Origin of the sequence: Nocardioides alkalitolerans (assembly GCA_038184435.1) — a bacterium.
GTDB lineage: Bacteria > Actinomycetota > Actinomycetes > Propionibacteriales > Nocardioidaceae > Nocardioides > Nocardioides alkalitolerans_A.
Window position 1 is genome coordinate 170406 of sequence record CP116227.1, and the last position, 227304, is coordinate 397709.

At 73.7% G+C, this 227304-nt stretch carries 214 protein-coding genes and 8 tRNA genes (2 of these 222 running past the window's edge); 162 read left to right on the forward strand and 60 right to left on the reverse strand.

What is annotated here, in order from left to right; translation table 11 throughout:
• The 3 genes from PIR53_00830 to PIR53_00840 all read left to right on the forward strand — a co-directional run.
• Positions 1 to 330, forward strand: the 3' portion of a protein-coding gene (locus PIR53_00830) for a YqgE/AlgH family protein (GenBank protein ID WZH52561.1). The gene continues 228 nt to the left of window position 1, outside the view; only the last 330 of its 558 coding nucleotides appear in the window; the start codon falls outside the window, past its left edge; it ends in the stop codon at positions 328 to 330.
• Positions 331 to 463: 133 nt separating this feature from the next.
• Positions 464 to 694, forward strand: a complete 231-nt coding sequence (locus PIR53_00835; protein WZH54378.1) for a DUF3039 domain-containing protein — start codon at positions 464 to 466, stop codon at positions 692 to 694.
• Positions 691 to 2505: a DEAD/DEAH box helicase gene (locus tag PIR53_00840; protein WZH52562.1), complete on the forward strand. Its 1815-nt coding sequence runs from the start codon at positions 691 to 693 to the stop codon at positions 2503 to 2505. Before PIR53_00835 ends, PIR53_00840 begins: the two co-directional genes overlap by 4 nt.
• A 6-nt stretch (positions 2506 to 2511) precedes the next feature.
• On the opposite strand, the gene PIR53_00845 is transcribed toward PIR53_00840, so the two are convergent.
• Positions 2512 to 2994, reverse strand: coding sequence for a helix-turn-helix domain-containing protein (locus tag PIR53_00845; protein WZH52563.1), 483 nt, complete (start codon positions 2992 to 2994; stop codon positions 2512 to 2514).
• A gap of 62 nt (positions 2995 to 3056) precedes the next feature.
• Between PIR53_00845 and PIR53_00850 the strand changes: the two genes are divergently transcribed.
• Positions 3057 to 3512, forward strand: coding sequence for a PaaI family thioesterase (locus PIR53_00850; GenBank protein ID WZH52564.1), 456 nt, complete (start codon positions 3057 to 3059; stop codon positions 3510 to 3512).
• Between the two features lie 81 nt (positions 3513 to 3593).
• On the forward strand, positions 3594 to 4067 hold the full coding sequence (locus PIR53_00855; protein WZH52565.1) for a hypothetical protein: 474 nt from the start codon (positions 3594 to 3596) through the stop codon (positions 4065 to 4067).
• Positions 4068 to 4099: 32 nt separating this feature from the next.
• On the opposite strand, the gene PIR53_00860 is transcribed toward PIR53_00855, so the two are convergent.
• Together PIR53_00860 and PIR53_00865 are read right to left on the reverse strand one after the other, a co-directional pair.
• Positions 4100 to 5377 carry an MFS transporter gene (locus PIR53_00860; GenBank protein ID WZH52566.1) on the reverse strand — a complete coding sequence of 426 codons (1278 nt, stop codon included), beginning with the start codon at positions 5375 to 5377 and terminating at the stop codon, positions 4100 to 4102.
• The gene (locus PIR53_00865) at positions 5374 to 5847 is read right to left on the reverse strand and encodes a MarR family transcriptional regulator (GenBank protein ID WZH52567.1); all 474 of its coding nucleotides are present in this window, start codon (positions 5845 to 5847) and stop codon (positions 5374 to 5376) included. The genes PIR53_00860 and PIR53_00865 overlap by 4 nt, the downstream gene beginning before the upstream one ends.
• A gap of 62 nt (positions 5848 to 5909) precedes the next feature.
• Between PIR53_00865 and PIR53_00870 the strand changes: the two genes are divergently transcribed.
• Positions 5910 to 6470: a DUF1697 domain-containing protein gene (locus PIR53_00870; GenBank protein ID WZH52568.1), complete on the forward strand. Its 561-nt coding sequence runs from the start codon at positions 5910 to 5912 to the stop codon at positions 6468 to 6470.
• A 305-nt stretch (positions 6471 to 6775) separates the two neighbouring features.
• A complete protein-coding gene (locus tag PIR53_00875; GenBank protein ID WZH52569.1) occupies positions 6776 to 8389 on the forward strand; it encodes a GAF domain-containing sensor histidine kinase in 1614 nt (537 codons plus the stop codon).
• An 8-nt stretch (positions 8390 to 8397) separates the two neighbouring features.
• Here the strand turns inward: PIR53_00875 and PIR53_00880 are convergent, their stop codons facing one another.
• On the reverse strand, positions 8398 to 9549 hold the full coding sequence (locus tag PIR53_00880) for an acyl-CoA/acyl-ACP dehydrogenase (GenBank protein ID WZH52570.1): 1152 nt from the start codon (positions 9547 to 9549) through the stop codon (positions 8398 to 8400).
• 14 nt (positions 9550 to 9563) lie between these two features.
• On the reverse strand, positions 9564 to 10739 hold the full coding sequence (locus tag PIR53_00885) for an acyl-CoA dehydrogenase family protein (protein ID WZH52571.1): 1176 nt from the start codon (positions 10737 to 10739) through the stop codon (positions 9564 to 9566).
• Between the two features lie 332 nt (positions 10740 to 11071).
• On the opposite strand from PIR53_00885, the gene PIR53_00890 reads away from it, so the two are divergent.
• The 3 genes from PIR53_00890 (at position 11072) to PIR53_00900 (ending at position 14072) form a co-directional block, all read left to right on the forward strand.
• Positions 11072 to 11701, forward strand: coding sequence for a manganese efflux pump MntP family protein (locus tag PIR53_00890; protein WZH52572.1), 630 nt, complete (start codon positions 11072 to 11074; stop codon positions 11699 to 11701).
• 189 nt (positions 11702 to 11890) lie between these two features.
• Complete coding sequence (locus tag PIR53_00895) at positions 11891 to 12643, forward strand: hypothetical protein (GenBank protein ID WZH52573.1); 753 nt, start codon at positions 11891 to 11893, stop codon at positions 12641 to 12643.
• Positions 12644 to 12647: 4 nt separating this feature from the next.
• The gene (locus PIR53_00900; GenBank protein WZH52574.1) at positions 12648 to 14072 is read left to right on the forward strand and encodes a hypothetical protein; all 1425 of its coding nucleotides are present in this window, start codon (positions 12648 to 12650) and stop codon (positions 14070 to 14072) included.
• On the opposite strand, the gene PIR53_00905 is transcribed toward PIR53_00900, so the two are convergent.
• Together PIR53_00905 and PIR53_00910 are read right to left on the reverse strand one after the other, a co-directional pair.
• Complete coding sequence (locus tag PIR53_00905) at positions 14051 to 15454, reverse strand: hypothetical protein (protein ID WZH52575.1); 1404 nt, start codon at positions 15452 to 15454, stop codon at positions 14051 to 14053. The genes PIR53_00900 and PIR53_00905 overlap by 22 nt on opposite strands.
• Complete coding sequence (locus PIR53_00910) at positions 15451 to 15897, reverse strand: hypothetical protein (protein WZH52576.1); 447 nt, start codon at positions 15895 to 15897, stop codon at positions 15451 to 15453. The genes PIR53_00905 and PIR53_00910 overlap by 4 nt, the downstream gene beginning before the upstream one ends.
• A gap of 124 nt (positions 15898 to 16021) precedes the next feature.
• Between PIR53_00910 and PIR53_00915 the strand changes: the two genes are divergently transcribed.
• The 3 genes from PIR53_00915 to pruA are packed head-to-tail and all read left to right on the forward strand — an operon-like array spanning position 16022 to position 19694.
• Complete coding sequence (locus tag PIR53_00915; protein WZH52577.1) at positions 16022 to 17536, forward strand: wax ester/triacylglycerol synthase family O-acyltransferase; 1515 nt, start codon at positions 16022 to 16024, stop codon at positions 17534 to 17536.
• Positions 17533 to 17997 carry a hypothetical protein gene (locus tag PIR53_00920; protein WZH52578.1) on the forward strand — a complete coding sequence of 155 codons (465 nt, stop codon included), beginning with the start codon at positions 17533 to 17535 and terminating at the stop codon, positions 17995 to 17997. Before PIR53_00915 ends, PIR53_00920 begins: the two co-directional genes overlap by 4 nt.
• A gap of 59 nt (positions 17998 to 18056) precedes the next feature.
• Positions 18057 to 19694, forward strand: a complete 1638-nt coding sequence (pruA, locus tag PIR53_00925; protein WZH52579.1) for an L-glutamate gamma-semialdehyde dehydrogenase — start codon at positions 18057 to 18059, stop codon at positions 19692 to 19694.
• Positions 19695 to 19736: 42 nt separating this feature from the next.
• On the opposite strand, the gene PIR53_00930 is transcribed toward pruA, so the two are convergent.
• On the reverse strand, positions 19737 to 20204 hold the full coding sequence (locus PIR53_00930; GenBank protein ID WZH52580.1) for a DUF2505 domain-containing protein: 468 nt from the start codon (positions 20202 to 20204) through the stop codon (positions 19737 to 19739).
• Positions 20205 to 20307: 103 nt separating this feature from the next.
• Here PIR53_00930 and PIR53_00935 point away from each other — a divergent pair, with 103 nt between their 5' ends.
• Positions 20308 to 25302, forward strand: coding sequence for an NAD-glutamate dehydrogenase (locus PIR53_00935; GenBank protein WZH52581.1), 4995 nt, complete (start codon positions 20308 to 20310; stop codon positions 25300 to 25302).
• Positions 25303 to 25445: 143 nt separating this feature from the next.
• Here PIR53_00935 and PIR53_00940 read toward each other — a convergent pair whose 3' ends face one another.
• The 3 genes from PIR53_00940 to PIR53_00950 are packed head-to-tail and all read right to left on the reverse strand — an operon-like array spanning position 25446 to position 28142.
• Positions 25446 to 26243 (reverse strand): enoyl-CoA hydratase-related protein, encoded by a 798-nt coding sequence (locus tag PIR53_00940; GenBank protein WZH52582.1) that lies wholly within the window; start codon positions 26241 to 26243, stop codon positions 25446 to 25448.
• Positions 26233 to 26790, reverse strand: coding sequence for an isochorismatase family protein (locus PIR53_00945; protein ID WZH52583.1), 558 nt, complete (start codon positions 26788 to 26790; stop codon positions 26233 to 26235). The genes PIR53_00940 and PIR53_00945 overlap by 11 nt, the downstream gene beginning before the upstream one ends.
• A gap of 44 nt (positions 26791 to 26834) precedes the next feature.
• Positions 26835 to 28142, reverse strand: a complete 1308-nt coding sequence (locus tag PIR53_00950) for a nicotinate phosphoribosyltransferase (protein WZH52584.1) — start codon at positions 28140 to 28142, stop codon at positions 26835 to 26837.
• 67 nt (positions 28143 to 28209) lie between these two features.
• Between PIR53_00950 and clpS the strand changes: the two genes are divergently transcribed.
• From clpS to PIR53_00970, 4 genes are read left to right on the forward strand one after another with little or no spacing between them, the layout of a single operon-like run.
• Positions 28210 to 28506: an ATP-dependent Clp protease adapter ClpS gene (clpS, locus tag PIR53_00955; protein WZH52585.1), complete on the forward strand. Its 297-nt coding sequence runs from the start codon at positions 28210 to 28212 to the stop codon at positions 28504 to 28506.
• Positions 28503 to 29087 (forward strand): DUF2017 domain-containing protein, encoded by a 585-nt coding sequence (locus tag PIR53_00960; GenBank protein WZH52586.1) that lies wholly within the window; start codon positions 28503 to 28505, stop codon positions 29085 to 29087. The genes clpS and PIR53_00960 overlap by 4 nt, the downstream gene beginning before the upstream one ends.
• 43 nt (positions 29088 to 29130) lie before the next feature.
• Positions 29131 to 29715, forward strand: a complete 585-nt coding sequence (locus tag PIR53_00965; GenBank protein ID WZH52587.1) for a hypothetical protein — start codon at positions 29131 to 29133, stop codon at positions 29713 to 29715.
• On the forward strand, positions 29715 to 30200 hold the full coding sequence (locus PIR53_00970) for an NUDIX domain-containing protein (GenBank protein ID WZH52588.1): 486 nt from the start codon (positions 29715 to 29717) through the stop codon (positions 30198 to 30200). Before PIR53_00965 ends, PIR53_00970 begins: the two co-directional genes overlap by 1 nt.
• 108 nt (positions 30201 to 30308) lie before the next feature.
• On the opposite strand, the gene PIR53_00975 is transcribed toward PIR53_00970, so the two are convergent.
• From PIR53_00975 to PIR53_00985, 3 genes are read right to left on the reverse strand one after another with little or no spacing between them, the layout of a single operon-like run.
• The gene (locus PIR53_00975) at positions 30309 to 31892 is read right to left on the reverse strand and encodes an FAD-dependent oxidoreductase (GenBank protein WZH52589.1); all 1584 of its coding nucleotides are present in this window, start codon (positions 31890 to 31892) and stop codon (positions 30309 to 30311) included.
• On the reverse strand, positions 31889 to 32800 hold the full coding sequence (locus tag PIR53_00980; protein WZH52590.1) for an FAD:protein FMN transferase: 912 nt from the start codon (positions 32798 to 32800) through the stop codon (positions 31889 to 31891). The genes PIR53_00975 and PIR53_00980 overlap by 4 nt, the downstream gene beginning before the upstream one ends.
• Before the next feature lie 8 nt (positions 32801 to 32808).
• Complete coding sequence (locus PIR53_00985) at positions 32809 to 33297, reverse strand: FMN-binding protein (GenBank protein ID WZH52591.1); 489 nt, start codon at positions 33295 to 33297, stop codon at positions 32809 to 32811.
• Between the two features lie 179 nt (positions 33298 to 33476).
• On the opposite strand from PIR53_00985, the gene PIR53_00990 reads away from it, so the two are divergent.
• The 7 genes from PIR53_00990 (at position 33477) to PIR53_01020 (ending at position 38500) form a co-directional block, all read left to right on the forward strand.
• Complete coding sequence (locus PIR53_00990) at positions 33477 to 33929, forward strand: M67 family metallopeptidase (protein WZH52592.1); 453 nt, start codon at positions 33477 to 33479, stop codon at positions 33927 to 33929.
• Positions 33929 to 34219, forward strand: coding sequence for a MoaD/ThiS family protein (locus PIR53_00995; GenBank protein ID WZH52593.1), 291 nt, complete (start codon positions 33929 to 33931; stop codon positions 34217 to 34219). The genes PIR53_00990 and PIR53_00995 overlap by 1 nt, the downstream gene beginning before the upstream one ends.
• A 39-nt stretch (positions 34220 to 34258) precedes the next feature.
• The gene (locus tag PIR53_01000; protein ID WZH52594.1) at positions 34259 to 34879 is read left to right on the forward strand and encodes an NYN domain-containing protein; all 621 of its coding nucleotides are present in this window, start codon (positions 34259 to 34261) and stop codon (positions 34877 to 34879) included.
• 78 nt (positions 34880 to 34957) lie between these two features.
• Entirely contained in the window at positions 34958 to 35905 is a 948-nt protein-coding gene (locus PIR53_01005; protein WZH52595.1) for a cysteine synthase, read from the forward strand.
• Positions 35896 to 36804 (forward strand): DUF3152 domain-containing protein, encoded by a 909-nt coding sequence (locus PIR53_01010; protein WZH52596.1) that lies wholly within the window; start codon positions 35896 to 35898, stop codon positions 36802 to 36804. Before PIR53_01005 ends, PIR53_01010 begins: the two co-directional genes overlap by 10 nt.
• Before the next feature lie 95 nt (positions 36805 to 36899).
• Positions 36900 to 37700: a glutamate racemase gene (gene murI / locus PIR53_01015; protein ID WZH52597.1), complete on the forward strand. Its 801-nt coding sequence runs from the start codon at positions 36900 to 36902 to the stop codon at positions 37698 to 37700.
• On the forward strand, positions 37697 to 38500 hold the full coding sequence (locus tag PIR53_01020; protein ID WZH52598.1) for an MBL fold metallo-hydrolase: 804 nt from the start codon (positions 37697 to 37699) through the stop codon (positions 38498 to 38500). The genes murI and PIR53_01020 overlap by 4 nt, the downstream gene beginning before the upstream one ends.
• A 157-nt stretch (positions 38501 to 38657) precedes the next feature.
• Here PIR53_01020 and PIR53_01025 read toward each other — a convergent pair whose 3' ends face one another.
• Together PIR53_01025 and PIR53_01030 are read right to left on the reverse strand one after the other, a co-directional pair.
• Positions 38658 to 39338, reverse strand: a complete 681-nt coding sequence (locus tag PIR53_01025) for a response regulator transcription factor (protein ID WZH52599.1) — start codon at positions 39336 to 39338, stop codon at positions 38658 to 38660.
• Positions 39335 to 40489, reverse strand: a complete 1155-nt coding sequence (locus PIR53_01030; protein ID WZH52600.1) for a histidine kinase — start codon at positions 40487 to 40489, stop codon at positions 39335 to 39337. The genes PIR53_01025 and PIR53_01030 overlap by 4 nt, the downstream gene beginning before the upstream one ends.
• A 130-nt stretch (positions 40490 to 40619) precedes the next feature.
• Between PIR53_01030 and PIR53_01035 the strand changes: the two genes are divergently transcribed.
• From PIR53_01035 to PIR53_01045, 3 genes are all read left to right on the forward strand, one after another.
• On the forward strand, positions 40620 to 41555 hold the full coding sequence (locus PIR53_01035) for an ATP-binding cassette domain-containing protein (GenBank protein ID WZH52601.1): 936 nt from the start codon (positions 40620 to 40622) through the stop codon (positions 41553 to 41555).
• Positions 41552 to 42385 (forward strand): ABC transporter permease, encoded by an 834-nt coding sequence (locus PIR53_01040; protein WZH52602.1) that lies wholly within the window; start codon positions 41552 to 41554, stop codon positions 42383 to 42385. Before PIR53_01035 ends, PIR53_01040 begins: the two co-directional genes overlap by 4 nt.
• Before the next feature lie 125 nt (positions 42386 to 42510).
• Positions 42511 to 43434, forward strand: a complete 924-nt coding sequence (locus tag PIR53_01045; GenBank protein WZH52603.1) for an SGNH/GDSL hydrolase family protein — start codon at positions 42511 to 42513, stop codon at positions 43432 to 43434.
• Here PIR53_01045 and map read toward each other — a convergent pair.
• A complete protein-coding gene (map, locus tag PIR53_01050; protein ID WZH52604.1) occupies positions 43348 to 44115 on the reverse strand; it encodes a type I methionyl aminopeptidase in 768 nt (255 codons plus the stop codon). The genes PIR53_01045 and map overlap by 87 nt on opposite strands.
• The gene (locus PIR53_01055; GenBank protein ID WZH52605.1) at positions 44112 to 44579 is read right to left on the reverse strand and encodes a hypothetical protein; all 468 of its coding nucleotides are present in this window, start codon (positions 44577 to 44579) and stop codon (positions 44112 to 44114) included. Before PIR53_01055 ends, map begins: the two co-directional genes overlap by 4 nt.
• A gap of 87 nt (positions 44580 to 44666) precedes the next feature.
• Between PIR53_01055 and rph the strand changes: the two genes are divergently transcribed.
• Genes rph through PIR53_01070 form a run of 3 tightly spaced genes read left to right on the forward strand, consistent with a single transcriptional unit; the run spans position 44667 to position 46598 of the window.
• Positions 44667 to 45431, forward strand: a complete 765-nt coding sequence (gene rph, locus PIR53_01060) for a ribonuclease PH (protein ID WZH52606.1) — start codon at positions 44667 to 44669, stop codon at positions 45429 to 45431.
• Entirely contained in the window at positions 45424 to 46026 is a 603-nt protein-coding gene (gene rdgB / locus PIR53_01065; protein WZH52607.1) for an RdgB/HAM1 family non-canonical purine NTP pyrophosphatase, read from the forward strand. The genes rph and rdgB overlap by 8 nt, the downstream gene beginning before the upstream one ends.
• On the forward strand, positions 46023 to 46598 hold the full coding sequence (locus PIR53_01070; protein WZH52608.1) for a 1-acyl-sn-glycerol-3-phosphate acyltransferase: 576 nt from the start codon (positions 46023 to 46025) through the stop codon (positions 46596 to 46598). The genes rdgB and PIR53_01070 overlap by 4 nt, the downstream gene beginning before the upstream one ends.
• Before the next feature lie 29 nt (positions 46599 to 46627).
• Here the strand turns inward: PIR53_01070 and PIR53_01075 are convergent.
• Both PIR53_01075 and bcp read right to left on the reverse strand, forming a co-directional pair.
• Positions 46628 to 46708 (reverse strand) — tRNA-Leu (locus PIR53_01075).
• Positions 46709 to 46721: 13 nt separating this feature from the next.
• Positions 46722 to 47210, reverse strand: a complete 489-nt coding sequence (gene bcp / locus PIR53_01080) for a thioredoxin-dependent thiol peroxidase (GenBank protein WZH52609.1) — start codon at positions 47208 to 47210, stop codon at positions 46722 to 46724.
• A 121-nt stretch (positions 47211 to 47331) separates the two neighbouring features.
• Between bcp and PIR53_01085 the strand changes: the two genes are divergently transcribed.
• From PIR53_01085 to PIR53_01110, 6 genes are read left to right on the forward strand one after another with little or no spacing between them, the layout of a single operon-like run.
• Complete coding sequence (locus tag PIR53_01085; protein ID WZH52610.1) at positions 47332 to 48042, forward strand: energy-coupling factor ABC transporter permease; 711 nt, start codon at positions 47332 to 47334, stop codon at positions 48040 to 48042.
• Complete coding sequence (locus PIR53_01090) at positions 48039 to 48407, forward strand: PDGLE domain-containing protein (GenBank protein ID WZH52611.1); 369 nt, start codon at positions 48039 to 48041, stop codon at positions 48405 to 48407. Before PIR53_01085 ends, PIR53_01090 begins: the two co-directional genes overlap by 4 nt.
• Positions 48408 to 48411: 4 nt before the next feature.
• Positions 48412 to 49125 (forward strand): cobalt ECF transporter T component CbiQ, encoded by a 714-nt coding sequence (cbiQ, locus tag PIR53_01095; GenBank protein ID WZH52612.1) that lies wholly within the window; start codon positions 48412 to 48414, stop codon positions 49123 to 49125.
• Positions 49122 to 49886: an ABC transporter ATP-binding protein gene (locus PIR53_01100; GenBank protein ID WZH52613.1), complete on the forward strand. Its 765-nt coding sequence runs from the start codon at positions 49122 to 49124 to the stop codon at positions 49884 to 49886. Before cbiQ ends, PIR53_01100 begins: the two co-directional genes overlap by 4 nt.
• Positions 49887 to 49940: 54 nt before the next feature.
• Entirely contained in the window at positions 49941 to 50189 is a 249-nt protein-coding gene (locus tag PIR53_01105; protein WZH52614.1) for a DUF3618 domain-containing protein, read from the forward strand.
• Positions 50190 to 50227: 38 nt separating this feature from the next.
• On the forward strand, positions 50228 to 50527 hold the full coding sequence (locus PIR53_01110; protein ID WZH54379.1) for a co-chaperone GroES: 300 nt from the start codon (positions 50228 to 50230) through the stop codon (positions 50525 to 50527).
• 34 nt (positions 50528 to 50561) lie between these two features.
• Here PIR53_01110 and PIR53_01115 read toward each other — a convergent pair whose 3' ends face one another.
• Positions 50562 to 52046: a polysaccharide biosynthesis tyrosine autokinase gene (locus PIR53_01115; GenBank protein WZH52615.1), complete on the reverse strand. Its 1485-nt coding sequence runs from the start codon at positions 52044 to 52046 to the stop codon at positions 50562 to 50564.
• Between the two features lie 86 nt (positions 52047 to 52132).
• Here PIR53_01115 and PIR53_01120 point away from each other — a divergent pair, with 86 nt between their 5' ends.
• Positions 52133 to 52714, forward strand: coding sequence for a hypothetical protein (locus PIR53_01120; GenBank protein ID WZH52616.1), 582 nt, complete (start codon positions 52133 to 52135; stop codon positions 52712 to 52714).
• 20 nt (positions 52715 to 52734) lie between these two features.
• Here the strand turns inward: PIR53_01120 and PIR53_01125 are convergent, their stop codons facing one another.
• Complete coding sequence (locus PIR53_01125; GenBank protein WZH52617.1) at positions 52735 to 53010, reverse strand: PqqD family protein; 276 nt, start codon at positions 53008 to 53010, stop codon at positions 52735 to 52737.
• 14 nt (positions 53011 to 53024) lie between these two features.
• On the opposite strand from PIR53_01125, the gene PIR53_01130 reads away from it, so the two are divergent.
• Genes PIR53_01130 through PIR53_01150 form a run of 5 tightly spaced genes read left to right on the forward strand, consistent with a single transcriptional unit; the run spans position 53025 to position 56601 of the window.
• The gene (locus PIR53_01130) at positions 53025 to 53861 is read left to right on the forward strand and encodes a hypothetical protein (GenBank protein WZH52618.1); all 837 of its coding nucleotides are present in this window, start codon (positions 53025 to 53027) and stop codon (positions 53859 to 53861) included.
• Entirely contained in the window at positions 53858 to 54187 is a 330-nt protein-coding gene (locus tag PIR53_01135; protein ID WZH52619.1) for a hypothetical protein, read from the forward strand. Before PIR53_01130 ends, PIR53_01135 begins: the two co-directional genes overlap by 4 nt.
• Before the next feature lie 22 nt (positions 54188 to 54209).
• Positions 54210 to 55073 carry an aldo/keto reductase gene (locus PIR53_01140; GenBank protein ID WZH52620.1) on the forward strand — a complete coding sequence of 288 codons (864 nt, stop codon included), beginning with the start codon at positions 54210 to 54212 and terminating at the stop codon, positions 55071 to 55073.
• A gap of 17 nt (positions 55074 to 55090) precedes the next feature.
• Positions 55091 to 56131 (forward strand): LLM class flavin-dependent oxidoreductase, encoded by a 1041-nt coding sequence (locus PIR53_01145; GenBank protein WZH52621.1) that lies wholly within the window; start codon positions 55091 to 55093, stop codon positions 56129 to 56131.
• A complete protein-coding gene (locus PIR53_01150; GenBank protein ID WZH52622.1) occupies positions 56128 to 56601 on the forward strand; it encodes a YbaK/EbsC family protein in 474 nt (157 codons plus the stop codon). The genes PIR53_01145 and PIR53_01150 overlap by 4 nt, the downstream gene beginning before the upstream one ends.
• Before the next feature lie 2 nt (positions 56602 to 56603).
• Here PIR53_01150 and PIR53_01155 read toward each other — a convergent pair whose 3' ends face one another.
• Entirely contained in the window at positions 56604 to 57440 is an 837-nt protein-coding gene (locus PIR53_01155; protein ID WZH52623.1) for a thioredoxin domain-containing protein, read from the reverse strand.
• A gap of 161 nt (positions 57441 to 57601) precedes the next feature.
• On the opposite strand from PIR53_01155, the gene orn reads away from it, so the two are divergent.
• Positions 57602 to 58255 carry an oligoribonuclease gene (gene orn / locus PIR53_01160; protein WZH52624.1) on the forward strand — a complete coding sequence of 218 codons (654 nt, stop codon included), beginning with the start codon at positions 57602 to 57604 and terminating at the stop codon, positions 58253 to 58255.
• Positions 58256 to 58310: 55 nt separating this feature from the next.
• Positions 58311 to 58386: transfer RNA gene (locus PIR53_01165), tRNA-His, on the forward strand.
• Positions 58387 to 58476: 90 nt separating this feature from the next.
• Here PIR53_01165 and PIR53_01170 read toward each other — a convergent pair.
• Positions 58477 to 60558, reverse strand: a complete 2082-nt coding sequence (locus tag PIR53_01170) for an ATP-binding protein (protein ID WZH52625.1) — start codon at positions 60556 to 60558, stop codon at positions 58477 to 58479.
• Between the two features lie 170 nt (positions 60559 to 60728).
• On the opposite strand from PIR53_01170, the gene PIR53_01175 reads away from it, so the two are divergent.
• Both PIR53_01175 and PIR53_01180 read left to right on the forward strand, forming a co-directional pair.
• Positions 60729 to 62348 carry an NAD(P)/FAD-dependent oxidoreductase gene (locus PIR53_01175; protein WZH52626.1) on the forward strand — a complete coding sequence of 540 codons (1620 nt, stop codon included), beginning with the start codon at positions 60729 to 60731 and terminating at the stop codon, positions 62346 to 62348.
• Between the two features lie 54 nt (positions 62349 to 62402).
• Positions 62403 to 62475 (forward strand) — tRNA-Lys (locus PIR53_01180).
• Positions 62476 to 62523: 48 nt separating this feature from the next.
• On the opposite strand, the gene PIR53_01185 is transcribed toward PIR53_01180, so the two are convergent.
• On the reverse strand, positions 62524 to 63324 hold the full coding sequence (locus tag PIR53_01185; protein ID WZH52627.1) for an IclR family transcriptional regulator C-terminal domain-containing protein: 801 nt from the start codon (positions 63322 to 63324) through the stop codon (positions 62524 to 62526).
• A 129-nt stretch (positions 63325 to 63453) separates the two neighbouring features.
• On the opposite strand from PIR53_01185, the gene PIR53_01190 reads away from it, so the two are divergent.
• From PIR53_01190 to PIR53_01210, 5 genes are all read left to right on the forward strand, one after another.
• Entirely contained in the window at positions 63454 to 64632 is a 1179-nt protein-coding gene (locus tag PIR53_01190; GenBank protein ID WZH52628.1) for a CoA transferase, read from the forward strand.
• Positions 64629 to 65459 carry a citryl-CoA lyase gene (locus PIR53_01195; protein ID WZH52629.1) on the forward strand — a complete coding sequence of 277 codons (831 nt, stop codon included), beginning with the start codon at positions 64629 to 64631 and terminating at the stop codon, positions 65457 to 65459. The genes PIR53_01190 and PIR53_01195 overlap by 4 nt, the downstream gene beginning before the upstream one ends.
• A gap of 120 nt (positions 65460 to 65579) precedes the next feature.
• Positions 65580 to 66482, forward strand: a complete 903-nt coding sequence (locus PIR53_01200) for a hypothetical protein (protein ID WZH52630.1) — start codon at positions 65580 to 65582, stop codon at positions 66480 to 66482.
• Positions 66479 to 66841, forward strand: a complete 363-nt coding sequence (locus tag PIR53_01205) for a hypothetical protein (GenBank protein WZH52631.1) — start codon at positions 66479 to 66481, stop codon at positions 66839 to 66841. Before PIR53_01200 ends, PIR53_01205 begins: the two co-directional genes overlap by 4 nt.
• A gap of 75 nt (positions 66842 to 66916) precedes the next feature.
• The gene (locus tag PIR53_01210; GenBank protein ID WZH52632.1) at positions 66917 to 68374 is read left to right on the forward strand and encodes an amidohydrolase family protein; all 1458 of its coding nucleotides are present in this window, start codon (positions 66917 to 66919) and stop codon (positions 68372 to 68374) included.
• A gap of 98 nt (positions 68375 to 68472) precedes the next feature.
• On the opposite strand, the gene PIR53_01215 is transcribed toward PIR53_01210, so the two are convergent.
• The 5 genes from PIR53_01215 to PIR53_01235 all read right to left on the reverse strand — a co-directional run bounded on the left by PIR53_01215 (position 68473) and on the right by PIR53_01235 (position 71961).
• Positions 68473 to 69918 carry a DUF222 domain-containing protein gene (locus PIR53_01215; protein ID WZH52633.1) on the reverse strand — a complete coding sequence of 482 codons (1446 nt, stop codon included), beginning with the start codon at positions 69916 to 69918 and terminating at the stop codon, positions 68473 to 68475.
• 267 nt (positions 69919 to 70185) lie between these two features.
• A complete protein-coding gene (locus PIR53_01220; GenBank protein WZH52634.1) occupies positions 70186 to 70605 on the reverse strand; it encodes a hypothetical protein in 420 nt (139 codons plus the stop codon).
• Positions 70602 to 71015, reverse strand: a complete 414-nt coding sequence (locus tag PIR53_01225) for a hypothetical protein (protein WZH52635.1) — start codon at positions 71013 to 71015, stop codon at positions 70602 to 70604. Before PIR53_01225 ends, PIR53_01220 begins: the two co-directional genes overlap by 4 nt.
• A 67-nt stretch (positions 71016 to 71082) precedes the next feature.
• The gene (locus PIR53_01230) at positions 71083 to 71763 is read right to left on the reverse strand and encodes a hypothetical protein (GenBank protein ID WZH52636.1); all 681 of its coding nucleotides are present in this window, start codon (positions 71761 to 71763) and stop codon (positions 71083 to 71085) included.
• 124 nt (positions 71764 to 71887) lie between these two features.
• Positions 71888 to 71961, reverse strand: a tRNA-Arg gene (locus PIR53_01235).
• 155 nt (positions 71962 to 72116) lie between these two features.
• On the opposite strand from PIR53_01235, the gene PIR53_01240 reads away from it, so the two are divergent.
• The 5 genes from PIR53_01240 (at position 72117) to PIR53_01260 (ending at position 76235) form a co-directional block, all read left to right on the forward strand.
• Entirely contained in the window at positions 72117 to 73052 is a 936-nt protein-coding gene (locus tag PIR53_01240) for a septum formation family protein (GenBank protein ID WZH52637.1), read from the forward strand.
• 1 nt (position 73053) lies between these two features.
• A complete protein-coding gene (locus tag PIR53_01245; protein WZH52638.1) occupies positions 73054 to 73800 on the forward strand; it encodes a septum formation family protein in 747 nt (248 codons plus the stop codon).
• Between the two features lie 40 nt (positions 73801 to 73840).
• Positions 73841 to 75367: an SDR family NAD(P)-dependent oxidoreductase gene (locus PIR53_01250; GenBank protein WZH52639.1), complete on the forward strand. Its 1527-nt coding sequence runs from the start codon at positions 73841 to 73843 to the stop codon at positions 75365 to 75367.
• A 47-nt stretch (positions 75368 to 75414) separates the two neighbouring features.
• On the forward strand, positions 75415 to 75732 hold the full coding sequence (locus tag PIR53_01255) for a hypothetical protein (GenBank protein WZH52640.1): 318 nt from the start codon (positions 75415 to 75417) through the stop codon (positions 75730 to 75732).
• 62 nt (positions 75733 to 75794) lie between these two features.
• On the forward strand, positions 75795 to 76235 hold the full coding sequence (locus PIR53_01260; protein ID WZH52641.1) for a hypothetical protein: 441 nt from the start codon (positions 75795 to 75797) through the stop codon (positions 76233 to 76235).
• A 10-nt stretch (positions 76236 to 76245) separates the two neighbouring features.
• Here PIR53_01260 and PIR53_01265 read toward each other — a convergent pair whose 3' ends face one another.
• Positions 76246 to 77682, reverse strand: a complete 1437-nt coding sequence (locus PIR53_01265) for an aminopeptidase P family protein (GenBank protein ID WZH52642.1) — start codon at positions 77680 to 77682, stop codon at positions 76246 to 76248.
• Positions 77683 to 77792: 110 nt separating this feature from the next.
• Here PIR53_01265 and PIR53_01270 point away from each other — a divergent pair, with 110 nt between their 5' ends.
• The 5 genes from PIR53_01270 (at position 77793) to ettA (ending at position 85062) form a co-directional block, all read left to right on the forward strand.
• Positions 77793 to 78911 carry a PrsW family intramembrane metalloprotease gene (locus PIR53_01270; protein WZH52643.1) on the forward strand — a complete coding sequence of 373 codons (1119 nt, stop codon included), beginning with the start codon at positions 77793 to 77795 and terminating at the stop codon, positions 78909 to 78911.
• Entirely contained in the window at positions 78908 to 80707 is a 1800-nt protein-coding gene (locus PIR53_01275) for a 50S ribosome-binding GTPase (GenBank protein WZH52644.1), read from the forward strand. The genes PIR53_01270 and PIR53_01275 overlap by 4 nt, the downstream gene beginning before the upstream one ends.
• Before the next feature lie 109 nt (positions 80708 to 80816).
• Positions 80817 to 82436: a 50S ribosome-binding GTPase gene (locus tag PIR53_01280; protein ID WZH52645.1), complete on the forward strand. Its 1620-nt coding sequence runs from the start codon at positions 80817 to 80819 to the stop codon at positions 82434 to 82436.
• 309 nt (positions 82437 to 82745) lie between these two features.
• Positions 82746 to 83303, forward strand: coding sequence for a single-stranded DNA-binding protein (locus PIR53_01285; GenBank protein WZH52646.1), 558 nt, complete (start codon positions 82746 to 82748; stop codon positions 83301 to 83303).
• A gap of 76 nt (positions 83304 to 83379) precedes the next feature.
• The gene (gene ettA, locus PIR53_01290) at positions 83380 to 85062 is read left to right on the forward strand and encodes an energy-dependent translational throttle protein EttA (protein WZH52647.1); all 1683 of its coding nucleotides are present in this window, start codon (positions 83380 to 83382) and stop codon (positions 85060 to 85062) included.
• Positions 85063 to 85248: 186 nt separating this feature from the next.
• Here ettA and PIR53_01295 read toward each other — a convergent pair whose 3' ends face one another.
• Positions 85249 to 85731: a MarR family transcriptional regulator gene (locus tag PIR53_01295; GenBank protein ID WZH52648.1), complete on the reverse strand. Its 483-nt coding sequence runs from the start codon at positions 85729 to 85731 to the stop codon at positions 85249 to 85251.
• Positions 85732 to 85815: 84 nt separating this feature from the next.
• Between PIR53_01295 and PIR53_01300 the strand changes: the two genes are divergently transcribed.
• Positions 85816 to 86694 (forward strand): thioesterase family protein, encoded by an 879-nt coding sequence (locus PIR53_01300; GenBank protein WZH52649.1) that lies wholly within the window; start codon positions 85816 to 85818, stop codon positions 86692 to 86694.
• Between the two features lie 24 nt (positions 86695 to 86718).
• On the opposite strand, the gene PIR53_01305 is transcribed toward PIR53_01300, so the two are convergent.
• Entirely contained in the window at positions 86719 to 87099 is a 381-nt protein-coding gene (locus tag PIR53_01305; GenBank protein WZH52650.1) for a globin, read from the reverse strand.
• Between the two features lie 46 nt (positions 87100 to 87145).
• Positions 87146 to 88117: a mechanosensitive ion channel family protein gene (locus PIR53_01310; protein ID WZH52651.1), complete on the reverse strand. Its 972-nt coding sequence runs from the start codon at positions 88115 to 88117 to the stop codon at positions 87146 to 87148.
• Positions 88118 to 88163: 46 nt separating this feature from the next.
• Here PIR53_01310 and PIR53_01315 point away from each other — a divergent pair, with 46 nt between their 5' ends.
• Together PIR53_01315 and PIR53_01320 are read left to right on the forward strand one after the other, a co-directional pair.
• The gene (locus tag PIR53_01315) at positions 88164 to 88550 is read left to right on the forward strand and encodes a hypothetical protein (GenBank protein ID WZH52652.1); all 387 of its coding nucleotides are present in this window, start codon (positions 88164 to 88166) and stop codon (positions 88548 to 88550) included.
• Complete coding sequence (locus tag PIR53_01320) at positions 88537 to 88914, forward strand: DUF5130 family protein (GenBank protein ID WZH52653.1); 378 nt, start codon at positions 88537 to 88539, stop codon at positions 88912 to 88914. The genes PIR53_01315 and PIR53_01320 overlap by 14 nt, the downstream gene beginning before the upstream one ends.
• Positions 88915 to 89003: 89 nt before the next feature.
• On the opposite strand, the gene pepN is transcribed toward PIR53_01320, so the two are convergent.
• Positions 89004 to 91574: an aminopeptidase N gene (pepN, locus tag PIR53_01325; protein WZH52654.1), complete on the reverse strand. Its 2571-nt coding sequence runs from the start codon at positions 91572 to 91574 to the stop codon at positions 89004 to 89006.
• A 105-nt stretch (positions 91575 to 91679) separates the two neighbouring features.
• Here pepN and PIR53_01330 point away from each other — a divergent pair, with 105 nt between their 5' ends.
• Positions 91680 to 92306: a DsbA family protein gene (locus tag PIR53_01330; protein ID WZH52655.1), complete on the forward strand. Its 627-nt coding sequence runs from the start codon at positions 91680 to 91682 to the stop codon at positions 92304 to 92306.
• A 27-nt stretch (positions 92307 to 92333) separates the two neighbouring features.
• On the opposite strand, the gene PIR53_01335 is transcribed toward PIR53_01330, so the two are convergent.
• Complete coding sequence (locus PIR53_01335) at positions 92334 to 93008, reverse strand: GPP34 family phosphoprotein (protein ID WZH52656.1); 675 nt, start codon at positions 93006 to 93008, stop codon at positions 92334 to 92336.
• Positions 93009 to 93103: 95 nt separating this feature from the next.
• Between PIR53_01335 and PIR53_01340 the strand changes: the two genes are divergently transcribed.
• Positions 93104 to 94282 carry an N-acetylmuramoyl-L-alanine amidase gene (locus PIR53_01340; protein ID WZH52657.1) on the forward strand — a complete coding sequence of 393 codons (1179 nt, stop codon included), beginning with the start codon at positions 93104 to 93106 and terminating at the stop codon, positions 94280 to 94282.
• Positions 94283 to 94335: 53 nt separating this feature from the next.
• A complete protein-coding gene (gene metG / locus PIR53_01345) occupies positions 94336 to 96144 on the forward strand; it encodes a methionine--tRNA ligase (protein ID WZH52658.1) in 1809 nt (602 codons plus the stop codon).
• An 86-nt stretch (positions 96145 to 96230) separates the two neighbouring features.
• Here metG and PIR53_01350 read toward each other — a convergent pair whose 3' ends face one another.
• Positions 96231 to 96518, reverse strand: a complete 288-nt coding sequence (locus tag PIR53_01350; protein ID WZH52659.1) for an antibiotic biosynthesis monooxygenase — start codon at positions 96516 to 96518, stop codon at positions 96231 to 96233.
• Between the two features lie 236 nt (positions 96519 to 96754).
• Here PIR53_01350 and PIR53_01355 point away from each other — a divergent pair, with 236 nt between their 5' ends.
• The 10 genes from PIR53_01355 (at position 96755) to PIR53_01400 (ending at position 106282) form a co-directional block, all read left to right on the forward strand.
• Positions 96755 to 97810, forward strand: coding sequence for a hypothetical protein (locus PIR53_01355; protein ID WZH52660.1), 1056 nt, complete (start codon positions 96755 to 96757; stop codon positions 97808 to 97810).
• Positions 97811 to 97912: 102 nt separating this feature from the next.
• Positions 97913 to 98962, forward strand: coding sequence for a hypothetical protein (locus PIR53_01360; GenBank protein ID WZH52661.1), 1050 nt, complete (start codon positions 97913 to 97915; stop codon positions 98960 to 98962).
• A 150-nt stretch (positions 98963 to 99112) separates the two neighbouring features.
• Positions 99113 to 99997 (forward strand): alpha/beta hydrolase, encoded by an 885-nt coding sequence (locus PIR53_01365; protein WZH52662.1) that lies wholly within the window; start codon positions 99113 to 99115, stop codon positions 99995 to 99997.
• Between the two features lie 12 nt (positions 99998 to 100009).
• The gene (locus PIR53_01370) at positions 100010 to 100546 is read left to right on the forward strand and encodes a ribose-5-phosphate isomerase (protein WZH52663.1); all 537 of its coding nucleotides are present in this window, start codon (positions 100010 to 100012) and stop codon (positions 100544 to 100546) included.
• 6 nt (positions 100547 to 100552) lie between these two features.
• Positions 100553 to 101398 (forward strand): Fpg/Nei family DNA glycosylase, encoded by an 846-nt coding sequence (locus tag PIR53_01375; protein ID WZH52664.1) that lies wholly within the window; start codon positions 100553 to 100555, stop codon positions 101396 to 101398.
• Between the two features lie 27 nt (positions 101399 to 101425).
• Complete coding sequence (locus tag PIR53_01380) at positions 101426 to 102532, forward strand: PP2C family protein-serine/threonine phosphatase (protein ID WZH54380.1); 1107 nt, start codon at positions 101426 to 101428, stop codon at positions 102530 to 102532.
• Positions 102533 to 102631: 99 nt separating this feature from the next.
• Positions 102632 to 102705 (forward strand) — tRNA-Gly (locus tag PIR53_01385).
• Between the two features lie 69 nt (positions 102706 to 102774).
• Positions 102775 to 102847, forward strand: a tRNA-Pro gene (locus PIR53_01390).
• Between the two features lie 48 nt (positions 102848 to 102895).
• On the forward strand, positions 102896 to 104374 hold the full coding sequence (gene tig, locus PIR53_01395) for a trigger factor (protein ID WZH52665.1): 1479 nt from the start codon (positions 102896 to 102898) through the stop codon (positions 104372 to 104374).
• 42 nt (positions 104375 to 104416) lie between these two features.
• A complete protein-coding gene (locus tag PIR53_01400) occupies positions 104417 to 106282 on the forward strand; it encodes a serine/threonine-protein kinase (protein WZH52666.1) in 1866 nt (621 codons plus the stop codon).
• A gap of 24 nt (positions 106283 to 106306) precedes the next feature.
• On the opposite strand, the gene PIR53_01405 is transcribed toward PIR53_01400, so the two are convergent.
• The 9 genes from PIR53_01405 to PIR53_01445 all read right to left on the reverse strand — a co-directional run bounded on the left by PIR53_01405 (position 106307) and on the right by PIR53_01445 (position 121246).
• Positions 106307 to 108487, reverse strand: a complete 2181-nt coding sequence (locus PIR53_01405) for a transglutaminaseTgpA domain-containing protein (GenBank protein ID WZH52667.1) — start codon at positions 108485 to 108487, stop codon at positions 106307 to 106309.
• The gene (locus tag PIR53_01410; protein ID WZH52668.1) at positions 108484 to 109710 is read right to left on the reverse strand and encodes a DUF58 domain-containing protein; all 1227 of its coding nucleotides are present in this window, start codon (positions 109708 to 109710) and stop codon (positions 108484 to 108486) included. Before PIR53_01410 ends, PIR53_01405 begins: the two co-directional genes overlap by 4 nt.
• A 4-nt stretch (positions 109711 to 109714) precedes the next feature.
• Positions 109715 to 110716 (reverse strand): MoxR family ATPase, encoded by a 1002-nt coding sequence (locus PIR53_01415; protein ID WZH52669.1) that lies wholly within the window; start codon positions 110714 to 110716, stop codon positions 109715 to 109717.
• Between the two features lie 44 nt (positions 110717 to 110760).
• A complete protein-coding gene (locus PIR53_01420) occupies positions 110761 to 113301 on the reverse strand; it encodes a fibronectin type III domain-containing protein (protein ID WZH52670.1) in 2541 nt (846 codons plus the stop codon).
• Entirely contained in the window at positions 113301 to 117584 is a 4284-nt protein-coding gene (locus PIR53_01425; GenBank protein WZH52671.1) for an FtsK/SpoIIIE domain-containing protein, read from the reverse strand. The genes PIR53_01420 and PIR53_01425 overlap by 1 nt, the downstream gene beginning before the upstream one ends.
• A gap of 154 nt (positions 117585 to 117738) precedes the next feature.
• Complete coding sequence (locus tag PIR53_01430; GenBank protein WZH52672.1) at positions 117739 to 118002, reverse strand: hypothetical protein; 264 nt, start codon at positions 118000 to 118002, stop codon at positions 117739 to 117741.
• Between the two features lie 119 nt (positions 118003 to 118121).
• On the reverse strand, positions 118122 to 119795 hold the full coding sequence (locus PIR53_01435; GenBank protein ID WZH52673.1) for a peptidoglycan-binding domain-containing protein: 1674 nt from the start codon (positions 119793 to 119795) through the stop codon (positions 118122 to 118124).
• Between the two features lie 257 nt (positions 119796 to 120052).
• On the reverse strand, positions 120053 to 120322 hold the full coding sequence (locus PIR53_01440) for a hypothetical protein (protein WZH52674.1): 270 nt from the start codon (positions 120320 to 120322) through the stop codon (positions 120053 to 120055).
• A gap of 81 nt (positions 120323 to 120403) precedes the next feature.
• Complete coding sequence (locus PIR53_01445) at positions 120404 to 121246, reverse strand: hypothetical protein (protein WZH52675.1); 843 nt, start codon at positions 121244 to 121246, stop codon at positions 120404 to 120406.
• 117 nt (positions 121247 to 121363) lie between these two features.
• Between PIR53_01445 and PIR53_01450 the strand changes: the two genes are divergently transcribed.
• The 4 genes from PIR53_01450 to clpX all read left to right on the forward strand — a co-directional run bounded on the left by PIR53_01450 (position 121364) and on the right by clpX (position 125437).
• A complete protein-coding gene (locus PIR53_01450; protein ID WZH52676.1) occupies positions 121364 to 122638 on the forward strand; it encodes a hypothetical protein in 1275 nt (424 codons plus the stop codon).
• Positions 122639 to 122756: 118 nt separating this feature from the next.
• A complete protein-coding gene (locus PIR53_01455) occupies positions 122757 to 123362 on the forward strand; it encodes an ATP-dependent Clp protease proteolytic subunit (GenBank protein WZH54381.1) in 606 nt (201 codons plus the stop codon).
• A gap of 14 nt (positions 123363 to 123376) precedes the next feature.
• Positions 123377 to 123982 carry an ATP-dependent Clp protease proteolytic subunit gene (locus PIR53_01460; protein WZH52677.1) on the forward strand — a complete coding sequence of 202 codons (606 nt, stop codon included), beginning with the start codon at positions 123377 to 123379 and terminating at the stop codon, positions 123980 to 123982.
• Positions 123983 to 124156: 174 nt separating this feature from the next.
• Positions 124157 to 125437 (forward strand): ATP-dependent Clp protease ATP-binding subunit ClpX, encoded by a 1281-nt coding sequence (clpX, locus tag PIR53_01465; GenBank protein ID WZH52678.1) that lies wholly within the window; start codon positions 124157 to 124159, stop codon positions 125435 to 125437.
• 147 nt (positions 125438 to 125584) lie between these two features.
• On the opposite strand, the gene valS is transcribed toward clpX, so the two are convergent.
• On the reverse strand, positions 125585 to 128218 hold the full coding sequence (valS, locus tag PIR53_01470; protein WZH52679.1) for a valine--tRNA ligase: 2634 nt from the start codon (positions 128216 to 128218) through the stop codon (positions 125585 to 125587).
• A gap of 165 nt (positions 128219 to 128383) precedes the next feature.
• Between valS and wrbA the strand changes: the two genes are divergently transcribed.
• The 3 genes from wrbA (at position 128384) to PIR53_01485 (ending at position 130955) form a co-directional block, all read left to right on the forward strand.
• The gene (gene wrbA, locus PIR53_01475; protein ID WZH52680.1) at positions 128384 to 129010 is read left to right on the forward strand and encodes an NAD(P)H:quinone oxidoreductase; all 627 of its coding nucleotides are present in this window, start codon (positions 128384 to 128386) and stop codon (positions 129008 to 129010) included.
• Between the two features lie 101 nt (positions 129011 to 129111).
• Positions 129112 to 130491, forward strand: a complete 1380-nt coding sequence (locus PIR53_01480) for a bifunctional folylpolyglutamate synthase/dihydrofolate synthase (GenBank protein ID WZH52681.1) — start codon at positions 129112 to 129114, stop codon at positions 130489 to 130491.
• Positions 130488 to 130955 (forward strand): DUF4233 domain-containing protein, encoded by a 468-nt coding sequence (locus PIR53_01485; GenBank protein ID WZH52682.1) that lies wholly within the window; start codon positions 130488 to 130490, stop codon positions 130953 to 130955. Before PIR53_01480 ends, PIR53_01485 begins: the two co-directional genes overlap by 4 nt.
• On the opposite strand, the gene PIR53_01490 is transcribed toward PIR53_01485, so the two are convergent.
• Entirely contained in the window at positions 130944 to 132254 is a 1311-nt protein-coding gene (locus PIR53_01490) for a PLP-dependent aminotransferase family protein (GenBank protein ID WZH52683.1), read from the reverse strand. The genes PIR53_01485 and PIR53_01490 overlap by 12 nt on opposite strands.
• A 69-nt stretch (positions 132255 to 132323) precedes the next feature.
• Between PIR53_01490 and PIR53_01495 the strand changes: the two genes are divergently transcribed.
• The 7 genes from PIR53_01495 (at position 132324) to PIR53_01525 (ending at position 143212) form a co-directional block, all read left to right on the forward strand.
• Entirely contained in the window at positions 132324 to 133010 is a 687-nt protein-coding gene (locus tag PIR53_01495; GenBank protein WZH52684.1) for a pyridoxamine 5'-phosphate oxidase family protein, read from the forward strand.
• Positions 133007 to 133420 (forward strand): nucleoside-diphosphate kinase, encoded by a 414-nt coding sequence (gene ndk, locus PIR53_01500; protein ID WZH52685.1) that lies wholly within the window; start codon positions 133007 to 133009, stop codon positions 133418 to 133420. Before PIR53_01495 ends, ndk begins: the two co-directional genes overlap by 4 nt.
• Before the next feature lie 210 nt (positions 133421 to 133630).
• Positions 133631 to 135256 (forward strand): long-chain-fatty-acid--CoA ligase, encoded by a 1626-nt coding sequence (locus PIR53_01505; protein WZH52686.1) that lies wholly within the window; start codon positions 133631 to 133633, stop codon positions 135254 to 135256.
• Positions 135257 to 135323: 67 nt separating this feature from the next.
• A complete protein-coding gene (locus PIR53_01510; GenBank protein WZH52687.1) occupies positions 135324 to 139211 on the forward strand; it encodes an amino acid adenylation domain-containing protein in 3888 nt (1295 codons plus the stop codon).
• Positions 139208 to 140527, forward strand: coding sequence for a M1 family metallopeptidase (locus tag PIR53_01515; protein WZH52688.1), 1320 nt, complete (start codon positions 139208 to 139210; stop codon positions 140525 to 140527). Before PIR53_01510 ends, PIR53_01515 begins: the two co-directional genes overlap by 4 nt.
• A gap of 95 nt (positions 140528 to 140622) precedes the next feature.
• Positions 140623 to 141342, forward strand: coding sequence for a DUF2127 domain-containing protein (locus PIR53_01520; GenBank protein WZH52689.1), 720 nt, complete (start codon positions 140623 to 140625; stop codon positions 141340 to 141342).
• A 79-nt stretch (positions 141343 to 141421) separates the two neighbouring features.
• Positions 141422 to 143212, forward strand: coding sequence for a DEAD/DEAH box helicase (locus PIR53_01525; GenBank protein WZH52690.1), 1791 nt, complete (start codon positions 141422 to 141424; stop codon positions 143210 to 143212).
• Positions 143213 to 143356: 144 nt separating this feature from the next.
• On the opposite strand, the gene PIR53_01530 is transcribed toward PIR53_01525, so the two are convergent.
• The gene (locus PIR53_01530) at positions 143357 to 144664 is read right to left on the reverse strand and encodes a citrate synthase (GenBank protein WZH52691.1); all 1308 of its coding nucleotides are present in this window, start codon (positions 144662 to 144664) and stop codon (positions 143357 to 143359) included.
• A gap of 361 nt (positions 144665 to 145025) precedes the next feature.
• Between PIR53_01530 and rplM the strand changes: the two genes are divergently transcribed.
• The 3 genes from rplM (at position 145026) to glmM (ending at position 147503) form a co-directional block, all read left to right on the forward strand.
• Entirely contained in the window at positions 145026 to 145475 is a 450-nt protein-coding gene (gene rplM, locus PIR53_01535) for a 50S ribosomal protein L13 (GenBank protein WZH52692.1), read from the forward strand.
• Between the two features lie 50 nt (positions 145476 to 145525).
• A complete protein-coding gene (rpsI, locus tag PIR53_01540) occupies positions 145526 to 146026 on the forward strand; it encodes a 30S ribosomal protein S9 (protein ID WZH52693.1) in 501 nt (166 codons plus the stop codon).
• A gap of 121 nt (positions 146027 to 146147) precedes the next feature.
• Positions 146148 to 147503, forward strand: a complete 1356-nt coding sequence (gene glmM / locus PIR53_01545; protein ID WZH52694.1) for a phosphoglucosamine mutase — start codon at positions 146148 to 146150, stop codon at positions 147501 to 147503.
• A 56-nt stretch (positions 147504 to 147559) separates the two neighbouring features.
• Here the strand turns inward: glmM and PIR53_01550 are convergent, their stop codons facing one another.
• Positions 147560 to 148558: a YihY/virulence factor BrkB family protein gene (locus PIR53_01550; GenBank protein WZH52695.1), complete on the reverse strand. Its 999-nt coding sequence runs from the start codon at positions 148556 to 148558 to the stop codon at positions 147560 to 147562.
• A 132-nt stretch (positions 148559 to 148690) separates the two neighbouring features.
• Between PIR53_01550 and PIR53_01555 the strand changes: the two genes are divergently transcribed.
• The 6 genes from PIR53_01555 to PIR53_01580 all read left to right on the forward strand — a co-directional run bounded on the left by PIR53_01555 (position 148691) and on the right by PIR53_01580 (position 156236).
• Positions 148691 to 149980 (forward strand): RDD family protein, encoded by a 1290-nt coding sequence (locus PIR53_01555; protein ID WZH52696.1) that lies wholly within the window; start codon positions 148691 to 148693, stop codon positions 149978 to 149980.
• An 87-nt stretch (positions 149981 to 150067) separates the two neighbouring features.
• The gene (locus PIR53_01560) at positions 150068 to 151096 is read left to right on the forward strand and encodes a PE-PGRS family protein (GenBank protein ID WZH52697.1); all 1029 of its coding nucleotides are present in this window, start codon (positions 150068 to 150070) and stop codon (positions 151094 to 151096) included.
• 26 nt (positions 151097 to 151122) lie between these two features.
• A complete protein-coding gene (locus PIR53_01565) occupies positions 151123 to 152517 on the forward strand; it encodes a TerD family protein (GenBank protein WZH52698.1) in 1395 nt (464 codons plus the stop codon).
• 13 nt (positions 152518 to 152530) lie between these two features.
• Positions 152531 to 154108, forward strand: coding sequence for a hypothetical protein (locus PIR53_01570; protein WZH52699.1), 1578 nt, complete (start codon positions 152531 to 152533; stop codon positions 154106 to 154108).
• Entirely contained in the window at positions 154105 to 154611 is a 507-nt protein-coding gene (locus PIR53_01575; protein ID WZH52700.1) for a GNAT family N-acetyltransferase, read from the forward strand. Before PIR53_01570 ends, PIR53_01575 begins: the two co-directional genes overlap by 4 nt.
• A 173-nt stretch (positions 154612 to 154784) precedes the next feature.
• On the forward strand, positions 154785 to 156236 hold the full coding sequence (locus PIR53_01580; protein ID WZH52701.1) for a DUF222 domain-containing protein: 1452 nt from the start codon (positions 154785 to 154787) through the stop codon (positions 156234 to 156236).
• Between the two features lie 431 nt (positions 156237 to 156667).
• On the opposite strand, the gene PIR53_01585 is transcribed toward PIR53_01580, so the two are convergent.
• Entirely contained in the window at positions 156668 to 156949 is a 282-nt protein-coding gene (locus tag PIR53_01585; protein ID WZH52702.1) for a DUF2087 domain-containing protein, read from the reverse strand.
• Between the two features lie 74 nt (positions 156950 to 157023).
• On the opposite strand from PIR53_01585, the gene PIR53_01590 reads away from it, so the two are divergent.
• Positions 157024 to 157479 carry a DUF6264 family protein gene (locus tag PIR53_01590; protein ID WZH52703.1) on the forward strand — a complete coding sequence of 152 codons (456 nt, stop codon included), beginning with the start codon at positions 157024 to 157026 and terminating at the stop codon, positions 157477 to 157479.
• Positions 157480 to 157519: 40 nt separating this feature from the next.
• On the opposite strand, the gene PIR53_01595 is transcribed toward PIR53_01590, so the two are convergent.
• Complete coding sequence (locus tag PIR53_01595) at positions 157520 to 158428, reverse strand: 3-methyladenine DNA glycosylase (protein ID WZH52704.1); 909 nt, start codon at positions 158426 to 158428, stop codon at positions 157520 to 157522.
• Between the two features lie 77 nt (positions 158429 to 158505).
• Here PIR53_01595 and PIR53_01600 point away from each other — a divergent pair, with 77 nt between their 5' ends.
• From PIR53_01600 to PIR53_01645, 10 genes are all read left to right on the forward strand, one after another.
• Positions 158506 to 159126 carry a TetR/AcrR family transcriptional regulator gene (locus PIR53_01600; GenBank protein WZH52705.1) on the forward strand — a complete coding sequence of 207 codons (621 nt, stop codon included), beginning with the start codon at positions 158506 to 158508 and terminating at the stop codon, positions 159124 to 159126.
• Positions 159127 to 159166: 40 nt separating this feature from the next.
• Positions 159167 to 159976: a fumarylacetoacetate hydrolase family protein gene (locus PIR53_01605; GenBank protein WZH52706.1), complete on the forward strand. Its 810-nt coding sequence runs from the start codon at positions 159167 to 159169 to the stop codon at positions 159974 to 159976.
• Complete coding sequence (gene gltX, locus PIR53_01610; GenBank protein ID WZH52707.1) at positions 159973 to 161445, forward strand: glutamate--tRNA ligase; 1473 nt, start codon at positions 159973 to 159975, stop codon at positions 161443 to 161445. The genes PIR53_01605 and gltX overlap by 4 nt, the downstream gene beginning before the upstream one ends.
• On the forward strand, positions 161445 to 162485 hold the full coding sequence (locus PIR53_01615) for a type II CAAX endopeptidase family protein (protein ID WZH52708.1): 1041 nt from the start codon (positions 161445 to 161447) through the stop codon (positions 162483 to 162485). Before gltX ends, PIR53_01615 begins: the two co-directional genes overlap by 1 nt.
• A gap of 4 nt (positions 162486 to 162489) precedes the next feature.
• Positions 162490 to 162561: transfer RNA gene (locus PIR53_01620), tRNA-Gln, on the forward strand.
• A 99-nt stretch (positions 162562 to 162660) separates the two neighbouring features.
• Positions 162661 to 162736, forward strand: a tRNA-Glu gene (locus PIR53_01625).
• A gap of 102 nt (positions 162737 to 162838) precedes the next feature.
• Positions 162839 to 163276 carry an SRPBCC family protein gene (locus tag PIR53_01630; protein ID WZH52709.1) on the forward strand — a complete coding sequence of 146 codons (438 nt, stop codon included), beginning with the start codon at positions 162839 to 162841 and terminating at the stop codon, positions 163274 to 163276.
• A 123-nt stretch (positions 163277 to 163399) separates the two neighbouring features.
• Positions 163400 to 164950: an Ada metal-binding domain-containing protein gene (locus PIR53_01635; GenBank protein WZH52710.1), complete on the forward strand. Its 1551-nt coding sequence runs from the start codon at positions 163400 to 163402 to the stop codon at positions 164948 to 164950.
• Positions 164950 to 165438 carry a methylated-DNA--[protein]-cysteine S-methyltransferase gene (locus PIR53_01640; GenBank protein ID WZH52711.1) on the forward strand — a complete coding sequence of 163 codons (489 nt, stop codon included), beginning with the start codon at positions 164950 to 164952 and terminating at the stop codon, positions 165436 to 165438. Before PIR53_01635 ends, PIR53_01640 begins: the two co-directional genes overlap by 1 nt.
• A complete protein-coding gene (locus tag PIR53_01645; protein ID WZH52712.1) occupies positions 165438 to 166007 on the forward strand; it encodes an NUDIX hydrolase in 570 nt (189 codons plus the stop codon). The genes PIR53_01640 and PIR53_01645 overlap by 1 nt, the downstream gene beginning before the upstream one ends.
• A gap of 20 nt (positions 166008 to 166027) precedes the next feature.
• On the opposite strand, the gene PIR53_01650 is transcribed toward PIR53_01645, so the two are convergent.
• Positions 166028 to 166750: an IclR family transcriptional regulator gene (locus PIR53_01650; protein ID WZH52713.1), complete on the reverse strand. Its 723-nt coding sequence runs from the start codon at positions 166748 to 166750 to the stop codon at positions 166028 to 166030.
• An 86-nt stretch (positions 166751 to 166836) separates the two neighbouring features.
• Here PIR53_01650 and leuC point away from each other — a divergent pair, with 86 nt between their 5' ends.
• From leuC to PIR53_01675, 5 genes are all read left to right on the forward strand, one after another.
• Positions 166837 to 168270 (forward strand): 3-isopropylmalate dehydratase large subunit, encoded by a 1434-nt coding sequence (gene leuC, locus PIR53_01655; GenBank protein ID WZH52714.1) that lies wholly within the window; start codon positions 166837 to 166839, stop codon positions 168268 to 168270.
• Positions 168271 to 168287: 17 nt separating this feature from the next.
• Complete coding sequence (gene leuD / locus PIR53_01660) at positions 168288 to 168893, forward strand: 3-isopropylmalate dehydratase small subunit (protein ID WZH52715.1); 606 nt, start codon at positions 168288 to 168290, stop codon at positions 168891 to 168893.
• Between the two features lie 124 nt (positions 168894 to 169017).
• Complete coding sequence (locus PIR53_01665) at positions 169018 to 170994, forward strand: LTA synthase family protein (protein ID WZH52716.1); 1977 nt, start codon at positions 169018 to 169020, stop codon at positions 170992 to 170994.
• Between the two features lie 92 nt (positions 170995 to 171086).
• Positions 171087 to 171908, forward strand: a complete 822-nt coding sequence (locus PIR53_01670) for an alpha/beta hydrolase (GenBank protein WZH52717.1) — start codon at positions 171087 to 171089, stop codon at positions 171906 to 171908.
• Between the two features lie 142 nt (positions 171909 to 172050).
• On the forward strand, positions 172051 to 172881 hold the full coding sequence (locus PIR53_01675; GenBank protein WZH52718.1) for an HU family DNA-binding protein: 831 nt from the start codon (positions 172051 to 172053) through the stop codon (positions 172879 to 172881).
• Positions 172882 to 172970: 89 nt separating this feature from the next.
• Here PIR53_01675 and cofC read toward each other — a convergent pair whose 3' ends face one another.
• The gene (gene cofC / locus PIR53_01680; GenBank protein ID WZH52719.1) at positions 172971 to 173588 is read right to left on the reverse strand and encodes a 2-phospho-L-lactate guanylyltransferase; all 618 of its coding nucleotides are present in this window, start codon (positions 173586 to 173588) and stop codon (positions 172971 to 172973) included.
• A 120-nt stretch (positions 173589 to 173708) separates the two neighbouring features.
• Here cofC and PIR53_01685 point away from each other — a divergent pair, with 120 nt between their 5' ends.
• The 3 genes from PIR53_01685 to PIR53_01695 are packed head-to-tail and all read left to right on the forward strand — an operon-like array spanning position 173709 to position 176118.
• Positions 173709 to 174536, forward strand: coding sequence for a lysophospholipid acyltransferase family protein (locus PIR53_01685; protein ID WZH52720.1), 828 nt, complete (start codon positions 173709 to 173711; stop codon positions 174534 to 174536).
• Complete coding sequence (locus PIR53_01690) at positions 174533 to 175534, forward strand: NAD(P)-dependent glycerol-3-phosphate dehydrogenase (GenBank protein ID WZH52721.1); 1002 nt, start codon at positions 174533 to 174535, stop codon at positions 175532 to 175534. Before PIR53_01685 ends, PIR53_01690 begins: the two co-directional genes overlap by 4 nt.
• On the forward strand, positions 175534 to 176118 hold the full coding sequence (locus PIR53_01695; GenBank protein WZH52722.1) for an SMI1/KNR4 family protein: 585 nt from the start codon (positions 175534 to 175536) through the stop codon (positions 176116 to 176118). The genes PIR53_01690 and PIR53_01695 overlap by 1 nt, the downstream gene beginning before the upstream one ends.
• A 23-nt stretch (positions 176119 to 176141) precedes the next feature.
• On the opposite strand, the gene PIR53_01700 is transcribed toward PIR53_01695, so the two are convergent.
• Complete coding sequence (locus tag PIR53_01700) at positions 176142 to 177263, reverse strand: PLP-dependent transferase (GenBank protein WZH52723.1); 1122 nt, start codon at positions 177261 to 177263, stop codon at positions 176142 to 176144.
• A 33-nt stretch (positions 177264 to 177296) separates the two neighbouring features.
• Here PIR53_01700 and PIR53_01705 point away from each other — a divergent pair, with 33 nt between their 5' ends.
• Positions 177297 to 178415 (forward strand): D-alanine--D-alanine ligase, encoded by a 1119-nt coding sequence (locus PIR53_01705; protein WZH52724.1) that lies wholly within the window; start codon positions 177297 to 177299, stop codon positions 178413 to 178415.
• Positions 178416 to 178431: 16 nt separating this feature from the next.
• Here the strand turns inward: PIR53_01705 and PIR53_01710 are convergent, their stop codons facing one another.
• The gene (locus tag PIR53_01710) at positions 178432 to 178947 is read right to left on the reverse strand and encodes a DUF3515 family protein (protein ID WZH52725.1); all 516 of its coding nucleotides are present in this window, start codon (positions 178945 to 178947) and stop codon (positions 178432 to 178434) included.
• Positions 178948 to 179061: 114 nt separating this feature from the next.
• On the opposite strand from PIR53_01710, the gene PIR53_01715 reads away from it, so the two are divergent.
• Positions 179062 to 180033, forward strand: a complete 972-nt coding sequence (locus PIR53_01715) for a thiamine-phosphate kinase (protein ID WZH52726.1) — start codon at positions 179062 to 179064, stop codon at positions 180031 to 180033.
• A gap of 80 nt (positions 180034 to 180113) precedes the next feature.
• On the opposite strand, the gene rpmB is transcribed toward PIR53_01715, so the two are convergent.
• Complete coding sequence (rpmB, locus tag PIR53_01720) at positions 180114 to 180299, reverse strand: 50S ribosomal protein L28 (protein WZH52727.1); 186 nt, start codon at positions 180297 to 180299, stop codon at positions 180114 to 180116.
• A 244-nt stretch (positions 180300 to 180543) separates the two neighbouring features.
• On the opposite strand from rpmB, the gene PIR53_01725 reads away from it, so the two are divergent.
• The 13 genes from PIR53_01725 (at position 180544) to PIR53_01785 (ending at position 194322) form a co-directional block, all read left to right on the forward strand.
• Positions 180544 to 182310, forward strand: a complete 1767-nt coding sequence (locus PIR53_01725; GenBank protein WZH52728.1) for a DAK2 domain-containing protein — start codon at positions 180544 to 180546, stop codon at positions 182308 to 182310.
• Between the two features lie 15 nt (positions 182311 to 182325).
• On the forward strand, positions 182326 to 184638 hold the full coding sequence (locus PIR53_01730) for an ATP-dependent DNA helicase RecG (protein WZH52729.1): 2313 nt from the start codon (positions 182326 to 182328) through the stop codon (positions 184636 to 184638).
• Positions 184635 to 185219, forward strand: a complete 585-nt coding sequence (gene rsmD, locus PIR53_01735; protein ID WZH52730.1) for a 16S rRNA (guanine(966)-N(2))-methyltransferase RsmD — start codon at positions 184635 to 184637, stop codon at positions 185217 to 185219. The genes PIR53_01730 and rsmD overlap by 4 nt, the downstream gene beginning before the upstream one ends.
• Positions 185216 to 185707: a pantetheine-phosphate adenylyltransferase gene (gene coaD, locus PIR53_01740; protein WZH52731.1), complete on the forward strand. Its 492-nt coding sequence runs from the start codon at positions 185216 to 185218 to the stop codon at positions 185705 to 185707. The genes rsmD and coaD overlap by 4 nt, the downstream gene beginning before the upstream one ends.
• A gap of 162 nt (positions 185708 to 185869) precedes the next feature.
• A complete protein-coding gene (locus PIR53_01745; GenBank protein ID WZH52732.1) occupies positions 185870 to 186406 on the forward strand; it encodes a YceD family protein in 537 nt (178 codons plus the stop codon).
• A 108-nt stretch (positions 186407 to 186514) separates the two neighbouring features.
• Positions 186515 to 186700, forward strand: a complete 186-nt coding sequence (rpmF, locus tag PIR53_01750) for a 50S ribosomal protein L32 (protein WZH52733.1) — start codon at positions 186515 to 186517, stop codon at positions 186698 to 186700.
• A gap of 35 nt (positions 186701 to 186735) precedes the next feature.
• Positions 186736 to 187479: a ribonuclease III gene (gene rnc / locus PIR53_01755; GenBank protein WZH54382.1), complete on the forward strand. Its 744-nt coding sequence runs from the start codon at positions 186736 to 186738 to the stop codon at positions 187477 to 187479.
• Positions 187463 to 188371 (forward strand): bifunctional DNA-formamidopyrimidine glycosylase/DNA-(apurinic or apyrimidinic site) lyase, encoded by a 909-nt coding sequence (gene mutM, locus PIR53_01760; GenBank protein ID WZH52734.1) that lies wholly within the window; start codon positions 187463 to 187465, stop codon positions 188369 to 188371. Before rnc ends, mutM begins: the two co-directional genes overlap by 17 nt.
• 63 nt (positions 188372 to 188434) lie before the next feature.
• The gene (locus tag PIR53_01765; GenBank protein WZH52735.1) at positions 188435 to 188638 is read left to right on the forward strand and encodes a hypothetical protein; all 204 of its coding nucleotides are present in this window, start codon (positions 188435 to 188437) and stop codon (positions 188636 to 188638) included.
• A 54-nt stretch (positions 188639 to 188692) separates the two neighbouring features.
• On the forward strand, positions 188693 to 189916 hold the full coding sequence (locus PIR53_01770; GenBank protein WZH52736.1) for an MFS transporter: 1224 nt from the start codon (positions 188693 to 188695) through the stop codon (positions 189914 to 189916).
• Between the two features lie 84 nt (positions 189917 to 190000).
• Entirely contained in the window at positions 190001 to 193555 is a 3555-nt protein-coding gene (smc, locus tag PIR53_01775) for a chromosome segregation protein SMC (GenBank protein WZH52737.1), read from the forward strand.
• Positions 193552 to 194016, forward strand: coding sequence for a thioesterase family protein (locus PIR53_01780; protein ID WZH52738.1), 465 nt, complete (start codon positions 193552 to 193554; stop codon positions 194014 to 194016). Before smc ends, PIR53_01780 begins: the two co-directional genes overlap by 4 nt.
• Positions 194017 to 194139: 123 nt before the next feature.
• Positions 194140 to 194322 carry a hypothetical protein gene (locus PIR53_01785; protein ID WZH52739.1) on the forward strand — a complete coding sequence of 61 codons (183 nt, stop codon included), beginning with the start codon at positions 194140 to 194142 and terminating at the stop codon, positions 194320 to 194322.
• Between the two features lie 69 nt (positions 194323 to 194391).
• On the opposite strand, the gene PIR53_01790 is transcribed toward PIR53_01785, so the two are convergent.
• Positions 194392 to 195633, reverse strand: coding sequence for an IS30 family transposase (locus tag PIR53_01790; protein ID WZH54383.1), 1242 nt, complete (start codon positions 195631 to 195633; stop codon positions 194392 to 194394).
• Between the two features lie 173 nt (positions 195634 to 195806).
• On the opposite strand from PIR53_01790, the gene ftsY reads away from it, so the two are divergent.
• The 11 genes from ftsY (at position 195807) to PIR53_01845 (ending at position 211474) form a co-directional block, all read left to right on the forward strand.
• Positions 195807 to 197018 carry a signal recognition particle-docking protein FtsY gene (gene ftsY / locus PIR53_01795; protein WZH52740.1) on the forward strand — a complete coding sequence of 404 codons (1212 nt, stop codon included), beginning with the start codon at positions 195807 to 195809 and terminating at the stop codon, positions 197016 to 197018.
• 5 nt (positions 197019 to 197023) lie between these two features.
• Complete coding sequence (locus PIR53_01800; GenBank protein ID WZH52741.1) at positions 197024 to 199204, forward strand: acyltransferase family protein; 2181 nt, start codon at positions 197024 to 197026, stop codon at positions 199202 to 199204.
• A gap of 201 nt (positions 199205 to 199405) precedes the next feature.
• Positions 199406 to 200716: an ammonium transporter gene (locus tag PIR53_01805; GenBank protein WZH54384.1), complete on the forward strand. Its 1311-nt coding sequence runs from the start codon at positions 199406 to 199408 to the stop codon at positions 200714 to 200716.
• 2 nt (positions 200717 to 200718) lie between these two features.
• A complete protein-coding gene (locus PIR53_01810) occupies positions 200719 to 201057 on the forward strand; it encodes a P-II family nitrogen regulator (protein ID WZH52742.1) in 339 nt (112 codons plus the stop codon).
• Positions 201058 to 201153: 96 nt separating this feature from the next.
• Positions 201154 to 203394: a [protein-PII] uridylyltransferase gene (locus PIR53_01815; GenBank protein WZH52743.1), complete on the forward strand. Its 2241-nt coding sequence runs from the start codon at positions 201154 to 201156 to the stop codon at positions 203392 to 203394.
• A gap of 76 nt (positions 203395 to 203470) precedes the next feature.
• Positions 203471 to 205042 (forward strand): signal recognition particle protein, encoded by a 1572-nt coding sequence (gene ffh, locus PIR53_01820; protein ID WZH52744.1) that lies wholly within the window; start codon positions 203471 to 203473, stop codon positions 205040 to 205042.
• Positions 205039 to 205404, forward strand: a complete 366-nt coding sequence (locus tag PIR53_01825; protein ID WZH52745.1) for a hypothetical protein — start codon at positions 205039 to 205041, stop codon at positions 205402 to 205404. Before ffh ends, PIR53_01825 begins: the two co-directional genes overlap by 4 nt.
• Positions 205405 to 205414: 10 nt before the next feature.
• Positions 205415 to 206497: an amidohydrolase family protein gene (locus tag PIR53_01830; GenBank protein ID WZH52746.1), complete on the forward strand. Its 1083-nt coding sequence runs from the start codon at positions 205415 to 205417 to the stop codon at positions 206495 to 206497.
• A gap of 279 nt (positions 206498 to 206776) precedes the next feature.
• Positions 206777 to 208579: an ABC transporter family substrate-binding protein gene (locus PIR53_01835; protein WZH52747.1), complete on the forward strand. Its 1803-nt coding sequence runs from the start codon at positions 206777 to 206779 to the stop codon at positions 208577 to 208579.
• A gap of 131 nt (positions 208580 to 208710) precedes the next feature.
• A complete protein-coding gene (locus PIR53_01840) occupies positions 208711 to 210246 on the forward strand; it encodes an ABC transporter permease (GenBank protein WZH52748.1) in 1536 nt (511 codons plus the stop codon).
• Positions 210247 to 210316: 70 nt separating this feature from the next.
• Entirely contained in the window at positions 210317 to 211474 is a 1158-nt protein-coding gene (locus PIR53_01845; GenBank protein WZH52749.1) for an ABC transporter permease, read from the forward strand.
• A 20-nt stretch (positions 211475 to 211494) separates the two neighbouring features.
• Here the strand turns inward: PIR53_01845 and PIR53_01850 are convergent, their stop codons facing one another.
• A complete protein-coding gene (locus PIR53_01850; GenBank protein ID WZH52750.1) occupies positions 211495 to 212031 on the reverse strand; it encodes a PH domain-containing protein in 537 nt (178 codons plus the stop codon).
• An 83-nt stretch (positions 212032 to 212114) separates the two neighbouring features.
• Between PIR53_01850 and PIR53_01855 the strand changes: the two genes are divergently transcribed.
• The 15 genes from PIR53_01855 (at position 212115) to dprA (ending at position 225785) form a co-directional block, all read left to right on the forward strand.
• Positions 212115 to 213872 carry an ABC transporter ATP-binding protein gene (locus tag PIR53_01855; GenBank protein WZH52751.1) on the forward strand — a complete coding sequence of 586 codons (1758 nt, stop codon included), beginning with the start codon at positions 212115 to 212117 and terminating at the stop codon, positions 213870 to 213872.
• 204 nt (positions 213873 to 214076) lie between these two features.
• Positions 214077 to 214556, forward strand: coding sequence for a 30S ribosomal protein S16 (gene rpsP, locus PIR53_01860; GenBank protein WZH52752.1), 480 nt, complete (start codon positions 214077 to 214079; stop codon positions 214554 to 214556).
• A 5-nt stretch (positions 214557 to 214561) separates the two neighbouring features.
• Positions 214562 to 214804, forward strand: a complete 243-nt coding sequence (locus PIR53_01865; GenBank protein WZH52753.1) for an RNA-binding protein — start codon at positions 214562 to 214564, stop codon at positions 214802 to 214804.
• 88 nt (positions 214805 to 214892) lie between these two features.
• The gene (rimM, locus tag PIR53_01870; protein WZH52754.1) at positions 214893 to 215471 is read left to right on the forward strand and encodes a ribosome maturation factor RimM; all 579 of its coding nucleotides are present in this window, start codon (positions 214893 to 214895) and stop codon (positions 215469 to 215471) included.
• Positions 215472 to 215474: 3 nt separating this feature from the next.
• Positions 215475 to 216170: a tRNA (guanosine(37)-N1)-methyltransferase TrmD gene (trmD, locus tag PIR53_01875; GenBank protein ID WZH52755.1), complete on the forward strand. Its 696-nt coding sequence runs from the start codon at positions 215475 to 215477 to the stop codon at positions 216168 to 216170.
• A gap of 207 nt (positions 216171 to 216377) precedes the next feature.
• On the forward strand, positions 216378 to 217586 hold the full coding sequence (locus PIR53_01880; GenBank protein ID WZH52756.1) for an ammonium transporter: 1209 nt from the start codon (positions 216378 to 216380) through the stop codon (positions 217584 to 217586).
• A gap of 179 nt (positions 217587 to 217765) precedes the next feature.
• A complete protein-coding gene (gene rplS / locus PIR53_01885; protein WZH52757.1) occupies positions 217766 to 218119 on the forward strand; it encodes a 50S ribosomal protein L19 in 354 nt (117 codons plus the stop codon).
• A 58-nt stretch (positions 218120 to 218177) separates the two neighbouring features.
• Positions 218178 to 219047, forward strand: a complete 870-nt coding sequence (lepB, locus tag PIR53_01890; GenBank protein WZH52758.1) for a signal peptidase I — start codon at positions 218178 to 218180, stop codon at positions 219045 to 219047.
• A gap of 7 nt (positions 219048 to 219054) precedes the next feature.
• Positions 219055 to 219741: a ribonuclease HII gene (locus PIR53_01895; protein WZH52759.1), complete on the forward strand. Its 687-nt coding sequence runs from the start codon at positions 219055 to 219057 to the stop codon at positions 219739 to 219741.
• Between the two features lie 31 nt (positions 219742 to 219772).
• Positions 219773 to 220081: a DUF2469 domain-containing protein gene (locus PIR53_01900; GenBank protein ID WZH52760.1), complete on the forward strand. Its 309-nt coding sequence runs from the start codon at positions 219773 to 219775 to the stop codon at positions 220079 to 220081.
• Between the two features lie 146 nt (positions 220082 to 220227).
• Positions 220228 to 220686 carry a TadE/TadG family type IV pilus assembly protein gene (locus PIR53_01905; GenBank protein WZH52761.1) on the forward strand — a complete coding sequence of 153 codons (459 nt, stop codon included), beginning with the start codon at positions 220228 to 220230 and terminating at the stop codon, positions 220684 to 220686.
• Entirely contained in the window at positions 220686 to 222461 is a 1776-nt protein-coding gene (locus PIR53_01910; GenBank protein WZH52762.1) for a pilus assembly protein TadG-related protein, read from the forward strand. Before PIR53_01905 ends, PIR53_01910 begins: the two co-directional genes overlap by 1 nt.
• Before the next feature lie 99 nt (positions 222462 to 222560).
• Entirely contained in the window at positions 222561 to 222920 is a 360-nt protein-coding gene (locus tag PIR53_01915; GenBank protein WZH52763.1) for a YraN family protein, read from the forward strand.
• Between the two features lie 127 nt (positions 222921 to 223047).
• Positions 223048 to 224631, forward strand: coding sequence for a YifB family Mg chelatase-like AAA ATPase (locus PIR53_01920; GenBank protein WZH52764.1), 1584 nt, complete (start codon positions 223048 to 223050; stop codon positions 224629 to 224631).
• Entirely contained in the window at positions 224628 to 225785 is a 1158-nt protein-coding gene (gene dprA, locus PIR53_01925; GenBank protein ID WZH52765.1) for a DNA-processing protein DprA, read from the forward strand. The genes PIR53_01920 and dprA overlap by 4 nt, the downstream gene beginning before the upstream one ends.
• Before the next feature lie 295 nt (positions 225786 to 226080).
• Here the strand turns inward: dprA and PIR53_01930 are convergent, their stop codons facing one another.
• Positions 226081 to 226734 carry a M23 family metallopeptidase gene (locus tag PIR53_01930; protein WZH52766.1) on the reverse strand — a complete coding sequence of 218 codons (654 nt, stop codon included), beginning with the start codon at positions 226732 to 226734 and terminating at the stop codon, positions 226081 to 226083.
• Positions 226735 to 227129: 395 nt separating this feature from the next.
• On the opposite strand from PIR53_01930, the gene rpsB reads away from it, so the two are divergent.
• Positions 227130 to 227304 carry the start of a 30S ribosomal protein S2 gene (gene rpsB / locus PIR53_01935; GenBank protein ID WZH52767.1) on the forward strand. Its footprint extends 749 nt past the window's final position, so the window shows 175 of its 924 coding nt (coding positions 1-175); its start codon is at positions 227130 to 227132; its stop codon lies off the right edge, out of view.

Genomic DNA, 227304 nt, shown 5'->3' on the forward strand with positions numbered 1-227304 from the left:
GCTCTCGCCCTCGCCCGCCCGGCTGATCCCGGCGCGCCGCCCGTCGGCTTCCGCGAGGTCGTCGACGGCCTCGGCGTGCTCGACCTCGACACTCCGGTGGAGCTCGTCGCCGACGGTCTCGCCGGCCTGCGGATCTTCGTCGGCTACGCCGGTTGGGGGCCCGGCCAGCTGGAGGACGAGGTGGCCGAGGGCAGCTGGTACGTGGTGCCCGGACACATCGGGGACGTCTTCGCGCTCGACCCCGCGGAGCTCCGCCGGGACGTGCTGCGGCGCCAGCCGGGCTCGCTCGCCTGGGCCTCCACGCGCCCCGTGGACCCCTCCCAGAACTGATCCGGCCGGGCGGCCCGGGGCCGCCGACCGGAGCCCGCCGACGAATCGCGGGTGTCGGCGGGGCGCCGTAGACTCGTCGATCGTGAGCACGCGCATCGGATTCTCTCCCGACACGAGTGGCGGCACGAGCGTCATCGAGGACCGGCGGACGGTCCCGACCGACGAGGGTGACCACGAGCGCTTCAGCCACTACGTGCCGAAGGACAAGCTCACCGAGGCGATGGTCATGGGAACGCCCGTGATCGCGCTGTGCGGCAAGGTGTGGGTGCCGAGCCGTGCCCCGGAGAAGTACCCCGTGTGCCCGGACTGCAAGGAGATCTGGGAGTCCATGGGGGACGACGCCGGCTCGGGCGACAAGGCGTGACGCGGCCCCCCGCGCCGACCGGGGCCGAGCAGCCCACCACCGTCGACCTCTCGCCCGCGTGGCCCGACCGCGCGGCGTGGGGCACGGCGACGTCGCTCCGCGCCTGGCAGCAGGCTGCCATGCGGCAGTACCTCGAGCAGGCGCCCAAGGACTTCCTCGTCGTCGCCACCCCCGGCGCCGGCAAGACGACCTTCGCCCTGTCGGTCGCCAAGGAGCTCCTCGACCGCCGCATCATCGACCGCCTGACGATCGTCGCGCCCACCGAGCACCTCAAGGTGCAGTGGGCCGCCGCCGCCGCGAAGGTCGGGATCCCGGTCGACCCCACGTACGCCGCGGGCCAGGGCCGCACGTCGAAGGAGTACGTGGGCATCGCCGTGACGTACGCCGGGGTGTCGGTCAACCCGCTCGCGATGCGGATCCGCACCGAGCGGTTCCGCACGATGGTCATCCTCGACGAGATCCACCACGCGGGTGACGCCAAGTCGTGGGGCGAGGGCGTGCTCGAGGCCTTCGGTCCGGCCTCGCGGCGGCTGGCCCTCACCGGCACGCCGTTCCGCTCCGACATCAATCCCATCCCGTTCGTGCGCTACGTCGACGGGCCCGACGGCGTGCCGCGGTCCGCGGCCGACTTCGCCTACGGCTACCAGCACGCGCTCGCCGACCACGTCGTGCGCCCGGTGCTGTTCCTGGCGTACTCGGGCGAGATGCAGTGGCGCACGAAGGCCGGCGACGAGCTGACCGCACGGCTCGGCGAGCCCTTGACCAAGGACATGACGGCGCACGCCCTCCGCACGGCGCTCGACCCCAAGGGGTCGTGGATGCCGTCGGTGCTCGAGGCCGCCGACAAGCGGCTCTCCGAGGTGCGCCGGCACGTGCCCGACGCGGGCGCGCTGGTCATCGCCACGGACCAGGACTCGGCGCGCGCCTACGCCAAGCTGATCAAGGACATCACCGGCGAGTCGGCGACGGTCGTGCTCAGCGACGAGAAGGCGGCGTCGAAGCGGATCACCGAGTTCGCCGAGAGCGACAGCCGCTGGATGGTGGCCGTCCGCATGGTGTCCGAGGGTGTCGACGTGCCCCGCCTGGCCGTCGGCGTCTGGGCGACGACGACGTCCACGCCCCTGTTCTTCGCGCAGGCCGTGGGCCGCTTCGTGCGCGCCCGCAAGCGCGGTGAGACGGCGTCCATCTTCCTGCCGTCGGTGCCGCGCCTGCTGGAGTTCGCCTCGGAGCTGGAGGTCCAGCGCGACCACGTGCTGGGGCGTGCGGTGAAGGACGAGGACGACATCTTCGCCGCCGAGGAGGACCTGCTGGCGCAGGCCAACGCGTCCGAGGCGGCCTCGGACGACCAGCTCGGCAACTTCGAGTCGCTCGGCTCGGCTGCGGTCTTCGACCGCGTGCTGTACGACGGCGGCGAGTTCGGCCACGAGGGCGAGGTCAGCGTCGGGTCGGAGGAGGAGATGGACTTCCTCGGCATCCCGGGCCTCCTCGACGCCGACCAGGTGCGGGACCTCCTGCAGACGCGCCAGAGCGAGCGCGCGCAGAAGAAGCGCGACGCGGCGGCCACCCGGCCGGCGGCGGAGCAGTCCGCCCCCCGCGCCGAGGCGACCGCCCACGAACAGCTGGCGGTGCTGCGTCGCGAGCTGAACGGGCTCGTGGCGGCGTGGAACCACCGCACCGGCCAGCCCCACGGCGTGACCCACGCGGCGCTGCGCAAGGAGTGCGGCGGGCCGCCGGCAGCAGTGGCGACGGCCGAGCAGCTGCGCGCGCGCATCGACAAGATCCGCGACTGGGCGGTCCAGCGTCGTACGTGACGAGGGTCAGGCGTCCGCTGCAGGCCGGGCGCCCGGGCCGATCTCCAGCACCGTCTGCCGGGGGTCGGGCAGGTGGTGGCCCTCCGAGCAGACGGGCACGACGTCGACGCTGCCGCCGCACTCGCGGTGGCGGAACTCGATCGGTGGTCCGGCCTCGTCGGCGAGGTGCCGGTCGCCCCACCGCGTGAGGGCGATCAGCGCCGGCTGCAGGTCGAGGCCCTTGGGGGTCAGGCGGTACTCGTGCCGCACCCGGGAGCCCGGGTCCTGGTAGGGCTCCCGCGTCAGCAGGCCGGCGGCGACGAGGTTGCCGAGGCGGTCGGTCAGCACCTGGCGGGGGATGCCGGTGTGCTGCCGGATGTCCTCGAACCGGCGGACGCCGATGAAGACCTCGCGCAGCACGACGAGGGTCCACCGCTCGCCGAGCACCTGCATGGCGCGGACGAGGGAGCAGTTGTCGGTGGTGTAGTCGAGGACGGCTGGCCGGGGCACGGCGACCATCCTACGGTCTGGGTCTCGTTGACAGACGCAGGTTCCGGTGCTTGCCTGTGTCCATGAACCAGACCCAGCCCGACCTCGCGTCCGCGGACGGTCTCGCCCAGTTGCGGGCGATGGCCGACGGACGCGTCCCGCCGCCGCCCGTGTCGGCCACCCTGGGCATGGAGAACTTCGCCGTACCCGAGGTCGGCCGCGTCACGGTCGAGCTCGTGCCCGACCCCTCGCGCCACGACAACCCGCTCGGCACGGTGCACGGCGGCGTGCTCTCGACCCTTCTCGACACCGTCTGCGGCTGCGCGGTGCACTCGACGCTGGCCGCGGGGGAGACCTACACCTCGCTCGACCTCACCGTGAAGTTCCTGCGCCCCGCCACGGCGGCCTCCGGCGTGCTGCGCGCGGAGGGCACCGTCCTCCAGCGCGGTCGCCGCACCGCCCTCGCCGAGGGACGCCTCACGGACGCGGCGGGGCGCCTCGTCGCCCACGCGACGTCGAGCTGCATGATCTTCGCCTGACCGGGGAACCGGCGCGGCTCCACGGCCGTCCTAGGGTGGTACGACGTTGCCTGACGTCCTCGACCCAGGAGCTGATCTCGGATGTTCCTCCACCGCACCCTCCCGCTCTCCGCCCTCGCCGTCGGCCTGGTGCTCGCGCTCGGCGCCTGTGGCTCGGCGGACGACCCGGCCGAGCCCGACACCACCGACTCGAGCTCGCCGGACACCAGCGGCGGGACTCCCCAGAGCCCGGACCCCTCCGACCCGCCGACCGTCAGCCCGTCGGACGGCGCCGGCGACGCCGACGGGGCCGACGAGGTGCTGGCCGGAGCCGTCGCCGACCTCGCCGAGCGGGAGGGGGTCGCGACCGACGACGTCGTCGTGGTGAGCGACGCCGCGGTCCAGTGGCGCAGCGGCGCGCTCGGCTGCCCCGAGCCGGGCATGACCTACACCCAGGCCATCACGCCCGGCCGGCAGATCGTGCTCGAGGTGGGCGGCGAGACGTTCGCCTACCACGCGGCCACGGACGGGCCCGCGTCGTACTGCGTGAACCCCGAGGAGCCGGCCTCCGAGTAGGTCGGCCCGCCGGGTCGTCCGGCGCGTCCGGCTCAGTCGGCGTCGCCGACGGCGATCGCCGCCGCCTCGCCCTCGCTGTGGCTGGCGGGGGCGCCGTGCAGGGCCCGGTTCACCGTGCGCGCGCCGCCGAGCGCCACGAGCACACCGATGGCCACAGCGGCCGCGCCGAACCAGAACGGGGCGTGCACGTCGACGTGCTCGGCCAGCTTGAGCGCCACGAACGGGCCGACGGCGCCGCCGGTGAACCGCACGAACGAGTACGCCGCGGACGCGACCGGCCGCTCCACCGGGGCCGCGCCCATGACGGCCTCGGTCACCAGCGTGTTGTTGACGCCGAGGAAGGCGCCCGCGAGCACGATGCCGACGGCGACCACGGCCTCCGTCTCCGCGAGGAGCGCCATGACGGCGAGGTCGAGCGCGAACAGCGCGAGGCAGGCGATCATCGCCGGCACGGTGCCGAAGCGGCGCTGGAGCCGCGGTGCCACCACGACGGAGGTGACGGCGAGCAGCACGCCCCACCCGAAGAAGGTCCAGCCGACCTGCATGATGTCGAACGACGGCAGTGCGAACGGTCCGGCGGCCATGAGGGTGAAGAAGCCCAGGTTGTAGAACACCGCGACAAGGGCGAGCAGCAGCAGCGCGGGGTGGCGCAGGGCGCGGAACGGGTCGGCGAGCGACGTGCGGCGACCGGTCGCCGGCGTCGCGGGCAGGAAGACGGCCGTCGCGGCGACGGCGATCGCCATGAGCACCGAGACGCCGAAGAACGGACCGCGCCACGAGATGCCGCCCAGCAGGCCGCCGAGGAGCGGGCCGGAGGCGATGCCCAGGCCGAGCGCCGCCTCGAAGAGGATGATGGCGCTGGCCAGCGAACCCGTCGACGCGCTGACGATGGTCGAGAGCGCGGTCGCGATGAAGAGCGCGTTGCCCAGGCCCCAGCCCGCGCGGAAGCCGATGACGGCGCCCACGGAGCCGGAGGAGCCCGCCAGTGCCGCGAACACGATGATGAGGACGAGTCCGGCGAGCAGGGTGCGCTTCGCGCCGATGCGGCTGGACACCACGCCGGTGACGAGCATGGCGACGCCCATGACGGCCATGTAGCTGGTGAAGAGCAGCGACACCTGGCTCGGCGTCGCCTCGAGCTGGGCGGCGATCTCCTTGAGGATCGGGTCCACGAGGCCGATGCCCATGAAGGCGATGACGCAGGCGAACGCCACGGCCCAGACCGCACGGGGTTGGCGCCAGGGGGACGGGGACCCGTCGGCGGCGCCGTGGGTCGTCGCCGGGGAGGTGGGGGTGGCGAGGTCGGTCATGCGGTTCCTTCCGTGAGGGCGCGGAGCAGGTCGACCGCCCGCGCGAGGTCGTCGGGGGAGTGCCGGCCCGCGGCCAGCAGGCGGTCGCGCACGAGCGCCGCGTTGCGGCGGCGCTGCTCGGCGAGCGACGTGCGGCCGGCGGGTGTGAGCCCGAGCAGCGTCGAGCGGGCGTCGTCGGGGTGCGGCGTGCGGTCCACCCAGCCGCGGTCGACCAGGCCGCGCACGGCCGCGGTGGCGGTCGGTTGCGAGGTGCCGTCGAGCTCCGCGACCCGTCCGACGGTGATCGGTCCGTGGTCGTCGAGCAGGGCGAGCAGCCGCAGCGCGGGGGCGACCTGCGGCGCGCTGCGGCGGACCTGCCGCACGAGCCGTCCGGCGGCGGTCACCAGCTCGCCCGCGAGCCGCGTGAGGTCGGCGTCGGCGGTGGCGTCGGCGTCCGCGTCGGCGGTGGGGTCGAGGTCGGTGTCGGACACTCCGCCCACGCTACATAGTTTGCCTATGCAAGTAAATGCTGCGGATGTGTGACGATGCCGTCATGCCGACGTACGTCGCGTTCCTGCGCGCGATCAACCTGGGGCCCCGCAACAAGTACCCGATGGCCGAGCTGCGGGCCGCGCTCGAGAGCGCGGGGTTCGCCGATGTCGCGACCTACATCCAGACCGGGAACGTGCGGCTCACGACCCCGGCGCGCTCGGTCGCCCGGCTCACGGAGCGGCTCGAGGCCGTGGTCGCCGCCGACCGGGGGTTCCCGCTCGACGTCGTGGTGCTGACCCCGGCCGAGCTGCGGACCGCCGCGGCGGAGGGAGAGGAGCTGCTCGCCCGGGTCGCCGCGGAGGTGGGCGAGGAGCAGGTGCACGGCCAGTACGTCACGTTCCTGCGGGACCTGCCCGCACCGGACGCCGTCGCACGGCTCGACGGCCTCGTCGAGCCGGAGCGGGCGCGGCTCTCCGTCGTCGGCCGCGCGGCCCACCTGACCCTGCTCGAGGGCTACCAGCAGGCGCGGCTCGACAACAACCGGATCGAGAAGGTGCTCGGCGTGCGGGGCACGAACCGCAACCTGACGGTCGTGCGCCGTCTCGCGGCGGACTGGGGCTGAGGGTGCGCCGACGCCTTCTCCACCGCGGGCGATAAATGCCTTGAGGGGGTCGGGGCAGCGGCGTACCGTCCTCTGTACACGGGAAAGGAGGTGGTCCGAAGAATGAGTTCTTTCAGGACGCGTGAGGTGGCTGCCCGCTAGCAGCTCCGCCGTCGGCGTCGAGCCGCTGGCAATCCAAGGGCAGTCACCCGGCCCGCAGGCGCTCCGGACATGTCCGCCGGAGGCGGTGGGTGGAGTCTCGACTCCACGCACCACGCCTGCGGGCCGTTCCCATTTCCGGGGGAGCGAGCGACTACGGTCGCTCCATGTCTCCCCGGCGGCCCATCGCCGAGCTCGTCGGAAGCGACGAGCTGGCCCGCGTGCTCGACCTCCTCGAGCTCGTCACCTCCGAGGCGGACCTCGACGACGCGCTCACCGCGATCGTCGAGACGGCCTGCGACCTGACCGGCGCCGCCTACGGCGTGCTGGCCGTGCTCGACGCCGAGGGCCGCATGCGCGACTTCCACTTCCACGGCCTGGAGGACCACGAGGTCGACGCGATGGGCGACCTGCCCGAGGGGCGCGGCGTGCTCGCCGAGGTCCTCGCGGCGAGCCACCCGATGCGCCTGGAGCGGGTGAGCGGTCGTCCGGAGGCGGAGACGGCGCCGCCGGGCCACCCCGAGATCGATCGGTTCATCGGGGTGCCGATCCGGCACGCCGGGCGGGCGCTGGGCACGCTGTTCCTCGGCGACGGCCCGGGGCCTCGCCCGTTCACCCCCACCGACGAGCACGTGCTCGAGTGGCTGGCCGAGCGCGCCGCCCAGGTGCTCGCTCTCGCCGAGGCGCGCGCCCGCGCGGAGCGTCGCGAGGAGTGGCTGCGCGTGTTCCAGCGCTCCGTCGAGCTGCTGGAGCCCCCGATCGACCGGGGTGTGGCCCTCACGCGCGTCGCGGAGCTGGTCGGGTGGATGTTCCAGGCGCGGGCCGTCGTGCTCGCCCACCTCGTCGACGACCGCATCGAGCTCGTCGCCGAGGACCCCGCGGCCGACCTCCCGGGCAAGCTCGGCGACCTCGAAGCGATGCGCGAGCGGCTGGCGCCCGGCACCGCGGTGCACACCGCGGTCCTGGCGGCCTTCGCCGACCGGCGGGCGCGCGTGTCGCAGACGGGGCGTTCGCTCGTGGTCATCGTGCCCTTCCCCCTGCGGCTGACCGAGCGGCTCGTGATCGGCGTCGTGCTCCGCCGCGACGCGCACCCGCCCGACCAGGCCGAGCTCGAGCTGCTCACCTCCTTCGCCCACCAGGCCACGACCTCGATCGACCGCCTCGAGGGGCTCGCGGAGCGGCAGGAGCTCATGGTGCTCGCCGACCGCGAGCGCATCGCGCGCGACCTCCACGACGTCGTGATCCAGCGCCTCTTCGCGACCGGCCTGCAGCTGCAGGGCCTGCGGCGCCACCTGCCCGAGGGGGAGCAGGCCCGGTTCGACGTCGTCGTGCGCGACCTCGACCAGACCATCCGCGACATCCGCAGCACCATCTTCGAGCTCTCGCGGCTGCGCGGGCGCTCCCTGCGGGCGGAGGTGCGCCAGCTCGTGGCCGAGTACGCCGAGCCGCTCGGCTTCCGCGCCACCGTCGACCTCCAGGGCCCGCTCGACACGACCGTGCCCGACCGGGTCAGCGACTACCTGCTCGCGACGCTGCGCGAGGCGCTGTCCAACGTGGTGCGCCACGCGGCCGCGACCGGGGTGGAGGTCGGTCTCGCCGTGGGAGCTGACGGCGTGGTGCTGCGGGTCGCCGACGACGGGCGCGGGCTCGCCGACCCCGGGGTCGAGAGCGGGCTCGTCAACGTCCGGCGACGGGCGCGGGACCTCGGCGGCGACGTGCGCATCACCGGCGCACCCGGGAAGGGCACCACCCTCGAGTGGGTCGTGCCCCTCCCGGACTGACGCTGGGCTCAGCCCAGCGGGTCGACCTCGGCGTGGTCCCCGACCGTGGCGGCGAGGCGGGCCAGGTGGTGGCGGGCGTCGCCCAGCAGGTGGTCGAGCGTCGTGAGGTGGGCGGTGTAGCTGCCCACGCTGTACTCCGCCGTCATGCCGATGCCGCCGTGCAGCTGGATGGCCTCCTGGCCGACCAGCCGGCCTGCCTTCGAGGCCTGTGCCCACGCCCGGGTGGCGGCGGTGGTGCGCTCCTCGGCCGACGTGTCGGGGTCGGCGTGCACCATGGCGGCCCACAGCGCGAGGCTGCGGGCGAGCTCCACCGCGACGTACAGGTCGGCCGCCCGGAACGTCAGCGCCTGGAAGCGCTTGAGCGGCACGCCGAACTGCTCGCGGCTGTTCAGGTACCCCGCCGTCGTCTCGAGCGCGACCTGCATCGCGCCGACCGCCTGCTGCGCGGCGGCGACGCGGGCGCCGTCGTACGCCGCGGCGATGGCGGTCGCCTGGTCCTGACCGGCCTCGCCGAGCGGCGTCGCGACCGCACCGTCGAGCGCGACGCGCGCGGCGCGGGAGCCGTCCGGCGCCCGGTAGCCGTTGCGGGTCACGCCGTCGGCGTCCCCGGCGATCGTGAACAGGCCGGTGCCGCCCTCGGGCAGCGCGGCGGACACGACGAGCACGTCGGCCTCGGCGCCCTGCGGCACCGGCTCCTTCACGCCCGTCAGGCGCCACCCGCCGTCGCCCTGCTCGGCGCGCACGCCGGCCGCGGTCGACGTCCACCGCGCGCCGGGCTCCGCGTGGGCGAGAGCCACCAGCGACTCGCCCGAGGCGAGACCGCCCAGCAGCTCCGCGCGCTGCTCGGCCGTGCCGGTCGCGGCCACGAGGCCGCCGGCGAGGACCACGGAGGTGAGGAAGGGCTCGGGGGCGATGACGCGCCCGACCTCCTCGGCCACCACGGCGACCTCCACCGGGCCGGCGCCCATCCCGCCGTCGCCCTCCGTGAAGGGGAGACCGAGCAGGCCCATCTCCGCCATGCGCGACCACGTGTCGCGGTCGAAGCCGGGGGCGTCGGCGACGGTGCCCCGCCGCGTCTCGAAGTCCGCGTAACGCTTGCTGAGCAGGCTGCGCGCGGCCTCGCGCAGCGCCTGCTGCTCCTCGTCGAGCTCGAAGTCCATCGTGCTGCCTCTCTCTACAGACCCAGGATGGTGCCGGCGATGATCTGGCGCTGCACCTCGTTGGAGCCGCCGTAGATCGACGCCTTCCGGAGGTTCAGGTAGGTCGGCGTGCTGCGCCGCGCCCACACGGGCAGGTCGCTGTCGGCCTCGCCGGTGCCGAACGCCAGGGCGCCGGGCCCGGCCAGGTCGACGACCAGCTCGGAGACCGCCTGCTGCAGCTCGGTGCCGCGCAGCTTGAGCACGGAGCTCGCCGGGTGGGGCTTGCCGTCGGCGGAGTTGGCGACCACGCGGAGCGCGGTCAGCTCGAGGGCCATCAGCTCGTTCTCGAGCTCGGCGATGCGCACCGCGACGTGGGGGTCGTCGAGGAGCGTGCCGTCCCCCGACCGCGTGGCGGCCGCCCACTCCTTGGCCTGGGCCAGCACCCGCTTCGTCGCGCCGACCGGCGCGACGCCGACGCGCTCGTTGCCCAGCAGGAACTTCGCCTGCGTCCAGCCCGAGTCCACCTCGCCGACGAGGTTCTCACCCGGGACGCGGACGTCGGTGAACCACACCTCGTTGACCTCGTGGCCGCCGTCGATCAGCTCGATGGGGCGCACCTCGACGCCGGGCGAGCGCATGTCAATCAGCAGCATCGAGATGCCGGCCTGCTTCTTCACGTCGGGGTTGGTGCGCACGAGCGTGAAGATCCAGTCGCCCCACTGGCCGAGCGTCGTCCAGGTCTTCTGGCCGTTGACGATCCAGTCGTCGCCGTCGCGCACGGCCGCCGTGCGCAGCGAGGCGAGGTCGGAGCCGGCGCCGGGCTCGGAGAAGCCCTGGCTCCAGAAGATGTCGACGTTGGCGGTCGGCGGCAGGAAGCGCTCCTTCTGCTCCTGGGTGCCGAAGGCGGCGATCACCGGCCCGATCATCGAGGCGTTGAAGGCGAGCGGCGGCGGCACGCAGGCGCGCTGCATCTCCTCGTGCCACAGGTGGCGGCGCAGGGGGCTCCAGTCCTTGCCGCCCCACTCCACCGGCCAGTGGGGGACCGCCAGGCCGGCCGCGTTGAGCGTGCGGTGGGTCGCGACGATCTGGTCCTTCGTCAGCTCGCCGCGATCGCGCACCGTGGCCCGGACGCCCTCGTCCACCTCGGTGGTGAAGAACGTGCGGAGCTCGGCGCGGAACGCCTCGTCCTCCTCCGACAGCTGCAGCCGCATGGGACCTCCTCGTCGACCGGGCGCGTCTCGCCCCTATGCCGCTGGTCACGTTACCCCCGGGTACCGACAACCCCGCGTGACCACCCCCGCCCGGTGCCGTACAGTCCTGCGCCGAAGGGGAGTAGCCCGGCCGACGCGAGTCGGCAGGGGCGGTCGACATGCTGGCGACCACGACGACGTGGGAGCCCGGCCGTCCCGCCCGAGCGCCCGTGGCGGAGACGTCGCGGACCGCCCGCGGTGGACGAGACCTTCGACCAGTGGATGCTGCTGGTCGAGGCCTCGCCCTGCCCGGCGGACGCTCTCGTCCAGCATGACGAGAGGAAACGCCCCGCATGACCATCGCCGAGATCTTCGTCCTCGCCTTCGCCCTCGCCATGGACGCCGTCGCGGTGTCCGTCGCCCAAGGCATGCGCATGCGCCACCCCCGCTGGCGCGACGCCCTCCTCCTCGCCGGCGCGTTCGGCGTGTTCCAGGCCGTCATGCCCCTCGGCGGGTGGGTGCTGTCCTTCTGGTTCGCCGGCGTCGTCAGCGCCGTCGCCCCGTGGATCGCCTTCGCCCTCCTCGCCGTGCTCGGCGGCATGATGCTCCGCGAGGCGTTCTCCGACGACGAGGACGACGCCGCCGAGGGGTCCGACCCGGCGGTCGCCGGGGGTACGCCGGGCGCGCGCGTCGCGACGTACGTCCCGGTCACGCTCGCCGTGGTCCTCCCGCTCGCGGTCGCGACCTCGATCGACGCCGCCGCCGTCGGCGTGACCTTCGGCGTGCTCAGCCTCGGCGTGGGCGAGGTGCTCGTGGCCGTCGCGATCATCGGCGTCGTCACCGCCGCGCTCTCGCTCGCGGCCGTCTTCGTTGGTGCCCGCGTCGGCGAGCGGCTCGGCCAGTGGGCCGAGATCGTCGGCGGCGTGATCCTGCTGCTGATCGGCCTGCGTATCCTGCTCGACCACCTCGGCGTGCTGGGCTGACGTCGGCCGGCCGGGGGTCGCGAAGTGGGACGTTGGAGCGGTCCAGGCCACCTCCGACCTGCCCCAGCCGCACATTTCCAGGCCCGCAGCGCCCGCGCCCGTGCCCGCCACTAGCGGACCGGCAGGGTCCGGGTCCTCCCTGTGGACAAGGCGGTGCGGATTCGCGAGGACGCCGCCATCATGGTTCGCGTGAGTGGACATCTCGGGAATGTCCGCCCGCAGCAGGCGACACGTGCGACCGCGCCGGGCTGGCGCGATCCGCGGCTGTGGGTGGGGCTGCTGATCGTCGCCGTCTCGGTCGTGGTCGGCGCGCGCGTGCTCGCGTCGGCGGACGACACGGTGGCGGTGTGGGCCGCGCGGGAGGACCTGCCGGCCGGTTCCGCGGTGGCGCCCGACGACCTCGTCGCCGTCGAGGTGCGGTTCCGCGACGGCGACCGGCTGGGGGAGTACGTCGCGGCCGCCGACCCGCCCGACCCCGACCTCCGGCTGGATCGGGACGTGGGGGCGGGTGAGCTGCTGCCGTCCGCGGCGGTGGTGCCCGCGGACGAGTCCGACGTGCTCCACCTGCCCGTCACCGTCGAGCCCGGCCTGGTGCCGCCCGGGGTCGGCGTCGGCAGCGTCGTGGACCTCTGGGTCGCTGGCAGCGACCTCCCGGACCCGTCCGACGAGGCAGCCGGGCCCGACCCGTCCGACCCCTCCGCCCCGTCCGACGGGCCCGACGGGCCTGACGGCTCCGGCTCGTCGTCCTCCGCCGCGCGGAGCGGTGCCGTCCTGCTGCTCGAGGGCGTGCGGGTCGTCGACGCGCCGGGTGCCTCCACGCAGGTGGGGTCGGTCGCGGACCGCCAGCTGGTGCTCGCGGTGCCGGACGAGCAGCGCGACGCGGTCCGCACGGCCGTGGCGGCGATGGCCGCCGGCACCGTCACGGTCGCGCAGCGGGGGTGACCGCGTGATCTGCGTGCTCGTCGTCGGGTCGGGCGCCGCCTGGGAGCCGGGTGCGCTCACGACGCTCACCTCCCGCCCCGACGTGACGGTCCTGAAGCGGTGCGTCGACGTCAACGACCTCCTGGCCGCGGCCACCCTCGGCCAGGCCGACGTGGCCGTCGTCGGCCTCGACGCCCCGGGCCTCGACGCCGCCGCGGTCGAGCACCTCCGCCGGCACCGCGTGCGGGTGGTCGGTGTCGTCGATCCGGCCGCGAGCCCCGAGGGAGCGCGTGCGCACGCCCACCGCATCGGCGTGCGGGCCCTCGTGCCGGCCGGCTCCGGCGAGGCGCTGCTGGCGACCGTGCTCGCCCCGCCGTCCTCCGACGCGCCCACTGCCCCCCGGGGTCCGCGCATCCCGGCTCCGGACCAGGGAGTCCCGGGCCACGGAGCCCCGGGCCACGGAGCCCCGGGCCCCGGAGTCGCCGGCCACGACGCCCCCACCCGACCGGGTCCGGACCACGGCCTGCCCGGCCTGCCCGCCCTGCCCGGCCAGCCCGACGGGCTCGTGCCCGACCCGCCCCCGACGGGCGGTCGGGTCGTCGCGGTCTGGGGTCCGGCGGGAGCGCCGGGTCGCACGACGGTGGCGACCGGGGTGGCGGCGGCGCTCGCTCGCCGGGGGCGACCGACGCTGCTCGTCGACGCCGACCCCTGGGGCGGCACGGTCGCGCAGGCGCTCGGCGTGCTCGACGACGTCTCCGGGCTGCTGGCCGCGGCGCGGGCCCACGCCGCCGGTGACCTGGAGACGGGGTGGCCCGGGCTCGTCCGGCAGGTCGAGCGACACCTGCAGATCCTCACCGGGCTGCCGCGTCCCGACCGGTGGGCGGAGGTCGGCCCGGAGGTGCTCGAGGTCCTGCTCCCGGCCGCCGCCGGGGCGGGGGACGTCGTCGTCGACACGGGCTTCGGGATCGAGGGCGACGAGGCCGCCGACCTCGCGGGGCGTCCGGTGCGGGACGCCTCGACCCAGGTCGCGCTGCAGGTCGCGGACGTGGTCGCCGTCGTGGGCACGGCCGATCCGGTGGGCCTCACGCGGCTGGCCCGCGGGCTCTCCGACCTGCGGGAGCTCGAGGTCGCGGCGCCCGTGCACGTGGTCGTCAACCGGATGCGGCCGACGCTGGGATGGTCGGAGGCGCAGGTGCGCGCCATGCTCGTCGACCTGGCGCACCCGGCCGCCGTGCACGTCCTGCCGGACGACGTCGGCGCCTGCGACCGCGCTCTCGTGACCGGCCGTCACCTGCTCGACGTGGGCGACGGGCCGCTGGCGCGGGCGGTGCGCGGGCTGGCGGACGCGCTGGCGCCCGTCCCCGGTGGTCCCGGTGGGCCGCCGACCACGCGCCGCCGGCTCCGACGAGCGGGCCGGCAGCGCCGGGGTCAGGAGGCGAACAGCAGGTAGAGACCGCCGGCGGTGAAGGCCACCATCACGACGAGCATCGGGAGCTGGCCCGTCACCGTGTGCTGCTTCGGCAGGAGCGCCAGCGACCGGTCGTGCGCGGCCACCGCACCGATGATGTGGCCCAGCACCACGGCGCCCACCTGGATGAACGCCAGGAGCCCGATGTTGTCGGTGAGGAAGTAGGACGGCTGGAGGTCGGCGGTGCCGAGCCAGTTGGCGCCCGTGCCGAGCGGGTCGCTCATGTAGATGACGACCTGCTGGCCGAACTCGAGCAGGTAGGTCACGTAGTGCGCCACGATGTAGCCGACGATGATCGGCACGATCGAGGGCGCCATCCGCGCCGGCAGGTCGCGCCGGGGCACCTCGCCGACGGCCGGCGTCGCCATGGCGGCCCCCGCCAGCAGCACCCCGACGATCCCGATGAGCGCGACGAGGGAGACGTTGAGGATGAGGTCGGAGTCGATCGTCGTGTTGTTCATGAACCGCGCGAACGGGATTGACTCGCGGAACGAGTCGTAGGCCGTCGAGCCGAAGAGCACGGCGACGACCGCGGCCAGCCCGGGGTCGGGACGCAGGGTCGCGAGGTTGGCCAGGGGGCTGCGCACGACGAGCGTGCCGTCCTCGTCGCGGCCCCAGATCGAGACGTGGGCGACGAGGGTGGAGTACGCCTCGAACGGGTCGCAGCGCTCGAAGAACGTGTCGCCGAAGAGCGCGCCGCCGACGAGCATGACGCCGAGGTACGCCGCGAGCCAGAGCCGTACGCTGCTCGTGGTCGTGCCGGACGCGCTGACCAGCTCGAGCCACACGAAGGCGAAGAGGCCGAGCGCCGCCGGCCAGTAGCCGAGCCACGCGGGCAGGTCGCGCGCCCCGACGGCGGGGTCGTTCCCGGCCAGCCGGGCGAGCCCGGCGTGGATCGCCCGAGCGGGGTTCACGGCGCGGTAGAAGCGGCCGAACAACACCGACGCGGGCACGATCCCGACCCACAGCAGCACGTAGAACATGCCCAGGCCGGGGTTGGTGACGACGTCCCGTCCCGCGACCAGCGCGAAGAGCAGGTAGGCGAAGAACACCACCCCGAGCACGCGCAGCACGAGGCGCGTGGCCGGGTGGTCGACCACGGTGCCGAGCCGCGCCACGGCCTCCGGCCGCCAGGGCGCCATGCGGGTGGTGCCGGGCCGCTCCGCGTCGTACCGGGGTCGCCGCCAGGCCACGGCGAGCACGATGAACGACGCGGTCAGCGCGAGCGCGGAGCCGATGACCACCGCCTCGAAGGGGATGGGGAGGTCGGCGGTGGCGCCGATGCCGCTGTGGGCGAGCACGGCCTCGCCGGGCCGGCCCCCGGTCGTGCCGGCGACGGGACCCCCGAGCGGGTCGGTCGTCACGAGCGGACGTCGAGGCGGACGAGCAGGCGGTCCGGGTCGTGCAGCTCGATCTCGTAGCTGCCCACCTGGTCGATCGTCGTCGTGTGGTCGCTCGTCCCGGGCTGGGCCTCGATGGTGAACTCGGGGTTCGTGTGGCCGTGGATCTCGATCGGCACGTCGGTGCTGACGCGGAAGACGATCTGCTGCCCGACGGTCGCCTCGACCCGCTCGGCGTCGGGGGTCACCGAGTCGCCGGCCACCGTGACCTCGATGACGAGGGCGTCGCTCGCGATGCTGCTCGACGGCGCCTCACCGGGGGAGCTCGTGGACGAGGACGTCGCGCCGGGCTCCGGGCTCGGGTCGCTGGTGTCGCTGTCGTCCGCGCGGCCGCCGCAGGCGGCGACGGACAGCACGAGGAGGGCGGTGGCCGCGGTGGTGGCGCACCGGCGCACGGCGGGTCGCATCAGTCGTCTCTTCCTTCGTCGAACCGGTGGCTCCGGACGGCCCGAGACGCCCGTCACCCCACTCTGTCAGAATCGCCTCCGAGGTTACGTACCGTCGTAACGAGCCGGCAGGGAGGGTGGGTCTGTGACCGAGCGTCTGAGGTCCCGGGACATGACCATCCTGGCCACCGACTCCACCACGACCCCGCTCCACAACACGACGCTCGAGATCTTCGACCCCGGCGACTCGGGCTTCGACCACCCGCGGCTCGTCGAGCTGATCGCCGACCGGATCTCCTTCGTGCCGCGCTACCGGCAGCGCATCCTGACCGTCCCCGGGTCGGTGGCCAACCCGGTCTGGGTGGACGACCAGCGCTTCGACCTCGGCTACCACGTGCGTCGCTCCGCGATCCCGCGTCCGGGCGGGATGTCCGAGCTCCTCGAGCTGGTCGCCCGCATCGTGTCGCGCCCGCTCGACCGGTCGCGTCCGCTGTGGGAGGTCTACTTCGTCGAGGGCCTGGCCGACGGTCGGGTCGCGGTGCTCTCGAAGTCCCACCAGATGCTCGTCGACGGGGTGGAGACCGTCGACATCGGCCAGGTGCTGCTCGACGCCCAGCCGGAACCGAAGGTGATGGAGGCCGACGAGTGGCACGCGCGCCGTCGCCCCACCAACCCGGCCCTCGTCGTCGACGCCGTGCGCGAGTCGTTGACGTCGAGCGCCACGGTGCTCGCGACGGCCCGCACGGCGGGGGACGCGGTCGCCCGCGGCACGCTCGGCCTACGACGGCGGCTCACCGGTGTCGCCGGGCCGTTCGCACGCCTCGGCGGCCCCCTGGCCGCCCCGCCGCCGGTCGCCGAGTCGCCCATCACCCCCGCCACGCTCAGCCAGCAACGCCGGGTCGTCGGGGTCCGCACGAGCCTCGCCGACCACCGGCGCGTGCGCGAGGTGCACGGCGGCACGGTCAACGACGTGGTGCTCGCGACGGTCGCCGGCGCGCTCCGCACGTGGCTGATGGCCCGGGACCAGCGGTTCGGCCCGTCGCGCCGGGTGCGCGCACTGGTGCCCATGTCGGTCATCGACGACGAGCTCGAGGCGACCTCCCTCGGCACCCAGATCCAGGGCCACCTCGTGGACCTGCCGATCGGGGAGCCGAGCCCGGTCGTCCGGCTCCACCAGGTGTCGTACTCGTTCAAGGCCCACAGCGAGACCGGCCGCGCGGTCGCGGCGAACCGGCTGGCCGGCATCGCCGGGTTCGCCCCGACGACCTTCCACGCCCTCGGGTCCCGGGTGGCGCTCGCGGAGCTGCGCAGCAAGCGGTTCCAGCTGACGGTGACCAACGTGCCGGGCCCGCAGTTCCCGCTCTACGCGGCGGGCGCGCGGATGGTGGAGACCTACCCGGTGCCGCCGCTGCTCCCGCGGCACGCGCTCGCGATCGGGGTGACGTCCTACGACGGCCACGTCCACTACGGCGTGACCGGCGACCGCGACGCGATCGCCGATCTCGAGCTGTTCGGCCAGTGCCTCACCGACGCGCTCGACGAGCTGGTCGACACCACCACCGAGTCCCGTCGCCGTGCCCCCCGGGGCCGCGCCGCCGCTCGCGGTCGCGCCAGCGGAGCGGGGTCGGGCACCGATCGAGGGACGGGGGCCGGTCGATGACCGTGCGCGTGTTCGTGCCGGTGACCTCGGGCCGGCTGGCCCGCGTCGTCGCCGAGGGCCGTCTCGACGGGCCGTTCCGGGCCCACGCGGTCACCACGGCGCTGCAGGAGGCGTGGCCGGAGGCCGAGGCCGAGGAGTGGGAGTACGCCGCGCAGGCGGCCGCCGGCGTCGCCTCGCTCGCCGCGCGGGGGGAGGGCGACGTGCCGCGCCGCCTCGTGCTCGCCGCCGACGTGCCCGCGGTGCGGCCGGTGGGCGACGAGACCGACCCGACCGTCGTCGAGGTCGACGCCGACCTGCCGTGGAAGCGCATCGCGTCGGCCCACGTGGACGTCGAGGACCTGAGCCCGGCGATCGTCGCGGCGTACCTCTCCGACGAGGAGCTGCCCGACGTCGTCGACGGCGTCGAGCTCGACCACGACCTGGCGTGGTTCGCGACGCAGGAGATCCGCACGCTCCTCTGACCCGAGGGCCGCGACGGCCCCGGTTGAGCCCCGACCGGGGGCCTGCGACGATCGACGGCATGGACGCGATCACCACGCCGCCCACGCCCGTCAACGAGCCGAACCTCCACTACGCCCCTGGTTCCGCGGAGCGCCTCGCGCTGCTCGAGGAGATCGAGCGCCAGGAGTCGGAGCGCCGCGACCTGCGGGCCTACGTCGGCGGCTGGCGCACCGGAGGCGGTGCCGAGGTCGACGTGGTGCAGCCCCACGACCACGCGCACGTGCTCGGCACCTTCCGCTCCGCCACCCGCGCCGACGCGGAGGCCGCGGTCGAGGCGGCCCGCGAGGCCGCACCCGGGTGGCGGGCGCTGTCCTACGACGACCGCGCCGCGGTGATCCTCCGCGCCGCGGAGCTCCTCGCCGGCCCCTGGCGCCAGCGCCTCAACGCGGCCACGGTGCTCGGCCAGTCGAAGACGGCGTTCCAGGCCGAGATCGACGCCGCCTGCGAGCTCATCGACTTCTGGCGCTTCAACGTGCACTACGGCCGGCAGATCCTCACCGAGCAGCCCATCGCCAACGCGCCGGGCATCTGGAACCGCACCGACCACCGCCCGCTCGAGGGGTTCGTCTACGCGATCACGCCGTTCAACTTCACGGCCATCGCCGGCAACCTGCCGACGGCACCGGCCCTCATGGGCAACACGGTGATCTGGAAGCCCTCGCCGACGCAGCAGCTCGCCGCCTCGTTGACGATGGAGCTCCTCGAGGAGGCCGGCCTGCCGCCGGGCGTCATCTCGATGCTGCCGGGCGACGGCATCGAGGTCTCCGACGTCGTGCTGCCGCACCGCGACCTCGCGGGCATCCACTTCACCGGATCGACGCCGACGTTCCAGCACCTGTGGCGCACCGTGGGCGACAACATCGCGGGCTACCGGTCCTACCCCCGGCTCGTGGGCGAGACCGGCGGCAAGGACTTCGTGCTCGCGCTCCCGTCCGCCGACCCCGACGCGGTCCGCACCGCGCTGGTGCGCGGCGCCTTCGAGTACGCGGGCCAGAAGTGCTCCGCCGCCTCGCGGGCGTACGTCGCGCGCTCGGTATGGGAGCGCATCCGCGAGCAGCTCGTCGCCGACGTCGAGGGCCTCGCCGTCGGTGACCCGACGGACTTCTCGAACTTCCTCGGCGCGGTCATCGACGACCGCTCGTTCGCCAAGCAGAAGGCCGCGATCGACCGGGCGCACGCCCTCCACCGGTCGGGGGCGGGCCTCGACGTCGTCGCCGGGGGCACGTACGACGACAGCACCGGGTGGTTCGTCCGCCCGACCCTCGTCGTGGCGGACGACCCGACCGACGAGATGTTCCGCACCGAGTACTTCGGGCCCGTCCTCGTGCTGCACGTCTTCGAGGACGGCGACGCGGAGCGCGTCACGGAGCAGCTGGAGGGGTTCGCGCCGTACGCGCTCACGGGTGCGGTCTTCGCCCGGGACCCCCGCGAGGTGGCGCGCGCCAGCGCGACGCTGCGGTTCGCGGCCGGCAACTTCTACGTCAACGACAAGCCGACCGGCGCCGTCGTCGGGCAGCAGCCCTTCGGCGGCGGTCGCGCGTCGGGCACCAACGACAAGGCGGGGGCCGCGTCCAACCTGCTGCGCTGGACGAGCCCCCGCTCCATCAAGGAGACGTTCGTGCCGCCGACGGACCACCGCTACCCCCACCAGGGGTGAGCGGCGCCGCGCCGGCGCGCATCGTGCTGCTGAGCGCTCCGCTCAGCGGGCGAGCCACGCGCGACCGGCGCGGTTCTCGGCCTTGAGGGCCTTGACGAGCATGTCGCCGATGAGGCCCTCGATCTTGCCGCCGACGAGCGGGATCGAGACCTTGATCTCGAGGTCGACGGTCTCGACCGTGCCGCCGTCGACGCTCTTCAGGGTCGCCGTGCCCTTCATGTCCCCGGGCTTGCCGGGGATGGTGACGTGCACGTCGGCCTGGTCGCCGTTCCAGGTCTCGCGCTGGTCGATGACGATCTCGTCGCCCACGAACTTCTTCGCGAACGACGGGATGCCCGCCGCCGGCTGGATCGTCTCGAGGTGCACCTTCGTGCCCTGGATGTCGACGGTGGAGCGGAGGGCCCGCTGCTCGGTCGCGACGGTGCGTCGGAACTCCTCGTCGAGGAGCATCGCGCGGACGTCCTCGATCGGGGCGTCGTAGGTGAGGTCGTGGGAGATGCGCTTCGCCATGGGCGTCATCATGGCGCACCGTCCCCAGCGCTGCACCCGCGTCCGTCCCCGCCCCGGCGCGCGTCCCTTGTCCGGGCTCGCCGGGCGCCCCTAGGGTCGCAGGGTGGCGACGACCCTGGACGGCAGGAACCTCGACCGGAGCAAGACCGACCTGGTGGCGGAGGCCGCCGACCACGCCCGGTCGCGGTGCGCCGCGCTCGGCGTGGACCCGGGGGACGTGGACGGCCTGATGACGGCGTACTTCCGCCACGTGGCCCCCGAGGACATCCTCGACCGCTCCCCGTCGGACCTCTACGGGGCGTTCGCCTCCCACCGCCGCCTGGCGCAGACCCGTGCGGCCGGCGAGGCGGTCGTGCGGATCAGCACCCCCGGGGCGGCCGAGAACGGCTGGACGGCGGGAGGTCACACGGTGGTCGAGGTCGTCACCGACGACATGCCGTTCCTCGTCGACAGCGTGACGATGGAGCTCGACCGCCAGGGGCGCGACGTCCACGTCGTCCTCCACCCCCAGCTGCTCGTGCAGCGGGACGCCGCCGGCGAGCTCCTCGACGTGCGGGCCGTCGAGGAGGGCACCGCGCCGGCACCGGGGCAGGACGAGGTGGCGACGGACGCCGAGGCCCTGCGCGAGTCCTGGATCCACGTCGAGATCGGCCGCCTCGCGACGGACGACGGCGCCGACGACCCCGAGGACATCCGCGCCGCCGTGCTCGCCGTGCTCGCCGACGTGCGCGCCGCGGTCGCGGACTGGCCCGCGATGCGCGACGCGGTGGAGCGGGTGGTCGCCGACCTGCGGGAGCGTCCCGACGAGACGGCGCCCGGCGTCGACGCCGCCGAGGTGCGCCGCGGTGCCGACCTGCTCGCCTGGCTCGCCGACGACCACTTCACGCTGCTCGGCTACCGGGAGTACGTGCTCGACGCCGACACCCTCGAGGTGGTGCCGGGCACCGGGCTCGGCATCCTCCGCGAGCCGGCGCCGGGCGAGCCGCCCACGCAGCGGGTCGCGGGCGGCTCGGGACGGCTCACCGAGGAGGTGCGGGCGCGCCTGCGCGAGCCCAACCTGCTGGTGCTGGCCAAGGCGAACTCGCGGGCCACCGTGCACCGCCCGGCCTACCTCGACTACGTCGGCGTGAAGACGTTCGCCCCCGACGGCACCGTGACCGGCGAGCGCCGGATCCTCGGGTTGTTCTCCTCCGCGGCGTACACGGAGTCCCTGACCCGCATCCCGCTGTTGCGGGACAAGGCGCAGGCGGTGCTCGACGGCCTCGGGTTCGCGCCGTCGAGCCACGCGGGCAAGGCACTGCTCGACACCCTCGAGAACTTCCCGCGCGACGAGCTCTTCCAGACGCCGGTCGCGGAGCTGACGCCCATCGCCCAGGCGGTGATGTACGCCCGGGAGCGGCGTCGGGCGCTGCGCCTCTTCGTGCGCCGCGACACCTACGGGCGCTACCTGTCCGTGCTCGTCTACCTGCCCCACGACCGGTACTCCACGACGGTCCGGGAGCGCTTCACGGCCGTGCTGCGGCAGCGGCTCGACGCGGGAGGCATCGAGTACGCGGTGCGGCTCTCCGACGCCGCCATGGTGCGGGTCCACTTCGTCGTGCGACCGCGGGAGGGCATCGCCGTGGCGCCCAGCGACGCCGCCCTGGTGGCCGACCTCGAGCACCGCTTCGACGAGGCCGCCCGCTCGTGGCGCGACGACCTGCGCGCCGCGCTCATCGCGAGCCACGGCGAGGTGGACGGGGCGCGGCTGGCCCGTCGCTACGGCAACGCGTTCCCGGAGGCCTACAAGGAGGACTTCGACGCCCGCACGGCCGCCTCCGACATCGGTCGCCTCGAGCAGGTACGCCGCGAGGGAGCCACGCACGGGGGTGTCGACGTGGCGCTGCACCAGCCGGTGGACGCCCCGCCGGGGGAGGCCCTGCTGAAGATCTTCCGGGTCGGGCCGCCCATCTCGCTGTCCACGGTGCTGCCGATGATCTCCTCGATGGGCGTCGAGGTGCTCGACGAGCGGCCCTACGAGCTGGAGGGCCTCGACGAGCCGTCGTGGGTCTACGAGTTCGCGCTCCGCCACGACGGTCCCGTGCCGTCGGAGGCGGTGGAGCTCTTCGGCAGCGCGCTGCGCGCCGTGTGGGACGGCCACGCCGAGGTGGACCGCTTCAACGCCCTCGTGCTGGGCGGCGGCCTGACCTGGCGGCAGGTGAGCGTGCTGCGGGCCTACGGCCGCTACATGCGGCAGGGCGCCTCGCCGTTCTCCACGGGCTCGATGGCCGACGCCCTGGCGGCCAACCTCGACATCACACGCCTGCTCGTCGCGCTGTTCGCCGCCCGCTTCGACCCGGACGTGGAGCCCGACGCGGGGGACGCGACCCGCGAGGAGACCGAGGGGCGCCTGGTCGGGGAGATCACCTCGGCCCTCGAGGAGGTCGTCTCCCTCGACCACGACCGCATCCTGCGGGCCTACCTGACGCACGTGCGCGCCACGCTCCGCACCAACTTCTTCCAGGAGCCCGACGCGGGCGGGGTGCGCTCCCACCTCGCGCTCAAGCTGCGGCCCTCGGCGATCCCCGACCTGCCCGCGCCGCGGCCCGCCTTCGAGATCTTCGTGTACTCGCCGCGGGTCGAGGGCGTGCACCTGCGCTTCGGCTCGGTGGCGCGCGGCGGCCTGCGGTGGTCGGACCGGCGCGACGACTTCCGCACCGAGGTGCTGGGCCTGGTGAAGGCCCAGATGGTGAAGAACACGGTGATCGTGCCGGTCGGCGCCAAGGGCGGTTTCTACGCCAAGCGCCTGCCCGACCCGAGCGACCGCGAGGCGTGGATGGCGGAGGGGGTCGCGGCGTACCGCACCTTCATCTCCGGCCTGCTCGACGTCACCGACAACCTCGTGGAGTCGGCCGAGGGGCGCACGGTGGTGCCGCCGCAGCGGGTCGTGCGCCACGACGGCGACGACACCTACCTCGTCGTCGCGGCCGACAAGGGCACGGCCACGTTCTCCGACATCGCGAACGGGCTGTCGGCCGACTACGGGTTCTGGCTCGGCGACGCGTTCGCCTCGGGCGGATCGGTGGGCTACGACCACAAGGCCATGGGCATCACCGCCCGCGGGGCGTGGGTCTCGGTCCAGCGCCACTTCCGCGAGCTCGGCCTCGACACGCAGCGCGAGGACTTCACCGTCGTCGGCATCGGCGACATGTCGGGCGACGTGTTCGGCAACGGGATGCTGTGCTCGCCCCACATCCGCCTGGTGGCCGCCTTCGACCACCGTGACATCTTCCTCGACCCGGACCCCGACCCGGCCGCGTCGTACGAGGAGCGGGAGCGACTCTTCCGCCTGCCGCGCTCGTCGTGGCGCGACTACGACCGCGCGACGATCTCCGCGGGCGGCGGCGTGCACCCCCGCACGGCGAAGTCGATCCCGGTGACCGAGCAGGTACGCCGCGTGCTCGGCCTCGCCGACGACGTCACCTCCCTGCCGCCCAACGACCTGCTCCGCGCCATCCTCAGGGCGCCGGCCGACCTGCTGTGGAACGGCGGCATCGGCACCTACGTGAAGGCCGCCCACGAGTCCCACGCGGACGCGGGCGACAAGGCCAACGACGGCATCCGCGTGAACGGCGGCGACCTGCGGGTGCGGGTCGTCGGGGAGGGCGGCAACCTGGGCCTGACCCAGGGCGGCCGCATCGAGTTCGCGCGCAACGGCGGTCGGCTCAACACCGACTTCATCGACAACTCGGCGGGCGTCGACACGTCCGACCGCGAGGTCAACATCAAGATCCTGCTCGACCGGGTCGTGGCCGCGGGCGACCTCACGGCCAAGCAGCGCGACGAGCTCCTGGCGTCGATGACCGACGAGGTCGCCGCGCTCGTGCTCCGCGACAACGACCAGCAGAACCGGGCGCTCGCCAACGCGGACGCCAACGCGCCGGCCCTCCTCCACGTGCACGAGCGGTGGATGCGGCGGCTCGAGGGCGACGGCGTGTTCGACCGGGCGCTGGAGGGCCTGCCGGACCGGGCCGAGGTGCGGCGCCGGCTCGAGGCGGGCGAGGGGCTGAGCCAGCCGGAGCTGGCGGTGCTGATGAGCTGGACCAAGATCGTGCTGGCCGACGAGCTGCTGGAGTCCGACCTGCCCGACGACCCCTACCTGCGGGGGCTGCTCTACAGCTACTTCCCGACCCCGATGCGGCACCGGTTCCGTGCCCAGATGGACGCCCACCCGCTGCGGCGCGAGATCGTCGTGACGGCCGTGGTCAACCACCTCGTCAACACGGCGGGCATGACCTACTGGCCCCGGCTGGCCGACGAGACGGGCGCCGCCCCGGCGGAGCTCGCGCGGGCCCACTTCGTCGCGGAGGAGATCTTCGGGGCCGTCGCGCTCCGCCGCGAGATCGAGGCGCTCGACAACCAGCTGGACGCCGCCGTGCAGACCCGCATGCGCATCGAGCTGCGCACCCTGGTCGAGCGGGCGTCCCGCTGGCTCGTGCTGCGCCGCTCCGACCGTGGGGCGGAGGGCGTCGTCGACTTCTTCGGCGAGCGCATCCAGCAGGTGCTCACGGGCGACCCCGGGCTGGCCGGGCTGCTCAGCGGGCGCGACCTCGCGGCGTACGAGCAGCGCCGCGACGCCCTCCTCGAGGGCGAGGTGCCGCGCGACCTGGCCGAGCGGATCGCGGCCCTCCCGCCGTCCTACGCGCTCCTGTCGGTCGTGGAGACCGCCGCCTCCGAGGACCTGCCGGCGGAGACGGTGGCCCGGGTGCACTTCGCGCTCGGCGAGCGGCTCGGGCTGTCGAGCCTGCTGACCCGCATCCTGGCCCTCCCGCGCTCCGACCGGTGGGAGACGACCGCGCGGGCGGCGCTGCGCGACGACCTGCACGCCGTGCACGCGCTGCTCACCGCCCAGGCGCTCGCCGCGTCGTCCGACGACGACCCGGCACCGGTGCGGGTGGCGACCTGGGAGGAGACGCAGCCGCACGTCGTGGCGCGCGCGGCGAGCACGCTCGAGGAGGTGTGCGCCGAGGAGCCCGACCTGGCCCGGCTCTCCGTCGGCATGCGCGTCGTGCGCGGGCTGGTGGCGACGACGCCGAGCGGCGGGGCCGACGTGGCCTGAGGTCGGGCGGGCTGGCCTGGCGAGGCGTGGAACTGGGACGTTGGTGCGTCCCGGGCTCGCTACGACCTGCCCCGTCCGCACCTTTCTCGCGGCGGCGGGAGCGGCGGGCGCGACTGAGCCGGCCAGCGGACCGGCTCGAGCGCTCAGCGCCCCTCGAACCTCGGCGCGCGCTTCTCCACGAAGGCCGTCATGCCCTCGGCGGTGTCGGCGGTGCGGAACAGGGTGAGCTGGCCGAGGTTCTCCCGTTCGAGCGCCGGCTCGAGCTGGTCGAGCGCGGCGGCGTTGACGGCCTTCTTGGTCGCGGCGTACGCCAGCGGCGCTCCCGCGGCGAGCGTCGAGGCGAGGGCGGCGACGGCCTCCGGGAACGCCTCCGCGGGCACGAGGTGGCTGACGAGCCCCGCGGCGTGGGCGTCGGCGGCCGGGAGCCGTTCGCCGAGGAGCACCATCCGCATCGCCCGGGCTCGGCCGACGGCGGCCGCGATGGTCGCGGTGGAGCCGCCGTCGGGCATGAGGCCGATCCGGGCGAAGGTGAACGCGAACGAGGCGTCGCTCGAGGTCACCTGCAGGTCGCAGGCCAGGGCGAGGGACGCGCCGACGCCCGCGGCGACGCCGTTGACCGCGGCGACCACCGGCTTGTCGAGGCGGACGACGGCACGGACGAGCCGGTTGGCCCGGTGCACGGCGTCGTCGTCGAAGGCGTCGAGGGGCGAGTCGCCGGCCAGGGCGGCGCCCGAGCTGAACGCCTTCCCGCGGCCGGTGACGACCACCACGCGCACGTCGTCGCGGCCCACGGCGCGCTCCAACGTCGCGGCGGTCGACTCGACCATGGCGGCGTCGAGCGCGTTGTAGGACTCCGGCCGGTCGAAGGTGACCGTGAGGACGCCCCGGGCGTCGAGGTCGATCTCGACGCCCGGGGCGCGGGTGATCCACTCAGCGGACAAGGGACACCCCGGCGTCCTGCATCGCGGCGAGCGCGGCGTCGGTGCTCTCCGGCGCCACGCCGGCCGTGAGCCCGGTCAGCACGCGCACCGTGAAGTGCTCGCGCACCGCGTCGAGCACGGTCGCCCGCACGCAGTGGTCGGTCGCGATCCCGCAGACGTCGACCTCGTCGATGCCGCGGGCCCGCAGCCAGTCCACGAGGGTCGTGCCGTCCTCGGCCGCGCCCTCGAAGCCGGAGTACGCCGCGTCGTACTGGCCCTTGAGGAACACCGCCTCCACCGCCGAGGTGTCGAGCTCGGGGTGGAACTCCTCGCCGCGGGTGCCGACCTCGCAGTGCACGGGCCAGGTGTCGGCGAAGTCGGGGTTGTCCGACCAGTGGGCGCCCGGGTCGATGTGGTGGTCCTTGGTGGCGACGACGGCGGCGTAGCCGTGGTCTCCGGCGAGCAGCGCGGAGACGCCGGCGGCGACGGCCGCGCCGCCGGCGACGGCCAGCGAGCCGCCCTCGCAGAAGTCGTTCTGCACGTCGACGACGATCAGTGCTCGGGTCATGGGGTCCAGCCTTCCAGACGGTGGGGTGGGGTGCTCAGGAGTGCTCAGGACTGGTAGACGGTCGGGAGCAGCGGCTCGCCGCGGGTCATCGAGCGGGCCGCCATCGGGAGCTCGGCGAACGCGGCGGCGTGGCGCTCGCGCGCGGCCTCCAGCGTCTCGCGACCCGCGATCTCGCCGCCGACGACGAGGTCGCGGTGCAGCGGGCGGTCCGTCGTGCCGTCGCCGGGCTCGGGGTCGCCGTCGACCGCGATCACCTCGGCGACGGCGACGCCGTCGTCGAGCCGACGCGCGGCGCGCTTGCTGCCGCCGACGGAGAGCTTGTTGGTGCTCTTCTTGGCGACCGGCACCATGCGGCCCTCGTCGTCCTCGCGGGCGACCAGCTTGTAGACGAACGCGCTCGTCGGGTGCCCGGAACCGGTGACGAGGCGGGTGCCGACGCCGTACCCGTCCACCGGCGCGGAGGCCAGCGACGCGATGGCGAACTCGTCGAGGTCGCTCGTGACGATGATGCGGGTGTCCCGTGCGCCGAGGGAGTCGAGCTGCTCGCGCACCTCGACGGCCAGCGCGCCGAGGTCGCCCGAGTCGAGGCGCACGGCGCCCAGCTCCGGACCGGCCACCTCGACGGCGAGACGCACGGCCTCCTTCACGTCGTAGGTGTCGACCAGCAGCGACGTGCCGGCGCCGAGGCTCGAGACCTGCGCGCGGAACGCGTCGGCCTCCGTGTCGTGCAGCAGGGTGAAGGCGTGCGCGGAGGTGCCGGTGCTCGGCACGCCGTAGCGCTGCCGGGCGGCCAGGTTGCTCGTGGCGCCGAACCCGGCGACGTACGCCGCGCGCGCGGCCGCCACCGCGGCCTCCTCGTGGGTGCGGCGCGAGCCCATGTCGATGCACGGGCGCCCGCCGGCCACGGCGATCATGCGCGACGCCGCGCTGGCGATGGCGGAGTCGTGGTTGTAGATCGAGAGCAGCACGGTCTCGAGGAGGACGGCCTCGGCGAAGGTCGACTCGACCACGAGGAGGGGCGAGCCGGGGAAGTAGACCTCACCCTCGCCGTACCCGCGGACGTCGCCGGAGAAGCGGTAGTCGGTCAGCCACGCGAGCGTCGTGTCGTCGACGACGCCCTCCGCGGCGAGGAAGTCGAGCGTCGGGGTGTCGAACCGGAACGCCTCGATGGCCTCGAGCGCCCGGCCGACACCGGCGACGACGCCGTAGCGGCGTCCCTCGGGGAGCTTGCGCCCGAACAGCTCGAAGACCGAGCGGCGCTGCGCCGTGCCGGAGGCGAGCGCGGCCTGGAGCATGGTGAGCTCGTAGTGGTCGGTCAGCAGGGCGGTGGCCGGCGCCTCAGTAATAGTCATGATGACAATATAAGGGGTGGGGTGTCGCCCCGCAAGGGTGTCCCCGCCGCTGTGTCACGATGGGCGCGTGTCTGCTGCCAGCCCCGTCGAGGTCGAGCCGACGCTCACCCCGGACGACTCGCCGACCGTCGCGAGCCCGTGGGTCACGATCGTCTGGGACGACCCGGTCAACCTCATGAGCTACGTGACCTACGTGTTCCGCACCTACTTCGGCTACACGACCGAGCACGCCGAGGAGCTGATGCTCCAGGTGCACAACGACGGCAAGTCGGTCGTCTCCACCGGGAGCCGCGAGGCGATGGAGCGGGACGTGCAGGCGATGCACGAGTACGGCCTGTGGGCCACGATGGAGCGCGCCGAGTGAGCGGGTTCACCCGGCACCGTCGCAGTGGGCGGATCATCGCCGCCTTCACCGGCTTCGAGGCCGACCTGCTGCGCTCACTGGCCGGGCAGCTGATCGAGCTGCTGCGCAACGAGGCCGCCGCGCCCCGCGACCCGGTCGACCCGTTGGAGGCGATGCTCGACTTCGACGGGCCGACCACCGCGCCGGAGGACCCCGTGCTCGCGCGGCTGTTCCCCACGGCGTACCAGGACGACGAGGAGGCGGCGGCCGAGTTCCGGCGCTTCACCGAGGGCCACCTCCGCGACGGCAAGTCGGCGGCGGCCTGCCGCATCATCGAGGACCTCGGGGAGGCGGGCCTGCCCGACGAGCTCAGTGAGGACGGGCTGATGATCGACGTCGAGCTCACCGAGGACGTCGCCGTGACCTGGATGCGCTCGTTCACCGACATCCGGCTCGCCCTCGCCACGCGCCTCGGCGTGGAGGACGGCGACGAGGCCCGCTGGATGGCCCTGCCCGACGACGACCCGCGGGCCCAGGCGCACGACATCTACGAGTGGGTCGGCTACCTGCAGGAGACGCTCGTCGGCGCGTTGACGCGCTGAGGGCTCCTCGACCCGTCAGGCCGAGGATGCTTCGATGGGGGCCATGCCCCTGAAGCGATCCGCTCGTGCCGCCTTGGCCCTCGGGGCCGGGCTCGTGCTCGCGTCGACCGCCGCGTGCAGCGGCTCCGACCCCGGCGACGAGGCCGAGGAGACCCCGTCCTCCTCGACGAGCTCGACCGACCCCGCCACCTCCGCGCCCGCCGAGCCGTCCGGCTCCGCGACGACGGACCCCACCGGGAGCCCGGAGTCCGCGCCGCCCGACACCGCCTCGACGGGCGAGGCGCTGCCGCCCGTGGACGGCGAGCCGTGCACCGCCGACGTGACCCTGAGCGGTGCCGTGGAGTCGACCTGGGAGGGTGCCGGCGTCGTCGCCGAGGACGGCGCCTACGGCCCGACGGTGACCTACCAGTCGACCCACGAGGACCACGGCGTCACGCTGGTCGCGGCCGGCGAGGGGTTCGACGCGGCGGCGTACCTGACGTCGGGCGACGCGTTCTTCGGCTCGGTGCCCGGCGCCGGCGGTGTCGAGATCGATCCCGCGGGCGGGGGCGCCCAGGTGGACGTCGAGCTCGTGGCCCCCGAGCTGGAGGGCGACCCGGTGCGCCTCGTCGCGACCTTCACCTGCTGATGCCGGTCCCCGACTTCATCGCGGCGCTCCGTGCCCGCATCGGCACGGCCGAGCTGTGGCTCCCCGGCGTGACCGCGGTGGTGGTGCGCCCCGGCTCGGGTGCTGGTGAGCGCGAGGTGCTGCTCGTGCGTCGCTCCGACAACGGCGCCTGGACCCCGGTCACCGGCATCTGCGACCCCGGCGAGGAGCCCGCCGTCACGGCGCGCCGCGAGGCGCTCGAGGAGACCGGCGTCGAGATCGTCGTCGACCGGCTCGCGCTCGTGCGCACGACCGGCCTCGTGGTCTATCCCAACGGCGACCGCAACCGCTACCTCGACCACACCTTCGCGTGCCGGTGGGTGGCCGGGGAGGCGTACGTCGCGGACGACGAGTCCTCGGAGGTCGGCTGGTTCGCGCTCGACGCGCTGCCGCCGATGACCGACGAGATGCGCGAGCGCATCGCCGCCGGGGTCAGCGACGAGCAGGCCGCCCGGTTCGTGCGCTGAGGGGGGCGGTCGGTTCCCCGGCTGACCGGGGAACCGACCACTTAGACCATCAAATTTGATGGTCTAAGTGACATGTTCCCCGGCTGACCGGGGAAAGTGCCGGCCCCCTCAGTAGCCGGCGAACGCGTCGGTCCGCACCTTCGCCGCGCGGCCGCGGAGGCCGCCGCGGAGCGCGGCGACCATGGCCGGCGGCCCGGAGACGTACGCCGCGCGCTCGCCCAGGTCGGGCACGGCGCCCGCGACGAGGTCGGCGCTGACGTACGGCGCGTCGATGTGCCGCCAGCCGGCGGGCAGGTCGCGCGGTGCGCCGGGCGCGACGAGGACGACGGGCACACCCGTGGCGACGAGCTCGTCGCGGTAGGCGACGTCGTCGGCGTCGGGCACGCCGTACACGAGCACCACGTCGCGGTCGGTCGCGCCGGGGGAGCGCAGCTGCGAGAGGAACGGGGTCACGCCGATGCCGCCGGCGACGAGCACGAGCGGCCGGTCGCCGCGGGGGAGCACGAAGTCCCCGCCGACCGCGGTGGCGGTGAGGCGGGAGCCGACCTCGGTGGCCAGCAGCGCCGACTTGTAGGACGAGCACGGCTCGGGCACGCGGAGCGCCACGGCGACCTCGTCGGCGCCGGCGGGGCTGACGATGCTGAAGGCGCGCCGTACGCCCCGACGGTCCGCGCCGCGGTGCGGGGCGGCGAGCTCGAGGTACTGGCCCGGCGCGAACCGCACCGGGCGCCGCGGGGCGAACGACAGCTCCCACACGTCGCCGGCCACGCGCCGGCGGCCGGTGAGGTGGAGCCGCACGCCGCCGCGCTGCCCGAGCCAGAAGGCCACCGCGCCGGAGAGCACGAGCGCCAGCTCGGACTTCAGCGTGTAGAACCAGTAGGTCGGCGGGTCGAGGACGAAGATCGACTGGAAGCTCGGCCACGCGTAGACGACGGCCGCGAGCACGGCCACGCCGAGCTGCTGCCCCCGCCGCGGCGGGAGCGTGAGCGGCTCGCTCAGCATGAAGCCCGCGAGGAAGATCGCCGGCGAGGAGACGAACGCGAAGGTCAGCGCGTCGGAGACGGTGCTGCCCAGGTTGACCTGCCCCAGCACCACCAGGCCGGAGCCGAGCAGCGCGAAGACGAGGCCGAGCGCGACCTTGCGGGTGCGCCAGAGCACCACGAGCGCCGCGACGGCGACCGGCACGACCATGGCCTCGTTGGCGATCCACCAGCCGTTGGCGATGCCCGCGCCCTGTCCCCAGAAGTGGTGCAGGGTGAAGACGATGACGACGCCGGCGGCCGCCGGGTTGACGACGTGGCGGCCGCGCACGGCGATGACGTACTTCGACGCGCTCGCCGCCACCGCCGTCGCCGCCACCCACACCAGCCCCTCGACGTCGGCCGCGGGCAGCAGCAAGAAGAAGAGCAGCAGGCCGGTGATGACCGACGACTCCGTGTGGGGCCGCACGCCGAGCGGCCACGCGATGGCCGCGTTCGACAGCACGGCCGCGGCGACCGCGACGACCAGGGTCAGCGCCGCGTCGCCCACCGTCGTGAAGCCGACGAGCAGCCGGTCGGTGCCGATGAGCAGGAGCGCGTACGCCGCGAGCAGCGCCAGCAGGAGTGTCACCACGCGATACATGGGCAGGCGGCCCAGCGCGGCGTCGACCCGTCCGGTCACGGCACTGGGGGCGGTGGTCAGGGTGCTCATGCGAAGACCTCTCCGGGGAAGTCGGGGGAGACGTGGAGGCGGTGGCCGCTGCCACCGGGACCGCGGTCGAGACGGACGTACGACGCGTCCTCCGCGGCGGCGAGCTCCGCCGCCGCGGCGGGGTCGAGCAGGAACAGGGCGGTCGCGAGACCGTCGGCGACGAGCGCGGACCCGGCGACGACCCAGGTGGCGAGCACGTCGGCGACGGGCCGGCCGGTGCGCGCGTCGAGCACGTGGTGCAGGCCGTCGCCCCAGGCGCGCCGGTTGGTCGCCGAGGCGCAGAGCGCCCGACGCTGCGGCGAGCCGTCGAGGGCGGCGATCCCGACGGCGAAGCCGGGCCGCTCCGGGTGCTCGAGGGCGACCCGGTACGGCGCGGCACCGGGCCCCGGCACGTGGACGAGGTCGCCGCTGGCGTCGACCGTGACCCCGCCGGCGCGGTGCTCGTCGAAGCCCCGGACGACGCCCGTGACGAGGTCGACGAGATAGCCCTTGCCGGCCGCCCCGACGTCGAGCACGAACGGCTCCGCCGTCACCAGGTACGGCGCGTCCCACCCCACCGCGCCCCAGTCCACCGCCGGGCGGTGGCCGGGACGGGCGGCAAGGGTGTAGCCCGCGTCGTACCCCAGGTGCTCGAGGCCGTCGCCGACCGCCGGGGACATCGCCCCGGCGGTCGCGGCGTGCAGCCGGTCGTAGAGCGCGAGGAGCGGGCCGGCGTCGTCGGGCATGCGGTGCCGCCCCGCGCTGGCGCGCACCGCGTCGACGACCGACCCGGGGCGGAAGCGCGACCAGTCGCGGTCGAAGGCGTCGATGCGGAGCGCGACGGCGCGTCGCACGGGATCGCTGAGCGGCGCGTCGGTCGTGAGGCGCCAGCGGGTGCCGATCGCCTCGAAGACCCAGTCGCCGCCCATGGCCCGGATCAGGCCTGGGCCTGGCCGATGATGTCGTCGATCGCGTCGTTGAACCCGCCGCTGGTCAGCGACGACCCGGCGACGGTGGACACGTCGAGGTCGGTGATCTTCTTGCCGACGACCTCGTCGGCGATGCCGCCGGCGAACTGCGACTGGTAGCGCTCCGAGGTGCTGTCGGAGGCCTCGGGGGTGACCTCGACGTCGGTGATGGTGCCGTCGGCGTCCAGGGTCACCTCGACGCCCACCGACTGCTGGCCGCCGGGGCTGGTGTAACCGCCCTCCGCGTCGTAGGTGCCGGCGGTGAAGGAGGTGGCCTCGGTGCCGGACCCGTCCGACGAGCCCTCGGAGGTCTGCTCCTGCGAGCTCGAGCCCGCGTCGGAGGAGGAACCGTCGGAGGAGTCGTCGCTCTGTCCGACACCGCAGGCGGCGGTGAAGGAGAGGGTGGCGACGGCGGCGGCGGTGACGAGCCAGCGGCGGGCGGGGGAGTGCGAGGACATGCGGGGCTCCTGGTCCGAGATGGCGTTTGCTTGCGGCGTGCAAGCGATGGTTGATGGTGCAACCATTCCGATGCAACACGATCGGCGCGGCGCACGCCAGGGGAGGACGCATCCTCACACGAATCTCACAGGTTGCGACCGGGTCCGGGGTGCGGTCGGGCGCGCCGTACCCTGGCCGGGTGCTGAGGATCGAGCGCGCCACGCGCGACGCCATCGTCGCCCACGCCAAGCGGGACCACCCCGACGAGGCGTGCGGCATCGTCGCCGGCCCCGCGGGCAGCGACCGCGCCGAGCGCCTGGTGGAGATGGTGAACGCCGCGGGCAGCCCGACGTTCTACGAGTTCGACTCGTTGGACCTGCTGGCGCTGTACCGCGAGATGGACGACCGCGACGAGGAGCCCGTGGTCGTCTACCACTCGCACACGGCGACGGAGGCCTACCCCAGCCGCACCGACATCGGTCTCGCCAGCGAGCCGAACGCGCACTACGTGCTCATCAGCACGCGCGAGCACGGGAATAACGAGGGTCCCGTGGAGTTCAGGTCCTATCGAATCGTCGACGGCGTCGTCACCGAGGAACCGGTCGAGGTCGTCGAGCAGTTGCCGACGAACACAGTGGAGAGTGAGTCCTGATGGCCATCGAGGTCCGGATCCCGACGATCCTGCGCACGTACACGGGCGGCGAGAAGGCGGTCTCCGCCGAGGGCGCCACGCTGGCGAGCCTCATCGACGACCTCGAGGCGAACCACCCGGGCATCCGGGACCGCCTCGTCGAGAGCGGCGAGGGCGACGACGTCGACCTGCGCCGCTTCGTCAACGTCTACATCAACGACGAGGACGTCCGCTTCATCGGCGGCCTCGAGGCCGAGCTCTCCGACGGCGACCAGGTCGTCGTGCTGCCGGCCGTCGCCGGCGGCTGCTGAGCCGTCCGTGACCCGCCACGGATCGGTAGGGTGCCGGTCATGACGGAGCAGGGCACCCCGCAGGTCATCGAGGCCACCGCGCCCACCGAGCCCGTGGCGGCGCCCGCGCCGCGGCGCACGATCATCCTCGTCGACGGCGAGAACATCGACGCGACGCTGGGCAACTCGCTGCTCAACCGACGGCCCACGCCGGAGGAGCGGCCGCGATGGGAGCGCGTCACGGCGTACGCCGAGAAGCTCTGGGACCAGCCCGTCACCGGGCTGTTCTTCCTCAACGCCAGCCACGGCACGCTCCCGAGCGCGTTCGTGCAGGCGCTCCTCGCGCTCGGCTACCGGCCTGTCCCCCTGTCCGGTCGCAGCGACCAGAAGGTCGTCGACCTCGGTATCCAGCGCACCCTCCAGGCACTCGTCGGCCACGACGCCGACGTCCTGCTCGTCAGCCACGACGGTGACTTCGTCGAGGACCTGCGGCCCCTCGTCTCCGACGACGGGCGGCGGGTGGCGCTGCTGGCGCTGCGGGAGTACGCCAGCTCGGGCTTCACCGCCCTCGGCGTGCCGATCCACGACCTCGAGGAGGACGTGCGGGCGTTCAACGTGCCGCTGCCGCGCGTGCGCATCATCTCCCTCGACGACTTCGACCCCGAGGTCTTCCTGCGCTGATCCGTCGGCGCGGCTCGCTCCGACCGTGCCCGTGGGCACGGTCGGGGCGCCACCCACGACGGTGGGAGGATGGCGGCCATGCGCTTCGACGACCTGGTCGCCTCCGTCGGCAACACCCCCCTCGTGGGGCTGCCCCGGCTCTCGCCGAGCCCTGACGTCCGCCTCTGGGCGAAGCTCGAGGACCGCAACCCGACGGGCTCCATCAAGGACCGCCCGGCGATGAAGATGATCGAGCAGGCCGAGAAGGAGGGCCTGCTCCGGCCGGGCTGCACGATCCTCGAGCCCACGTCGGGCAACACCGGCATCTCGCTCGCGATGGCGGCGAAGCTCAAGGGCTACCGCGCCGTGTTCGTCATGCCGGAGAACACCTCGGAGGAGCGTCGCCAGCTGCTCCGCATGTGGGGCGCGGAGATCTACTCGAGCCCCGCCGCGGGCGGCTCCAACGAGGCGGTCCGCGTCGCCAAGGGCATGGCGGAGGAGCACCCCGACTGGGTGATGCTCTACCAGTACGGCAACGCCGCCAACGCCCTCGCCCACGAGGAGGGCACCGGCCCGGAGATCCTGGCCGACCTCCCCGAGATCACCCACTTCGTCGCCGGTCTCGGCACGACCGGCACCCTCATGGGCGTCTCGCGCTTCTTCCGGAGCGCCAAGCCCGACGTGCGCATCGTCGCCGCGGAGCCGCGCTACGGCGAGCTGGTCTACGGGCTCCGCAACCTCGACGAGGGCTTCGTCCCGGAGCTGTACGACGCGGACCTCATCGACGCCCGGTTCTCGGTGGGCCCGCGCGACGCCGTACGCCGCGTGCGGGAGCTTCTCGAGCTCGAGGGCATCTTCGCGGGCATCTCGACGGGTGCGATCCTCCACGCCGCGCTGGGCCAGGCGGCGAAGGCGGTCAAGGCCGGTGAGAGGGCTGACATCGCGTTCGTCGTGTGCGACGGTGGATGGAAGTACCTGTCGACCGGCGCCTACGAGGGCACGGTCGACGAGGCCGAGGAGCGCTTGGAGGGCCAACTGTGGGCATAGGGCGAGCGGGCGGTCGGTCGAGGGTCGCGGCGGTCCTCGTCGCGCTGGCCGCGGGCCTCGCGCTCGCGTCACCGGCTCCCTCGGGGGCCGCGGCTCCCGGGGCGCCCACGGCGTCCGCGGCGTCCGCGGCCCTGCCCCAGATGGTGGCCACGGGTCCCGACTACATGAAGGGCTCGGCCAGCTACGGCGGCACGCTCACCGCGATGGTGGCCGCGCGCCAGCCGCAGTTCACGGGCGGCACGTTGCAGTGGTACCGCGGTGGCACCGCGATCCCCGGCGCGACCGGGCGCACCTACAAGCCGACGCCGGCCGACGTCGGGCAGAAGATCCGCTTCGTCGCGATGCTGACCCGCAGCGGCTTCGAGACCCAGCGCGCGGTGTCGCAGCCGACGCCGCCGATCGCGCACGCGAGCCCGCTCAAGCGCACGGTGCGCTACGACGTGCGGGTGGACGCCACCGGCACGATCCCCGCCGCCGAGGTCGAGACCTTCGTCGCCCAGGCGCAGCAGACCTACGACGACGCCCGCGGGTGGCGGGCCGGCGGCACCGCGTTCACGCGCACCTCCCGGTCCCAGTCGCAGTTCACCCTCGTGCTGGCGACGTCCGACCGGATGACGTCCTACTCGAGCGTCTGCAGCGCGCAGTGGAGCTGTCGCGTGGGGCGCAACGTCATCATCAACTGGACCCGGTGGAAGACCGCCTCGCCGGCGTGGAACGCGGCCGGGGGCTCGCTGCGCGACTACCGCCACATGGTCGTCAACCACGAGACGGGCCACTGGCTCGGCCGCGGCCACGCCGGGTGCTCGCGGCAGGGCGCGCTCGCGCCGGTCATGATGCAGCAGTCCAAGGGTCTCGGTGGGTGCCGGTTCAACCCGTGGCCGCTGCCGAGCGAGCGCTGAGGCCCGACGCCGTGCCGACACCTGCGTGACGTCCGTGACGCGTCGTCGCGTTGCGTGCGTGTTACCCCGTAGATTGGCCCGTCGTGGTGGACGACGTGGCTGACGCACCGGTCGGCATCTTCGACTCGGGGTTCGGCGGCCTGACGGTGGCCCGGTCGGTGATCGACCAGCTGCCCCACGAATCGGTGCTCTACCTGGGCGACACGGCCCGCCAGCCCTACGGCCCGAAGCCGATCGGCGAGGTGCGGGAGTACGCGCTGGAGTGCCTCGACCACCTCGTCGCGCGGGGCGTCAAGGCCCTCGTCATCGCCTGCAACTCCGCGAGCGCGGCCATGCTGCGCGACGCGCGCGAGCGCTACGACGTGCCCGTCGTCGAGGTCATCTACCCGGCGACCCGCCGTGCGGTCGCCGCCACCCGCTCGGGGCGCATCGGCGTGATCTGCACGCGCGCGACGGCCGCCTCCATGGCGTACGACGACGCGTTCGCCGCCGCCCCGCACGTCGAGCTCGTCACGCAGGCGTGCCCGCGGTTCGTCGAGTTCGTCGAGAACGGGGTGACCTCCGGTCCGGAGCTCCTCGAGGCGGCGCACTCCTACCTCGCCCCGCTGATCGCGGCCGACGTCGACACCCTCGTGCTGGGCTGCACCCACTACCCGCTGCTGACCGGTGTGATCTCGTCGATCATGGGGGACGGTGTCACGCTGGTGAGCAGTGCGGAGGAGAGCGCGAAGGCGGTGTACCGGATGCTGGCGACCACCGGACTGATGCGCGCGGGCGGCGACGCGTCGTACGAGTTCGTGACGACGGGCGAGCCCGGCGAGTTCGAGCGGATCGGCCGCCGCTTCCTCGGCCCCGAGCTCGCGATCGCGAGCCAGTTCGCGGGAGGGCTCGCATGACCGCCGACGAGCCGACGGGGCTCCGCCTCACCGTCGTGGGCTGCGCCGGGTCGTACCCCGGTCCCACGTCGCCCGCCAGCTGCTACCTCCTCGAGGCCGACGGCGACGACGGCGCGGGCGGCACCCGCCGCTGGCGGATCCTGCTCGACCTCGGCAACGGTGCGCTCGGCGCGCTCCACAACCACGCGGACCCCCTCGCCATCGACGCGGTCTTCGTCAGCCACCTCCACGCCGACCACTGCCTCGACCTGTGCGGCTACTACGTGCTGCGCAAGTACCACCCCTCCGGCGCCCAGCCCCGCATCCCCGTCTGGGCGCCGGCCGGCGCGGCGGAGCGGCTGGCCCGCGCCTACGACCTGCCGCTCGACCCGGGGATGACCGAGGAGTTCGACTTCACGGAGTACGCCGCGGACCGCGCCCCCGTGCAGGTCGGGCCCTTCACGGTGCAGCCGTTCGAGGTCTACCACCCGGTGACGGCCTACGCGCTGCGGGTGACCGCCGCCGGCCGCACGTTGACCTACTCCGGTGACACCGCGCCGTGCACGGGCCTCGACGAGGCCGCGGCGGGCGCCGACCTGCTGCTGGCCGAGGCCGCGTTCCGGAGCCAGGACGACAACCCGCCCGGCGTCCACCTCACGGGTGCGGACGCCGGCGAGCTCGCGACCCGGGCCGACGTGGGCCAGTTGGTGCTGACCCACGTGCCCGCCTGGTTCGACCCGCTCGACGCCCACGGCGAGGCGGTCGAGAAGTACGACGGCCCCACCTGGCTCGCCACCACCGGCGCGGTGTTCGAGGTCTGAGGGAGAAAACGCGGACGCGGCTCCCGGGCGGGGCTCCGAGCCCGTCGAGCCGGCCCGGAACTGTGCAGCTGGGGCGTGCCGGAGGCGGTGGGCTCCTCCCCGACGTCACATTTCGTCAATCCGGCACGATGCGGCCGGGACGTCGAGGTGCTCGACCTCAGACCAGCCCGGCGTCGTGCACGCAGATGGCGATCTGCACGCGGTTGGTGGCGCCGAGCTTGTCGAAGAGCCGCGAGACGTGGGCCTTGACCGTCGGCACGGACAGGTAGAGCTCGGCCGCGATGTCGGCGTTCGACAGCCCGCGGCCGACGGCCACGGCCACCTCGCGCTCGCGCTCCGTCAGGGTCGCGAGCTTGACCTCGGCCTCGGCGGTGCGGGGGTCGCTGCCCTGGCGGACCTGTCGGATGAGCGTCTGCGTGACGGAGGGGGAGAGCATCGGCTCGCCGTCGGCCACCTTCCGGATGGCGGCGACGATCTCGGGCGGCGGGGTGTCCTTGAGCAGGAAGCCGTCGGCGCCCGCGGCGAGCGCGCCGACGACGTAGTCGTCCGCGTCGAAGGTCGTCAGCACGATGACCCGGGGCGGCTGCGGCCGGGCGTGGAGCGCCGCCGTCGCCTCGAGGCCGTCCATGACGGGCATGCGGATGTCCATGAGCACGACGTGGGGCCGCAGGGAGGCGGCGAGGGTCGTGCCCTCGCGACCGTCGCGCGCCTCGCCGACGACCTCGAGGTCGGGCTGGCCGCCCAGCATGAGCCCGAGCGCGGAGCGCACCAGGGGGTCGTCGTCGACCACGAGCACCCGGATCGGGGTCGCGGCGGGCTCGGCTGTGGAGGCGGTCACGAGGCCCACGGTAGCCACGCGTGGACGACGAACGCATCCCCGTCGCGGCCGTGGGTGAGGTGTCCTCCGGCGAGGTCGACGCGCTCGGTGAGGCCCACCAGGCCGAGTCCCGCACCGGGCACGCCGGGCGTGCTGAAGCCGTAGGGGTTGCGCAGCCGCACCTCGACCCCGTCCTCGGGCGTGCCGCGCAGGCAGATGGACAGCAGGGCGCCGGGAGCGTGCTTCTGGGCGTTGGTGATGCCCTCCTGCACGACGCGGTAGAGCGCACGCCCGACCGGGGTCGGCGGGGCCTCGTCCAGCTCGTCGTCGAAGGCGATCCGCGCCCCGGCCTCGACCGCCTCCGCCACGAGCGCGCCGACGTCCTCGTAGGTCGGCTGCGGCCGGTGCGTGACCTCGCCGGTCGCGGGGTCGCGCAGCACGCCGAGGACGCCGCGGAGGTCGTCGAGCGCCTCGTTGGCCCGCACCTGCACCTCGGCGATGCCCTCGCGCAGCGCGTCGGCGTCGAGGTCGGTGCGGTAGGACAGCGCGCCCGCGTGCATCGACACCTGGCTGATCCGGTGGGCCAGCACGTCGTGCATCTCGCGGGCGATCCGGGAGCGTTCGTCGACCCGCGCCTTCGCGAGGCGCAGGTCCTGCTCGGCCTCCGCGCGCTCGGCCCGCTGACGCAGGGTCCAGAGCAGCTCGCGCCGCGATCCGATGTACATGCCCCAGGCCGCGATCGCGCCCGCCGCCGCGACGTTGGCCGTGAAGTTGAGCCACATCGGGCTGGACCCGGTCGAGGGCGCGACCCGGAAGTAGATCTCGGCGCCCACGACGCTGAGGACGCTGGCGACCGCGATCTCCCAGTAGACGCGGCGGGTGGCGAGCGAGACCAGCGCGAGCACGGACGGGCCCGCGGCGAACGACGAGACGCAGGCGAGCGCGATGGTCACCACGACGACGAGCATCGGCCGCTGCCGGCGGAAGTGGACCGCCACGAAGCCGACGAGCCCGAGGAGCACGTCGACGGCGATCCACCAGGCGTGCCCCCGCTGCACCAGCAGCGAGTACGGCTCGATCACGACCAGACCGCTGATGAGCAGCATCAGCAGCACGCGCCACGTCCGGCCCCACGTGCTGACGCGCGGCTGGTACTCGGCGGGGTCCGTCACCCGGCCAGCGTAGGGCGACGCGGGTCGCGTGGCTGCGGACCGGGGGCGCGGGCGACACCTACTTTCGTCGTACCCGATCAGGCCCACCGGACGATGTGCGACCGGCCGGCGACGGGGCACCATCGACGGCATGATCACTGTCCAAGGACTCACGAAGAGGTACGGCGGCTTCACCGCCGTCGACGACGTCAGCTTCGTGGCGCAGGCCGGCCAGGTGACGGGCTTCCTCGGCCCCAACGGCGCCGGCAAGACGACGACGATGCGGATCCTCGCCGGTCTGACCCACCAGGACTCGGGGACCGCCACCGTCGGCGGTCACCGCCTCCAGGACATTCCCAACCCGGGTCGGCACGTCGGCATCCTGCTCGACGCCTCGGCGCAGCACGCGGGCCGCACGGGCCGCGAGGTGCTGACGCTGGCCGCCAAGACCATGGGCCTGCCCGGGTCGCGCGTCGACGAGATGCTCGAGCTGGTCAGCCTCACCGACAGCGAGGCGAAGCGCCGGGTGCGCAACTACTCGCTGGGCATGCGGCAGCGCCTCGGCATCGCGCACGCCCTCATGGGCGATCCCCAGGTGCTGATCCTCGACGAGCCGGCCAACGGCCTCGACCCCGCCGGCATCCGGTGGATGCGCGGCCTGCTCCGCGGGTACGCCGAGCGTGGCGGCGCCGTCCTGCTCTCCAGCCACCTCCTGCACGAGGTCGAGCAGATCGCCGACGAGATGCTCGTCATCGGCCGGGGCAAGATCGTCGCCTCCGGCACGAAGGCGGAGCTGCTCGCCTCGGCCGGCACCTTCGTCAAGGCCGTCGACACGGCTGCGCTGGCGTCCGCCGCCCAGGCCAAGGGCCTCGCGGTGACGCCGTCCGGCGAGGGCTTCATCGTCGACGCCGAGCCCCAGGCCATCGGCGAGCTCGCGCTCGCCGCGCAGGCCGTGCTCCTCGAGCTGCGGGCCGCCGACGCGTCCGGCCTCGAGGACCTCTTCCTCCAGCTGACCGCCGACACCCAGCGCGAGGCGGCTGCCGCCTTCCCGCCCGGTTCGCCCTACCACCAAGGAGCCTCGGCATGAGCGCCACCGCCCCCGCCCCCCACCTCGGCACGGGCACCTTCGACATCTCGGGCACCGCCCCGATCCCGCTGACGCGCCTCGTGGGCGTCGAGGTGCGGAAGCTCCTCGACACCCGGTCGGGCCGATGGCTGCTCATCGTGCAGGCCGCACTCATCACGATCGGCTCGCTGGTGCTCGCTGTGGTCATCGCGCGCAACGACGGGACCGCCGGGCTCTTCGACTTCACGTCGATCGCCGGCGGCGTGACCCAGCTGCTCCTGCCGGTGATGGCCATCATGGCGGTCACGACCGAGTGGTCGCAGCGCACCAACATGGCCACCTTCACGCTCGAGCCGCGTCGCGGCCGGGTCGTGCTGGCCAAGGCACTGGCCGCCGTGCTCGTCGGTCTGGCCGCCCTGGTGGTCGCGGTCGGCATCGGCGCCGTGATGACGGGACTGTCCGGCCTGCTCGGCGCGGAGACCAACTGGGACCCGCGGCCGGAGATGCTCCTGGGCTTCGCCGTGCTGCAGGTGATGAGCCTGCTCATCGGCTTCGCGTTCGGCACGCTGCTCCTCAACACGCCGGCCGCGATCGTGCTCTACATCGCGTTCTACACGATCATCCCGGGCATCATCGCCGCGGCGGCGTCGCTCATGTCGTGGTTCGACGACGTCCGGCCCTGGATCGACTTCAACATGGCGATCATGCCGCTGTCCGACTTCGGCCAGCCCGACAGCGAGCTGGGCTTCGGCGCCATCGAGTGGCCGGAGTTCACGACCTCGGTCGCCCTGTGGTTCGGGCTGCCGCTGGTGCTGGGCGTGCTCCGGATGCTCCGCGCCGAGGTGAAGTGACCCCGGCGACCTCCTGACCCCGGTCGGGGCTCGGTGACATCTGAGGGGAGTGTTCACCGAGCCCTGACCGGCCTGTCACCCCCGTGGCGGCGCAGCGTTCCCGCTGCGCCGCCACGCTGCGTCCCGTGACCACTGCGACCGGACGCAGCTACCTCCGCTTCGCCGCCGTCGGCGACTCCACCACCGTCGGCGTCGGGGACCCGATGCCCGGCACCCCGCTCGGCCTGGGCGCCGGCGCGACCGGCCGCGACGGCACGTGGCGCGGGTGGGCCACGCTCCTCGCGCGGGCGCTGGACGCGTCGTACGACGTCTCCTTCTGCAACCTCGCCGTCTCCGGGGCGACCGCCCGCGACGTCGTCGAGCGCCAGCTGGCCGACGCGGTGGACCACCACCCCGATCTCGTGTCGCTCGTCGTCGGTCTCAACGACACGATGCGCTCCACCTGGAGCCCCGCCCAGCTGCGCGCGGACCTGCTGCATGCCGCCGACCGGCTCACCGCGGGGGGTGCGCTGCTCATGACGGCGCGCTTCCACGACCACGGCGCGGTCCTGGGGCTGCCGGGGTTCCTGCGGCGACCGATGCAGCGGCGCATCGAGGTCGTCAACGGGGTGTACGACGAGGTGCACGCGACGTACGGCGGGGTGCGGGTCGACCTCGCGACGTGCGCGGCGGTGCGGGACCGGGCCTCGTGGTCCGTCGACCGGATGCACCCCTCCGAGCGCGGTCACCGGGCGCTGGCGCGGTGCTTCGCCGAGGGGCTGACCGCCGCCGGGATCGTCGTCGAGCCGCCACGGGCCGAGCCCGACGCGGACCGCGCGGTCACCTGGCGCGAGGACCTCGGGTGGGTCGTGACCGAGGCCGTGCCGTGGATGGGGCGCCGGGCGCGCGACCTCGGGCCCTGGGCGGCACGGACCGCCTGGGAGCGGGTGCCGGTGCCGGTCGGTGCCCGGCGGACGGTCCGCTCAGCCGCGGGCGGTGAGGACGATCGGGTCGCCGTGGGTGATGGCGATGGTGTGCTCGCTGTGGGCCCCGCGGGAGCCGTCGGCTGACAGGATCGTCCAGCCGTCGTCGGCCATCTTGATCTCGTCGGTCGTGGCGAGCAGCCACGGCTCGATGGCGATGACGAGGCCCGGCTTCAGCTTGAACCCGCGTCCGGCGCGCCCGTCGTTGGGCACGTGGGGCTCGCCGTGCATCGTGCGACCGACGCCGTGACCGCCGAACTGGGTGTTGACGCTGTAGCCGTTCGCCCGGGCGATGGTGCCGATGGCCTCGCCGATGTCGCCGAGGCGGTTGCCCGAGCGTGCGACCTCGATGGCCGCGGCCAGGGCCTCCTCCGTGGTGCGGATGAGGCGGAGGTCCTCCTCCCGCGGCGTACCGACGACGACGCTGACCGCGGAGTCGGCGACCCAGCCGTCGACGCTCACGGCGAAGTCGAAGCTGACGAGGTCGCCGTCGGCGAGCGTGTAGTCGTGGGGGAGGCCGTGGAGCACCGCGTCGTTGACCGAGGTGCAGAGCACCTTGCCGAAGGGACCGCGGCCGAACGACGGGGCGTAGTCGATGTAGCAGGACTCGGCGCCGCGCTCCTTGATCATCTCGTGGGCGAGCGCGTCGAGGTCGAGGAGGTTCATGCCGACGTCGGCGGTCTCGACGAGGCGCGTGAGCACGCTGGCGACGAACTCGCCGGCGGGGCGCATCTCGTCGATCTGGCGGGGTGAGAGCAGCTCGATCATCGGTCGCCTCCTCGGGCGGACCCGCCGGGGCGGGGGGTGCTGGTGCGGCTGGTGGGGAGCCCGGCCGCGCGGGCCTGGGCGAGCAGGCCGACGACGGCGAGCAGGAGCCCGGCGAGGCCGAGCGTGCCGAGGGCGACGTGGCTGTAGACCCCGTCGGCCTCCGCGGTCGACGCGGCGACGGTGGTGAAGCCGCCGATCATGGCGGCGAGCAGGGCGGCGTGCATCCGGAGGGTGCGTGTCGGCGCACCGCCCCAGAAGGAGTAGGTGATGCCCGCGGTGAGGGCCGCCCCGGCGATGGCGACCACGACCCCGACGGTGCGCTGGTCGTCGAGCGCCCCTGCGGTGTCGGCCGCGAGCACGACCGCCACGAGCCCGGCCCCGAGGAGCGCGGCGACGACCTGTCCGCGGGAGGGCGCGGGCTCGACGGGGCCACGGCGCGACGAGGCGGACGTGCTGCTGGGCATGGGGGCCAGGGTATCGGTCGCCGGCTGCTCCCCGGGCCGCGGCCGCCGGGACCGGACGCCGGCCCGGGATGGCCTAACCTCACGAGCATGACCGCCACTCCCGCCACGCCCCCGGCCGAGCCGCGTCCCGACGGTCGCGCCGACGACGAGCTGCGCCCCGTGAAGATCACGCGCGGCTGGCTCGACCACGCCGCCGGATCGGTGCTCGTCGAGTTCGGCAGCACGAAGGTGCTGTGCGTCGCCTCGGCCTCCGAGGGCGTCCCGCGCTGGCGCAAGGGGTCGGGCCTGGGCTGGGTCACGGCGGAGTACGCGATGCTCCCGGGCTCCACCCACACCCGCAGCGACCGCGAGTCGGTCAAGGGCCGCATCGGCGGCCGCACCCACGAGATCTCCCGCCTCATCGGGCGCTCGCTGCGCTCGGTGGTGGACTACCGGGCGCTCGGCGAGAACACGATCCAGCTCGACTGCGACGTGCTGCAGGCCGACGGCGGCACCCGCACCGCCTCGATCACGGGCGCCTACGTCGCGCTCGCCGACGCGATCGCGCACCTCCGCTCCACGGGCGCCCTGAAGGGCGAGCCGCTCACCGGCTCCGTGGCCGCCGTCTCGGTCGGCATCGTGGGGGGCCGCCCGCGGCTCGACCTGCCGTACGTCGAGGACGTCGCCGCCGAGACCGACATGAACGTCGTGATGACGGGCGACGGGCGCTTCGTCGAGGTGCAGGGCACCGCGGAGGGCGTGCCGTTCGACCGGGCCGAGCTGGACGCGCTGCTCGACCTGGCCGCCGGCGGCTGCGCCGACCTGACCCGCCTGCAGCAGGAGGCGCTCGCGCAGGAGGTCGGCCGTGGCTGAGGTGTTCCTGGCGTCGCGCAACCGCAAGAAGCTCGAGGAGATGGAGCGCATCCTCGCCGCGCACCTGCCCGGGGTGCGGGTGCTCGGGCTCGACGACGTGGAGGCCTACGACGAGCCGGTCGAGGACGAGCCGACCTTCGAGGGCAACGCGCTCCTCAAGGCCCGGGCGGGTCTCGCGGCCACGGGGCTGCCGAGCGTCGCCGACGACTCCGGGATCTGCGTGGACGCGCTCAACGGCATGCCGGGCGTGCTCTCGGCCCGCTGGTCCGGTCCGCCGAAGAGCGACGCCCGCAACAACGAGCTGCTGCTCGCGCAGCTGGCCGACGTGCCCGACGAGCGTCGTACGGCCCACTTCCGCTGCGCGGTCGCGTTCGTCCACCCCGGTGGCGAGGTCGTGGTCGAGGGCCGCATGCCCGGCCGCGTGATCCGCGAGGTCCGGGGCGCGGGCGGGTTCGGCTACGACGTGCTGTTCGTCGCCGACGACCGCCCCGGCCTCACCACGGCCGAGCTGTCCCGCGAGGACAAGGACGCCATCTCCCACCGCGGCAAGGCGATGCGCGAGCTGGGCCCCCTCGTCGCGGCGACGCTCGCGTGAGCGCCGGCGCGCGGTTCCGCCGCCGCGTCGCGCGGCTCGTGCTGCGGGCGGTCCGGTGGCGCACGGTGGGCGAGGTGCCGCGGCGTGGCATCCTCGTCGGGGCTCCGCACACCTCGAACTGGGACTGGGTGCTCACCCTCCTGCTGGCGTGGGACTCGGGGGTCCGCATCCGGCTGCTCGTCAAGCACTCGCTGTTCCGCGGTCCACTCGGGCCGCTCCTGCGGGCGACCGGGGCCGTCGAGCTCGACCGGGCCAACCCGGGCGCCACGATCCGCGAGCTGCTTGCCGACGCGGAGACCGACGAGTCGTTCCTGCTCGGCATCGCGGCCGAGGGCACGCGTGGCCGGTCCGAGTACTGGAAGTCCGGCTTCCACCGCATCGCGCGCCAGACCGGCATCCCCGTCACGCTGGCGTTCCTCGACGCGCCGAGCCGCACCGTGGGCTGGGGACCGACGTTCCCGGCGACCGAGGACGTGCGCGCCGACATGGACCGCGTGCGTGCGTTCTACGCCGACAAGCGGGGCTTCAAGCCCGAGCTCGCGACGCCGCCGCGCCTGCGCGAGGAGGGGTAGGCGCCGCGCGCCCGACGGGACGAACAGGGTGCCGGAGGCGGGACTCGAACCCGCACGCCCTGGGGCACAGGTACCTAAAACCTGCGTGTCTGCCGTTCCACCACTCCGGCGCGGCGCCGTGCCTCAGTCGAGACCGAGGTCGCGGCGCAGCTTGGCGACGTGGCCCTTGGCGCGCACGTTGTACGCCGCGTGCGCGACCTTGCCCTCCTCGTCGACCACGACGGTCGAGCGGATGACGCCCTGGACGATCTTGCCGTAGTTCTTCTTCTCGCCGAACGCGCCCCAGGCGGCGAGCGTCTCCTTCGACGGGTCGGCGAGCAGCGGGAAGGTGATGCCGTCGCGCTCGCGGAACTTCGCGAGCTTCTCGGGCTGGTCGGGGGAGATGCCGAGCACCTCGTAGCCCTCGGCCTTGAGCGCGTCGAGCGAGTCGCGGAAGTCGCAGGCCTGCGTCGTGCAGCCGGGGGTCATGGCGGCCGGGTAGAAGTACACGATCACCTTGCGCCCGCGGAGGCCGGACAGCGTGACCTCGTCGCCGGAGTCGGAGGTCAGCGTGAAGTCGGGGGCGGCGTCGCCGGGGGCGAGCCGCTCTGCGGGGGCCGGGGACTGGCTCATCGGGCAGGCACCTCTCTGGTCGGACGGCTATTGCAATGGATCTGCAACAACGTACTCTTCGTGGGCAGCCCGGCACGGGGGTCCGGACGCACTGGTTGGCCCCAACCTAGAGGAGGCAGGCATGCACGTGCCTGACGGGTTTCTCGACGCACCGACGTCGATCGCGACCGGCGTGGTCGCCGCCGCGGGCGTCGGTCTCGCGCTCCGCGGCGCGCGCCGCGAGCTGGACGACCGCACCGCGCCCATGGTCGGGCTGGTGGCGGCGTTCGTCTTCGCCGCGCAGATGGTGAACTTCCCCGTCGGGGCCGGCACGAGCGGCCACCTCCTCGGAGGTGCGCTGGCCGCGGTGCTCGTCGGACCGTGGTCGGCCGTGCTCTGCCTCAGCACCGTCCTCCTCGTCCAGGCGCTCCTCATGGCGGACGGCGGCATCACGGCCCTCGGCACCAACGTCACCCTCATGGGCATCGTCGGCGTGGGGGTCGGCTACCTCGTCTTCGTCGCCGTGCGCGCGGTCCTGCCGCGACGCCCGGCGATGGTCGTGCCCGCCGCGGCGGTCGGCGCCTTCGCCAGCGTGCCCGCCGCGGCCGCCGTCTTCACGCTCCTCTTCGCCGTCGGCGGCCAGGCCTCGGTCGGCATCGGCGACGTCGCCGTCGCGATGCTCGGCTGGCACACCGTGATCGGGCTCGGCGAGGCCGCGGTGACCGCGCTCGTCGTCAGCGCCGTCGTCGCGACGCGGCCCGACCTCGTCCACGGCGCCCGTCCGCTCCTCGCGGCGTCCACGCTCGAGATCCGGCGCTCCGGAGCACCGGCCGGTGCGGAGGTGGCGCGATGAGCACCCCGACGAACACCGCGGCGGACAGCCCGACGGAGGCCCAGCGCTCCGCCCGTCCCCGCCTCTCCCGCGGCCGCTTCTTCACCGCCGTCCTCGTGGTGACGCTGCTCGTCGCGGGCGGCCTCAGCTACCTGGCGTCGGCCCACCCCGACGGCCTCGAGCACGTGGCGGCCACGACCGGCTTCGGCGACACCGCCCGCGACTCCGCGACGTCGGGGAGCCCGTTCGCCGACTACGGCACGGCGGGCGTCGACCACGCCTGGCTCAGCGGCGCGATCGCTGGCGTCGTCGGCGTCGTGGTCGTCCTCGTGCTGGCGGGTGGCCTCGCCCTCGTCGTACGCCGCCGCGGCTCCGCGCAGGACTGACGCGGTGGGAGCGGGACACGGTCGGCCGGGCGGGGGGCTGACGCTCCACCACCCCGGTGACAGCCGGGTGCACCGCACACCGGCCCACCTCAAGGTGCTGGGCCTGCTCGTCCTCATGCTCCTCGTGGTGGCCATCCCGCGGGACGCGGGCTGGGCCCCGGAGGCGTACGCCGCGGCCGCGGCCCTCGTCGTCGTCACCGTGCTGCTCGCGCGGGTGCCGGTGCTCTTCGTGGCACGCCGGATGGTGGTCGAGGTCCCGTTCGTGGTCTTCGCGCTCCTGGTGCCGCTCGTCGCGCACGGCCCCCGCACCACGCTCCCCGTGCTCGGGCTCGAGGTGTCGGCCCCGGGCCTCGCCGAGGCCGGTCACCTGCTGGCCACCGGCACGATCGGCGTCGCGGCCGCGCTCACCCTCGCGGCGACGACGAGCGCGCGGGAGCTCCTCGCGGGGCTCGCGCGCCTGCGCGTCCCCGCCCTCCTGCTGGAGATCATGGGCTTCATGCTGCGCTACGCGGAGGTCGTCACGGGGGAGTGGAGCCGCATGCTCGTCGCCCTGCGCTCCCGCGGCTGCGAGCCGCGCTCGCCGCGCCACTGGCCGGCGCTCGGCCGGGCCCTCGGCGCGCTCTTCGTGCGGTCCTACGAACGGGGCGAGCGCGTGCACCTCGCGATGCTCTCCCGCGGGTACGTCGGCGCCCGGCCCGCGCGGGAGGTGGCGCCGTGAGCGCGGACCCCGTCCTCGCCCTCGAGGGGGTCGCGTTCGCCTACCCCGACGGGCACCAGGCGCTGTTCGGTGTCGACCTGCGCCTCGACCGCGGCGAGCGGGTCGCCCTGCTCGGTCCCAACGGCGCCGGCAAGACGACCCTGGTGCTCCACCTCAACGGCATCCTCAGCCCGGGCGCGGGGACCGTGGAGGTGGCCGGTCTGGCCGTCGGCCGCCGCACGCTCGCGGAGGTGCGCCGCCGGGTCGGGGTGGTCTTCCAGGACCCGGACGACCAGCTGTTCATGGGCACGGTGCGGGAGGACGTCGCCTTCGGCCCCCGCAACGCCGGGGTGCGCGGCCCCGAGCTCGACCGGCGCGTCGAGGCGGCCCTCGAGCAGGTGGGGATGGCCGCGTACGCCGATCGCCCGCCCCACCACCTGTCCTTCGGCCAGCGCCGTCGGGTCGCCATCGCGACGGTGCTCGTGATGGAGCCCGAGCTCCTCGTGCTCGACGAGCCGTCGTCCAACCTCGACCCCGCGTCGCGGCGGGAGCTCGCCGAGATCCTGCTCGGTCTCGACGTCTCGATGCTGATGGTCACCCACGACCTGCCCTACGCGCTGCAGCTCTGCCCGCGCTCGGTCGTGCTCTCCGACGGGGTCGTCGTGGCCGACGCCGCGACGTACGACGTGCTCACCGACGAGGCGACCATGGCCGCCCACCGTCTCGAGCTGCCGTTCGGGTTCGATCCCCGCACGGCGGGGCGCCCAGGCGCGCGTTGGTAACGTTCAGCCCGACCGCCGAAGTGTTGACCTGAGCCTGTCGAAAGTGGTGCGTACGTGAGCAACGACCTCAACTCCCTCGAGGGCGAGATCGAGCAGACGCGGGAGCGTCTCGCCTCGACCATCGACGAGCTGCTGCACCGCACGAACCCGAAGACGATCGCCCGCAAGGAGGCGAACGCCGTCAAGGGCTACTTCGTCGACGAGGCCAGCGGCGCGCCCCGTACCGACAACATCCTCAAGGTCGTCGGCGGCGTCGCGGGCGTGGTCGCCGTGATCGTGGTCGTCCGCAAGCTCGTCAAGTGACCTCCGCCGGCGGTGCCGGCGACGGCACTCCGATCCGCATGCTCCACGACCGCCTCCTCGTCGAGCTCGACCGCGAGGCGGGGGAGCGGCGCTCCTCGGGCGGCATCGTGATCCCGGCGACCGCGGCCATGGGGGCGAAGCGCCTCGCCTGGTCCCGCGTCGTCGGCGTCGGTCCGCAGGTGCGCTCGGTCGAGGTCGAGGACCGGGTGCTCTTCGACCCGGACGACCGGGCCGAGGTCGAGGTGCACGGCGACACCTACGTCGTGCTGCGCGAGCGCGACGTCCACGCGGTGGCCGCGGGCCGGCTCGGCGACTCGGCCACGGGCCTCTACCTCTGAAACCGCTGAGGGTCCTGCCCCGGCGGCGCCACCGTCACCGTCGGCGCCACCACCGGCTCGCCTTGCCGTCGGGCCGGGACTCCCGCGCCTTCCGGGTGCGGACCTTCGTGCCGTCCTTGCCGTCGGCCGCGACGGCCTCCTCGCGGTAGTAGCCGCCGTAGTAGTAGCCGCCCGCCGCGTTGCGCCGCGGCACCCGGTTGAACACCACGCCCAGCACGCGACCGCGCACCGCGGTGAGGTTGCCCAGCGACGTCTCCAGCTCGGTGTCGACGGTGCTGCCGTAGGAGACGACGACGATCGCGCCGTCCGCCACGGTCGACAGCACGGCGGCGTCGGTCACGGGCAGCAGCGGCGGGGCGTCGAGGACGACGAGCGCCGACTCTGCCATCTGCTTGAGCAAGTTGCGCATCGACTGCGAGCCCAGCATCTCGCTGGGGTTGGGCGGCACGCCACCGGCGGCGAGCACCTGGAAACCGGGCACGGCGGGGTGGTCCTGCAGCACGTCGTCGAGCTCGGCCCGCCCGATGAGCACGTCGGTGAGGCCCGCGCCCTCGACGAGCCCGAGCGTGGGCGCGACCACGGGGCGACGGAGGTCGGCGTCCACGAGGATGACCGGCTGGCCCGACGTCGCGATCGCGGCGGCGAGGTTGGTCGACACCGTCGACTTGCCGTCCGACTGCCGCGAGCTCGTCACGACGATGATCCGTGGCGGGTTGTCGATGTCCATGTAGGACAGGTTGGTGCGCAGCTTGCGGAAGGCCTCGCCCGCGATGAAGGCCGCGTTCTGCTCCGTCTCCGTGACGGCCAGGTCGGCCGGCTCGCCCCGCTCGTGCTCCAGGGCCCTGGTGGCCGGGATGGCGCCGATGACGGCCACGCCGAACTTCTTCTCGATCTCCTGCGCCGTGCGGAGGCGACGGTCGAGCTGGGACCGCACCGCGGCGTACGCGACGCCGAGGAGGAGACCCAGGACGAGGCCGATGCCGCCGTCGCGCGCCGGCACGGGGGAGATCGGCCGGTTCGGCAGGGCTGCACCCTCGACGGGACGCACGACGAGGCCCGTGTTGCCGGCGACGTCGTCCGGGTTCTGGATCTCGTCGATCTCGTCGGCCAGTGCCTGGACCCAGGCGTCCGCGAGGTCACGGGCGGCCTGGGGGTCACCGGCCTGCGCCGTGATGCGGATGAGGGACGTGTCGACGGGCTGCTCGACCGAGATGCGTCCGATGAGCGCCTGGGGCGAGGAGTCGAGGCCGAGGGTCGTGATGGCGCGCTCCGCGACGGGGCGGCTGCCGGCGACCTCGACGAAGGACTTCGCCTGCGACTTCGCCAGCGAGTCGGCGACCGACTGCCCCGCGATGGACGGATCGGGGTTGGCCGAGGTGACGAGACCGGTCGCGTTGGCCGCGTAGACCGACGGCTGGCTCAGCGAGTAGGCCAACGCCAGCACGAGGCACGCGACGACGATGACCCCGGCGCCGAGCCAGTGGTTGCGCAGCGCTCGCAGGTAGTCGCTGAGGGACATGGGGTCCTTCCATCGGGAGGGTCTCGCGCCTCACGGAATGCGGCTTTCGGCTCCGTGACCCCGCGGTCTCGTGGGAGCCTGAGCCCGTGAGGATCCTCATCGTATGCGTCGGCAACGTCTGTCGTTCGCCTCTTGGAGAACGTCTCCTCCGCCTCGCGCTGGCCGACGAGGTGGCTGCCGGCCTCGTCGAGGTGACGAGCGCCGGCACGGGAGCGCTGGAGGGTCGGGCCATGGAGCCGGACGCCGCCGCCGAGCTCGTCCGCCTCGGCGGGTCGGCCGAGGGGTTCGTCGCCCGCGCGGTCACCGACGAGATGCTCCGGACCTCCGACCTCGTGCTCACGGCCACCACCGAGGTGCGCAAGCAGGTCGTCGGCATCACCCCCGCGGTGCTGCACCGCACCTTCACCCTCAAGGAGCTCGCGCTCGTCGTCGAGGAGGAGGCGCAGCACGTGCAGGTGCTGCCCGACGTGCGGCGCGCGATGCGCGCCCTGTCGGCCCGCCGCGGGGCCGTCTCCCGCAACGACCTCGACGTGCCGGACCCCATGGGGCGGGACGCGGCGCGCCACCGCGAGGCGGCCGACCAGATCGCCGCCGCGGTCGACGTGCTCGCCCCGCTCGTCGCCGTGCTCGTGGAGGAGCGTCAGGCGGCCGGGGCAGGGGAGGCGTGAGGGCCGCGTCCCGGCGCGCCTCAGGTCAGCAGGACCAGCCCGCGCTCGGCCAGCTCGCCGAGGAAGGGCAGCACGTCGCCGCGCACCTGGGCGGCGGCCGCGCCGTACTCGGTGGCGAGGAGCAGCACCAGCGCGCCCAGGGTCATCGGCCGCTCGAGGCTCTCCCAGACGGACACGCCGACGGGGTTGAGCTCGAGGTACTCGCCCCGCTCGTCGAGCAGCACCATCGTGTCCCCGGTGCTGGTGCCGAGGGCCGACGGGTTGCGGGTGAGCGTGGTCGTGTCGTCGATGCGCACGGGGTGATGGTGCCATGAGCCGGGAGGGCCGGGAGCCGGACGAGGGGACGCTCGTGCCCGTCCACGGGCTCGGCGCGGTGGTGACGCTGCGGCTGCGCGGGACCGAGCGCGCCACGCTGGTCGACACCGTCCGCGCGGCCTGGGAGCGCTGCCTCGCCCCCGTCCCCGAGGCGGTCGACGGCGGCACCCTCGACGTCGTGCTCGACGCGCCGGACGCCGATCCCGCCGACCGCCACGCCGCGATCGCGGCGGGTGCGGTGGCCGGCACGACGCTCGCCGACGTGATGCACCAGCTCTCGCCCGCGGTGACGCTGCGGCTCATCGAGTCTCGGGCGGGCTCGCTGATGATGCTCCACGCCTGCGCCCTGGCCCACCCGACGACGGGACGCACGGCGGTGCTCGTGGCGCCGTCGGGCACGGGCAAGACGACGCTCGCGCGCACGCTGGGCACCACGTTCGGCTACCTCACCGACGAGACGGCCGGCATCGACGCGTCCGGCCGGCTGGTGCCCTACCCCAAGCCGCTGTCGGTGATCCCGGTGCCCGGGGAGCCGGTGAAGGACCAGCTGTCGCCCGCCGCCTGCGGCCTCGCCCCGGTGCCGGCCGACCCCCGTCTCGGGGCGGTCGTCCTCCTCGAGCGGTCCCCCGACGGCCCGGAGGTGCCCGAGGTGACGTCCGAGCCGACGGTGCAGGCACTGGCGACGCTGGCAGGACAGACGTCGTACCTCACCCGGGTCGAGCGCCCGCTCCACGCCCTGGCCGCCACGATCGAGCAGGGCGGAGGGCTGCGGCGGGTGCGCTACCGCGAGTCCGCGAGCCTCGCCCCCCTCCTCGAGGAGTGGCTGGCGTGAGCGGGCTGCGGGTGCGCCGGGCGCCGGTGGCGGACTGGTACGTCGAGGGGGAGGAGTCCGCCGTCATGGTGGGCGCCACCGTGGTGGTGCTGTCGGCGCTCGCCACGGCGGTGCTCGAGATCCTCGACGCCGAGCGGACCGCCGACGAGGGCTGGGTCGCCGACGAGGGCTGGGTCGCCGCCACCGTCGTCACGGCCGGGCTGGTGGAGCGCTTCGGGGAGCCCGAGGGGCTCGACGTGCACGCCACGACCGCCGGCGTCCTGGCCGACCTCGCCGAGCAGCGGGTGGTGGAGACGGAGCAGTCGTCGGGACCGGCCGCGGGTTGACCCCGGTGGGAGGCTGGAGATCATGAGCGACCACGTCTCCGCAGCAGCATCCGGCCACTTCCGCATCGGGGGCGAGCTCCCCGTCGTCCGCCTGGGATACGGCGCGATGCAGATCACCGGCGAGGGGGTCTGGGGCTGGCCCGACGACCGCGAGGGCGCGATCGCCGTGCTGCGCCGGGCCGTCGAGCTGGGCGTGACCTTCATCGACACCGCCGACTCCTACGGCCCGACCGTCTCCGAGGAGCTCATCGCCGAGGCGCTGCGGCCCTACGCCGACGACCTCGTCATCGCCACCAAGGCCGGCCTGGTGCGCACCGGTCCGGCCCAGTGGGTCCCGGTCGGCCACCCGGCGTACCTGCGTCAGCAGGCCGAGCTGAGCCTCCGCCGTCTCGGCGTCGAGGCCATCGACCTCTTCCAGCTGCACCGCGTCGACCCCGCCTTCCCGCTCGAGGACCAGGTGGGCGAGCTGAAGAAGCTGCAGGAGGAGGGCAAGGTGCGCCACATCGGGCTCTCGGAGGTCTCCCTGGCCCAGCTGCAGGAGGCGCGGGAGGTGGCCGAGATCGCGACGGTGCAGAACCTCTTCAACCTGGTGAAGCGCGACGCGGAGCCGCTGCTCGACTACTGCGACGCCGAGGGCATCGGCTTCATCCCGTGGTTCCCGCTGGCGACCGGCGAGCTCGCCGGGGCGGACGGCCCGCTGGCCCAGGCGTCCCGCGACCACGGCGCCGAGCCGTCGCAGCTGGCGCTCGCCTGGCTGCTGCGCCGCTCGCCCGTCGTGCTGCCCATCCCCGGCACCAAGACCGTGGCGCACCTCGAGACCAACGTCGCGGCGGCGGGCATCGAGCTCAGCGACGAGGAGTACGCGGCCCTCGACGCCGTCCGCTGAGCCTGGCCGACCCTGCGATGACACGACCGCTGCGCCGTCTCGGCTTCCTCACCATCGGGCTGTTCGACCCCGACGAGCCCCGCGCGGGGCACGAGACGACCCTCCGCATCATCGAGCTCGGCGAGCGGCTCGGTTTCGACAGCGCCTACGTGCGCCACCGCCACCTGCAGCACGGCATCTCCTCGCCGCTCACGTTCCTGGCCGCGGCCAGCCAGCGCACGAGCCGCATCGACCTCGGCACGGCGGTCGTGCCCCTGGGCTGGGAGAACCCGCTGCGGATGGCCGAGGACCTGGCGACCGTCGACGTCCTGTCGGGCGGTCGGCTGCAGCCGGGCATCAGCGTCGGCCCGCCGATGCAGTGGGAGCACGTGCGCGACGCGCTCTACCCCGACACCGCGGACGCGGAGGACTTCTCCTACGCACGGGTCGAACGGCTCCTGCGCCACCTCCGCGGCGAGCCGGCGAGCACGTTCAGCGGGCAGCAGGGGATCGAGGTGTTCTCCGAGCGCGTGCAGCCGCACGCGGCCGGTCTCGCGGAGCGGGTCTGGTACGGCGCGGGCTCCGTCCGCTCCGCCACGTGGGCCGGCCGGCAGGGCCTGGGCCTGCTGAGCAGCAGCGTCGTGAAGCACGAGGGCGAGCCGGGGGAGCCCGTCGACTTCGCCCGCGCCCAGCGCGCCCAGATGGACGCGTTCCTGGCCGCCCACCCGGACCCCGGGACCGCCCGCCTGTCGCAGGGGCTGGTGGTCGTGCCGACCGACAGCGCGTCCGCCGACCAGCGGCGTCGCTACGAGCAGTACGCCGCGGAGCGGCTGCCCCGCACCACGGAGCCCCAAGGGCCGGCGCGCCTGCTCTTCGCCCCCGACCTCGTCGGCACCTCGGAGCAGATCGCCGAGCAGCTCCAGGCGCACGCGGGCTTCCAGGCCGTCGACGAGGTCGTCTTCGCGCTGCCCTTCTCGTTCGAGCACGACGACTACGTGCAGATCCTCACCGACATCGCCGAACGCCTGGCGCCCGCCCTGGGATGGGCGGGCCCGGCCGGCGACGGGGCCTCTCCGTGAGCGAGGAGCGAGCGGTCGCGGCCGCGCGGGCCCTCGGCGTACCCGTCGCGGTGACGCGGCACGGGCCCGTCGGCTCGCTGGAGGAGGCGGCGGCCGCGCGCGGCGTCGCGCCCGAGCGGCTCGTCAAGACGCTGGTGGTACGGCGCGGGGAGGACGACCACCTGCTGGTGCTGGTGCCGGGGGACCGCACGATCAGCTGGCCGCGGCTCCGCGCCCTGCTCGGGGTCTCACGCCTCTCGATGCCGTCGGCCGAGGACGCGCAGCGGGCCACGGGCTACGCCCGCGGCACGATCACGCCGTTCGGGGCGACCCCGGGACCGCGGGGTCCCTGGCCCGTCGTCGCCGACAGCCGGGTCACCGGCACGATCTCGATCGGCGGCGGCGACCACGGCGTCGGGCTGACGGTGGAGGCGGAGGCGCTGCTCGCGGCGTACGACGCGGTCGTCGCCGACGTCACCGACCCCGCCTGAGGTCAGGAGACCTGGTCCAGGATGTTCTGGGTGATCTCGTCGATGCTGGCGCCGCCCACCTGCTGACCGTCCACGAGCACGGTCGGGGTGCCCTGCACGCCGTTGTCGGCGGCGGCGGTGCCGGCCTCCTCGACCCAGTCCTCGAAGGCGAGGCCCTCGATGCCGGGGCGCACGGCGTCCTCGTCGGCACCGGCGACGACCGCCTGGTCCACCAGCCAGTCGTCGTCGGGGAACGGGCCGCTCTCGGAGGGCTGCTGGTCGTAGAGCAGGTCGTGGAACGTCTTGGCGGCATCGGGGCCGGCAGCGTCCATGACGACCGCCATCGCGTTGGCGGCGCGGAGCGAGTAGTCGCTGATCCGGCCCAGCAGGTTGAAGACGCGGTACTCGACGACGACGTCGCCGGCGTCGACCAGCCGGGTCAGCTCGTCGCTGCTCGCGGCCTCGAGGGCACCGCAGAAGGGGCAGAGGAAGTCCTCGTAGATCACCACGCGGTGGTCGGCGCCCGGGTCGCCGAAGGCGAACCCGTAGTCCGAGGTCACCTCGCCCGTCAGGTTGACGCTGTCACCGCTGCCGGGGGCGGCGGCGGACCCGCCGTCGGACCCGCCGTCCGTGGCGCTGCTGCGACCCGTGCCCGGGGCGTCGGCCTCGCCGGTCCCGTCGTCGTCACCGCCGGTGAAGACGAGCACGCCGATGATGACCGCCGCGACGGCGACGATGACGCCGCCCACGATCAGCCACTCCCGAAGGCGCTCCTTGCGTTGCGCCTCGCGCTGGGCGCGGGCGGCGACCTCCGCCCGGGTCGACTTCGGACCGTCCGGCTTGCCGGGCGCCTGGGCCATGCGTCCACGCCTCACTTCTCGGGATGCTGGGGATCGTTGCTGCCTCCCGAGGTTAGGCAGGGTTCCTGAACCCATCCTGAGCCGACCGGCCGCACCCGCCCGCAGCACCGGCGGGACGGGTCCGCGGGCGGGAGCCGGACCGGGGCGTAGGCTGCGACGTCGTGACGGACCGACTGGTGTGGATCGACTGCGAGATGACCGGCCTCGACCTGGGCGCGGACGCGCTGATCGAGGTGGCCGCGCTGGTCACGGACTTCGAGCTCAACGTGCTGGGTGACGGGGTGGACCTCATCATCAAGCCCGAGCCGGAGGCGCTCGCGCAGATGGGCGACTTCGTGCGCGACATGCACGAGAAGTCGGGCCTGCTCGCGCAGCTCGACACGGGCATGACCCTGGCCGAGGCGGAGGCCGAGGTGCTGGCCTACGTGCGGAGCCACTGCCCCGACGGCAGCCGCCCCCCGCTCGCCGGCAACACGGTCGCCACGGACCGCTCGTTCCTCGCGCGGGACATGGTGGAGCTCGAGGGCTTCCTCCACTACCGCATCGTCGACGTCTCCTCGATCAAGGAGCTCTCGCGCCGCTGGTTCCCGCGGGCCTACTACCAGGCGCCGAAGAAGCGCGGCAACCACCGCGCGCTCGCCGACATCCAGGAGAGCATCGAGGAGCTGCGCTACTACCGGGAGGCCGTCTTCGTCCCGTCGCCCGGTCCGAGCTCGGCGCAGGCCGGCGAGATCGCCCGCCGTCACGGCGGTGCACTGACCGGGATCGGGGCTCCGGAGCCCGCATCCGACCCGGGTGGTCAGAGCACCCCCTGAGACCCGGTACACTTCTGCCCGGCCCGTCGCGATGAGAGTCGCGCACGAGGTCGTGGTGGGTATAGCTCAGCTGGTAGAGCGCCGCCTTGTGGTGGCGGATGTCGCGGGTTCGAGTCCCGTTACTCACCCCAACGGAACGCGCGAGGCCCTCGGGCCTCGCGCGTTCGTCGTTTCCCGGCCTCCAGGCATTCCGGGCTCGTCGCCCGCCGACGGAGGGCGGGTCAGGCCATCTGCCGCGCGCCGGCGCCCAGGCGCGGGAGCACGACGAGGAACGTCGAGCCGATCGTGGGCTCCGAGGTCGCGCCGATGACGCCCCCGTGCTGCTCGATGATCGCGTGCGCGATCGAGAGCCCGAGCCCCGTGCCCTGGATGGCCTCCCGCTTGGCGATCGAGGAGCGGAAGAACTGGGTGAACAGCTGGTCCTGCTCCTCCACGGGGATACCGAGACCGGTGTCGCTCACCTCGATCACGACCTCGTCGGACTCGAGCTTGAGGGACACGTCGACCTGGCCGCCGTCGTAGGTGAACTTGAGCGCGTTGGTGAGCAGGTTGAGCACGACCCGCTCGAGCATGCCGGCGTCGCCGTCGACGAGGGCCTCGTCGTCGGGCAGCGTGAGGCGCACCTCGAGGTCGCGGGACTCGAGCTGGGGTGCCACGACGTCGTACGCGGAGCGCACCACCTCCCGCAGGTCGAGCGGCTCGCTGGCGAGGTCGAGCTGGCCGGCGTTGACGCGTGAGAGGACGAGGAGGTCCTCGACGAGGGAGCGGAGGCGCTCGCCGTTGTTGATGATGCGGTCGAGCGTCTGCCCCACCATCGGCGGGAGGTCGCCGAAGTCGCCGTCGGCGAGCATGGTGGCGTAGCCGAGGACGCTCGTGAGCGGAGTCCGCAGCTCGTGGCTCACGGTCGAGACGAGGGCGTCCTTCATGCGGTCGGCCTGCTCGAGGCGCTCGACGGCCTCGCGCTCGCTCAGCAGTGCCGCCAGCAGCGCGTCCTGGCGCTGCACCCGCGCGGTCACGTCCTCGGACGTGCAGACGTAGCCGACGACCTCGCCGCGCTGGTCGTGCATGCGCGTGATGGTCATCGAGTGGGTGCGCATCTCGCCGGACTTGCGGCGCATCCGCCAGTCCCGCGGGTCGCTCGACCGCTTCGTGAGGGCACGGGCGATCCGGTGGAACTCGGGCGCCGTGCCGACGGCCTCCGCCTGTGCGCGCAGCTCCGACCGCGGGACGAACGCGGCCGGGGTCTGTCCCAGCATGTCGCGCGCGTCGTACCCCAGCAGCAGCTCGGCGCCCACGTTGAAGAGCGTGATGCGGCCGTCGCGGTCGGTGCCGATGATGGCCGTCCGCGTGGCCGAGTCCATGATGCGGCCCACGAGCTCGCGCTCGCGGTGCGCCTCGGCCGAGCGTTCCCGGAACAGCTGCGCCACCAGGGTGTAGGGCACGACGAGGAGCACGGCGCTGATGAGGAAGAGGTGGAGGACCGTGCTGTCGGGCACGGCGGTCTCCTCGTGGAGCGCGATGCCGTAGGGGCCGAAGCCCAGGGAGGCGAAGGTCAGCACGATGACCGTCACCACGTAGAGCTGCGCGACCATGTCGACGAGCGTCAGGCGCAGCGCCCCCCAGGCCAGGAGCGGCACGAGCGTGAACGCCCACGCCACCTCGTCCTGCAGCGTGAAGACCGCGGTGGTCGCGACGAGCACGGCAGCCCACTGAGCCCACCGCTCCGGGTCGGTCACCCGGCGGGTGGCCCGCTCGAAGCGCAGGAACGGCAGCACCAGCAGCAGCTGGGAGAACGTGGTGGCGAGCACCACCAGCGACGACTGGGCGGGTCGCGGCTGCACGCCGGCGGCGGCCACGAACCCGGCGAGCGCGACGACACCCAGCAGCGGACCCAGGATGCCCGCGACGAGCCAGCGGGCCAGGTCGCCCTGGCTCCGCAGCCACGGGCGTCCGCGGCCGCGCCAGCGCAGCACGACCGACCCGACGAGTGCCTGCAGCGCGACGCTGACGCCGAACCCGACGGCGGTCAGGGGGCGCACCTCGGACAACGACATCGTCCACCAGCCGATGAGTCCGCCGAGGACGATCGGCACCGGCGCCCAGCGGCGCGGGGCGACGATCACCGCCGCCGTGACGAGGCCGACCGGCCACTGGGTGAATCCGATCACCCAGGTCTCGCCCCAGTACGTCGCGGTGAAGCCCAGCACGAGCACCACGAGCATCAGCAGGGCCGGGAGGCGGATGCCGGTGGCCGGGTCCTCCGCTCCCCGGCGGTCCGCGACCGCCGCGTCGGTGCTGCTCACGCGTCCTCCCTGCTGGGCCAGGCGTCGGTGCCGTCTGGTCCTCGTCGCCGCACATTGTCACCCTTCCGGGGCGGCTTGGCAGGGGAACGGCGACCTGTCGGTGCCCGGGGGGCCGGGCAGGGCGGGGCAGGGCCGGGCACGGCCGGGAGGGTCGTCCTAGGGTGAGCGGCATGGACGAGAGCACGGAGACCCGTTCGACCCGTCTCGGGAGCACCACCTACGACGTCGTCGTGGTGGGCGGCGGCCACAACGGACTGGTGGCCGCGGCCTACCTCGCCCGCCGCGGGCTGTCGGTCGCGGTCCTCGAGCGGCTCGGCCGGACGGGTGGCGCCGCCGTGTCGGCCGAGGCGTTCCCCGGCGTGCCCGTGCGGCTCTCCCGCTACTCCTACCTCGTGAGCCTGCTGCCCGACCAGGTCGTCACCGATCTCGGTCTCGACCTGCGTCTCGTGTCGCGCTCGACCGCGTCGTACTCGCCCTACCGCCGCGACGGCGTCGACGGCGGGCTCCTCGTCGAGCGGCCGGAGGGCCCGGCCACCCGGGCGTCGTTCGCGGCGCTGACGGGCTCGGACGCGGCGTACGAGGCCTGGACGGAGTTCTACGGCGAGGTGGAGGAGCTGGCGCGGGTCGTCGCGCCGACCCTGACCCAGCCGCTGCCGCGGGTGGACGACCTGGCCGCCCGGGTGCCTGCGACCATCTGGCGCGACGTCGTGGAGCGCCCGCTCGGCGAGGCCGTCGAGCGGCGGTTCGCGGACGACCTCGTGCGCGGCGTCGTCGGCACCGACGCCCTCATCGGCACCTTCGCGTCGCTCCACAGCCCGTCGTTGGTGCAGAACCGCTGCTTCCTCTACCACCTCATCGGCAACGGCACGGGGGAGTGGCGCGTGCCGGTCGGCGGCATGGGGGCGGTCACCGACGCGCTGCTCGCCTCCGCCGTGGGGGCGGGGGCGGAGGTGCTGACGCACGCCGACGTACGGCGCGTGCACGCCGCCACCGGAGAGGCGGGGACCGGCGGGTCGGGGGCCGAGGTCACCTTCGTCGACGCTGAGGGCACGCACACGGTCGGGGCGCGGTTCGTGCTGTCCGGGGTGGCGCCGTGGACGTTGGCCGGGCTCGTCGGCGAGCCCCTCGAGGGCGTCGTTAAGCCCCAGGGCTCGCAGCTGAAGATCAACTTCCTGCTCGACCGCCTGCCGCGCCTGCGCTCGGGGGTGGACCCGGCCGTGGCGTTCGCGGGCACCCTGCACCTCGCGGAGGGTGCGGGCGAGCTCGAGGCGGCGCACGCCGACGCCGTCGCCGGCCGCGTGCCGACGCGCCTGCCGGGCGAGGTGTACTGCCACTCGCTGACGGACCCGTCGATCCTCGGCCCGCTGGCGGGCACGGGCGCGCACACGCTCACCTACTTCGGGCTGCACACGCCCGCGGGCCTCTTCGCGGGCGACCCGGGTTTCGCGAAGGTCGCCGTCGAGCGGGCCATCGCCTCGCTCGACGAGGTGCTCCTCGACCCGATCTCCTCCGTCGTGGCCCGGGACGCCGACGGCAAGCCGTGCATCGAGGCGAAGACCCCGCTGGACGTCGAGGCCGACCTGCAGATGCCCGGCGGGCACATCTTCCACGGCGACCTCGAGTGGCCCTGGGCGCCCGCGCGGGCCGCGCTCGACGCGCCGGCAGCGGCGTGGGGAGTGGAGACGGCGTACGACGGCGTGCTCCTCTGCGGCTCCGGCGCGCGCCGCGGCGGGGCCGTCTCCGGACTCGGCGGACACAACGCTGCCCACGCGGTCCTGGCCTCGATCTGAGCCTCGATTTTTCTGGGGCGTCACCCGCTGCTAATGTTGCACCCGCTTCACCGCGCGCCATTAGCTCAATTGGCAGAGCAGCTGACTCTTAATCAGCGGGTTCGGGGTTCGAGTCCCTGATGGCGTACAGATCGAGAAGGCCCCGCACCGTTCGGTGCGGGGCCTTCTGCGTCTCTCAGGTGGTCTGCACCGAGGGGATGGCGGCCCGTCGCGCGATGTCGTCGCTGATGGCCGCGGCGGTGGCCAACAGGTGGGGGAGGTGCTCCTCCACGAGGGTCTCGACCGTCGTCTCGGCGGCGTGCACGGTGACGTTGAGCGCCGCCAGGGTGCGGCCGTCGGCGCCGCGGATGGCCGTAGCCACGGAGCGCACCCCCGCAGCGAGCGCCTGGTCGGTGAGGCACCATCCGCGCTCACGGATCTCGGCGAGCTCGCGGTGCAGGTCCGCGGAACCGGGAGTGCGCTGCACGGTGACCCCGGAACGGCTGGGCTCGGCCAGCACTTCGTCCACCTGTGCGGGCTCCAGGTCGGCCAGCATGACCTTGCCGAGCGAGGTGGACGCGGCCGGGAAGCGGGTGCCGATCGTCACGGCGAGCGCGATGATCTTCGGGACGGCCACGCGCGCGACGTACACGATGTCGGAGCCGTCCAGCTGGCCGACCGAGGACGACTCGCCCGTCAGGCGGACGAGGTCCTCCATGTGGGGGCGGGCGAGGTCCCACAGCCCGGTCGAGTGGACGTAGGCCATGCCGAGCTCGACCACGCGCGGGGTGAGCGCGTAGCCGCTCTCCCCGGCGCGCACGTAACCCAGCTCCTCGAGGGTCAGCAGGATCCGGCGCGCGGTGGGACGGGCCAGGCCGGTGCGGGCGGCGACCTCCGACATGGTCAACGTGGGGCGTGCCGGGTCGAAGGCCTTGATCACGTCAAGTCCGCGGGCGAGCGCCTCGATGAAGTCCGAACCGGTGCCACGGGGACTCATCTCGCTCCTTTGGTCGATCGCATCGCGGGTCACTGTACGGCCCTTGACAGCGCGCGTGACGACGACCACAGTGACGGACATGCAGTGGCGGACATGTGACCGCCAGGCGGACACGAAGGGTTCTGGTTCATGACCACGCGCACTGACGGGCCGCTCAGCGGGCTGCTCGTCGCCGACTTCTCGCGGATCCTGGCGGGTCCCTACGCCACGATGCTGCTGGCGGACCTCGGGGCCGAGGTGATCAAGGTCGAGGGCCCGGCCGGCGACGACACCCGCACCTGGGTGCCGCCGGTCCGGGACGACGTCTCGACCTACTACCTGAGCGTCAACCGCAACAAGAAGTCCATCGCCCTCGACCTCAAGGACCCCGCCGACGTGGAGGTCGCCCGCGACCTCGCCCGCCGTGCCGACGTGCTCGTCGAGAACTTCCGCCCGGGTGGCCTCGCCAAGTACGGCCTCGACTACGCCAGCGTCAGTGCGGAGAACGCGGGACTCGTCTACGCCTCCATCAGCGGCTTCGGCTCGGGCGGCGGCGCGCACCTGCCGGGGTACGACCTCATGGTCCAGGCCATGTCGGGCCTCATGAGCCTCACGGGCGACCCCGAGGGGCAGCCGTACCGGGCCGGCATCTCCGTCTTCGACGTGATGACCGGGATGCACGCACTCGTCGGGGTGCTCGCGGCCCTCAACGAGCGGCAGACCTCGGGACGCGGCCAGCACGTGGAGGTCAACCTCATGTCCTCCGCCCTCTCGGGGCTGGTCAACCAGACCGGGGCGTTCGTGGCGGGCGGTGCCGTGCCGTTCCGGATGGGCAACGCCCACCCGTCGCTCTTCCCCTACGAGCCGCTCCCCGCGGCAGACGGCGACATCATCATCATCGCCGGCAACGACCGGCAGTTCGCGGCGCTCGCCACCGTGCTGGGGGCGCCGGAGCTCGTCGAGGACCCACGCTTCGCGCACAACGAGGACCGCACCGCCCATCGCGAGGAGCTGCGTCCGCTCCTCGTCGAGCTGCTGGCGAAGCGCACGAAGGCCGAGTGGTTCGAGGCCCTGTCGGCCGCCGGCGTCGCCTCCGGACCGATCAACACCGTGGACGAGGGCGTCGCGTTCGCCACCGGGCTCGGGCTGGAGCCGGTCGTCGAGGTCGGGGAGGGTGCCGACGCCGTGCCGCTCGTGCGGAACCCCATCACGTTCTCGCGGTCGGGCGTGCGCTACGACCTGCCGCCGCCGACCGTCGGCCAGCAGGGCGCCGAGGTGCGGGCGTGGCTGGCGGGGCAGGACCCCGTCGGGGCGGAGGGGGACCGATGAGCGACGACCTCCGCTTCCCGACCTCGCTCGGGATGTCCACCACCTCGAGCATCACGCTGCTGGGGGAGGACCTCGCCACCGACCTGATGGGCTCGGTGAGCCTCACCGAGCTCGTCTACCGCATGGTCACGCTGCGCACGCCCACGCCGGGACAGGTGCGGATGCTCGACGCCTGCCTCCTCGCGCTCGCCGACCACGGGTTCACGCCGACCGCCATCGCGGCGAGGCTCACCTTCCTCAGCGCCCCCGACTCGGTCCAGGGGGCGATGGCGGCCGGCCTGCTCGGCGGCGGCTCCCGCTTCCTGGGCGTCACGGAGGACGCGGGCCAGTTCCTGCACGCCGTCATCGAGGGCCTCGACGACGTGCCCACGGACGCCGCGGTCTGGGACGACGTCGCCCGTGAGGTCGTCCGCGCGGCCCGGGCGGAGCGCCGCACGATCCCCGGCCTCGGCCACCCGGTGCACAAGGAGCTCGACCCCCGCACCCCGGCGCTCGTGCGCATCGCGACCGAGGAGCAGGTGTACGGCGCGCACCTGGCCCTCTTCGAGGCCATCGGCCGGGTGCACCCCGAGCTCATCGGCCGCCGCCTGGTGCTCAACGGGGCCGGGGTCGTCGGCGCCGCCCTCGCGGACCTCGGCCTGCCGATGCAGCTCCTCCGAGGGTTCGCGCTCCTCGCCCGCGCCGCAGGCCTGCTGGGCCAGCTCGCCGAGGAGCTGCGCATGCCCGTCGGCATGGACACCTATCTCGCGGTCGAGCACCACGCCGTCTTCGTGCCGCCCGCGGAGGCGCTGGCGCGGCAGGAGGAGGCCGGCGGCAGCACCGAGTGACCGCCTGCCGGCGGGGGAGCGCCCGCCGGGCCACCCGCCGTACTGCTCGTCCTGCCTGACCAGCAGACCCCACTCGAACGCGTCTCGATCCGCCTGCCGTCCGAACCGGAGGACCCCCCGATGGCCGACCTCGTCGCGGTGCTCGCCACCACGCATCACCCGTTCTACTACCGCACCAGCCAGCTGCCCCCCGAGGAGCGGCCTCCGTTCGCGGAGGAGTGGATCTCCAAGATCGCGACCTACCGGGAGACCCTCACACGGGCGCGGCCCGACGTGCTCGTCATGGTCGGCTCCGACCACTTCCACCAGCTCTGGCTCGACAACATGCCGCAGTTCCTCGTCGGCAAGGCCCCGTTCTACGACGCGAACTGGGAGAACGAGATCCGGGAGTTCGGCATGCCGAAGCTCCTGCTCAAGGGCGACGAGGAGCTCTCGGCCTACATGCTCCGGGAGGGCCTCGACCGCGGCTTCGACCTGGCGTTCTCCAACGAGCTGCGCATCGACCACTCCGTGACCTGCCCGATCCTGACGGTGCGCCCCGAGGCGGACCTGCCGATCGTGCCGATCTACACCAACATCTTCGCCCCGCCGCTGCCGAAGCCCGAGCGCTTCGTGCAGCTCGGGCGCACGATCCGCGAGATCATCGACGCCTGGCCGAGCCACCTGCGCGTGGCGGTCATCGGCTCGGGCCACCTGTCGCTCGAGCTCGGCGGGCCGCGCCAGTTCGGTCCGACGGGACCCGACCCGGAGTTCGACTACCGCGCCGTCGAGTGGATCAGCAACGGCGACATCGACGGCTGCCTGCGCGAGGTGACGCTCGACAGCCTCCACGCCCCCGGCAACGCCACCCACGGGTTCATGGACTTCATGTTGATGATGGGCGTCGCCGGCCACGAGAAGGCCAACCACGCCGACCACCTGAGCCTCTTCCACACGATGGAGGCCTACTTCACCTGGTACCCGAACCCCCACCTGGTCGACCCGCCGCTCGGCGGTGTCCCCACGATCGGAGCGACCGCGTGAGCAAGTACCTCGTCAACAAGTTCCTCTACACGGTGGACCGCGACCACGACCTCACCGAGCGCTACCGGACCGACCCTGCCGGCACGGTCGCCTGGTGGGAGGTCGAGATGGCCGGCACGCTGCTCAACGCGATCGACGCCGAGCGCACGACCTGGCTGTCGTTCACCGACGCGGAGCGGGACGCGCTCGTGGCGCACGACCACGTGGCGCTCTTCGAGATGGGCGCCCACCCGTTCCTCACCCTCACGCTCTGGATCGCGATGTTCGAGCGCGACCACCCCGAGCCGCTCGCCATGCAGCTCGACTACGCCGCGCGCCTCGCGCACGTCACGCAGCCGTACCCCGACATCACGACCTGAGCCCGGTCGTCCGGTCGTCCGGTCGTCCGGTCGGCCACCGCCACCCGTCCCACGCTCCGCCAGAGAGGCACCCCCATGACCCAGTCCGCAGCCACCTCCGCCGTCGCGTCAGCGCCGGCGGTCGTGTTCCGCAACGCGCTCGTGCTCACGATGGACACCGGGCGTCGCGTGCTCGAGGGCACCGACGTCCTCGTCGTCGGCACGACCATCGAGGCCATCGGCCCGGACCTCGAGGTCCCCGAGGGCACCGCCGAGGTCGACGCCGCCGGCGGCATCCTCATGCCCGGGATGGTCGACACCCACCGGCACATGTGGCAGACCGCGATGCGCGGGTACGGCGCGGACTGGACCCTCACGCAGTACTTCGTGTGGAACTACCTGGAGCACGGCATCAAGTTCCGGCCCCAGGACATCTTCGCCGGCAACCTGCTGAGCGGGGTCGAGGCCCTCGATGCCGGCGTCACCACGACGGTGGACTGGTCGCACGGGCTCTCCACCGTAGACCACGCGGACGCGGCCGTCGACGCCCTCGAGGCCGTGCCGGGACGCTTCGTCCTCGCCTACGGCAACATCCACGCCGCGCCGTGGGAGTGGACCCGGTCGGCCGACTTCCGCAGCTTCGTGGAGCGCCGCATGCCGCGCACCGACATGCTCGGCTTCCAGCTCGCCTTCGACGTGACCGGCGACCCGGCCTTCCCCGAGAAGGCGGCCTTCGAGGCGGCGCGCGACCTCGGCGCCGCGGTGACGACCCACGCCGGCGTCTGGGGCGCCACCAACGACGACGGCATCCGCCTCATGCACGAGCACGGCTTCATGACGCCCGAGACGGTCTACGTCCACGCGGCCACGCTGTCCGACGACTCCTACCAGCGGATCGCGGCGACCGGTGGCACGGCGTCGGTCTCGGCCGAGAGCGAGGCCAGCTGCGGCCAGGGCTACCCGTCGAGCTGGAACCTCCGGCGCCACGGCATCGACGTCTCGCTCTCCGTCGACACCAGCGTCTGGTGGAGCGCCGACGCCTTCGCTGCCATGCGCTCGACGCTGTCCTCCGACCGCACCCGTGAGCACCACGAGGCCCACGCCCGCGGCGAGACCGTGACCCACGTCGGGCTCCGTGCCCGGGACGTCGTCGAGTGGGCCACCATCGGCGGCGCGAAGGCCCTCGGCCTCGACCACGTCGTCGGGAGCATCGAGGTCGGCAAGCGCGCCGACCTCGTCCTGGTCAAGAACGACCGCTCGCCAGCGATGTTCCCTCTGCTCAACCCCTACGGCCACGTCGTCTTCCAGGCGCAGCGCGGCGACGTGCACACCGTGCTCGTCGACGGCCGGGTCGTGAAGCACGAGCACGAGCTCGTCGGGGTCGACCTCAGCGCCGCTCGTGAGGCCGTCGGTGCGACGGTCGAGCACCTGCGCGCCACGCTCGGCGAGGAGGAGTGGAGCGCGGGGATGAACCCCGACGTACCGGAGTCGAAGATCCTCGACAACCCGTACACCTACACCGACTACGCCGACGCCTCGACGCACGGGCAGTGAGGCGGAACGCCGAAGCGTGCCGCGGCTAGCTGCGATGCCCAGCCGGGCATGCTGCGCCGCCCGGCCAGGGGTGGTGTGGTCGGGCGGCGCGTCTGCGCTCAGGCGGGGTCGTCGGGTGGTGGCCAGGGTCGGGTGCCATCGCGGTCGACGAGGTAGCGCAGGCCCATCGGGCTGGTCCAGATGACGGCGCTCGGTGGCTCTCCGTCGTCGGGGTTGGTGGGGCGGTAGGCCCACCGTCTTCCGGTTCTTCGTTCCGGGTGCGTCTTCATGCGGTGGTGGCGTCGGCAGAGCGGGAACAGGTTGCGCGTCGATGTCTGGCCGGGTGGGCCATGGGGGTCGTACCGCTCGCAGTGGTCGAGGTCGGCGGTGCGCGAGCTGCGGGCGCAGTGGGGGAAGACGCACCTTGGCCACCGGGCGCGGACGTGGTCGGCGATCCGGTCGGGTGGGGTGTAGGCGTTCACGGCATCGTCGCGGCTGAGGTCGATGATGGGCTTGACCGTGATGGTGGTGTCCTGTGAGCCGCACCAGGCCTGCACCTGCTCGGCGGTGATGGCGCCCCTCGGTAGTCCGGGGGTGTCGAGGCGGGCGAGGTCGATGCCGGTCATGCCGGTGCAGGCGTCGATCCCGGGTCCGAACCCGTTCAGGCTGTTGGTGATCGGGGCGTGGTCGAGGTGGACGAACAGGACCACCTCGCGCCGCGCTCGCGTTGGCGGAGGTCCCGCGTCGTACTCCAGCGTGATGACCCCGTCGCAGCGCCGCGCGATCTCGCCGAGCGCCATCGACCGTCGCACGTCGAGGTTCGAGTCGCAGCCCAGGTCGCCCAACTGGCGGGCGACGTGGGCGACGCTCCGTTCGAGGTCGAGCGCATCGGCGAGGTCGAGCGTCCCATGGACGCTTACCGTGCCGCGCAGGGTGCCGGTCAGCGGGTCTGCGAAGGCGAGGCCGTCGAGGTCGATCGCCAGGTACCGCTCACCGTCGGCCGCGTGCCGTTCGGCCTCGGTGGTCTCGGGGTCGAACCGGGCCGCAGCTTCCGCTACCAGTCGGTCGACCTCGGGTCCGGTGGCCTTGCCCGCGACGTACGCGACGTGCCGATCCACGAACCCCGCGCCCTCGAAGGTGAGCGTGCGGGTGGCCTGGGCGATGCGCCGGCCCCGCCACACGTCGACCTCGCCCGCAGTGATGCGGGCGTGGACGCGCGGGAGCCGGTAGCGCAGCTCGACCGCGTCGCCGACGAGCCGGCGCGCAGCATCGAACGAACACACACGGGCGGCAGCGACCTCACCGATGCAGAACTCCGCCACCACCGGCGCCCCCGGCCCACCCAGCTCGAGGAACTGATCCCCCGCGAGGGTCTCGGCGTGGGGTTCGTCGTGCCACTCGCCCAGCACCGTGATCGGATCCCCGACCACCGCATCGGAGGTGTGCGCCGCCGCCCAGTCACCCACGGCGACGAACGCAGCCGCCTCCGCGACACGAGCAGCCTGCGTTCGCTCGCGGACCGCGTCGATCAACGCGGTCGCCGTGTGCTGGGTCCCCCGATCCATGACGCCTAATTTAGTCGAACAGACGTGCGATCACCACCTCCCAATGGTGATCTGTGGATGACCGGTTCCTCGCGTCGAGCTTGGAGAAACGGTCCGACCAAACTCGACCCGCCTGCCGCGTCGTACGAACAAACTCGACGCGCCTGCCGCGCCGTTCGACCAAACTCGACGCGCCTGCCGCGCCGTTCGACCCAACTCGACGCCCCCGCCGCGCCGTACAACCCAACTCGACGCGCCTGCCGCGCCGTACAACCCAGCTCGACGCGCTCAGCGCGCCGTAGGCCCCACCTCGTCGCGCCTCGGGCCGAACCATCCGCACGCCCACAGTGCCGCGACCACGAGCACGGGCTGGAAGAACAGCCGCGTCAGCCGCGCGCCGTCGGTGTCGAGGCCGAACGCGGAGGTGCCCTCGACGTACTGGGCCACGTTGCCGGGGAAGATCGCCACGAAGAACGCCGCCACCACGAGGCCCACGAGGCGCCGGTGACGGGCGGGGGCCAGCAGCAGGGCGAGGCCCAGGACGATCTCGACGACGCCCGAGACGACGACCACGAGGTCGGCGTCGACGGGGAACCACGAGGGCACCTGGGCCTGGAACTCCGTGCGCAGCGTCGTCAGGTGGAGCACGCCGGCCGCGGCGAGGAAGACCCCCAGCGCGATCCGCAGCGCGTGGCGCGCGAGGGTCACGGCCGGTGCTCGTGGCCCGGGTGGCCGTGGGTGCGGCGGTCCTCCTTCATCTCCGCCTCGTAGAGGTGGCGACGGCCCTCGACCAGCTCGTCGCGTGCCTCCTTCTCGATCCGGCGGAAGGTGGAGTAGTAGCCGTCGTCGTACTCCTCCACGATCTGGAACGACCAGCGTCCGTGGAGGAGGTTGCGGCCGACGACCTCCCGCTCGACGCGGTCCGCCAGCTCGTGGTGGCCGGCCTCCCGCAGCTCGTCGACGGCCTGGCCGGCGGTGAGGTCGGCGGTGCCGGAGAGCCGGTGGAACGTGTAGAGGTGACCGCGGGCCACCTCCACCGCCTCGAGGGCCTCGGAGAGCTTGCCGAGTGCGCTGACGGTGGCATCGGTGACGCCGTCGGGCCGCTGGTGGTCGTCCATGGCTCGATCGTGCCCGGACGACACAAGACGCCCCCGCCCGGACGGGCGAGGGCGTCTCGTGGACGGATCAGGACCAGATGATCTGCGTGTCGTCCCACAGGCTGTAGTCGTCGCCCTCGGCGAACGCGACCTGCGTGACGGCCTGGTCGGAGACGAAGGTGTCGCAGGTCTCGAACGTCGCGCCGTCCCAGTCGGTGTCGGGGCTCTCCTCGTCGCAACCGCCGACGCCGCTGCCGAAGTTGATGAGCTGCGAGGCGCCGTTGCCGTCCGCGGTGAGGCCGTCGAGGCTGATGACCATGCCGCCGAGGCCCTCGGGGTTCTCGACCCCGGTCACCTCGTAGGTCACGTGGTACGGCGTCATCCCGTCCGCGCCGTCGACGTCGGCGACGTCCGCCGGGTCGCCCTCACGGATCTCGACGACGGTGATCTCGATGACGCCGTCGTTGCCGGCGTAGTCGAACGGCACGGTGGCGGTGTCGCCGAGCGCGAGGTCGGAACCCGGCTCGGTCAGCTCGCCGTCGAACGCCGCGGGGGCGTCGCCCTCGTCGTCGGCGTCGTCGGTCTCCTCGGTGTCGTCGGACGCGTCGTCGGACGCGTCGTCGCTGGACTCGTCCTCGGACGGCGACGGGGTCGACTCGCTGGTCTCGTCGTTGCTGGTCTCGTCGGAGTCGTCGCTCCCACAGGCGCTGAGGGCGGCGGTGAGGACGGTCGCGACCGCGACGGCGGCCAGCTTGCGGCGGTGACGCATGGGGGTGCTCCAGTTCTGCTCGGGGAGGCACCGCCTCCCCGCGGCACCGAGGAGGTCTTTACCTTCGTCGGAGCCCAGCGAAACCGAGCGTGCGGGTGTGACCTGCGTCGCACTGGGTGGAGGGTGCCCCCGGCAGGATTCGAACCTGCGACCGGCGGATTAGAAGGCCGCTGCTCTATCCAGCTGAGCTACGGAGGCGTGGGAACCCGTGGCACGGCCACGGTCTCCGGGGCGATTGTAGGGGTCGGCTGCCCCGATCGGCTGTGCCGTCGGCCAGCGACTGGGAGGATGCTCGCCGAGAACAGCCACGAGCGCCCGTGCCGTCAGGGGCGTCGACGAGGGAGCAGCGCCACGTGTCCGACCGACCGCCCACCCCCCACCCCGGCGCGCCGGACCCGTACGGCGCGCCCCACGCCCCGTCGTACCCGACGGGAACGCTCGCACCCCCGCACCTGGCCCCGCCGCACCCGGCCCACGCGCCGAACGGTGCCTCGGCGACCGCCCCCTCCGGCGAGGGCAGCCGCCTGGCCTCCGCCGCCCTCGCGCTCGCGTGCCTGCCGCTCGGTGTCACCAACGTGCTCGGCGTCGTGCTCGGCGCCGTCGGGATGGCCGCAGGCCCGCGGGTGCGACCGCGGTGGGGGATGTCCGTCGCCGCGGTCGTCGTCGGCACGCTCTGGATGGCGGCGGGAGCCGGTATCGGGGTCGCGGTGTGGGCGGGCGACCGCGACGACGCCGACACGGCCGCCCGGATCGCGGAGCTGAGCGACGAGGTCGAGGACCTGCGGGGTGACGTCTTCGCCGCGATGGGCCCCGGCGGCGCCTACTCCGAGACCGAGATGCTCGCCGAGCTGGACGACGAGGACGAGCGGGCGGCGGTCGACGTCATCGCCGAGGACGTGCCGGTCGCGGACCTCGCCCCCGGCACCTGCGTGCTCGACCCCGCGTTGAACCAGGTGCTGTGGATCGGGGAGCACCTCCCGACGGTCGGGGCCACCGTCGACTGCGCGGACGCGCACGACGCCGAGCTGGTGGGGACCATCACCGTGCCGGACCGGATCGCCGAGGACGGCTGGGACAGCGACCCGTTCCTCGACTTCGCGTGGGACTCGTGCGACGACGCGTTCTACGACTACGCCGGTGACAGCGGCTACTGGGAGGCGGAGGACGTCTACACGGCCTTCGTCCCCCCGTCGGAGGAGGCGTGGGAGGCGGGCGACCGGGTCGTCCACTGCTTCGCGTCCGGCGAGGTCCTGACGACCGGCTCCCTGCGCGCCGTCGAGGCCGGCTGACGTGGGCGATCACGACGTCCCGCCCGGGCCGCCGCCCGAGGAGTTCCTGCGGTCGGCACCCGTGCCGCTCCCGGAGAGCACCCCCACCACCCCGCCGCCGTACGTCGCGCGCCCGTCCTCGCCGTACCCCCCGTCCTCGCCGTACCCCGCGCCTCCGCCGTACCCCGCCCCCTGGGGCGGCCCGGTGCCGCCGCGACGCACCTCGGGCACGGGCCTCGCAGTCGTCGTCGGCATCGCCGTGGCGGCCGCCGCGCTGGGCGTCGGCCTGATGCTGGTCGACGACGCTCTCAGCAGCCCCACCGCCGGCACGACGATGGCGGGCGTCGACGACAGCGACCCGTGGTTCGTCGAGGACCTCGACTCCACCGCGGTGCCGGTCGAGGACCTGACGCTGGGCGACTGCTTCTTCGACGGCCCCTACGAGGGCGAGGGCGACATCGGGAGCAGCTGGGAGGTCGACGTGGTGGACTGCGCCGACCGCCACCCGCTGGAGGTCGTGGGCGAGTTCGAGCTGACGGGTGATCGTCTCCCGCGCCAGAACGAGTCCTTCTTCCTCGACCTCGAGGAGCGGTGCTGGGAGGCCCTCGACGAGAACGCGTCCCCGGGCGCCGCGTCGGACGACGTCTGGATCACCTTCTACTGGCCCTCCCGCGCGACGTGGGACCAGGGTGACCGGCTCGTGACCTGCGTGGCGGCGACCGACCGGCTGAGGCGGGGCTCGTTGGTGAGCGGGTCCCGGGCGACCTGACGTTTCCGCGGTGGGCCGCGGCTCCGCCTACCATCGCCCGGTGATCGACCCCGCTGCACCCGCCTCCACTCCCGGCCCCACCCCGGACGGCATCGACCCCGACGACCTCGCCACCACGCTCCGCGTGCTGCAGCAGGTCTCGGCCCTCCACCCGGACCACCCGGACGTGACGACGGTGAAGCGTGCCGCGTCGTACATGTACAAGCTCATCAAGAAGACCCGTCGCGCCGAGATCCGCATGGAGCGCCAGACGCACGACCAGGAGATCATCGAGCGCACCGCGACGGGCTCGCGCATGCGGATCGACGACGAGACCGCCGGGATCCCGCTCGTGTCGACGGCACCGGGCGCCTTCGCGGGCGAGCTGATCACGGCGCGCGGCTGCTACATCTGCAAGCAGGACTTCACGCTCGTCGACGCGTTCTACCACTGGCTCTGCCCCTCGTGCGCGGCCAAGTCCCACGCCAAGCGCGAGCAGCGCACCGACCTCACGGGCAAGCGGGCGCTGCTGACGGGCGGCCGGGCGAAGATCGGCATGTACATCGCCCTGCGCCTCCTCCGCGACGGCGCCGACCTGACGATCACGACGCGCTTCCCCCGCGACGCCGTACGGCGCTTCGCCGCCCTCGAGGACTCCGACGACTGGCTGCACCGCCTCAAGGTCGTCGGGATCGACCTCCGCGACCCCACCCAGGTGCTCGCGCTGGCCGACGACGTCGCGGCGGGCGGCCCGCTCGACATCATCGTCAACAACGCCTGCCAGACGGTGCGACGCTCGCCCGGGGCCTACTCCCAGCTGGTCGAGATGGAGTCGGCCCCGCTGCCGACCGACCGGGTCCTGCCCGAGATGGTCACCTTCGACCGGGTCTCCGAGGCCCACCCGGCCGCCATTGCCGGCGCGCTCGCCGACGTCGCCGTGGCCCACCACGAGGGCGAGTCGGCGGAGCACGCCCAGGCGGTGCACAACGCCGCGTCGCTGACGGCTCTCGCGCTCAAGGCCGGCAACGCCTCGCTCGAGGCGCACCTGGCCGGCACCGCCGTCGACGCCGGCGGTCTGCTGCCCGACCTGCAGTCCACCAACTCCTGGACCCAGGTGGTGGACGAGGTCGACCCGCTGGAGCTCCTCGAGGTGCAGTTCTGCAACTCGATCGCGCCGTTCCTCCTCATCAGCCGCCTGCGTCCCGCGATGCGGGAAGCCGTACGACGCGGGGCCCGCCGCGCCTACGTCGTCAACGTCTCGGCGATGGAGGGCCAGTTCTCCCGGCGCTACAAGGGCCCGGGGCACCCGCACACCAACATGGCCAAGGCCGCGCTCAACATGCTCACCCGCACGAGCGCGGGGGAGATGTTCGAGACCGACCGGATCCTGATGACGGCCGTCGACACGGGCTGGATCACCGACGAGCGCCCCCACCAGGAGAAGCTGCGCATCGCCGCCGAGGGGTGGCACGCGCCGCTCGACCTGGTCGATGGCGCCGCGCGGGTCTACGACCCCATCGTGCGCGGCGAGGCCGGCGAGGACCTCTTCGGCTGCTTCGTGAAGGACTACGAGCCCAGCCCCTGGTGAGCCCGGTGGGTCGGTGACGTCCGACGCCTCTCCTCGTTGAGCGGGGCATGGACGCCATCGCCCTCCACGTCCGCCTCGTCGAGCAGGTCGCCCGCGCGGTCGACGAGCTCGTGCGCCCGACCGCGACGAGGCGGTCCCGGCTGGTCGACCTCTGCGTGGAGGGGGCGCTGGCCTGCGACGTCGTGACCGACGACGGCCGCGTCGCCGACGGCCACGACATCGCCCGGCGCTCGCGCTGGGCCACCTCCGTGCTGTGCGAGCTCGCCGAGCCCGAGATGGACGCGTCGACGCGGCACCGCCTCGCCCTGGCGTCCGAGGTCGGCGTGGCCCGGTTCTGCGCGGCGGTGCGGCGCCGCGCCGCCTGAGCCGGGGATCCGGAGAGGGACCGCACGGGTGGGGGCGGCGCGGGCGGGGTAGGAGGTGCGTCGTGTCGAAGCCACCCGTCGTCCCACCCGTCGTCCCCTGCTCCCGGGGTATCAACGGACGTGCGCGGGTGCTCCACCTCGAGACCCGCCGCGGGATGCTCGCGGCGGCCGCCACGATCGTCACGGTCGACGGCGCGGCGTACCCGCTGCCCTGGGGGCGCTCCGCGTTCGAGCTGCCCGCGGATCGTCCGGTCGCCCTCCAGGTCAGCCAGGCGTGGCGCAACGGGACGGTCGGGCTCGCCTCGGTCGTGCTGCCGCCGGGCCCGGACCTGGCGCTGGAGTACCGCGGACCCAGCCACCCCGCGATGGCCGGCGAGCTGGGGCTGCCCGGGACGGTGCGGTCGCGGGGCACCGCGCTCCAGGCCACGCTGCTCGGCTGCCTCGGGATCGTGCTCCTCGGGCTGGTCGCGCTGGTGCTCGCGATCGTGCTGACGGCGCGCTGACCGGGCTGCGTCAGGGGACGAGCCGCCCCATCCACTCCTCGACGTCGGTGACGGTGCGGGGGAGCGCGGCCGACAGGTTGCGGCAGCCGTCCGCCGTCACGAGCACGTCGTCCTCGATCCGGATGCCGACGCCGCGCAGCTCCTCGGGCACGAGCAGGTCGTCCGCCTGGAAGTAGAGGCCCGGCTCCACCGTGAGGCACATGCCCGCGGCCAGGTCGCCCCGCGGGTAGACGTCGACCGCGGCCTGGGCGCAGTCGTGGACGTCCATGCCGAGCATGTGGCTGGTGCCGTGCAGGGTCCACCGCGCGTAGACCCGGCTGTCCGGGTCGAGCGCCTCCTCCGGCGTGCAGGGCAGCAGCCCGAGGTCGCCGAGGCCGTGGGCGAGCACGGTCATCGCGGCCTGGTGCACGGCGGTGAAGGCGACGCCGGGCCGGACCGTGTCGATCCCGGCCTGCTGGGCGTCCAGCACCAGCTGGTAGAGGTCGCGCTGGAGCGGCGTGAACCGGCCGTCCACCGGCAGCGTGCGCGTCACGTCGGCCGTGTAGAGGTTGCGGCCCTCGACGCCCATGTCGAGCAGGATGAGCTGGCCCGGCAGCACCGGACCCGTGTTGTCGATCCAGTGCAGCGTCGTCGCGTGGGAGCCGGCGCCGACGATCGAGTCGTAGCCCAGGTCGTTGCCCATCGCCCGCGCGCGCCGGAAGAACGTGCCCTCCAGCCAGCGCTCGCCGTGCTCGAGCACCCGGGGCCACTCGCGCACCGCGTCCTCGAAGCCCAGGGTGGTGATGTCGCAGGCCTCCTGCAGCTCGTCGACCTCCCACGCGTCCTTCACGAGCCGCAGCTCGGAGGCCACGCGCGCGAGCTCGCCGTCGGCGGCCGCGTCCCCGTCCGCGGCCGTCGTGGCGTCGACCGTGGCGTCGACCCCGCGGAGCACGCGGGTCTTCCCGCCGCGGCGCAGCTCGGCGTCGAGCTCGTCACGGTGGCGGACCGGGAGGCCCAGGGACGTCCCCAGCTCGGCTAGCGACGGCCGCTCGCCGGCCCAGAGCGCGCCGTACTGGCGGTCGCGGAAGAACTCGTCCGAGTCGCGCCCCGAGCGGGGCCGGGCGTAGAGCACCGGCTCCCCGTCGGTGAGCACCAGCACGGCGTCGGTCGTGTGGTTGCCGCTGAAGTAGGTGTGCGCCGTGTCGGGCCGGAAGCGGTAGTCGGTGTCGTTGGAGCGCTGCTTGAAGGAGCCCGCCGGGAGCACGAGCCGCTCGCCCGGGAAGGCCGCCGCGAGGCGCTCCCGTCGCGCCGCGGCCCAGGGCTGGATCGGGTGCGCCGGCACGTCGCGCTCCACCTCGGCCCAGCCGGTCCGCATGAACGCCGCGTACGCCGCCGGCACCGCCGGGTCGTGGGACTCGGTGCCCTTCTCGGGACCGGTCGGGGCGCTGGCGTCCGTCTCCGCAGTCATGACGCCACAGTACGCCGCGGCGACGCCGCTCGCCGGGGTGCGAGGCGGGCCTGTGGAGAAGCCCGCGAAGGGCCCCGGCGGTGTCGCCGTCCTCCACTAGGGTGACGCCCATGCCGGCCCGCCATCGCGACAACATCGCCTTCACGGTGGTGGTGTGGGTGCTGGTCGCGCTGGGCGCGGCGGCGGTCCTCCTCGTGCTGGCGCTCTCGGGTGCCGCCGGCACGCTCGTGCTCGCGGCGGCGCTCGCCGCCCTGCCCGTCGGGCCGGTCGTGGCGACGTACCTGTGGTTGGACCGCTACGAGCCGGAGCCCCGCAGCCTGCTCGTCGCCGCGCTCCTGTGGGGTGCCTGCGTGGCGACGTCCGCGGCCGTCCTCCTCGGTGGCGTCGGCGGCCTGGTGGCGCCCCTCGACCGGGCGGCGTCCGCCGTGCTCGTCGCCCCCGTGACCGAGGAGGCGACCAAGGGCCTCTTCCTGGTGCTGCTCCTGTGGTGGCGGCGCCACGAGCTCGACGGGGTGCTCGACGGGATCGTCTACGCGGGGATGGTGGGCGTCGGGTTCGCGTTCACCGAGAACATCCTCTACCTCGCGGCGGCCTACGACGGGGCCGACGGCCTCGGGCCCGGGGGCGTCGAGGCGGTCACGGTCACCTTCGTGCTGCGCTGCGTCCTCAGCCCGTTCGCCCACCCCTTCTTCACCGCCTTCCTCGGCATCGGTGTCGGCCTGGCCGTGACGTCCCGCTCGCGGGTCGTGCGGCTGGGTGCGCCGGTGGTGGGGTACGGGGTCGCGGTGGGCTGGCACGCGCTCTGGAACGCCTCGACCATGCTCCCGACGGGCTTCTTCGGCACCTACGGGCTGCTCATGCTGCCCGCGTTCCTCCTCCTCGTGGCCGTGGCCGTCTGGTGCCGGGCGCTAGAGCGCCGGGTGCTCACCGCCGCGCTGGAGGACGCGGCCCAGCGCGGCCTGCTGCCAGCCGACGACATCCTGTGGATCGCCGACCTCCGGCTGCGGCGCCAGGTGCGCGCCGACGCCCGACGGGGAGGCGGTGCGCGGGCGGCGGGCATCGTGCGGGAGTATCAGGAGGCGGCGGTGGAGCTCGGCTTCCTCCACCACCGGGTGCTCCGCGGCACGGCTCCTGGCGACTTCGTCCAACGGGGGCAGGTGCACCTGCGGCGCATGCGGGCCACCCGCCCCCTCATCCCGATTCCTGCACAGGTGGTGACCGTCAGATGAGCACTTCCGACGACCGTGGACGTGCCGAGGTGCCGCCGCGCCGCGGCGCGCGGTCCGGAGCGACCGAGGCGGGCGGCGTCGCCCAGACGGGCAACGCCCAGATGCTCACCGCGCTCGTGCAGCTCCGCAGCGCCCTCCAGGCGGCCCACCTGCCGCTGGAGACGCCCGGCGTCGAGGCCGTCCGCGAGGCGCGCACCGAGATGATCGACCAGCTGGAGGACTACGCGATCCCGCGCCTCATGGCGGTCGAGGCGCCGCTGCTGACCGTCGTGGCGGGGTCCACGGGGGCCGGGAAGTCGACGCTGGTGAACTCGCTCGTCGGCCACCGGGTGTCCCAGGCCGGCGTGCTCCGCCCCACGACCCGCTCCGCGGTGCTGGTGCACCACCCCGACGACCGCTCGTGGTTCGGTCCCGACCGGTTGCTGCCGGAGCTGCGCCGCGTCGAGGACCCGACGACCGACCCCGGCTGCCTGCAGCTGGTCGCGACCGACGCCGTGCCCAAGGGCCTGGCCATCCTCGACGCGCCCGACATCGACTCCGTCGACCGGCACAACCGCGAGCTCGCCGCGCAGCTGATGGCCGCGGCGGACCTCTGGCTCTTCGTCACCTCGGCGGCGCGGTACGCCGACCAGGTGCCCTGGGAGTTCCTCAAGGAGGCGGGGGAGCGCTCGACCGCCGTCGCGATCGTGCTCGACCGCACCCCGGCCGACGCGGTGGAGACCGTGGCGGCGCACCTCGCGCGCATGCTCGCCAGCCGCGGCCTCAAGGACTCGCCGCTCTTCATCGTGCACGAGGGCGACCCCGGCACCGACGGCGTGCTGCCGCCCGCCGAGGTCAACGACGTCGTCACCTGGCTGGCCAGCCTCGCCGCCGACCAGAAGGCGCGCGAGTCCGTCGTGCGCCAGACCCTGTCCGGCACGATCCGCACCCTGTCGCGCCACAGCCACCAGATCGCCGACGCGGCCGAGAAGCAGGTCGACGAGGCCCGCCGGCTCCGCTCGGCGGTGGACAGCGTCTACGACGAGGTGGCCTTCGACCTCGAGCAGCAGGTGGTCGACGGCTCGCTCATGGCGGGCGAGCTGCTCGCCCGGTGGCAGGAGTTCGTCGGCAACGGCGAGCTGCTGCGCTCGCTGGAGACGCGCGTCGGTCTCATCCGCGACCGCATCGTCAACGCCGTGAAGGGCAAGCCGCAGCAGGCCGAGCAGGTCGCCGTGGCGGTCGCCGCCACCGCGGGTGCGGAGGTCGTCGCCCAGGCCGAGCGTGCCACCACCGAGCTCGTCGAGCGGTGGCGGTCGTCGGAGGCCGGGGCGGCTCTCGTCGCGACCGGCGACCGCCTCGAGCGACCGTCCCGCGAGGTCGCCCGCGCGGCGGAGCGCACCGTGCGGGAGTGGCAGCGGGAGATCACCGACCTGGTGCGCGAGGAGTCGGCCGACAAGCGCACGTCGGCCCGGTTCATGGCCTTCGGCGTCGACGGCCTGGGCTCCACCCTCGCCGTCGTGGTGCTGGGTGGCCCCTCGTCCTCGGGCGGTCGTCAGCTGCTCGACGCGGTGCTCGGCCCCGAGACCACCGGCCGCCTCGTCACGGCGGCCACCACGTCGTTGCGCGAGCGCGTGCGCGCGGTGCTCGAGGCGGAGCGTGCGCGCTACGCCGGGGTCGTCGACCGTCTCGAGATCGGCGAGGACGCCAGCCTGCGGGTCCGTGGCGCCTCCCGCCGGGTGGACGACATCCGCTTCGCCGACCGGTCCGCGTTGCGCAGCGCCGCCGCCGGCACGGCGCCGGGCACCACGCCCCGCTGACCCCGGTCGGCTCCTGCGGCCGTCCCGCCCCACGCGGGACGGCCGCTCCACTAGGGTGGGCCGCGCCTGCCCGCCGATCCGCCGCGCACCCGCGCACCCGAGGGAGACGATGACCCTGTCCCACGCCCCCGACGCCTCCAGCTCGGCCCCCCGGGCCGACCTCGGCACCCGCGTCACCGCTCTCGAGGAGGCGGCTGCCACGTCCCGCGGTCGTCTCGACGAGGCGCTGGTGGCGCACGTCGAGGGCGTCGCCTCCCGGGCCACGACGCGCATCCGGCTCTCCGCCGCCCACACGGTCATCGGCATCGCGGGCGCCACCGGATCGGGCAAGTCCTCGACCTTCAACGCCCTCACCGGGCTCGAGCTGTCGTCCGTCGGCGTGCGTCGGCCGACCACGTCCTGGGCGAGCGCGTGCATCTGGGGCAGCGACGGGGCCGAGGAGCTGATGGACTGGCTGGGCATCCCGCCGCGGTACCGCACGAGCCGCGACTCCATGCTCGACACGAGCAGCGAGACCCGGGACATGCAGGGCGTCGTGCTCCTCGACCTGCCCGACCACGACTCCACCGAGGTCTCCCACCACGACGAGGTGGAGCGCCTCGTGACGAAGGCCGACCTCCTGGTGTGGGTGCTCGACCCGCAGAAGTACGCCGACGCCGCGATCCACGAGCGCTACCTCGCGCCCTACGCGGCGCAGCAGGACGTGATGCTCGTCGTCCTGAACCAGATCGACTCCGTGCCCGAGGAGCGCCGCGACGCGATGATCGGCGACGTACGACGGCTCCTCGACGACGACGGCCTCGAGCGGGTCCGCATCTTCCCCGTCAGCGCCAAGGAGGGCTGGGGCATCGCCGAGCTGCGCGCCGAGATCGTCGAGCGCGTGGCCGCGAAGCAGGCCATGGTGGCGCGCCTCGACGCCGACATCGTGGAGGCGGCCGACCGCCTGGCCGCGGCGTCGGGCGACGCTCGCGCCCCCGAGCTCACCGACGACGCGGCGACGGAGCTGCGTTCCGCGGTCGCCGCGGCCGCCGGCGTCCCGCCCCTCGTCGACAGCGTCGAGCAGGTCGTGGCCGGTCGCACCCGCCGGGCTGTCGCCCCGACCCCGCTGACCTGGGTCACCCGCGACCCGCTCCGCCGGGTGGAGGTGGACCTCGGTGAGGCCGCCGCGCTCCTGACCGGCAATCGCCCCCCGGAGGCGGGCCGCGCGCAGCGCTCGCGGCTCGAGATGGCCGCTCGGGCGTTGGGCGACCGGGTCTCCGACGGGCTCGTGCCGGCCTGGGCGGAGGCGATCCAACGGGCCGCCACCCGTGACGTCGACGGCCTCGCCGAGCGTGTCGACGACGCGCTCCAGCGCACCGACCTCCGCGCGGGCTGGCTGCCCGGCTGGGCGAAGGCGCTGCGGGTCGTGCAGTGGGTGCTCCTCGTGCTCCTCGTGCTCGGGCTGGTCGCCGGCATCGCCGCGGTGGCGGGAGTCGGGGCCGCCCCGTCGGCCGCCGTCGGGTTCGGCGTGGCGGCCGGGGCCCTGGTCCTGTCCCTCGTGCTCGGCGCCGCCGGGCGTGCCGGTGCGGCCGCGGCCGGCCGGGACGCCGCTGCCCAGGTCGACGACGAGCTCCGGCAGGCCGTCGACGGTGCCGTCGACGCGACGGTGCTCGCCCCGGTGCGCGCCGAGATCGACGCGTACCGCGTCGTCCGCGAGCGGCTCGCCGTCGCGCAGGTACGACGCGACTGACGCGCCTGTCGGCCTGTCCGCCTCTCGGCCCGCCCGCCCGTGCGCCAGCGGGGGCGGAAATGTGCGGCTGGGGTGGGTCCGGCTCGCTCAGGACCGCACCACGTGCACATTTCCGCGCCCGGCCCGCGCCCGGCCCGCGCCCGGCCCGCGCCCGGCCCGCGCCCCGGTCCGGCCCGTTCTCCGTCCCCAGCCGACCCCGGGGCGTGCGTCGTCCCCAGGTCCGTCCTCGTCCCTCGCCGTGGTGCGCCGGGTCGGGTTGGCTCGTCGCGTGCCCGGCACCGGGTCGGGCCGTGACGAAGGGGGACGGACGTGAGCACGACGCACATCACGGTGCAGGGCTGGGTCGGCACGGAGGTCGAGAGCAGCATCACGAGCAGCGGTCGCACGGTCGCGACCTTCCGGCTGGGCTCGACCCCGTCGCGGCAGGACCGCGACGGCACGTGGCAGCCGGGCGAGACGGCCTGGTGGACGGTGCGCGTGTGGCGCCACGTCGCCGAGCAGGTCGGCGCCTCGCTCCACAAGGGTGAGCCGGTGGTGGTGACGGGCCGACTCGTCGTCGAGCGCTGGGACCGTGCCGACGGGTCGATCGGCGAGCGCCAGATCATCGAGGCGACGGCGCTGGGGCACGACCTGACCAAGGGCCGGTCCGCCTTCATGCGCGCGGCCCGCGCCGTACCGGCGGCTCCGGGCGCGCCCGGCGCACCGGTCGCGCCCACGGCACCGCACGACCCGGTGCTGGCCGACCAGGCCCGGCCGATGTTCTCGTCGGTGTTCCCCGACACCCGTCCGGGCGACGCCCGCCCGCTGGACCCGCACGAGGTCGCCGGCGCCGCATCCGGGGAGGAGCCGCAGGCACCGGCGGCCTGAACGGCGGCCGTGGCCGCCGGCCGGGCGGGGGAGACCGGCAGGCGGCCGCAGCGCGGTCTCAACTAGGCTCGGACGCATGGCCGACTTCATCTTCACCCTGCGCAACGTCCGCAAGGCCCACGGCGACAAGGTCGTGCTCGACAACGTCTCGCAGTCGTTCCTCAAGGGCGCCAAGATCGGCGTCGTCGGTCCGAACGGAGCGGGCAAGTCGACCCTCCTCAAGATCATGGCGGGCCTGGAGCACCCCAACAACGGAGAGACCTTCCTCGACCCCGAGTCGACCGTCGGGATGCTCCAGCAGGAGCCGCCCCTCACGGAGGGCGCGACCGTCCTCGAGAACGTGCAGGAGGCCGTCGCCGACACCCTGGCGAAGAAGGCCCGCCTCGACGAGGTGTACGCCGCGATGGGCGACCCCGACGCCGACTTCGACGCGCTGAACGAGGAGGCGGGCAACCTCCAGACCGAGCTCGACGACTCCAACGCGTGGGACATCGACTCCCGCCTCGAGCAGGCGATGGACGCGCTCCGCTGCCCTCCGGCCGACGCGATCGTCGACAACCTGTCCGGTGGTGAGCGCCGTCGTGTCGCGCTCTGCAAGCTGCTCCTCCAGGAGCCCGACCTGCTGCTGCTCGACGAGCCCACCAACCACCTCGACGCCGAGTCCGTGCAGTGGCTCGAGGGCCACCTCAAGACCTACAAGGGCGCCGTCCTGGCGATCACCCACGACCGGTACTTCCTCGACAACGTCGCCGAGTGGATCGCCGAGGTCGACCGCGGCCGCATCCACGGCTACGAGGGCAACTACTCGACCTACCTCGAGACGAAGCGCGAGCGCCTCAAGGTCGAGGGGCAGAAGGACGCGAAGCGCGCCAAGATGCTCGAGAAGGAGCTGGAGTGGGTCCGCTCCAACGCCAAGGCCCGGCAGACGAAGAGCCGGTCGCGCCTGGCGCGCTACGAGGAGATGGCGGCCGAGGCCGACCGCGCCCGCAAGATCGACACGAGCGAGATCAACATCCCGCCGGGCCCCCGCCTGGGCGACATCGTGCTCGAGGCGAAGAAGCTGACGAAGGGCTTCGAGGGGCGCACGCTCATCGACGACCTGTCGTTCTCCCTGCCGCGGGCCGGCATCGTCGGCGTCATCGGTCCCAACGGCGTCGGCAAGACCACCCTGTTCCGCATGATCACCGGCGGCGAGCAGCCGGACGCCGGCGAGCTGGTGGTCGGTCAGACCGTCAAGATCTCCTACGCCGACCAGAGCCGCGGCGGCCTCGACGCCCAGAAGAACGTCTGGGAGGTCGTCTCCGACGGGCTCGACTTCATCAAGGTCGCCAACTTCGAGATGAACTCGCGGGCCTACGTCGCGTCGTTCGGCTTCAAGGGTCCCGACCAGCAGAAGAAGTCGGGCGTGCTGTCGGGTGGTGAGCGCAACCGCCTCAACCTGGCGCTCACGCTCAAGATGGGCGGCAACCTGCTGCTCCTCGACGAGCCCACCAACGACCTGGACGTCGAGACGCTGTCCTCCCTCGAGGACGCTCTCCTGGACTTCCCCGGCTGCGCCGTGGTCACGTCCCACGACCGCTGGTTCCTCGACCGCGTCGCGACCCACATCCTGGCGTGGGAGGGCGACGACGAGAACCCGGCCAAGTGGTTCTGGTTCGAGGGCAACTTCGCGTCGTACGAGGCCAACAAGATCGAGCGCCTCGGCGCCGAGGCCGCGCGTCCGCACCGCGTGACCCACCGCCGCCTGACGCGCGACTGATCCACCGGCGACGAGCGCGTCGCGACAGAGCAGGGCCCGGCCACCCGCGGTGTGGCCGGGCCCTGCTGCGTCGTGGGCCACGCGCCTGCGGGACGTCATGCGGGGCGGCGCCCCCGACGACCGCGACGCATGACGTCCCGGGGCCGGAGGGGGGCCGGAGAGGGACCGAAGGGGAGCGGGGAGCGCCTAGCGGATGTCGAGCCCGGGGCGGGCGCCGATGAGGCTGTCGGCGACGGCGTCCATCACGCGGCCGACGGCGGCGAAGTCGTCGGCGCTCACGCGGTCGACGAGGTGGCGCCGCACGCCGGCGACGTGCACGGGCGCGGCTCGGCGGAGCAGGTCCCAGCCCTCGGGGGTCATGCTGCAGAGCACCCCGCGGCCGTCCTCGAGGCAGGTGCTCCGCTGCACGAGGCCCATCTTCTCCATCCGGGCGACGGTGTGGGTGATGCGGCTGCGGCTGTGGCGCAGCGAGTCGGCGAGCACGGCCATGCGCAGGGCCTGGTCGGGTCGCTCGGAGAGCCGCACGAGGATCTCGTACTCCGTCAGCGACAGCGAGAACTCGGTGCGCAGCTCCTCGTCGAGCTTGTCCATGAGGAGCGTGGTGGCGATGAGGAGCGCGCGCCAGGAGTGTTGCTCGTCGGCGTTCAGCCAGGTCGTCTCGTCGCCCACGCCCCCGATCCTACGCGCGCGGGGCGCGGCGCCCGCGCGGATCCGGGGCCTCGGCCGACCCGGGCCTCTGGCACGATCCCTCCCGTGCGCCACCTCTACGCCTGCCAGGTCCGCTGGGCCGACCTCGACGTGCTCGGTCACGTCAACAACGTGTCGTTCCTGGACTACGTGCAGGAGGCGCGGATCGACATGCTCCGCACCCACGCGCCGGAGCAGCGCGACGCGCTCGTCGAGGGCGCGCTCATCGTGCGGAACGACGCGACCTTCGTCGCGCCGCTGATGCTGCAGGAGAGCGTCGCCATCGAGGTGTGGGTCACCGAGATCAAGGCGGCGTCGTTCACCCTTGCCTACGAGGTCTTCGACGTGGACGCCGCGGGCGAGCGCGTCGTCTACTTCCGCGCGACGTCCGTGACGGCGCCGTTCCTCTTCGGCGAGGCCCGGCCGCGTCGCCTGACGCCGGCCGAGGTGGAGGTGCTGACGCGGTTCCTCGAGCCGGGAGAGCCCGAGATCCCGTCGCGATCGGCCCAGCAGGACCGCGCGCTGCGATCCGTGGCTCCCGCGCGGACCCACCCCTGGGAGACGCGGGTGCGCTTCACGGACGTCGACGCCTACCAGCACGTCAACAACGTGAAGTACTTCGAGTACTTCCAGGAGGCGCGCATCTCGACCTTCCGCCGGCTCTTCGGGGACGTCGTGCGGGACGACTTCCCGAGCGTCGTGGTGGCCCAGATGAGCGTCGTCTACCGACGTCCGATCCTGCTGCGTCCCGCGCCGTACGTCGTGCGGAGCTGGGTCTCCCGGGTGGGGGGCTCGTCCTACGACATCGACTCCGACATCGTCGACGACGGCACCGTCATGGCGCGCGCCCGCGCCACCCTCGTCACCTTCGACACGGCGACCCAGCGCGCGGCCCGCGCCCCGCAGGCCTACCGCGACGTCCTGCTCGCCGAGCTCCCGGAGTGACGGCGGAGGGGTGAGGGGAGACCCTCAGCCCTCCATCGTGTTGACCATGAACTGGGCGGCGTGGGTGACGTAGGCCCAGAACTGCGCGTCCTGCTCCTCCGTCAGGTCGACGGAGTCGAGGCCGGCGCGGAAGTGCACCAGCCAGCGCTCGGCGGCCGCGGGGGTGACGGCGTACGGCGCGTGCCGCATCCGCAGCCGGGGGTGTCCGCGCGTCTCGGAGTAGGTCGACGGTCCGCCCCAGTACTGCACCAGGAAGAGGCGGAACCGTTCCTCGGCCGGGCCGAGGTCCTCCTCGGGGTACATCGGGCGCAGCAGCGGATCGGTCGCCACACCCTCGTAGAAGCGGTGCACGATGGCCCGGATGGTCGGCTCGCCGCCGATCTCGTCGTAGAAGGTGGTGGTCATCCCTGCCATGGTCCCACCCCGGCCGAGGACCGCGCAGCGGTGGGGCTCAGGCGAGCGGGGAGCCGTCGAGCCCGGCAGCGTCGAGACGCAGCTTGATGCGCTCCCGGAGGACGCGGGCGACGCGCCACTGCTCGAGGGGCGCGGTCTTCACCGTCATCCGCACGGTCAGCAGGTCGTGGGTGAGCTCCTGCACGCCCCACACCTCGGGCTCCTCGATGAGCACGTGGCGGTAGTCGTCGTCCTCCCACAGCTCGTGGCCGGCGTCCGTCAGCACCTCGATGAACCGGCGCACGTCGGTGGCGTAGGGCAGCGCCACGTCGACGATCGCGCGGGCCCAGTTCTGCGACCGGTTGCCGACGCGGACGATCTCGCCGTTGCGCACGTACCAGACCGTGCCGTCGGTGTCGCGCAGCCGGGTGATGCGCAGGCCGACCGCCTCGACGGTGCCGGAGACGGTGCCGACGTCGACGACGTCGCCCACCCCGATCTGGTCCTCGAAGATCATGAAGATGCCGGTGAGGAAGTCCTTGACCAGGTTCTGGGCGCCGAAGCCGAGAGCGACACCGACGACGCCGGCGCTGGCGATGAGCGGCGCGACGTTGAAGCCCAGCTCGGACAGGGCCATGATCACGACGATCGCGCCGATGATCGCGGAGACGATGCTCTTCAGGAGCGACCCCGTCGTGCGGGTGCGCTGGGCGCGGCGCGACGTGGCCACCGGGTTGTCCGCGCTGGTGCCGGCGGTGCGGTCGCCCCGGCTCAGCCGCCCCATGCCCGAGGGCAGGACACCGGTCGCGGCGCGGGAGACCATCCGGTCGATGGCACGGTGCGCCACCCAGCGCGCGATCCCGGCGACGAGGAAGATGCCGACGAGGGCGATCAGCGCCGACAGCACGGTGCTGGCGAGGTCCGAGACGACCTCGTTCCCCGTCATCTGGAAGGCCACGCGGCAGGCCAGCGTCTGGTCGGGCGCGCACTCCGTGACGTCGGCGATCAGGGGCGTGGTCGCGGACAACATGACGCCCAGTATCGGCGTCGCGGTCACCAACGATATCCTCGGGTCCGTGAACCAGCACCGTGAGCTCCGCCCCGCCCGACAGACCCCGCGCGGGCCCGTCCGCCGCGTCGCCGCGCTCACGCTGGCGACCGCCTTCCTCACCGTGGCCGGGGCGCTCCCGGCCCACGCCGACGTCCCCCTCGGGTGGGATCCCGAGCAGCAGCCGGTCGACGGCCTCCACGTCCTGTGGATCGTGCTGGCGATCATCGGCGGCATCGTGCTCATCGTCGCCGCGGTCTACGTCCCCGCGGCCGCGCGTGGCGAGGACATCCGCCCCGGCGCCGCCCGCGCGCTCGAGGCCGAGTGGTTCGGCGGCCCCCGCAAGGGCCACGACGAGCTCGCCGCCCCCGACGACGCCGAGTCGCAGGCAGGTGGCGCAAGTGGCCGCTGGTGAGCTGTTCTCCGACGACGACCGCCGGCAGATCGACACGACGATCCGCACGGCGGAGCAGCTCTCCCGGTTCGAGTTCTCGACCTACGTGGGTTCCGTCGCCGGTGACCCGCGCTCCTTCGCCACCCAGCTCCACAACACCCTCGTGGTCCCGCAGAAGAGCCTGCTGATCATGGTGGACCCGCAGCAGCGGGTGCTCGAGGTCGTGACGGGCCGCAAGGTCCGCGAGCGCATCCCCGACGCGGACGTCCTCGCGGTCGTGGCCGTCATGCAGGCCGAGTTCGCCGAGGGTGACCTCGTCGGCGGCATCGTGCGTGGCGTCTCCAAGCTCGCCGAGATGGCGCGCCGCTCGCTCCCGTCCTCCTGAGCCTGTCCGGCAGCTCCTCCCGCAACGTCATGCGCCCCGTGGGTCCCGACCCACGGGGCGCATGACGTCCGAGACGGCGTACGACGCGGTCAGCCCGCGTCGCGCTCCTGGGCCGCGAGGGCCCGGGCCATGTCGGAGCGGCCCTCCGCGACGTACCGCTTGGCGGCCGGGTTGGCGCTCGAGGTCGCGAGCCACTCGTCGACGCGGGCGAGCGTCTCCGGGGAGACCAGCGGCAGCGGGAACATCCCGACGAGCACGGTCGAGGCCCGCTGCACGCCCTTGGCCTCCCAGAGGGTGTCCGCGGCGTCGAGGTAGCGCTCGAGGTAGGGCGCGAGCACCGCGGCCTGGTCCGAGCGCGCGAAGGCGTAGGCGACCTGGCGCTGGGTCTCGTTGGGCACGTCGTCCCGCTCGACCGCCTCGGCCCAGGCGGTGGCCTTGGCCTCCGCGGTGGGACGCGCCGCGCGGGCCGCGGCGGCCCGCTCCTGGCCGGAGATGGTGTTGTCCCGCTCGAGCTCGGCCGCGATCGCGGCCTCGTCGGCGCGGCCCGCGGCCGCCAGCGAGGTGAGCAGGGCCCAGCGCAGGTCCGCGTCCACCTCGAGGCCGGGGAGCGCCGCCGAGCCGTCGAGCCAGCCGGCGACCAGGTCGAGCGACGCCTCCGATCGGGCCGCCGCGGCGAAGGCCCGCACGAGGGCGAGCTGGGCGTCGGAGCCCGCCTCGGCCCCCTCGGCCAGCTCGCGCAGGCCCGCCTCCCAGCGCCCGGCGACCTCGGCCCGGTGCTCCGGAGCCGTGTAGTAGCCGACCGCGGTGCCGGCGTACACGGGCAGGCGGCCGACGGCCGTCATGTCCGTCTCGGTGGCCAGGCCGCGGAGCACGAGCTCGACGAAGTCGGTCGCCCGCATCTCGGCGTCGCGGGTCATGTCCCACGTCGCCCCCCACAGCAGGGCGCGCACCAGGGTGTCCTCGACGCTCGCGACGTGCTCGACCGCGGTGGCCAGCGAGACGTCGTCGAGGCGGATCTTGGCGTAGGTCAGGTCGCCGTCGTTGAGCAGCACGAGCGCGGGGCGCCGGACGCCCACGAGGTCCGCGACCTCGGTGCGCTCGCCGCGCACGTCGACCTCGACGTACCCGGCCGCCGCGCCCTCGGCGCCCTCGGCGCGCCGCTGCAGACGGCCGTCGACGACGTCGTACAGGCCGATGCCGAGGCGGTGGCGCCGCAGCGTCGGGTAGTCGGCGGCAGCCGTCTGCTCGACGACGAACGAGGTGATGACATCGTCCGCGTCGGTCTCGACGACGGGCGTGAGCGTGTTGACGCCCGAGGTCTGCAGCCACTCGGCCGCCCAGGAGGTGAGCTCGCGGCCCGACTCGCGCTCGAGCGCGGCGAGGAGGTCGGCGAAGGTGGAGTTCGAGAAGGCGTGCGCCTTGAAGTACGCCCGCAGTCCGGCGAGGAACTCGTCGATGCCCACCCAGGCCACGAGCTGCTTCAGCGTGGAGGCGCCCTTGGCGTAGGTGATGCCGTCGAAGTTGACCTCCACCGCCTCGAGGTCGTGGTTGTCGGCCGCGATGGGGTGGGTCGAGGGCAGCTGGTCCTGGCGGTAGGCCCAGTTCTTGCGGGCGTTGGTGAAGCCGGTCCACGCGTCGGTGTACTTGGTCGCCTCCACGAGCGCCCAGTGCGAGGCCCACTCGGCGAACGACTCGTTGAGCCAGAGGTCGTCCCACCACTTCATGGTCACGAGGTCGCCGAACCACATGTGGGCCATCTCGTGGAGCACCGTGTTGGCCCGCTGCTCGTAGAAAGCGTGGGTCTGGCGCGAGCGCGGGAGGTACTCGTCGCGGAAGGTCACGCAGCCCGCGTTCTCCATCGCGCCCATGTTGTACTCCGGCACGAACAGCTGGTCGTACTTGCCGAAGGGGTAGGGGAAGTCGAACTTCTCCTCGAAGAACGCGAACCCCTGCTTGGTCAGCTCGAAGAGCTCGTCGGCGTCGAGGTAGGGCTGCACCGAGGCGCGGCAGAAGAGGCCGAGCGGGATGTCGCCGTGCGCGCCCGCGTAGGTGTCGTGCACCGCGACGTACTCACCGGCGACGAGGGCCGTGATGTAGGTCGAGATGCGGTCGGTCGGGCCGAAGGCCCACGTCGCGCGGCCCTCGCCGGCGGGGGTGGGCTCGGGGGTGACGGCGTTGGACACGACGGTCCAGTGCGCCGGCGCGGTCACCGTGAAGGTGAAGGTGGTCTTGAGGTCGGGCTGCTCGAAGGACGCGTAGACGCGCCGGGCGTCCGGCACCTCGAACTGGGTGTAGAGGTAGACCCGGTCGTCCGCCGGGTCCACGAACCGGTGCAGGCCCTCGCCGGTGCGGCTGTAGGGCAGTCGGGCTGTCACCGTCAGCTCGTTCTCGGCCGCGAGGTCGGCCAGCGTGATCCGCGAGTCGGCGTAGACCGCCGCGGGGTCGAGCGCCGCCCCGTTGAGGGTGATGGTCAGGTCCTCCGCGCCCACGAGGTCGGCGAACGTCGTCGCGCCGGGCTCGGAGCAGGCGAAGCGCAGCACGGTGGTGCTGCCGAAGTGGGTCTCGCCGACGGTGAGGTCGAGCTCCACGGTCGCCGACGTGAGGTCCAGGAGGGCCGCGCGGGCGGCGGCCTCGTCACGGGTCAGGTTGGTTCCAGGCATGCGCCCGATCCTCGCACCCCGGTCCCACGGGCGTCGCGCACGCCGCGGGTACGGCGGGGGCTCGCTCCGGGAATCCCCGCTTCGGTCCCGGTGTTGACTCTCGTCATGACGACTGCTCCCGTGCCCGCGACGTCCGCCCGTGCCGACTTCTGGTTCGACCCGCTCTGTCCCTTCGCCTGGATCACGTCCCGCTGGATCCTCGAGGTGGAGAAGGTCCGCGACATCGAGGTGTCGTGGAACGTCATGAGCCTGGCCTACCTCAACGCCGACAAGGACATCCCGGAGGACTACCGGAAGATGCTGGAGACGGCCTGGGGCCCGGTGCGCGTCTGCATCGCCGCCGAGCAGGCCCATGGCAAGGAGGTGCTGCTCCCGCTCTACACGGCCCTGGGCACCCGCCGTCACAACGAGCAGCAGGAGTTCACCCGCGAGGTGATCGAGGCGGCGCTCACCGAGGCCGGCCTGCCGACCGAGCTGGCCGACGCCGCCGACTCGACGGACTACGACGAGGCGCTGAAGAAGTCCCACCACGCCGGCATGGACCAGGTCGGCATGGAGGTGGGCACGCCCGTCATCTCCATCGACGGCACGGCGTTCTTCGGCCCGGTGCTCACGAAGATCCCGCGCGGCGAGGAGGCGGGCAAGCTGTGGGACGCGTCCGTCGTGCTCGCCGACTACCCCTACTTCTTCGAGCTGAAGCGCACGCGCACGGGGGACCTCGACTTCAGCTGAGTCGCCCGCGCTGCCGTCGTCGCCGGCTCAGCTCGAGCCGGCGACGACGGCGGGGATGACGGTCGCGGTGAACACCGCGGTGTACATGGCCTGCACCGCAGCCGAGACCGCCTCGGAGGCCAGGTCGCCGTCGGCCACCGCCTTCGCCCGCTTCTTCACCTCGTGGGCGGGGACGCCGCCACGGTCGACCGTCTTGTGCGAGCGGCCGATGGCGTGCAGCAGGCCGATGATCGCCGCCGTGCGGGCGTCGGGCGGGACGCCGTCGAGCAGGGTCGCGGCGAGGTCGCGTCGTACGTCGGCCTCGTGGGAGGAGTCCACCGCCGGCCAGGTCGTCCGGGGGAAGAGCCCCAGCACCTTGTCCTCCTCGCGGCGGAGGAGGCCACGCTCGACCAGGCGCTCGGCGAGACGTCGGCGGAGCCCCTTGCCGAGGGGGCGCAGCAGACCGCCCGCGTCGCGGGGCCTCTCCGCCACGACGACGAGAGCCTGCGCGAGCACCTCGTCGTCGGGCACGGCGCCCTCCGCCGGCAGCACGTGGGGCTTGAGGCCCCAGCCACGGGGTTCTCCCAGGACGACGTGGCCCTCGAGGGCCAGCTCGGCCAGGACGGCCCCGGCGAGGGCCTGGTCGACGAACGACTGCTGGACGAGCGTGCCGTCCTCGTCGTCGAGGAGCAGGAGCAGCAGGTCCTCCGCGATGAGGGTCATGGCCCCATCGAACCGCGCCGGGTCAAGGCTCGCCCCGACGGGTGGATCCGTGCCGAGGGGTCGACGTGCCGCCCCGTCTGTCCCACCATGGGGCGATGGTCTCGGACAATCTCTCGGGTCCCACCCGGACCGCCCACCCCTCCCGCCGCGCCCTCGTCGTGGGTGCCGCCGCGGGCGCCGGCCTCGCGGCCGCTGCCTCGGTCGGCGCCCCAGCCCCCGCCGTCGCCCGCGAGCCCGCCGTCACCACGCCCCGGCCCGCCGCCGGGCCGGCTGCCCTCCGCATGGCGGCGGCCGGCGACGGCGGGTTGCGCCGCGCCTCCGTCCGGGTCGGTCTGACCGGCCGGGGACGCCGGTCCGCCACCGTCGCGGGGGACCCCTTCTCGAGCGTGGCCCTCACCTGGAGCGCGGGGTCGCCGGCCCTGTCCGTGCGGGTGCGCAACCTCGACGGGGTCTGGCAGCCCTGGCAGGCGATCGGCCACCTCCACGACGGGCCCAGCGTCGGCACCGCGGAGTGGCGGGCGGCGCGCCGCACCTCGGCCACCGGGCTGACGTGGGTGGGCGACGCCGACGCGATCGAGGTGGCTGCCGACGGCCCGGTGAGCGACCTGCGCGTCGAGATGCTCGACGCCACCCCGACCGAGCTCGCCCCGCCGGGCGTCTCGGCGCGGTCCGCCCCCATGTCGCGCGTCTACAACCGGGCCACCTGGGGAGCCGACGAGTCGCTGCGGACCGGGGAGCCGACGTACCTCACCGGGTTCCAGCAGGTCCACGTGCACCACACGGCGGGTGCGAACAGCTACGCGTTGGCCGACGTGCCGCGCATCCTGCGGTCGATGCTGGCCTACCACACGCAGACCCTGGGCTGGTCCGACATCGGCTACAACCTGCTGGTCGACCGGTTCGGCCGGGCGTACGAGGGGCGCGCCGGTGGCGTCAAGCGCCTCGTGCGCGGCGCCCACACCCTCGGGTTCAACCACAACTCGTGCGGCATCGCCCTGATGGGCAACTACGAGACGGCCAAGCCCCCGGCCGCCGCGGTGCAGCAGCTCGAGGCGCTGGCCGCGTACAAGTTCGACGTGCGGGGACAGAAGGCGCTCCGGAAGCTGCACGCGGCGTCGGAGGGCAGCGACAAGTACCCGAAGGGCACCGTCGCCTACCTGTGGGCGATGGACGCCCACCGCGACACCAACGACACGGCCTGCCCGGGCAAGCACCTCTACGCCGCGATGAACGACATCCGCACTCGGACGCAGGCGCGGATCGACTACTACTGAGGCCGGTCGGGGCGCGGTCGGGGGCGCGGTCGGGCAGAACCTAGGATCGGCCCATGACCCACGTGCTGTCCGCCGTCGCCTGGCCCTACGCCAACGGCCCCCGCCACATCGGCCACGTGGCCGGTTTCGGCGTGCCCTCCGACGTCTTCTCGCGCTACATGCGGATGGCCGGACACGACGTGCTCATGGTCTCGGGCTCCGACGAGCACGGCACGCCCATCCTCATCGCCGCCGACGAGGCCGGGGTGACGGCGCAGGAGCTCGCCGACCGCAACCACCGCCTCATCGTCGAGGACCTCGTCGGCCTGGGCATCTCCTACGACCTCTACACGCGCACGACGACGCGCAACCACTACGCCGTCGTGCAGGAGATGTTCCGCGGGGTGCACGAGAACGGCTACTTCGTCGAGCAGACGACGTACGGCGCGATCTCGCCCTCGACGGGCCGCACCCTGCCCGACCGCTACATCGAGGGCACGTGCCCGATCTGCAAGACGCCGGGCGCCCGTGGCGACCAGTGCGACGCGTGCGGCAACCAGCTCGACCCGGCCGACCTCATCGACCCGGTGTCGCGGATCAACGGCGAGACGCCCGAGTTCGTCGAGACGCAGCACTTCTTCCTCGACCTGCCGGCACTCGCCGAGGCGCTGGGGGAGTGGCTCGACGAGCGCGAGGCGACGGGCCTGTGGCGTCCCAACGTCATCCGCTTCTCGAAGAACATCCTCAAGGAGATCCGCCCCCGGGCGATGACGCGCGACATCGACTGGGGTATCCCCGTGCCGCTCGAGGGCTGGCGCGACAACCCGACGAAGAAGCTGTACGTCTGGTTCGACGCCGTCATCGGCTACCTCTCGGCGTCGATCGAGTGGGCCCGCCGCTCCGGCGACCCTGAGGCGTGGCGGCAGTGGTGGAACGCCCCTGCCGAGGGTGGGGCCCAGGACGCCTACTACTTCATGGGCAAGGACAACATCACCTTCCACAGCCAGATCTGGCCGGCGGAGATGCTGGCCTACGCGGGGAAGGGCGACAAGGGCGGGACGCCCGGCCCGTACGGCGAGCTGACCCTGCCGACCGAGGTGGTCTCGAGCGAGTTCCTGACGATGGAGGGCAAGAAGTTCTCGTCGTCGAAGAAGATCGTCATCTACGTGCGGGACCTGCTGAGCCGCTACCAGCCCGACGCGTTCCGCTACTTCGTCGCGGCTGCCGGCCCGGAGACCCAGGACAGCGACTTCACGTGGGCGGAGTTCGTGCGCCGCACCAACGACGAGCTCGTCGCCGGCTGGGGCAACCTCGTCAACCGCACCGCGACGCTCGTCGCGAAGAACTTCGGGGCGATCCCGCCGGCCGGGCCCTTCGAGGAGGCCGACGTCGCCCTGCTGGCCCGGGTCGAGGAGACGTTCGACGTCGTCGGCGACCTCATCGCCCGCCACCGCCAGAAGGCCGCGATCGCGGAGGCGATGAAGACGGTCGGCGAGGTGAACAAGTACGTCACCGACACCGCCCCGTGGACCCTCAAGGGCGACGAGCAGCGCGAGCGCCTCGGCACCGTGCTGCACGTGATGGTGCAGGCCGTCGCCGACCTCAACACGATCCTCTCGCCGTTCCTGCCGTTCTCGGCGAACGCCGTCGACGCCGTGCTGGGCGGCGCGGGCGACCTGCAGCCGATGCCCCACGCCGAGGAGGTCACCGACCTCGACGACGACAGCCGCGGCTACCCGGTCATCACGGGCGACTACAGCGGCGTCCGGGCCTGGGGCCGCCGGCCGGTCGAGGTGGGCACGCCGATCGAGAAGCCCACGCCCGTCTTCGTGAAGCTCGACGCCGCGATCGTCGACGAGGAGCTCGCGCGGCTGGAGGCCTGAGGGGCCCGGGGCCCCTCCCGATGTAACGCGGTGTCCGGGCAACTGTGCACGTGGTCTACCCCTTCCACAGTGACCCGAACACCGCGTTACACGTGCTGGGGGACGTCGAGCTCGACCACCCGTACGTCGCGGATGCGCGCCCCCAGCTCGTCCGGCGGGCCGCTGCCGCGGAACTCGTCGAGGTCGGCGCGGCTCGCCCAGCGCTCGACGACCGCGACCCGGTCGGGCTCGAGCGGATCGGCGGCGACGACGAAGTCGAGACAGCCGGGTGCTGCCCGGGCCCGTCGGACGACCTCGAGGCAGTCCGCGACGTACGCGTCCCTGTCGTCCGCCGCGACCCGCAGGTGGCCGACGACGACGATCTGGTTGCTCATGCGGGGGTCGACCTGGCGGGGGGCGGGGACTCATCGGCGCCTGACGGGGAAAGAAAACGCGGACCGGTCTCCGCGGCGGGCAAAGAAAACGCGGACCCGAGGGACCGACACGCCGAGGTCCGGGGTCGACCGGTCCGCGTTTTCTTTTCCCGGCGCGCACTTTCCTCGTCGGCGGAACTCTCCTCGTCCCCTCGGGCGTCTCCCGCCGAGACGCCGGACGATCGAGGGGAGCAGCCGTGGGGGAGCAGATCGAGGACGCGCGGGGGAGCCGAGGGCCGCGTACGCCGCGGGGTCGCGTCGCGCTCGGCGCTGCGGCTGCCGTCGTGGCCCTGGTCGGGGGCACGGTCCTGGCAGTCGACCTGACCGCGGGTGATCGAGCGCCGGCGGCGCAGGCCGACGCCGAGGAGACGGCCGAGCGGGTCGACGGCGCGATCGCACCGCGGGACGGCTGGCGGTGGATCGAGCGCGGGAACGTGGCGGTGCAGGTGCCCGAGGAGTGGGCGGAGGTGTCGCTGACCTGCGGTAGTGCATGGGACGGGGGCGCGCCGGCCGTCGCCAACGTCATGCTGGGGGCCTACGCGGTCGTCGCCGATTGCGCACGTGTGCTCGACCCGAGCGACGTCGTGGCCGACCCGGTGACGAAGGAGGCGTTCCCGCCCGTCGCCTCGACGCTGTGGCGGACTCTGTTGATCGTCGAGGACGTCGACATCGTCCACGACGGCGACCGCCCCTCGGACGTCGATGTGCCGGACGGCATCTACACCTACGCGGGCTGGACGCTCCACCGCACGACCTACGACCAGGTGCGCGTGACCCTCCTCCACGACGAGCAACACGCAGACGTGGCGTCACTCGTCCTCGCCTCGCTGACCGAGGGCGACCTCAGCCCGTCGGGATGCCCGCCGATCGAGGACTTCGGCCAGCAGCGACACCAGGCGCTCGCACCCAGCGACGTGGTGCGGGCCGGCACGGTGTGCGGCTACACCCCGCATCCCGGGCCCCGAGGTAAACCGCGCGTCTACGGACTGCTGTCGTCGCGACGCTTGGACACCGCCGGGGCGTCAACGCTGGTTGCCGGGTTGGGCTCGGCGCCCGCCCTCCCGGCTGATCCGGGACCGTGCGCCTACCGCGACGACCTCGCCTACGTCCAGCTCGTCCGCTTCTTCCTCGCCGACGGCGGCGTGCGTGAGCTCGAGGTGCCGGTGATCGACTGTGCGGTCCAGTTCGACGGGGGCTGGCGGGTCCTCACGGATGACGTCGAGCGCTACCTGGTGGACGTCCCGCGCTGGTGACGGGCACCGCACTGTTCGGGCGGACGGAACCCCGCACGTCGCGTCGGACGTCTGGTGCCGAGAGGCCAGTGATCGAGAGGCCGGCGACCGAGGGGAGCAGCCGTGGGGGAGCAGACCGAGGACGTGCGGGCGAGCCGAGGGCCGCGTACGCCGCGGGGTCGCGTCGCGCTCGGCGCCGCGGCGGCCGTCGTGGCCCTGGTCGGGGGCACGGTCCTGGCAGTCGACCTGACCGCGGGCGATCGGGCGCCGGCGGCGCAGGCCGAGGCCAGCGCGACGACCGAGCGGGTCGACGGCGCCATCGCTCCGCGGGACGGGTGGCGGTGGATCGAGCGCGGCAGCCTGGCGGTGCAGGTGCCCGAGGAGTGGGAGTCCGTGTCGTTGACGTGCGGCTTCGCGTGGGTGGGGGGCGCGCCGGCCGTGGCGAGCGCCGGCCGCGGGGACTACGCCGTCAGTGCGGACTGCATGACGCCACCGGGTCGCGAGGCCCTCGGTACCGACCCCGTGACCGACGCGGCATTCCCGCCCGTGCCGGAGGACCTCTGGCGGACGATCCTCATCGTCGAGGACGCCGACGTCGAGTACGAAGGTACCTACGGCGAGCCCCCGGTCCCCGACGGCACCTACACCTACGACGGGTGGACCCTCACCCGGACGACCTACGACGACGTGCGCGTGAACCTCCTCGTCGAGGCCGGCGACGAAGCAGCCGCGGCCGCGGTGCTCGCCTCCGTCGCGACCGGCGACCTCAGCCCGGCGGGATGCCGCAGGAACGAGGAGTTCGGACAGGACCGGGACCAGCCGGCCTCGGGCCCCGACGGTGTCGCCGCGGCGACCACGTGCGGCTACTACCTCTTCGCGGACGACCGAGGCGGCCGCGAGGTGCACGCGTTGGAGGGCGCACGCCGCCTGGAGCAGGCCGCCGCCGTCGACCTGGCCGAGGCCCTGGAGGCGGCACCGCCCCGCGCGACGCTGCCGGAGGTCTGCGAGCCACGGTTCGCCGTGTCCCTGCTCCAGGTGGTCCGGGTCTTCCAGTCCGACGGCGGGGTGCGTGAGCACGAGGTGGACGTCACCGGCTGCGCGGTCGAGGTCGACGGCACGTGGCGCGCCCTGACCGACGACGTCCTGTCCTTCCTGGTGGAGGACTCGGGGTGATGACCGGCTCGCCCAGTGCGGTGGATCGCTGACCGCATAGGGCTCACTGATCCACCGCACTGTCACGCCGGGCGGCACCGGGTCATCCGGTGATGACGATCCCCCGCCGTCACCGCGGCGCACCTGGTTTCCGCCCACTACGCTCACCCCGTGCTGCATCCCCAGGCCCGGGCCGCGCTCGCGGCGGCCGCCGGCGAGACCCCCGTCCACGACCCTGCCTTCGACATCGCCGACGTGCGCGAGGCCGCGCGTCTCGAGGCGCTGCGCCAGCCGCGCGAGGACGTCGCCGAGGTGCGCGACGTCGACGCGGGCGGCGTGCCGTGCCGGCTCTACCGGCCCGCCGACGCCCGTCCGGGCGTGGTGGTCCACCTCCACGGCGGCGGGTTCGTGCTCAACGACGTCGACGTGCACGACGCGGCGGTCCGTGCGTTCGCGAACCGGGCCGGCATCGCGGTGCTGAGCGTGGAGTACCGACGCCCGCCCGAGCACCGCTTCCCGGCGGCGCCCGACGACGTCGACACCGTCGTCGCGTGGCTGGACGCCCACGCCGAGGCCGAGGGCCTCGCCGGCCCGACCGTCGTCCACGGCGACTCGGCCGGCGGCAACCTCGCCCTGGTCGCGGCGCTGCGCCACCCGGGCCGGTTCGCGGCGACGGTGCTCATCTACCCGTTCCTCGACCCGACGGGGTCCTCCGCGAGCTACCGCACCGAGACCCACGGCTTCGACCCGCGGGAGGCGGCCTGGTACTGGGAGCAGTACGCCGCCACCCCCGCCGACCTCGAGCACCCCGACCTCGCCCCGCTGCGCTCCGACCGGCTCGGCACGCTCCCGCCGACCCTGGTCGTCACGGCCGAGCATGACCCGCTGCGCGACGAGGGGGAGGAGCTCGCCGCCCGCCTCGCGGAGGAGGGCGTGACGGTCGTGGGCACCCGCTACCTCGGCCAGCTCCACGGCTTCTGGCGCCACACCGCGGCGTACGACGCGGCGGAGCCGCTCATGTGGCAGGTCGCGGGCTTCCTGCGCCAGCACGCCTGAGAGGATCCCGCCATGCGCGTTCACCTCGGTTCCGACCACGCCGGCCTCGAGCTCAAGGACCACCTCCTCAACTGGCTCGCCGACAACGGCTACGAGGCCGTCGACCACGGCCCGTTCGTCTTCGACGCCGTCGACGACTACCCCGTCTTCTGCCTGCGGGCGGCCGAGGCCGTGGCCGCGGAGCAGGCGGAGGGCGCCGACAGCCTCGGCATCGTCATCGGCGGCTCGGGCAACGGCGAGCAGATGGCTGCCAACAAGGTCATCGGCGTGCGCGCGGCGCTCGTGTGGTCGGAGGCCACGGCGACGCTCGCCCGCGAGCACAACGACGCCAACGTCATCTCCGTCGGCGGCCGCCAGCACAGCCTCGAGGACATGACCCGCTTCGTCGAGGTCTTCCTCTCGACGCCCTTCAGCGACGAGGAGCGCCACGTGCGCCGCATCGCGCAGATGGGCGACTACGAGGTCACGCGCGAGCTGCCCCCGCTGCCGGCCTCCGCGCTCGGCGGCGACGCCAGCGGCTCCGGCGACACCAGCGACTCCGAGGCCTGACGCCCCGTGCCCGAGGGGCACACCCTCCACCGCCTCGCCGGTGCGCTCGACGCGGCGTTCCGCGGCCGGGTCGTGCGCGTCACGAGCCCGCAGGGCCGGTTCGCCACGGAGGCGGCCGCCCTCGACGGGGCCACGTTCGAGGGCGCGGAGGCGTGGGGCAAGCACCTGTTCTGCGACCTCGGCGCGGACCGCTACGTCCACGTCCACCTCGGTCTCTACGGCAAGCACGACGTGCACACCGGCGAGGCTCCGCCGCCCGTCGGCCAGGTGCGCATGCGGCTGGTGGCGACCGACGACGGCCGCCCCGCGGCGTACGCCGACCTCCGCGGCGCCACCGCCTGCGAGCTGGTGACCGGCGCGGGTCGTGCCGCGATCGTCGCGCGGCTCGGCCCCGACCCGCTGCGCGACGACGCGGACCCCGCCCGCGCCTGGGCGCGCATCGAGCGCAGCCGCACGCCGATCGCGGCGCTGCTCATGGACCAGAAGGTGCTGGCCGGCGTCGGCAACGTCTACCGCGCCGAGGTGCTGTTCCGGCACCGTCTCGACCCCTACCGGCCGGGCACCAGCCTCCGCCGCCGCCAGTACGACGCGCTCTGGGCCGACCTCGTCGACCTGATGCGCGAGGGGGTGCGCACGGGACGCATCGACACCGTGCGGCCGGAGCACACGCCCGAGGCGATGGGTCGGGAGCCGCGACGCGACGACCACGGGGGCGAGGTCTACGTGTACCGCCGCACGGGCCAGCCGTGCTTCGTGTGCGGCACGGCCGTGCGCACCGCCGAGATCGTCGCCCGCAACCTCTTCTGGTGTCCGCGATGCCAGCGTGCCCACGTGTCCCGATCCGTACAGTGAGGGAGTCGAGACGAGGAGGTCGCCGTGATGGTGGTCGACACGCCTCCGTCGAGCCTGCTCCCGCCGCCGGCCCCGCGGAGGCGGACGGTGCGTGACCTGCGCCGCCAGCTCGCGGCCAACCGCGCGCTCACGCTCCTCGTCGTCGCGACGGTGGTCGTGGGTGTGCTGATCGCCGCCGCGCCCACCCGCGTCCCGCTCAACGTGCTGACGGTGCCGATGATCCTGTCGGCCCTGGTGCTCCGGCCCCGACAGCTCGCGCGCTTCATCAGCTTCGCGATGGTCGTCCTCTTCCTCGCGACCACGCAGCAGCCGGAGTTCACGCCCCGGCTGTGGGCCTCGGTCGCGACGTACACCGTCATCGGCCTCCTCGTGCTCGTCATCTCGCTGCGGCGCGTGCGGCTCGGCCTCGGCGGCGCGGAGGGGGAGGCGATGCTCCTCGACCTCCGGGAGCGGATCCAGGCGCAGGGCCGGCTGCCCCGCCTGCCCGACGGCTGGTCGGCGGACGCCGTCGTGCGCACGGCGGAGGGCACGGGGTTCAGCGGCGACTTCTTCTGCTTCGACCGACCGGAGGCGACGGGCCGGCTCGAGGCCGTGCTCGTCGACGTGTCCGGCAAGGGGATCCGCGCCGGCACCCGGTCGCTGCAGCTCTCGAGCGCCCTCAGCGGCCTCGTGGGCGCGGTCCCGCCCGAGCGCCTGGTGCCGGCGGCCAACGAGTTCCTGCTGCGCCAGGAGTGGACGGAGGGGTTCGCGACGGCCGTGCACGTCTCGGTCGACCTGGCGACGGGCGCGACCACGGTGCGCACCGCCGGTCACCCCCCGGCGCTCGTCGTGCGCAGCTGCGGCGAGGTGCAGCGTGTCGACCTCTCGGGCCCGCTGCTCGGGGTGGTGCCGGACGCGGCGTACCCCCCGGCGACCTTCGACCTGCAGCCCGGCGACGCGGTCGTCGTCTACACCGACGGGGTGGTGGAGGACGCGGGCACCGACCTGGACGACGGGATCGTGCGCCTCAGCTCCCTGCTGCTCGAGCACCGCGGCGAGGGGACGGAGGGCCTCGCGCAGCGGGTGCTCGACGACCTCGGGCCGATCGCGGACGACTGCGCCCTCTTCGTGCTCCGGCGCTCGACGGCACCCTGAGCCGCCACCGGGGCTGGGTTGGGGGCCTCCGTGCGCCATGTGGCACGATGACGTTCGCGTGTGTGCGTCCGGAGTCTCCGGGCGCGCTGTCGCGCGCACGCGGATGTAGCTCAATGGTAGAGCCTCAGTCTTCCAAACTGATTACGCGGGTTCGATTCCCGTCATCCGCTCCAAGTGTGGTCGACGCCGACCCGTTCGTGCAGGTCAGCGCCTGTGCGATGGGCCTGCGGCGGCCCTCTTGGCGGGGCGTAGCGTAGTGGCTAGCGCGCCTGCTTTGGGAGCAGGAGATCGCAGGTTCGAGTCCTGTCGCCCCGACCGCAACCGAGCTGCACCGCTGAAGTCCGACCACGAGGAGAACCACCTGTGAAGAGCGCCGTCGAGTCCTTGAGCCCCACCCGGGCCAAGCTCACCGTTGAGGTGCCCTTCGACGAGCTCAAGCCGAGCCTCGACAAGGCGTACAAGACCATCGCCCAGCAGATCAACGTCCCCGGCTTCCGCCGCGGCAAGGTCCCGCCGGCCGTCATCGACCGCCAGGTCGGCCGCGGCGCGGTCCTCGACCAGGCGATCAACGAGGCGCTGCCGAAGGTGTACGTCGAGGCCCTGCGTGAGAACTCGCTCGAGCCCCTGGCCCAGCCCGAGATCGAGGTGACGCGGCTCGAGGACAAGGAGCTGCTCGAGTTCACCGCCGAGGTCGACGTCAAGCCGGAGATCGAGCTGCCGGACTACGACGGCCTCGAGGCCGAGGTCGAGGACCTGACGGTCACCGACGAGGACGTCGAGGACCAGCTCAACAACCTCCGCGAGCGCTTCGGCACCCTCGCCGACGTCGAGCGCCCCGCCGCCGACGGCGACTTCGTCTCCATCGACCTCGTGGCCACCAAGGACGGCGAGGTCGTCCCCGGTGCCGAGGTCGCGGGCATGTCCTACCAGGTCGGTCGCGGCGGCATGCTCGACGGCCTCGACGAGGCCCTCACCGGCCTGTCCGCCGGCGAGTCGGCCGAGTTCACGTCGCAGCTGGTCGGTGGCGACCTCGTCGGCGAGGACGTCGCCGTCAAGGTCACCGTCAACGGCGTGCAGGAGCAGGAGCTCCCCGAGCTCGACGACGACTTCGCGCAGACCGCGTCGGAGTTCGACACCGTCGAGGAGCTGCGGGAGGACGTGCGCGCGCGCCTCACCCGCGGCAAGCGGCTCGAGCAGGCGACCGAGGCCCGCGACGCGGTGCTCGAGGCGCTGCTCGAGAAGGTCTCCGTCCCGCTGCCCGAGACGATGGTCACCGACGAGCTCAACGCCCGTCGCGAGGGCGTCGAGCAGCAGCTCGCCATGGCCGGCATCACGATGGACAAGTACCTCGAGGACGAGGGCCAGACCATCGAGGAGTTCGAGGCCGACCTCGAGCGCCGCGTGCGCGACGCCGTGGCCGCGCAGTTCCTCCTCGACGAGATCGCCAAGCGCGAGGAGCTGGGCGTCGAGCAGAACGACCTGAGCCAGCACATCGTGCGTCGCGCCCAGCAGTCCGGTCAGGACCCGCAGGAGTTCGCGAACCACATGTTCGAGCACAACCACATCCCCGAGCTCGTGCAGGAGATCCTGCGGGGCAAGGCGCTGGCGACGCTCGTCGAGTCGGCCGTCGTGACCGACGCGTCCGGCAACCACGTCGAGCTCAAGAACCTGCGCCCCGACGGCTCCATCGGCGAGCCCGAGGCGGAGTCGGCGGACGAGTCGGCGGACGAGTCGGCGGACGAGTCGGCGGACGAGTCGGCGGAGCCGGCCGAGGCCGAGCAGGCCGAGCAGACGGACGAGGCCCCCGAGGCCACGTCGGACGAGGCCGACGCGGCCAAGTGAGCCGACACTCCGAGATGAGCTGAATTCCGGCGGGGGACACGGATGACGCGCGAGCGGGCGGGCGACAGCACCGATGGTGCCTGGCGCCCGCCCGCTGCTGCGTCCGAGCCCGTCGAGGCCCGTCGTGAGCCGGAGGACATCCCGGGCTACGTCGAGCTGACCGAGGTGGGGCGCGGCGGCGACTCCGTCGTCTACCGGGCCCGCCAGGTCAGCCCGCACCGGGTCGTCGCCATCAAGGTGCTCCGCACCGACGACGACGGCCGCGTCGCCCGCTTCCGGCGCGAGGTCGACATCACGATCGAGCTCGGGCGCCAACACCCCCACATCGTCAACCTCCTCGACGTCGGCACCACGGGGGCGGGCCGCCCGTTCCTGGTGATGGACTTCGTCGAGGCCGGCACCGTTCACGATCGGCTGCGCCAGCAGGGGCCGCTGCCGGTGCACGAGGTGCTCGAGATCGGCTACGTGCTGGCCGACGCCCTCGCGTTCGCCCACGAGCGCGGCGTGCTGCACCGCGACGTGAAGCCGCAGAACGTGCTGGTGCTGCCCACCACGTGGGTGCTCGCCGACTTCGGCATCGCGCGTCTCGCCGGCTCCGAGCACACCGCCTCCGTCGAGACGTTCACCTACCGCCACGCCGCGCCCCAGGTGCTCGACGGCGAGAAGCCGTCCCGCGCCGACGACCTCTGGTCCCTCGGCTCCACCCTCTTCACCCTCCTCGACGGCCGGCCGCCCTTCGCCAGCGACGACCCCGACGAGGACTCGGCGCTCGCCTACATCCGCCGGGCCCGCACGGAGCCCCACCGCTCCCTGTCCGCCGACGGAGCCGAGCGGGTCGCCGCGATCATCGACCGCTGCCTGCAGAAGGACCCCGCACAGCGCTGGCCCGACGCCGCCTCGCTGCGCGACGCGTTCGCCGCGCTCCGCACGAGCGCCTGGCTGCCCGGTGGGAGCCAGCCGGACGCCGCGGCCCCCGCGGCCCCCGATGCACCGCCCACCCCGGCGCCCACACAGGCGACCGGCCCGACGCCCGGCCAGTCCACGGCTCCCCGGCCGGCGCCGGCGTCACCACCGGCGCCCGCCATCGCGCCGGTCCCGGTGGAGGAGCCACCGTCGAGCCCGGCACCGGTCCCGGCACCGGTCCCGGCACCGGCCCCGGAAGCGGCCCCGGCAGCCAGCCCGGCACCCGGCGCCCGGGAGGACGCCTGGGCGCCTGGCGCCGACCCGGAACCGCTCGCCCTCTCGGTGCTCGCCCACGCACCGGTCCAGCACGAGCCGGACGCCGCCCCGACCGGCACGGGCGGGCTCGTGGCGGGCCGCCTGACCGGAGGCGCCGACGCAGCCGGCCCGCCGTCCGGCGCCGCGCCGCCGAGCGCCGCGCCTGCCGCTGACCCCGCCCCCGACCCGGCCCGACGGCGTCGCCGCAACCTGCTCGTGCTGCTGGCCGTGGTCGCGCTCCTCGTGGGGATGGGGCTGACGATCGTCGGCTCCGCTCTGCGGGGAGGCGACGAGCCGCGGGAGGCGTCGACGGCCGACGCGACGGAGACGGCGGGGGGCGGGGTGCCGACCGCGACCGAGACGCCCGCGGCCCCCGACCTCGAGCCGCGACCGAACCCCGACCTCGCCGTGCTCTTCACCGACATCGATGCGGTCGGTCTCGACATCGAGATGGCCTGGACCGACCCCAGCGAGGGGGAGGCGGAGTTCTACGTGGCGCAGACCTCCGGCTCGGACGGCGCGGTCGTCGACTACAAGGCGGTGCTCCCGCCCGGCACCCGGCAGTACGTGCTGCCCGGCGCCCTCGCCGCCGGCGGTCGCCAGTGCTACGCGATCCTGCTGCGCATGCCGACCGGCGAGTTCGGCGTCTCCGACGTCCGCTGCATCACCGCACCCGCCGCCGACGAGTGACCGTCGACGGGTGACCGTCGGCGCTCAGCGCCGGAAGACCCGGGGGTCGAACGCCCACGCCGGGCGTCGCCACCACGGCAGCGAGCGACGCAGACCGCGGCGTACGGCGCGGAGCGCGGCCCGCTCGGCCCCGTCGAGCCCACCGGACCCGGCGTCGCCGGTCGGCGCGAAGGCGGAGCGGTCCGCCGCGTGAGCGAGCGTGGTCGCCTCGGGCACGCCGTAGGCCATCGCCACGCGGTCGCCGACGCTGGGCGCGGGCTCCGCGGGCCGGGCGGGGGCACCGGCGAGCACGAGCCCGTCGAGCACCTCGGCCCAGGCGCCGCGGGGACCGCGGCGGCGGTGGGCCCACGACCGGACGGACCGGGCGAGGAGCAGGGCGAGCGGGAGCCCGACGAGCAGCGCGCCGCCGGCGGCGTACCAGACGCCGGGGGGCAGGCCGGAGCCCTCGTCGGGTCCGGGGCGCTCGTCGTCGAGGGGCCGGGCGTCGGGATCGGTCGGCGGGGTGACGGGCTCCTCGCTCGGCTGGGTCTCCTCGGGCGGTGCGGTGGGCCGCTCGCCCACGAGGCCGGGCTCCGGCGTGGGGTCGAAGGGCACCCAGCCGAGGTCGGTGAAGTAGACCTCCGGCCACGCGAGGGCGTGCTCGCCGCGCACGACGCGGGTGCCGTCGCCCTGCTCGTCGCCGGGGCGGAAGCCCACCACCACCCGGGTCGGCAGGCCGGTGTGGCGTGCCAGCAGGGCGAAGGCCGTCGCGAACTGCTCGGAGGTGCCCTCCTGGGCGCCGGACGTGCCGGGGGTCCCGAGCAGGAAGTCCTGGATCCGCCAGAGGGCGGAGCCGGAGATGGCGCGCTCGCTCAGGGTGCGCCGGCCGCGCACGGCGTTCTCGATGGCGAGGGCCCGCTGGTAGGGCTTCGTGGTGCCCTGGGCGACCTCCTGGGCGTAGACCCCGAGCTCGTACGGCAGGTCGGGGGTCTGGAGGTAGCGGTCGAGGGGGAGGTCGGCCGCGTCGGGCGCGTCGGGCGAGGGGACCCCGGCCTCGGGCAGCGCCGCCGGGTCGGGGGCGTCGACCTGGGCGGTGACCTCGTACTCGACCCCGGCGGTCCCCTCGGGGCGCAGGAGGGTGCCGGTGCGCGGGTCGACGAGCGCATCGGTGCCGGTGACGCCGGTCGGGTCGCCGGGCGAGGGCAGCCAGCTGCCACCGAGGTCGCTCACACGGACGGCCGTCGTGAACCGGGCGCGCTGGTCGCCGAGCGGCATGACGTCCGTCGCCTCGATGCCCAGCGGTCCGTACTCCGTCGCCGCCCGCCACTGGGCCCCGTCGTAGTCGTCGAGCACGACCAGCCGCAGCGGCGCCACGTCGCCGGAGGTGGTGAAGAGCTCGACGTCGGGGTTGGCCGACCACGCGGCCAGCTGGGGGAGCGGGCTCGACGCCTGCGTCTGCAGCATCGGCGGGTCCACGACGGAGCGGGGGTCGAAGGGCTCCTGCGTCGGCACGAGGCTGGCGGAGGCGACGACGCCGACGGCGACGACGAGCAGCGGCCCGGCGATGACGGCCCGCCGCTTCCGGGGCTCGCCCGTCTCGTCGAGCAGCACCCAGCCGAGCACGGCGAGCACGAGCAGGAGCGCCGCGAGCAGGCCGATGCGGTCGCCCTCGCCGCGCGTCAGCAGCGCCCCCGCCGCGTAGAGCACGACCGCGCCCACCACCGGGGCCACGCGGGTCGGACGGTGGCTGCGCAGCGCCACGAGGAGCCCGACGACGCCGCTCAGCAGCACCGGCACGACGAGCAGGTCCGCGCGGAACGCCAGCGGCTGCGGCTCGGTGAGGAGCCGGGGCACGGCGTCGCCGACGGTGCCGACGAGCGTGGTGCCCGCCCCCGACGCCAGCACGTAGCCCACCAGCACGAGCAGCCCCGACAGCACCGACGCCGCCAGCCACCGCGGCACCCCGAGCCGCAGCACGAGGCTGAGGAGCACGAAGGGCAGCACGACCGCGCCGACGACCACGAGCGGCATGCGCCAGCCGCCCCACGCCGTCGCCAGCGACAGGGCGCCGGCGGCCGGGAGGCTGGCGGCCCACACGAGGGCCGCGGCAGCGGTACGGCGCGGCACCGCCGGCAGCGGCTCACCGGGCACCGTCGGACCGGTGCCGGTGCCGGTGCCGGTGCCGGAGCGGGCGCCGGTGCGGGGGGCCGCGGTCGTCGCGCTCATCCGGCCACCGCCTGGTCCCACTGCGCGGCCAGCCCGAGCGAGGAGCCGCCGCGCAGCACGAGGAGGTCGCCGTGCTGGCCCGAGGCGACGAGGGGGCGGGGGTCGAGCGAGAGCACGACCCGCCGGGCCGCGCCGCCGAGCAGCGGCGCCAGCTCGCGCTCCTCCGTGCCCGCGCCGGAGACGGCGACGACCACGTCGCTGTCGGCGAGGCCATGGGCACCGGGCGAGCCGGGCGAGCCGGGGGGATCGGCGTGCTCGCCGACGGTGCCGAGCTCGGCGAGGAGCAGCTCGATCTCGTCCCCGCCGGGGTGGGGCAGCCCGGACGGCGACGCCGGTACGTCGACGGCGTGGCGCCCGCTCGCCACGCGGAAGCGCAACGGGTGGCCGCCCGCCACCGCCACCCGGCAGAGGGCGGCGGCGAGCTCGACGGCGTCCTCGAACGGCTCGTCGGTGCCGCGCTGCACGTAGCTCGAGGCCCGGTCGTCGAGGAGCACCCCGACGTGGGGCTCGGCGGGGTCGGCGTCCTCGCGGACCATGAGCGTGCCCCAGCGGGCGCTGGTCGCCCAGTGCAGACGACGCAGGTCGTCGCCGGGCGTGTACTCGTGGAGGCCGACCAGGTCGGTGCCGCCCACGTCGACGGAGTCGGTCGACCCCGCGGCCGCGCGCCGCACGCCGCGGGCCATGTCGTGGAGGGGGATCCGCCGGGGCAGCACCCGCACGGTCTCCACCTCGCCGTGCTCGACGGCGTGGGTGGCGAGCCCGAGCAGGCCGTGCCGGCGCAGCACGAGGGGGCCGACGGGGACGAGGCCGCGTCGTACGGTCGGGATGTCGTGCTCGAGCTCCACCTCCTCGGCCTGGGGCACGTCGGGCAGGCGCACCGGGTGGAGCGTGCCGTCGACCAGGTCGGCGGCCTCGAGCCGCGCCAGGCCCCGGCGTCGGTGGCCGGCGAAGCGCAGCGTCGCCCGGCAGCGCTCGTGACGCACCACGACGGCGGGCTCGACCCGGCGCTGGAGGGCGACCCGGGCCGGTCGCAGCACGGCGACGAGCTCGACCACCACGAGCGCGAGCAGGCAGCTGCCGAGCCCGGCGGGCACCGGGTAGCGGGCGAGCAGGCCCAGCACGAGCAGCGCGACGCCGAGCGCGGCGACGCCGCGCCCGCGGGGCGTGGTGGCCCGCCAGGCGACGAGCGCCCGGGACGGCGCGTGAGCCCCCGTGGTGGTCACCGGATCAGGACTGGTCGGGCTGCGGCGGGTGCACGGTGTCGAGCACCTCGTGCACCACGTCGACGGGGCGGTGGCCTGCCAGCAGCGCGTCGCGGGTGAGGACGGTGCGGTGGGCCAGGACGGGCTCGGCCAGGCGCTGGACGTCGTGGGGCACCACGTAGTGGCGGCCCTGCGACGCGGCGTACACCTGCAGGCAGCGCACGAGCGCCTTCAACCCGCGCGTCGAGGCGCCGAGGCGCACGCGGGGGTCGGTGCGGATCGCGACACCGATCTCGCGGACGTAGCGCAGCAGGGGATCGGCCACGTGGAGCATCGTCAGCCGCTCGGCCGCCGCCGCCACGACGCCCGGGGTCGAGACGACGGGCACGTCGTCGACCCGGCCCGCGTGGCTGCCCGGGCGGAGCACGTCGAGCTCGTGCTCGGCATCGGGGTAGCCCAGCGCGGTGCGCACCAGGAAGCGGTCGAGCTGGGCCTCCGGCAGGCGGTAGGTGCCGTCGAGGTCGACGGGGTTCTGGGTGGCGATCACGACGAACGGGTCCGGTACGGCGCGGGTCGACCCGTCGACGGTGACCGTCCGCTCCTCCATGACCTCCAGCAGGGCGGACTGGGTCTTGGCCGCCGCGCGGTTGATCTCGTCGGCGAGCACGACGTGGGCGAACACCGGCCCGGGCCGGAAGCGCACCTCGCCGCTGCGCGGGTCGAAGACCGTCGTGCCCGTGACGTCGCTCGGCAGCAGGTCGGGGGTGAACTGCACCCGGCGCATCTCGCCGCCGAGGGCGCGGGCGACGGCCCGCGCCAGGGTGGTCTTGCCGGTGCCCGGCACGTCCTCGAGCAGCACGTGGCCGCCCGCGATCGCCGCGACGAGCACGAGGTCCACCGTCGCCCGCTTGCCGTGCACGGCCACCTCCACGGCGTCCCCGAGCCGCTGGTGGAGCCGGCGGAACTCGGCGACGTCCGTCTCGGTGACGGGGCCGGAGGCGCGGGGGCTGTCGGCGATGGCGGTCACGGAGGTCCTCTCGGGGGGAACGGTGGTCGCTGTCGGGGTGGGTGTCAGGGGATCTGCTGGCCCTCGCAGAGCGCGGTCTGCGAGGTGGTGAAGGTGTAGGTCGCGCTCTGCACCGTCGTGCGGCCGTTGTCGGCGGTGAACGTGATGGAGCGGTTGCGGGTGATGGTGCGGCTGGCGCCCCGGTCGCAGGCGACCCACTGGTAGCCGTCGTTGTAGCTGAGCGTCAACGACGTCTGGCCGCACGGCATGGTGGCGCTGCCGGAGTCCGTCGTGTAGGTGCAGGTGCCGGTGAAGGCGGACCAGTCCGCTGCCGGGGCGAGGGTGAGGGTGACGTCGCCGAATCCCTCGTAGCCGAGGTCCCCGCCGCTCTCGCCGGTCACGTGCTGGTTGCCGCCCGCGGGGAGCCGGGGGGCGCTGGCGACGCTGTTGCCGATGACGGCGTCCGCGGCGTCGCCCTCGCCCTGGGCGTTGACCGCCGTCACCCGCACCGTGGTGCGGCCGGCGTCGCACTCCTCGGCACCGGTGTCCGCGCACGGCACCGCCCAGGAGGCCGACCGGGCGTCGGCGGGGAGGTCCTGCGTCTGGGTGGTCTGCGGGTTCCCGCCGGTGAAGACGACCCGGTAGCCGGTGATCGGTGAGCCGTTGTCGGCGGGCGCCTGCCACGACGCGGTGGCCGGCACGGTGCCGGCGGTGTGCGGGCCGGTGCCGACCGAGCCGGTGAGGCCGCCCGGCATGCCGGGCCGGGTGCTGGCGGTGACCTGGTTCGACGGGGCGGAGGCAGCGCGCCGACTGCCGTCCACGGCGGTCACCACGAACTGCGCCGGCTGGCCGACGGGGATGGTCAGGCGGGCCGAGCGGTCGGCCGGCCCCGACCGCGTGTAGATGCTGTCGGAGCCCACGACGGTGATGTCGAAGCCGGTCGCGGCCGGCCCCGCGTGCTGCCAGGTGACCACGGCGGTGGTGCCCTCCAGTGTCGCGGTGACGCCGGTGGGGGCCTGGAGCTCCGCCGGCTGCTCGCCCGGGGGCGGCTCGGTCGGGGTGGTCGGGCCGCCGGGCGTGGTCGGGGTGGTGGGCGGCGGGTCGTCGTCCCCACCACCGTTCGGCGGGGTCCCGCCTCCGCCGGGCGGGACGGTGCCGGGCGGGCCGACCGGTGGCACGGTCGGGCCGCCGGTCGGCGGGCTGACCGGGGGCGTCGGCGCCGTGGGCGCCGTGGGCGCGGTCGTGCTGCCCGTCGGCGGCGTCCCGTTGGACGGCGGCGTCGTGGCCGCGGTGGGGGGCGTCGAGGCCGGCGGGTCCGGCAGGTCCGCCGGGTCGGGGCGGTCGGCGTCGGCGATGTCGCGCACCTGCTCCGGGGTGGGCGGCGTGCGGCTGCCGGCGAGGCGGGTGGGGGCGACGCGGTCGTCGTACCGGGTGAGGTCGCTGATGCGGCCGTCGGGCCGCACGACGAGACCGGCCTGGGAGCCGGGCACGTTGACGATGAGGTTGCCGTCGTCGACGACCAGCTCGGCGTCGCGCTCGCCGGGGACGGGGATGTCGGCCGCGGCGCGGCGCCCGGACCCGTCGAGCACGACGATCCGCCCGGCACCGTCGCAGGGCACGTAGACGAGGTCGCGGTGCACGGCGGGCCGGCCCGGCTTCGCGCAGTCGATGGTGGTGAGGTCGACCTCGCGGAGCTGGCCGGCGCCCACGATCACGACGGTGCCGGTGTCCGGCGAGGCGACCGGCGCGAGGTCCGCCGGCGCGGAGGCCGGGGCCAGCAGGCTGCCGACGAGGGACGGCGCGTCGCCGACGACGTCGTCACCGGTGCCCACCTGCACCACGATGCCGGCGTCGGGCCCGAAGACGGTGACACCCCGGTCGTGGCCGACGAGCACGGAACCGTCGCCCGCGTAGTCCACGTCCTCCTCCCGCTCGGTGACGAAGCGGCGCTCGGCGTCGGACCAGCGCAGCTCCACCAGGCTGCCGACCTCGTCGATGGCCCAGACGCGGCCCTGGCCGTCGATGGTCGCGTCGGCGAGGCCCTCCGTGGCGACCCAGCGCTCACCGATCGCGTCGGTGGTCGACGGGTCGATGCGGGAGATGGAGCTCGTCGAGCGGTCGACGAGGAACGCCTTGCCGTCGTGGAGCAGGAGGTCGGTGGCGCCGCCCGAGGCCACCCGCCGCTGCCCGGAGACGAGCACGGAGGCGAGGTCGACGGAGAAGACCTCGCCGGTCGTGCGGTTGGTGACGAAGAGGCGGCCGTCGGCCTGGGAGACCTCGAGGTCCTCGCCCGGCGCGCCCACGGCGAGGCGCTTCTCGGGGCGGCCGGTGGCGGGGTTGACCTGGATGATCTCGCCCGACGGGTCGTCCGAGATCCAGGTGAGCCCGTCGGTGATGTCGACGACCGTCCGCGTGAGGCCCTGGCCGAAGGCGAGCCCGGCGACGAGGGAGGCGCCGACGATCGCGACGGAGATCTCGGCGCTGCCGCGCGAGTCGCGCCGACGCTTCCCCCGCAAGCGTCGGCGCAGGCGGGCCAGACGGGACGCGCCGGCCCCGCCGGTCGCGTCGGCCGGCCCGGCCGCTCCGTCCCGAGACTCCGTGGTCATCACCCGTCCTGTCGCTCGTGCGTCGCGGCCACGAGCTGCGCGACGGTGGCGGAGCCTGCCTCGCACCACAGTCCGCGACCCGGGCCGGTCAGCGGTTCCAACGTCTTCGTCGGCACGGTGACGCCGAAGACGTCGCCCTCGTTCCACTCCGGGTGCAGCAGGAAACCTCGGCGGCGCTGCTTGAGCGCCGTGACGAGCCCCGGCAGCAGACCCGGCTTGCGTGCCTCGGTGACGTCCACGGAGACCACCGCGGCGAGCGCGGCCGCATCGAGCAGCTCCAGCAGTCGCGTCCGGGCGGTCTTGTGAGCATCGTCCGTGCAGGCAGCATCCCACCGTTGGACGTCGTCGGCCACGAGCAGCACCCAGGAACCTTCCGTCCCGGCAGGGGCGGCGGAGGCCCGCGCGAGGGCGTCCTCCAGGGCCGGGACGACCTCGAGGAGCGTGTCGGCGCGCACGACCTCCGGCGGGACGTCGGAACGCGCGGCCAGCTCGACGATCCCCTCGAGGGCGCTCGTGCGACCCGTGCCGGCCCGGCCGGCGACGACCACGGGGCCCCCGAGGAGGTCGACCGTCAGCACGCCGACCGCGTCTGCGTCCACGGCGACCGGGGTGCGGCTGCCCTGCGGCGCCGGCAGCGCGTCGGCGGGCAAGCGGGTGGGCATCGGCGGCACGGCGGCCGATCCCCGGCCGGCCGTCCGCGGCTCCAGGAGCGCCGCGACCTCGCGCATCCGCTCGGCCTGCACGGGCGTGCCCGCGCCGCCCGTGGTCGCCACCTGCAGCATCTGCTTGCCGAGCAGACCGGTGCCCGGCGTGGTCTCGGCGTCGAGCACGTTGCCGGGGGCGCCGAGCATCAGGTAGTCGTCGTTCGTCGTCATCCGCAGGATGATCCGGCGGCCGAAGGACGCCGCGATCGAGGTCGGGACGCCGGTGCGCCCGGGGGCGGTGGCGATGACGTGGACGCCGACGCGGCGGCCGTTCTGCAGCACGTTCTGGAGGTGCTCGACGTGGTCGCGGGCGAGCCCGCCGGCCTTCTCGAACGCCTCGAGCACGGCGGGCAGGTTGTCGAGCAGCAGGTAGACCCGGGGCAGCACGTGCCCGGCCCGCGCGAGGTCCTCGAGGTCGGCGCACCCGTTCGAGGCGAGGGCGGCCGAGCGGTCGGCGACCGTGCGCTTGAGGAGCCGCACGAGGCGCAGCACGCGGCCCAGCTGGGTCTCGCCCACCACGGCCTCGACGGTGGGCAGGTCGGCGATGGCCTGGAGGCCGCCACCGGCGTAGTCGATGGCGTAGACGTACGGCGCGACGCCGTGCGTGCTCCACGCGTCGCCCACCGACGCGGTGACGGTAGCGGTGCGGAGCAGCTCCGTCTTGCCCGAGCCGGAGGCGCCGTGGACGAGCAGGTGCCCCACCCCGGTGAGGTCGACGTCGAGCCGGGGCTGGCGCTGGTGGGCCGGGTCGTCGATCCCGCCCAGGTGCAGGTGGCCGGACGGCTGCAGCCCCGCCTCCCGCCGGAGCTCGTCGAGGTCGAGGAGCAGCTCGGCGGGCAGCGGCGGCAGCCAGGGCTTCGGCGGGGCGGGGACCCCCGAGCGCCGGAACGCGGTGACGATCGTCGTCACGCAGCGCTCGAGGTCGGTCCGCGGGTCGAGCCGGGCGTCGGCGGCGGTGTCGGCGCGCGCGGCGCTCGCGGCGCTGAAGGCGTGGACCGTGACGGGGGAGCCGGTGCCGTCGATGGGCTGCCGGGCGCCCGTCCACGCCGACTGCACCAGCTCGGCCGTGCCGTGACCGGTGCGGCGCAGCCACGCGCGACCCGGGGTCCGCCGGGAGATCCGGGCGGCCTCGGGGGAGTCGATGACGTCCCGCGAGTCGTCGGCGGCGGACACCCGCAGCGCGATGCGCAGGTCGGTGTTGGCCCGGATGTTGCCGGTCACGACGCCGGCCGGCCGCTGCGTCGCGAGGAGCACGTGCATGCCGAGCGAGCGGCCCCGCTGGGCGATGTTGACCATGCCGTCGACGAAGTCCGGCACCTCGGCGGTGAGGGCGGCGAACTCGTCGACGCAGATGAGCAGGCTCGGCGGCGCCTTGTCGGGGTGCTCGCGCTCGAGCTGGGTGAGGTCCTTGACGCCGTACTCGCCCAGCAGGTGCTCCCGCGCGGTGATCTCGGCGCCGAGGGACGTGAGGGCCCGCTGCACGAGCGCCGGCGTGAGGTCGGTGATGTAGCCGACGGTGTGCGGCAGGTCGGCGCACTCCCGGAACGCCGCGCCACCCTTGTAGTCGACGAGCAGGAAGCTGATCCGGTTCACGGGGTTGTTCAGCGCGAGCGAGCAGATGAGGGTCTGCAGCAGCTCCGACTTGCCGGAGCCGGTCGTGCCCGCCACCAGGCCGTGCGGGCCGTCGTCGCGGAGGTCGATGGTGACCGTGCCGTCGATGCCGGCGCCGATCTGGGCGCGCAGCCCCCGGCTCGCCCCCCAGCGCCGCAGCACGGCCTCGGTGTCGTCGAGGTCCTCGAGGTCCCCGCTGACCTCCGGCAGTCGCACGACGGCGGGGATCGAGGTGGAGGCGGGCAGCACGGCCGCCTCGTCGACGTACGCCGTCATGGTGCGCGCGCTGCGCCACGCGTGCGCGAGGGTGACGGCGTCGGGGGTGTCGATGCGGTCGACGCCCCCGCGGTCGCCGATGTTGACGCTCCCGTCCTCGAGGTCGACGAGCAGGCCCGTGGCCGCCGGCACCTCGGCACGGCGGCGGCCGAGCCAGAGCAGGTGGAGGCCCCGCTCGGCGCCGACGGCCGCCACCGCCTCGACGGTGCGGCGGGGGATCCCCGCGTCCTCGTCGATGATGCAGAGCGTGTGGCCGCGGCCCCCGTCCTCGCTCGCGAGGTGGTCGAGCAGCGCCGTCGCCGCGCCGGGGCCGATCGCGACCGGCGGCTCCCCGCCGACGCGGGTCGTGGCGTGCGGGAGCCAGCGGAGCCACGCCTCGTGGTGCGCGCGGCCGCGCCCGAGGCAGGCCGCGACGGTGAGGTCCGCGGGGGAGTGGTCGAAGGCCAGCCGCAGGCTGAGCGCCCGCACGAGGGCGTCCACCGCGTCGGTCTCGCCGGTGAGCGCCAGGAGCCCGTGGGCGGTGAGGTCGACGACGACCGGCATGTCCGGCAGCGTCGCGCGGGCCTCCAGCTCGGCGGCCACCTCGCGACGCAGCGGGCGGTCGCCGCCGTCCTTCACGTCCCCGCGCAGCAGGGCGGGCACGGTGCCGATCCCGAGCCGGGTGTGGAGGAAGGCCGTGCGCGTCTCGCTCCGCGCCCACAGGTAGGGGTCGCGTTGCGCGGCGCGGGTGCGCAGCGTCTCCGCGTCGGGGTAGTCGTCGTGGAACTGCTCCCGCTGCCGGCGGGCCTGGTCGTCGATGAGGGCGAGCATCCCGTCGACGTCGGTCCGCCACTCGGCGGCCTCCTCCTCGAACTGCTTCCGCGCCGCCCGCTGTTGCTGGCGCCAGCCGAGGTAGCCGAACATCGGCCACGCCAGCATGTAGACCAGCGCGTACGGCGTCTGCGACCGCGCGAAGATCGCGAGGCCCATGATCATGGGGAGCGCGAGCATCGCCCACGGCAGCGGCGACGGCCGGTTGCGGGTCGGCGGGGAGGGTACGTCGAGGGTCTCGTCGAGCAGCGGTTCCCCGAAGCGCGGCGGGCGGAAGACCGAGACGGCCGTGTCGTCGACCGGCACCTCGCCCGGATCGACCACGACCGTGGTGCGGCCCAGGCGGATCGGGGTGCCCCAGTCCACCTCGCGGCCCGTCGTCACCTGCTCGCCGGCCACGGTCGTGCCGTTGGCCGAGCCCGCGTCGTACACGGTCGGGCGGGTGCCGAGCACGACCCGCACGTGCTGGGTCGAGACCAGCGGGTCCGTCAGGCGCATGGTGCACGTCGTGCCGCGGCCGACGGTCAGCGCGTTGGAGCGCACCTGGAGGCGCTGGCCGGAGTCGGGCCCGTCGACGACGCGCAGCACCGCGCGCGGGCGGGAGGTGCTGCTGTGCCGGTGCAGCCACGAGGCGGGGGCGGTGACGACGTCGAGGAGGTCGCCGGTGCGGAGGCCGCACTCGGTGAGGACGCGGTCGGCCGGCCAGGGGTGCCCGCCGTCGACGGGCACGAGCATGAGGTGCGCCTGGTGGGGTGCCAGGTGGCGGCCGAAGGCGCGCGCGAGGTCGGCCACCGTGGCGTCGGGCTTGGCGTGGACGACCACGTCGACCGAGGGCAGGCCCGACTCGGGCGGGGTGCTCAACGAGAGCGTCCACTGCTGCACGACCGGCTCCTTGCTCGCGGAGGGCTGCGGCCAAACCTCCCGGCGGGAGTCGGCGCGACGACGGGGACACGACGGGGACGCGACGGGGACACGACGCGGGGGCCGCCGGCACGAAGCCGGCGACCCCCGTCGCGGTGCGGGACGCTGGAGGGCGTCAGGCCGAGACCTGCTCCTGCTCCTGCGCCTGGTTGTTGATCAGCGTGGAGAAGTCGTTGAGCTGGGCGACGACCTGGGTGAGCATCGCGCGGTACTCCGAGTTCCACGAGGTGCGGGTGCGCTCGGCGTCGGGGCCGACCCACTCGAAGGACTCCAGCGACTGGGTGAGACGGGCCGTGAGCTGCTCGAGCTCGCCGGCGCCCTGCGTGATCTGCTGGGCCGACTGGCGGCCACCCTCGATGTCCATACCCTTCATGGCCATGGCGGTACTCCTTCGTGTTGGTTGGTGCCGTGCGGCGGATGGTCGTGCTGGGGGTGCTGCTGGGGGTGCTGCTGGTCAGTGCTGGTCTGGCTGCTGTGCGGTCGGTGCGGGTCGTGCGGTCAGTTGCCCATGCGGGAACGGACGTGCGAGGTGGCCTCGGCCGCGGTGATGCGGCCGTCGCCGTTGACGTCGAGCTCGCGGTTCTGGTGGTAGGCCTGCGTGCCCTGGTTGAACATCGTGGTCTCGGGCTCCATCGGCCGGCCGCCCAGGACGCTCGTGTAGACGTTCTCGAGCGAGTCGAGGCGACCGCGGTGGGGCTCGAAGTAGCGCTCGACGTACTGCAGCTGCTCCGTCGGCGTCATGCGGGACAGCGCCTCCGTGGAGGTGCCGAGCCCGGCCGCGGTGTCGGGCATGAACTGGATGAGCCCGGTCGCGCCGCTGCGGGGGTTGACCACGTCGGAGCTGAAGCGGCCGCCGGTCTCGAAGCTCATCGTCGCCAGCAGGTGCTCCGGCTGGGCGCCGACGCGGGCGGCGACTCCCTCGACCTCGCGGAGGAACTCGGGCGTGACGTTCCCGTTGCCGCGGACGCCCTGGATCTGGTTGTAGTCGTAGCCGGTGGGCGACGTGAACCCCGTGCCGTGCGCGACCTCGAGCGGGTGGTCGGCACGCCACGCCTGGTAGGCGGCCTGGGTGTTCGAGCCCCACACGCCGTCGCTGCCGCGGGTGTCGTAGCCCGCCGCGGTCAGCCGCTGCTGCAGCTCGCGGACGTCCTCCCCGCGGCTGCCGCGACCGTTCTCGCCGGCCAGCTTCTCGATCGCCGCGTCGCCGCCCTGGCCGCGACCGGCCAGCGCCGCGCCACCGAGACCGAGGGCGGCCGCACCGCCGGCGAGGCCGGCTGCCGCGCCGTACGACGGCTTGTCGCCGGTCGTGGAGACCGAGTCGCCGGTCGGGTTGAGAGCGGCGCTGCCGAGCGAGTCGGCGCCCGGCGTCGTGCCGCCGGTCGTGATGCCGGAGACGCCCGCCGCCGGTGCGCCGGCCGGGATCGAGCCGCTGCCGCCGTCGATCGAGCCGCTGCCCAGGGCGGGAGCGGCGCCGCCGCTGGTCCCGCCGCCGGTCCCGCCTCCCGTGCCGCCGCCCGTGCCGCCGCCGGAGCCGGAGCCCGTGCCGGTCGGCAGCGCGCCGCCGATCTCGGGTCGGGCGCTGGACGTGGGCGCCGGGGTGGACAGGGAGGAGCCGGTGCTGCTCCCGAGCGAGGGGGTCGCGTAGACCGGCGTCGTCGCGGACGACGGGGACGCGCCGATGGGGGAGGTCGTGGTGGTCGTCGTGCCGGGGATGGTGACCCCGTCGGCCGTCGTCGTGGTGGTCGACGTCGTCGTGGTGGTCGTGCCCGGGGTGCCCGGGGTGAGCGGCTGCGTCGGGGCGATGGAGCCGCCGTTCCAAGAGGACAGCGGCGCCTTCGACTGCTCCGTCTGCAGCGGGCTGGTGTAGGTCGGCAGCGCGCTGAAGTCGACCGTCTCGCCGGCGCTCACCTGGTCCTGCGCCTCGGCGTTGGCGCCGAGCACCTGGGCGAACATGCCCAGCGCCATCGAGATCTTCTGCAGCCACGGGAGCACCTGGGTCTCCAGGAAGGTCGCGTACGCCGCGCTCGCGCCACCGGTGAAGAAGGACGCCGCCCGGAGCAGCGCGATGAGCGCCTTCACGAACGTGATCACCTGATCGGTGATCTCCTTGCCCTCCTGGCACTTCTGCTGCGCCTCGCGGAGCTCGTCGGTGTCCGCCCCGAGAAAAGCCATCGTCGTCGCCTCCCTTGCTGCCTCGTCGCTCGGTCTGCGCCGGCGGTGTCTGCTGGTGGGTGCTGGTGGGTGCTGCTCCGGTGTCTCCACCTCGGCACGTCCCGGACGCTAGGGCGGTCCGGGACCCCCGGGGAAGGCCGCGGCGGGTGGAAGGTTCCTCCCCGCCGGCCGCGTCGAGGTCGACGACGTGCGACGAGCCGGCACGGTGGACCGTGCCGGCTCGCGGGTGGTGCTGGTGCTGCGGGGTGGAGCGAGGCTCAGGAGCTGGCCTCGTCCTGGCGGTCGGCGTGCACGCACAGCACGCGGCCCTGGTCGGAGAGGGACTCGGAGGCCGCGGCGGCGCTGGGCGCGAAGGAGCCCGTCCAGTCGCTCTCGAAGCTCGACCGGTCCGGTCCCTGCCACTTGAGGCCGCTGATCATCGCGCTGATGCTGGAGACGACGCCGGCGACCTGCCCGGCGTGCTCGCCCATGTTCTGGCCGACCGAGCGGGCGTACTCGGTGTCCATGCCCTGCATGCTGCTGCTCATGGCTCCTCCTCTGCGTCGGGTGGGGCGCGGCCGGAGCCACGCGTGCTGCTGCCCGAGGCTAGGGAGGAGGGGCCGCAGGGCCTAGGCCCGCGGGGGTGGAACGTTCCGCCGCGCGGCGGCCCGTTCGGCCTCGTCCAGGTCGTCCGTCGTGACCAACCGGATCTCCGCCGTGCGCCGTCCGATCGCGAAACGCACGTTCTGCGCCCGCCCGCTGCCGGCCCGGAACGGGTCGTCCTTGGGGCCGAACGCCAGGGCCGAGATGGAGCGGATGGCGTCGTCGACCCGCTGGGCCCGCTCGAGGTTCCAGGCGTAGCCGTGCCAGTGCAGGATCCGCTCGTAGATCTCGCGGTTCGACGGGGGCCGGGGGTAGTCGTCCGTGCCGGAGAGCCAGGGCTCGGCGAGGGCGAGCGCGACGAACCACTCCCGGCTGTGCCGCGGCAGCATCGGCGCGGGTGCGGTGGCCCCGTCGTCGGCGTCGTCGGCGTCCGGGCGGGGCATCGCGACCACGGGGCCGCTGCCGCTCGGGGTGACCTCGATGCTGACCGACAGGTCGTCGTAAGTGTCCCCGGCGAGGCGTCCCCGCATGACCACGAGCTGGTTCTCGCCCTCGTCGAGGAGCAGGGACATGCCCTCGGTGACCGTGACGCGGCGCGCGCCGCCGGGCGCGTCGAAGAGGCTGGAGACCTGGGTCTCGCCCGACCCGTGCCACCGCAGGCGGGCGATTTCCTCGCCCACGATGAGCTCCCCGAGCACGCGGGAGACGTGGGGGGCGCAGCGGGGGAGCGCGATCGCGGTGATGCGCAGCGCGTTCTCGGGGCTCTCCTCCGGTACGGCGCGGTCGGGCGACCGTCCGAAGAACAGGGTCTCGCCGGACCCCAGCGTCACCGTCGGCAGGCCGGCCCCCCGCAACGTCACCCGCAGCATGGCTCGATCCAACCACAGGGCCGGACGTCCGCGGAGTGATCGAGCCGACCCCGGTTGAGTGAACATTTGTCCACTCAGAGTGTTGACCGCGGGTGGTCCGCGACGGACCCTGGAGACGTGTCCACGACCATTCCCGCGCCCGTGCCGCCGAGCGAGCAGTCGACCAAGCCGTCGACCGACCCGTCGACGGAGCCGGACCGCGCTGTCGCCGATCCGGGCCTGCTCGACGCGTTGACGCTGCTGCTCGAGGTCACCGACGAGCTCGTCGTGCGCAGCGTCCGCGACACCCACCGCGCCGTCGCCACGCGCATCGGCGCGCTCGTGCGCGCCACGACGCTGGGCGCCGGGGGCGGGCCGCTGTGGGCGCACGACCTCGTCGCCGCGGGCGTGTACGGCGCGATCGGCGGCTCGCTGCGCGGGGCCGCCCGCGGGACGGGCGCCCTGGCCGCGCGCGGCACCGGACCCGGTCTCGACGAGCGGGGCGTGGGGCGGCAGCTGCGGGCGGCGGTCAACGGCCTCATCGGCGACCGCCTGGACACCGAGCAGCGCGCCCTGGCGATCCGGATGGCGCCGCGGGTCGACGGCCGCGACGTTCCGGTGACCCGCGCGGGGCTCGCCGCGGCGTACCCGGGGGCGACGCCGCGCGTCGTCGTCCTGCTGCACGGCCTCGGGGAGAGCGACGAGGTGTGGCGGCTGGGACGTGCGGAGCGCGGGTCGACCTACCCGGAGGACCTCGAGGCCGCCGGCTGGACCCCCGTCGTGCTGCGGATGAACTCGGGTCTCGGGCTGCGCCCCAACGGCGTCGCGCTCGCCTCGCTCCTCGACCGGCTCGTCACGGCGTGGCCGACGGACGTCGAGCGGATCGCCCTCGTGGGCCACTCGATGGGCGGCCTGGTGATGCGTGCGGCGGCGGCCGTGGTCCCGGACGCGGGAGGGGCCGGCGCGGGGGAGCGCCCGTGGGCCGCGCGCGTGAGCGACGTGGTCACCCTCGGCACGCCGCACCGGGGAGCCCCGCTCGCCGCGCTCGTGGGGCGGGGGAGCTCGCTCCTGGGCGTGCTCGAGGAGAGCGCCGCCTTCGGACGGATCCTCGACGAGCGCTCGGTGGGCGTGCGGGACCTCGTCGAGGGGCTGGGGCACGACGTGCCGCCGCTGCCGCACGCGCGGTACCGGCTCGTGTCGGGCACGGTCTCGCGCTCGCCGCGGCACCCGGTCGGCACGGTCCTGGGCGACCTCCTGGTGCGCGAGGCCTCCGCCTACGGGCGGCGAGGCCGGTCGTGGGACGACCTCTTCGCGGAGGTGGAGGCCGAGACGCTGCACGTGGGCGGGGCGGGGCACTTCGCGCTGCTCAACCACCCCGAGGTGGCCGAGCGGCTGCTGCGCTGGCTGTCCTGATCGGGGGCGCCCGATCGCTCTCGGCGAACCGAATCCGCTGTCGGCGAACAGGGGCCGGATCGCCGTGGAACTGTCCGCGGTTCGGGCTAGTGTCGCGACCGTGAACCCGAACCCACAGATGAACGGTGCCGCGGGATTCAACCCGCTCGACGACCACATCTACTCCCGGCTGCTCCGCGAGCGGATCGTCTTCCTCGGCTCGGAGGTGCGCGACCAGAACGCCAACGCGATCTGCGCCCAGCTGCTGCTCCTCTCGGCGGAGGACCCGGAGGCGGACATCTTCCTCCACATCAACTCGCCGGGTGGATCGGTCGACGCCGGCATGGCGATCTACGACACGATGAACTACATCCCCAACGACGTCGCGACGGTCGGCATGGGCCTGGCCGCGTCGATGGGCCAGTTCCTGCTCTGCGCGGGCGCGAAGGGCAAGCGCTACGCGCTGCCCCACGCGCGGATCATGATGCACCAGCCCTCCTCGGGCATGGGTGGCTCCGCCTCCGACATCAAGATCCAGGCGCAGCAGTCGCTGCACATCAAGAAGGTGCTGCTCGAGCTCATCTCGGAGCACACCGGCCAGAGCATCGAGCAGGTCACCAACGACGCCGACCGCGACCGCTGGTTCACCGCCGCCGAGGCGAAGGACTACGGCCTGGTGGACAACGTGATCACCAGCGCCCGTGAGGCCGCCGACCAGGGCCGCCCGGCCCACCAGAACGACTGAGGGAAGGGCGCGACATGAACTACTACATCCCGCAGTGGGAGGAGCGGACCTCCTACGGGTTCCGCCGCATCGACCCCTACGGCAAGCTCTTCGAGGACCGCATCATCTTCCTCGGCACGCCGATCTCCGACGACGTGGCCAACGCCGTGATGGCGCAGCTGCTCTGCCTCGAGTCGATGAACCCCGACCAGGACATCAGCATCTACATCAACAGCCCCGGTGGCTCGTTCACCGCGCTGACGGCGATCTACGACACGATGCGCTTCATCAAGCCCGACGTGCAGACCGTGTGCCTCGGCCAGGCGGCCTCCGCCGCGGCCATCCTGCTCGCGGCCGGCGCGCCCGGGAAGCGGATGGCGCTGCCCAACAGCCGCATCCTCATCCACCAGCCCTACACGGAGGGCACGTTCGGCCAGACCTCGGACATCGAGATCCAGGCCAACGAGATCCTGCGGATGCGCGAGCTGCTCGAGACGATGATCGCGGAGCACTCGGGCAAGGACCGCGACGAGGTCAGCCGCGACATCGAGCGCGACAAGATCCTCACGGCGGAGGCGGCGGTGGAGTACGGGCTGGTCGACGCCGTGCTCGACTCCCGCAAGACCGCGCTCCTCGCCTGAGCCGATCCCGGCCGACGGCCCGGAGCGGTGCCCCGTGTCGGGCCTCATCGAGGCCCGACACGGGGTACCGTCGCAGCAACGAGCACCCGCCGCCGGCGGGTCGCCCTGACGCAGACCGCACGACCGCACCACTGCCGACGCCTCGGGCGTCGGACGACCGGAGGATGATCACCCGTGGCACGCATCGGTGACGGAGGAGACCTGCTCAAGTGCTCCTTCTGCGGAAAGAGCCAGAAGCAGGTGCAGAAGCTGATCGCCGGTCCCGGCGTCTACATCTGCACCGAGTGCATCGAGCTCTGCAACGAGATCATCGAGGAGGAGCTCGGTGAGGGCACCGAGGTCGGTCTCGACGAGCTGCCCAAGCCGCGGGAGATATTCGAGTTCCTCAACTCCTACGTCATCGGCCAGGAGCAGGCGAAGAAGTCGCTCGCGGTGGCGGTCTACAACCACTACAAGCGGGTGCAGGCCACCCCCAACGCCTCCGGGCGCCACAGCCGCGACGAGCAGGTCGAGGTCGCCAAGTCCAACATCCTCGTGGTGGGCCCGACCGGCTGCGGCAAGACCTACCTGGCGCAGACGCTGGCCCGCATGCTCAACGTCCCGTTCGCGATCGCGGACGCCACGGCGCTGACCGAGGCGGGGTACGTCGGCGAGGACGTCGAGAACATCCTCCTCAAGCTGATCCAGGCGGCGGACTACGACGTCAAGAAGGCCGAGACGGGGATCATCTACATCGACGAGATCGACAAGGTGGCCCGCAAGGCGGAGAACCCCTCGATCACGCGCGACGTCTCGGGCGAGGGCGTGCAGCAGGCCCTGCTGAAGATCCTCGAGGGCACGACCGCCTCGGTGCCGCCGCAGGGCGGTCGCAAGCACCCCCACCAGGAGTTCATCCAGATCGACACGACGAACATCCTGTTCATCGTGGGCGGCGCGTTCGCCGGGCTCGAGCACATCATCGAGCAGCGCGTCGGCAAGAAGTCGCTGGGCTTCACCGCCGAGGTGCGCGGCGAGGAGGAGCGGGAGGCGGAGGACCTGCTGTCCCGCGTCCGCCCGGAGGACCTGACGAAGTTCGGGCTCATCCCCGAGTTCATCGGTCGTCTGCCCCTCATCGCGAGCGTGCGCAAGCTCGACCGGGAGGCGCTCGTGCAGATCCTCACCGAGCCGCGCAACGCCCTCGTGAAGCAGTACCAGAAGCTCTTCGAGCTCGACGGCGTCGAGCTCGAGTTCACCGACGAGGCCGTCGACGGCATCGCCGACAAGGCGCTCGAGCGGGGCACCGGTGCCCGCGGGCTCCGGGCGATCATCGAGGAGACCCTGCTCCACGCCATGTACGACGTGCCCTCCCGCGGCGACGTGGCCACCGTCGTCGTGACGGGCGAGTCGGTCGCGGGCGACGTCCCGCCGACGCTGGTGCTGCGCGAGCCCGAGGCCAAGAAGAAGAAGTCCGCCTGACCCGCGGGGGCTTCGGCCCCGACCGACGAAGCCCCGGCCCCCACGAGGGGGACCGGGGCTTCGTCGTACGCGGGGTGGACACCCCCTCCGGACGTCATGCGGAGCGCCGGCCGGGGCCACCGCCGCGCATGACGTCCCGGGAGGGGGTCAGGCCGGGGGCTGCTCCTCGACCGGGGCGAGCTCGGCGGTGACCGTCAGCTCGGAGGCGTCGGCCGGCGTGAAGACGAGGTCGCCCGTGATGGCACCGGCGGCCCGCAGGTCGGCGGCGGCGGCCTCGGCGGCCAGCACCTCGGCCTCGGGGCCGGAGACCTCGGCGCGGGTGACCGGCGTGCGCATCTTCACCTTGGCCTGCGACTTCGCGCCGCGGACGCCGGCGAGCGCCCGCGAGACGGCCCGCAGCGTGAGCGGCGAGGCCGCGGCGGCGGAGCCCAGGTCGGCCTCCACGGGCCACGCGGCGTGGTGGATCGAGCCCTCCTGCCACCACGACCAGACCTCCTCGGTCACGTAGGGCAGGAACGGCGCGAGGAGCCGCAGCTGCACGTGCAGCGCGATCGCCAGGGTCGCCTTCGCGGACGCGGCGCCCGTGCCCTCGCCGTACGCCCGCTCCTTGACCAGCTCGAGGTAGTCGTCGCAGAACTCCCAGAAGGTCTTCTCGACGGTCTCGAGGGCGGTCGTGTAGTCGTACGCCGCGAACGCGTCGCTCGCCTTGTCGACGGTCTCGCGGAGGAGGCCGAGCATGGCGCAGTCGACGGCCTCGGAGACCTCGAAGCGGTTCAGCTCGCTGGCCCCGACGCTGCCGAGCACGAACTTCGACGCGTTGAGCACCTTCATCGCCAGGCGGCGCCCGACCTTCATCTGCGTCTCGTCGAACGCCGAGTCGAGGCCCGGGCGCGCCATGGCGGCACGCCAGCGGACGGCGTCCGCGCCGTACTTGTCGAGGATCTCCGTCGGGACGACGACGTTGCCCTTCGACTTCGACATCTTCTTGCGATCGGGGTCGAGCACCCAGCCCGAGAGCAGCGCGTGGTGCCAGGGCGCGACGCCGGACTCGTAGTGCGCCCGCACGACGCGGCTGAAGAGCCAGGTGCGGATGATGTCGTGGCCCTGGGTGCACAGGTCCATCGGGAAGACCCGGTCGAAGAGGTCGGGGTCGGACTCCCAGCCACCGGCGATCTGGGGGGTGAGCGACGACGTGGCCCACGTGTCCATGACGTCGGGGTCGCCGATGAAGCCGCCGGGCACGCCGCGCTGCGCCTCGTCGTAGCCCCGCGGCGCGTCGGTCGACGGGTCGACCGGCAGCTCCGCCTCGCTGGCCACGATCGGGTGCTCGTAGTCGGGCTCGCCGTCGGCGTCGAGGGCGTACCAGACCGGGAACGGGATGCCGAAGAAGCGCTGGCGCGAGACGAGCCAGTCGCCGTTGAGGCCGCCGACCCAGTTGTCGTAGCGGTGCTTCATGTGGGCCGGGACCCAGGTGATCTGCTCGGAGCGGGCGAGGAGGTCCTTGCGCAGGCCCGCGTCGCGGCCGCCGTTGCGGATGTACCACTGCCGCGTCGCGACGATCTCGAGCGGCTTGTCGCCCTTCTCGTAGAAGTTCGCCATGCGCTGGGTGGGCTTGGGCTCGCCGTCGAGGTCGCCGGTCTCGCGCAGCTTCGCCACGGTCGCCTCGCGCGCCGAGTGGACGGTCTTGCCGGCGAGCTCGTCGTACGTCGCCCGGGCCTCGTCGGTGGGGAGCCACTCGGGCGTCTCCCGCACGAAGCGGCCGTCGCGGCCGATCACGGTGCGGACGGGGAGCTGGAGCTCGCGCCACCACTGCACGTCGGTGAGGTCGCCGAACGTGCAGCACATCGCGATGCCGGCGCCCTTGTCGGGCTCGGCCGCGGGGTGGGGGAGCACGGGGATCTCGACACCGAAGACGGGCGAGGTGACGGTGGTGCCGAAGAGGTGCTGGTACCGCGCGTCGTCGGGGTGCGCGATGAGCGCGACGGCGCTGACGATGAGCTCGGGGCGGGTCGTCTCGACGTAGACGGCCTCGCCGGGCGTCCCGTCCGTCGAGGGCCGGCGGTAGGCGACGCGGTGGTAGGCGCCGGGGTACTCCCGCGCCTCCAGCTCGGCCTGCGCGACCGCGGTCTGGAACGTGACGTCCCAGAGCGTGGGCGCCTCCTGCAGGTATGCCTCGCCGCGGGCGAGGTTGCGGAGGAACGCGCGCTGGCTGACGGTCTGCGCGCCGGTGCCGATCGTCGTGTACTGCTGCGACCAGTCGACGGAGAGGCCGAGCGTGCGCCACAGCGACTCGAAGACCTTCTCGTCCTCCTCCACCAGCGTCGCGCAGAGCTCGATGAAGTTGGGCCGGCTGATCGGCACCTGCTTCTTCGGGTCCGGCTTCTCCGGCGGCGTGAAGTCGGGGTCGTAGGGCAGCGACGGGTCGCAGCGCACGCCGAAGTAGTTCTGCACCCGGCGCTCGGTGGGCAGGCCGTTGTCGTCCCAGCCCATCGGGTAGAACACCGACTTGCCCTGCATCCGCTGGTAGCGGGCGACGACGTCGGTGTGCGTGTAGGAGAAGACGTGGCCGACGTGCAGCGAGCCCGACACGGTCGGCGGCGGCGTGTCGATCGAGTAGACGTTCTCGCGCGGCTGCGTGCGGTCGAAGGCGTAGGTGTCCTGCTCCTTCCACGCCTGCGACCACTTGGCCTCCAGCCCCTCGAGGGCCGGCTTGTCCGGTACGCGGAGCGCCGTCGTCTCCGACGTCTCCGGGGACTGCTCGGCGGTGGGGGTCTCGGTCATGGGGGAATGTTACGAAAGCCGTCACACGTCGTTGCACCCGCGTCTGCCCTGCTCGCGTCGCGTGTCGCGCCGCCGCCCCGCGTGCGGGGTCCGCGTGTGGAGCGCGTGGCTACCGTCGGGGTCACCCGTTCGACGACCCCCGACGACCCAGGAGGCATCCTCCCCATGACGAAGCTCGCGATCATCTACTACTCGTCCACCGGCACGGTCGACGCCATGGCGCGTCGCCTCGCCGCGACCGCGGAGGCCGCCGGCGACGTCGAGGTGCGCCTGCGCCACGTCGCGGAGATCGCCCCGCAGGAGGCGATCGACAGCCAGGACGCGTGGAAGCAGCACCGCGCCGACGTCGCCGACGAGCCGGTCGCCACGCCCGACGACCTCGACTGGGCCGACGTCGCGCTCTTCGGCTCGCCGACCCGCTACGGCCACGTGACCAGCCAGCTGCAGGCCTTCATCGACACGCTCGGCCCGCTGTGGGCCCAGGGCAAGCTGGCCGACAAGGTCTACGCCGGGTTCACCGCCAGCCAGACGCACCACGGCGGCCAGGAGTCGACGCTCCTCAACCTCTACACCTCGTTCTTCCACTTCGGCGGCATCGTGGTGGCACCCGGCTACACCGACCCGGTCAAGTTCGCCGACGGCAACCCGTACGGCGCGGCGAAGGTCACCGGCGCGACCACCGAGCTCGACGAGAACGACCTGGCGTCGCTCGACCACCTCGTCAACCGCGCGCTCGCCATCTCCCGTCGCCTCGAGGCGGGCGGCAACGGCGCGAGCCGCGACAACGCCTGACCCGTCCCCTGGGACCCGACCGCCCACCCTCCCCAGCCCGGGGAGGGTGGGCGGCGTCGATCCGGGCGCCGGCCGCCCGCCGCCCTAGACTGGCGGGCGCGATGACTGACTTCGACCCCGACGCGACCGCGTCCCCGGTGGCCCGTGCCGCGCAGACCTACGCCGAGGTGGAGGATGCGCTCCTCTCCCGCTGGCCCGAGACGCGCCTCGAGCCGTCCCTCGACCGGATCCAGGCGTTCACCGAGCTGCTCGGCGACCCGCAGCGGGCCTACCGGGTCGTGCACCTCACGGGCACCAACGGGAAGACGTCCACCGCCCGCATGGTCGACGCGCTCCTGCGGGCGCGCGACCTGCGCACGGGTCGGTTCACGAGCCCGCACGTCGAGAAGATGAGCGAGCGGATCAGCATCGACGGCGAGCAGCTCGACGACGAGGCCTTCGTGCGGGCGTTCAACGACGTCGCCGCGTTCACCCACCTCGTGGACGCCGACCAGCCCCACCCGCTGTCGTTCTTCGAGACCGTGGTCGGGATGGCCTACGCGGCGTTCGCCGACGCCCCGGTCGACGTGGCCGTCGTCGAGGTCGGCATGGGCGGTTCGTGGGACGCGACGAACGTCGTCGAGGCCGACGTCGCCGTCGTGACGCCGGTGGCGATGGACCACGCGCAGTACCTGGGCGACACCCTCGGCCAGATCGCCGAGGAGAAGGCCGGGATCATCAAGCCGGGCTCGACCGTCGTGCTCGCCGCGCAGGAGCCGGACGCCGCCGAGGTGCTCCTGCGTCGCGCCGCCGAGGTGGGCGCCCGCGTGGTGGCGGAGGGCGTCGACTTCGGCGTGGTCTCCCGGGCGCCGGCCGTCGGCGGCCAGGTGGTCACGCTGCGGGGGCTGCACGCGACGTACACGGAGCTCTTCCTGCCGCTCTACGGCGCCCACCAGGCGCAGAACGCCGCCGTCGCGCTCGCCGCGGCGGAGGCGCTGACCGGGGACACCCCGCTCGACGACGAGCTGGTGCGCACGGCGCTCGGCCAGACCACGTCGCCGGGTCGGCTCGAGATCGTGCGGCGCAGCCCCACGATCCTGCTCGACGCGGCGCACAACCCGGCGGGTGCCGAGGCGACGATGGCCGCGCTCGAGGACTCCTTCACGTTCTCGCCCGTCATCGGGGTGGTCGCGGTGATGGGCGACAAGGACGTCGAGGGCGTGCTCTCCGTGCTCGAGCCGCACCTGGCGCACGTCGTCTGCACCCGCAACTCGACCCCGCGCTCGCTGCCGGCCGCCGAGCTGGCGAGCCAGGCGCGCGGGATCTTCGGCGAGGACCGGGTGTCGGTCGCCGCCGACCTGTCCGAGGCCATCGACGCGGCCGCGGCGCTCGCCGAGGCGGGGGAGGCGCTCGGCGTCTCGATCGGCTCCGGCGCCGTGCTCGTCATCGGCTCCGTCGTCACCGTGGGCGAGGCCCGCGTCCTGCTGGGAGGTCACCGATGAGCCGTCGCGAGCGTCCCGAGGTGGAGCAGCGGGTCATCCCTGCCGGTGCGCCCGACGACCCCGAGCGGTTCAAGTCCCCCCGCCGCGGCATGGCGGCCGCCGTGCTCGTGCTCGAGGGCATCATCCTCGGCCTCACGGCGCCCGTGCTGGTGCGGTTCACCGACATCTCCCCGGGGGTCGCGATCGGCATCGGCGTCGGCCTCGGCCTGGCCTGCGTGCTGACGGCCGGGCTGCTCCGCAAGGAGTGGGGGTACGGCGTGGGCTGGGCCCTCCAGGTTGCCGCGCTCGCGCTCGGGTTCCTCGTGCCGGCGATGTTCTTCCTCGGCGCGATCTTCGCCGCGCTGTGGGCCACGGCCGACCTCATGGGTCGCCGGATCGAGGCGGAGCGCGGAGCCGCGTGGGCGGCGTACGATGCCTCCCACCCCGCGGCGCCGGGGGCTCCCGACGCGCCCTCAGAGGACTGAGCGCACCGCCGCCAGCGCGGCGTCGAGCTCGGCGTCGGTGCACCCGCCGAAGCCGATGACGATGCCCGTGCGCACGTGGGTGCGGCAGAGGTCGGCGAGCAGGGTGAGGTCGAAGCCGGCCCGGCGGAGCGCCGCGTGGGCGGCCGCGGTCGTGGCGGGCGGGAGCTCGAGCGTGGCGTACATCCCCGCCACCGGGCCGACGCCCGGCAGCGCGTCGGCGACGCGGGCCGCCCGCTCGGCGTACACGCGCCGCGCCCCGCGCACCGCCCGGTCGACGTAGCCGTCGCGCAGCAGCGCCAGGAAGGCCCGCTGCACCGGCCAGGCGGCCGTGTCGTGGGTGACCCGGCGGAAGTCGTCGAGGGGCTCGACGAGCGCCGGGGGTGCGACGAGCCAGCCGAGCCGCAGGCTGGGGGCGACGGTCTTGCTGGCCGTGCCGAGGTAGCCGACGCGGTCCCGGTCGAGGCTCGCCAGCGCCGGGATCGGCGCGACGTCGTAGCGGAACTCCGAGTCGTAGTCGTCCTCCACCACGACCGCGTCCGCCGCGCGGGCCGTCGCGAGCAGCTCGAGCCGCTCGGCGCCGCCCATCGGGGGTCCCAGCGGGTGCTGGTGGGCGGGCGTGGTGTACGCCGCGGCACAGCCCGCGAGATCCCGCACCGGCGCGAGGGCGGGGTGGTCGACGACCGCGCGTCCGGCGGCGCGGACCGTGGCGGCGGCCGCCCGGTAGCCGGGGTCGTCCATGAGCACGGCGCCCGGCCGCAGCACGGCGAGCAGGTGGCGCAGGCCGTCCGCGGTGCCGCTCGTGAGGCGCACGTCGTCGGGGTCGACGTCGAGCCCCCGCTCCCGGGCCAGGCGCCCGGCCAGCGCTGCGCGGAGCTCCGGGAGGCCCCGGGGATCGTCGTACCCCGCCGGCCGGCGGGCCGTGCCCACCTCCCGCCACGCGCGGCGCCAGAGCGCAGCCTGCCGGGGGTCGGTCCACGGCGTGCCCGCGTCGAGGCGCACGAGCCGCCCCGCGTCCGGCTCCGACCGGGACGTCCGGGTGCGGGTGCCGACGGGGTGGGCCGCGGCCGCGACGTAGGTGCCCGCGCCGCGCCGCCCCGCGAGCCAGCCCTCGGCGACGAGCTGGGCGTAGGCCTGCTCGACCACCGTGCGGGCGACGCCGAGCTCGGCCGCCAGCGCGCGGCTGCTCGGCAGGCGGTCGCCGTCGGCGAGCGTGCCGTCGGTGATGCGGCGGCGCACCTGGCGGGCGAGCTGCTGGCCGAGCGGCGCCCCGGCGGTGCGGTCGAGGACGAGCGGAAGCATGAAGTGGCCTGTCGAGATGTGGGTGGATTGGCTCGTGATCCTAGGCCAATCAGACGGGATCCTGGGGGCATGAGCTCGCTGTCCCCGACCCCGCGCACCACCGTCACCCGCGGCCGCAACCGCCTCGTCACCGAGCGCGAGGCCCTCCACGCCCTGCTCGCGGACGCGCTGGTCGCGCACCTCGGGATCGTCGTGGGCGACCACCCGGTCGTCCTGCCCACCGCGTTCGGCGTCGACCTCGACGGGCCGGACGACGGGGGCTCGCTCTACCTGCACGGCTCGGTGGCCGCCGGGTGGCTGCGGTCGGTGCGCGGAGCGACGGTGTGCGTCTCGTTCACCGAGCTCGACGGCCTGGTGACGGCGCGGTCCGGTTTCCACCACTCGATGAACTACCGCTCGGCCGTCGTCATCGGAGCCGTCCGGGAGGTCGAGGACCCGGACGAGCGCGCCCGGGCGCTCGACCGCGTCGTCGACCAGATGGTGCCGGGCCGCGCCGCGACCCTGCGTCCACCGACCCGCAAGGAGCTCGCCGCGACGGTCGTGCTCGCCGTCCCCCTCGCCGAGGCCTCGATGAAGGCCCGCACCGGCGGCCCGGTCGACGACGAGGCCGACGTGACGGCCGGGGTGTGGGGAGGCCACGTGCCCGTACGGCGCGTGCTCGGCGCCCCGGTGCCGGCAGAGGACTCCCACGACGAGGTGCCGCCGGACGTGCGGTCGTTGGTCGCCACGGCCGGGTCAGTAGGGTTCGGCGCATGACCCAGCGCACCCTGGTCCTCCTCAAGCCCGACGCCGTGCGACGTGGCCTGGTGGGCGAGATCCTGTCCCGCTTCGAGGCCAAGGGCCTCGCCCTCGTCGCCCTCGAGCTCCGCACGATCGACGCCGAGCAGGCCGACGCCCACTACGCCGAGCACGTCGAGCGGGACTTCTACCCGCCGCTGCGCACCTTCGTGACCAGCGGCCCGCTCGTCGCCGCCGTGCTCGAGGGCGACGAGGCGATCGAGGTCGTCCGCGCGCTCAACGGCGCGACCGACGGGCGCAAGGCCGCGCCCGGCACGATCCGCGGCGACCTGTCGCTGTCGAACCGCGAGAACCTCGTGCACGGCTCGGACAGCCCCGAGTCCGCCGCCCGCGAGATCGCCCTCTGGTTCCCGGCGCTCGCCGGCTGAGGCTCGGGCGCCCGTGGTCGGTTCCCCGGCTAGCCGGGGAACCAACCACTTAGACCACCAAATTTGATGGTCTAAGTGGCGTGTTCCCCGGCTGACCGGGGAAAGTGTCGGCCCTTCCATAACTCCACTTGTGGTCCCGGTGTGAGAGCGGTCACAATGCGGTGAGGGCCGTCGACGGCGGCGGCCCCGATCCTGGGAGGGACCGCCGCGTTGAACGCCATCTCCACGCCCGAGACCGACACCCCGATGAGCGCGTCCGCCGCTCCTGCCCCGACCTTCGTCGACGACCGCCTCGCCTGGTGGGCGCAGCAGACGCCGGACGCGCCGGCGATGACCTACCGCCAGCGCACCTGGACGTGGGCGCAGTGGGAGGAGCGGGTGCGGCGCCTCGCGGGTGCCCTCGCCGCGGCGGGCATCGGTCGCGGGGACGTGGTCTCGTTCCTCGACAAGAACCACCCCGCCTGCGTCGAGCTGTCGCTGGCGGCGGGCTCGCTGGGGGCGGCCAACGCCATCGTCAACTGGCGCAGCGCGGGCGACGAGGTCGACTACGCCGTCAACGACTCGGGCGCGCGGATCCTCGTGGTCGGCGCCGAGCTGATGCCCACCATCGACGCCATCCGCGACCGGCTGACCACCGTGGAGCGCATCGTGGTGGTCACCCCCGACGGCACCACGGAGGACGGCGACCCCGACGAGTACGAGGCCTGGCTGGCCGCGAGCGAGCCCCGCGGCCGGACGGCGGACGTCGAGCCCGACGACACCTGCCTCGTCATGTACTCCTCCGGCACCACGGGCCGGCCCAAGGGCGTCATGCTGACGCACCGCAACATGGTCAGCCACACGGTCAACGCGCACGACGGCTGGGAGTTCGAGCCGGGCGACGTCTCGCTCGTGGCGATGCCGCTGTTCCACGTGGGCGGCTCGTCGTACGTGCTCTTCGGCATCCACGACGGCATCCCGTCGATCATGACGCGCGAGCCCGACGGCGCCTCGCTGGCCGGCGCCATCCTCGGGGGCGCCAACAAGACGTTCCTCGTGCCCGCCGTGCTCGCCCTGGTGCTGCAGTCCGGCCCCGACGCAGTCAAGCTGTTCGGCGCGCTGACGTCCTACACCTACGGTGCGGCCCCCATGCCGCCGCCGCTGCTGCGGGCGGCGATGGAGGCCTGGCCGGCGACCGACTTCATCCAGGTCTACGGGCTGACCGAGGTGGCCGGCGTCGCGACCCACCTCATGCCCGACCACCACCGCGACACCGCGCACCCGGAGCGCCTCGTGTCGGCCGGCGTGGCGCTGCCGGAGATGGAGGTGCGGGTCGTCGACCCGACCGGCGCCGACGTCCCGACGGGGGAGAGCGGCGAGATCTGGCTGCGGGGTCCCCAGGTCATGAAGGGTTACCTCAACAAGCCCGAGGAGACCGCGAAGGTGCTCACCGCCGACGGCTGGTTCCGGACCGGCGACGTGGGCCGCTTCGACGAGGGCGGCTTCCTCTTCGTGCACGACCGCATCAAGGACATGATCATCTCGGGCGGCGAGAACATCTACAGCCCCGAGGTGGAGCGCGTGCTGGCCGAGCACCCGGCGGTGCTCGAGTGCGCCGTCATCGGCGTGCCCGACGACCGCTGGGGCGAGACGGTGAAGGCGGTCGTGGCCCTCAAGCCCGACACGAGCGCGACCGAGGAGGAGATCATCGCGTTCTGCCGCGAGCGCCTCGCCGGCTTCAAGTGCCCGCGCTCGGTCGACGTGCTGCCCGCCCTCCCGCGCAACCCGACGGGCAAGATCCTCAAGCGGGACCTGCGCTCGCCGTACTGGGACGGGCGCGCCTCCACGATCGTGTGACGCACGCGTGGTGGCGGGAGGGGGCCGGCGTCCCCTCCCGTTCACCTCGATGCTCGATCATGCGCCGGTGACCGACCTGCTCGACCCGCTGCGCCGCGCCCACCTCGCCCCACCGGAGCGCACCCTCGTCGACGTCGTCCGCGCGACCGTCGCCCAGGCCGCCGACGAGCCGGCGGTCGACGCGAGCGACGGCGTCCTCACCTACGCCGAGCTCGAGGAGGCCGCGACCGGCCTCGCCGCCGAGCTCGCGGGGCACGGGGTCGGTCCCGGCAGCAAGGTCGGCGTGCGGGTCACGTCGGGCACGACGGACCTGTACGTCGCGATCCTGGGCGTCCTGCTGGCCGGTGCGGCCTACGTGCCCGTCGACGCCGACGACCCCGAGGAGCGGGCGACCCTCGTCTTCGGCGAGGCCGACGTCGCCGCGGTGGTGGGGGACGACCTGGTCGTCGACGTCCGCCGGCCGGGGGCGCCCCGCGCGCTGGAGGAGCCGACGCCCGACGACGACGCCTGGGTGATCTTCACGTCGGGGTCGACCGGCAAGCCGAAGGGCGTCGCGGTCACCCACCGCAACGCGGCGGCCTTCGTGGACGCCGAGTCCCGGATGTTCCTGCAGGCGGAGCCCCTGGGTGTCGGCGACCGCGTCATGGCCGGGCTGTCGGTGGCCTTCGACGCGAGCTGCGAGGAGATCTGGCTGGCGTGGCGGTACGGCGCGTGCCTGGTCCCCGCGCCGCGGGCCCTCGTGCGCTCGGGGATCGACGTCGGGCCGTGGCTCGTCGCCAACCGGGTCACCGTCGTGTCGACGGTCCCGACGCTCGTCGCGCTCTGGCCCGCCGAGGCGCTGGAGCGCGTGCGGCTGCTCATCATGGGCGGGGAGGCCTGCCCGCCCGAGCTGGCCGCGCGCCTGGCCCGACCGGGCCGCGAGGTGTGGAACACGTACGGGCCGACCGAGGCGACGGTGGTGGCCTGCGGCTGCGAGCTGACGGGGGAGCCGCCGGTGCGCATCGGCCTGCCGCTCGACGGCTGGGACCTGGCGGTGGTCGACCCGGCCACCGGGGTGCCGGTCGCCGAGGGCGAGCCGGGCGAGCTGATCATCGGCGGGGTCGGTCTCGCCCGCTACCTCGACCCGGAGAAGGACGCCGAGAAGTACGCCCCGATGCCCACCCTGGGCTGGGAGCGGGCCTACCGCTCGGGCGACATCGTGGTCAACGACCGCGCGGGCCTGCTCTTCGCCGGCCGCGCCGACGACCAGGTCAAGCTGGGCGGGCGCCGGATCGAGCTGGGCGAGGTCGACTCCGCCCTCCTCGCCCTGCCCGGGGTGCAGGGCGCCGCGGCGGCCGTGCGTCGGACGGCGGCGGGCAACCAGCTGCTGGTGGGGTACGTCGCGGTGGACCCCGACTTCGACCCCGCCGCCGCCCTCGACCGGTTGCGCTCCTCGCTCCCGGCGGCGCTGGTGCCGCGCCTGGCGGTCGTGGACACGATGCCGACCCGCACCTCGGGCAAGGTCGACCGCGACGCCCTGCCGTGGCCGCTGCCGGGCGCCGGTGACGCCGGCGGTGCGAGCGCCGGCGACCTCAGCGACACCGAGTCCTGGATCGCGGAGCTGTGGCTGGAGGTGCTCGGCGCCGACGTCTCCGGCCGCGACGCGGACTTTTTCGACCTCGGCGGCGGGAGCCTCACCGCGGCGCAGATGGTCTCGCGGCTCCGGACCCGGTTCCCCGAGGTCGCCGTGGGCGACATCTACGAGCGGCCCAGCGTGGGCGCGCTCGCGGCGTACCTCGACGGCCTCGCCGCGCCGCAGCCCGCCGAGCGGGACCGCCCGGTGCGGCCCATCCCTGTGAAGAGCCAGGCCGGGCAGGTCGTCGGCACCCTCGGGGTGCGGGCCGTGGGCGGTCTGCGGTGGGTCGCGTGGACCCTGATCGCCACGACCGCGGCCGGTGCGGTGGCGGGCCTGGACTGGCTGCCGTCGGCCCCGTGGTGGGTGCTCGTGCTCCTGTGGCTCGGGCTGCTCACCCCGCCGGGCCGGATCCTGCTGGCCGCCGCCCAGGCCCGTCTGCTCCTCGCGGGCATCGAGCCGGGGGAGCACCCGCGGGGCGGCAAGGTGCACCTGCGGCTCTGGCTCGCCGACCGCCTGGCGGACGAGATCGGCGCGACCGCCCTGGCGGGTGCGCCGCTGATGACGTGGTACGCCCGCCTCCTCGGCGCCCGCATCGGCCGCGACGTCGACCTCCACTCCCTGCCGGGCGTGACGGGCATGCTGACGCTCGGCAAGGGCTGCTCCGTCGAGCCCGAGGTCGACCTCTCCGGCTACTGGATCGACGGCGACGTCGTGCGGCTCGGCCCGGTCGAGGTGGGGGCGCGGGCCCGGATCGGTGCCCGCAGCACGCTGTGCCCGGGGTCGCAGGTGGGCGCGGGCGCGGAGGTCGCGCCCGGCTCCGCGGTCTTCGGCACCGTCCCGGCCGGCGAGTTCTGGGCGGGGTCGCCGGCGCGGCGCCGCCGCAAGGACGCCCGCGGCCCGTGGCAGGACCGGCCGCAGCGCAGCCGGGCGTGGGTCGCGGCGTACGCCCTCGCCGCCGTCGTCGTCGGCCTCCTGCCGGCGGCCGCGATCGGCGTCGGCCTCCTCGTGGCGCTGCCGGGGCTCGGCGACGTCGACGGGTACGGCGCGCTCCTGGCCCACCTGCTCGTGCGGACCCCGCCGGCGGTCGTGCTGGCGCTCCTCGTGCTCGCGCTGCTCGTCTGGCTGGTCGTGCGGCTGTGCGGGCTCGGGGTGCGCGCCGGGGTGCACCCGGTGCGGAGCGGGCCGGCGCTCGCCGTGTGGACGACGATGCGCGTGCTCGACGAGGCGCGCACCTGGCTCTACGGGCTCTACGCGTCGTCCCTCACCCCCTCCTGGCTGCGCGCGCTGGGCGCCCGGATCGGCACCGGGGTCGAGGCCTCGACGGTGCTGATGATCCCGTCGCTGACGCAGGTCAACGACCACTCGTTCCTGGCCGACGACACCCTCATCGGCGGCTACGAGCTCGGCGGTGGGTGGTTGCGGGCCGAGCGCGTCAAGATCGGCAAGCGCGCCTTCGTCGGCAACTCCGGCATGGCCGCCCCGGGCCGCAAGGTCCCGAAGGCCTCCCTGGTCGCCGTGCTGTCCGCGGCCCCGCAGCGCAAGACGGCCCGCTCGGGGGAGTCGTGGCTCGGCAGCCCGCCCGCCCCGTTGCGCCGCACGTCGGAGGAGGGCGACAGCACCCGCACCTACGCCCCGCCCCGCCGCCTGCTCGTCTTCCGGGGGCTCGTCGAGCTCTGCCGGGTCGTGCCGGTCGTGCTGAGCACGATGCTGGCGGTGACCGTGGTCGTCGCCCTGGCCGCGCTGCTCGACACCGGCGCGCCCGCGCTCGGTGCGGTCCTCGCCGTCGTGCTCGCCGGCCCCCTCCTGGCCGTCGCGGGTCTCCTCGCCGCAGGCATCGCGACCGCCGCCAAGTGGCTGCTCGTGGGACGCATGGGCCCGGGCCAGCACCCGCTGTGGAGCTCGTTCGTGTGGCGCAACGAGCTCGCCGACTCGTTCGTCGAGACGCTCGCCGTGCCGTGGTTCGCCCGCACCGTCACGGGCACGCCGCTGCTCAACCTCTGGTTCCGCTCGATGGGCGCCCGGATCGGGCGCGGGGTGTGGGTGGACACCCACTGGCTGCCGGAGGCCGACCTGGTGCACCTCGACGACGGCGCCACGGTCAACGCGGGCACGGTGGTGCAGACCCACCTCTTCCACGACCGCGTGCTGCAGCTCGACCAGGTGCGCCTGCGCCGGGGGGCGACCCTCGGCCCCAACAGCGTCATCCTCCCGGCGGCCGAGCTCGGACGGCACGCTACGGTGGGCCCGGTGTCCCTGGTCATGCGCGGTGAGTCCGTCCCCGACAAGACAGCCTGGATCGGCAACCCCATCGGCCCGTGGGCCCCGGTGAGCGGCTCGTGAGCCAGCTCCCCACCGCCGACGACTACCTCCCGGGCCACGGCGACCGGTCGTGGTCGGCGCGCTCCTACGAGCTCGACCTCTCCTACAAGGTGGTGGGCAACCGCCTGGCGGGGGAGGCCCGCATCGACGTGGAGGTGCTCGAGCGCACCGACCGCCTCGTGCTCGACCTCGCCCACCTCGACGTCGCGAAGGTGACGGTGGGCGGCAAGGCCCCCGCCAAGTTCGAGAAGCGGCGTCACCGCCTCGTCGTGCGGCTGCGCGAGAAGGCAGCGGTCGGCGCGCGCCTGGCGCTCGTGGTCAAGTACGGCGGGCACCCGCGTCCCGTCGTCGAGAAGCACCACGGCGACGCCGGCTGGGAGGAGCTCTCCGACGGCGTGATCGTCGCGGGGCAGCCGCACGGTGCGCCCACGTGGTTCCCCTGCAACGACCGGCCCGACGACAAGGCGACCTACCGCATCACGGTCACCACCGACGTCGGCTACACCGTCGTCTCCAACGGCCTGCTCGACGAGCGCCGCCGGCGCGGGTCCAGCGAGTCGTGGACCTACGTCATGGACGTGCCCATGGCGACGTACCTCGCCACCGTGCAGATCGGGCGCTACGACATCGTCGAGCACGCGGGCCCCGTGCCCCTCTTCTCCGCGGTGCCACAGGGCACGGGCCGCCACCGCACCGACGCGTACGACGCGGGCTTCGGCCGCCAGGCCGACATGCTGCGCGCGTTCGAGGGCTGGTTCGGGCCGTACCCGTTCGGCTCCTACGCCGCCGTCGTGACGGGCGACGACCTGGAGATCCCGCTCGAGAGCCAGAGCCTGTCGACCTTCGGCAAGAACTTCGTCTCCGAGGAGTGGGAGCAGGTGCGGCTCGTGGCCCACGAGCTGGCCCACCAGTGGTTCGGCAACGTCGTCACGCTGCGCCACTGGCGCGACATCTGGCTCCACGAGGGCTTCGCCTGCTACAGCGAGTGGCTGTGGTCGGAGGAGTCGGGCCGCGAGTCCGCCCGGTGGTGGGCCGAGCACCACCACGCGAGGCTCGCGGAGGCCGACCAGGACCTGGCGCTCATCGACCCGGGTCCGGAGCTCATGTTCGACGACCGGGTCTACAAGCGCGGGGCCCTCACGCTGCACGCGCTGCGCACCGAGGTGGGTGACGAGGCGTTCTTCGACCTGCTGCGGGGCTGGACCTCCGCGCACGCCGGCGGCTCCGTCACGACCGAGGACTTCCTCGCCTTCGCCGGGGAGCGCACGGGCGCCGACGTGGCGGGATTGCTGCGCCCGTGGCTGGCGCAGAAGAAGCTGCCCGCCCTGCCGGGCTGATGGAGGGGCAGGAGCCGTCGCACGGTCGCCGTCGGTGGTGGCGGCCGTGGCCGCACGCCGACCGGGAGGTCCGCAGCTGCGGGTGGCGCGGGCACGTGACGTACGCCCCCGACGAGCCCGCGCTCGCCCGGCGGCTCGAGGTCGCGACCGTGGCGGGCCCGGCCTGGCGCTGCCTGCGCTGCGGTGCCTTCGTCTCCGGCGAGCCGCGCGGCCGCGGACCCGCCGAGCGGGCGCCGGTCGTGCTGCGCGGGCGCCTGCTGCGCGACGCCTGGATCCTGCGGCTCCTCGCCGTCGACCGCTTCGTGCGGGGCGCGTTGCTGCTGCTGCTCGCGGGCGTGCTCGTCTACTTCGACGAGCGGCGGGACGTCTTCCGCAGCTACGTCGAGCGGGACCTGCCGAGCTTCAAGCCGCTGGTCGACGAGCTCGGCATCGACCCGAAGCAGGGGGTCGCACGCATCGTGCTGGAGCTCTTCGAGGTCTCCCACCAGCGGCTGGTGTGGATCACCGTCGGCATCGCCGCCTACGGGCTCCTGCTGCTGCTCGAGGGCGTCGGGCTGTGGGGGATGCGCCGCTGGGGCGAGTACGTCGCCGCGGCCGCCACCGCCGTCTTCCTTCCCCTCGAGGTCGCCGGCCTCCTCGACCACCTCAGCCTGCTGCTGCTCGCCACGTTCCTCGTCAACCTCTTCCTCGTGGCCTACCTCGTGTGGACCAAGCGGCTCTTCGGCGTGCGCGGCGGACGCGCCGCCTGGGACGCCGAGCGGCGCCAGACCTCGCTGCTCGAGGTCGAGATGGCCGCGGGTCCGGCCGGGGGCTGAGTCCGCGACGTACCGGCCCCGGGTGGTGCATCGCGCCGCAGAAACGCCGATCAGCCCCTCGGCGCACTACCGTTGGGGGGTGAGCGACGCAGCAGACCCCGCAACGACCCCCGCAACGAACCCCGTGACCTTCGCCGACCTGGGCCTGGGCGACACCGTCCTGAAGGCCCTCAAGGGCGTCGGCTACGAGAGCCCGTCCGCCATCCAGGCGCAGACGATCCCGCAGCTGCTGGAGGGTCGCGACGTCGTCGGCCTGGCGCAGACCGGCACCGGCAAGACCGCGGCCTTCGCGCTGCCCGTGCTCGACCGCCTCGACCTCAAGCAGAAGACGCCGCAGGCCCTCGTGCTCGCGCCGACGCGCGAGCTGGCCCTCCAGGTGTGCGAGGCCTTCGAGAAGTACGCCGCGGGCAGCCGCGTCAGCGTGCTCCCGGTCTACGGCGGGCAGGGGTACGGCGTGCAGCTCTCGGCGCTGCGCCGTGGCGTCCACGTGGTCGTCGGCACGCCCGGACGCATCATGGACCACCTCGACAAGGGCACGCTCGACCTCAGCGAGCTGCGCTTCCTCGTGCTCGACGAGGCCGACGAGATGCTCAACATGGGCTTCGCGGAGGACGTGGAGACGATCCTCGCCGAGACGCCCGACGAGAAGCAGGTCGCGCTCTTCAGCGCCACGATGCCGGCCCAGATCCGCCGCCTGTCGTCGCGCTACCTCAACGACCCGGTCGAGATCACGGTCAAGGCCACGACGGCGACCGCCGCGAACATCACGCAGCGCTACCTCATCTGCAGCTACCCGCAGAAGGTCGACGCCCTCACGCGCATCCTCGAGGTGGAGAACTTCGAGGGCATGATCGTCTTCGTCCGCACCAAGCACGAGACGGAGACGCTGGCGGAGAAGCTGCGGGCCCGCGGGTTCTCGGCCGCGGCCATCAACGGCGACGTCGCCCAGGTGCAGCGCGAGCGGACGGTGAACCAGCTCAAGTCCGCCAAGCTGGACGTGCTGGTCGCGACCGACGTCGCGGCGCGCGGCCTCGACGTCGAGCGGATCAGCCACGTCGTGAACTACGACATCCCCACCGACACCGAGTCCTACGTGCACCGCATCGGCCGCACCGGGCGTGCGGGCCGGTCGGGCGACGCCATCTCGTTCGTGACGCCGCGGGAGAAGTACCTGCTGCGCCACATCGAGAAGGCCACGCGCCAGCCGCTCACGCAGATGTCGCTGCCCAGCGTGGACGACGTGAACTCGACCCGCCTGGCGCGCTTCGACGACCAGATCACCGAGGCGCTGGCCTCGCCGCGCGTCGACTTCTTCCGCGACGTGGTGCAGCACTACGTGGCCCACCACGACGTGCCCGAGATCGACGTGGCCGCCGCGCTCGCGGTCGTGCTGCAGGGCGAGGAGCCGCTGCTGCTCGACCCCGAGTCCGACCGGGCCCGCGAGCGCCGTGAGCGCTCCGAGCGCACCGAGCGCCCGGAGCGGGGCGACCGGCCCCAGCGCGGGGAGCGGCCGCAGCGCGGGCGCGAGGACCGGGACTCCCGGGGGCGCCGCGGGGACTCCGGGAGTCCGATGGCGACCTACCGCATCGCGGTCGGGAAGCGCCAGAAGGTGGAGCCCCGCCAGATCGTCGGCGCGATCGCCAACGAGGGCCACCTCTCGCGGCGGGACTTCGGGCACATCCAGATCCGGCCCGACCACTCGCTGGTCGAGCTGCCGGCCGACCTGCCGGCCTCGACGTGGGAGGCGTTGAGCGGTACCCGCATCTCGGGCAAGCTCATCGAGCTCACGCTCGACCAGGGCGCCCCCGCCGGGCGTCAGCACCGCTCCGACCGTCCCGACCGCGGCCGTCCGGCGCGCCGGCGCGACTGAGGTCCCTCCCGCCCCGGGACGTCATGCGGACCGTCGGCCCCGGCCGCCGCCGCGCATGACGTCCCGAGGGGGGCCCGCAACGCAGATCGTCCCCGACGTCCGTGAGGACGTCGGGGACGATGTGCGTCCGGGTGCGGTGGTCGCTCAGGCCCAGCGCTCCGCGGCGGGCACGAAGGTGAGCCCGCGGTCGCCCGTGTAGATCTGCTTCGGGCGCGCGATCTTCTGCTCCTTGTCCTGCACCAGCTCGTTCCACTGCGCGAGCCAGCCCGGCGTGCGGCCGATGGCGAAGAGCACGGTGAACATCTCCGGCGGGAACTCCAGCGCCTCGTAGATGAGGCCCGAGTAGAAGTCGACGTTGGGGTAGAGCTTGCGCTTGACGAAGTACTCGTCCTCGAGCGCGATCTTCTCCAGCTCCAGCGCGATCTCGAGCAGCGGGTTGACCCCGGTGACCTCGAAGACGTCGTCGGCGGCCTTCTTGATGATGCGGGCGCGCGGGTCGTAGTTCTTGTAGACCCGGTGACCGAAGCCCATGAGGCGCTCGTCGCCGTTCTTCACGCCCTCGATGAAGGCGGGGATGTTCTCCTTGGTGCCGATGCGGCGCAGCATCCGGAGCACGGCCTCGTTGGCGCCACCGTGCAGCGGACCGAAGAGCGCGCCGATGCCGGCGGCCACGGAGGAGTAGGGGTCGACCTGCGAGCTGCCGACGGAGCGCACCGCGTTGGCCGAGCAGTTCTGCTCGTGGTCCGCGTGGAGGATGAAGAGCACGTCGAGGGCCTTCACGAGGCGCTCGTCGGGCTGGTACTTCGACTCGCTCATCTTGAAGAGCATGGAGAGGAAGTTGGCCGTGTAGGACAGGTCGTTGTCCGGGTAGACGTAGGGCTTGCCCTGCGCGTGACGGAACGACCAGGCGCCCAGCGTCGGCATCTTCGCGATCATCCGCACGATCTGCATGTGGCGGTTGTCGGCGTCGTGGATGTTGCCGGCCGCGGGGTAGAACGTCGACAGGGCCCCCACCGACGCCATGAGCATCCCCATCGGGTGCGCGTCGTAGCGGAAGCCCTGCATCAGCGACTTGACGTTCTCGTGCACGAACGTGTGGAACGTGATCTCGTGCTCCCACGCCGCGTACTGCTCCTTGGTGGGGAGCTCGCCGTGGATGAGCAGGTAGGCCACCTCGAGGAAGGTCGAGTGCTCCGCGAGCTGCTCGATGGGGTAGCCCCGGTACTCGAGGATGCCCTTGTCGCCGTCGATGAAGGTGACGGAGCTGCGACACGAGGCCGTGTTGGTGAAGCCGGGGTCGTAGACCGCCAGGCCGGGCTGCTCGTCGTCGGACTTGATCTTGCCCAGGTCGGCGGCGCGGATGGTGCCGTCGACGATGGGGACGTCGTACTCCTGACCCGTGCGGTTGTCGCGGATGGTCAGGGAGGCGCCCGGAGTTCCTGCGTCGGTCACGTCGACTCCTCGTCGGTGCGTTCGGGCGGCGGCGCAACCGGTGCGCCTGCCGCATGGCATCGTCGCCTAACCTAGCCCTCCGGCCAGGCCCCGCTCTCTCCGGGCTGGTTACCCGTGGGTACGCCGCGGCTCGCCCCCGCTGCGGCCGTTTTGACCCGCGCCACCCTCGCCTCGTAGTGTTGCCGGTCGCGCCCCCTGCCGCGTCGTGACGCCCGGTTCCTCCGGGCGGCCGCGGTGCAGACCCGGACGGTCGCCCCCGACGAGGGGGAGTCGAGCCGGGCAGTGTTCGTCAGAGGTCGCGGAACCACCACCCGGCCGGGGACCTCCCGGGCGGGTCCACGAACGAGAAGAAGGCACGACGTTGCGTACGTACGCCCCGAAGCCCGCTGACATCCAGCGCGAGTGGCTCGTCATCGACGCGCAGGACATCGTCCTGGGTCGCCTCGCGGTCCAGGTCGCCAACCTCCTGCGCGGCAAGCACAAGCCGCAGTTCGCCCCCAACGCCGACACCGGTGACTTCGTCATCGTCGTCAACGCTGACAAGGTCGCGCTGTCCGGCACCAAGAAGACGACCAAGCTCGCCTACCGCCACTCGGGCTACCCCGGTGGTCTCACCGCGACCCCGATCGGTGAGCTCCTGGAGAAGGACGCGCGCAAGGCGATCGAGAAGGCCGTGTGGGGCATGCTGCCGAAGAACCGCCTCGGCCGGCAGCAGCTGAAGAAGCTCAAGGTCTACTCCGGCCCCGAGCACCCGCACAGCGCCCAGCAGGCGAAGCCCTACGAGATCACGCAGATCTCGCAGGGTCGCTGACCCCCACCGCCACCGCGCACCCCCAGACTCCAGGATCAGTGAGGAACACCGTGAGCACTCCCGAGACCGAGGTCGAGGAGACCTACGAGGTCAACGAGCAGGGCGTCGCCTACAGCAGCGAGAGCGCCCCGAGCGCCGACGCTCCTGAGCGCATCGCCACCATCGCCCCCGCGGCGGCCACCGGCCGTCGCAAGGAGGCCGTGGCCCGTGTCCGCATCGTGCCGGGCACCGGCGTGTGGACCATCAACGGCCGCACCCTCGACTCGTACTTCCCGAACAAGCTGCACCAGCAGGTCGTCAACGAGCCCTTCGCGACGACCCAGCTCGAGGGCCGCTTCGACGTCATCGCCCGCATCCACGGCGGTGGCATCACCGGTCAGGCCGGCGCCCTGCGCCTCGGCGTGGCCCGCGCCCTCAACGACGTCGACGTCGAGGCCAACCGTCCGTCGCTCAAGAAGGCCGGGCTGCTCCGTCGCGACGCCCGCGTCATCGAGCGCAAGAAGGCCGGTCTCAAGAAGGCCCGCAAGGCGCCGCAGTTCAGCAAGCGCTGATCGTCCCGCCGCGCGTCGGCCGCCCGGGTGTCGTCCTCGACGACACCCGGGCGTGCTTTTTCCCGCCCTGCCGGGGTCGCCGCGCGGTCCGTCCGGGCAGGGCGGGGAACGGAGCTCCTCAATGACGCGCCTCTTCGGGACCGACGGCGTCCGCGGCCTCGCGAACGACGTCCTCACCGCCGAGCTGGCCCTCGACCTCTCCGTCGCCGCGGCGCACGTGCTCGCGGAGGCCGGCGCGCTGACCCACGCGGACGGCTCGCGCCCGCTGGCCGTGGTCGGCCGCGACACCCGCATCTCGGGTCAGTTCCTCGAGGCCGCAGTGGTGGCGGGCCTCGCCTCCGCCGGTGTCGACGTGCTGCTCCTCGGTGTGCTGCCGACCCCCGGGGTCGCCTACCTCACCGACGTGCTCGACGCGGACCTCGGCGTGATGCTCTCGGCGTCGCACAACCCCATGCCCGACAACGGGATCAAGTTCCTCGCGCGCGGCGGCGTCAAGCTCGACGACGCCATCGAGCGCGCCATCGAGGCGCGTCTCCGCGAGCCCTGGCAGCGCCCCACCGGCGCCGGCGTCGGCCGCGTGACCACCCACGCCGGCGGCGCCGAGCAGTACGTCGCGCACCTCGCCTCCACGGTGTCGGCACCCCTCACCGGGCTGAAGGTCGTGCTCGACTGCGCGGAGGGTGCGGCCAGCGAGGTCGGACCGGCCGCGCTGCGCGCCGCCGGTGCCGAGGTCGTCGCGATCCACGCCTCCCCGGACGGCCTCAACATCAACGACGGTTGCGGCTCCACCCACCTGGGCCCGCTGCGGGCCGCCGTCCTCGCCCACGGCGCCGACGCCGGCTTCGCCCTCGACGGCGACGCCGACCGGTGCCTCGCGGTGGACGTGCGCGGCGAGGACGTCGACGGGGACCAGATCCTCGCCGTACTGGCCCTCGCGCTGCGCGAGGCCGGCGAGCTCGCCGGCGACACCGTCGTCGCGACGGTCATGAGCAACCTCGGGTTCACCCGGGCGCTCGCGGCGCACGGCATCACGGTCACGGCGACCGCGGTGGGCGACCGCTACGTGCTCGAGGAGATGAACGCGTCCGGCCGTGTCCTCGGCGGCGAGCAGTCGGGCCACGTCGTCATGCGCCGGCACGCCACGACGGGCGACGGGATCCTGACGGCGCTGCACCTCGCCCAGCGGATGGCCGTCACGGGCTCGACGCTGGCCGACCTCGCGGGCGTGATGACGCGCATGCCGCAGGTGCTCGTCAACGTCCCCGGTGTCGACAAGGCGCGCACGGACGACGAGGTGCTCCAGGCCGCGGTGGCCGCCGAGCAGGACAAGCTCGGCGACTCCGGCCGCATCCTGCTGCGCCCCTCGGGCACGGAGCCCGTGGTGCGCGTCATGGTCGAGGCGACCACCGATGCCGAGGCGCGCGGCGTCGCCGACCGGCTCGCCGAGGTGGTCCGGGAGCGGCTGACCCTGGCCTGACCTCGGCCTGATCCCGGCCTGATCCCGGCGTGACCTCGGCCCGAGCCGCGCCGTGCTCAGGGGTGCTCGCCGACCGTCCGCGCGTGCGGGCGGCCCGGATCGGGCTCGACGGGTTCGTCGTCGCCCGCACGGATGGCCTCGAGCTGGGCGCAGACCGCGGCGCCGTAGAAGAACGCGACCGAGGACATCTGCGCCCACAGCAGCAGGGCGATGATGCCGGCCAGGGGGCCGTAGACGGTGCTGAAGGACCCGGAGAGGCCGACGTACGCCGCGAGCCCGGCCGTCGCGACGAGCACGAGCGCGACGGTGACGCCCGAGCCGAAGGCCACCCAGGAGAGCGCCGGTTGGCGACGGCGCGGTGACTTCTCCAGCAGCAGCGCGATGGTGACGACGAGCAGCAGGATCCCGGCCGGCCACCGACCGACGGACCACGCGAGCACGGCGGCGTCCGACCAGCCGTACTCGGTCTCCATCGCCCGCGCGAACTCCCGACCGGCGACGAGCAGGAGGAAGCCGAGCCCCACCGGGGCGGCGAGCACGGCGGTGAGCACGGCGGCGCGGCCGTACTTCGCCCGGGCCGGTCGGTCACGGCGGATGCCGTAGATCCTGTTGGTCCCGCGCTCCACCTGCGCCATCGCCACCGTCAGGGAGAGCAAGGAGAAGAGCAGGCCGCCCACCAGGGCGATCTCGCCGGCGAGCTCCGCGCCGTCGTCGCCCTCCTCGTCGGCGCCGGCGAGGGCGTCGACGAGGGCGTCGTCCTGGCCCGCGCCCGGGCTCACCGCGTCCACGGTGGCGGCGATGACCCGGGAGGGTCGCTCGGCGTCGAGGTCGGCGGCCAGGCCCGTGAGCGCGAGGAGGAAGGGCACCACGGCCAGCGTCGCCTGCAGCGCCAGGGCGCGCGAGCTGCTGAACCCGTCGCCGTACCGGAAGCGCAGGAAGGCCTCCGTCAGCACGCGCCGGGGACCGACGCGGCGCAGCAGGTGGTAGGCGTCGTCGGCGTCGAGCTCGTCACCGTCCAGCTCGGTGGTGACGGGGACGGTGCGCGCCGTGGTCATGGCGACGGACAGTACGCGGGGCGCCCCGGTCCAGACCGTTGCGGATCGGGGGATTGGGGGCGGGTCGGGGTGGGTACGCCTCGCCGGGCCGCCGCCGGGAGGGGTGGCCACCGTGCCCACGAGGAGGAAACGATGAGCTACCCGAGCTATGGCGCACCGGCACAGGGCGGGGGTGCTCCGGAGTACGCCGGGATCGGCGTGCGGTTCGGCGCGCTCCTCGTCGACGGCCTGGTCGTCTCGCTGCCCTACGCGATCCTGCTGGGGATCGGGGTGGCGCTGCCGGACCAGGCGGCGATCTTCACCATCCTGGGCCTCGTCGCGCTGTTCGGCGTCATGATCGCGAACATCTGGCTCGAGGGCACCAAGGGCGCCTCCATCGGCAAGAAGGCGCTGAAGCTCAGCACCGTCGGCGCGGACACGCTGCAGCCGATCGGGTTCGGCAAGGCGTTCCTCCGCTACCTCGTGCGAGGTGCCCTCGGCGCCTGCGCGATCCTGCAGATCGTCAACGCCGTCATCGCCAACGGCGACAGCCGCAAGCAGTCCTGGCACGACAAGTCCGTCGGCAGCGTGGTCGTGCGCACGGCCTCGCTGGCCGGTGCCACGGCCGGCGGTGGCGCGTACGCCGCGGAGTCCGGCTACGGCCAGGGCGGGTACGAGCAGGGTGGCTACGAGCAGGGTGGCTACGAGCAGGGTGGCTACGAGCAGGGTGGCTACGAGCAGGGTGGCTACGAGCAGAGCGGCTACCAGTCGTCCGGCTACGACCAGGGCGGCTACGACCAGGGCGGCAAGGACCAGGCGGGCTACGAGCAGTCGTCGTGGAGCCAGCAGTCGAGCGGCTACGAGACCGGTTCCACCGGGTACGACGCGGCGCCGGCCTCGGGCGGGTACGAGCAGCCGTCGGGTGGCGACGCGGGCGGCTCCGCGCCGTACGGGCAGCAGGACGCGCCGTCCGACCCCTACGCCCCGCCGGCGGGGGCGACGCCGAGCGCCTCGACGCAGCCCATCCCGACCGACGCGCCGAGCCCCCCGTCGTCGACGGGCGGGTGGGGAGCGCCCGCCGCCGCGGCCGCGTCGTCCGGACCGTCCGCCCCGGGCCAGCGCGCGAAGATCGTGCGCCTCGTCATGGACGACGGCACCGTGCTCCCGCGGGGTGAGCGCGTCGTGGTGGGCCGCTCGCCGGTCGACGCCGCCGGCGGTCTCTGCCACGTGCTGGCCGACCCGGGCCGGAGCCTCTCCAAGTCGCACGCCGCGTTCGTGCGCTCGGGCGAGGACATCACGGTCGAGGACCTCAACTCCACCAACGGCGTCGCCGTCTCCCGCGACGGCTCGGAGTTCCTCGTGCAGCCGGGCGCCGTGACGCCGCTGCGGGTCGGCGACAAGGTGCTGATGGGCGACCGCCACGTGGTCGTCGAGGAGATCTGACCCAGCGCGGGACAGCGCCACCGGGGCCGGGGGCGAGCGGGAAAACCGCTCGCTCCCGGCCCCGACGCCGTCCTAGGGTCGTGGGCCATGAGCACCGTCCAGGTCGAGCGTCTCGACCCCACGTCCGCCGGCTTCGACGCGGCGGTACGCGCGTGGCACGGCGTCTACGAGGCGGCGTGCCGCTACGGCCGCACCTCGCGGGCCAACACCTGGTCGCTGACCCAGCTGCGCGCGGGGATCACCTCGGACCGCCCCGACCTGGTGCGGCACGCCTACGTGGCGCGCGTCGACGGGGAGGTCGTGGGCGGGGGCATGCTGTCGCTGCCCCAGCTCGACAACCTCACGACGGCGAGCCCCGACGTCTGGGTGCCGGTGGAGCAGCGCCGCCGTGGCACCGGCCGCGCCCTCCACGCGGCGATGGTCGCGGACGCCGCCGCCCGGGGCCGCAGCGTTCTCCAGGCCGGGGTCCACGAGGGCCCGGGGGAGCAGGGCGAGGACCTCGGTGGGCCGGCCTTCGCGGCGGCGCTGGGCTACGAGGTCGCGCTCGTCGAGCTGCAGAGCCGCGTCGACCTCCCCATCGACGCGGCGCGGCTGGACGCGCTCGCCGCGGCGGCGGCGCCGCACCACGCGACGTACACCCTGCGCTCCTGGGAGGGCCCGGTCCCCGAGGACCTCGTGGCGTCGTACGTCGAGCTCGACGCGATCGTCGACGTCGAGGCCCCGTCGGGCGACCTCGACATCGAGCCGCTGCACGCGGACGTCGACGTGTGGCGGCACAAGGAGCGGGAGGCCGCCGCGCAGGGGCGACGGAACGTCTCGACCGCCGCGGTGGCGGCCGACGGCGACGTGGTCGCGCTGACGGAGCTGTGGTCGAACGACCACGACCCCGCGCGGCTCAACCAGTGGAGCACCATCGTGCGCCGCGACCACCGGGGCCACCGGTTGGGCCTGGCCACCAAGGTGGCCAACCACCGGATCGCCCAGGAGCGGTTCCCCGAGGCCCGGCAGGTCGTGACGTGGAACGCGGAGAGCAACACCCACATGCTGGCCGTCAACGTCGACCTGGGCTTCCGCGTGGTCGAGCGGACGTGCTCGGTGCAGCTCCGCCTCGGGTGAGGCCGGGTCCGCTAGATTCACGTCTCGTGATCACCTTGGCGAAGGGCGCCAACGCGCCGCTGTCCGCGACGAACCTCACCGTGACCGTCGATGTGGCCGCGTCCGCGGACCTCTCCGCGCTGCTCGTGACCGAGGCCGGCAAGGTGCGCAGCGACGCCGACTTCATCTTCTACAACCAGCCCAGCGGACCGGGCGTGACCTGCGTGCCCGCGTCCGGTGGCCAGGGGTGGCGCGTCGACGTCGACCTCACGGCCGTGCCGACGGACGTCCACGCCGTGCGCCTCGTGACCTCGCTCGACGACGGCGGGCGGGTCTTCGGGCAGGTGGGCCAGCCGGTCGCCCGCATCGCCAGCGGCGGCCAGCCGGTCGCGGAGTTCCCGATGACGGGGCTCGACCGCGAGACGATCGTGGTGATGGTCGAGCTCTACCGGCGCAACGGCGAGTGGAAGGTGCGGGCGGTGGGCCGCGGGTACGACGGCGGCCTCGCCGACCTGATCCGCGACCACGGCGTGAGCGTGGACGACGAGCCCGCGACCCCGGCCCCGGCGGCCCCCGCCCCGGCTGCCCCTGCCCCGTCGGCGCCCCCGGCGGCGCCCCCGGCGGCGGCGCCGAGCTACCCGCCCGCGCCCCAGCAGCCGCCCGCCGCGCCCAGCTACCCGCCGAGCACGCCGTCGTACCCGCCCAGCGCGCCGAGCTACCCGCCCGCACCGCAGCAGCCGCCCGCGGCGCCCAGCTACCCGCCGAGCGCGCCGTCGTACCCACCGGCCGCGTCGTCCTCCCCGCAGCAGTCGCAGCCCTCGCAGCAGCCGGCCGCGCCGGCGGGCGGGGGCGAGGTGAGCCTCCGCAAGGGTGCCTCGGTGTCGCTGCAGAAGGGCCAGCGCGTCCGGCTCACGAAGGACGGCGGGCAGAAGCTCACGCAGGTGCGCATGGGCCTGGGCTGGGACCCGGTCCGCAAGGGCGGCCTGTTCGGGTCGCGCGAGGTGGAGATCGACCTCGACGCCTCGGTGGTGCTCTTCGCGAGCGGGCAGCCCGTCGACCTGGCGTTCTACAACAACCTGACGACGCGCGACGGCTCGGTGCGCCACCTCGGCGACAACCGCACGGGCGAGGGGGACGGCGACGACGAGACGATCGTCGTCGACCTGACCCGCGTGCCGGTGCACGTCGACGCGCTGGTGTTCATCGTGACGAGCTACGGCGGCCAGACCTTCCAGCAGGTGCAGAACGCGTTCTGCCGCCTCATCGACCACACGGACGGCGAGCTGGCGCGCTACACGCTGACCGGCGGGCTGCCGGTCACGGGCATGGTGATGGCGAAGGTCTACCGCGAGGGCGGCGACTGGAAGCTCCAGGCGATCGGCGACGGTCTCAACGCCAAGGTGCCGGGCGAGGCCGTGCCGCAGCTCGCGAAGTTCCTGTGAGGCGGGCCCGGCGATGACGTCGTTGGTCGCCGGGCAGAACGCCCCCTGGCCCCACCCCGCCTGCCGCGTCGTGGCGTCCGGGGTGGACTTGGCCGTGCTGCCGCTGCGCGCCGACGTACGCGTCGTCGATCCCGCCCACGTCGTGCACGCGGCGGGGGAGGTGCACCTCGGCCTCGCGGACGTGCCGACCGAGTGCGACCGGCTCCTCGTCGTCGGCCTCGACCCCGGTCCGGCGCGGCTCGACCTGCTCGACGGCGCCGGTGTGCCGGTGCTCGACGTCGACGTGCGCCCCGACCCGGCCGCCGCTCGACCGCGGGTCGTCGCGCTCGTCGAGGTCTACCGCCGGGCGGGGGCGTGGAAGGTGCGCGCCGTCGCCCGCACGTACGCCGCGGGAGCGGCCGACGTCGAGCGGCACCACGGCGTGCCCGCGGGGGTGCTGGTGGTGCCGTCGGTGCCGTTGGTGCCGTCGGAGCCCGCGGATCCCGGGCCGGGCGTGGAGCCGGCCGCGGGGGTCGAACCGGAGCGGGCCGTGCAGCTCGTCGGGATGGTGCTCCAGGACGCTGCGCGGAGTGCCGCGTCGTACGAGTCGAGCGTCGCGTTCGCCGACGGCCAGCTGGAGCGGGACCTCGATGCGCTGGTCGCCGACCCGGCGCTCCGGGCCTCGGCGGCCGGCGAGGCCGCGCGGGCGCAGGCCCAGCGGCGGCGGGACGACCTGGTGCACCGGGCCTGGGAGTCGCACCTGCGGGACCTCGCCGCGCTGCGGACCGAGGTGGCGGGCATCGAGCGCGCGCTGCCCCCGGCCCTCGCGCGCTGGGACCTCGTGCCGTCGGCGCCGGTGCCGCGGGTGCCGCCGCCGGCCGTGCGGGCCGGCGAGATCACGTTGCCGCACCTGCTCGAGGTGCCCGGCGCCGACTTCCGCCTGCCGATGATCTGCGGGATGCCGGGTCGGCCGATCCTCGTGACCACCGACGAGGGCGGCGACGGTGCCGCCACGGCCGTCGCCCGCACGCTCGCCCTGCGGTCGGTGGTGTCCCTGCTCCCGCACGGTCCCCGGCTCGTCGTCGTCGACCTCGGCGGCCGACGGGGCGACGTCGGGCTGTCACCGGGGGTCGCCGGTCCGCCGGTCACCGGCGCCTCGCAGCTGACGCGGGTGCTGGCCGACCTCGTGCAGCGCGCCGACCTGGTCGCGGTGGCCGACCGCGAGCGGATGGTCGACGCGCTGGACGCCGAGCTCGCCCGTCCCGTCGTGCTGCTGCTCCTCGACGCGCCGACCCTCTGGGAGAGCGAGGCGGTGCCGCTGCTCGACACCCTGGTGGCGGGACCCGGGTACGGCGTGCAGCTCGTGCTCACCGGCCCCGGCGACGTCCCCCGCGTCGGCAGCGACGCCGAGCAGCGCCTGCTCGCCCGCGCCTGGGGCTCCTCGCTGCGCCTGCCGAGCGGCGTCGGGGGCCACCTCGCCGACACGTTCGCGGAGGTGGCGTGGACGTTCCTCCCCGACACCGGCCCGTCCGACCCGTCCACCGTCCCCCGGCTGCTCGGCACCCACGCGCCGCTCGACGGCTGGCGCGACGGGATCGTGCCGCGGGCGTGACGGCGTCGACCCGCGCGCCCGGGCCGGCGGACGCCGAGGCGCTCGCCCAGCTGCACGTCGCCACGTGGCGTGAGACCTACGCGCACCTGCTGCCGCCCGGCTTCCTCTCGACGACGTACGTCGAGGGGCGACGCCGGATGTGGGTGCAGGTGCTCGCGCAGCCCCGCGACGACATGGTCGTCCGAGTAGCCGAGGTCGACGACGTCCTGGTGGGGTTCTCCTGGGCCGGGCCTCCGGTCGAGGCGCTCGCCGGGGACGACGGCCGGACGCGCCAGCTCTACGCGCTCTACGTGCGCGCCGCCCACCACGGCACCGGGATCGGTCAGCGCCTGCTCGACGAGGCGCTCGGGCACGAGCCGGCAGTGCTCCGGGTCGTGCGGGACAACCCGCGCGCGGTCGCGTTCTACCGCCGCAACGGCTTCGTGCCCGACGGGGTCGAGGAGGTCGACCCCGCGACCCCCGCCATGACCGAGGTGCAGATGCGGCGGCCCGCGGGACCCTGACACGTCGAGTTTGGTCGTACGGCGCGGCAGGAGCGTCGAGTTGGGTTGTACGGCGCGGCGGGCGCGTCGAGTTTGGTCGGACCGTTTCTCCAAGCTCGACGCCTGGTTCGGGTCATCCACAGATCACCATCAGGAGGTGGTGATCGCACGTCTGTTCGACTAGAGTGGGCGGCATGGATCGGGGGACCCACACCACTGCGACCGCGTTGATCGACGCGGTCCGCGAGCGCACGGCTGCTGCTCGTGTGGCGGAGGCGGCCGCGTTCGTCGCGGTCGGTGACTGGGCGGCGGCTCACACCTCCGATGTGGTCGTGGGTGACCCGATCACGGTGCTGGGTGCGTGGCACGACGAGCAGCACGCCGAGGCGTTGGCGGGCGATCAGTTCCTCGAGCTGGGCGGGCCGGGGGCGCCGGTGGTGGCGGAGTTCTGCATCGGTGAGATCGCTGCCGCCCGCGGTTGTTCGTTCGACGCTGCGCGTCGGCTCGTCGGCGACGCGGTCGAGCTGCGCTACCGGCTCCCGCGCGTGCACGCGAGGATCGTCGCGGGTGAGGTCGACGTCTGGCGGGGCCGGCGGATCGCCCAGGCCACCCGCATGCTCACGTTCGAGGCCGCGGGGTTCGTCGACCGGCACGTTGCGTACGTCGCGGGCAAGGCCACCGGACCCGAGGTCGACCGGCTCGTCGCCGAGGCCGCCGCGCGGTTCGACCCCGAGACCACCGAAGCCGAGCGCCATGCCGCTGACGGCGACCGCTACCTGGCGATCGACCTCGACGACCTCGCCTTCGCCGACCCGCTCACCGGCACCCTGCGCGGCACCGTGAACCTCCACGGCTCCCTCGACCCCGCCGACGCGCTCGACCTCGAACGGAGCATCACGCACGTCGCCCGGCAACTGGGCGAGCTGGGCTGCGACTCAGACCTCGACGTCCGTCGCTCCATGGCGCTGGGCGAGATCGCGCGGCGCTGCGACGGGGTCGCAACGTTGGAGTACGACGCCGGCGATGCGCCGGCACACACTCAACGGGCACGACGGGACGTGGTGCTCTTCGTGCACCTCGACCAGGCCGCGATCACCGGCGGCCTCGACGGGTTCGGTCCCGGCATCGACGCCTGCACCGGCAGGACCGGCATCGACCTCGTCCGGCTCGACACCCCCGGGCTGCCCCGCGGGGCGGTCACCGTCGAGCAGGTCCAGACCTGGTGCGCGAGCCCGGACACCACCGTGACCGTCAAGCCGATCATCGACCTCAATACGGCCGATGCCGTGAACGGCTACAGCCCACCCGACCGCATCGCCGAGCACGTCCGAGCCCGCTGGCCCAGGTGCGTCTTCCCCTACTGCACCCGCAGCTCGCGCACCGCCGACCTCGACCACTGCGAGCGGTACGACCCCCATGGCCCACCCGGCCAGACCTCGACTCGCAACCTGTTCCCGCTCTGCCGACGCCACCACCGGATGAAGACCCACCCGGAACGAAGAACCGCACTGCGATGGAGCTACCGCCCCACCGACCCCGCACGAGGCGAAACACCCCACGCCGTCATCTGGACCAGCCCCCTGGGACTGCGCTACCTCGTCGACCGCGACGGCACCCGCCCCTGGCCACCAGAGCCCGGGCACTAACCAGACGACACCTGACCAACGAGCGCAACGACGCCCGTCCACGCCCCGTGGCCGGGCGGCGAAGCATGTCGTCGGCCGGGCGGGCCACCGCCTCCGTATGACGTCGGGCGTCTCTGCTCGGGACGTCATGCACTCCGGTCGCCGGGGCCGTCGCTTCGCATGACGTCGGGCGTCTCTGCTCGGGACGTCATGCACTCCGCTCGCCGGGGCCGTCCATTCGCATGACGTCCACGCAACCCCGCTGCGCATGACGTCCGGCGGCCCCGCTCGGGACGTCATGCACTCCGCTCGCCGGGGCCGTCCATTCGCATGACGTCCACGCAACCCCGCTGCGCATGACGTCCGGCGACCCCGCTCGGGACGTCATGCACCCCGGTCGCCGGAGCCGTCGCTTCGGATGACGTCCGGCGACCCCGCTGCCCTGCCGGGCCCTAGTCGAGCGTGACCGACCCGCCGGAGCGCCAGTACTGGTTGGCCTCGCGCGTCAGGAACCCGTCGTCGACGAGGTACCTCCGCAGTGCCGCCACGTCCGGGTGGAACCGACGCAGCACGGCGTTCACGTCGGCCTCCGGGTAGACGACCCCCAGGTCGAACGCCTGCGCCACGTGGTCGAGCACGATCAGCTGCTTGCGCCGCTTGGTCGGGATGGTGTGCAGCGCACCGTCGGCGTCGAGAAACTGGGCCAGCACCCGCGCAGCATCGGCAGTCGTCATCGAACGACCGTACGACGGACCCACCGCCCCGGCCACCGCGTTTCGACGACCGCACCCCGGGGAGCCTCTCCGCCATGACCGAGCGGCCACCGGCGGACGAGACGCGCCCGTACGTCGCGGCCCCCGCCCCGTGGCCGCCGCCACCGCCGACGGCGATCGAGCGCGCGCCGTACCCGACGTACCCGACGCACCCGCCGCCCTCCACCGCCCGCACCGCGGACCTCGTCGCGTCGATCGTGCTCCTCGTCCTGGGTCTGCTGCTGGGCCTGCTCGCCTCGGCCATGGCCTTCCTGCTGCAGATCGTGCAGATCGGGTGCGAGGCCGGGGGCGCGTGTGCGGAGGGCGTCCAGGACGGGGTCGCGATCGCGCTCGTCGGGCCGTGGTTGGTCTACCTGCCGCTCGCCGCGGTCGCGATCCTGCTCATGGCGCGGCAGCGCACGTCCTGGTGGGTCAGCACGCTGGCGGTCGTGGGGGCGTCGGTGGTGTGGCTGTACGGCGGGTGGCTGGCGCTCGACAGCGCGACCTGGTGAACAGTGCGACCTGGTGAACAGCGCCACCCGGTGAGCCCGTTCAGGCGCTGGCCGGCTCCCGCGCGACCACCAGCAACCGCTCGCACTCCTCGATGAGCCGCGCCCGCAGCGGTGCCCCCCGCTCGGCGAAGCGACGCTGGGCCGCGGCGTACGTCGCCTTCCCCTCGGCCGTCTCGACCCGCACCGGCTCGTACCCGAGGTCGCGCAGGTCGTAGGGCGCCGCCCGCATGTCGAGCTCCCGGATGTCGCGCGCCAGCTCGAAGCAGTCGGCGACGAGGTCGGAGCAGATCATCGGGCTCAGCCGGAAGGCGTGCTTGTAGAGGTCCATCCCCGCGTGGAGGCACCCGGGCTGCTCGAAGTCGGCCCGGTCGTCGGCGGCGGGGGAGAGGTGGTTGAGCGGCCGGGCGCTCGGCGTGAAGAAGCGGAACGCGTCGAAGTGGGAGCAGGCGATGCGGTGGCCCTCCACGACGGCGTCCGTGCCGGCGGCCCCGAGGCGCAGCGGCCAGTCGGCGTGCCGCACCTGCTCGGGCGTCAGGCGGTGGACCATCGCCCATTCGTGCATCCCGAAGCAGCCGAGGTGCGGCGCGCGGTTGGCCGTCGCGCGCAGCAACCGGCGCAGCGCCTCGAGCAGCGGGCGCTGGCGCGCGACGTACGCGCCGGTGACCCCGACGACCCCGGGCGCCACCTCGGCGTACCCCTTCAGCGACCGGTACGCCGCCGCCCCGCCCGCGTCGTCGAGCCCGTGCCCGACGCCCGGGTGCCAGCGGCGCAGCTGGGCGGGCCGGTGGGAGTAGTAGGTGAAGAGGAAGTCGTGGACGGGGTGCTTGACGCCCTGGCCGCGGCGGGCGAGGTGGGGCGCCACGAGGCGGTCCACCCGCTCCTCGTGGGCGGCCCGGCGGCGGGTCGTCTCCGCCGCGTCGAGGACCTCCACCTGCACCGCCACCTCCATGGGACGAGGGTAGGCCGCCCCGGCGCCGCGGACGGCATCCACTGCGGCTCCGCCCGGCGGCTCGTAGGGTGTCGCCCGTGACGACGACGCGGAGCGAGGACATGCGGGCGCGGGTGCTCCGCGCGGCGTTGGACGAGCTGTCCGCGACGGGCGTGGTCGGCATCAGCCTCCGCGCGATCGCGCGACGCGTCGGCATGACCCACCAGGCGATCAGCCACTACTTCACCTCCCGCTCCGCGCTCTTCACCCAGCTGGCGGTCGAGGGCTTCGCCGAGCTGCGCGCGGAGATCCGGGAGACGCTCGCGGCGCTGCCGGAGGCCGACCCGGCGGACCCGACCGTCGACCCCGCCGACCGGGCCGTGGACCGGGTGGCGGCCGTGGGCGCGGCGTACCTGCGGTTCGCCGACGAGCAGCCCGCCCTGTTCGACCTCCTGTACGGCGGGGGTGCCTCCCTGACCGACGGCGGCGCCGAGTTCGACGCGGCGCGGGCCGCCGTATGGGAGGAGTTCTTCCCGGTGGTCGCCCACGCCCGTGCCCACGGCTGGGGCGGCGACGTCGGCGTCGAGGACCTGGGTCTCACCGCCTGGGCCGTGCTGCTCGGCATGACGCGGCTCCGTGCGCACGGGCTCCGGACCGGCGTCCTCGCGGAGGGTCCCGAGGCGATGGCGCGGTCGATCACGAGCCTCGTCCGGCGCTAGCCGTCGCGGACCGGCCCGGGCGCCCCGATAGGCTCGGCGGGTGCGCATCGCTCGATTCACCACAGGAGAAGACCCGCAGTACGGCGTCGTGACCGGCGACCTCGACGAGCACGGCCAGCTGAGCGAGGACGCCACGATCGTGGCGCTCGCGGGCGACCCGCTCTACGTCGGGGTCAAGCTGCTCGAGGCCGAGCACAAGGTGGCCGACGTGCGCCTGCTGGCGCCGGTGCTGCCCCGCAGCAAGGTGGTGGGCATCGGCCGCAACTACGCGGCGCACGCCGCCGAGCTGGGCAACGACGTGCCGTCGGAGCCGCTGATGTTCCTCAAGCCGAACACGTCGGTGGTGGGCCCGGGCGACGCGATCGTCTACCCGACGCAGTCGACGAACGTGCACTTCGAGGGCGAGCTCGCCGTCGTCATCGGGCGCATCTGCCGGGACGTGCCGGCCGAGAAGGCCACCGACGTCATCCACGGCTACACCATCGCCAACGACGTGACCGCGCGCGACCTGCAGAAGAGCGACGTGCAGTTCACCCGGGGCAAGGGCTTCGACACCTTCTGCCCGCTCGGGCCGTGGATCGAGACCGACCTCGACCCCGACGACTTCGCCCGGGGCCGTCGCGTGCAGACGTTCCTCAACGGCGACGTCGTGCAGGACGGCACCACGGCCGACCTGATCTTCGACATCCCGACCCTCGTCGCCCACGTCAGCAGCGTCATGACGCTGCTGCCCGGCGACGTGATCCTCACCGGCACCCCCGAGGGTGTCGGCCCGATGCTCCCCGGCGACGAGGTCGAGGTCGCCATCGAGGGGCTCGGCTCGCTCACGAACAAGGTGGTCTCCCGATGAGTGCCGACCGTCCGGTCCGCGTCCGCTTCTGCCCGTCGCCCACGGGGTCGCCGCACGTCGGCTTCGCCCGCACGGCGCTCTACAACTGGGCCTTCGCCCGCCACCACGGCGGCACGCTGGTCTTCCGCATCGAGGACACCGACAAGGCGCGCAGCACGCAGGAGTCGTACGACGCGATGCTCGGCGCCCTGCGGTGGCTCGGCCTCGACTGGGACGAGGGGCCGGAGGTCGGGGGCCCGCACGCGCCGTACCGGCAGTCGGAGCGCGAGCACCTCTACCGCGACGTTCTCGCGCAGCTGGCGGCCTCCTCCTTCACCTACGACTGCTTCTGCACCACCGAGGAGGTCGACGCGCGGCGCAAGGCGTCGGGCTCGAAGGTGATGGGGTACGACGGGTTCTGCCGCGAGCTGACGCCCGAGCAGCGCGCCGCGTTCGAGGCCGAGGGCCGGTCGTCGGTCGTGCGGTTCCGGATGCCGGAGGGTTCGATCACCTTCGACGACCTCGTGCGCGGCGAGATCACGTTCGAGACCGAGTTCGTGCCCGACTTCGCGCTCTGCCGCGCCAACGGCGACCCGCTCTACACGCTCGTGAACCCCGTCGACGACGCGCTCATGGGCATCACCCACGTGCTCCGCGGCGAGGACCTGCTGTCCTCCACCCCGCGCCAGCTCGCGCTGTTCGACGCCCTCGTGACGCTCGGCGTCGCGGAGCAGACGCCGGCCTACGGGCACCTGTCGCTCATCACGGGCGAGGGCAACAAGAAGCTCTCCAAGCGCGACCCGCAGGCCCACCTCTTCGCCTACCGCGACGAGGGCTTCCTCCCGGAGGGCCTGCTCAACTACCTGGCTCTCCTGGGCTGGGCCATCGCGGAGGACCGCGACGTCTTCACGATGGACGAGATGGTCGCGGCGTTCGACATCGGCCGCGTCAACCCGCAGCCCGCGCGCTTCGACACGAAGAAGGCCGAGGCGATCAACGCCGCCCACATGCGCAAGCTCGACCTCGACGAGATCACCCACCGGGTGCTGCCGTTCCTCAAGGACGCCGGCGTGGTGTCCGACCCCGTGTCGGACGCCGACGCGCAGCTGCTCGAGCAGGCGATGCCGCTGGTCGGGGAGCGCATCAACAAGCTCACCGAGGCCGTCGACATGCTCGCCTTCCTCTTCGTCGACGAGGACGCCTTCACCCGCGACCCCGTCGACGTCGAGAAGGTGCTGGACGAGAACGGTCGCAAGGTCGTCGAGGCCTCGCACGCCGCGCTCGCCGCGCTCCCCACGTGGTCGACCGCGGCCATCGAGGAAGCGCTGCGGGTGGCGCTCGTGGACGGCCTCGGGCTCAAGCCGCGCAACGCCTTCGGTCCCGTGCGGGTCGCCGTGACGGGTCGCCGCGTCTCGCCGCCGCTCTTCGAGTCGCTCGAGCTGCTGGGCCGCGAGCGCGGCCTGGGTCGCCTGCAGGGCGCGCTGGCCTGATGAGCGGTACGTCGCCGTACCCGCCCGTCCCGATGTCGGAGGAGGAGCGGGCGGCGGCGTACCCGCCCCTGGAGTACCACCAGCTGCACCGCGCGGGGGACCGCGGCTGGTGGCGGCCGGTGCTCGGCGTGCTCGCCGTGCTGGTCGGCATGCAGGTGGTGCTGCCGCTCGGCGTGCTCGCGGTGTTCGCGCTGGGGCTCGGGGCGACCGGTGTCGTGGACGTCGACACCATCGTCGACACCGAGGACGTGCAGCCGGTGACCCTGGCCTACCTGATGGTGAGCCTCGCGTTGCTGACCCCGCTGGTCTGGGGCGTGACCCGGTTGCTCCACGGCCTCAAGCCGCGGTGGACGACGTCTGTCCTGCCGCGCATGCGGTGGGGGTTCTTCCTCGCGTGCATGGCGGTCTCGCTCGTGGCGCTGCTGGCGAGCATGGTGATGTCGGTGGTCGTCACCAGCGTCGATCCGAACGCGCTGCCCGGCGACAGCGAGGTCGGCGGGCTCAACGCCTTCACGTCGACGACGCGCGACTTCCTGCTCGTCGTGGTGCTGCTCACGCCGCTGCAGGCAGCGGGGGAGGAGTACCTCTTCCGGGGGTACCTCACGCAGGTCGCGGGCGGCATCTTCGAGCGTCCGGAGGTCGCGCGCACGGTCGCCGTCGTGGTGCCGGCGCTGCTGTTCGCGCTCGCCCACGGCGCGCAGGACCCGCCCGTGTTCTTCGACCGTTTCGCGTTCGGGCTCGCCGCGGGGGTGCTCGTGATCCTCACCGGGGGTCTCGAGGCGGGCATCGCGCTGCACGTGATGAACAACTGGTTCGCGTTCGGGCTGGCGCTCGCCTTCGGCGACATGTCGACGGTGCTGACCCCGACGGGCGGATCCTGGTTGAGCATCCCCGTGACGCTGACGCAGGAGCTCGTCTTCCTCGGCCTGGCGCTCGCCGTGCACCGCGGGATGCGCCTGTCGCGGCATGCCGACTCGGCCGTTTTGATCCGGTCCCGGGGCCGCGTGTATGGTTTCGCCTCGGCTCCTCAGGGGCCGTAACCATTGGGATATGGTGTAATTGGCAGCACGACTGATTCTGGTTCAGTTAGTCAAGGTTCGAGTCCTTGTATCCCAGCGAGATCGCGGCGAGAGCCCCGATTTTGTGGGAGACGAAGGCTTCGCTAGAGTCTCCCGAGTTGCCGGAAGGTGGCCGAGAGGCCAGCTGAAGGACAATGCCCCCGTTGTGTAGCGGCCTAGCACGTCGCCCTCTCAAGGCGGTAGCGCCGGTTCGAATCCGGTCGGGGGTACCAGCAGGACACGAAGGGCCCGGTCGCGAGATCGGGCCCTTCGTCGTTCCCGCGCCTGGCTAGGCTGCCGGTCGTCCGCTCCCTCACGAAGGATGGTGCACTCCCGTGGCCCAGGTCACCGCCGTCGCCGAAGCCGCCGTCGCGGCTCCGCCGGCCGACGTCATCGCCGCTCTCGCCGACTACACGACGACGCGTCCGGCGATCCTCACCGACCGCTACACCGACTACGCGGTGCTGGAGGGCGGCACCGGTTCGGGGACCGTCGCCACCTGGCGGTTGCACGCCACGGAGAAGCGCGTGCGGCACGTCGTCGCCGACGTGACGGCCGACGCCACCTCGGTCGTCGAGAAGGACCGCAACTCGACGCTGGTCACCCGCTTCGACGTCGCCGCGTCGGGCGCCGGCAGCACGGTCACCGTGACGACGACGTGGCAGGGCGCCGGCGGCATCGGGGGCTTCTTCGAGCGCACGTTCGCGCCGAAGGGTCTCCGCCGCATCCACGAGGAGCTGCTCGCCAACCTGGCCGCGCGCCTCGCCGCCTGACCCACCCCCCGACCCACCCCCCGACCCGGCCGGACCACGCCGACCCGACCGGGTCGGGCGCACCTCACCGCCGTGTCTGATTCCCGCCGGTCCGGTGCCGGGGGCTGGGGCAGGATGGGGGACGTGCCCACCGCCGTGCCCCCTCCCGCCGCAGCCCCCGGCGCCCCGCCCGGGCTCGAGCCGGACGACTGCTACCGGGTCGTCGCGAGCCGCGACCGCCGCTTCGACGGCGTCTTCTGGACGGCCGTGAGCTCCACCGGCATCTACTGCCGCCCCTCCTGCCCGGCCCGCACCCCGGCGCGACGCAACGTCACCTTCCACGCCAGCGCGGCCGCCGCGCAGCGCGCCGGCTACCGGGCCTGCAAGCGGTGCCTGCCCGACGCCGTGCCCGGCAGCCCCGCCTGGGACCTGCACGCCGACCTCGCCGGCCGCGCCATGCGCCTGATCGGCGACGGCCTGGTGGACCGCGAGGGCGTCGACGGGCTCGCGGACGCGCTCGGCTACTCCGCCCGGCACGTCGTGCGCGTCCTCACCACGGAGCTCGGCGCGGGTCCCCTCGCGCTCGCCCGGGCCCGTCGCGCCCAGACGGCGCGGGCGCTGCTCGAGGGCTCCGACCTCGCCGTCACCGACATCGCCTTCGCCGCCGGGTTCGCCAGCCTGCGCCAGTTCAACGCGACGATGCGGGAGGTGTACGCCGCGAGCCCCCGCGACCTGCGGGGCCGCGCCGGCTCGACCCCTCCCGCCGGGGCGCTCGCCCTGCGGGTGGCGGTGCGCGCGCCGTACGCCGCCGGGGCGATGCTCGCCTTCCTCGCGGAGCACGTGGTCACGGGCATCGAGACGGTCGTGGGCACGGTCTACGCGCGGAGCCTGGCGCTGCCGCACGGCCCGGCCGTGCTGGCCGTGGACCTCGGCCGCGTCGAGGGTGCCGCGGACGCGGGCGTCCGGCAGGTGCCCGTCACGGCCTGGCTCACCGACCTGCGGGACACCGGGACGCTGGTCGAGCGCGTGCGGCGGCTCCTCGACGCCGACGCGGACCCCGTGGTGCTCGACGACCAGCTCGGCGCCGACCCGATGCTGGGGCCCCTCGTCGTCGCCACGCCCGGCCTCCGCGTGCCGGGAGCCGTCGACGGCGCGGAGGTGGCGCTGCGGGCCGTGATCGGGCAGCAGGTCAGCCTCGCGGGGGCCCGCACCGTGACCGCCCGTCTGGTCGCGCGGCACGGGAGCGAGCTGCCGCCGGGCCTCGCGGGCGTCGTGCCCGGGGTGACGCACCTGTTCCCGACCGCTGCGGCCCTGGCCGACGTGGATCCCGCGACCCTGCCCATGCCCCGCGCCCGCGGGCGCGCGCTCACCGGGCTGGCGAGCGCCCTCGCCTCGGGGGCCGTGCGGCTCGACCGGGGGTGGGCGCGCGACGACGTGCGCTCCGCGCTGCTCGCGCTGCCGGGGATCGGGCCGTGGACGGCGGACTACGTCGGGCTCCGCGCGCTCGGCCACCCGGACGTCTTCCTGCCGACGGACGTGGGGGTACGGCGCGCGCTCGTCCCCCTCGGCTCCGCGGTGGCCGCGCTGCCGGAGCTGGAGGCGCGGTGGCGGCCCTGGCGGTCGTACGCCCTCCTGCACCTGTGGAACACCCTGATGCCCGCACTCCCGGGCACGCACCCCGAGGAGGCCAGCTGATGTGGACCGTGATGTCGTCGCCGATCGACGACCTGCGGATCGTCGCCGACGGGGAGGCGGTGACGGCGATCGAGTTCGCGCCCCACCCCGCGGCGCCGGTGCGTCCCGTGGGGGAGCGGGCCGACGACCACCCCGTCCTGGTGGAGGCGGTCGCGCAGCTCGCGGCGTACTTCGCCGGCACCCTGACCCGCTTCGACCTGCCGCTGGCGCCCGGCGGCAGCGACTTCCAGCGCCGGGTGTGGGCGGCCCTGGCGGAGATCCCCTTCGGCGAGACGACGTCGTACGGCGCGCTGGCCCGCGAGCTGGGGCTGACCGGGCACGGGGCGCGGGCCGTGGGGCTCGCCAACGGCCGCAACCCCATCCCCGTCGTGGTGCCGTGCCACCGGGTGATCGGGGCGGACGGCCGGCTCACGGGCTACGCGGGCGGGGTGGAGCGCAAGCAGGTGCTGCTCGACCTCGAGCGCGGCGACGACGGCGGGCTGTTCTGATGGGCCGCTGGCAGCGGCTCGGGGGCCGCGTCGTGCACGAGAACCCGTGGATGGTCGTCACGCAGGACGAGGTGCTGCGGCCCGACGGGACGCCGGGGGAGTACGGCGTCGTGACCGTCCGCAGCGAGGCCGTCTTCGTCGTGGCCGTCGACGGGGCGCCCGGCGCGGAGGAGGTCGTGCTCGTGCGCTGCGACCGCTACACGACGGGCGAGGGGTGGGAGGTCCCGGCCGGCGGCGCCGACGGCGACGACCTCGTCGCCGGAGCGCAGCGGGAGCTCGCAGAGGAAGCCGGGCTGCGCGCCGAGCGGTGGCGCGACCTCGGTCCGGTGACGTCGCTCAACGGCATCTGCCGCGCGCCCGGTCGCGTGTTCCTGGCGCAGGACCTGGCACCGCTCGCCTCCGGCGAGGGGCGCGGGGTGGCGGACGAGCAGGCGCTGGAGGGCATCTCGGAGGTACGCCGCGTGCCCTGGCCCGAGCTGATGGGGATGCTGGCCCGGCGCGAGGTCACCGACGGCGAGACGCTGGCCGCCCTCCTGCTCGCCGCCGTCGCGCTGGGCCGGGTGGCCTGACCTGTTCGGCCTACTCGGCCCTACTCGGCCGCAGCGCGGCGCAGGGACTCGGAGAGGCGCTCGGCGGCGGCGAGGACGGCGGGCGCGTGCATGCGGCCCGGCTGGCGCGAGAGGCGCTCGAGCGGGCCCGACACCGACACCGCGGCGATGACCTTGCCGCTGGGGGAGCGCACCGGCGCGGAGACCGAGGCGACACCCTGCTCGCGCTCGCCGACCGACTGCGCCCAACCGCGGCGCCGGATGCCCGACAGCGCCGTCGCGGAGAACGCGGCGGTCTGCAGGCCCCGCTGCATGCGGTCGGGGTCCTCCCACGCGAGGAGCACCTGGGCGGCGGACCCGGCGCGCATGGTGAGCTGGGAGCCGACGGGGATCGTGTCGCGCAGGCCGCTGGGGCGCTCGGCCGCGGCGACGCAGACGCGGTGGTCGCCCTGGCGCCGCCAGAGCTGGGCCGACTCGCCGGTGATGTCGCGCAGGCGGGCGAGCACGGGGCCGGCCGCGGCGAGCAGGCGGTCCTCGCCGGCGGCGGCTGACAGCTCGGCCAGGCGGGGCCCGAGGACGAAGCGGCCCTGCATGTCGCGGGCGACGAGGCGGTGGTGCTCGAGGGCCACCGCGAGCCGGTGGGCCGTGGGTCGGGCGAGGCCGGTGGAGGCGACGAGACCCGCCAACGTGGCCGGTCCGGCCTCCAGCGCGGTCAGCACCAGCGCTGCCTTGTCGAGAACGCCGACGCCACTTCCCTTGTCCATATGGCAATACTGACGTCTCATTGCGTGGGACGCAAGGGGTAGGGTGCTCCGCGTCAGATGACAACTGTGGCGTTGTTGGAGGAATCATGGGCAAGGCGGGCGCACGCACGCTGGTGGAGAAGGTGTGGGACGAGCACGTCGTCCGGAGCGCGGAGGGCGAACCCGACCTCCTGTACATCGACCTGCACCTGTTGCACGAGGTCACCTCGCCGCAGGCGTTCGACGGCCTCCGGCTCGCCGGTCGCCGCCTCCGCCGCCCCGACCTGACGCTCGCGACCGAGGACCACAACGTCCCCACCGTCGACTGGGACAAGCCGATCGCCGACCCGGTGTCGCGCACGCAGGTGGAGACGCTGCGCAAGAACGCCGAGGAGTTCGGCGTGCGCCTGCACCCGCTGGGCGACGTCGAGCAGGGCATCGTGCACGTCGTCGGTCCCCAGCTCGGTCTGACGCAGCCCGGCATGACCATCGTGTGCGGTGACTCGCACACCTCGACCCACGGCGCGTTCGGCGCGATCGCGTTCGGCATCGGCACCTCCGAGGTCGAGCACGTGCTCGCCACGCAGACGCTGCCGCAGGCCAAGCCGAAGACCATGGCCGTGACCGTCAACGGCTCGCTGCCCGAGGGCGTCACCGCCAAGGACCTCGTGCTGACCCTCATCACGCACGCCGGCACGGGCGGCGGCCAGGGCTACATCGTGGAGTACCGCGGGCAGGCCATCCGCGAGCTCTCCATGGAGGCCCGCATGACGGTCTGCAACATGTCGATCGAGTGGGGTGCGAAGGCCGGCCTCATCGCGCCCGACGAGACGACGTTCGCCTACATCGAGGGCCGCCCCGAGGCCCCGCAGGGCGAGGACTGGGACGCGGCGGTCGCCCACTGGCGCACGCTGGTGACCGACGAGGGCGCCGAGTTCGACCGCGAGATCGTGCTCGACGCGTCCGAGATGACCCCTTTCGTCACCTGGGGCACCAACCCCGGCCAGGGCGCGCCCCTCGGTGCCACCGTCCCGTCGCCCGACGACTTCGAGGAGCCCGACGACAAGATCGCCGCCGAGAAGGCGCTCGCCTACATGGGCCTCGAGGCCGGCACCCCGCTGCGCGAGGTGAAGGTCGACACGGTCTTCGTCGGCTCCTGCACGAACGGCCGGATCGAGGACCTCCGCCTCGCCGCCGAGGTGCTCAAGGGTCGTCAGGTCGCCGCCGACACCCGGCTGCTCGTCGTGCCCGGCTCGGTGCGGGTCCGCCTGCAGGCCGAGGCGGAGGGCCTCGACGCCGTCTTCAAGGAGGCCGGCGCGGAGTGGCGGGGGGCGGGCTGCTCGATGTGCCTCGGCATGAACCCCGACCAGCTGGCCCCGGGGGAGCGCAGCGCGTCGACCTCCAACCGCAACTTCGAGGGGCGTCAGGGCAAGGGCGGTCGCACGCACCTCGTCTCGGTGCCCGTCGCCGCCGCGACCGCGATCCGCGGCACGCTGTCGTCCCCCGCCGACCTGGAGCCGGCCGCCGCCGGCGCCCGCTGAGCTGACGAGGAGTCGTCATGGACAAGTTCACCTCGCACACCGGCATCGGCGTCCCGCTGCGGCGCAGCAACGTCGACACCGACCAGATCATCCCCGCGGTCTACCTCAAGCGCGTGACCCGCTCGGGCTTCGAGGACGGGCTCTTCGCCGCCTGGCGCAACGACCCCTCCTTCGTGCTCAACGACCCGGCGTACGCCGCGGGCTCCGTCCTCGTCGCCGGGCCCGACTTCGGCACGGGCTCGTCCCGCGAGCACGCGGTGTGGGCGCTGCAGAACTACGGCTTCCGCGCCGTGATCAGCCCGCGCTTCGCCGACATCTTCCGCGGCAACTCCGGCAAGTCCGGCCTCGTGGCCGCGCAGGTCGACGAGAAGGTCGTGCAGCGGCTCTGGGCGCTCCTGGAGGAGAACCCGGGCACGACCGTCACGGTGGACCTCGAGACGCAGACCGTGCGTGCCGGCGAGGGCGTGGGCGCGGTCGAGGACTCCTTCGACATCGACCCCTACACCCGGTGGCGCCTGCTCGAGGGCCTCGACGACATCGGCATCACCCTCGGCCACGAGGCCGACATCGCGGCGTACGAGGCCGCGCGGCCGCGCTGGAAGCCGGTGACGCAGCGCGCCTGAAGGCCGCGCAGCGCAGCACGACCCCCGGCGGGGCGGACCGATCCGGTCCGCCCCGCCGGTGTGATCTGGGCCCGCCACGGGGGGTTCTCCCCGCGTCCACCTGGCGTTCACCTACCCTCTTCGGGTGGTCGAGGGGGAGCAGGAGCGCGTCGAGGCGCGCCCGGACACGTGGTGGCGCCGACGACGGGTGCTCGCCTTCGGCACGTCGCGGTGGTGGACCCGCCGTCTCCTCAGCGCCTTCCTGGGCGCGGCGGGGCTGTTCGTCATCGCGGTGGTCATCGCCCTCGTCCTCAACCTGACGCTCATGGGCACGCAGCCGCAGTACGCCTGGGACGAGCGCCTCATGCGCCGCTCGGGCCTCCTCGGCGCCGACGTGCTCGTGCTCTGGACGCTCCTCATGCTCGCCTGGGCCGCGATCGGCCGGTGGTGGTGGACGACGGGCGTGGTGCTGGCCCTGGTGCCCCTCGTCCTCACCGCAGCGCTGCGCAAGCTGGACGAGCGGCAAGAGCCTCTCTACCCGGCCGACCTCGCCTTCCTCAGCGAGCCCGGCTTCCTCTTCTCGATGGTGCCGCCCGTGCTGGCGGTGCTGGTGCTGCTCCTGGTCGTGGTCATCGTCGCCGCGGTCGGCGGCGGCGGTGAGTGGCTGACGGGCCGCCGCGGGCGTCCGCGCACCCGGGGGCGTGAGCTGTGGACGGTCGTCGCCGTGCGCGCGCTCGTGCTGGTCGTGACGGGCCTGATGGTCCTGCAGCTGGGTCGCTTCAACCAGGACGGCAACGCCTGGCGGGCGCTCTACGAGGAGCGCGGCGCCCAGTGGCGCCCCTGGAGCCAGCAGGAGAACTACCTCTCCAACAGCGTGGTCGGCGGGTTCCTCTACAACATGCCGACCGCCGCGATGGAGCGGCCGGAGGGCTACTCCGAGGCCGCGATGCAGGACCTCCTCGCCCGGTGGGAGACCGCCGCCGACGGGCTCAACGTGGGTCGCGACGGCTCGTTCGCCGACACCAACGTCGTCGTGGTCCTCAGCGAGTCGTTCTCCGACCCCACGGCCCTCGAGGGGCTCGACATCCCCGAGGACCCCATCCCGTTCACGCGGGAGACGATGGCCGGCACGACGTCCGGCACCATGCTCGCGACCGGCATCGGCGGCGGCACGGCCAACGCCGAGTTCGAGGTGCTGACGGGCGAGCACCTCGGGCTCTTCGCCCCGCAGATGGTGGTGCCCTACCAGATGCTGGTGCCGAACTTCGCGACGTACCCGTCGCTGGTCGGCACGCTGCGCACCGAGGGCCACCGGGCGGTGGCGGTGCACCCCTACCTCGCGGGCATGTACAAGCGCCCCAGCGTCTACGACACCTTCGGGTTCGACGAGTTCGTCACCGAGGACCAGATGCGGTTCACCGACCGCACCGAGGAGAACCCCTACATCGACGACACGGCGGCCTTCGACGAGGTGCTCGCGCAGATCGAGGAGTCCGACGCCCCGCTCGTCACCAACCTGGTGACGATGCAGAACCACGCGCAGTACGGCAACAAGTACGACGAGGTGCCCGAGGTCGGGACGGCCGACGGCGTCACGCTCGGCCCGTCGTTCACGCTGGCGCTCGGCGACTACGTGCGGGGCATCTCGGACACCGACGCCGCGCTGCGCGACTTCCTCGACGCCCTCGAGGAGAGCGACGAGGACACCGTCGTGCTCTTCTACGGCGACCACCTGCCGGGCTTCTACGGCGACAGCTTCCGCCGGCTCAACGGCGACATCGCCATGCACTCGACGCCGTTCTTCGCCTGGAGCAACCGCGGCAACGTGCCGCTCGACGCGGGCGTGAGCTCGTCGGCGCTCCTCATGCCCTACCTGTACGACGTGGCCGACGCGCCGCTGCCGCCCTACCTCGCGCTCCTGCGCACCTTCCACGAGCGCGTCGGGTCGGTCTTCCAGGGCCAGATCGTGACGCGCGACGGCGACGTGGTGGCCGAGGCGGACCTCGACGCGGAGCAGCAGCGCCTCCTGCACGACCTGCGGCTCGTGCAGTACGACGTCGCGGTCGGCGAGCGCTACGTGACCGACGAGATCTGGCCGGGGTCGACGGGCGAGACGGGCTGACCCATCCGGTCCGTGACCGGTGCCGAAGCACGATGGTCCGGACCGGTCCCCCCCGCGGGCCGGCGCGATCGACGATCCCCGAGGAGTCATCGATGACCTCCGTCCCGTCCAACGGCATCAACCTCAACGTCACCGACACGGGCGGCGAGGGCCGGCCCGTGGTGCTCATCCACGGCTGGCCGCTCAGCGCCGCCTCCTGGGAGAACCAGGCGAGCGTCCTCATGCAGGCCGGCCACCGCGTCGTCGCCTACGACCGGCGCGGCTTCGGCGCGTCCGACAAGCCGGAGACCGGCTACGACTACGACACGCTGGCCGCCGACCTCGACGGCCTCCTCACCGAGCTCGACCTGCGGGACGTCACGCTCATCGGCTTCTCCATGGGCGGAGGTGAGGTGGTGCGCTACCTCTCGACGTACGGCGCGGACCGCGTCCGCTCGGCCGTGCTGGCGGCCGCGGTGCCGCCCTACCTGCTGAAGACCGACGACAACCCCGAGGGAGGCCTCGGCGAGGACGACGTGCAGGGGTTCGTCGACGGCGTGACCGACGACCGCGAGAACTTCCTCGACGGGTTCGTCACCGACTTCTTCTCGGTCGACGGCGAGCTGAAGGTGAACGAGGAGGAGCGGCAGAAGGCGCTCGCCCTGACCGAGCCCGCCACGACGGCGTCGCTCGCCGGCTGCGTGCACGCGTTCGCGCGCACCGACTTCCGCGGGGACCTGGCGGCCATCACCGTCCCGACCCTCGTCATCCACGGTGACGGCGACGCCACGGTGCCGTTCGAGGTGTCGGGCAAGCGCTCCGCCGACGCGATCGCCGGCGCGGAGCTCGTGGTGGTCGAGGGTGCGCCCCACGGCTTCAACGTCAGCCACGCCGCCGAGTTCAACGCGGCGCTGGGTGACTTCCTGGCGCGCTGACCCCTGCCGTCGTGTCGCGCCGCCGGCGCTCCCGCCCCAGGAAATCGGTCCCCGACCGTTGTGGCGGGGGCGTCGGCGACCTAGCGTTCACGATCACCACCCGCGAGGCACGGGGCCGCCCGGGGGCACCGGAAGGACACCAGTGAACAAGTCGCAGTTCGTCGACGCCCTGTCCGCGAAGTTCGAGGGCAACAAGAAGGCGGCCGCCGAGGCCCTCGACGCCGTGGTGGACACCATCACCCGCGAGGTCGCCCGGGGCGAGAAGGTCGTCATCACCGGTTTCGGTGCGTTCGAGAAGCGGGTGCGCGAGGCCCGTGTGGTCCGCAACCCGCAGACGGGCGAGCTGATCGAGGCGGCGAAGAAGGCCGTCCCGAAGTTCACCCCGGGCGCCGACCTCCGCAACGTCATCTCGGGCGCCAAGCAGCTGCCCGCGGCCACGGTCGAGGCGGCCGGTGATGCGGCCAGCGGGCTGGTCGCCAAGGTGACCGGCCGCGGCTCGCGGAAGGGGAGCTCGCCGGCCCCGACGGAGACCGCCACGGAGGCGGCGCCCGCCAAGAAGGCGCCTGCGAAGAAGGCGCCTGCGAAGAAGGCGCCTGCGAAGAAGGCGCCAGCGAAGAAGGCGCCCGCCAAGAAGGCGCCCGCCAAGAAGGCGACCACGGCGTCGTCGACGAGCACGGCCGCGGCTTCGCCGGCAACGAAGTCGACGGCTAAGAAGTCCCCGGCGACGAAGTCCCCGGCGAAGAAGTCCTCGGCCACGAAGTCCACGGCCACGAAGACGACGACTAAGAAGACGCCCGCCACGAAGAAGGGGTCCGCCACGAAAAAGGCGTCCGCGGCGACGAAGGCCCCGGCCGAGAAGGCCCCGGCGAAGAAGGCCCCGGCGAAGAAGGCCCCCGCCGCGAGCAAGGCTGCGGAGAGCCCGGCACCGGCGACCCCGACGTCGACCCCCGACAAGCCGAGCAGCGACGCCTGACGGGAGCGCCGCCGTACCTCCCCGGGTCGTGGTGTCAGCCCTGCGGTCTCCGTGGGCCCGGCACCACGACCGGGGGAAGGGGAGGAGCGTCAGGCCAGCAGCGCGCGGGTGCGGGCGCCGAGGCCGAGGCGGGCCGCGGCCACGAGGGCCGACGCGTCGTCGACGTCCCGCCGGAGCGTGAGCAGCTCGCCGGGCACGGCGTCCGCGCCGCCGTGGGCATGGGCCTCGGCGGATCCGGCGCCGAACTGCGGCGCGAACTCCTCGGGCGCGGCGGAGTAGAGCACGGTGCCCGTCCCCTCCGCGTCGGCGACGAACGACGGCCCCGGGCGGCCCAGCACCACGGCGAGCGCGGCGTCGAGGTCCTCCGGCAGGAGGGCCGGCAGGTCGGCGCAGAGCGCTGCCGGACGGGCCTCGGGCCAGCGGCGCCGCACCTCGGCTGCGCCCTGGCGGAGGCTGCCGTTGAGGTCGCCGTCGACGGGGTCGGGGAGCACGACGCAGCCCACGCGGGCCAGCTCGTCGGCGAACAGGTGGTCGTCGGTGAGGGCGAGCACGGCCGCCACCCGGGGCGCCGCCAGGGCGGCGGACGCCGTGTCGAGCGCGAACGCGGCGGCGAGCTCCCGACGCGCCACGGGGATCGAGACCAGGCGCGACTTCCCGACCGCGGGAGGCTTCACGGGCAGGATCACGACGGCGGAGGACGGGCTCATCGGGAGCGATTGTCGCAGCAGGTCGCGCGGGGGAGGGGTACGGCGGGGTCGGCCGCCCGGGTGGCGAGCGCCTATCCTCACGTGCGGCGCCCGCGGGGTGGTGTCGGTGAGGAGCAGACGATGTCGGTGCGCAGGCTGAGCGAGCGCCGGGGGTGGGCGTACACGCTCGGGGCCTCCATCCTGAAGCCCACGCTGACGGCCGCGGTGACGCGGACGTGGGTGGGCGGGGAGAACATCCCCGCCGAGGGCGGCTGCGTGATCGCGCTCAACCACATCACGAAGGTCGACCCGCTCTTCGCGGCGCACTTCGTCTACGACCACGGTCGCCTCGCGCGCTACCTGGCGAAGTCGAGCCTCTTCGAGGTCAAGGGGCTCGGCACCTTCCTCACGGGCGCGGGCCAGATCCCCGTCGAGCGCGAGAGCGCCGGGCTCTCGGCCTACGAGGCCGCGGTCGCCGCGGTCGACGCCGGCGCGTGCGTCGTCGTCTACCCGGAGGGCACCATCACGCGCGATCCCGACCTCTGGCCCATGACCGGCAAGACCGGTGCCGCCCGCATCGGGCTGGCGACCGGTGCGCCCGTGATCCCGGTGGCGCACTGGGGTGCGCAGGACGTGCTCGCGCCGTACTCCTCCACGCCGCGGCTGCTGCCGCGCAAGCACGTGACGATCCACGCCGGCCCGCCCGTCGACCTGGCCGACCTCACCGGCGGCCGGGTCGACACCGCGACCGCGACGGAGGCGACGGAACGCATCATGGGGGCCATCACCGACCTGCTCGCGGGGATCCGGGGCGAGGAGCCCCCCGCCGAGCGGTTCGACCCGCGGGCGCAGGGCGTGAGCGAGTTCGGACGGCCCCGGGCCGTGCCGCCGCGGACGGCCACGACCCCGCAGGAGCCCCGCCCGCACGACCAGCAGGCCGACCAGCGCCGCGACGAGGAGGACGCATGACGAAGGTGGCGGTGCTGAGCGCCGGGTCCTGGGGGACGGCGTTCGCGCTCGTGCTCGCCGACGGCGGCGGGGACGTGACCCTGTGGGCCCGCCGCGACGAGGTCGTGGAGCGGATCAACGAGCGGCACGAGAACACGGAGTACCTGCCGGGCATCCAGATCCCGCCCACCGTCGACGCGACCACCGACCCCGAGAAGGCGATGGCGGGGGCCGACGTCGTCGTCTGGTCGATGCCGTCGCAGACGCTCCGGTCGACCCTCGAGGGCTGGCGCGACCTCGTGCCGCGGGACGCCGTCTCGGTCTCCCTCATGAAGGGCGTCGAGCTCGGCACGGTGAAGCGCATGAGCGAGGTGATCGAGGAGTCCCTCGACGTGCCCCGCCGCCAGGTGGCCGTGGTCAGCGGCCCCAACCTCGCGAAGGAGATCGCGCGCCGCGAGCCCGCCGCGTCCGTCGTGGCCTGCGAGGACGAGGAGACCGCCGTGCGGCTCCAGAAGCTCGTGCACACGCCGGCGTTCCGGCCCTACACGACGACGGACGTCGTGGGCTGCGAGATCGGCGGCGCCTACAAGAACGTGGTCGCGCTCAGCGTCGGCATGGCGGTCGGCCTCGGCTTCGGCGACAACACGACGGCCTCGGTCATCACCCGCGGGCTCGCGGAGACGGCACGGCTCTCGATGGCCCTCGGCGCCAACCCGCTGACGCTCATGGGTCTCGCCGGTCTCGGGGACCTCGTCGCGACCTGCTCGTCGCCGCTCAGCCGCAACCGCACGTTCGGCGAGCGCCTCGGGCAGGGCATGACGACGGAGGAGATCTACGCCTCGACGCGCCAGGTGGCCGAGGGCGCCAAGTCGTGCAGCTCGCTCCGCGACCTCGCGCGGCGCACGGGGGTCGACGCCCCCATCGCCCACCACGTCGACGAGGTCGTCGCCGGCCGGATGACGGCGCGGGACATGATGGAGTCGTTCGTGGCGCGCGAGACCAAGGCCGAGACCGACTGATGCCCGACCCGGGAGGGACCCGCCGGGCCGCCGAGCGGTTCCGCGCGGCCGTCGAGGCGGCCCTCCCGGGCACGGTCCCCTTCCTGCCCGGCGCCGACGACGCGACGCTCGACGCCCTGGAGCGCGACCTCGGCCGGCCGTGGCCGCCGGAGCTGCGCGCCCTCCTCGCCACGGTCGGCGGCCAGGAGGACGGGATCAGCGGCCCCCTCAACCTCATGCGCTTCCTGCGCCCGGAGGAGATCGTCGCGATGCACGCGATGCTCGTCTCCGCGGTGGGCGAGCTGACGGAGCCGGCGGCGCAGCCCGCGCCGTACCGGTGGGAGGTCTGGTCGGACGCCTGGATCCCGTTCGTGGCCTTCCAGGGCGACAGCTACTGCGTGGACACCGACCCGGGGGAGACGGGTACGGCGGGGCAGGCGTTCCAGCGGCCCAACGTGCCCGACCTGGAGGAGCCCGAGGCGCCCTCCGTGCGCGCCTTCCTCGACGGCCTGGCCGAGCGGCTGGAGCAGGGTCGATTCGAGAGGCAGGAGGCCGCGGAGGGCCTCCCGCCCACCGCCTGGGTCACGCTGCTCGACGAAGACTGAGGGTCCTGGTCGAGGAGGCCGCGTCAGCCCAGGCGGTCCAGCGCCTGCGCGAGGTCGGCCCAGAGGTCCTCGACGTCCTCGACCCCGACGGAGAGCCGCACGAGCGACTCCGGGATGGTCGGCGACTCGGTCTTCCACCGGCGCCGGCGCTCGAGCGTCGACTCGACACCCCCGAGGCTCGTCGCGAAGACCCACAGGTCGGTGGTGCGGCACAGCAGGTCGGCCGCGTCGGGACCGGCGTGCAGCTCGACGGCGACGATCGCCCCGAACCCGGGGTAGCGCACCCGCGAGACCGCCGGGTGCGCCTCCAGCCGGCGCACCAGCTCGACTGCGTTCGCCTGGGCGCGCTCGACCCGCAGGTGCAGCGTGCGCAGGCCGCGCAGCGCGAGCCACGCCTCGAGGGTGCCGGGGATCGCGCCGAGGAGGTCGCGGCGCCCCTTGAGCACGTCGAAGAGGGCGTCGTCGCGCACGACGAGCGCGCCGAGGAGGGCGTCGGAGTGGCCGGCGAGGTACTTCGTCGCCGAGTGCAGCACGATGTCCGCGCCGAGCTCCAGCGGCCGCTGCAGGAGCGGGGTCGCGAAGGTGTTGTCGACGACGACCTGGGCGCCCGCGGCGTGGGCGGCCTCCGCGACGGCGGCGATGTCGGCGACCTCGAGGGCCGGGTTGGTGGGCGACTCGACCCAGAGGATCGCGGCGTCCTCGCAGGCGGCCGCGACGGCGGCGGTGTCGGAGATGTCGACGAGCTTCCCCTGGGCGCGCCCGCGGAGCCCGGCGTCGCCCAGCTGGCCCAGCGTGCCCTGGTAGGCGTGCTGGGGCGCGACGACGGTCTCGCCGTCGGCGACGAGGTCGAGCACGGTGGCCACGGCGGCGAGACCCGAGGAGAACGCGAGCGCGCGTCCGCCCTCGAGGCTGCCGAGCGCCTCCTCGAAGGCCAGCCAGGTCGGGTTGCCGTAGCGGCCGTACTCGACGTCCCCACCCCCGACGTACGTCGCCGCCATGGTGATCGGCGTGTTGAGCGGGGCGTCGGGAACGACCGGCGGGCGGCCGACGTGGACGGCGCGGGTGGCCGGACGGAGGCCCGCGGCAGCGTCGGGGCCGGGTGCGGCGTCCGCGGGCAGGGGGACGGACGGGGAGTCGTCGGGCATGGGGGCGAGCCTAGGCCGGTAGGGTCAGCGCCCATGAGCGCGCCCTCCCCACGTCCCCGGGTCGCCGTCGTCTTCGGCGGACGGTCGGCGGAGCACTCGATCTCCTGCATCTCGGCCGGCAGCGTGATCGCGGCGCTGGATCCCGAGAAGTACGACGTGGTGCCCATCGGCATCGCCCGCGACGGCAGCTGGGTGCTCGAGGACCCGGCCACCAACCGCCTGGAGCTCGGACCGGGTGGCGCCCTGCCGTCGGTGCGCAGCGAGACCGCGGTGCAGCTCGTGCCGGGTGCGACCGCCGAGCTCGTCGTGCACGACGCCGCCGACGTGCCACGGGTGCTCGGGGACGTGGACGTCGTCTTCCCCGTCATGCACGGCCCGTTCGGGCAGGACGGCACCCTGCAGGGGCTGCTGGAGATGGCGGGCGTGCGCTACGTCGGCGCCGGGGTGCTCTCCTCGGCGGTCGGCACCGACAAGATCCACATGAAGCGCCTCTTCGAGGCGGCGGGCCTCCCCGTGCTGCCCTACGTGACGGTGACGCCGCGCGACTGGGCGCGCGACGAGGCGGGCGTGCGCCGCCGCATCGCCGACCTCGGGCTCCCGGTCTTCGTCAAGCCGGCCCGGGCGGGCTCCAGCTTCGGCATCTCCCGCGTCGACGACCTCGCCGACCTCGACGCCGCACTGGCGGAGGCCCGGCAGCACGACCCGAAGGTCGTCGTCGAGGCGGCCGCGACGGACGCGCGCGAGATCGAGTGCGGCGTGCTCGCCGGGCAGGGCGCCGAGGACCACCGCACGAGCGCGCTGGCGGAGATCCGGGTGACCTCGGAGCACGCGTTCTACGACTTCGAGGCCAAGTACCTCCCCGAGGAGAACACCGCCCTCGACGTGCCCGCCCAGGTGCCGGCCGACGTCGAGGCCCGGGTGCGCGCGCTGTCGGTGGCCGCGTTCGACGCCCTCGACTGCGAGGGCCTGGCCCGCGTCGACTTCTTCGTCTTCCCCGACGGCCGGGTCGTGCTCAACGAGGTCGAGACGATGCCCGGCTTCACCAGCCTCTCGATGTTCCCGCGCATGTGGGCGGCGAGCGGCGTCGACTACCCGACGCTCGTGGACCGCCTCGTCACGCTCGCGCTCGGCCGCGACGTCGGGCTGCGCTGAGCCTCAGGGGGCAGGCTCAGACGCAGGGGGAGACGGTCTCCGTGCCGGCGAGCACGGCGGGCGCGACGTCGACCATCTCCTCGACCGGCGGCCGGCGCTCGGCCGGGATGCGCAGCTCGACCACGGGCACCTGCCCGATGGTGGTGAGCACGGCGTCGGTGGTCTGGTCGCGGTAGGTCGCGGGCTCGGCGTACCAGCCCACCCCGCCCACCTCCTCGCAGTCCGAGATCTCGGTGAACGAGTCCGGCATCGCCACGCCGCACACGACGACGACCGCGGGCTCGCCCCAGGCCCGCGCGGCCAGGCCGTCCTGCTCGATCGCCCGCACCTCCTGCCCGTCGACCTCGTCGGGCAGCGCGTCGAGCACGGCCTCGCAGGCGGCGCGGTCGGCGTCCGGGAGGTCCGCCAGCGCAGGGGCGCCCTCGACGCGCACGGGGTCGGCCCCGCAGGCGGTGAGGCCGACGGTCGCCCCGACGAGGGCGAGGGCCAGGCCGGCGGCGGCACGCGGCGTACGGCGCGGGGACGAGGGCACGCGGACCTCCTGGTGAGCGGGTGAGCGGGCGCCGCCGAGCATCCCACGCAGCCCGTCGGGAGGGCTCCGCAGGGCGTGCGCCGGAACGGGGACGTCGTCTGGTGGGATGGACCCATGGCGTCGCTTCCCCGTGAGACCCCGCTGACCGAGGCGGGCGAGTTCGCCGTCGTCGCCGCCCTCCTGGAGCGCTTCCGCGCCGAGCGCGAGGACGTGCTGGTGGGGCCGGGCGACGACGCGGCGGTGCTCCGGATCCGTCGCGGCCACGCGGTCGTGTCCACCGACCTCGTCGTCGAGAACCGGCACTTCCGCCGGGACTGGTGCTCGGCGGAGGACGTCGGCCACCGGGCCGCGGCCCAGAACCTCTCCGACATCAACGCCATGGGCGGCCGCGCCCACTCGCTGACGCTCGGGCTCGCGCTGCCCGACGACCTCACGCTCGGCTGGGTCGAGGACTTCGCGACCGGGTTCGCCGCCGAGGCCGCCCGCGTCGGCGCGGTGGTCGTCGGCGGCGACGTGACGCGGGCCAGCGAGATCGTCGCCGCCGTGACGGTGATCGGCGGGGTCGCAAAGGCCCCGGTGCTGCGCTCCGGCGCGCTCCCCGGCGACGTGCTCGCCCTCTGCGGACGGCAGGGCTGGGCCGCGGCGGGGCTCGCCGTGCTCGGGCGGGGCTTCCGCTCACCGCGCGTGCTGGTGGACGCCTACCGCCGCCCCGAGCCGCCGTACGACGCGGGAGCCGCCGCCGCCGAGGCGGGCGCCCACGCGCTCATCGACGTGTCCGACGGGCTGCTGGCGGACGCGGCGCACGTCGCGGTCGCCTCGGGTGTGCGGCTCGACGTCGTCACCGAGGCGCTGGGCGTCGACGAGCCGCTCCACGCCGTCGGTGCGGCGCTGGGGGCCGACCCGCAGCAGTTCGTGCTCAGCGGCGGCGACGACCACGGCCTGCTCGCGGCGTTCCCGGCCGACGCGGCCCTGCCCGAGGGCTGGAGCGTGATCGGCCGCGTGCACGAGCGCGTCGCCGACGACGAGCCCTGGGTCACCGTCGACGGCGCCCCCCACGAGGGCCCGACGGGGTGGCGGCACTTCTGAGCCGGGCAGGGGACGTGGAAATGCCGGAGGGCCCGCCAGCGGTGCTGGCGGGCCCTCCGGTGGTGACGCGAGGCGTCAGGTCAGCGCGTGACCTTGCCGGCCTTGAGGCAGCCGGTGCAGACGTTGAGGCGGGTGGGGGTGCCACCGACCTTCGCGCGGACGCGCTGGATGTTGGGGTTGAAGCGACGCTTCGTGATCTTCCGCGACCACGGCCGATTGTTGCCGAAGCCCGGCTTCTTGTCGCAGATGTCACAGACGGCAGCCACCGTGAACTCCTGAAGTCGATGTCGAGACGATTCGATTGTCGCCACTGAGCGGACCCGCGGGTGCGGCGCTCGGAGAAGGCAACCGCAGAAGAGTAGCGGATGCCCCGGAGTGGGGGCCAATCGTCGCCGCGACCCGGTGCCGCGGCCCCCGCATCGTCCCACGACCGAGCCTCTCCGACTAACCTCGGCTCGATCACGCCACGCCACGGCGCACCGCTGCGCCCCGCCCAGCCCCGGAGGACCCATGACCGATCCCGGGCAGCCCGGTCCGTCCGGTCAGCCCGTGCGGCTCGAGGTCGTGGCCCGGTTCGTCGACATCGCGACCGACGCGCTGGCGGACGCGCGCGAGGAGATCGACGCGCTCAACGTGTTCCCCGTGCCCGACGGCGACACGGGCACCAACATGTTCCTCACGATGTCGACGGCCCGCGAGTCGCTGCGCCAGGTGCTCCGCGAGGCCGGGCTCGGCCGCATCGCGGGTGACGCCCACGCGGGTCCGCCGGTCCCGGGGGCCGTGCGACCCGAGCACCTCGTGCTCGCCCTCCGTGCCCTCGCCCGCGGGGCGCTCATGGGGGCGCGCGGCAACTCGGGCGTGATCCTGGCCCAGATGCTCGGCGCCATCGCGGCCCACCTCGAGGAGGCCACGCCCGACGTGCGTGCCGCGACGCTGGTGGCGGGGTCGCTGGCCGACGCGACGGCCGCGAGCTACGCCGCGGTGGGGGAGCCCGTCGAGGGCACGATCCTCACCGTCGCGCGCGCCGCCAGCGAGGCGGCGACGGAGGCCGCTGCGGCGCCGGGCGCCCGCTCGCGCGACGTCTACGTGGCGGCAGCCGCAGCGGCACGCGACGCGCTCCTCCTCACGCCCCAGCAGCTCCCCGCCCTCGCGGCCGCCGGGGTCGTCGACGCCGGCGGCCGGGGCCTCAGCGTCATCCTCGACGCCGCCGAGACCGCGCTCACGGGGCGCCGCCGGCTCTCGGGCCCCGTGCGTCTCGGCCACCACCAGATCCCGCTGCCGACGCCCGAGCCCGACGAGGCCGACGCCGCGAGCGGGGCCGCGACGCCGGCGTACGAGGTCATGTACCTCCTCGAGCCCACCTCCCCGGAGGCCGTCGCGGAGCTGCGCACCCGGCTCGCGGAGATCGGCGACTCGCTCGTCGTCGTCGGCAACGACGACCTCTGGAGCATCCACGTGCACGTCGACGACGCGGGCGCGGCGGTCGAGGCCGGGATCGCCGCCGGGCGCCCCCACCAGGTCCGCATCACCCACTTCGACGACACGGTGCACGGACACGGCGGCGGCCACGGGCACGGCCGCCCGGGCAGCCACGGCGCGGGTACGACGCGGCGCACCGGCCGCGCGGTCGTCGCGGTCTCCGCGGGGCCGGGCCTGGCGGCGCTCTTCGAGGACGCGGGCGCCCTCGCCGTGCCGGGCGGTCCGGGCGAGCGGCCGTCGGCGGGCATGCTGCTTGAGGCGGTGCGCCGGACGGGCGCCGCCGAGGTCGTGATCCTCCCCAACGACCACGACTCGCTGCGCACCGCCGAGATCGCGGCCCGCACGGCGGAGGAGGACGGTGACGTCGAGGTCGCGGTCGTCCCCAGCCGGGCGCAGGTGCAGGGCCTCGCCGCCCTGGCGGTGCACGAGCCGGGACGCGCCTTCGGTCCCGACGTGCTCGAGATGACCGCCGCGGCCCGGCACTGCCGGCACGGCGCGGTCACCGAGGCGTCGAAGCGGGCGATCACGTCGGCCGGCCCGTGCGAGCCGGGCGACGTGCTCGGCGTCGTCATGGGCGACTTCGCCGTCGTCGGGCAGGACCGGTTGGGCGTCGCCGTGGAGGTGCTCACCCGGCTCCTCGCCGTCGGCGGCGAGCTCGTGACCATCGTCGGCGGCGAAGGGTCCGGCGACCTGGCCGCCCGGCTCGCGGCCCACGTCGAGCAGGTCCACCCCGGTGTCGACGTCGTGACCTACGACGGCGGGCAGCCGCGCTACTCCGTCCTGCTGTCGGTGGAGTGAGGGAGGCAGACCCCCATGATCACGCTCGACTCCCCGATCGAGGCCGTCCTCGGCGGGGCGGCCAAGAAGGTCACGAAGGTGCGGGAGCAGCTGGGGCTGCGCACGGTCGGCGACCTGCTGCGGCACTTCCCGCGCACCTACCTCCCGGTGGGCGAGCTGACGACGCTGGACCCCGACCTCAAGGTGGGCCAGCAGGTCAGCGTCGTGGGTCGGGTCAGCGAGTCGCGGCTGCGGTCCTACGTCGACCGCCGCACCCGCCGCACGGCGTACCGGCTCGAGGTCGTCGTCGCGACCGACGGCCCGTCGCTGCGGCTGACCTACTTCGCCCCGCACAAGGGGATGGCGACCCACCACGAGCGGCGCCACCAGGTGGGCACGGTCGGGGTCTTCCTCGGCAAGGTCGACAGCTTCGGGGGGCGCTGGCAGCTGACGAACCCGACGATGGTGCCGCTCGAGCTGCCCGACACCGCGCCGGCGACCGACCGGGACGAGGCGGGCCGCGCGGCCGTGGCGGGCCTGCGCAACCTCTTCCCCATCTACCGCGCGACGGCGGGCGTCGAGTCGTGGGACCTGCAGGCCGCGATCGGCTTCGCGCTGAGCGTGCTGGAGGAGCCGGACGACCCGCTGCCCCCCTCCCTGCGCGAGGCGCACCGGCTGGTCGGCCTGCGGGAGGCCTTCGAGCGGGTGCACCAGGCCGACTCGTGGGGAGACGTCACGCGGGGGATGCAGCGCTTCCGCTTCGACGAGGCGCTGGTGACCCAGCTCGTGCTGGCCCGGCGGCGGGCCGCGCTGCGGGAGGTGGCGGCGGCGCCGCGCACGGGCGTGCACGCGGACGGCCGGAAGGGTGGTCTCCTCGCCGCCTTCGACGCGACGCTGCCCTTCGAGCTGACCGCGGGCCAGCGCGAGGTGGGGGCGCAGCTCGAGGCCGACCTGGCCGCCGACCACCCGATGAACCGGCTGCTCCAGGGCGAGGTCGGATCGGGCAAGACGCTCGTCGCGCTCCGCGCCATGCTGCGCGTCGTCGACTCCGGCGGGCAGGCCGTGCTGCTGGCCCCCACCGAGGTGCTCGCCCAGCAGCACGAGCGCTCCCTGACCCGGTTGCTCGGCCCGCTCGCCCAGCCGGGGATGCTGGGCGGCGCCGACGAGGCGACGGGCGTCGCGCTGCTGACGGGCTCGATGTCGACGGCGCAGCGGCGGGCGGCCCTGCTGCGGATCGCGTCGGGCGAGGCGGGGATCGTCGTCGGCACCCACGCCCTCCTCGAGGACAACGTCGTCTTCGCCGACCTCGGCCTCGTCGTCGTGGACGAGCAGCACCGCTTCGGCGTCGAGCAGCGCGCCGCGCTCACCGCCAAGGCCGCGACCCCGCCCCACGTGCTCGTCATGACGGCGACCCCGATCCCGCGCACGGTCGCGATGACGGTGTTCGGCGACCTCGAGACCTCCGTGCTCAGCGAGCTGCCGGCCGGCCGCGCCCCGATCCAGACCACGGTCGTGCCGCTCGCGGACGCCCCCCGGTGGATCGACCGGGTGTGGGCGCGCGTGCGCGAGGAGGTGGAGAAGGGCCACCAGGCGTACGTCGTGTGCCCGCGCATCAGCGAGGGCACGAGCGAGCAGGGCGAGAGCGACGCCGTCGACCTCGACGAGGACGGCGAGGTGCTGCCGATCGCGACCGGCGGGTCCGGGGGCGGCGACGGGGGAGGAGGCACCCCCGCCCCCGCCGCCGTCGAGACCACGCTCGAGCAGCTGACCGCCGCGGGCGGGCCGCTGCACGGGCTGCGGGTCGCGGCGCTCCACGGCAAGCTGCACCCCGACGAGAAGGACGCCGTGATGCGCGGGTTCGCCGCCGGCGAGATCGACGTGCTCGTCTCCACCACCGTCATCGAGGTGGGCGTCGATGTCGCCAACGCCACGACGATGGTGCTGCTCGACGCCGACCGCTTCGGGGTCTCCCAGCTCCACCAGCTCCGCGGTCGCGTAGGCCGTGGCGGCCTCCCGGGGCTCTGCCTCCTGGTGACGCGGGCCCAGTCCGGCACCCCGGCGCGGGAGCGGCTCGACGCCGTCGCCTCGACCACGGACGGCTTCGAGCTCTCCCGCGTCGACCTCGAGCAGCGCCGGGAGGGCGACGTGCTGGGCGCCTCGCAGTCGGGCTACCGCTCGAGCCTGCAGACGCTGCGGGTGCTCCGCGACGAGAAGACCATCGTGGTGGCCCGGGGCGCCGCGGAGAACCTGCTCGCCACCGATCCCGACCTCGACGGGCTGCCGCGCGTGCGGGCCGCGGTCGCCGAGCTCGAGGCGTCCTCGACGGCGTCCTACCTGGAGAAGTCGTGACGCGCATCGTCGCCGGCCGCGCAGGCGGACGCCGGCTGGCCACGCCGAAGGGGGACGCGACCCGGCCGACCTCCGACCGCGTCCGCGAGGCGCTCTTCTCGCGCGTCGAGTCGTGGGTGGGCACGCTCGAGGGCCTGCGGTTCCTCGACCTCTACGCCGGGTCGGGCGCCGTGGGTCTCGAGGCCTGGTCGCGGGGCGCGGCGGTGACGCTGGTGGAGCACGACCGCCGCACGGCCGCCCTCGTGACGGCCAACGCCCGCACCGTGGGCGCCCGGCTCGGCGGACCCGAGGCCGAGGTCGAGGTCGTGGCGGCATCGGTCGGCACCACGCTCGGGCGGGCCCCGGCCGCGCCGTACGACGTCGTGTTCAGCGACCCGCCCTACCCGCTGGCCGACGCCGCGGTGGAGGCCGACCTGGCGGCCCTCGTCGAGCACGGCTGGCTGGCCGCCGAGGCGGTGGTCGTGGTCGAGCGCTCGACGCGCAGCCCGGAGCCCGCGTGGCCGCCGGGGATCGAGCTCGAGGTGGGGCGCAAGTACGGCGAGACGACCCTCTGGTGCGGCTGGTACCGTCCCGCGCCATGACGCGTGCGGTGTGCCCGGGCTCGTTCGACCCCCTCACGCGGGGCCACCTCGACATCGTGACGCGGGCGGCACGGCTCTTCGACGAGGTCGTGCTCGCCGTGGGCGTCAACGCCAGCAAGCGCCGCCTGTTCAGCGACGCCGAGCGGCTCGAGATGGCCGCCGAGGCGACGGCCGACCTCCCCGGGGTGCGCGTCGAGGGCTTCAGCGGGCTGCTCACCGACTTCTGCAGCGCCGTCGGAGCCGTCGCGGTCGTCAAGGGGCTGCGGAGCGCGGGCGACTACGAGTACGAGCTGCCGATGGCCCAGATGAACGACCACCTCAGTGGGCTGGAGACGGTGTTCGTGGCCTCCCGGCCGGCGTTCACGCACGTCTCGTCGAGCCTGGTCAAGGAGGTCGCGGGCCTCGGGGGCGACGTGGAGCCCTTCCTGACCCCCGCGGTGCACGCGCGGCTGCTCGCGCGGATCGCCGAGCGGCGCGCCGAGGGCTGAGCCGCGGCGGGTCGCGGCACGTCGCGGCAGGTCGCGGCAGGTCAGGCCCCCCGGGGGGACCGGTTTGGCGCTGCCGAGCGTCATCGGTACGCTTTCCCGGTTCTGTCCTGTCCGTGCACCGAAGGTAGACCACTGAACCGCCTGGACCCGAGAGCGCCGCTCGTGCTCGACACACGCGAGCTGAGCCGCCGCCCGGGGTCCCAGCACGAGGTGGAGCGCTCGGTGCCGGCGCCGGCAGAGCTGGGCATCGAGGTCCTCGCTGTCCCCGAAGGCTCGGAGGTCGAACTCGACCTCCGACTGGAGGCGGTCATGGAGGGCGTCCTGGTCACGGGAACGGCACGCGCCGGTCTCGTCGGCGAGTGCGTGCGGTGCCTGGAGGAGATCTCCGACGAGCTGTCGGTGTCCTTCCAGGAGCTGTTCGTGTACGACGACGGGGCTGCGGCCGATCCCGAGGCCGACGACGAGCTCGGTGTCCGTCGGCTCGAGGACGACCTGGTCGATCTCGAGCCGTTGCTGCGGGACGCGGTGGTGCTTGCGCTGCCGTTCCAGCCCGTGTGCTCCGAGGACTGTCCGGGGCTGTGCGTCGAGTGCGGCGCGCGGCTGGCGGACGACCCCGGCCACACGCACGGCGACCCGATCGACCCCCGGTGGGCCGGTCTCGTCGGGCTGGTCGAGGACCGCGACGACAGCACGACCTGAGGCAAGACCTGCAGCAAGACCCGAGAACGTCCCCGCAGGGGGACCCGCCGGACCCGGCGGGGTGAGGATCGGTCGGCACCAGGCCGGCGGACGAACGAGGAGAATGAAGTGGCTGTCCCGAAGCGGAAGATGTCGCGCAGCAACACGCGCCACCGTCGCTCGCAGTGGAAGGCGTCCGCGCCGTCGCTGGTGACCTGTGTCAACCCGGCCTGCGGTGCCCAGCACCTCCCGCACCGCGCGTGCGCGAGCTGCGGTCAGTACGGCGCCAAGGCGAGCCGTCGCCAGGTCCTCTGAGCGCCTCCGGCGACTCGCTGAACCCCCCGCTCGCCCTGTCTGACTACGCCGAGCTCCGAGCAGCGCTCGGGGGCCCTGAGCTGGCCCCCGAGCTGCTCGAACGTGCGCTGACGCACCGCTCCTACGCGTACGAGAACGGCGGGCTGCCCCACAACGAGCGCCTCGAGTTCCTCGGGGACTCGGTGCTGGGCATCGTCGTCACCGAGACGCTCTACCGGACGCACCCCGACCTGTCGGAGGGGCGTCTGGCGAAGCTGCGCGCCGCCGTGGTCAACGCGCGCGCCCTCGCGGGCGTGGCCCGCGGCATCGGCTTGGGCCAGAACATCAAGCTCGGCCGGGGCGAGGAGGCCACCGGGGGCCGCGACAAGGCCTCCATCCTCTCCGACTGCCTCGAGGCCGTCATCGGTGCGGTGCACCTCTCGGGCGGCATCACCGTCGCCTCCGACGTCGTGCACCTGTTGTTCGACCCCCTCATGGAGGCCGCGGCCGCCCTCGGCGCCGGCCTCGACTGGAAGACCTCGCTGCAGGAGATCGCCGCCGAGCGCTCCCTCGGCGTCCCGGAGTACCTCATCACCGACGAGGGCCCCGACCACCTCAAGACCTTCACGGCACGTGTGCGCGTCGGCGAGGGCGTCTACGGCCACGGCGTCGGACGCTCGAAGAAGGAGGCGGAGCAGCAGGCCGCCCAGACGGCGTACGGCGAGCTGTCCGTCGAACCCGCCGCGGATGCTGCTGCGGAGCCCGCCGCCGAGAGCACCGACGGTGCCGGAGCTCCCTGAGGTCGAGGTCGTCCGGGCCGGGCTCGAGCGCCACGTGGTGGGCGCGCGCATCACGGCCGTCGACGTGCTCCACCCCCGTCCGGTACGCCGTGACCCCGGCGGTCCCGCCGGTTTCGCCGCCGCTCTCCTCGACCGCCGGATCACCGGTGCGCGTCGCCGCGGCAAGTACCTGTGGCTGCCGCTCGACAACGGCGACGCCCTCACGGCCCACCTCGGGATGAGCGGCCAGATGCTCGTGCAGCCGGCCGACGCGGCCGACGAGCGCCACCTCCGCGTGCGCTTCCGCCTGGAGGGCGCCGCCGAGGGCCGCGAGCTGCGGTTCGTCGACCAGCGCATGTTCGGCGGCGTGGCCGTCAGCGTCGGGGGCGCCGAGCTGCCCCCGGAGATGGCCCACATCGCCCGCGACCCGCTGGACCCCGCGTTCGACGACGCGGCGTTCGTGCGCGCCGTACGGCGTCGGGTGTCGGCCGTGAAGCGCATCCTGCTCGACCAGACGGTCGTGTCGGGGGTCGGCAACATCTACGCCGACGAGGCGCTCTGGCGGGCGCGGATCCACGGCGAGCGTCCGGGGGAGCGGTTGCGGGCCGTCCAGGTGCAGGAGCTCCTCGACCACGCTCGCGCGGTCATGGGCGACGCGCTGGCGCAGGGCGGCACGTCGTTCGACGCGCTCTACGTGAACGTCAACGGGGAGTCGGGCTACTTCGACCGCTCGCTGTCGGCCTACGGCCAGGAGGGGCGGGCGTGCCCGCGCTGCGGCACTCCGATCCGGCGGGTCGCGTTCATGAACCGCTCGTCCTACTTCTGCCCGACCTGCCAGCCGGTCCCGCGCCGGGTCACCCCGCGGGGCACACCTCGCGGCACGCGCCAGATTGACCGTCGCGCGGCCGGGTGAGACATTAGACGACGGCCCGATCGGGCCCACCCACCCACTGCGTCACGCTCCCGGAGGATCTTCATGGCCAAGGCGCTGATCGGCTACCTGAACAGCGACCTGCGGGTCCCCGCCCGCCTCGAGGTGGACAACGCCCGCCTCCGCGCTCGTGTGAACGACCTCGAGCAGCTCGTCCTGCGTCTCCAGGCGGAGAACGACCGCCTCACGGCCGCGCAGGCGGCCGTGCTGCTCGACCTCGAGAAGTCGCAGGACCTCCAGCCGGCCTGACGGCCGCTGGACGGAGCCCCGGTCACCGGGGCTCCGCCGCACGTCCCCATCTCGGTGCACCGCCTCTGGAACCTGCTGGCCCCGGCCCGCCTCGGCCCAGGTTTCCGCCGTCTCGTCCTCACCTTCTGGACCGCCAACCTCGCCGACGGCGTGATGATCGCGGCCGGTCCGCTGCTCCTCGCCTCGCTGACGAGCGACGCCTTCCTCATCGCCCTCGGGGCGGCCGCCCCGCGGGCCGCCTGGGTGGTCCTCGGCCTGTACGCCGGCGTCGTCGCCGACCGCGTGGACCGGCGGCTCCTCATGCTCGTCACCAACGTGGCCCGGCTCGTCGTGGTGACGGTGCTGGTCGCGGCGCTCGCGACCGACCTGGTGGGCGTGACGTGGGTGCTCGTCAGCCTCCTGCTGCTCGGCGTCGCCGAGTGCTTCAGCGACACGGCGGGCGCGACCCTCATGCCGATGCTCGTCGCCAAGCGCGACCTCGGCATCGCCAACGCGCGGGTGATGGTCGGCGCGATGACCATCAACCAGCTCGCGGGGCCGCCGATCGGTGCGGCGCTCTTCGTGGTCGGCGCCGTCTGGCCGGTCGCGGCGCAGGCGGTGCTGCTGGCCCTGGTCGTGCTGCAGCTGGCCCGCCTCGAGCTGCCGCGGCTCGAGCGCGAGCCCGGTCGGCGCTCGGTCGCCCGCGACGTCGCCGAGGGCGTGCGGTGGCTCGCGGGCAACGCCCCGGTCCGCACGCTGGCGCTCGCCATCCTCTGCTTCAACGTCACCTTCGGGGCCACCTGGGCGGTGCTCGTGGTGTACGCCGCCGACCGGCTCGGTCTCGGCGAGCTCGGCTTCGGCCTGCTCACCGCCTGCGCGGCGGTGGGCGGCGTGGTCGGGGCGCTGACGTACGGCGCGCTCGAGCGCCGCTTCGCGCTCGGGTCGATGATGCGGGTGGGGCTGCTGGTGGAGACCGCGACCCACGGGGTGCTGGCGCTGACGACGTGGCCGGTGGTCGCGATGGCGATGCTCGTGGCGTTCGGCGTGCAGGCGTCCGTGTGGGGCACGACGTCGACCACGGTGCGCCAGCGCGCGGTGCCCGCCGCGATGCAGGGACGGGTCACGAGCGTCTACCTGCTCGGCATGCAGGCGGGCCTCGTCGTGGGCGCCCTGGTCGGTGGAGCGCTGGCCCAGGTCGGCGGGGTCCGGGCGACGCTGTGGTTCGGGTGCGCGGGGTCGGCGCTCATCCTGGCCCTCATCTGGCGGCAGCTCCCGCACATCGCGCACGCGGGGGAGTGAGTCGGTCCGCGGACCGGACGGCCCCGATGCCCTAGCCTGGCCCGACCTACCGGGAGCGACCGGCGTCGGCGAGGAGATCCGCGGGTGTACCTGAAGAGCCTGACCCTCAAGGGGTTCAAGTCCTTCGCGTCCGCGACGACCCTGCAGCTCGAGCCGGGGATCACCTGCATCGTGGGCCCGAACGGCTCCGGCAAGTCGAACGTGGTGGACGCCCTCGCCTGGGTGATGGGCGAGCAGGGCGCCAAGAGCCTCCGCGGCGGCAAGATGGAGGACGTCATCTTCGCCGGCACGTCCGGCCGACCGCCGCTCGGTCGCGCCGAGGTGGCGCTGACGATCGACAACGCCGACGGGGCGCTGCCGATCGAGTACGCCGAGGTGACGATCAGCCGCACGATGTTCCGCAACGGTGGCTCGGAGTACGCCATCAACGGCACCGCCTGCCGCCTCCTGGACGTGCAGGAGCTGCTCAGCGACTCGGGCATCGGGCGCGAGATGCACGTCATCGTCGGCCAGGGGCAGCTCGACTCGATCCTCCGCGCCACGCCGGAGGACCGCCGCGGCTTCATCGAGGAGGCCGCCGGTGTGCTCAAGCACCGCAAGCGCAAGGAGAAGGCGCTCCGCAAGCTCGACGCGACCGAGGGCAACCTCCACCGGCTCTCCGACCTGATCACCGAGATCCGCCGCCAGCTCAAGCCGCTGGGCCGCCAGGCCGAGGTGGCGCGACGTGCCCAGACCGTGCAGGCGGACGTGCGCGACGCCCGCGCGCGGTTGCTCGCCGACGACATCGTGACCGCCCGCGCCGCGCTCGCCCAGGAGCTGGCCGACGAGTCCCTGCTCCTGCAGCGCCGGGAGGCGGTCGCCGCCGAGCTGGCCGCCGCGCGGGAGTCGGAGGCCGCCGTCGAGGCCGCCCTGCGCGAGGACCTCCCGGCCCTCGCGGCGGCGCAGGAGACGTGGTTCTCCCTGTCGGGTCTCCGCGACCGGTTGCAGGGCACGCGGTCGCTCGCGGCCGAGCGGGTCCGGACCGCCCGGCACGACGAGCCCGCCGGCCCGTCCGGCCGTGATCCCGAGCAGCTCGAGGCCGAGGCCGAGCGGGTGCGCGCGAACGAGGAGCGCATCGGCGCCGAGGTCGAGGAGAAGGCCGCGGCACTCGCGCGCGCCGTCGAGCGACGGGCCGACGCCGAGGAGGCCGCGGCCGCGGAGGAGCGGCGCATCAGCGCGCTGCAGCGTGCGGCCGCCGACCGCCGGGAGGGGCTCGCCCGCCTCCACGGCCAGGTGAACGCGGTCCGCTCCCGGGCCCGCGCGGCCGAGGACGAGGTGGGTCGCCTGACCCGGGCCCGGGCCGACGCCCTCGCCCGCGCCGAGCGTGCGCAGCGGGACTTCACGGCGCTCGAGACGCGGGTCGCCGGTCTCGACGCCGGCGAGGAGGGCCTCGACGCGGAGCACGAGGCCGCCGCGGACGCCCTCGACGCCCTCGAGGAGGAGATCGCCGGCGCTCGCAGCGCCCTGCAGGAGGCGGAGCGGCGCCGGTCGGCGCTGGCCGCGCGCAAGGAGGCGCTGGAGCTCGGCCTCACCCGCAAGGACGCCGCGGGTGCCCTGCTCGCCGCCGGTGACCGGCTCGACGTCGTGCTCGGCTCCACCGCGGAGCTCCTGGCGGTCCGGCACGGGTTCGAGACCGCCGTGGCGGCCGCCCTCGGCGCGGCCGCCGACGCCGTCGCCGTCGAGGGCGTCGACGGCGCCGTCGCGGCCATGGAGCTGCTGAAGGCCGACGACGCGGGGCGTGCCCAGCTGGTGGTGGCGCAGGACGAGGGGACCGTCCGGGCCGGGGCCGCGGACCGCGCGACCTGGCCCGCGTTGCCGGACCACGCGACGTACGCGCTCGACGTCGTCGAGGTGCCCGCCCGCCTGCGGGCGGGCGTGGCGCGGCTGCTGGAGCGGGTCGCGGTGGTGGCGGACCTCGGTACGGCGCGGACGCTGCTGGCCGCGTCCCCGGAGCTCGTCGTCGTGACGCAGGACGGCGACGTGCTCGCCGCCGACCGGGCGAGCGGCGGGTCGCAGGCGCAGCCGAGCCTGCTCGAGGTGCAGGCCGCCGTCGACGAGGCCACCGAGCAGCTGGCCGCGGCGACGGCCGAGGTCGAGCGCCTGACGTTCACCGTGCGCACGGCGGAGACGCAGCGGCAGGACGCGGCCGAGCGGGTCGAGGCGGCGCTGGCGCGGCTGCACGAGTCCGATGCGGCGCTCGCCGCGGTGGCGGAGGAGCTGGCCCAGCACGGCTCGTCGGCCCGGGCCGCGGCCGGCGAGGCGGACCGCCTGGGTGCGGCGATCGCCGCCGCGGAGCAGGCCCGGGCGGAGGGCATCGCCGGGCTCGCGGACCTGGAGGAGCGCCTCGCGCGGGCCGAGTCCGCGCCGGAGGAGGAGCCGGACACGACGGAGCGCGAGGAGCTTGCCGCCGCGGCCCGTGACGCCCGCCAGGCGGAGATGGAGGCGCGCCTGGCGCTGCGCACCGCGGAGGAGCGCGGACGGGCGATCCAGGGGCGGGCCGACGGACTGCTGCGCCAGGCCCGGCAGGAGCGCGAGGCACGGGCGCGGGCGGCGGAGCGCCGGGAGCGGCTGCGGCGGCAGGCGGCCGCCGCCGAGGCGGTGGTGGCGGGAGCCGACGTCGCGCTCTCGTGGCTCGAGCTCTCGGTGGCGGAGGCCGCCGTCCAGCGGGGCCGTGTCGAGGAGTCGCGCCGTGCCCGCGAGGAGCAGCTCCTCGCCGTCCGCGCGACGCTGCGGGACCTCGGACGTCAGCACGACGAGCTGGTCGACAGCGTCCACCGCGACGAGATGGCCCGCGCCCAGCAGCGGATGCGCATCGAGCAGCTCGAGGCGCGGGCCGTCGAGGAGCTGGGCACGGATCCCGAGGTGCTCGTGGCGGAGTACGGCCCCGACGTGCCCGTGCCCCTCGAGGAGGGACACGCGCCGTACGACCGCGAGGAGCAGGCCAAGCGGCTCCGCACGGCGGAGCGCGCCCTGGCGCAGCTCGGGAAGGTGAACCCGCTGGCGCTCGAGGAGTTCGCCGCGTTGGAGGAGCGTCACCAGTTCCTCACGGAGCAGCTCGAGGACCTCCGGCGCACGCGGAAGGACCTGCTCGACATCGTCCGCGAGGTCGACGCGCGGGTCGAGCAGGTGTTCACCGAGGCCTGGCTGGACGTGCAGGCGGCGTTCGACCACGTGTTCGCGCGGCTGTTCCCCGGCGGCGAGGGGCGGCTCCTGCTCACGGACCCCGGCGACATGCTGACGACCGGGGTGGAGGTCGAGGCGCGGCCACCGGGCAAGAAGGTCAAGCGGCTCTCGCTCCTCTCGGGCGGCGAGCGCTCGCTCGTCGCCGTCGCCTTCCTGGTGGCGCTCTTCAAGGCGCGGCCCTCGCCGTTCTACATCCTCGACGAGGTGGAGGCGGCCCTCGACGACACGAACCTCGGGCGCCTGCTCGAGATCTACGAGGAGCTCCGGGAGAGCTCCCAGCTCCTGGTCATCACCCACCAGAAGCGCACGATGGAGGTCGGCGACGCGTTGTACGGCGTCACCATGCGCGGCGACGGCGTCTCGACCGTGATCAGCCAGCGACTGCGGGAGGGCTCCCGCGAGGAGGAACCCGCATGAGCGACCGCCCACCCCGTCCCCGCCGCTCCGACTTCGCGGTCTGGCGCCGCGCCACCACGCGGTGGCGGGACGACGACGCCTACGGCCACCTCAACAACGCCACCTACTACGAGCTGTTCGACACCGCCGTCAACGCCTACCTCTACGAGGCGACCGGGCTGGACGTGCGCGCCCAGCCGCAGATCGGCATCGTCGCCGAGACCTCGTGCCGCTACTTCCGCGAGATCGGGTTCCCCGCCCCCATCGACATGGGCCTGGTCGTGGACCGGGTGGGCACGTCGTCGGTGATCTACCGCATCGGCCTGTTCCAGGGACCCGACGGAGGACCCGACGAGGAGGCGGCGGCCGAGGGCCGCTTCGTCCACGTCTACGTCGACAACACCGGCGGTCCCGGCGACCGGCCCGTCGCCCCGCTCCCGGCGGCCATCCGGGCCGCGGTGGAGCCGCTGCTTCGGACCTGACCGCGGGACGGGCGTCGTCACGGGGGCGTGGTTTCGTCGCCGCTTGGGTGGAGGTGGCACCCTGAATCGCAGACGTGTGGTTCAGCCCTGCGTTCCTTCCCGTCCCACCTCTCGGAGGCCCCTGTGCTCGTCGTCTGGCTGTCCCTCTTCCTCGTCCTCGTCGTCGCCGGCGTCGTCGTCGCCGTCGCGGCGAGCACCTCGGCCGAGGCCGAGCAGAGCGACAACCGCTGGGTGCAGCGTCTGCGCGGCTCGGTGCCGAGCCTCCCGGTGATCCGCGAGGACGAGGACGTCCACCTGCGTCGCTGACGTTCCGGGTCCGCCGTGCCGCGCCGCGTCTCGAACTGTGCGGTTGGTGCGGACCTGACCGGGGCGGTTTCAACCTGTTAGCGCAACACCGGTTGGTCCTGTCGGGTTGGACAGTAGTTCGTCGAGGGCTTCGGCTGGGCTCTTCCAGTCAAGGGTGGCGCGTGGCCGGTTGTTGAGCTTGCGGGCGACGTGGTCGAGGTAGTCGGCCTGATAGACCGATAGGTCGGAGCCCTTGGGGAAGTACTGACGCAGCAGCCCGTTGGTGTTCTCGTTGGTGCCGCGTTGCCAGGGCGAGTGGGGGTCGCAGAAGTAGATCTCCAGATCCGTTGCGGCAGCGATCCGGACGTGGTTGCTCATCTCTCGGCCCTGGTCCCAGGTCAGGGTCTTGCGCAACACCTCGGGCAGCTGGCTCATCGTGGTGACCATGGCGCGCTCGACGGCGTCGGCGCCGTAGCCCTCGGGCAGGTGCAGCAACATCACGAAACGCGTGGCCCGCTCGACCAGGGTGCCGATCGCGCTGCGTGAGGCGGTGCCGCCCATGATCAGGTCGCCTTCCCAATGCCCGGGCACAGCTCGGTCGGCCACCTCGGCGGGGCGTTCGCTGATGTTGACCATGCCCGGCATCCGACCGCGTCGCTCACCGTCTCGGCGCCGCGGTCTGCGCAACGCTCGTCCCGTCCGTAGCCGGGTATGCAGGTCGCGACGCAACGCGCCGCGGCCTTGCACATACAGCGACTGGTAGATCGTCTCGTGAGACACCCACATCTCCGGATCGTCGGGGAAGTCACGGCGCAGCCGCCAGGCGATCTGAGCGGGACTGTGCTCATCGCTCAGCCGATTCTGCACCTCCTGCCGCAGCCGCTGGTTCAGCACCAGCTTCGCGGGCCGGGCCCGGCAACGAGCCCGACGCTCTGCCCGTAGCTGCGCGCTGTGGGGCGAGTAGTTCCACGGCACCCGCCGCTTCGGGCCACGGCTACCCGGGGAGCCGTACCGCTGGTGGAACAGGTTCTTGTCGATCTCACGCTTCACCGTCGAGGGCGCCCGACCGAGCGCCGCCGCGATCATCCGGATCGACTCACCTCGCTCCATGCCGGCATGGATCCGTTCACGCTCGAGGATTGAGAGCCGTCGATACCCGGCTGCGGTCGGTGCAGCAACTGGCTTCACCCCGCCAGCCTGAGCGAACCAGCGATGCCCAGCCCGGCTCGACACACCCGCAGACCTCGCGGCCGCATCGATCGACATCCCCTCCCCGACCGCAGCCCAGAACACCAGCCGCACCGACCTCAAGATCGCCACCACACACCCCATCCACACAGGGCGTTGCACTAACCCCTTGAAACCGCCCGGCATGGCGGCGCACCGACGTCACATTTCCGGCTCTGCCCGAGGCAGCACCCCGCCGGCGACGACGAGCCCCGCCACCGCCGCCCCCGACGACGCGGATGCCGGTCGGACCGCTCGCGGATGGTTGGATTGGGTCCATGGGTGAGTGGCTCTACCTCGTCATCGGCATCGGCGTCCTGGCCGTCGTCGCCATCGTCGGACTCGTCGCGACGGTCGGTCGCCGACGCAGCGCGCCGCCCGTGGAGGCCCCGGAGGACCGCACCGGCGGGGTGCTGGCCCCGGAGCGACCGGTCGACGAGCCCCGACCCGGTGACCTCGGTGACCTCGGCGACGAGGACGCGTCCGCCGGCGGGACCGGGACGCTCACGGAGCTCCCCGAGGGTCCCGTCACCGTCGAGGAGCCGCCGACCCCGGCCCCCGAGCTCGACCGCCCCGAGGGCACCCAGTCGCGCCTGGTGCGGCTGCGCCAGCGCCTCTCCCGCTCCCAGGGCGGCCTCGGTCGCGGACTGCTCGCGATCCTGTCGCGCGACCGCCTCGACGAGGACGCATGGGAGGACATCGAGGACACGCTGCTCACGGCCGACATCGGCGTGGCGCCGACCCAGCAGCTCGTCGACAACCTCCGCACGCGGCTGCGGGTCGAGGGCGGCACCGCGGACGTCCGCGCCGTGCTGCGCGAGGAGCTGGTCACCCTCGTCGACCCGACGATGGACCGCACGCTGAGGGTCAGCGGCGCCGACGGCAAGCCCGGCGTGGTCCTCGTCGTGGGCGTCAACGGCGCCGGCAAGACCACGACGGTCGGCAAGATCTCGCGCATCCTCGTGGCGCAGGACCGCAGCGTCGTGCTCGGCGCGGCGGACACCTTCCGCGCGGCTGCGGTCGAGCAGTTGGCGACGTGGGGCGAGCGTGTCGGCGTCCCGGTCGTCCGCGGCCCGGAGGGCTCCGACCCTGCGAGCGTCGGCTTCGAGGCCGTCAAGCAGGGCATCGCCGACGGCGTCGACACCGTGCTGGTCGACACCGCGGGGCGCTTGCAGAACAAAGCTGGCCTGATGGACGAGCTCGGCAAGGTCAAGCGGGTCATCGAGAAGCAGGCCGAGGTCACCGAGGTGCTCCTCGTGCTCGACGCGACCACCGGCCAGAACGGCATGGTGCAGGCGCGCGTCTTCAGCGAGGTGGTCGACGTGACCGGCATCGTGCTCACCAAGCTCGACGGCTCCGCCAAGGGCGGCATCGTCGTGGCCGTCCAGCGCGAGCTGGGCGTGCCCGTCAAGCTCGTCGGCCTGGGCGAGGGCCCGGACGACCTGGCGCCGTTCGACGCCGGCGCCTTCGTCGACGCCCTGCTGGGCTGACCCTGGTGTCGACCACCTCCGGGGGCAGCAGGCGCGGCGCCCACCGCGCGCCCGCCCCGCTGAAGCCGGGTGCCGCCGCGCCCGCGCCCGGCGACCTCCGACCGGACATCCAGGGCCTGCGCACGGTCGCGGTCGGCTCCGTCCTGCTCTACCACCTGTGGCCGAACCGGCTCACCGGCGGCTTCGTCGGCGTGGACGTCTTCTTCGTCATCTCCGGCTTCCTCATCGGCTCCCACCTGCTCAAGGAGCTCGAGTCCAGCGGTCGCATCCGCCTGGGGCGCTTCTGGGCCCGGCGCGCCAAGCGCCTGCTCCCGGCCTCGTTGCTGGTGCTGCTCGTCGTGACGATCGCGGCCCACGTCGTGATGCCGCTGAGCGAGCGCGCCGACGTGCTCAAGGAGGTCGTGGGCTCGGCGTTCTACGTCCAGAACTGGGTGCTCGCCAACGAGGCGGTCGACTACCTGGCCGCCGGCGACGCGCCCTCGCCGATCCAGCACTACTGGACGCTGTCGACCGAGGAGCAGTTCTACATCCTGCTGCCCCTCATCCTCGCGGTGCTGGCCCTGCTGCTGCGTCGTCGCGACGGGCGCACCCGCCTGCCGCGGCGCGCCGTCGTCATCCCCGTCCTCGCCGTGCTCGCCGGCGCCAGCCTGGCCTACTCGGTCCACCTCACGACGGCCGAGCCCGGCGTCGCCTACTTCTCCACCTGGACCCGCGCCTGGGAGTTCCTCGCGGGCGTGCTGTTCGCCGCCGTCGCGCCGCGGCTGCCGCGCTGGACGCGCGAGGTGCTCGGCTGGGCGGGCGCCGCCGCCGTGCTCGTCACCGTGGTCACCTACACCGGGGAGACGGCGTTCCCGGGGTACGCCGCCGCCCTGCCCGTGCTCGGCACCGTGGCCCTGCTGGCCGCGGCCGACGCCGGCCCGGTCGCGCTGGCGAGCCGCTTCCGCCCCGTCACGTGGATCGGCGACCTGTCCTACGCGATCTACCTGTGGCACTGGCCCCTCATCGTGCTCGTGCCCTTCGTGACCGAGCAGCCGCTGCGCACGGTGGACAAGCTGGGGATCGCCGTCGTCACGGTGCTGCTCGCGTGGGGGTCGACCCGCTTCATCGAGGACCCGGTCCGCTTCTCGCCGCGCCTGCTCGGCGGAGGACGGTCCGCCCGCGCGGTCGGGGCGTGGATGCTGGCCGTCACCTGCGTGGTGGCCGGCTCGGCGTTCGGCGGTATCCGCTACGCCGAGCACCGCCAGGACGAGCTCATCGCCGAGGCCAACGCGCTCCTCGCCAGCGCGGACTTCCGCTGCCTCGGCGCGGGCCAGCTCGTCAACGACGACGAGTGCGGGGACTTCGGCACCGTCATCGTGCCGGACCCGTCCGTCGCCGGGCGGGACGACTACAACGACGGGCGCTGCTGGGCGCCGTACGGCGAGAGCGTGCCGCAGGTCTGCCGGCTGCCGCTGGAGGACGACACCCCCGAGCCGCCGGCCGACGCGGAGCCGCTCCGGGTGCTCGCGGTCGGGGACTCCCACAACAACGTGTTCCTGCCGGCCTACGAGCAGATGTACTCCGAGCTCGGCTGGCAGATCGACGTGACGGGTCGTGCGGGGTGCTCCTGGAGCACGGTGCCGCAGGGCAACAGCGTCGGCGCGCGCCGCGACGAGTGCAACGAGTGGAAGCGGAACGTCGCCGACCTGCTCGCCGAGTCCGACCCCTACGACCTGATCATCACGACGAGCCTGCAGTCCGGCTTCCTCGCCGAGCCCGTCGACGGCGAGACGCAGGAGGAGACGACGGTCCGCGGGCTGCGGGAGGCCTGGGAGTCGCAGATCGCGCGCGGCGCGGTCGTCGTGGCGATCCAGGACAACCCGATGATGGACAAGGACGTCGTGCAGTGCGTCGAGCGGGAGGGCCTCGCGGCCGTCACCGAGTGCGCGCAGCCGCCGTCGCGGGCCTTCGCCGGGTTCGACGCGATCGCGCCCGCCGTCGAGCAGACCCCGGGCAGCGCGCTCGTCAGCCTCCGTGACCTCCAGTGCGCCGAGGACTCGTGCTCCCCGGTCATCGGCAACGTGGCGGTCTACCGCGACTTCACCCACATGACGGCGACCTTCGTGCGGACGCTGACCCCGTTCTTCATCGACCGCGTCGAGGCCGCGGTGGCGGAGGCCCGGGCCACCGCGCCGACCAACGGCTGAACGTCCACCACGCGGTTCACCGGAACGTAACAAAGCGCCCGGACGTGTTTCCTGCGCGAAACAAGTCGAGGTCGGCTCGGAAACCTCGGGACTCGATGGTTGCCTCCACCGGTCCTCCCGTGCGCCGCACACCGCCGTCGCGGACGGGCAGGACGACGTACGACGACGGGAGTTTCCATGGAGTACGCGCTCCAGGCCTGGATGTTGGCCTCGGCATCGCTGGTGCTTCTGATGACGACCCCGGCCCTCGCCCTGTTCTACGGGGGGATGAGCCGGTCCAAGTCGGTCCTCAACATGATGATGATGTCCTTCTCGGCCGCGGGCGTCGTGGGCCTCGTCTACGTGCTGTGGGGCTGGTCGATGACCTACGGCACCCAGGACGTCGCGCTGCTGTTCAGCAGCCCGATCGAGCACTTCGGCCTGCGGGACGTGGGGGGAGCGACGTACCTCACCGTCGGCTTCCAGCTCACCTTCGCCGTCATCACGGCCGCGCTCATCAGCGGCGCAGTGGCCGACCGCCTCAAGTTCTCGGCGTGGCTGCTGTTCGTGCCGCTCTGGGTGACGCTGTCCTACTTCCCGCTCGCGCACATGGTGTGGGGCGGGGGCTTCCTCAGCGGTGCGCAGAACGGCCTGGCGGACCTCCTCTTCTCCGGTAACGGCGGTGCGGCCGTCGCCCCGGTGGACTACGCGGGCGGCACGGTCGTGCACATCAACGCGGGTGTGGCCGGCCTCGTGCTCGCGCTGCTCCTCGGCCGGCGCATCGGCTTCGGCAAGGAGCCGATGAAGCCGCACAACCTGACGCTGACCATGCTCGGTGCCGGTCTCCTCTGGTTCGGCTGGTTCGGCTTCAACGTGGGCTCGTGGGTCCCGGGCGACCTCACGGGCGAGGCGATGGGCCAGTACTGGCTCGACGAGACCAGCCTCGTCTGGCTCAACACGACCGTCGCCACCTGCGCCGCGATCGTGGGCTGGCTCGTCGTGGAGAAGCTGCGCGACGGTCACGCGACGTCGCTCGGTGCGGCGTCCGGCGTCGTCGCCGGCCTCGTCGCCATCACTCCCGCCTGCGGCGCGCTCTCGCCGCTGGGCGCGATCGCGCTCGGCATCGTGGCCGGCGTGGCGTGCGCACTGGCGGTCGGCCTCAAGTACCGCTGGAACTACGACGACTCGCTCGACGTCGTCGGCGTCCACCTCGTCGGCGGCCTGATCGGCACCGTCGCGATCGGTGTCCTCAGCACCTCGGGCGGCATCGCCTACGGGCACAGCGCGAAGCTCCTCGTCGTGCAGGTCGCGGTCGCGGTGTTCGCCGTCCTCTGGTCCGGCGTCGCGACGCTGGTCGTCGGCCTGGTCGTCAAGGCGATCGTCGGCCTGCGGGTCCACGAGGACGACGAGGTCGAGGGCATCGACGGCGTCGAGCACGGTGAGTCGGCCTACGATCTCGTCGGCGCCCGGAGCGGTGGTCTCGGCGGTTCCAAGCACCTGGCAGGGTCCACGCACGTTTCCGAGGGAGTGTGAACATGAAGCTCGTCACCGCAGTCATCAAGCCCCACAAGTGGGAGGACGTGCGCGAGGCGCTTGAGACCTTCGGGGTCACCGGCATGACCGTCAGCGAGGTCAGCGGCTACGGCCGGCAGAAGGGCCACACCGAGGTCTACCGCGGCGCGGAGTACGACATCGCGCTCGTCCCCAAGATCCGCATCGAGATCGTGGTCGAGGACGGCGACGCCGACGACATCGTCGGCATCATCGTGAAGACCGCGCAGACCGGTCGCATCGGCGACGGCAAGGTCTGGGTCTCCGGCATCGACACGGTCGTGCGGGTGCGCACCGGCGACCGCGACGCCTCGGCGATCTGACCGACCGCTGAGCGACGACGCCGACGACGACGTCACCACGACGCCCGGCCGCCTCGGTGCGGCCGGGCGTCGTGCGTGTCCGGGAGGGAGCAGCACGTGAGCGGAGCGGAGCGGAGCGAGCGCACGGCGGCAGCCGACGCGGCGTGCACGGCGGCGTACGACGCGGGAGGCGGCCCCGACACGGGCGTCGCCCTCGTCGCGGTCGGGGGCTACGGGCGGCGCGAGCTGGCGCCGTACTCCGACCTCGACCTCCTGCTGGTGCACGACCGCGGCGTCGACGTGGACGAGCTGGCGGGGGGACTCTGGTACCCGCTGTGGGACGGCGGGTTCAAGGTCGACCACGCGGTGCGGGACGTCGACGAGACGCTCACCGCGGCCGCCGACGACCTCAAGGTCGCGCTCGGGCTGCTCGACGCGCGGCACCTCGCGGGCGACCCCAACGTGACGCTGCGCCTCCGCGCGCAGCTGTTCGCCGCGTGGCGACGCGACGCCCGGCACCGGCTGCCGGGGCTGCGCGCCCTGACCCGGGCGCGCCACGACCTCGTGGGGGAGCTCGCCCACGTCTCGGTGCCCGACCTCAAGGAGGCGGAGGGCGGCCTGCGCGACGCCACCGTGCTCAAGGCGCTGGTGGCGACCTGGCTCGTCGACATCCCCCACACCGACCTCGACCTGAGCCGTCGGGCCCTGCTCGACGTGCGGGACCACCTGCACGCCGCGGCCGGCCGGGCCACCGACCGGGTGGCCCCCGAGATGTGGGACGAGCTCGCTGCCCGGCTCGGCCTCGCGGACGCCGTGGCGGCCCAGGGACACGTGCGGGGGATCGGTCGTCGGATCGACCACATCTCGCGCACGACCTGGCGCCGCGTCGACGCCGTGCTCGCCCAGGAGCGGGTGCCCACCCGCCCCCGCCGCCCCCAGCTGGAGCGGGTCGCCCCCGGCGTGGCGCTGGCCGCGGGGGAGATCGTGCTCGAGAAGGGGGCCCGTCCGTCGGCGGACCCGCTGCTCGTGCTGCGCGCGGCCGCGGAGGCCGCGGAGCGCGACGTGCTGCTGGCCCCGGCAACGGCCGCCCGCCTCGGGGCCGAGTCGGCGCCACTGCCCGTGCCGTGGCCGTCGGAGGCGCGGCAGCTCTTCGTCCGCCTGCTGGCGTCGGGCCGCGGGCTCCTCGACGTGTGGAGCACGCTGGAGGAGACCGGCGTCGCGGAGCGCCTGCTGCCGGAGTGGTCGCGGGTGCACGGTCTGCCGCACGCGTCCGTGATCCACCGCTTCACCGTCGACCGGCACGTCATCGAGACCTGCATCGAGGCCGCGGCGCTCATCCGCACCGTCGCCCGGCCCGACGTGCTCATGGTCGCGGCGCTGCTCCACGACATCGGCAAGGGCGGCCTCGTCGACCACAGCGTCGCGGGCGAGCCGATCGCCCGCGAGGTGGCGACCCGCATGGGCTTCGCCCCCGACGAGGTCGACCTCGTGGGCGACCTGGTGCGGTGGCACCTGCTGCTGTCGGAGACGGCGACGACGCGCGACCCCGACGACCCGGCGACCGTCGACCTCGTGGCCCGCCACGTCACGACCCCGGAGGCGCTCTCCCTGCTCGTGGCCCTGACCGAGGCGGACAGCCGCGCGGCCTCCGCCAAGGCGTGGTCCAGCTGGCGGGCCGGCCTCGTGCGGCAGCTGGCGCGCCGTACCCTCGCGTCCCTGCTCGCCCGCGCCACCGGCGCGGCGGCCCCGGTCGCCGGGGAGGTGGAGCTGGAGGTGCCCGAGGAGGTACGGCGCGACCCCCGCGCCGTCACGGTGACGGTGGCCGACACGGCGGACGGCTCGCGCATCACGACGCTCGCCGTGGACCGCAACGGCGTGCTCGCGGACGTGGCCGCCGCGCTCGCCGTGCAACGGGTCGCCGTGCGGGCCGCGCGGGCGTGGTCGCAGGGGCGCTACGCCGTGTCGGTGTGGGAGACGGGGGAGCGCGACGTGGACGCCGCGGTGCTGCGGGAGCGGGTGGCCGCGATCGTCGACGCCCGCCTCGACCCCCGCGACCGCATCGCCCGGATGGTGCGCTCGACGCGGGAGCCGTCGGTGGTCGTGCGCCCGGAGGCGTCGCGGCGCGCGACGGTGCTCGAGGTGCGCACCGACGACCGGCCGGGCGTCGTCGCCCTGGTGTGCCGGGCGCTCGCCGAGCTCGACATCTCGGTGCGCTCGGCGCACATCTCCACGCTCGGTCCGCAGGCCGTCGACGTGTTCTACGTGCAGGAGGCGTCGGCCGGGGCGCTGTCGGAGCAGCGGGCGGCCGAGGCGGCCCACGCGCTCCGGGCCCTGCTCTCGGCCACCGTGGACCGGTGAGGGGCACCCGCCGGTTACCCTGGGACGTCGCGGCGCCGGGCCGCGCACCGTCCGCACGAGCCTGAGGAACGATTCGTTGTTCGCCACACTCTCCGACCGCCTGTCGGACACCTTCAAGAACCTGCGCGGCAAGGGCAGGCTCTCCGAGGCCGACATCGACGCCACCGCGCGCGAGATCCGCATCGCGCTGCTCGAGGCGGACGTCGCCCTGCCGGTCGTCAAGCAGTTCGTCGGTGCCGTCAAGGAGCGGGCGCGCGGCGAGGAGGTCTCGAAGGCGCTCAACCCGGCGCAGCAGATCGTCAAGATCGTCAACGAGGAGCTCGTCGCCATCCTCGGCGGCGAGACCCGACGGCTGCGGTACGCCAAGAACGGGCCGACGGTCATCATGCTCGCCGGCCTCCAGGGCGCGGGCAAGACGACGCTCGCGGCCAAGCTGGCGCTGTGGCTGAAGGACCAGGGCAAGACCCCGATCCTCGTCGCCTGCGACCTCCAGCGCCCCAACGCGGTCAACCAGCTCCAGGTCAACGGCGAGCGCGTCGGCGTGCCGGTCTACGCCCCGGAGCCGGGCAACGGCGTCGGCGACCCGGTGTCGGTCGCGCGGGCGTCGATCGAGGAGGCCAAGCGCCGCCTGCACGACGTCGTCATCGTCGACACCGCCGGCCGTCTCGGCGTCGACGCCGAGCTCATGCAGCAGGCCGCCGACATCCGCGACGCGGTGCGGCCCGACGAGGTCCTCTTCGTCGTCGACGCCATGATCGGCCAGGACGCGGTCTCGACCGCCCAGGCGTTCCTCGACGGGGTCGGCTACGACGGCGTCGTCCTCACGAAGCTCGACGGCGACGCCCGCGGTGGTGCCGCCCTGTCGATCGCCTCGATCACGGGCAAGCCGGTCATGTTCGCCTCCAACGGCGAGAAGCTGACCGACTTCGACCTCTTCCACCCCGACCGCATGGCCTCCCGCATCCTCGACATGGGCGACATGATGAGCCTGATCGAGCAGGCGGAGCGCACCTTCGACGCCGAGCAGGCGATGAAGGCGGCGGACAAGCTCGCGGGCCGCGGCGACGGGGAGTTCACCCTCGACGACTTCCTCGAGCAGATGCAGCAGGTGCGCAAGCTCGGCTCGCTGTCGAAGATCATGGGGATGCTGCCCGGGATGGGGCAGTTCCGCGAGCAGCTCGAGAACTTCGACGAGCGCGAGATCGACCGGATCCAGGCGATCATCCAGTCGATGACGCCGGCGGAGCGGGCCAACCCGAAGATCATCGACGGTTCGCGCCGGGCGCGCATCGCGAAGGGCTCCGGCCGCCAGGTCTCCGACGTCAACCAGCTCGTCGACCGCTTCTTCGAGGCGCGCAAGATGATGCAGCAGATGGCCCGGGGCGGCGGCATGCCGGGGATGCCGGGCATGCCCGGGATGCCGGGCGCCGGTGGCAAGAAGGCGAAGGCGAAGCAGCAGCCCAAGAAGGGCAAGGGCCGGCGCGTGTCCGGCAACCCGGCCAAGGCGGCCCAGCAGGAGCGGGCGTCGAAGGACAAGGCGGCCGCCGCGAGCGGCAACCCGTTCGGCGGCAACGACGAGCCGGTCGACTACGAGAAGGCCGCCGCGGCGCTCGACCTCCCCTCGGACTTCTCCAAGTTCCTGAAGTGAGGGTGCTCGTCGTCGACGGCGCCAACGTGGTGGGCGCCCGTCCCGACGGGTGGTGGAAGGACCGGGCCGGCGCGGCCCGCCGCCTCCACGAGGGGCTGCTCGTCGCCGACCTCGACGTCGACCGCGTCGTCCTCGTGCTCGAGGGCGGTGCCAAGGGCGGCGTCCGCGCGGGTCGGGACGGCGACGTCCTCGTCGTCCACGCCCCGCGGGACGGCGACTCCGAGATCGTCGCGCGCACCGAGGCGGCCGTGGCCGACGGTGCGCGCACGACGGTGGTCACGGGGGACCGCGCGCTGCAGGCCCGGGTGACCCACGTCGGTGCGCTCGCGGTGGGCCCGACCTGGCTGCTCGACCGCCTGTAACGTCCGCCGCATGACGGCGCTGCGCTTCTCCGGTCCGGTCCTGCCCGACGGTGAGGTCGCGGACCTCTACGTGGTCGACGGGCACGTGACCTACGAGCCCCAGGCCGGCGCTGAGACGGCCGCCGAGGGGTGGATCGTGCCCGGCCTCGTCGACGCCCACTGCCACATCGGTCTCGACGACCACGGCCCCGTCTCGGACGCCGAGGCCGAGGAGCAGGCGATCGCGGACCGCGACGCCGGAGCGCTGCTCATCCGCGACTGCGGCTCGGCCCTCGACACGGCCTGGATGCACGAGCGCGAGGACCTCCCGCGGCTCATCCGGGCCGGCCGGCACGTCGCGCGCACCAAGCGCTACATCCGGGGCTACGCCCACGAGGTCGAGCCGGAGGACCTCGCGGCCCGCGTCGCCGAGGAGGCCCGGGCCGGCGACGGCTGGGTCAAGCTGGTGGGGGACTGGATCGACCGCGAGACCGGCGACCTCGCGCCGTCGTTCGACGCGGCGTCCTTCGCCGCCGCGATCGCCGCCGCGCACGAGCAGGGCGCCAAGGTCACGGCGCACTGCTTCGGCCACGACGTCCTCGCCGGGCTGCTCGACGCGGGCATCGACTGCATCGAGCACGGCACGGGGCTGACGCCGGAGCTCGTGGAGCGGATGGTCGCGGCGGGCACCGCCCTGGTGCCGACGGTGATGCAGCTCGACAAGTTCCCCGAGCACGCGCGCGGCGGGGCGGCCCGGTTCCCGGCCTACGCCGCCACGATGACCGACCTGCACGTGCGTCGCCGCGACACGCTCATGGGCGCCTTCGAGGCGGGGGTGCCGCTCTACGCCGGGTCCGACGGCGGCGGCGTCGCCCGCCACGGCAACCTCGTGGGCGAGGTCGTCGCGCTCGCTGCGCTCGGCCTCCCCGCGTACGACGCGCTCGGCGCCGCGTCGTGGCGGGCGCGCGGCTGGCTCGGCTGGAACGCGACGCTGGGGGAGGGCGCGCCGGCCGACTTCGTGGTCACGCGCGCCGATCCGCTGGCCGATCTCTCGACCCTCTTCGCGCCCCGCGCCGTCGTGCTCCGCGGCCGTGTGGTGGCGGGCGTCCGCTGACGCGAGCGCTCCACCGCAGATCGGTCCGACAGGTCCGCACCGGGGCGAAGATCTTCCGGCGTGCCTGGCGTGGAGGCGGGACCTTGCGGTTGAACGGGGAGGACACCGCAAGTCTCGCTTGAGTAACGATAGAGGTCTAGACGCGACTGCTCTCTGTTCGTGGGCTCGACCCGCGCGTTAACTTCTCGCCGCGGTGCCACTCGGTCCCACCCGAGGGGTGTGGGGTGCACCGGTGAGACGGAAAGAGCGGGAGGACCTGTGAGACTCAGGGGAATCGGCGTGGCCGCGATCGCGGTCACCTTGGCGTTGACCGCGTGCTCGGCACCGGAGGACGAGAGCGAGGAGCAGGCCCGGGAGGACTCCGACCGAGTCGCTGCCGGCGAGGCGCCCGACGCGATCACGATCGGCTGGAACCAGCCGTACTACTCGTACAACGACGACACGTCGGACGGCAACGCCACCGCCAACTCGATCATCAACTACATGCTCCGTGGCGACCTCTTCTACTACGACGAGAACCAGGAGCTCATCCGCGACGAGTCCCTGGGCACGTTCGAGAAGACGAGCGACGACCCGCTGACGGTCGAGTACACCGTCGCCGATGACGCCACGTGGTCCGACGGCACGCCGATGGACGCGACCGACCTCCTGCTGTCCTTCGTGGGCCAGAGCGGCAACTTCAACACCATCGACGCGGCGGACGACGTCAGCAACCTGGGTGGCGAGGTCTTCTTCAACTCCTCGTCGGCCGGCCTCCCGCTGGTGACCGAGACGCCCGAGCTCAGCAACGACAACAAGACGCTGACGCTGGTCTACTCCGAGCCCTTCGCCGACTGGGAGGTGGCGCTCGACTTCGGCGTCCCCGCCCACGTCACCGCGATGAAGGGCCTCGGCATCGAGGACCCGCAGGAGGCGAAGGACGCCTTCGTCGAGGCGGTCCAGAACAACGACGCCGCCGCGCTCTCGCCGATCGCCGAGTTCTGGAACACCGGCTACGACTTCACGTCGCTGCCCGAGGACGAGCTGCTCTACCTGTCGAGCGGCGCCTACGAGATGACGGACTTCGTCGAGGGCGAGTACGTGACCCTCACGGCGAACCCCGACTACGACGGAGAGCGTCCGGCCGCGATCAACGAGGTCACGGTCACCTACAACGAGGACCCGCTCGCGCAGGTCCAGCAGCTCCAGAACGGCGAGCTCGACCTCTTCGGCCCGCAGGCCACGACCGACGTCGTCGAGGCGCTCGAGGCCGTCGACCAGGCCGAGATCGAGACCGGCGTCGACGCGACCTACGAGCACATCGACCTCGTGCAGAACAACGGTGGTCCGTTCGACCCGGCGGCCTACGGCGGCGACGCCGAGACGGCGCTGCAGGTCCGCCAGGCGTTCCTCACGGCGTACCCGCGCAAGGACATCGTCGACACGCTGATCAAGCCGATCAACCCCGACGCCGAGGTGCGCAACTCGTTCCTCGTCACCCCGGGCGCGCCGTCGTACGACGCGGTCTCCGAGGCCGGCGGCATGCAGGAGGCCTACGGCGACGGTGACGCCGAGGCGGCCGCGCAGATCCTGGCCGACGCCGGGGTCGAGGGCCCGATCGACGTCCGTGTGCTGATCCCGGCCGACAACCAGCGCCGTTCGGACCAGTTCGACATCGTCCAGCCGATCCTGGCGGAGGCGGGCTTCAACCTGATCGCCGACCGTCGCGGCACGTGGGGCGAGGACCTGGGTGACGGCACGTACGACGCCGTCTCCTTCGGCTGGCAGTCGACCTCCACCGCGGTGACCGAGTCGCAGGCGACCTACGTCACCGGCGGCCTCAACAACCTCATCGGCTACAGCAACCCCGAGGTCGACGCGCTGTTCGACGACCTCGCGGTCACCTCGGACGCCGACGAGCAGGAGGGCATCCAGGAGGAGATCGAGGCGCTCCTGGTGGAGGACGCGATCGGTTCGACCGTCTTCCAGTTCCCGGCGGTCGTGGCCTACAACAAGGAGGTCCTGGGCAACGTGACGGCTGCGCCGCTCAACCCGACGATCTTCTACGGCTACTGGAACTGGACCGGTCCCGAGGAGGAGTGACCCACCAGCTCCACCCGTGAGTCAGGGGCCGTCGGCCGCGCCCGGCCGGCGGCCCCTGCTTGCGATCGTCCGCCCCTCGGGGTCGAAACCACGGCCCCCCTCACTCCGAAGGTCCTGGCACACCGATGGTCATGTTCTTCGTCCGACGACTGCTCACCTCGAGCCTCGTCGTGCTGGTCTCGACGTTCGTGATGTACGTGCTCGTGAGCATCGCGATCGACCCGTTGGCCGATCTCCGCCAGAGCACGTCGCCCAACAAGGAGCAGCTCATCGAGCAGCGGCGCCAGTCGCTGCAGCTCGACGAGTCGGTGTTCCACCGGTACTTCGACTGGTTGAGCGGAGCAGCCGGCTGCGTCGTCGGCAACTGCGACCTGGGCACCAACTGGCAGACCAACCAGCAGGTCACCGACCTCCTCAGCGGGGCCATCCTCACGACGCTGCAGCTGGTCTCGCTCGCCACCGTGCTCGCGATCCTCATCGGTGTCTTCATCGGCATCGTGAGCGCGCTGCGGCAGTACTCGGGCTTCGACTACTCGATCACCTTCGTGTCGTTCCTGCTCTACTCGCTCCCCACCTTCTGGGTGGCGGTGCTCCTCAAGCAGTTCCTGGCCATCGGCTTCAACGACTTCCTGGCCGACCCGTCGATCGCGTGGTGGTTCTACGTGATCTGCGTCGTGCTCGCCGGGCTCACGCTCATGGCCGCCCTCGGCGGCACCACGAAGAACCGGGTGCGCAACTTCGCCATCGCGGGCGGCGCCACCCTCGTCGTGCTCCTCTACGTCGAGCTCACCGACTTCATCGCGGACCCGACCCTCGGCATCGTGGGCGTCGCCGTGCTGTCGATCGGCACGGCCCTCTGCGTCACCATCCTGTCGACGGGCCTCAGCGACCGGCGCTCGCTCTACGCCGCGCTCACCGTCGCCGGTCTGGGCATCGTGCTCTACCAGCCGATGCGCTACTTCTGGTACTACGCGGGGGCCAGCTGGCTCATCGTCATCGGCATGGGCGTGCTCGCCGTGCTGGTCGGCGCCCTGGTCGGCTACCTGTGGGGCGGCCCCGACCGCAGCACGGTCGTGCGTACCGCGGCCCTCACCGCGGTCCCCGTGTCGCTCTACCTCTTCCTCGACCGGCTGTTCTCCACGTGGGACGTCTACGTCAACCACGTGCGCATCAACGGCCGCCCCATCGCGACGTCCGGGCGACGCACGCCGAACTTCGAGGGCAACTTCTGGATGGAGACCCTCGACCTCTTCGGCCACCTGCTGCTGCCGACCCTGACGCTGACGCTCATCTCGTTCGCGGCGTACACGCGGTACGCCCGGGCGAGCACCCTCGAGGTGCTCAACCAGGACTACATCCGCACGGCTCGGGCCAAGGGCCTCACCGAGCGCACCGTGATCATGCGCCACGCCTTCCGCAACGCGCTGATCCCGCTCGCCTCGATCGTGCCCGTCGACATCATCACGCTCATCGGTGGCGCGGTGATCACGGAACGCATCTTCGGCTGGCGCGGCATGGGCTTCTTGTTCGCGGACTCGTTGGAGAAGAACGTGATCGACCCGATCATGGCCTACCTGCTGGTGGTCGCCATCCTGGCCGTGGTCGCGAACTTCGTCGCCGACCTCGTCTACGCGGTGCTCGACCCGCGGATCCGGGTGAACGCATGAGCGCGGGGAGCCCGACCTGCTCGGGTGCCGCGCCCGCCCCCCGCCGACCTCTGCACGGAGGATCCCTCGCATGACCATGACGACCCCGCCTCCGGCCGCCACGCCGGACGAGCCCCACGAGAACGGCATCGAGAACCGCGACGTCGCGGGTCTCTCGCAGGGCCGCATCGTCCTCAAGCGCTTCCTCGGCCACCGCGGCGCGCTCGTCGGCATGGTGGTGCTCGCGCTCGTCGCGATCCTGGCCTTCAGCTCGATCGGCGTCGGCGGCATCCCCGGTTGGTGGAAGTACGCGCCGACCGACCGGCCGGCCGACTTCGACGCCGTCACCGACCGCGGCGCCCCGACCCTGGGGCTGCCCACCTGGCTCGGCGGCAGCGGCCTCGCCTGGGGCGACGCGCCCTTCGGCCGTGACAACCTGGGGCGCGACATCTTCGCGCGCACCATGCTCGGCGCCCAGACCTCGCTCATCGTCATGGCGATCATGGGCATCGTCGCGGCCGTCATGGGCATCGCCGTCGGCGCGCTCGCCGGTTACTACCGCGGGGCCACCGACCAGGCCCTCATGCGCTTCACGGACCTCGTCATCACCTTCCCGCTCATCGTCATCGGCGCGGTGCTGGGCAAGATGGCCGGCGACTCCGGTGTCTACGTGCTGGCCCTCGTGCTCGGCCTCGTGGTGTGGACGACACTGGCGCGCCTGGTGCGCGCGGAGTTCCTGTCGCTGCGTGAACGGGAGTTCGTGGACGCCGCACGCGTGGCCGGGGCCAGCGACACCCGCATCATCCTCAAGCACATGCTGCCCAACGCGATGGGCCCGATCATCGTCAACACGACGCTGCTCATGTCGGCTGCGGTGCTCCTCGAGGCGTCCCTCAGCTACCTGGGCTTCGGCGTCAAGGCGCCCGACATCTCGCTCGGCAAGATGGTGTCGGACTACCAGTCCTACTTCCAGACGCGGCCGTGGCTGTTCTGGTGGCCGGGTGCGTTCATCATCGTCATCGCCCTCTGCGTCAACTTCATCGGCGACGGCCTCCGCGACGCCTTCGACCCGCGCCAGCGCAAGATCCCGTCGCTCCGGGCGATGAACCGGGCGCGCCTCGCGCAGCAGGAGAGCCTCGTGGCGGCCACCCCGGCGCTGCCGACCGGCGCCGACGTCTCCGGTGTCGACGTCGAGAAGAGGTCGCGCGAGACGGACCGTCGCGACGACGAGCCGGGCGGCTCGGCGTGACCTCGCGCCGCCAGCGGACCTCAGACCAGGAAGGGCGTCACGACCGCCGCCAGCGCCAGCAGCGCGAGCGTGGCGGCGGCGGTCGGGTCGGGGCGCACCACGGTGCGCGTGGCGTCCGGACCGGCGGACCGGCCGGTGGTCTCCTCGCGGCGCCAGCGCTCGCGCACGGCGCCGGCGGCCTCCGACTCCTTGCCCTTCGCCCGGTCCATGCCGAGCGGCGGGGGGCAGGCCCAGGCGTCGACGGTCGAGTCGTCGAGGAGCACCAGGCGCACGCCGTACCGGCCGTCGACCTCCACCAGCGCACCCCACGGCACCTCGACGGTGCGGAAGGGGTTGACGACCTGCAGGCCGTCGTCGGTGAGGTGGAGGGCGGGACGCCAGTACACGACCCAGCCGATCGCGCCGAGGAGCAGCACGGCACCGCCCCAGCGCAGGAGCAGCTCGACGTCGCCGCCGACCGCCAGTCCGACGAGCACGACGCCGGCGCCGCCCATGAGGGCGACCGCCAGACGGCGGGCGCCCGTGGATCGGTAGGTCTGGACGTACGGGGTGGCCATGGGGCCAGCCTCCCAGAGCGGCACGCAGACCAGCAGAGCAGCACCCCGGGCCCGGCCCGGGCACGCATCCAGGAAGGTGAGCTGTGACCACCACCCCCGAGGGCACCCCCGAGGGCCCGTCGCTGTCGAAGCCGACGACGGACGGCACCGCGGACAAGCCGGTCGTGCTGGACGTGGAGGACCTCAGCGTCCACTTCTTCGTCGAGGACGAGTGGGTGCCGGCCGCGATCGACGTGTCCTACCAGGTGCGCGCGGGCGAGGTGCTCGCGATCGTCGGTGAGTCGGGGTCCGGCAAGACCCAGTCGTCGATGTCGCTCCTCGGCCTCCTGCCGCCGAACGGACGGGCGACCGGCAGCGCCAAGCTCAAGGGCACCGAGGTGCTGGGGCTGCGCGGAGCCGCGCAGCGCCGACTGCGCGGCAAGGAGATCGCCGTGATCTTCCAGGAGCCGATGACGGCGCTCAACCCCGTCTACCCGATCGGCGCCCAGGTGGTGGAGGCGTTGCGCACCCACCTCCCGCTGTCGCCGTCCGCGGCGAAGGCCCGGGCGCTCGAGCTCCTGCGGCTCGTCGAGATCCCGGAGCCGGAGCGTCGGTTCAACTCGTTCCCCCACCAGCTCTCCGGCGGCCAGCGGCAGCGCGCGATGATCGCCCAGGCGCTGGCCTGCGACCCGACGCTGCTCATCGCCGACGAGCCGACCACCGCGCTCGACGTCACCGTGCAGGCCGAGATCCTCAAGCTCATCGCCGACCTCAAGGACCGCATCGACTCGGGCATCGTGCTCATCACCCACGACATGGGCGTGGTGGCGGACATGGCCGACCGGATGGTCGTCATGAAGGACGGACGCATCGTCGAGACCGGCACCACGGCCGACGTCTTCGCCCGACCGCAGCACCCCTACACCCAGCAGCTGCTGGCCGCGGTGCCGCACTTCGGCCAGGCCACCCGCACCGAGGCCCGTGACGGTGCCGCGCCGCGGCCGGAGTCGGCGTCCACCGAGAAGCGGGAGCCGGTGCTCGTCATCGAGGACCTGGTGCTCGAGTACCCCAAGCGCGGCTCGCAGCCCGTCTTCCGCGCCGTCGACGAGGTGAGCCTCGAGATCGGCGAGGGCGAGGTCGTCGGGCTGGTGGGGGAGTCCGGCTCGGGCAAGACCACCATCGGACGCGCCGTCGTGGGCCTGCTGCCCGTCGCCGGCGGTCGGCTCATGGTGGACGGCGTGGACATGGCGGACGCGAACCGTCGCACCCTGCGCGACCTGCGCCGCCGCGTCGGCATCGTCTTCCAGGACCCGGGCTCCTCCCTCAACCCCCGCATCCCGGTGGGCGAGTCGATCGGCGAGCCCCTCCACCTGCACACCGGGGTGAAGGGCAAGGAGCTGAGCCAGCGGGTCGAGACGCTCCTCGACCAGGTGCACCTGCCCCGGGCGATGCGCAACCGCTACCCCCACGAGCTGTCCGGCGGTCAGCGGCAGCGCGTCGGCATCGCCCGGGCGCTCGCGCTCGAGCCGCGGCTGCTGGTGGCCGACGAGCCGACCTCGGCCCTCGACGTCTCGGTGCAGGCGCGGGTGCTGGACCTCTTCTCCGAGCTGCAGGCGCAGCACGGTTTCGGTTGCCTCTTCATCAGCCACGACCTCGCCGTCGTGGAGATGCTGGCCTCCCGGATCGCGGTGATGCACCACGGCAAGCTGGTCGAGATCGGCCCCAGCGCCCAGGTCATCAACCACCCGAAGGACCCGTACACCCAGCGCCTCGTCGCCGCGGTGCCCGTGCCCGACCCGGTGGAGCAGCGGGCGCGTCGCGCCCGACGTGACGCCCTGCTGGACGACGCCGGCGTCAGCTGACGTCCGGCGCCGCCGGGGCGCGTACGACGAGGTCGGACCCGATTCGCCGCGACGTGCGTGCTCTGGCACAATGATCGGTCGAGTCGTGCGACCCGCGGACCCTCTCATCCGTTGGTCGCTCGCCCTTCGAGGTCCGGAGCCGGTGCCCCACGCCGTCGCGACGTCCCTCATCAACCCGCAACGTTCGAGGAGACACCACCCACCGTGGCCGTCAAGATCCGTTTGAAGCGCCTGGGCAAGATCCGGGTGCCGCAGTACCGCATCGTCGTCGTCGACTCGCGCAAGAAGCGTGACGGCAAGGTGATCGAGGAGATCGGCAAGTACCACCCCAAGGAGGAGCCCTCGTTCATCGAGGTCGAGTCCGAGCGGGCCCAGCACTGGCTCGGCGTCGGCGCGCAGCCGACCGAGGCGGTCGAGGCCATCCTCAAGATCACCGGCGACTGGCAGACGTTCAAGGGCCTCCCGGGCACGGAGGGCACGCTGAAGACGGCGGCCCCCAAGCCCGACAAGCTCGAGATCTTCAACGCCGCGCTCAAGGAGGCTCAGAACGAGCCCAAGGGTGCCGCCGTGACGAAGAAGTCCAAGAAGGCCGACGACGCCAAGGTCGACGAGGCCCCGGCTGACGAGGCCAAGGCCGAGGAGCCGAAGGCCGACGAGGCGCCCGCCGAGAGCACCGAGGCCTGAGCACCGTGCTGGCCGACGCGCTCGAGCACCTGGTCCGCGGGGTGGTGGCCCACCCCGACGACGTGACCGTGCGGGACAAGGAGCTGCGTCGCGGCTCCGTGCTGGAGGTCCGGGTGCACCCCGACGACCTCGGCAAGGTCATCGGTCGCAACGGCCGCACCGCCACGGCGTTCCGCACCGTCATCGGTGCGCTCGCCGGTCGGGGCGGCGCTCGGGTCGACTTCGTCGACGTCGACCGCCGTCGCTGACGCCACCGCTCGCCGGACGGGCGTCACCCCCTCGGGGGTGGCGCCCGTCCGTCATTTCCACCGCTCCAGGACACGTAGGATCCGGCCCGTGAGCAGCAGCATCGAGGTCCTCGTGGGTCGCATCGGGAAGCCGCACGGCATCCGGGGGGACGTCACAGTCGACGTGCGCACGGACGAGCCCGAGCGCCGGTTCGCCCCGGGGAGCCGGCTGCGGGTCACCGCTCCGCGCGACGTCACGACCGCGCGCACCAGCATCGGGGTCGAGTCGGCCCGCTGGCACCAGGGGGTGCTCCTCGTGCGGTTCGAGGACGTGTCCTCGCGCGACGAGGCGGAGGCGCTGCGGGGGCTGATGCTCCACGCCACGATCGAGGCGGGGGAGACCCCGGACGACCCCGAGGAGTTCTACGACCACCAGCTGGTCGGGCTGGCGGTCCACGACCTCGAGGGCCGGGTGATCGGCGAGGTCACCCAGGTGCTGCACGGCGCGGCGCAGGACCTGCTCGGGGTGCGCACCCCCGACGGCCGCGACACGCTCGTCCCCTTCGTCGCTGCGCTCGTGCCGACCGTGGACCTGGCCGCGGGCCGCGTGGTGGTCGCCGACCGGCCGGGGCTGGTCGCGCCGTACCCCGAGGAGAGCGACGGCGGCGAGCCCGAGGCCGGGGCCTGAGGCGTGCGCGTCGACGTCGTCACGATCTTCCCCGAGTACCTCCGGGCGCTCGACCTCTCCCTCCCCGGGAAGGCGCAGCGCTCCGGGCTGCTCGACCTGCGGGTGCACGACCTGCGGGACCACGCCCACGACCGGCACCGCACCGTGGACGACACGCCGTACGGCGGGGGAGCCGGCATGGTCATGAAGCCGGAGCCCTGGGGTGAGGCGCTGGACGCCCTCGACATCGGGGGCGCGACGCTCGTCGTACCGACGCCGTCGGGCGAGGTCTTCCGCCAGGCGACGGCGCGCGAGCTGAGCACCCGGGAGCGGCTGGTGTTCGCGTGCGGACGCTACGAGGGGATCGACGCCCGCGTGGTGGAGCACGCCGCGGAGGCGGGCGCCGAGGTGCGCGAGGTGTCGATCGGCGACTACGTGCTCAACGGCGGCGAGGTGGCCGTGCTGGCGATCGTCGAGGCGGTGGTGCGGCTGCTGCCCGGGTTCATGGGCAACCCGGAGTCGCTCGTGGAGGAGTCGCACGAGGACGGCCTGCTCGAGTACCCCGTCTACACGAAGCCGGCCTCGTGGCGCGGGCACGACGTGCCGCCGGTGCTGCTCAGCGGCGACCACGGCGCGGTCGCGCGCTGGCGCCGCGAGGAGTCGCGGCGCCGCACGGCCGAGCGCCGGCCGGACCTGCTCGGCGGTCGCGACGGAGCCTGAGGGCTCCCTGAGTGTCACGTGAGCCACATCTGAGGGCGCGATGACGTCTGCGTGACCTGAGCGTCACACAGACATCGAGGGTGTTACGCCGCCGAAACAACGCGGCGTGCCTGTCGCAACACGGCGTCGGAAACATTCGGCAGCGTCGTGCCGCGCCGCAAGGGTGCTCGTGCGGCCCGCCCTCTCTCCGAGATGAACGAGGTAGTGATGACCACCGAACTCGCGTGGACCCTGGTCTGTACGGCCCTGGTCCTCTTCATGACGCCGGGCCTGGCGTTCTTCTACGGCGGCTTGGTGAAGGCCAAGAGCGTCGTGTCGATGATGATGCTCAGCTTCGGCGCCATGGGCATCGTCTGGATCCTGTGGGTGCTGATCGGGGCCGGCGGCATCGGCGCGATCTCCGATGGCGGCATCACCAAGTTCTTCGGCAACCCTTTCCAGGACGTCGGCCTCCTCGACGCCACCAAGGCCACCGACGCGACGCTGGCCTCGGCCGCGTTCGGGGGAACCTTCGCGGTCATCACCGTCGCTCTGATCTCCGGCGCGATCGCGGACCGCGCACGCTTCTGGCCCTGGATGATCTTCTCCGGCGTCTTTGCCGCGCTCGTCTACTTCCCGGTGCAGGCCTGGGTGTTCAACCCGGACAACGGCTGGATCTACAACTTCGGCTCCACCGGCACGCTCGACTGGGCCGGCGGCACCGCTGTCCACCAGAACGCGGGCGCCGCTGCGCTCGCCCTGGCGCTCGTGCTCGGACGACGCAAGGCTGGGTTCACCAAGGAGGAGGCGGTCCCGCACAACGTGCCACTGGTGCTCATCGGTGCGGCCATCCTGTGGTTCGGCTGGTTCGGCTTCAACGCCGGCGTCTTCGGTGCCGACGAGGGCCAGACGAGCCTCATCATCCTCAACACGATCGTGGCCCCCGCGGCGGCGATGATCGGTTTCATCATCATCGAGCAGGTCCGTGACGGTAAGTCCACCGCCGTCGGCGCCGCCTCCGGCATCGTGGCGGGCCTCGTCGCGATCACACCTGCCTGTGCTCACATCACCCCGGTCTGGGCGATGGTTCTCGGCCTCGTCGCCGGTGTGGTCTGCGCCTTCGCGATCGACCTCAAGTACAAGCTGGGCTTCGACGACTCCCTCGACGTGGTCGGCCTGCACCTGGTCGCCGGCTTCATCGGCTGTGTCTGGCTCGGCTTCTTCGCCTTCGACCCGGGCACCGGCATCGTCTACGGCGGCAACGCCGACCAGCTGATCGCCCAGGTCGTCTCCTCGGTCGCGGTGCTTGCCTACTCCTTCGTCATGGCCTACGTCATCGGCATGGTCATCGAGAAGACCATCGGCTTCCGCGTCAAGGAGGAGGACGAGGTCGCCGGTGTCGACCTGCAGCACGGCGAGGCCTACGCCTTCGACTGAGCCGGACTGCACCACCCGCACGCGGCCCGCCCCGATTGGATCGGGGCGGGCCGTCTGTGCGAACATCACCAGTCGCGCCATGCACGCCTCTGCCACAGGGGAACTGCCGTGCCGGCGCTACTCCATCGGATCCGCACCATCGAACCGCGGCTGACCTGTGGCACTCGCGAGGAGCAGACATGAGCAACAACGTCATCACCGAGCTCGCCGCGGCGAGCAAGCGCAGCGACATCCCGGCCTTCCGCGCCGGCGACACCGTCAAGGTGCACGTGAAGGTCGTCGAGGGCAACCGCTCCCGCGTCCAGATCTTCCAGGGCGTCGTCATCCGCGTGCAGGGCTCGGGCATCGGCCGCACCTTCACCGTCCGCAAGGTCTCCTTCGGTGTCGGCGTCGAGCGCACCTTCCCGCTGCACTCGCCCATCTTCGAGACGATCGAGGTCGTCACCCGCGGTGACGTGCGTCGCGCGAAGCTGTACTACCTGCGCAACCTCCGCGGCAAGGCCGCCAAGATCAAGGAGCGTCGCGACAGCTGACCCGGCTCGCCGCGAGGCGCCCGACCAGGGTGCCGCGCAGGTGGCTAGTCTCGTCCCCGTGACGTCCGACGACCGCGTGTCCCCCCACCCTCACGACGAGGACGGGGACCCGCGGTCGTCGTCGTTCTCCGGCACGGAGGGGGAGCGCCCGACGCCCTCGACGGCGGCGGACGAGCCGGCGGAGACCGCGTCCGCCGGTCGCGCGAAGCGGTCGCGCCGCAAGCGCAAGCAGCTGCCGCTCTGGCAGGAGACGGTCCTGCTCCTCGCGGTCGCCCTGGCGCTGGCCTTCGTCATCAAGGCCTTCTTCCTCCAGGCGTTCTACATCCCGTCGGAGTCGATGGTGCCGGGCCTCCAGGTCAACGACCGGATCCTGGTGGAGAAGCCCTCCTACTGGGGCGACAACGGGCCTGAGCGCGGCGACGTCGTGGTGTTCGAGGATCCGGGCGGCTGGCTGGGGCCGACCGCGGCGGAGGGCCCGAGCAACCCGATCGCGCAGGTGATGTCGAAGGTCGGTCTCTACCCGACGGGCGGCCACCTGGTGAAGCGCGTCATCGGCCTCGAGGGCGACGTCATCTCCTGCTGCGACGAGCAGGGCCGGATCCTGGTCAACGGCCAGCCGCTCGACGAGCCCTACCTGGCCGACGGCCTGCAGTGCAACGGTCCCGAGGTGAACGGCTGCACCGCCGACTGGGAGACGGTCGAGGTGCCCGAGGGCCAGATGTTCGTCATGGGCGACAACCGCGCCCAGTCGGAGGACTCCGCGGCCCGCATCTGCGATCCCGCCGTGAACACGGCGTGCACGACCGGGCGCGAGTTCGTCGACACCGACCTCGTCGTCGGCAAGGTCTTCGCGGTCGTGTGGCCGCGGTCGAGCTGGGACTGGCTGGAGCGCCCGGCGACGTTCGCCGACGTCCCCGACCCCCGGTGACGCCCGCGTGACCACGCGTCCCCGCGGCGTCACGATCCGCCGGGACGCCGGGCTCTACGGCTACGAGCGCGCCCTCCGACGCCACGGCCTCGGCCCGGTGGCGGGTGTCGACGAGGCCGGGCGCGGTGCGTGCGCCGGGCCGCTCGTCGCGGCCGCCGCCATCCTCCCCGAGGGCCGGGCCGGCGTCGTACCGGGCCTGGCGGACTCCAAGCTCCTCACCGCCCGGGCCCGCGAGCGCGCGTACGACGAGGTCGTGCGTCGCGCGCTCGCATGGAGCGTCGTCGTGATCGAGCCCGGGGACTGCGACCGGTTGGGGATGCACGTCGCCAACGTCGAGGCGCTGCGACGGGCGGTGGCGCGCCTGGGCCTCGCCCCGTCGTACGTGCTGAGCGACGGGTTCCCCGTCGACGGGCTGCGTGCCCCGAGCCTCGCGGTGTGGAAGGGCGACCGGGTGGCGGGCTGCGTCGCCGCGGCGTCCGTGATCGCCAAGGTCACGCGCGACCGGATCATGACGGGCTACCACGACGAGCACCCCGACTACCGGTTCGACGTCCACAAGGGCTACATCACGCCGCTGCACGAGGAGCTGTTGACGGCTCACGGGCCCTCGGCCATCCACCGGTGGTGCTTCGTCAACGTGCGGCGCGCGGCCGCCGCCCGCTCGCTAGAGTCGCCCCCGGCGCCACCCGCGTGATCCCGCCCGTCCCCCTGGAGAAGGAGCCTCGATGAGCACCGAAGACCTCGAGAAGTACGAGGCCGAGATGGAGCTCAAGCTCTACCGCGAGTACCGCGACGTGGTGAAGATCTTCAAGTTCGTGGTGGAGACCGACCGCCGGTTCTACCTCTGCAACAAGGTGGACGTGCGCTCGAAGTCGGAGCACGGCGAGGTGTTCTTCGACGTCACGATGTCGGACGCCTGGGTGTGGGACATGTACCGGCCGGCGCGCTTCGCCCGCAACGTGCGCGTGCTGACGTTCAAGGACGTCAACGTGGAGGAGCTCGCGCCCGACGACTTCGAGCCGCCGAAGAGCTGAGCAGGCCGTTCCTCAAGGCCGCGGGCAAAATCTTGCGCTTTCCTAGAGGTTTGTTGTGCGACTCCGGGGACACGGGGCGCCGCCGGTCCTAGCCTGACCTGCGGGAGGGGACAACTGCGTCCCCGGGATCAGGTCGAGGTACGGCGATGGTGGTAGCGGCTCTGGTGGCCCGGCTCCGGGCGCGGCACGCGACGCGGGACGAGCGAGGCGCGGCCGCCGTCGAGTTCGCGCTCGTGCTGCCGATCCTGCTCCTGCTGCTCTTCGGCATCATCGCGTACGGCTACATGCTGAGCTTCCGTGGCTCGATGAGCCAGGCCGCAGCCGAGGGTGCGCGCGCCGCGGCGGTGTCCGTCGACGCGAGCAAGCGCGAGAGCAACGCCCGTGCGGCGGTCGAGGAGGCCCTGCGGGCCTACGGCGTCTCGTGCTCCGACGCGGGCATGACCTGCACGTTCGACCCGGCACCCACGGGGTGCGCCACCGGCACGAGCTGCTTCCAGGTCAGCCTCTCCTACGACTACGACGGCCACCCGCTCATCCCGCTGCCGCTCGTCGGCGCGGTCATGCCCGACACCCTCAGCTACTCCGCCTCGGCGAGGACGAGCTGATGCTGCGGCGCCTGCTGGTCGGCCCGTCGGGGCGTACGTCGCGGGACGAACGCGGTGCGGTCGCCCTGTTCGTCGCGGCGAGCCTGGCGGTGCTCCTCATCATCACCGCCTTCGCCGTCGACCTCGGGATGCAGCGCGTCGCCCGGCGTGACGCGCAGGCCATCGCCGACCTGGTGTCCCTCGACATGGCCCGGGAGCTCGACGGGCGGGCCAAGAGCGCGTACTCGACCGCTGCGCTCGACCGCGCCTTCGAGGCGAGCATCGACCGCAACGACGACGGGCTCGGCGCGGAGCCGGACGACTACTCCTACGAGCTGGGCCGGCTGGGTGCCACGGGCTCGTTCGAGTCGATCGGCGGGAGCGTGACGGCGACGGCGGTGAAGGTGACGGCGGTCGGCTCGGTGGGCTACCTGTTCACCGGCGGTCGGGGCGGCGTGACGCGCAGCGCGGTCTCGACGTCCGACCAGTCGGCGTGCATCCGCGTCGGTTCGTTCCTCGCCTCGTTGGACACGGCGCAGAGCGCCCTGTTGAACCCCCTCCTCAGCGCGCTGTTCGGCAGCGCCGTCAACCTCAGCGCGGTCTCCTACCAGGGGCTGGCCGGGGCCAACGTGTCGTTGCTCGACCTCGTGGACGTCCCGGGTCTCGGGGTCGGCACCGTCGACGAGCTGCTCGAGCTGCCCGCGGTGCGGGTCGCCGACCTGTTCGTCGCCTCCGCCACGGTGCTGGACCGTCAGGGCAAGGGGGTCCAGGCAACTGTCCTGCGGGCCCTCGCCGCGGCGGTGCCGACGCCGACGATCTCGGTGGCGGAGCTGCTCGGCGTGCGGGGCACGCCGCAGGCCGCGCTGGCTGCCAGCCTCAATGTGCTCGACCTGATCACGGGCGCGGCGTACCTGGTCAACGACGGGCGCACTGTGAACGTGCCCAACCTCGGCATCGGGCTGCCGGGTGCGGTGGTCACGTCGACCAAGCTGACGATCGTCGAGCCGACACAGGGCGCATGCCTCGGTGTCAACGACTCCGCGGAGACCGCCCAGGTGCGGCTCGACCTCACGGCGCGGGTGGGGGCTCGCACGATCAGTGCCCTGGGATCCAGCGTGAGCATGGAGGCGACGGACCTCAGTCTGTCGATCGACCTGGGGAAGGCAGTGGCGACGCTGCTCGGTGTGCAGTGCAACCCGACCGGGCCGGACCTCGTGCGGGTGCGGGTGAAGTCGGCACTCGTCGGAGCCATCAGTCTCACTGCATCCACCCGGTTGCGGGCGTCGATCGGGGTGCCGCTGGGCGACGCGCTCATCACACCGATCCTGAACCTGCTGGGGCTCGGCAGCCTGCTGCGGCCGCCGACGCTCGAGCTCGACGCCCCGGTGTCGATCGCCGGTCACGCGACGGCCGGCGGGTTCGACAAGACCCTCGACCTGCGGCTCCCGGGCAGCTACGAGGTGCCGCAGGGATCGGGCTCGGGTGTGCTGCTCACGGTGCCGTCGGTCTCGGTCACGTCGGCGACCACCCTCGACCTGCGGTACTGGGACCCCGGCTTGCTCGGCATCGGGGCGCAGTACCGCACGCAACGCGTGCTCGACACGGCGCCGTTGTTCAGCTCGGTCGTCAATCCCGTCCTCTCGTCGCTGACCGGATCCGTGCTGGCGCCCCTCGTGACAACGCTCCAGAACGCTCTCGTGCTGCCGTTGGCCGAGCTCCTCGGCGTACAGCTGGGCGGAGCCGATGTCTTCGCGGTCCGGGAACCGACCTGCCGGGCTCCTCGTCTGCGGCAGTGAAGGCCCGGGCGCCGTCCCCAGCGTCGATCTGAGACGCGCCTGTCCACAGGCGCCCGGGTCCTGCTGGCGGCTTACGCCCCAACGGCCCACGGTGGTGCGGTGACCCGTCGCCGCCTTGCCCTCGGTGCCCACGGCGAGGAGCTCGCCGCGCGCCACCTCGTCGCCGGCGGCATGGTGCTGCTCGACCGCAACTGGCACTGCGAGGCCGGCGAGCTCGACCTGGTGCTGCGGGACGGCGACGTCCTCGTCGTGTGCGAGGTGAAGACGCGGACCTCGGTCGCCTACGGGTCGCCGTTCGAGGCGGTGACGCCCGCCAAGCTCGCGCGCCTCCGTCGGCTGGGTGCCCGGTGGGTCACCGAGCGCCGGCTGCGGGTCGAGCACGTGCGCATCGACATGGTCGGCGTGCTGTGCCCGCGCACGGGACCGCCCGAGGTCGAGCACGTCGCCGGCATCGGGTAGCGCGGCCCGCTCCCCGTCCCCAGCCGATGCCCCGCAGGGGGTTCTCCACAGCGGCCGTCAGCCCGGCCCCGCGGCAGCGCACGCGCTCCGAGGATCGACGCATGACTCCTCACCACCGGGCCGCCTGATGGCGGTCGCCACCTCCCGCACCATCGCGCTGCAGGGCGCCACCGGTCACCTCATCGACGTCCAGGTCGACGTCTCGCCCGGCATGGTCGCCACGATCATGGTGGGCCGTCCCGACGCGGCGATCAGCGAGGCCCGCGACCGCTGCCGCATGGCGGTGTCCAACTCGGGCTTCGCCTGGCCGACCACGCGCCGCACGACGATCCTGCTGTCGCCCGCCGACCTGCCGAAACGGGGCACGCACTTCGACCTCGCCATCGCCGTCGCCGTGCTGGCGGCCGCGGTCGATCCCCGCAAGGATGCGCCGATCCCGACCGACGACGCGCTGTTCCTCGGCGAGCTGACCCTCGCCGGCGCCCTGCGCCCGGTGCCCGGGGTGCTGCCCATGGTGCTGGCCGCGGCGAGCCACGGCATCCGACGCGTCTTCGTGCCCGAGCCGCAGGCCGCGGAGGCCGCGCTGGTGCCCGATGTCGCGGTCTTCGGCATGCGCTCGCTGGCCCAGGTCGTCGCCGAGCTCCGCGGCCTCGAGGTGCCCGAGGCGCCGCCGGTCGCGGCGGAGTCGGGGAGCCGGCTGCTGTCGTGGCGGGGTCAGGAGCGTCTCGAGGAGGGCGACCTCGCCGACCTCGTGGGGATCGGTGAGGCCGTGTACGCCGCGGAGGTCGCCGCCGCGGGCGGTCACCACCTGCTGCTGCGGGGCCCGAAGGGCTCGGGCAAGACCACGCTGGCCGAGCGCATCCCCTCGATCCTTCCGGACCTCGACCACGAGGAGGCGCTCGAGCTGACCGCGATCCACTCCCTGGCCGGCGGGCCGGCGGCCACCACGCTGATCCGTCGTCCGCCCTACCTGGCACCGCACCACGGGGCGAGCCAGGCCAGCATCCTCGGTGGCGGCAGCGGACGTGCCCGCCCGGGTGCGGTGAGCCGCGCCCACAGCGGTGTGCTGTTCCTCGACGAGTTCCCCCTGTTCTCCAGCACCGTGGTGCAGGGGCTGCGGGAACCCCTGGAGAGCGGCGAGGTGACGATCGCGCGGGGCGAGGAGACCGCGACCTTCCCGGCACGCGCGCTGGTGGTCCTGGCCGCCAATCCGTGCCCGTGCGGCGAGCGCGACTCGGGCACGGGTGCCTGCACCTGCCCGTCCGTGAAGCTGCGGACCTACCAGGAGAAGCTCGAGGGTCCGGTGGCCGACCGCGTGGACATCCTGCGTGACGTGCGTCCACCGCCACGGGGGAGCGGGTCGTCGCCCGTCCCGGTGACCACCAGCGCCGACGCCCGCGCCCGGGTGACGGCGGCGCGGCAGCGGCAGGCGAAGCGGTACGCGGGCGCCAGCTGGCGCCTCAACGGGCACGCGCCGGGTGCGGCGCTCCGAGCGGCGTGGCCCCTGGAGGAGAAGAGCGCGCAGCTGGTGGAGCAGCACGTCGACGACGGGCTGCTGACGCGGCGGGGCGCCACGCGGGTGCACCGCCTCGCCTGGACGGTCGCGGACCTCGCGGGCTCGTCCGAGCCCGGGCTCCGCGACGTCGAGGTCGCCCTGGCGCTGCGGCTCGGCGACCCCCTGCCCGCCGCGCTGGTGGAGCGTGCCGGATGAGCGTCGACGACGGCGAGCGGTTCGCTCGCGTCGCCCTCAGCCACATCGGCGAGCCGGGCGACGTGCGTCTGCTGGAGATGGTGCGCCGCGTCGGCGCGGAGGCCGTGTACGAGGCCGTGCGCGACGTGCACCGGAACCCGCGGCGGGTCGACCGCGCCCTGTCCGGGGTGGCGGCACGGGTCGACGGGGTCGAGCCCGGGCGACGTCTGGAGCTGGCGATGCGCCAGGGGGCCCGCTTCGTGGTGCCGGGGGACGACGAGTGGCCGACCGCGCTCGACGACCTCGCCGACCTCCCGCCGCTGCACCGGCGCGGCGAGGTCCCGGTCGGCCTGTGGGTGCGGGGACCGCTCCGGCTCGACCAGGTGAGCCGGTCGGTCGCGATCGTCGGCTCGCGGGCCGCGACCACGTACGGCGGGCGCGCCGCCCACGACATCGCCACCGACGTCGGCGCAGCCGGCCTGTGCGTCGTGTCGGGTGCCGCCTTCGGCGTCGACCAGGCCGCGCACCGGGGCGCTCTCGCCACCGGGGGCGCGACGATCGCGGTGCTGGCGAGCGGTGTCGACAAGGCCTACCCGGCCGCGCACGCCGCGCTCCTCGACCTCATCGCCGACCACGGCGCGATCGTGTCCGAGGCCGCTCCCGGCAACGCCCCGACCCGGATCCGCTTCCTGGCCCGCAACCGCCTCATCGCGGCGCTGTGCCAGGGCACGGTCGTCGTCGAGGCCGCCCTGCGCAGCGGTGCGCTCAACACCGCCAGCTGGGCGGAGTCCGTCGGCCGGGTCGTCATGGGCGTCCCGGGGCCGGTCACGAGCGGGCTCTCGCAGGGCGTGCACGAGCTCATCCGGTCGCGTGCGGCGCTGCTGGTGACCGGCGGCGCCGAGGTCCTCGAGGCCGTCGGCGCGTCGGGCGAGCACCTCCTCGCCGTACCCCGCGGGCCGGCCCGGCCCCGCGACCGCCTGACGGGGCGGCAGCAGCAGGTGCTCGACGCGGTCCCGGTGCACCGCGGCGCCACGGTGGCCTCGATCGCCCGCGCGGCCGGCGTGACCGCGGACGACGCACAGCGCGACATCGCCGAGCTCGACGCCGACGGGTTCGTCGAGCAGAGCGGCGCGGGATGGCGCCTGGCGCCGCGGCCGGGGAGTGACACGGGCTGAGCCCGCTGAGGCCGAAGCCGACGCAGGAAGGGGCACGAACGACGAGCCGGAGCGCGATCCGGGCGTCGTTCGTGCCCCTTCGTCGTGTTCCGCCGCACGGTCGTCCCCGCCCCTCCCGGGACGTCATGCGTTCCGCTGGTGGGGGCCGCCGCTTCGCATGACGTCCGCGAGGGGCGGTCCGGTCGGGGTCGCGCTGCGCGTGGGACGTCATGCAACTCGCCGGTGGGGGGCGCCGCTTCGCATGACGTCCCCGCGGGCCGGCGGGGGCTGCGACAGCGCCCGCCGAGACCGACCCTCAGACGGCCCGCAGCCCGGCGTGGGCCGTCCCAACCCGCGCCGTCCCGACCCGCGCCGTCCCGACCCGCGCCGTCCCACTGCGCGCGTCGGCCTCGTGCGGACGCACCACGGGCGGCGGCGAGGGGGGAGCGGGCCGCGCCGCGCGGGAGACGTCCAGCCCGTCCAGCGGCACGAGGCGCACGGGTCCGTCGCCGACGAGGCGGAGGGGGTCGAGGTACTGCTCGCCCTCCAGCCATCCCCAGTGCAGGCACGCGCGGGGCGCGCAGTGGGACCCGGCCGGTTCCAGCGTGCCGATCGGGGCACCGCCCGCCACCGTGTCCGCGACGGAGACGGAGGCGGCGACGGGCTCGTAGGTCGTGCGGGTCGCCCCGTGGCCCACCACGACGACGCCCCGCCCGGCGATCCGCCCGGCGAACGTCACCGTCCCGGGCAGGGCGGCGTGGACGGACTGGCCCGCGGTGCCCAGGAGGTCGACGCCGCGGTGGCCCGCGCCGTACGGGTTCGTCGGCGGGTCGAAGCGCGTCACCACGCTCGGCTCGGGGCGCAGCGGCCACCCGCCGACGGGATCGTCCGCCGCGTGCGCGGCGCCGCCGTGCAGCAGCAGGCCGGCGAGGGCGAGGGCGGGCAGGAGGGCACGACGGCGACGGGACATACAGGAAGCGTGGTGCTCCGGCACCGCGTGCGGGACGGTGCCGGCGCGGCCTGTGGACGAGCGGGTGCCGGGGGCGGGCTGTGGACGATTGGCGTACGACGGCGGCACGGGTCTAGGCTGGCGGCCGCAGCCCGCTGTGCGGGTTGACTACGCGTGCTCGCTGACCGCGACACCCCGCACCGCTCCGGCGGTGCAGGGTGACCGCCCGGGGGCGCGACCTTCAGTCCCGGTGTCCACCGGGTCCGGTCGCGTGCGAGCACCAGGACGACCGGCAACCGCCGGTCGTGACAACTGGGAACGATCAGGAGCTCCGCTCCCGGTCCGCGCCTCACGACGTCCGCGTCGTGCCAAGGGCGGACGCAACGGGTGCGCCTCCGGGAGAAGAGAAGAACACCATGGCAGTCGTGACCATGCGCCAGCTCCTCGAGAGCGGCGTCCACTTCGGACACCAGACCCGTCGCTGGAACCCGAAGATGAAGCGGTTCATCCTCACGGACCGCAACGGCATCTACATCATCGACCTCCAGCAGTCGCTGGCCTACATCGACCGCTCCTACGCGTTCGTCAAGG

Excerpts from the sequence above, each read along its gene's own strand:
- PIR53_00850 (WZH52564.1), top strand. The coding sequence starts at position 3,057 with ATGAACCAGACCCAGCCCGACCTCGCGTCCGCGGACGGTCTCGCCCAG.
- PIR53_00855 (WZH52565.1), top strand. The coding sequence starts at position 3,594 with ATGTTCCTCCACCGCACCCTCCCGCTCTCCGCCCTCGCCGTCGGCCTG.
- PIR53_00860 (WZH52566.1), bottom strand. The coding sequence starts at position 5,377 with ATGACCGACCTCGCCACCCCCACCTCCCCGGCGACGACCCACGGCGCC.
- PIR53_00870 (WZH52568.1), top strand. The coding sequence starts at position 5,910 with ATGCCGACGTACGTCGCGTTCCTGCGCGCGATCAACCTGGGGCCCCGC.
- PIR53_00875 (WZH52569.1), top strand. The coding sequence starts at position 6,776 with ATGTCTCCCCGGCGGCCCATCGCCGAGCTCGTCGGAAGCGACGAGCTG.
- PIR53_00880 (WZH52570.1), bottom strand. The coding sequence starts at position 9,549 with ATGGACTTCGAGCTCGACGAGGAGCAGCAGGCGCTGCGCGAGGCCGCG.
- PIR53_00885 (WZH52571.1), bottom strand. The coding sequence starts at position 10,739 with ATGCGGCTGCAGCTGTCGGAGGAGGACGAGGCGTTCCGCGCCGAGCTC.
- PIR53_00890 (WZH52572.1), top strand. The coding sequence starts at position 11,072 with ATGACCATCGCCGAGATCTTCGTCCTCGCCTTCGCCCTCGCCATGGAC.
- PIR53_00910 (WZH52576.1), bottom strand. The coding sequence starts at position 15,897 with ATGCGACCCGCCGTGCGCCGGTGCGCCACCACCGCGGCCACCGCCCTC.
- PIR53_00920 (WZH52578.1), top strand. The coding sequence starts at position 17,533 with ATGACCGTGCGCGTGTTCGTGCCGGTGACCTCGGGCCGGCTGGCCCGC.
- pruA (WZH52579.1), top strand. The coding sequence starts at position 18,057 with ATGGACGCGATCACCACGCCGCCCACGCCCGTCAACGAGCCGAACCTC.
- PIR53_00930 (WZH52580.1), bottom strand. The coding sequence starts at position 20,204 with ATGGCGAAGCGCATCTCCCACGACCTCACCTACGACGCCCCGATCGAG.
- PIR53_00945 (WZH52583.1), bottom strand. The coding sequence starts at position 26,790 with ATGACCCGAGCACTGATCGTCGTCGACGTGCAGAACGACTTCTGCGAG.
- PIR53_00950 (WZH52584.1), bottom strand. The coding sequence starts at position 28,142 with ATGACTATTACTGAGGCGCCGGCCACCGCCCTGCTGACCGACCACTAC.
- PIR53_00965 (WZH52587.1), top strand. The coding sequence starts at position 29,131 with ATGCCCCTGAAGCGATCCGCTCGTGCCGCCTTGGCCCTCGGGGCCGGG.
- PIR53_00970 (WZH52588.1), top strand. The coding sequence starts at position 29,715 with ATGCCGGTCCCCGACTTCATCGCGGCGCTCCGTGCCCGCATCGGCACG.
- PIR53_00975 (WZH52589.1), bottom strand. The coding sequence starts at position 31,892 with ATGAGCACCCTGACCACCGCCCCCAGTGCCGTGACCGGACGGGTCGAC.
- PIR53_00980 (WZH52590.1), bottom strand. The coding sequence starts at position 32,800 with ATGGGCGGCGACTGGGTCTTCGAGGCGATCGGCACCCGCTGGCGCCTC.
- PIR53_00985 (WZH52591.1), bottom strand. The coding sequence starts at position 33,297 with ATGTCCTCGCACTCCCCCGCCCGCCGCTGGCTCGTCACCGCCGCCGCC.
- PIR53_00995 (WZH52593.1), top strand. The coding sequence starts at position 33,929 with ATGGCCATCGAGGTCCGGATCCCGACGATCCTGCGCACGTACACGGGC.
- PIR53_01000 (WZH52594.1), top strand. The coding sequence starts at position 34,259 with ATGACGGAGCAGGGCACCCCGCAGGTCATCGAGGCCACCGCGCCCACC.
- PIR53_01005 (WZH52595.1), top strand. The coding sequence starts at position 34,958 with ATGCGCTTCGACGACCTGGTCGCCTCCGTCGGCAACACCCCCCTCGTG.
- PIR53_01020 (WZH52598.1), top strand. The coding sequence starts at position 37,697 with ATGACCGCCGACGAGCCGACGGGGCTCCGCCTCACCGTCGTGGGCTGC.
- PIR53_01035 (WZH52601.1), top strand. The coding sequence starts at position 40,620 with ATGATCACTGTCCAAGGACTCACGAAGAGGTACGGCGGCTTCACCGCC.
- PIR53_01040 (WZH52602.1), top strand. The coding sequence starts at position 41,552 with ATGAGCGCCACCGCCCCCGCCCCCCACCTCGGCACGGGCACCTTCGAC.
- map (WZH52604.1), bottom strand. The coding sequence starts at position 44,115 with ATGATCGAGCTGCTCTCACCCCGCCAGATCGACGAGATGCGCCCCGCC.
- PIR53_01055 (WZH52605.1), bottom strand. The coding sequence starts at position 44,579 with ATGCCCAGCAGCACGTCCGCCTCGTCGCGCCGTGGCCCCGTCGAGCCC.
- rph (WZH52606.1), top strand. The coding sequence starts at position 44,667 with ATGACCGCCACTCCCGCCACGCCCCCGGCCGAGCCGCGTCCCGACGGT.
- bcp (WZH52609.1), bottom strand. The coding sequence starts at position 47,210 with ATGAGCCAGTCCCCGGCCCCCGCAGAGCGGCTCGCCCCCGGCGACGCC.
- PIR53_01085 (WZH52610.1), top strand. The coding sequence starts at position 47,332 with ATGCACGTGCCTGACGGGTTTCTCGACGCACCGACGTCGATCGCGACC.
- PIR53_01090 (WZH52611.1), top strand. The coding sequence starts at position 48,039 with ATGAGCACCCCGACGAACACCGCGGCGGACAGCCCGACGGAGGCCCAG.
- PIR53_01110 (WZH54379.1), top strand. The coding sequence starts at position 50,228 with ATGCTCCACGACCGCCTCCTCGTCGAGCTCGACCGCGAGGCGGGGGAG.
- PIR53_01115 (WZH52615.1), bottom strand. The coding sequence starts at position 52,046 with ATGTCCCTCAGCGACTACCTGCGAGCGCTGCGCAACCACTGGCTCGGC.
- PIR53_01130 (WZH52618.1), top strand. The coding sequence starts at position 53,025 with ATGAGCCGGGAGGGCCGGGAGCCGGACGAGGGGACGCTCGTGCCCGTC.
- PIR53_01140 (WZH52620.1), top strand. The coding sequence starts at position 54,210 with ATGAGCGACCACGTCTCCGCAGCAGCATCCGGCCACTTCCGCATCGGG.
- PIR53_01145 (WZH52621.1), top strand. The coding sequence starts at position 55,091 with ATGACACGACCGCTGCGCCGTCTCGGCTTCCTCACCATCGGGCTGTTC.
- PIR53_01155 (WZH52623.1), bottom strand. The coding sequence starts at position 57,440 with ATGGCCCAGGCGCCCGGCAAGCCGGACGGTCCGAAGTCGACCCGGGCG.
- PIR53_01175 (WZH52626.1), top strand. The coding sequence starts at position 60,729 with ATGGACGAGAGCACGGAGACCCGTTCGACCCGTCTCGGGAGCACCACC.
- PIR53_01185 (WZH52627.1), bottom strand. The coding sequence starts at position 63,324 with ATGAGTCCCCGTGGCACCGGTTCGGACTTCATCGAGGCGCTCGCCCGC.
- PIR53_01190 (WZH52628.1), top strand. The coding sequence starts at position 63,454 with ATGACCACGCGCACTGACGGGCCGCTCAGCGGGCTGCTCGTCGCCGAC.
- PIR53_01195 (WZH52629.1), top strand. The coding sequence starts at position 64,629 with ATGAGCGACGACCTCCGCTTCCCGACCTCGCTCGGGATGTCCACCACC.
- PIR53_01200 (WZH52630.1), top strand. The coding sequence starts at position 65,580 with ATGGCCGACCTCGTCGCGGTGCTCGCCACCACGCATCACCCGTTCTAC.
- PIR53_01210 (WZH52632.1), top strand. The coding sequence starts at position 66,917 with ATGACCCAGTCCGCAGCCACCTCCGCCGTCGCGTCAGCGCCGGCGGTC.
- PIR53_01215 (WZH52633.1), bottom strand. The coding sequence starts at position 69,918 with ATGGATCGGGGGACCCAGCACACGGCGACCGCGTTGATCGACGCGGTC.
- PIR53_01225 (WZH52635.1), bottom strand. The coding sequence starts at position 71,015 with ATGGACGACCACCAGCGGCCCGACGGCGTCACCGATGCCACCGTCAGC.
- PIR53_01230 (WZH52636.1), bottom strand. The coding sequence starts at position 71,763 with ATGCGTCACCGCCGCAAGCTGGCCGCCGTCGCGGTCGCGACCGTCCTC.
- PIR53_01255 (WZH52640.1), top strand. The coding sequence starts at position 75,415 with ATGGACGCCATCGCCCTCCACGTCCGCCTCGTCGAGCAGGTCGCCCGC.
- PIR53_01265 (WZH52642.1), bottom strand. The coding sequence starts at position 77,682 with ATGACTGCGGAGACGGACGCCAGCGCCCCGACCGGTCCCGAGAAGGGC.
- PIR53_01270 (WZH52643.1), top strand. The coding sequence starts at position 77,793 with ATGCCGGCCCGCCATCGCGACAACATCGCCTTCACGGTGGTGGTGTGG.
- PIR53_01275 (WZH52644.1), top strand. The coding sequence starts at position 78,908 with ATGAGCACTTCCGACGACCGTGGACGTGCCGAGGTGCCGCCGCGCCGC.
- PIR53_01280 (WZH52645.1), top strand. The coding sequence starts at position 80,817 with ATGACCCTGTCCCACGCCCCCGACGCCTCCAGCTCGGCCCCCCGGGCC.
- ettA (WZH52647.1), top strand. The coding sequence starts at position 83,380 with ATGGCCGACTTCATCTTCACCCTGCGCAACGTCCGCAAGGCCCACGGC.
- PIR53_01305 (WZH52650.1), bottom strand. The coding sequence starts at position 87,099 with ATGACCACCACCTTCTACGACGAGATCGGCGGCGAGCCGACCATCCGG.
- PIR53_01310 (WZH52651.1), bottom strand. The coding sequence starts at position 88,117 with ATGTTGTCCGCGACCACGCCCCTGATCGCCGACGTCACGGAGTGCGCG.
- pepN (WZH52654.1), bottom strand. The coding sequence starts at position 91,574 with ATGCCTGGAACCAACCTGACCCGTGACGAGGCCGCCGCCCGCGCGGCC.
- PIR53_01330 (WZH52655.1), top strand. The coding sequence starts at position 91,680 with ATGACGACTGCTCCCGTGCCCGCGACGTCCGCCCGTGCCGACTTCTGG.
- PIR53_01335 (WZH52656.1), bottom strand. The coding sequence starts at position 93,008 with ATGACCCTCATCGCGGAGGACCTGCTGCTCCTGCTCCTCGACGACGAG.
- PIR53_01340 (WZH52657.1), top strand. The coding sequence starts at position 93,104 with ATGGTCTCGGACAATCTCTCGGGTCCCACCCGGACCGCCCACCCCTCC.
- metG (WZH52658.1), top strand. The coding sequence starts at position 94,336 with ATGACCCACGTGCTGTCCGCCGTCGCCTGGCCCTACGCCAACGGCCCC.
- PIR53_01350 (WZH52659.1), bottom strand. The coding sequence starts at position 96,518 with ATGAGCAACCAGATCGTCGTCGTCGGCCACCTGCGGGTCGCGGCGGAC.
- PIR53_01370 (WZH52663.1), top strand. The coding sequence starts at position 100,010 with ATGCGCGTTCACCTCGGTTCCGACCACGCCGGCCTCGAGCTCAAGGAC.
- PIR53_01380 (WZH54380.1), top strand. The coding sequence starts at position 101,426 with ATGGTGGTCGACACGCCTCCGTCGAGCCTGCTCCCGCCGCCGGCCCCG.
- PIR53_01400 (WZH52666.1), top strand. The coding sequence starts at position 104,417 with ATGACGCGCGAGCGGGCGGGCGACAGCACCGATGGTGCCTGGCGCCCG.
- PIR53_01405 (WZH52667.1), bottom strand. The coding sequence starts at position 108,487 with ATGAGCGCGACGACCGCGGCCCCCCGCACCGGCGCCCGCTCCGGCACC.
- PIR53_01420 (WZH52670.1), bottom strand. The coding sequence starts at position 113,301 with ATGACCACGGAGTCTCGGGACGGAGCGGCCGGGCCGGCCGACGCGACC.
- PIR53_01430 (WZH52672.1), bottom strand. The coding sequence starts at position 118,002 with ATGGCCATGAAGGGTATGGACATCGAGGGTGGCCGCCAGTCGGCCCAG.
- PIR53_01435 (WZH52673.1), bottom strand. The coding sequence starts at position 119,795 with ATGGCTTTTCTCGGGGCGGACACCGACGAGCTCCGCGAGGCGCAGCAG.
- PIR53_01440 (WZH52674.1), bottom strand. The coding sequence starts at position 120,322 with ATGAGCAGCAGCATGCAGGGCATGGACACCGAGTACGCCCGCTCGGTC.
- PIR53_01445 (WZH52675.1), bottom strand. The coding sequence starts at position 121,246 with ATGCTGCGGGTGACGTTGCGGGGGGCCGGCCTGCCGACGGTGACGCTG.
- PIR53_01455 (WZH54381.1), top strand. The coding sequence starts at position 122,757 with ATGAACGGTGCCGCGGGATTCAACCCGCTCGACGACCACATCTACTCC.
- PIR53_01460 (WZH52677.1), top strand. The coding sequence starts at position 123,377 with ATGAACTACTACATCCCGCAGTGGGAGGAGCGGACCTCCTACGGGTTC.
- valS (WZH52679.1), bottom strand. The coding sequence starts at position 128,218 with ATGACCGAGACCCCCACCGCCGAGCAGTCCCCGGAGACGTCGGAGACG.
- wrbA (WZH52680.1), top strand. The coding sequence starts at position 128,384 with ATGACGAAGCTCGCGATCATCTACTACTCGTCCACCGGCACGGTCGAC.
- PIR53_01480 (WZH52681.1), top strand. The coding sequence starts at position 129,112 with ATGACTGACTTCGACCCCGACGCGACCGCGTCCCCGGTGGCCCGTGCC.
- PIR53_01485 (WZH52682.1), top strand. The coding sequence starts at position 130,488 with ATGAGCCGTCGCGAGCGTCCCGAGGTGGAGCAGCGGGTCATCCCTGCC.
- PIR53_01490 (WZH52683.1), bottom strand. The coding sequence starts at position 132,254 with ATGCTTCCGCTCGTCCTCGACCGCACCGCCGGGGCGCCGCTCGGCCAG.
- PIR53_01495 (WZH52684.1), top strand. The coding sequence starts at position 132,324 with ATGAGCTCGCTGTCCCCGACCCCGCGCACCACCGTCACCCGCGGCCGC.
- ndk (WZH52685.1), top strand. The coding sequence starts at position 133,007 with ATGACCCAGCGCACCCTGGTCCTCCTCAAGCCCGACGCCGTGCGACGT.
- glmM (WZH52694.1), top strand. The coding sequence starts at position 146,148 with ATGACGCGCCTCTTCGGGACCGACGGCGTCCGCGGCCTCGCGAACGAC.
- PIR53_01550 (WZH52695.1), bottom strand. The coding sequence starts at position 148,558 with ATGACCACGGCGCGCACCGTCCCCGTCACCACCGAGCTGGACGGTGAC.
- PIR53_01555 (WZH52696.1), top strand. The coding sequence starts at position 148,691 with ATGAGCTACCCGAGCTATGGCGCACCGGCACAGGGCGGGGGTGCTCCG.
- PIR53_01560 (WZH52697.1), top strand. The coding sequence starts at position 150,068 with ATGAGCACCGTCCAGGTCGAGCGTCTCGACCCCACGTCCGCCGGCTTC.
- PIR53_01570 (WZH52699.1), top strand. The coding sequence starts at position 152,531 with ATGACGTCGTTGGTCGCCGGGCAGAACGCCCCCTGGCCCCACCCCGCC.
- PIR53_01580 (WZH52701.1), top strand. The coding sequence starts at position 154,785 with ATGGATCGGGGGACCCACACCACTGCGACCGCGTTGATCGACGCGGTC.
- PIR53_01585 (WZH52702.1), bottom strand. The coding sequence starts at position 156,949 with ATGACGACTGCCGATGCTGCGCGGGTGCTGGCCCAGTTTCTCGACGCC.
- PIR53_01590 (WZH52703.1), top strand. The coding sequence starts at position 157,024 with ATGACCGAGCGGCCACCGGCGGACGAGACGCGCCCGTACGTCGCGGCC.
- PIR53_01595 (WZH52704.1), bottom strand. The coding sequence starts at position 158,428 with ATGGAGGTGGCGGTGCAGGTGGAGGTCCTCGACGCGGCGGAGACGACC.
- gltX (WZH52707.1), top strand. The coding sequence starts at position 159,973 with ATGAGTGCCGACCGTCCGGTCCGCGTCCGCTTCTGCCCGTCGCCCACG.
- PIR53_01615 (WZH52708.1), top strand. The coding sequence starts at position 161,445 with ATGAGCGGTACGTCGCCGTACCCGCCCGTCCCGATGTCGGAGGAGGAG.
- PIR53_01640 (WZH52711.1), top strand. The coding sequence starts at position 164,950 with ATGTGGACCGTGATGTCGTCGCCGATCGACGACCTGCGGATCGTCGCC.
- PIR53_01645 (WZH52712.1), top strand. The coding sequence starts at position 165,438 with ATGGGCCGCTGGCAGCGGCTCGGGGGCCGCGTCGTGCACGAGAACCCG.
- PIR53_01650 (WZH52713.1), bottom strand. The coding sequence starts at position 166,750 with ATGGACAAGGGAAGTGGCGTCGGCGTTCTCGACAAGGCAGCGCTGGTG.
- leuC (WZH52714.1), top strand. The coding sequence starts at position 166,837 with ATGGGCAAGGCGGGCGCACGCACGCTGGTGGAGAAGGTGTGGGACGAG.
- leuD (WZH52715.1), top strand. The coding sequence starts at position 168,288 with ATGGACAAGTTCACCTCGCACACCGGCATCGGCGTCCCGCTGCGGCGC.
- PIR53_01670 (WZH52717.1), top strand. The coding sequence starts at position 171,087 with ATGACCTCCGTCCCGTCCAACGGCATCAACCTCAACGTCACCGACACG.
- cofC (WZH52719.1), bottom strand. The coding sequence starts at position 173,588 with ATGAGCCCGTCCTCCGCCGTCGTGATCCTGCCCGTGAAGCCTCCCGCG.
- PIR53_01685 (WZH52720.1), top strand. The coding sequence starts at position 173,709 with ATGTCGGTGCGCAGGCTGAGCGAGCGCCGGGGGTGGGCGTACACGCTC.
- PIR53_01690 (WZH52721.1), top strand. The coding sequence starts at position 174,533 with ATGACGAAGGTGGCGGTGCTGAGCGCCGGGTCCTGGGGGACGGCGTTC.
- PIR53_01695 (WZH52722.1), top strand. The coding sequence starts at position 175,534 with ATGCCCGACCCGGGAGGGACCCGCCGGGCCGCCGAGCGGTTCCGCGCG.
- PIR53_01700 (WZH52723.1), bottom strand. The coding sequence starts at position 177,263 with ATGCCCGACGACTCCCCGTCCGTCCCCCTGCCCGCGGACGCCGCACCC.
- PIR53_01705 (WZH52724.1), top strand. The coding sequence starts at position 177,297 with ATGAGCGCGCCCTCCCCACGTCCCCGGGTCGCCGTCGTCTTCGGCGGA.
- PIR53_01715 (WZH52726.1), top strand. The coding sequence starts at position 179,062 with ATGGCGTCGCTTCCCCGTGAGACCCCGCTGACCGAGGCGGGCGAGTTC.
- PIR53_01725 (WZH52728.1), top strand. The coding sequence starts at position 180,544 with ATGACCGATCCCGGGCAGCCCGGTCCGTCCGGTCAGCCCGTGCGGCTC.
- PIR53_01730 (WZH52729.1), top strand. The coding sequence starts at position 182,326 with ATGATCACGCTCGACTCCCCGATCGAGGCCGTCCTCGGCGGGGCGGCC.
- coaD (WZH52731.1), top strand. The coding sequence starts at position 185,216 with ATGACGCGTGCGGTGTGCCCGGGCTCGTTCGACCCCCTCACGCGGGGC.
- PIR53_01765 (WZH52735.1), top strand. The coding sequence starts at position 188,435 with ATGGCCAAGGCGCTGATCGGCTACCTGAACAGCGACCTGCGGGTCCCC.
- PIR53_01780 (WZH52738.1), top strand. The coding sequence starts at position 193,552 with ATGAGCGACCGCCCACCCCGTCCCCGCCGCTCCGACTTCGCGGTCTGG.
- PIR53_01790 (WZH54383.1), bottom strand. The coding sequence starts at position 195,633 with ATGGGGTGTGTGGTGGCGATCTTGAGGTCGGTGCGGCTGGTGTTCTGG.
- ftsY (WZH52740.1), top strand. The coding sequence starts at position 195,807 with ATGGGTGAGTGGCTCTACCTCGTCATCGGCATCGGCGTCCTGGCCGTC.
- PIR53_01805 (WZH54384.1), top strand. The coding sequence starts at position 199,406 with ATGTTGGCCTCGGCATCGCTGGTGCTTCTGATGACGACCCCGGCCCTC.
- PIR53_01810 (WZH52742.1), top strand. The coding sequence starts at position 200,719 with ATGAAGCTCGTCACCGCAGTCATCAAGCCCCACAAGTGGGAGGACGTG.
- PIR53_01830 (WZH52746.1), top strand. The coding sequence starts at position 205,415 with ATGACGGCGCTGCGCTTCTCCGGTCCGGTCCTGCCCGACGGTGAGGTC.
- PIR53_01840 (WZH52748.1), top strand. The coding sequence starts at position 208,711 with ATGTTCTTCGTCCGACGACTGCTCACCTCGAGCCTCGTCGTGCTGGTC.
- PIR53_01845 (WZH52749.1), top strand. The coding sequence starts at position 210,317 with ATGACCATGACGACCCCGCCTCCGGCCGCCACGCCGGACGAGCCCCAC.
- PIR53_01850 (WZH52750.1), bottom strand. The coding sequence starts at position 212,031 with ATGGCCACCCCGTACGTCCAGACCTACCGATCCACGGGCGCCCGCCGT.
- PIR53_01880 (WZH52756.1), top strand. The coding sequence starts at position 216,378 with ATGACCACCGAACTCGCGTGGACCCTGGTCTGTACGGCCCTGGTCCTC.
- rplS (WZH52757.1), top strand. The coding sequence starts at position 217,766 with ATGAGCAACAACGTCATCACCGAGCTCGCCGCGGCGAGCAAGCGCAGC.
- PIR53_01900 (WZH52760.1), top strand. The coding sequence starts at position 219,773 with ATGAGCACCGAAGACCTCGAGAAGTACGAGGCCGAGATGGAGCTCAAG.
- PIR53_01905 (WZH52761.1), top strand. The coding sequence starts at position 220,228 with ATGGTGGTAGCGGCTCTGGTGGCCCGGCTCCGGGCGCGGCACGCGACG.
- PIR53_01910 (WZH52762.1), top strand. The coding sequence starts at position 220,686 with ATGCTGCGGCGCCTGCTGGTCGGCCCGTCGGGGCGTACGTCGCGGGAC.
- PIR53_01920 (WZH52764.1), top strand. The coding sequence starts at position 223,048 with ATGGCGGTCGCCACCTCCCGCACCATCGCGCTGCAGGGCGCCACCGGT.
- dprA (WZH52765.1), top strand. The coding sequence starts at position 224,628 with ATGAGCGTCGACGACGGCGAGCGGTTCGCTCGCGTCGCCCTCAGCCAC.
- PIR53_01930 (WZH52766.1), bottom strand. The coding sequence starts at position 226,734 with ATGTCCCGTCGCCGTCGTGCCCTCCTGCCCGCCCTCGCCCTCGCCGGC.